Origin of the sequence: Streptomyces sp. NBC_00988 (assembly GCF_045162645.1) — a bacterium.
Lineage (GTDB): Bacteria > Actinomycetota > Actinomycetes > Streptomycetales > Streptomycetaceae > Streptomyces.
On record NZ_CP108730.1, the window covers coordinates 3,670,063 to 3,900,748 of the forward strand.

The 230,686-nt window shown below is 70.2% G+C and carries 205 protein-coding genes, 1 tRNA gene and 2 pseudogenes (2 of these 208 running past the window's edge); 84 read left to right on the top strand and 124 right to left on the bottom strand.

Features of this window, described 5'->3' with window-relative positions; genetic code table 11:
* Positions 1-1,028: the 3' portion of a hypothetical protein gene (locus tag OG496_RS16675; RefSeq protein WP_399396562.1), read on the top strand. It extends 136 nt beyond the left edge of the window; only the last 1,028 of its 1,164 coding nucleotides appear in the window; the start codon falls outside the window, past its left edge; the stop codon is at positions 1,026-1,028.
* A gap of 37 nt (positions 1,029-1,065) precedes the next feature.
* Positions 1,066-1,512 carry a hypothetical protein gene (locus OG496_RS16680; RefSeq protein WP_366494251.1) on the top strand — a complete coding sequence of 149 codons (447 nt, stop codon included), beginning with the start codon at positions 1,066-1,068 and terminating at the stop codon, positions 1,510-1,512.
* 57 nt (positions 1,513-1,569) lie between these two features.
* On the opposite strand, the gene OG496_RS16685 is transcribed toward OG496_RS16680, so the two are convergent.
* Entirely contained in the window at positions 1,570-3,006 is a 1,437-nt protein-coding gene (locus tag OG496_RS16685; RefSeq protein WP_405971411.1) for a hypothetical protein, read from the bottom strand.
* Between the two features lie 332 nt (positions 3,007-3,338).
* Between OG496_RS16685 and OG496_RS16690 the strand changes: the two genes are divergently transcribed.
* Entirely contained in the window at positions 3,339-5,162 is a 1,824-nt protein-coding gene (locus OG496_RS16690; RefSeq protein WP_405971412.1) for an endonuclease/exonuclease/phosphatase family protein, read from the top strand.
* A 33-nt stretch (positions 5,163-5,195) separates the two neighbouring features.
* Here OG496_RS16690 and OG496_RS16695 read toward each other — a convergent pair whose 3' ends face one another.
* The 5 genes from OG496_RS16695 to OG496_RS16715 all read right to left on the bottom strand — a co-directional run bounded on the left by OG496_RS16695 (position 5,196) and on the right by OG496_RS16715 (position 8,318).
* Complete coding sequence (locus OG496_RS16695; protein ID WP_405971413.1) at positions 5,196-5,921, bottom strand: SRPBCC domain-containing protein; 726 nt, start codon at positions 5,919-5,921, stop codon at positions 5,196-5,198.
* Between the two features lie 16 nt (positions 5,922-5,937).
* Positions 5,938-6,588: an ArsR/SmtB family transcription factor gene (locus OG496_RS16700; RefSeq protein ID WP_405971414.1), complete on the bottom strand. Its 651-nt coding sequence runs from the start codon at positions 6,586-6,588 to the stop codon at positions 5,938-5,940.
* Between the two features lie 105 nt (positions 6,589-6,693).
* Positions 6,694-7,398, bottom strand: a complete 705-nt coding sequence (locus tag OG496_RS16705; RefSeq protein WP_405971415.1) for an antibiotic biosynthesis monooxygenase — start codon at positions 7,396-7,398, stop codon at positions 6,694-6,696.
* 81 nt (positions 7,399-7,479) lie between these two features.
* Positions 7,480-8,184 carry a hypothetical protein gene (locus OG496_RS16710; RefSeq protein ID WP_405971416.1) on the bottom strand — a complete coding sequence of 235 codons (705 nt, stop codon included), beginning with the start codon at positions 8,182-8,184 and terminating at the stop codon, positions 7,480-7,482.
* Positions 8,181-8,318: a hypothetical protein gene (locus tag OG496_RS16715; RefSeq protein ID WP_405971417.1), complete on the bottom strand. Its 138-nt coding sequence runs from the start codon at positions 8,316-8,318 to the stop codon at positions 8,181-8,183. Before OG496_RS16715 ends, OG496_RS16710 begins: the two co-directional genes overlap by 4 nt.
* A 233-nt stretch (positions 8,319-8,551) precedes the next feature.
* On the opposite strand from OG496_RS16715, the gene dapA reads away from it, so the two are divergent.
* Positions 8,552-9,457, top strand: a complete 906-nt coding sequence (gene dapA / locus OG496_RS16720) for a 4-hydroxy-tetrahydrodipicolinate synthase (RefSeq protein ID WP_405971418.1) — start codon at positions 8,552-8,554, stop codon at positions 9,455-9,457.
* A 30-nt stretch (positions 9,458-9,487) separates the two neighbouring features.
* Here the strand turns inward: dapA and OG496_RS16725 are convergent, their stop codons facing one another.
* Together OG496_RS16725 and OG496_RS16730 are read right to left on the bottom strand one after the other, a co-directional pair.
* Positions 9,488-10,723, bottom strand: coding sequence for a WD40 repeat domain-containing protein (locus OG496_RS16725; RefSeq protein WP_405971419.1), 1,236 nt, complete (start codon positions 10,721-10,723; stop codon positions 9,488-9,490).
* On the bottom strand, positions 10,720-11,277 hold the full coding sequence (locus tag OG496_RS16730) for a SigE family RNA polymerase sigma factor (protein ID WP_405971420.1): 558 nt from the start codon (positions 11,275-11,277) through the stop codon (positions 10,720-10,722). Before OG496_RS16730 ends, OG496_RS16725 begins: the two co-directional genes overlap by 4 nt.
* 124 nt (positions 11,278-11,401) lie before the next feature.
* Between OG496_RS16730 and OG496_RS16735 the strand changes: the two are divergent.
* A pseudogene (locus OG496_RS16735) lies at positions 11,402-11,668 on the top strand (hypothetical protein); the annotation flags it as partial.
* Positions 11,669-11,720: 52 nt separating this feature from the next.
* Here the strand turns inward: OG496_RS16735 and dapD are convergent.
* The 3 genes from dapD to OG496_RS16750 form a co-directional block, all read right to left on the bottom strand.
* Positions 11,721-12,710, bottom strand: coding sequence for a 2,3,4,5-tetrahydropyridine-2,6-dicarboxylate N-succinyltransferase (gene dapD / locus OG496_RS16740; RefSeq protein WP_033283144.1), 990 nt, complete (start codon positions 12,708-12,710; stop codon positions 11,721-11,723).
* A 268-nt stretch (positions 12,711-12,978) separates the two neighbouring features.
* On the bottom strand, positions 12,979-13,515 hold the full coding sequence (locus OG496_RS16745) for a TetR/AcrR family transcriptional regulator (RefSeq protein ID WP_405971421.1): 537 nt from the start codon (positions 13,513-13,515) through the stop codon (positions 12,979-12,981).
* Positions 13,516-13,560: 45 nt separating this feature from the next.
* The gene (locus OG496_RS16750; protein WP_366494239.1) at positions 13,561-13,881 is read right to left on the bottom strand and encodes a multidrug efflux SMR transporter; all 321 of its coding nucleotides are present in this window, start codon (positions 13,879-13,881) and stop codon (positions 13,561-13,563) included.
* A 148-nt stretch (positions 13,882-14,029) separates the two neighbouring features.
* Here OG496_RS16750 and OG496_RS16755 point away from each other — a divergent pair, with 148 nt between their 5' ends.
* Entirely contained in the window at positions 14,030-14,893 is an 864-nt protein-coding gene (locus OG496_RS16755) for an AbfB domain-containing protein (RefSeq protein ID WP_405971422.1), read from the top strand.
* Between the two features lie 23 nt (positions 14,894-14,916).
* On the opposite strand, the gene OG496_RS16760 is transcribed toward OG496_RS16755, so the two are convergent.
* The 9 genes from OG496_RS16760 to OG496_RS16800 all read right to left on the bottom strand — a co-directional run bounded on the left by OG496_RS16760 (position 14,917) and on the right by OG496_RS16800 (position 21,970).
* Positions 14,917-15,300 carry a VOC family protein gene (locus OG496_RS16760; RefSeq protein ID WP_405971423.1) on the bottom strand — a complete coding sequence of 128 codons (384 nt, stop codon included), beginning with the start codon at positions 15,298-15,300 and terminating at the stop codon, positions 14,917-14,919.
* Between the two features lie 67 nt (positions 15,301-15,367).
* The gene (locus tag OG496_RS16765) at positions 15,368-15,706 is read right to left on the bottom strand and encodes a metal-sulfur cluster assembly factor (RefSeq protein ID WP_019060535.1); all 339 of its coding nucleotides are present in this window, start codon (positions 15,704-15,706) and stop codon (positions 15,368-15,370) included.
* A complete protein-coding gene (sufU, locus tag OG496_RS16770; protein ID WP_019060534.1) occupies positions 15,703-16,176 on the bottom strand; it encodes a Fe-S cluster assembly sulfur transfer protein SufU in 474 nt (157 codons plus the stop codon). Before sufU ends, OG496_RS16765 begins: the two co-directional genes overlap by 4 nt.
* A gap of 16 nt (positions 16,177-16,192) precedes the next feature.
* On the bottom strand, positions 16,193-17,461 hold the full coding sequence (locus OG496_RS16775) for a cysteine desulfurase (protein WP_360075362.1): 1,269 nt from the start codon (positions 17,459-17,461) through the stop codon (positions 16,193-16,195).
* A complete protein-coding gene (gene sufC, locus OG496_RS16780; RefSeq protein WP_405971424.1) occupies positions 17,458-18,222 on the bottom strand; it encodes a Fe-S cluster assembly ATPase SufC in 765 nt (254 codons plus the stop codon). Before sufC ends, OG496_RS16775 begins: the two co-directional genes overlap by 4 nt.
* 7 nt (positions 18,223-18,229) lie before the next feature.
* A complete protein-coding gene (locus tag OG496_RS16785; RefSeq protein WP_328684064.1) occupies positions 18,230-18,559 on the bottom strand; it encodes a non-heme iron oxygenase ferredoxin subunit in 330 nt (109 codons plus the stop codon).
* Positions 18,559-19,743 carry a Fe-S cluster assembly protein SufD gene (gene sufD / locus OG496_RS16790; protein WP_405971425.1) on the bottom strand — a complete coding sequence of 395 codons (1,185 nt, stop codon included), beginning with the start codon at positions 19,741-19,743 and terminating at the stop codon, positions 18,559-18,561. The genes OG496_RS16785 and sufD overlap by 1 nt, the downstream gene beginning before the upstream one ends.
* Positions 19,744-19,799: 56 nt before the next feature.
* A complete protein-coding gene (gene sufB, locus OG496_RS16795) occupies positions 19,800-21,224 on the bottom strand; it encodes a Fe-S cluster assembly protein SufB (RefSeq protein ID WP_328684062.1) in 1,425 nt (474 codons plus the stop codon).
* The gene (locus OG496_RS16800; RefSeq protein WP_366494234.1) at positions 21,221-21,970 is read right to left on the bottom strand and encodes a metalloregulator ArsR/SmtB family transcription factor; all 750 of its coding nucleotides are present in this window, start codon (positions 21,968-21,970) and stop codon (positions 21,221-21,223) included. Before OG496_RS16800 ends, sufB begins: the two co-directional genes overlap by 4 nt.
* Positions 21,971-22,130: 160 nt before the next feature.
* Between OG496_RS16800 and OG496_RS16805 the strand changes: the two genes are divergently transcribed.
* The 4 genes from OG496_RS16805 to OG496_RS16820 all read left to right on the top strand — a co-directional run bounded on the left by OG496_RS16805 (position 22,131) and on the right by OG496_RS16820 (position 26,889).
* Positions 22,131-22,979 (top strand): aminoglycoside N(3)-acetyltransferase, encoded by an 849-nt coding sequence (locus tag OG496_RS16805; protein WP_405971426.1) that lies wholly within the window; start codon positions 22,131-22,133, stop codon positions 22,977-22,979.
* Positions 22,980-22,989: 10 nt separating this feature from the next.
* A complete protein-coding gene (locus OG496_RS16810; protein WP_405971427.1) occupies positions 22,990-23,913 on the top strand; it encodes an ABC transporter ATP-binding protein in 924 nt (307 codons plus the stop codon).
* Positions 23,910-24,677, top strand: coding sequence for an ABC transporter permease (locus OG496_RS16815; protein WP_405971428.1), 768 nt, complete (start codon positions 23,910-23,912; stop codon positions 24,675-24,677). The genes OG496_RS16810 and OG496_RS16815 overlap by 4 nt, the downstream gene beginning before the upstream one ends.
* 109 nt (positions 24,678-24,786) lie before the next feature.
* A complete protein-coding gene (locus OG496_RS16820; RefSeq protein WP_405971429.1) occupies positions 24,787-26,889 on the top strand; it encodes a glycogen debranching N-terminal domain-containing protein in 2,103 nt (700 codons plus the stop codon).
* On the opposite strand, the gene OG496_RS16825 is transcribed toward OG496_RS16820, so the two are convergent.
* Positions 26,805-28,178 (bottom strand): glycosyltransferase family 4 protein, encoded by a 1,374-nt coding sequence (locus tag OG496_RS16825; protein ID WP_405971430.1) that lies wholly within the window; start codon positions 28,176-28,178, stop codon positions 26,805-26,807. The genes OG496_RS16820 and OG496_RS16825 overlap by 85 nt on opposite strands.
* 428 nt (positions 28,179-28,606) lie before the next feature.
* Between OG496_RS16825 and OG496_RS16830 the strand changes: the two genes are divergently transcribed.
* Positions 28,607-31,054 (top strand): hypothetical protein, encoded by a 2,448-nt coding sequence (locus OG496_RS16830; protein ID WP_405971431.1) that lies wholly within the window; start codon positions 28,607-28,609, stop codon positions 31,052-31,054.
* 142 nt (positions 31,055-31,196) lie between these two features.
* The gene (locus tag OG496_RS16835; RefSeq protein WP_405971432.1) at positions 31,197-32,207 is read left to right on the top strand and encodes a COX15/CtaA family protein; all 1,011 of its coding nucleotides are present in this window, start codon (positions 31,197-31,199) and stop codon (positions 32,205-32,207) included.
* 22 nt (positions 32,208-32,229) lie between these two features.
* Here the strand turns inward: OG496_RS16835 and OG496_RS16840 are convergent, their stop codons facing one another.
* The 4 genes from OG496_RS16840 to OG496_RS16855 form a co-directional block, all read right to left on the bottom strand.
* Positions 32,230-32,979 (bottom strand): nucleotidyltransferase domain-containing protein, encoded by a 750-nt coding sequence (locus OG496_RS16840; protein ID WP_405971433.1) that lies wholly within the window; start codon positions 32,977-32,979, stop codon positions 32,230-32,232.
* A gap of 18 nt (positions 32,980-32,997) precedes the next feature.
* The gene (locus OG496_RS16845; RefSeq protein WP_405971434.1) at positions 32,998-34,104 is read right to left on the bottom strand and encodes an amidohydrolase family protein; all 1,107 of its coding nucleotides are present in this window, start codon (positions 34,102-34,104) and stop codon (positions 32,998-33,000) included.
* Positions 34,105-34,300: 196 nt separating this feature from the next.
* On the bottom strand, positions 34,301-34,633 hold the full coding sequence (locus tag OG496_RS16850; protein ID WP_366494225.1) for a hypothetical protein: 333 nt from the start codon (positions 34,631-34,633) through the stop codon (positions 34,301-34,303).
* A 93-nt stretch (positions 34,634-34,726) separates the two neighbouring features.
* Positions 34,727-35,680, bottom strand: coding sequence for a heme o synthase (locus tag OG496_RS16855; protein ID WP_399394752.1), 954 nt, complete (start codon positions 35,678-35,680; stop codon positions 34,727-34,729).
* Positions 35,681-36,036: 356 nt separating this feature from the next.
* Between OG496_RS16855 and tkt the strand changes: the two genes are divergently transcribed.
* The 5 genes from tkt to pgl are packed head-to-tail and all read left to right on the top strand — an operon-like array spanning position 36,037 to position 42,702.
* A complete protein-coding gene (tkt, locus tag OG496_RS16860; RefSeq protein ID WP_405971435.1) occupies positions 36,037-38,124 on the top strand; it encodes a transketolase in 2,088 nt (695 codons plus the stop codon).
* A 34-nt stretch (positions 38,125-38,158) separates the two neighbouring features.
* The gene (tal, locus tag OG496_RS16865; protein WP_399394340.1) at positions 38,159-39,277 is read left to right on the top strand and encodes a transaldolase; all 1,119 of its coding nucleotides are present in this window, start codon (positions 38,159-38,161) and stop codon (positions 39,275-39,277) included.
* Between the two features lie 4 nt (positions 39,278-39,281).
* Positions 39,282-40,805, top strand: coding sequence for a glucose-6-phosphate dehydrogenase (gene zwf, locus OG496_RS16870; RefSeq protein ID WP_366494221.1), 1,524 nt, complete (start codon positions 39,282-39,284; stop codon positions 40,803-40,805).
* Entirely contained in the window at positions 40,802-41,923 is a 1,122-nt protein-coding gene (gene opcA, locus OG496_RS16875) for a glucose-6-phosphate dehydrogenase assembly protein OpcA (RefSeq protein WP_405971436.1), read from the top strand. The genes zwf and opcA overlap by 4 nt, the downstream gene beginning before the upstream one ends.
* The gene (pgl, locus tag OG496_RS16880) at positions 41,920-42,702 is read left to right on the top strand and encodes a 6-phosphogluconolactonase (protein ID WP_365307546.1); all 783 of its coding nucleotides are present in this window, start codon (positions 41,920-41,922) and stop codon (positions 42,700-42,702) included. Before opcA ends, pgl begins: the two co-directional genes overlap by 4 nt.
* 66 nt (positions 42,703-42,768) lie before the next feature.
* On the opposite strand, the gene pgi is transcribed toward pgl, so the two are convergent.
* The 15 genes from pgi to OG496_RS16955 all read right to left on the bottom strand — a co-directional run bounded on the left by pgi (position 42,769) and on the right by OG496_RS16955 (position 64,203).
* Positions 42,769-44,421: a glucose-6-phosphate isomerase gene (gene pgi / locus OG496_RS16885; protein WP_405971437.1), complete on the bottom strand. Its 1,653-nt coding sequence runs from the start codon at positions 44,419-44,421 to the stop codon at positions 42,769-42,771.
* Between the two features lie 54 nt (positions 44,422-44,475).
* Positions 44,476-45,744 (bottom strand): MFS transporter, encoded by a 1,269-nt coding sequence (locus tag OG496_RS16890; protein ID WP_405971438.1) that lies wholly within the window; start codon positions 45,742-45,744, stop codon positions 44,476-44,478.
* A 133-nt stretch (positions 45,745-45,877) separates the two neighbouring features.
* On the bottom strand, positions 45,878-46,213 hold the full coding sequence (locus tag OG496_RS16895) for an RNA polymerase-binding protein RbpA (RefSeq protein ID WP_078623027.1): 336 nt from the start codon (positions 46,211-46,213) through the stop codon (positions 45,878-45,880).
* 207 nt (positions 46,214-46,420) lie between these two features.
* Positions 46,421-46,654, bottom strand: a complete 234-nt coding sequence (secG, locus tag OG496_RS16900; RefSeq protein ID WP_078652560.1) for a preprotein translocase subunit SecG — start codon at positions 46,652-46,654, stop codon at positions 46,421-46,423.
* 138 nt (positions 46,655-46,792) lie between these two features.
* On the bottom strand, positions 46,793-47,569 hold the full coding sequence (gene tpiA, locus OG496_RS16905; RefSeq protein WP_405971439.1) for a triose-phosphate isomerase: 777 nt from the start codon (positions 47,567-47,569) through the stop codon (positions 46,793-46,795).
* Positions 47,570-47,574: 5 nt separating this feature from the next.
* On the bottom strand, positions 47,575-48,786 hold the full coding sequence (locus tag OG496_RS16910) for a phosphoglycerate kinase (RefSeq protein WP_366494215.1): 1,212 nt from the start codon (positions 48,784-48,786) through the stop codon (positions 47,575-47,577).
* Positions 48,787-48,934: 148 nt separating this feature from the next.
* Positions 48,935-49,945: a type I glyceraldehyde-3-phosphate dehydrogenase gene (gap, locus tag OG496_RS16915; RefSeq protein WP_366494214.1), complete on the bottom strand. Its 1,011-nt coding sequence runs from the start codon at positions 49,943-49,945 to the stop codon at positions 48,935-48,937.
* A 189-nt stretch (positions 49,946-50,134) separates the two neighbouring features.
* A complete protein-coding gene (locus tag OG496_RS16920; protein ID WP_405971440.1) occupies positions 50,135-53,092 on the bottom strand; it encodes a M14 family zinc carboxypeptidase in 2,958 nt (985 codons plus the stop codon).
* A 298-nt stretch (positions 53,093-53,390) separates the two neighbouring features.
* The gene (gene whiA, locus OG496_RS16925; RefSeq protein ID WP_019060506.1) at positions 53,391-54,380 is read right to left on the bottom strand and encodes a DNA-binding protein WhiA; all 990 of its coding nucleotides are present in this window, start codon (positions 54,378-54,380) and stop codon (positions 53,391-53,393) included.
* Positions 54,371-55,438: a uridine diphosphate-N-acetylglucosamine-binding protein YvcK gene (gene yvcK, locus OG496_RS16930; protein ID WP_026150944.1), complete on the bottom strand. Its 1,068-nt coding sequence runs from the start codon at positions 55,436-55,438 to the stop codon at positions 54,371-54,373. Before yvcK ends, whiA begins: the two co-directional genes overlap by 10 nt.
* Positions 55,435-56,439 carry an RNase adapter RapZ gene (rapZ, locus tag OG496_RS16935; RefSeq protein ID WP_405971441.1) on the bottom strand — a complete coding sequence of 335 codons (1,005 nt, stop codon included), beginning with the start codon at positions 56,437-56,439 and terminating at the stop codon, positions 55,435-55,437. Before rapZ ends, yvcK begins: the two co-directional genes overlap by 4 nt.
* Entirely contained in the window at positions 56,436-58,487 is a 2,052-nt protein-coding gene (uvrC, locus tag OG496_RS16940) for an excinuclease ABC subunit UvrC (protein WP_366494211.1), read from the bottom strand. Before uvrC ends, rapZ begins: the two co-directional genes overlap by 4 nt.
* 110 nt (positions 58,488-58,597) lie before the next feature.
* Positions 58,598-59,269 carry a response regulator transcription factor gene (locus OG496_RS16945; protein WP_366494210.1) on the bottom strand — a complete coding sequence of 224 codons (672 nt, stop codon included), beginning with the start codon at positions 59,267-59,269 and terminating at the stop codon, positions 58,598-58,600.
* A gap of 474 nt (positions 59,270-59,743) precedes the next feature.
* Positions 59,744-62,374, bottom strand: coding sequence for a PAS domain S-box protein (locus OG496_RS16950; RefSeq protein ID WP_405976639.1), 2,631 nt, complete (start codon positions 62,372-62,374; stop codon positions 59,744-59,746).
* A gap of 428 nt (positions 62,375-62,802) precedes the next feature.
* Positions 62,803-64,203: an ABC transporter substrate-binding protein gene (locus OG496_RS16955; RefSeq protein WP_405971442.1), complete on the bottom strand. Its 1,401-nt coding sequence runs from the start codon at positions 64,201-64,203 to the stop codon at positions 62,803-62,805.
* A gap of 173 nt (positions 64,204-64,376) precedes the next feature.
* Between OG496_RS16955 and OG496_RS16960 the strand changes: the two genes are divergently transcribed.
* Together OG496_RS16960 and OG496_RS16965 are read left to right on the top strand one after the other, a co-directional pair.
* On the top strand, positions 64,377-64,748 hold the full coding sequence (locus OG496_RS16960; protein WP_405971443.1) for a response regulator: 372 nt from the start codon (positions 64,377-64,379) through the stop codon (positions 64,746-64,748).
* A 213-nt stretch (positions 64,749-64,961) separates the two neighbouring features.
* Positions 64,962-65,909 (top strand): hypothetical protein, encoded by a 948-nt coding sequence (locus OG496_RS16965; protein WP_405971444.1) that lies wholly within the window; start codon positions 64,962-64,964, stop codon positions 65,907-65,909.
* A gap of 27 nt (positions 65,910-65,936) precedes the next feature.
* Here the strand turns inward: OG496_RS16965 and OG496_RS16970 are convergent, their stop codons facing one another.
* The gene (locus OG496_RS16970; RefSeq protein WP_366494206.1) at positions 65,937-66,359 is read right to left on the bottom strand and encodes a Rieske 2Fe-2S domain-containing protein; all 423 of its coding nucleotides are present in this window, start codon (positions 66,357-66,359) and stop codon (positions 65,937-65,939) included.
* Between the two features lie 229 nt (positions 66,360-66,588).
* On the opposite strand from OG496_RS16970, the gene OG496_RS16975 reads away from it, so the two are divergent.
* Together OG496_RS16975 and OG496_RS16980 are read left to right on the top strand one after the other, a co-directional pair.
* Complete coding sequence (locus tag OG496_RS16975) at positions 66,589-67,638, top strand: LacI family DNA-binding transcriptional regulator (protein ID WP_405971445.1); 1,050 nt, start codon at positions 66,589-66,591, stop codon at positions 67,636-67,638.
* Complete coding sequence (locus OG496_RS16980) at positions 67,635-68,546, top strand: carbohydrate kinase (RefSeq protein WP_405971446.1); 912 nt, start codon at positions 67,635-67,637, stop codon at positions 68,544-68,546. Before OG496_RS16975 ends, OG496_RS16980 begins: the two co-directional genes overlap by 4 nt.
* Positions 68,547-68,618: 72 nt before the next feature.
* On the opposite strand, the gene uvrA is transcribed toward OG496_RS16980, so the two are convergent.
* On the bottom strand, positions 68,619-71,597 hold the full coding sequence (gene uvrA, locus OG496_RS16985) for an excinuclease ABC subunit UvrA (RefSeq protein ID WP_405971447.1): 2,979 nt from the start codon (positions 71,595-71,597) through the stop codon (positions 68,619-68,621).
* 225 nt (positions 71,598-71,822) lie between these two features.
* Here uvrA and OG496_RS16990 point away from each other — a divergent pair, with 225 nt between their 5' ends.
* The 5 genes from OG496_RS16990 (at position 71,823) to OG496_RS17010 (ending at position 76,047) form a co-directional block, all read left to right on the top strand.
* Positions 71,823-72,509: a maleylpyruvate isomerase family mycothiol-dependent enzyme gene (locus OG496_RS16990; protein ID WP_399394364.1), complete on the top strand. Its 687-nt coding sequence runs from the start codon at positions 71,823-71,825 to the stop codon at positions 72,507-72,509.
* A 10-nt stretch (positions 72,510-72,519) separates the two neighbouring features.
* Positions 72,520-73,176, top strand: coding sequence for an MBL fold metallo-hydrolase (locus tag OG496_RS16995; RefSeq protein WP_405971448.1), 657 nt, complete (start codon positions 72,520-72,522; stop codon positions 73,174-73,176).
* A gap of 305 nt (positions 73,177-73,481) precedes the next feature.
* Positions 73,482-74,366: an ABC transporter substrate-binding protein gene (locus OG496_RS17000; protein ID WP_405858253.1), complete on the top strand. Its 885-nt coding sequence runs from the start codon at positions 73,482-73,484 to the stop codon at positions 74,364-74,366.
* Positions 74,363-75,280 carry an amino acid ABC transporter permease gene (locus OG496_RS17005; RefSeq protein ID WP_405971449.1) on the top strand — a complete coding sequence of 306 codons (918 nt, stop codon included), beginning with the start codon at positions 74,363-74,365 and terminating at the stop codon, positions 75,278-75,280. The genes OG496_RS17000 and OG496_RS17005 overlap by 4 nt, the downstream gene beginning before the upstream one ends.
* Positions 75,277-76,047, top strand: a complete 771-nt coding sequence (locus tag OG496_RS17010; RefSeq protein WP_405971450.1) for an amino acid ABC transporter ATP-binding protein — start codon at positions 75,277-75,279, stop codon at positions 76,045-76,047. Before OG496_RS17005 ends, OG496_RS17010 begins: the two co-directional genes overlap by 4 nt.
* 53 nt (positions 76,048-76,100) lie before the next feature.
* Here OG496_RS17010 and aroQ read toward each other — a convergent pair whose 3' ends face one another.
* Positions 76,101-76,574, bottom strand: coding sequence for a type II 3-dehydroquinate dehydratase (gene aroQ, locus OG496_RS17015; protein WP_362983326.1), 474 nt, complete (start codon positions 76,572-76,574; stop codon positions 76,101-76,103).
* Between the two features lie 173 nt (positions 76,575-76,747).
* Here aroQ and OG496_RS17020 point away from each other — a divergent pair, with 173 nt between their 5' ends.
* Positions 76,748-78,019: an MFS transporter gene (locus tag OG496_RS17020; protein ID WP_405971451.1), complete on the top strand. Its 1,272-nt coding sequence runs from the start codon at positions 76,748-76,750 to the stop codon at positions 78,017-78,019.
* A gap of 100 nt (positions 78,020-78,119) precedes the next feature.
* Here OG496_RS17020 and OG496_RS17025 read toward each other — a convergent pair whose 3' ends face one another.
* The 7 genes from OG496_RS17025 to OG496_RS17055 form a co-directional block, all read right to left on the bottom strand.
* Positions 78,120-79,223, bottom strand: coding sequence for a calcium:proton antiporter (locus tag OG496_RS17025; protein WP_399394369.1), 1,104 nt, complete (start codon positions 79,221-79,223; stop codon positions 78,120-78,122).
* Between the two features lie 61 nt (positions 79,224-79,284).
* Positions 79,285-79,599 carry a hypothetical protein gene (locus tag OG496_RS17030; protein ID WP_405971452.1) on the bottom strand — a complete coding sequence of 105 codons (315 nt, stop codon included), beginning with the start codon at positions 79,597-79,599 and terminating at the stop codon, positions 79,285-79,287.
* A gap of 128 nt (positions 79,600-79,727) precedes the next feature.
* Positions 79,728-80,729, bottom strand: a complete 1,002-nt coding sequence (locus OG496_RS17035) for a TerC family protein (RefSeq protein ID WP_366494193.1) — start codon at positions 80,727-80,729, stop codon at positions 79,728-79,730.
* 234 nt (positions 80,730-80,963) lie between these two features.
* Positions 80,964-82,988 (bottom strand): TerD family protein, encoded by a 2,025-nt coding sequence (locus OG496_RS17040; protein WP_405971453.1) that lies wholly within the window; start codon positions 82,986-82,988, stop codon positions 80,964-80,966.
* Positions 82,989-83,038: 50 nt separating this feature from the next.
* The gene (locus OG496_RS17045; RefSeq protein WP_033283094.1) at positions 83,039-83,617 is read right to left on the bottom strand and encodes a TerD family protein; all 579 of its coding nucleotides are present in this window, start codon (positions 83,615-83,617) and stop codon (positions 83,039-83,041) included.
* A gap of 158 nt (positions 83,618-83,775) precedes the next feature.
* Positions 83,776-85,914, bottom strand: coding sequence for an excinuclease ABC subunit UvrB (uvrB, locus tag OG496_RS17050; protein WP_405971454.1), 2,139 nt, complete (start codon positions 85,912-85,914; stop codon positions 83,776-83,778).
* Positions 85,915-85,954: 40 nt separating this feature from the next.
* A complete protein-coding gene (locus OG496_RS17055; RefSeq protein ID WP_405971455.1) occupies positions 85,955-86,818 on the bottom strand; it encodes an MHYT domain-containing protein in 864 nt (287 codons plus the stop codon).
* Positions 86,819-87,096: 278 nt separating this feature from the next.
* On the opposite strand from OG496_RS17055, the gene OG496_RS17060 reads away from it, so the two are divergent.
* The 6 genes from OG496_RS17060 (at position 87,097) to OG496_RS17085 (ending at position 93,235) form a co-directional block, all read left to right on the top strand.
* Positions 87,097-87,972 (top strand): glycerophosphodiester phosphodiesterase, encoded by an 876-nt coding sequence (locus OG496_RS17060; RefSeq protein WP_399394374.1) that lies wholly within the window; start codon positions 87,097-87,099, stop codon positions 87,970-87,972.
* Positions 87,973-88,017: 45 nt separating this feature from the next.
* Positions 88,018-88,572 carry a methylated-DNA--[protein]-cysteine S-methyltransferase gene (locus OG496_RS17065; protein ID WP_399394376.1) on the top strand — a complete coding sequence of 185 codons (555 nt, stop codon included), beginning with the start codon at positions 88,018-88,020 and terminating at the stop codon, positions 88,570-88,572.
* 92 nt (positions 88,573-88,664) lie between these two features.
* Positions 88,665-89,975: an MFS transporter gene (locus OG496_RS17070; protein ID WP_405971456.1), complete on the top strand. Its 1,311-nt coding sequence runs from the start codon at positions 88,665-88,667 to the stop codon at positions 89,973-89,975.
* Positions 89,976-90,041: 66 nt separating this feature from the next.
* Entirely contained in the window at positions 90,042-91,274 is a 1,233-nt protein-coding gene (gene fdhA, locus OG496_RS17075) for a formaldehyde dehydrogenase, glutathione-independent (protein ID WP_405971457.1), read from the top strand.
* Positions 91,275-91,412: 138 nt separating this feature from the next.
* Entirely contained in the window at positions 91,413-92,324 is a 912-nt protein-coding gene (locus OG496_RS17080; protein WP_405971458.1) for a pseudouridine-5'-phosphate glycosidase, read from the top strand.
* Positions 92,321-93,235, top strand: a complete 915-nt coding sequence (locus OG496_RS17085) for a carbohydrate kinase family protein (RefSeq protein WP_405971459.1) — start codon at positions 92,321-92,323, stop codon at positions 93,233-93,235. Before OG496_RS17080 ends, OG496_RS17085 begins: the two co-directional genes overlap by 4 nt.
* A gap of 305 nt (positions 93,236-93,540) precedes the next feature.
* On the opposite strand, the gene OG496_RS17090 is transcribed toward OG496_RS17085, so the two are convergent.
* Positions 93,541-94,335, bottom strand: a complete 795-nt coding sequence (locus tag OG496_RS17090; protein ID WP_405971460.1) for a methyltransferase domain-containing protein — start codon at positions 94,333-94,335, stop codon at positions 93,541-93,543.
* Between the two features lie 283 nt (positions 94,336-94,618).
* Here OG496_RS17090 and corA point away from each other — a divergent pair, with 283 nt between their 5' ends.
* On the top strand, positions 94,619-95,746 hold the full coding sequence (corA, locus tag OG496_RS17095; protein ID WP_366494181.1) for a magnesium/cobalt transporter CorA: 1,128 nt from the start codon (positions 94,619-94,621) through the stop codon (positions 95,744-95,746).
* Between the two features lie 85 nt (positions 95,747-95,831).
* Here the strand turns inward: corA and OG496_RS17100 are convergent, their stop codons facing one another.
* Together OG496_RS17100 and OG496_RS17105 are read right to left on the bottom strand one after the other, a co-directional pair.
* Positions 95,832-96,260: a CBS domain-containing protein gene (locus tag OG496_RS17100; protein WP_019060469.1), complete on the bottom strand. Its 429-nt coding sequence runs from the start codon at positions 96,258-96,260 to the stop codon at positions 95,832-95,834.
* Between the two features lie 164 nt (positions 96,261-96,424).
* On the bottom strand, positions 96,425-97,066 hold the full coding sequence (locus tag OG496_RS17105; protein ID WP_405971461.1) for a uridine kinase: 642 nt from the start codon (positions 97,064-97,066) through the stop codon (positions 96,425-96,427).
* 153 nt (positions 97,067-97,219) lie between these two features.
* On the opposite strand from OG496_RS17105, the gene OG496_RS17110 reads away from it, so the two are divergent.
* The 5 genes from OG496_RS17110 to OG496_RS17130 all read left to right on the top strand — a co-directional run bounded on the left by OG496_RS17110 (position 97,220) and on the right by OG496_RS17130 (position 102,379).
* Positions 97,220-97,975: a DUF2293 domain-containing protein gene (locus OG496_RS17110; RefSeq protein ID WP_405971462.1), complete on the top strand. Its 756-nt coding sequence runs from the start codon at positions 97,220-97,222 to the stop codon at positions 97,973-97,975.
* A gap of 243 nt (positions 97,976-98,218) precedes the next feature.
* Complete coding sequence (locus OG496_RS17115) at positions 98,219-98,698, top strand: DUF1772 domain-containing protein (protein ID WP_405971463.1); 480 nt, start codon at positions 98,219-98,221, stop codon at positions 98,696-98,698.
* A 179-nt stretch (positions 98,699-98,877) separates the two neighbouring features.
* Positions 98,878-100,365, top strand: coding sequence for a glutamate synthase subunit beta (locus tag OG496_RS17120; protein WP_405971464.1), 1,488 nt, complete (start codon positions 98,878-98,880; stop codon positions 100,363-100,365).
* A gap of 342 nt (positions 100,366-100,707) precedes the next feature.
* Positions 100,708-101,619, top strand: coding sequence for a hypothetical protein (locus tag OG496_RS17125; protein WP_405971465.1), 912 nt, complete (start codon positions 100,708-100,710; stop codon positions 101,617-101,619).
* Positions 101,620-101,734: 115 nt separating this feature from the next.
* Entirely contained in the window at positions 101,735-102,379 is a 645-nt protein-coding gene (locus OG496_RS17130) for a fused DSP-PTPase phosphatase/NAD kinase-like protein (RefSeq protein WP_405971466.1), read from the top strand.
* Positions 102,380-102,397: 18 nt separating this feature from the next.
* Here the strand turns inward: OG496_RS17130 and OG496_RS17135 are convergent, their stop codons facing one another.
* The 3 genes from OG496_RS17135 to OG496_RS17145 all read right to left on the bottom strand — a co-directional run bounded on the left by OG496_RS17135 (position 102,398) and on the right by OG496_RS17145 (position 104,431).
* Positions 102,398-103,219, bottom strand: coding sequence for an SAM-dependent methyltransferase (locus OG496_RS17135; protein WP_405971467.1), 822 nt, complete (start codon positions 103,217-103,219; stop codon positions 102,398-102,400).
* Between the two features lie 96 nt (positions 103,220-103,315).
* Positions 103,316-103,570, bottom strand: a complete 255-nt coding sequence (locus OG496_RS17140; RefSeq protein WP_019060458.1) for a DUF397 domain-containing protein — start codon at positions 103,568-103,570, stop codon at positions 103,316-103,318.
* Positions 103,571-104,431, bottom strand: a complete 861-nt coding sequence (locus OG496_RS17145; RefSeq protein WP_405858290.1) for a helix-turn-helix domain-containing protein — start codon at positions 104,429-104,431, stop codon at positions 103,571-103,573.
* A gap of 345 nt (positions 104,432-104,776) precedes the next feature.
* Here OG496_RS17145 and OG496_RS17150 point away from each other — a divergent pair.
* From OG496_RS17150 to OG496_RS17160, 3 genes and pseudogenes are all read left to right on the top strand, one after another.
* Positions 104,777-105,385: pseudogene (locus OG496_RS17150) on the top strand (ATP-binding protein); the annotation flags it as partial.
* Between the two features lie 368 nt (positions 105,386-105,753).
* Positions 105,754-106,197 carry a hypothetical protein gene (locus OG496_RS17155; RefSeq protein WP_327404868.1) on the top strand — a complete coding sequence of 148 codons (444 nt, stop codon included), beginning with the start codon at positions 105,754-105,756 and terminating at the stop codon, positions 106,195-106,197.
* A 266-nt stretch (positions 106,198-106,463) separates the two neighbouring features.
* Positions 106,464-108,407 carry an ABC transporter ATP-binding protein gene (locus tag OG496_RS17160; RefSeq protein ID WP_405971468.1) on the top strand — a complete coding sequence of 648 codons (1,944 nt, stop codon included), beginning with the start codon at positions 106,464-106,466 and terminating at the stop codon, positions 108,405-108,407.
* A 4-nt stretch (positions 108,408-108,411) separates the two neighbouring features.
* On the opposite strand, the gene OG496_RS17165 is transcribed toward OG496_RS17160, so the two are convergent.
* The 4 genes from OG496_RS17165 to OG496_RS17180 form a co-directional block, all read right to left on the bottom strand.
* Positions 108,412-108,594 carry a hypothetical protein gene (locus OG496_RS17165; protein ID WP_019060453.1) on the bottom strand — a complete coding sequence of 61 codons (183 nt, stop codon included), beginning with the start codon at positions 108,592-108,594 and terminating at the stop codon, positions 108,412-108,414.
* Positions 108,595-108,755: 161 nt separating this feature from the next.
* Complete coding sequence (locus tag OG496_RS17170; protein ID WP_366494167.1) at positions 108,756-109,445, bottom strand: DUF899 domain-containing protein; 690 nt, start codon at positions 109,443-109,445, stop codon at positions 108,756-108,758.
* A 111-nt stretch (positions 109,446-109,556) separates the two neighbouring features.
* Positions 109,557-110,747, bottom strand: a complete 1,191-nt coding sequence (locus OG496_RS17175) for a cytochrome P450 (RefSeq protein WP_405971469.1) — start codon at positions 110,745-110,747, stop codon at positions 109,557-109,559.
* A 32-nt stretch (positions 110,748-110,779) separates the two neighbouring features.
* The gene (locus OG496_RS17180) at positions 110,780-112,159 is read right to left on the bottom strand and encodes an amidohydrolase (protein WP_405971470.1); all 1,380 of its coding nucleotides are present in this window, start codon (positions 112,157-112,159) and stop codon (positions 110,780-110,782) included.
* A gap of 158 nt (positions 112,160-112,317) precedes the next feature.
* On the opposite strand from OG496_RS17180, the gene OG496_RS17185 reads away from it, so the two are divergent.
* A complete protein-coding gene (locus OG496_RS17185) occupies positions 112,318-113,268 on the top strand; it encodes an endonuclease/exonuclease/phosphatase family protein (protein WP_405971471.1) in 951 nt (316 codons plus the stop codon).
* Between the two features lie 46 nt (positions 113,269-113,314).
* Here the strand turns inward: OG496_RS17185 and OG496_RS17190 are convergent, their stop codons facing one another.
* On the bottom strand, positions 113,315-115,180 hold the full coding sequence (locus OG496_RS17190; protein WP_405971472.1) for an FUSC family protein: 1,866 nt from the start codon (positions 115,178-115,180) through the stop codon (positions 113,315-113,317).
* A 301-nt stretch (positions 115,181-115,481) separates the two neighbouring features.
* Entirely contained in the window at positions 115,482-117,383 is a 1,902-nt protein-coding gene (locus OG496_RS17195) for a TIR domain-containing protein (RefSeq protein ID WP_405971473.1), read from the bottom strand.
* 38 nt (positions 117,384-117,421) lie between these two features.
* On the opposite strand from OG496_RS17195, the gene OG496_RS17200 reads away from it, so the two are divergent.
* The 4 genes from OG496_RS17200 (at position 117,422) to OG496_RS17215 (ending at position 119,878) form a co-directional block, all read left to right on the top strand.
* Positions 117,422-118,078: a hypothetical protein gene (locus tag OG496_RS17200; protein ID WP_405971474.1), complete on the top strand. Its 657-nt coding sequence runs from the start codon at positions 117,422-117,424 to the stop codon at positions 118,076-118,078.
* Between the two features lie 93 nt (positions 118,079-118,171).
* Positions 118,172-118,894: a hypothetical protein gene (locus OG496_RS17205; RefSeq protein WP_405971475.1), complete on the top strand. Its 723-nt coding sequence runs from the start codon at positions 118,172-118,174 to the stop codon at positions 118,892-118,894.
* A 76-nt stretch (positions 118,895-118,970) separates the two neighbouring features.
* The gene (locus OG496_RS17210; RefSeq protein ID WP_405971476.1) at positions 118,971-119,405 is read left to right on the top strand and encodes a RidA family protein; all 435 of its coding nucleotides are present in this window, start codon (positions 118,971-118,973) and stop codon (positions 119,403-119,405) included.
* Complete coding sequence (locus tag OG496_RS17215) at positions 119,402-119,878, top strand: GNAT family N-acetyltransferase (RefSeq protein WP_405971477.1); 477 nt, start codon at positions 119,402-119,404, stop codon at positions 119,876-119,878. Before OG496_RS17210 ends, OG496_RS17215 begins: the two co-directional genes overlap by 4 nt.
* Before the next feature lie 43 nt (positions 119,879-119,921).
* On the opposite strand, the gene OG496_RS17220 is transcribed toward OG496_RS17215, so the two are convergent.
* The 3 genes from OG496_RS17220 to OG496_RS17230 all read right to left on the bottom strand — a co-directional run bounded on the left by OG496_RS17220 (position 119,922) and on the right by OG496_RS17230 (position 123,672).
* Complete coding sequence (locus tag OG496_RS17220; protein WP_405971478.1) at positions 119,922-120,869, bottom strand: glycoside hydrolase family 6 protein; 948 nt, start codon at positions 120,867-120,869, stop codon at positions 119,922-119,924.
* A gap of 605 nt (positions 120,870-121,474) precedes the next feature.
* Complete coding sequence (locus OG496_RS17225) at positions 121,475-122,194, bottom strand: aspartate/glutamate racemase family protein (protein WP_405971479.1); 720 nt, start codon at positions 122,192-122,194, stop codon at positions 121,475-121,477.
* A 5-nt stretch (positions 122,195-122,199) separates the two neighbouring features.
* Positions 122,200-123,672 carry an NCS1 family nucleobase:cation symporter-1 gene (locus OG496_RS17230; RefSeq protein ID WP_405971480.1) on the bottom strand — a complete coding sequence of 491 codons (1,473 nt, stop codon included), beginning with the start codon at positions 123,670-123,672 and terminating at the stop codon, positions 122,200-122,202.
* Positions 123,673-123,832: 160 nt separating this feature from the next.
* Between OG496_RS17230 and OG496_RS17235 the strand changes: the two genes are divergently transcribed.
* Positions 123,833-124,501 carry a GntR family transcriptional regulator gene (locus OG496_RS17235; RefSeq protein ID WP_405971481.1) on the top strand — a complete coding sequence of 223 codons (669 nt, stop codon included), beginning with the start codon at positions 123,833-123,835 and terminating at the stop codon, positions 124,499-124,501.
* Between the two features lie 15 nt (positions 124,502-124,516).
* Positions 124,517-125,986 carry a LamG domain-containing protein gene (locus tag OG496_RS17240; protein WP_405971482.1) on the top strand — a complete coding sequence of 490 codons (1,470 nt, stop codon included), beginning with the start codon at positions 124,517-124,519 and terminating at the stop codon, positions 125,984-125,986.
* 9 nt (positions 125,987-125,995) lie between these two features.
* Here the strand turns inward: OG496_RS17240 and pip are convergent, their stop codons facing one another.
* From pip to OG496_RS17260, 4 genes are all read right to left on the bottom strand, one after another.
* The gene (pip, locus tag OG496_RS17245) at positions 125,996-126,958 is read right to left on the bottom strand and encodes a prolyl aminopeptidase (RefSeq protein WP_405971483.1); all 963 of its coding nucleotides are present in this window, start codon (positions 126,956-126,958) and stop codon (positions 125,996-125,998) included.
* 18 nt (positions 126,959-126,976) lie between these two features.
* The gene (locus OG496_RS17250) at positions 126,977-127,669 is read right to left on the bottom strand and encodes a uracil-DNA glycosylase (RefSeq protein ID WP_405971484.1); all 693 of its coding nucleotides are present in this window, start codon (positions 127,667-127,669) and stop codon (positions 126,977-126,979) included.
* Between the two features lie 75 nt (positions 127,670-127,744).
* Positions 127,745-129,292: a YfcC family protein gene (locus tag OG496_RS17255; protein ID WP_405971485.1), complete on the bottom strand. Its 1,548-nt coding sequence runs from the start codon at positions 129,290-129,292 to the stop codon at positions 127,745-127,747.
* Positions 129,289-130,650 (bottom strand): M20/M25/M40 family metallo-hydrolase, encoded by a 1,362-nt coding sequence (locus OG496_RS17260; protein WP_405971486.1) that lies wholly within the window; start codon positions 130,648-130,650, stop codon positions 129,289-129,291. The genes OG496_RS17255 and OG496_RS17260 overlap by 4 nt, the downstream gene beginning before the upstream one ends.
* A gap of 187 nt (positions 130,651-130,837) precedes the next feature.
* Between OG496_RS17260 and OG496_RS17265 the strand changes: the two genes are divergently transcribed.
* Together OG496_RS17265 and OG496_RS17270 are read left to right on the top strand one after the other, a co-directional pair.
* Positions 130,838-131,254 carry a hypothetical protein gene (locus tag OG496_RS17265; RefSeq protein ID WP_366494149.1) on the top strand — a complete coding sequence of 139 codons (417 nt, stop codon included), beginning with the start codon at positions 130,838-130,840 and terminating at the stop codon, positions 131,252-131,254.
* A 381-nt stretch (positions 131,255-131,635) separates the two neighbouring features.
* The gene (locus OG496_RS17270) at positions 131,636-132,244 is read left to right on the top strand and encodes an RNA-binding S4 domain-containing protein (protein WP_405971487.1); all 609 of its coding nucleotides are present in this window, start codon (positions 131,636-131,638) and stop codon (positions 132,242-132,244) included.
* Positions 132,245-132,413: 169 nt separating this feature from the next.
* Here the strand turns inward: OG496_RS17270 and OG496_RS17275 are convergent, their stop codons facing one another.
* The 3 genes from OG496_RS17275 to OG496_RS17285 form a co-directional block, all read right to left on the bottom strand.
* Positions 132,414-132,932: a DoxX family protein gene (locus tag OG496_RS17275; RefSeq protein ID WP_405971488.1), complete on the bottom strand. Its 519-nt coding sequence runs from the start codon at positions 132,930-132,932 to the stop codon at positions 132,414-132,416.
* Positions 132,933-133,045: 113 nt separating this feature from the next.
* Positions 133,046-133,768: a class I SAM-dependent methyltransferase gene (locus OG496_RS17280; protein ID WP_405971489.1), complete on the bottom strand. Its 723-nt coding sequence runs from the start codon at positions 133,766-133,768 to the stop codon at positions 133,046-133,048.
* A 121-nt stretch (positions 133,769-133,889) separates the two neighbouring features.
* Complete coding sequence (locus OG496_RS17285; protein WP_405971490.1) at positions 133,890-134,804, bottom strand: acyltransferase domain-containing protein; 915 nt, start codon at positions 134,802-134,804, stop codon at positions 133,890-133,892.
* A gap of 90 nt (positions 134,805-134,894) precedes the next feature.
* On the opposite strand from OG496_RS17285, the gene OG496_RS17290 reads away from it, so the two are divergent.
* Complete coding sequence (locus OG496_RS17290; protein WP_405971491.1) at positions 134,895-135,161, top strand: DUF6343 family protein; 267 nt, start codon at positions 134,895-134,897, stop codon at positions 135,159-135,161.
* 30 nt (positions 135,162-135,191) lie between these two features.
* Here the strand turns inward: OG496_RS17290 and OG496_RS17295 are convergent, their stop codons facing one another.
* The 5 genes from OG496_RS17295 to rpsA all read right to left on the bottom strand — a co-directional run bounded on the left by OG496_RS17295 (position 135,192) and on the right by rpsA (position 140,785).
* Positions 135,192-135,572 carry a tetratricopeptide repeat protein gene (locus OG496_RS17295; RefSeq protein WP_033287221.1) on the bottom strand — a complete coding sequence of 127 codons (381 nt, stop codon included), beginning with the start codon at positions 135,570-135,572 and terminating at the stop codon, positions 135,192-135,194.
* Between the two features lie 50 nt (positions 135,573-135,622).
* Positions 135,623-136,243: a dephospho-CoA kinase gene (gene coaE / locus OG496_RS17300; RefSeq protein WP_405971492.1), complete on the bottom strand. Its 621-nt coding sequence runs from the start codon at positions 136,241-136,243 to the stop codon at positions 135,623-135,625.
* 99 nt (positions 136,244-136,342) lie between these two features.
* Positions 136,343-137,281: a PAC2 family protein gene (locus tag OG496_RS17305; RefSeq protein WP_405971493.1), complete on the bottom strand. Its 939-nt coding sequence runs from the start codon at positions 137,279-137,281 to the stop codon at positions 136,343-136,345.
* Positions 137,282-137,416: 135 nt separating this feature from the next.
* Positions 137,417-139,009 carry an NAD(P)/FAD-dependent oxidoreductase gene (locus OG496_RS17310; RefSeq protein WP_405971494.1) on the bottom strand — a complete coding sequence of 531 codons (1,593 nt, stop codon included), beginning with the start codon at positions 139,007-139,009 and terminating at the stop codon, positions 137,417-137,419.
* Positions 139,010-139,276: 267 nt separating this feature from the next.
* Complete coding sequence (rpsA, locus tag OG496_RS17315) at positions 139,277-140,785, bottom strand: 30S ribosomal protein S1 (RefSeq protein WP_366494141.1); 1,509 nt, start codon at positions 140,783-140,785, stop codon at positions 139,277-139,279.
* A gap of 391 nt (positions 140,786-141,176) precedes the next feature.
* Here rpsA and OG496_RS17320 point away from each other — a divergent pair, with 391 nt between their 5' ends.
* The gene (locus OG496_RS17320; protein ID WP_366494405.1) at positions 141,177-141,992 is read left to right on the top strand and encodes a class I SAM-dependent methyltransferase; all 816 of its coding nucleotides are present in this window, start codon (positions 141,177-141,179) and stop codon (positions 141,990-141,992) included.
* A 74-nt stretch (positions 141,993-142,066) separates the two neighbouring features.
* Positions 142,067-144,592, top strand: coding sequence for an ATP-dependent helicase HrpB (hrpB, locus tag OG496_RS17325; protein WP_405971495.1), 2,526 nt, complete (start codon positions 142,067-142,069; stop codon positions 144,590-144,592).
* Here the strand turns inward: hrpB and OG496_RS17330 are convergent.
* The 3 genes from OG496_RS17330 to OG496_RS17340 all read right to left on the bottom strand — a co-directional run bounded on the left by OG496_RS17330 (position 144,582) and on the right by OG496_RS17340 (position 147,656).
* Positions 144,582-145,574, bottom strand: coding sequence for a DUF3068 domain-containing protein (locus tag OG496_RS17330; protein WP_405971496.1), 993 nt, complete (start codon positions 145,572-145,574; stop codon positions 144,582-144,584). The genes hrpB and OG496_RS17330 overlap by 11 nt on opposite strands.
* Positions 145,575-145,615: 41 nt before the next feature.
* Positions 145,616-145,750: an SPW_0924 family protein gene (locus OG496_RS17335; protein ID WP_366494138.1), complete on the bottom strand. Its 135-nt coding sequence runs from the start codon at positions 145,748-145,750 to the stop codon at positions 145,616-145,618.
* 181 nt (positions 145,751-145,931) lie between these two features.
* Positions 145,932-147,656: a lytic transglycosylase domain-containing protein gene (locus tag OG496_RS17340; protein WP_405971497.1), complete on the bottom strand. Its 1,725-nt coding sequence runs from the start codon at positions 147,654-147,656 to the stop codon at positions 145,932-145,934.
* A gap of 260 nt (positions 147,657-147,916) precedes the next feature.
* Here OG496_RS17340 and OG496_RS17345 point away from each other — a divergent pair, with 260 nt between their 5' ends.
* Positions 147,917-148,780, top strand: a complete 864-nt coding sequence (locus OG496_RS17345; RefSeq protein WP_405971498.1) for a DUF4184 family protein — start codon at positions 147,917-147,919, stop codon at positions 148,778-148,780.
* On the opposite strand, the gene OG496_RS17350 is transcribed toward OG496_RS17345, so the two are convergent.
* Positions 148,743-149,150, bottom strand: a complete 408-nt coding sequence (locus tag OG496_RS17350; protein ID WP_405971499.1) for a hypothetical protein — start codon at positions 149,148-149,150, stop codon at positions 148,743-148,745. The genes OG496_RS17345 and OG496_RS17350 overlap by 38 nt on opposite strands.
* Positions 149,151-149,604: 454 nt before the next feature.
* Entirely contained in the window at positions 149,605-152,343 is a 2,739-nt protein-coding gene (polA, locus tag OG496_RS17355; protein WP_405971500.1) for a DNA polymerase I, read from the bottom strand.
* 895 nt (positions 152,344-153,238) lie between these two features.
* Between polA and OG496_RS17360 the strand changes: the two genes are divergently transcribed.
* The 8 genes from OG496_RS17360 (at position 153,239) to OG496_RS17395 (ending at position 162,765) form a co-directional block, all read left to right on the top strand.
* Entirely contained in the window at positions 153,239-155,518 is a 2,280-nt protein-coding gene (locus OG496_RS17360) for an FdhF/YdeP family oxidoreductase (protein WP_405971501.1), read from the top strand.
* 61 nt (positions 155,519-155,579) lie between these two features.
* Complete coding sequence (locus OG496_RS17365) at positions 155,580-156,068, top strand: PaaI family thioesterase (RefSeq protein ID WP_405971502.1); 489 nt, start codon at positions 155,580-155,582, stop codon at positions 156,066-156,068.
* A 129-nt stretch (positions 156,069-156,197) separates the two neighbouring features.
* Positions 156,198-156,869 (top strand): hypothetical protein, encoded by a 672-nt coding sequence (locus tag OG496_RS17370; RefSeq protein ID WP_405971503.1) that lies wholly within the window; start codon positions 156,198-156,200, stop codon positions 156,867-156,869.
* A gap of 225 nt (positions 156,870-157,094) precedes the next feature.
* Entirely contained in the window at positions 157,095-158,312 is a 1,218-nt protein-coding gene (locus OG496_RS17375; protein ID WP_365307717.1) for a branched-chain amino acid ABC transporter substrate-binding protein, read from the top strand.
* A gap of 136 nt (positions 158,313-158,448) precedes the next feature.
* Positions 158,449-159,378, top strand: a complete 930-nt coding sequence (locus OG496_RS17380) for a branched-chain amino acid ABC transporter permease (protein ID WP_366494128.1) — start codon at positions 158,449-158,451, stop codon at positions 159,376-159,378.
* A gap of 4 nt (positions 159,379-159,382) precedes the next feature.
* A complete protein-coding gene (locus tag OG496_RS17385; protein WP_399394456.1) occupies positions 159,383-161,182 on the top strand; it encodes a branched-chain amino acid ABC transporter permease in 1,800 nt (599 codons plus the stop codon).
* Between the two features lie 6 nt (positions 161,183-161,188).
* Positions 161,189-162,052, top strand: a complete 864-nt coding sequence (locus tag OG496_RS17390) for an ABC transporter ATP-binding protein (RefSeq protein ID WP_366494125.1) — start codon at positions 161,189-161,191, stop codon at positions 162,050-162,052.
* The gene (locus OG496_RS17395; protein WP_327404825.1) at positions 162,049-162,765 is read left to right on the top strand and encodes an ABC transporter ATP-binding protein; all 717 of its coding nucleotides are present in this window, start codon (positions 162,049-162,051) and stop codon (positions 162,763-162,765) included. Before OG496_RS17390 ends, OG496_RS17395 begins: the two co-directional genes overlap by 4 nt.
* Before the next feature lie 101 nt (positions 162,766-162,866).
* Here the strand turns inward: OG496_RS17395 and OG496_RS17400 are convergent, their stop codons facing one another.
* On the bottom strand, positions 162,867-163,523 hold the full coding sequence (locus tag OG496_RS17400; RefSeq protein WP_019062225.1) for an ANTAR domain-containing response regulator: 657 nt from the start codon (positions 163,521-163,523) through the stop codon (positions 162,867-162,869).
* 104 nt (positions 163,524-163,627) lie between these two features.
* Here OG496_RS17400 and OG496_RS17405 point away from each other — a divergent pair.
* The 3 genes from OG496_RS17405 (at position 163,628) to OG496_RS17415 (ending at position 166,588) form a co-directional block, all read left to right on the top strand.
* Positions 163,628-163,700: transfer RNA gene (locus tag OG496_RS17405), tRNA-Leu, on the top strand.
* Positions 163,701-163,805: 105 nt separating this feature from the next.
* Positions 163,806-164,552 (top strand): helix-turn-helix domain-containing protein, encoded by a 747-nt coding sequence (locus tag OG496_RS17410; protein WP_405971504.1) that lies wholly within the window; start codon positions 163,806-163,808, stop codon positions 164,550-164,552.
* A gap of 107 nt (positions 164,553-164,659) precedes the next feature.
* Entirely contained in the window at positions 164,660-166,588 is a 1,929-nt protein-coding gene (locus tag OG496_RS17415; protein ID WP_405971505.1) for an alkyl/aryl-sulfatase, read from the top strand.
* 17 nt (positions 166,589-166,605) lie between these two features.
* Here OG496_RS17415 and pyk read toward each other — a convergent pair whose 3' ends face one another.
* On the bottom strand, positions 166,606-168,042 hold the full coding sequence (gene pyk, locus OG496_RS17420) for a pyruvate kinase (protein ID WP_399394463.1): 1,437 nt from the start codon (positions 168,040-168,042) through the stop codon (positions 166,606-166,608).
* 145 nt (positions 168,043-168,187) lie between these two features.
* On the bottom strand, positions 168,188-168,907 hold the full coding sequence (locus OG496_RS17425; RefSeq protein WP_366494120.1) for an SIMPL domain-containing protein: 720 nt from the start codon (positions 168,905-168,907) through the stop codon (positions 168,188-168,190).
* A gap of 127 nt (positions 168,908-169,034) precedes the next feature.
* Here OG496_RS17425 and OG496_RS17430 point away from each other — a divergent pair, with 127 nt between their 5' ends.
* A complete protein-coding gene (locus OG496_RS17430; RefSeq protein WP_405971506.1) occupies positions 169,035-170,840 on the top strand; it encodes a bifunctional metallophosphatase/5'-nucleotidase in 1,806 nt (601 codons plus the stop codon).
* A 60-nt stretch (positions 170,841-170,900) separates the two neighbouring features.
* Here OG496_RS17430 and OG496_RS17435 read toward each other — a convergent pair whose 3' ends face one another.
* The 6 genes from OG496_RS17435 to OG496_RS17460 form a co-directional block, all read right to left on the bottom strand.
* Positions 170,901-172,349 carry a lysine N(6)-hydroxylase/L-ornithine N(5)-oxygenase family protein gene (locus OG496_RS17435; RefSeq protein ID WP_405971507.1) on the bottom strand — a complete coding sequence of 483 codons (1,449 nt, stop codon included), beginning with the start codon at positions 172,347-172,349 and terminating at the stop codon, positions 170,901-170,903.
* A complete protein-coding gene (locus tag OG496_RS17440; protein WP_405971508.1) occupies positions 172,346-173,713 on the bottom strand; it encodes a pyridoxal phosphate-dependent decarboxylase family protein in 1,368 nt (455 codons plus the stop codon). The genes OG496_RS17435 and OG496_RS17440 overlap by 4 nt, the downstream gene beginning before the upstream one ends.
* Positions 173,714-173,936: 223 nt before the next feature.
* Positions 173,937-176,441 carry an aminopeptidase N gene (pepN, locus tag OG496_RS17445; protein ID WP_405971509.1) on the bottom strand — a complete coding sequence of 835 codons (2,505 nt, stop codon included), beginning with the start codon at positions 176,439-176,441 and terminating at the stop codon, positions 173,937-173,939.
* Positions 176,442-176,497: 56 nt separating this feature from the next.
* Positions 176,498-177,046: a response regulator gene (locus OG496_RS17450; protein WP_366494115.1), complete on the bottom strand. Its 549-nt coding sequence runs from the start codon at positions 177,044-177,046 to the stop codon at positions 176,498-176,500.
* Between the two features lie 152 nt (positions 177,047-177,198).
* A complete protein-coding gene (locus OG496_RS17455; protein ID WP_033286773.1) occupies positions 177,199-177,549 on the bottom strand; it encodes a chorismate mutase in 351 nt (116 codons plus the stop codon).
* 123 nt (positions 177,550-177,672) lie between these two features.
* Positions 177,673-178,563, bottom strand: coding sequence for a helix-turn-helix domain-containing protein (locus tag OG496_RS17460; RefSeq protein WP_405971510.1), 891 nt, complete (start codon positions 178,561-178,563; stop codon positions 177,673-177,675).
* Between the two features lie 96 nt (positions 178,564-178,659).
* Here OG496_RS17460 and OG496_RS17465 point away from each other — a divergent pair, with 96 nt between their 5' ends.
* On the top strand, positions 178,660-180,426 hold the full coding sequence (locus tag OG496_RS17465; protein ID WP_405971511.1) for a glycoside hydrolase family 35 protein: 1,767 nt from the start codon (positions 178,660-178,662) through the stop codon (positions 180,424-180,426).
* Positions 180,427-180,490: 64 nt separating this feature from the next.
* Here OG496_RS17465 and OG496_RS17470 read toward each other — a convergent pair whose 3' ends face one another.
* The 3 genes from OG496_RS17470 to OG496_RS17480 form a co-directional block, all read right to left on the bottom strand.
* Entirely contained in the window at positions 180,491-181,756 is a 1,266-nt protein-coding gene (locus tag OG496_RS17470) for a DUF2201 family putative metallopeptidase (RefSeq protein ID WP_405971512.1), read from the bottom strand.
* Positions 181,753-183,003 carry an AAA family ATPase gene (locus tag OG496_RS17475; protein ID WP_405971513.1) on the bottom strand — a complete coding sequence of 417 codons (1,251 nt, stop codon included), beginning with the start codon at positions 183,001-183,003 and terminating at the stop codon, positions 181,753-181,755. Before OG496_RS17475 ends, OG496_RS17470 begins: the two co-directional genes overlap by 4 nt.
* A gap of 76 nt (positions 183,004-183,079) precedes the next feature.
* Entirely contained in the window at positions 183,080-184,465 is a 1,386-nt protein-coding gene (locus tag OG496_RS17480) for a hypothetical protein (RefSeq protein WP_405971514.1), read from the bottom strand.
* 180 nt (positions 184,466-184,645) lie between these two features.
* On the opposite strand from OG496_RS17480, the gene OG496_RS17485 reads away from it, so the two are divergent.
* Positions 184,646-185,533, top strand: coding sequence for a hypothetical protein (locus OG496_RS17485; protein ID WP_405971515.1), 888 nt, complete (start codon positions 184,646-184,648; stop codon positions 185,531-185,533).
* Positions 185,534-185,653: 120 nt separating this feature from the next.
* Here OG496_RS17485 and OG496_RS17490 read toward each other — a convergent pair whose 3' ends face one another.
* Both OG496_RS17490 and OG496_RS17495 read right to left on the bottom strand, forming a co-directional pair.
* Positions 185,654-186,559 (bottom strand): SDR family oxidoreductase, encoded by a 906-nt coding sequence (locus OG496_RS17490; protein ID WP_405971516.1) that lies wholly within the window; start codon positions 186,557-186,559, stop codon positions 185,654-185,656.
* Positions 186,560-186,564: 5 nt separating this feature from the next.
* A complete protein-coding gene (locus tag OG496_RS17495; protein ID WP_405971517.1) occupies positions 186,565-187,335 on the bottom strand; it encodes an SDR family oxidoreductase in 771 nt (256 codons plus the stop codon).
* An 85-nt stretch (positions 187,336-187,420) separates the two neighbouring features.
* On the opposite strand from OG496_RS17495, the gene OG496_RS17500 reads away from it, so the two are divergent.
* Genes OG496_RS17500 through OG496_RS17515 form a run of 4 tightly spaced genes read left to right on the top strand, consistent with a single transcriptional unit; the run spans position 187,421 to position 190,826 of the window.
* Complete coding sequence (locus OG496_RS17500) at positions 187,421-188,182, top strand: enoyl-CoA hydratase family protein (protein WP_399394488.1); 762 nt, start codon at positions 187,421-187,423, stop codon at positions 188,180-188,182.
* Positions 188,183-189,031: a CoA transferase subunit A gene (locus OG496_RS17505; RefSeq protein ID WP_405971518.1), complete on the top strand. Its 849-nt coding sequence runs from the start codon at positions 188,183-188,185 to the stop codon at positions 189,029-189,031.
* A complete protein-coding gene (locus tag OG496_RS17510) occupies positions 189,031-189,774 on the top strand; it encodes a CoA-transferase subunit beta (RefSeq protein WP_405971519.1) in 744 nt (247 codons plus the stop codon). The genes OG496_RS17505 and OG496_RS17510 overlap by 1 nt, the downstream gene beginning before the upstream one ends.
* On the top strand, positions 189,774-190,826 hold the full coding sequence (locus OG496_RS17515; protein ID WP_405976640.1) for an NAD(P)H-dependent flavin oxidoreductase: 1,053 nt from the start codon (positions 189,774-189,776) through the stop codon (positions 190,824-190,826). Before OG496_RS17510 ends, OG496_RS17515 begins: the two co-directional genes overlap by 1 nt.
* An 80-nt stretch (positions 190,827-190,906) precedes the next feature.
* Here the strand turns inward: OG496_RS17515 and OG496_RS17520 are convergent, their stop codons facing one another.
* The 3 genes from OG496_RS17520 to OG496_RS17530 form a co-directional block, all read right to left on the bottom strand.
* Entirely contained in the window at positions 190,907-192,064 is a 1,158-nt protein-coding gene (locus OG496_RS17520) for an acetyl-CoA C-acetyltransferase (protein WP_405971520.1), read from the bottom strand.
* Between the two features lie 26 nt (positions 192,065-192,090).
* Positions 192,091-192,702, bottom strand: a complete 612-nt coding sequence (locus OG496_RS17525) for a TetR/AcrR family transcriptional regulator (RefSeq protein WP_366494101.1) — start codon at positions 192,700-192,702, stop codon at positions 192,091-192,093.
* A 63-nt stretch (positions 192,703-192,765) separates the two neighbouring features.
* A complete protein-coding gene (locus OG496_RS17530; protein WP_405971521.1) occupies positions 192,766-193,554 on the bottom strand; it encodes an SDR family oxidoreductase in 789 nt (262 codons plus the stop codon).
* Positions 193,555-193,603: 49 nt separating this feature from the next.
* On the opposite strand from OG496_RS17530, the gene OG496_RS17535 reads away from it, so the two are divergent.
* Together OG496_RS17535 and OG496_RS17540 are read left to right on the top strand one after the other, a co-directional pair.
* Complete coding sequence (locus tag OG496_RS17535) at positions 193,604-194,743, top strand: acyl-CoA dehydrogenase family protein (protein WP_405971522.1); 1,140 nt, start codon at positions 193,604-193,606, stop codon at positions 194,741-194,743.
* Positions 194,743-195,972: an acyl-CoA dehydrogenase family protein gene (locus tag OG496_RS17540; protein WP_405971523.1), complete on the top strand. Its 1,230-nt coding sequence runs from the start codon at positions 194,743-194,745 to the stop codon at positions 195,970-195,972. Before OG496_RS17535 ends, OG496_RS17540 begins: the two co-directional genes overlap by 1 nt.
* Here the strand turns inward: OG496_RS17540 and OG496_RS17545 are convergent.
* The 3 genes from OG496_RS17545 to OG496_RS17555 are packed head-to-tail and all read right to left on the bottom strand — an operon-like array spanning position 195,947 to position 198,954.
* Positions 195,947-197,596, bottom strand: a complete 1,650-nt coding sequence (locus tag OG496_RS17545) for a cytochrome bc complex cytochrome b subunit (protein WP_366494097.1) — start codon at positions 197,594-197,596, stop codon at positions 195,947-195,949. The two genes, OG496_RS17540 and OG496_RS17545, sit on opposite strands and share 26 nt — an antisense overlap.
* Positions 197,597-197,650: 54 nt before the next feature.
* Positions 197,651-198,238, bottom strand: a complete 588-nt coding sequence (locus OG496_RS17550; protein WP_405971524.1) for a HutD family protein — start codon at positions 198,236-198,238, stop codon at positions 197,651-197,653.
* The gene (locus tag OG496_RS17555; RefSeq protein WP_405971525.1) at positions 198,235-198,954 is read right to left on the bottom strand and encodes a vWA domain-containing protein; all 720 of its coding nucleotides are present in this window, start codon (positions 198,952-198,954) and stop codon (positions 198,235-198,237) included. The genes OG496_RS17550 and OG496_RS17555 overlap by 4 nt, the downstream gene beginning before the upstream one ends.
* A gap of 116 nt (positions 198,955-199,070) precedes the next feature.
* Here OG496_RS17555 and OG496_RS17560 point away from each other — a divergent pair, with 116 nt between their 5' ends.
* Positions 199,071-199,907 (top strand): chitosanase, encoded by an 837-nt coding sequence (locus tag OG496_RS17560; protein ID WP_405971526.1) that lies wholly within the window; start codon positions 199,071-199,073, stop codon positions 199,905-199,907.
* A 108-nt stretch (positions 199,908-200,015) separates the two neighbouring features.
* On the opposite strand, the gene OG496_RS17565 is transcribed toward OG496_RS17560, so the two are convergent.
* The 3 genes from OG496_RS17565 to OG496_RS17575 form a co-directional block, all read right to left on the bottom strand.
* Entirely contained in the window at positions 200,016-201,479 is a 1,464-nt protein-coding gene (locus OG496_RS17565; RefSeq protein ID WP_366494094.1) for a glutamate synthase subunit beta, read from the bottom strand.
* A complete protein-coding gene (gene gltB, locus OG496_RS17570) occupies positions 201,472-206,067 on the bottom strand; it encodes a glutamate synthase large subunit (RefSeq protein ID WP_366494093.1) in 4,596 nt (1,531 codons plus the stop codon). The genes OG496_RS17565 and gltB overlap by 8 nt, the downstream gene beginning before the upstream one ends.
* A 365-nt stretch (positions 206,068-206,432) precedes the next feature.
* On the bottom strand, positions 206,433-207,164 hold the full coding sequence (locus tag OG496_RS17575) for a VIT1/CCC1 transporter family protein (protein WP_405971527.1): 732 nt from the start codon (positions 207,162-207,164) through the stop codon (positions 206,433-206,435).
* Between the two features lie 291 nt (positions 207,165-207,455).
* Here OG496_RS17575 and OG496_RS17580 point away from each other — a divergent pair, with 291 nt between their 5' ends.
* From OG496_RS17580 to OG496_RS17610, 7 genes are all read left to right on the top strand, one after another.
* The gene (locus OG496_RS17580) at positions 207,456-208,547 is read left to right on the top strand and encodes an ADP-ribosylglycohydrolase family protein (protein ID WP_405971528.1); all 1,092 of its coding nucleotides are present in this window, start codon (positions 207,456-207,458) and stop codon (positions 208,545-208,547) included.
* Positions 208,548-209,125: 578 nt separating this feature from the next.
* The gene (locus OG496_RS17585; RefSeq protein WP_405976641.1) at positions 209,126-210,367 is read left to right on the top strand and encodes an ADP-ribosylglycohydrolase family protein; all 1,242 of its coding nucleotides are present in this window, start codon (positions 209,126-209,128) and stop codon (positions 210,365-210,367) included.
* Positions 210,368-210,375: 8 nt separating this feature from the next.
* On the top strand, positions 210,376-211,596 hold the full coding sequence (locus OG496_RS17590; RefSeq protein ID WP_405971529.1) for an ADP-ribosylglycohydrolase family protein: 1,221 nt from the start codon (positions 210,376-210,378) through the stop codon (positions 211,594-211,596).
* Positions 211,584-212,939: an ADP-ribosylglycohydrolase family protein gene (locus tag OG496_RS17595; RefSeq protein WP_405971530.1), complete on the top strand. Its 1,356-nt coding sequence runs from the start codon at positions 211,584-211,586 to the stop codon at positions 212,937-212,939. The genes OG496_RS17590 and OG496_RS17595 overlap by 13 nt, the downstream gene beginning before the upstream one ends.
* A complete protein-coding gene (gene rbsK, locus OG496_RS17600) occupies positions 212,936-213,832 on the top strand; it encodes a ribokinase (protein WP_405971531.1) in 897 nt (298 codons plus the stop codon). The genes OG496_RS17595 and rbsK overlap by 4 nt, the downstream gene beginning before the upstream one ends.
* Positions 213,829-215,031, top strand: coding sequence for a CaiB/BaiF CoA transferase family protein (locus tag OG496_RS17605; RefSeq protein WP_405971532.1), 1,203 nt, complete (start codon positions 213,829-213,831; stop codon positions 215,029-215,031). The genes rbsK and OG496_RS17605 overlap by 4 nt, the downstream gene beginning before the upstream one ends.
* Positions 215,028-215,840 carry an HpcH/HpaI aldolase/citrate lyase family protein gene (locus OG496_RS17610; protein ID WP_405971533.1) on the top strand — a complete coding sequence of 271 codons (813 nt, stop codon included), beginning with the start codon at positions 215,028-215,030 and terminating at the stop codon, positions 215,838-215,840. The genes OG496_RS17605 and OG496_RS17610 overlap by 4 nt, the downstream gene beginning before the upstream one ends.
* A 57-nt stretch (positions 215,841-215,897) precedes the next feature.
* Here OG496_RS17610 and lgt read toward each other — a convergent pair whose 3' ends face one another.
* The 11 genes from lgt to hisI all read right to left on the bottom strand — a co-directional run bounded on the left by lgt (position 215,898) and on the right by hisI (position 224,833).
* Positions 215,898-216,881 carry a prolipoprotein diacylglyceryl transferase gene (gene lgt, locus OG496_RS17615; RefSeq protein ID WP_405971534.1) on the bottom strand — a complete coding sequence of 328 codons (984 nt, stop codon included), beginning with the start codon at positions 216,879-216,881 and terminating at the stop codon, positions 215,898-215,900.
* A gap of 103 nt (positions 216,882-216,984) precedes the next feature.
* Positions 216,985-217,764: a DsbA family protein gene (locus tag OG496_RS17620; protein WP_405971535.1), complete on the bottom strand. Its 780-nt coding sequence runs from the start codon at positions 217,762-217,764 to the stop codon at positions 216,985-216,987.
* 90 nt (positions 217,765-217,854) lie between these two features.
* A complete protein-coding gene (trpA, locus tag OG496_RS17625) occupies positions 217,855-218,670 on the bottom strand; it encodes a tryptophan synthase subunit alpha (protein WP_405971536.1) in 816 nt (271 codons plus the stop codon).
* Positions 218,667-219,950, bottom strand: a complete 1,284-nt coding sequence (gene trpB / locus OG496_RS17630) for a tryptophan synthase subunit beta (protein WP_405971537.1) — start codon at positions 219,948-219,950, stop codon at positions 218,667-218,669. The genes trpA and trpB overlap by 4 nt, the downstream gene beginning before the upstream one ends.
* Before the next feature lie 59 nt (positions 219,951-220,009).
* A complete protein-coding gene (gene trpM / locus OG496_RS17635) occupies positions 220,010-220,252 on the bottom strand; it encodes a tryptophan biosynthesis modulator TrpM (RefSeq protein WP_405971538.1) in 243 nt (80 codons plus the stop codon).
* Between the two features lie 22 nt (positions 220,253-220,274).
* Positions 220,275-221,084 carry an indole-3-glycerol phosphate synthase TrpC gene (gene trpC, locus OG496_RS17640; protein WP_352183724.1) on the bottom strand — a complete coding sequence of 270 codons (810 nt, stop codon included), beginning with the start codon at positions 221,082-221,084 and terminating at the stop codon, positions 220,275-220,277.
* A gap of 125 nt (positions 221,085-221,209) precedes the next feature.
* The gene (locus OG496_RS17645) at positions 221,210-221,677 is read right to left on the bottom strand and encodes a DUF2752 domain-containing protein (RefSeq protein WP_405971539.1); all 468 of its coding nucleotides are present in this window, start codon (positions 221,675-221,677) and stop codon (positions 221,210-221,212) included.
* Between the two features lie 111 nt (positions 221,678-221,788).
* A complete protein-coding gene (locus OG496_RS17650) occupies positions 221,789-222,037 on the bottom strand; it encodes an HGxxPAAW family protein (RefSeq protein ID WP_366494077.1) in 249 nt (82 codons plus the stop codon).
* Between the two features lie 216 nt (positions 222,038-222,253).
* Positions 222,254-222,895, bottom strand: a complete 642-nt coding sequence (locus OG496_RS17655) for a TIGR02234 family membrane protein (RefSeq protein WP_405971540.1) — start codon at positions 222,893-222,895, stop codon at positions 222,254-222,256.
* Positions 222,896-222,947: 52 nt separating this feature from the next.
* Entirely contained in the window at positions 222,948-224,426 is a 1,479-nt protein-coding gene (locus OG496_RS17660; RefSeq protein ID WP_405971541.1) for an anthranilate synthase component I, read from the bottom strand.
* Between the two features lie 11 nt (positions 224,427-224,437).
* Positions 224,438-224,833, bottom strand: a complete 396-nt coding sequence (hisI, locus tag OG496_RS17665; protein WP_327404774.1) for a phosphoribosyl-AMP cyclohydrolase — start codon at positions 224,831-224,833, stop codon at positions 224,438-224,440.
* Positions 224,834-224,915: 82 nt separating this feature from the next.
* Between hisI and OG496_RS17670 the strand changes: the two genes are divergently transcribed.
* Positions 224,916-225,551, top strand: coding sequence for a TIGR03085 family metal-binding protein (locus OG496_RS17670; protein WP_366494073.1), 636 nt, complete (start codon positions 224,916-224,918; stop codon positions 225,549-225,551).
* A 216-nt stretch (positions 225,552-225,767) separates the two neighbouring features.
* On the opposite strand, the gene hisF is transcribed toward OG496_RS17670, so the two are convergent.
* The 8 genes in view from hisF to hisD are tightly spaced (each overlapping or abutting the next) and all read right to left on the bottom strand, a layout consistent with a single transcriptional unit that may run on beyond the window.
* Positions 225,768-226,523: an imidazole glycerol phosphate synthase subunit HisF gene (gene hisF, locus OG496_RS17675; RefSeq protein ID WP_366494072.1), complete on the bottom strand. Its 756-nt coding sequence runs from the start codon at positions 226,521-226,523 to the stop codon at positions 225,768-225,770.
* Complete coding sequence (locus OG496_RS17680) at positions 226,520-226,930, bottom strand: RidA family protein (protein WP_405971542.1); 411 nt, start codon at positions 226,928-226,930, stop codon at positions 226,520-226,522. Before OG496_RS17680 ends, hisF begins: the two co-directional genes overlap by 4 nt.
* Positions 226,927-227,655, bottom strand: coding sequence for a bifunctional 1-(5-phosphoribosyl)-5-((5-phosphoribosylamino)methylideneamino)imidazole-4-carboxamide isomerase/phosphoribosylanthranilate isomerase PriA (gene priA / locus OG496_RS17685; protein ID WP_328683917.1), 729 nt, complete (start codon positions 227,653-227,655; stop codon positions 226,927-226,929). Before priA ends, OG496_RS17680 begins: the two co-directional genes overlap by 4 nt.
* Entirely contained in the window at positions 227,655-228,314 is a 660-nt protein-coding gene (gene hisH / locus OG496_RS17690) for an imidazole glycerol phosphate synthase subunit HisH (protein WP_019062287.1), read from the bottom strand. Before hisH ends, priA begins: the two co-directional genes overlap by 1 nt.
* Entirely contained in the window at positions 228,305-228,469 is a 165-nt protein-coding gene (locus tag OG496_RS17695) for a hypothetical protein (protein ID WP_365307693.1), read from the bottom strand. The genes hisH and OG496_RS17695 overlap by 10 nt, the downstream gene beginning before the upstream one ends.
* On the bottom strand, positions 228,466-229,059 hold the full coding sequence (hisB, locus tag OG496_RS17700) for an imidazoleglycerol-phosphate dehydratase HisB (protein WP_043675308.1): 594 nt from the start codon (positions 229,057-229,059) through the stop codon (positions 228,466-228,468). The genes OG496_RS17695 and hisB overlap by 4 nt, the downstream gene beginning before the upstream one ends.
* Complete coding sequence (locus OG496_RS17705) at positions 229,056-230,195, bottom strand: histidinol-phosphate transaminase (protein WP_405971543.1); 1,140 nt, start codon at positions 230,193-230,195, stop codon at positions 229,056-229,058. Before OG496_RS17705 ends, hisB begins: the two co-directional genes overlap by 4 nt.
* Positions 230,192-230,686 carry the end of a histidinol dehydrogenase gene (gene hisD / locus OG496_RS17710; RefSeq protein ID WP_405971544.1) on the bottom strand. 828 nt of this gene lie beyond the right edge of the window, so the window shows 495 of its 1,323 coding nt (coding positions 829-1,323); the start codon falls outside the window, past its right edge; it ends in the stop codon at positions 230,192-230,194. Before hisD ends, OG496_RS17705 begins: the two co-directional genes overlap by 4 nt.

The following is a 230,686-nucleotide window of genomic DNA, read 5'->3' on the forward strand; positions in this document are numbered from 1 at the left end:
GGATCGACGGACAGGCCACGGGCGAGGCGGCCGTGCTGGTGTTCGTGACCCAGAAGGTTCCGGAGTCCCAGCTCCCCGAGCGGGATGTCATCCCGCGGACGATGGACGACGGCACCCCCACCGACGTCGTCGCGGTCGGCCATGTCGCCGCGCAGCGTCAGCAGCAGCAACGCAGGACCTCGGGCCGCTCCGAGGACCGCGGTGCCTCCTACCAGAGCGACAGCAGCACGGCCGAGCAACTCGCCGGCCTCTCGCAGCCGTTGCTGGAGGAGCGCAGCGGGCTCGGACAGTTCGAGCCGCAGCAACTCAAGCGCCGTATGCGTCCGTCGCCTTCCGGCGTCTCGGTCGGCAACGTACGGGTGACCGCGGGCACGCTGGGCAGCGTGGTCTACGACTTCTTGCCGGGCGCCTCCGTGGACCCGCCCGGTCCCGGCCTCGGCACACCGGCGAGGTTCTACGTCCTCTCCAACAACCACGTTCTGGCCGACTGCAACCGTGCCCAGCTGGGCAGCCCGATCCTGCAGCCCGGCGCGTACGACGGCGGCACGGACCCGGACGACCGCATCGCGACCCTGGAGCGGTTCATCCCGATCCAGTTCGCGCCGCAGACCCCGGTGGAGCGCCACAACAACGTGGTGGACTGCGCGCTCGGCGCCGTGGACTTCCAGGACGCCACCCGTGAGCAGCACTTCAGCGGTGCGCCGCGCGCCTGGCGGCGCAAGGCCAACGTGTCGGTCGGCGACCTGGTGAAGAAGACCGGCCGTACGACGAACATCAGCTTCGGCCGGATCATCGCGACCGACGTCACGATCGACGTCGGCTACGGCACGGCGGGCACGGCCCGGTTCAAGGACCAGGTGCTGACGACGAGCATCTCGGCGGGCGGCGACTCCGGTTCGCTGGTGACCTCCCTCGACAACGTCGCGACCGGTCTGCTCTTCGCGGGCTCCTCGGTCGTCACCGTGGCCAACCACATCGAGAACGTCCGCGCACTGCTGCGGGTGGAGATCGCCGAGCAGCTGGCCTGACGGTCAACCGACACCCGTACCGGAAGAGGGAATCAGCATGACCACGCAGGCCAAGCGGCAGAAGAGTCACGCCGGCTCCGAGCACCGCTTCCACAATCCCCAGGGCGCGGAAGTCAAGACGCGTGACGAGGCGTTCGCCTCGCAGCAGGACATGACCGCCGAGGCGGTCTCCGCGTCCGCCAAGCTGGAACTGCACAACGGGGCGATGACCTTCGCCATCGAGGTGCGGTACAACCCCAACACCTACCCGCACGTCGTGACCGGCGGTCAGATCACCTCCGGCATCAGCGGCGCCCCCTGGGACATCACGGGCGGCTTCATGGGCGAGACGATCCGCCTCGACGCGAAGCGCACCGGCCCGGGCTCCTATGCCAACGCGATGACCCTCGTCGGCGAGTTCCAGAACCCGCCGGCCTACCGGGGTACGTACGGCTTCAACGGGGACACCTCGTCGTTCAAGCACACGACGAGCTACCACTGCTGAGGCGGTGAACCGTCGGGGTGTGGAGGGGCCGGCCTCTCCACACCCCGGCTTTCTGCGTCAACTCCCTTGCTGGGAGCGCGCCTTGAAGGCGGCCTTCCGCGCTTCCTTCGCGATCCGCTTGTCCGGGTGCAGGCGGCCCATCGCCTCCAGGACGTCCGCGGTCGCCGGGTGGTCGACCCGCCAGGCCGCCGCGAAGAACCCGTTGTGCTGCTGCGCCAGGCCCTCCACCAGGGCCTGCAGCTCCTCGGAGTTGCCCTCGGCGGCGAGCTGCGCGGCGACCGTGTCGACGGTCAGCCAGAACACCAGGTCCTCGGAGGGCGCGGGGACGTCGCTCGCGCCGTGTTCGCTCAGCCAGACCCGGGCGAGGCCGCCGAGTTCGGGGTCGTCGAGGACCTCGCGGAGCGCGGACTCGGCCTCGTCGCCGACGAGGGAGAGCGCCTGCTGGCAGAGCAGCCGCCGCAGGGGCGCGCCGGTGTCGGCGCCGCGGGCCGCGGCGAGCAACTCCCGTGCCGCGGCGAGGGGTTCACGGCCGGCCAGCCACTGCTCGGTCTCGGCCCGCGCGGCCGCCTGCGGGAACGTCGACGTCCCGTCGAGCAGCGCGTCCGCGCCCTTGTCCGCGAGATCTCCTACGGCGGGGGCGGCGAAGCCGGCCTCCAGGAGGCGGGCGCGCAGGCCGTAGAGGCCGAGGGGGGTGAGGCGGACCATGCCGTAGCGGGTGACGTCGGTCTCGTCGACGGGCGCGGAGGGTCCGTCCGTCAGTTCGTCGGGGTCGGCCATGAGGGCCTCGTCGACGGGCTGGTACTCGACGATGCCGACCGGTTCGAGGAGCCGGAACTGGTCGTCGAGACGCATCATCGCGTCGGAGACCTGTTCCAGGACGTCGTTGGTGGGCTCGCCCATGTCGCTGGGCACGATCATCGACGCGGCGAGCGCGGGCAGCGGGACGGGGCCGTCGCCGGGGCCGTCCTCGTTGACGGTCAGCAGGTACAGATTCCCGAGGACGCCGTCGAGGAACTCGGCCTCCGCCTCGGGGTCCCAGTCGAGTGACGAGAAATCGACCTCGCCGCCCTCGTCCATGGCGTCGACAAGACCGTCCAGATCGGGCACGCTCGCGTCCGCGAGGAGGGTGTCGAGGGCGCCGAGCCACACCGCGAGCACGTCGCCGGGCGAGCCGGAGGTGAGCAGCGCCAGCTCCTCGCCGGCCGCGACGGTGCCCGCCTCCTCGTCGACGACCTCGACGAGCCCGGTGTCCACGGCGACCCGCCAGGCCTCGCTCGCGTCGGCCGCGGCGTCCTCGCCGGTGAGCCCGAGGAGCTCGGCCGCGGCGGGCAGCTGCTCGTCGGCAAGGCTGCCACCGGCGTCGATCCGGGTGTCGGGTCCCGCCCAGCGGGCGAGCCGTGCGGCCCGGGCGAGCAGGGGTGTGGACAGCGCGTCGCGCGCCAGCTCCGCTTCGGAGTGCAGCCGCACCGGCGGCAAGGGGGAGCTGTCTGACATCGGTGGGTTCTCCTAGGGCGCCTCGATGGCCGTACGACGGCCGTTCATGACACACGACTCAGCCGCTCAGCCTAGACGGATTTCGACCCATGCCGCCCGGTTCATGTTCCGGCCACGAGGAGTACATGGCTGAAACCTTGACAACTGGGCGGCCCCGCAATGAGATTGACGCGCGTAGAAATGTCATGGACACCCATTCCAGGTAAGTTCTACGCGCGTCGCCACCGCCCCACCGGTTCGCGGCTCCCACCGCCGTATTACCTGTTCTCACCTGTTCCTGTTGTTCCATCACCCTCGTCCCGGCACTCATGCATGTCCCCGGAGGGATCCCGTTGCCGAGCAAGTCCTCCGCGCGCCTCGCCGCGCTGACCGTCGCCGCCGTCTGTTCCGTGGCGTCCACGATCGTTCTCACCTCGCCCGCGCACGCCGACAGCGTGCGCATCCATGACATCCAGGGCACGACCCGGGTGTCCCCGTACGCCGGCCAGAAGGTCGCGGACGTACCGGGCATCGTCACGGGCGTCCGCACGTACGGCTCGTCGAAGGGGTTCTGGTTCCAGGACGCGACCCCGGACGACAACCCGGCCACCAGCGAGGGCGTCTTCGTCTTCACCAGCTCCACGCCGAAGGTCGCCGTCGGCGACTCGGTCACCGTCTCCGGCACGGTCTCCGAGTACGTGCCGGGCGGTGCCGCCACGGGCAACCAGTCGCTGACCGAGATCACCAAGCCGACGGTCACCGTCGTCTCCAGCGGCAACGCCGTACCGGCCGCCACGGTGATCAGCGACCGGTCCGTGCCGAGCAAGTACACGCCGGCCGGCGACACCGCCGCGAGCAATTCGGTCAACGCGCTGACGCTGCAGCCGAAGAAGTACGCCCTAGACTACTACGAGTCCCTTGAGGGCATGAACGTCCAGGTCTCCGACGCACGCGTGGTCACCGCGACCGACCCGTACGCGGAGCTGTGGGTCACGGTGAAGCCGCACGAGAACGCCACCCAGCGCGGCGGCACGATCTACGGCTCCTACGACTCGCAGAACGGCGGCCGCCTGCAGATCCAGTCCCTGGGCGCGACGGCGGACTTCCCGGTCGTCAACGTCGGCGACAAGCTGACCGGCACCACGGCCGGTCCGCTGGACTTCAACCAGTACGGCGGCTATACCCTCGTCGCGAACGAGATCGGCGCCGTGAAGAGCGGCGGTCTCAAGCGCGAGACCACGAAGAAGCAGTCGAAGAGCCAGCTCGCGGTGGCGACGTACAACGTCGAGAACCTCGACCCGTCGGACGGCACCTTCGCCGCGCACGCCGCCGCGATCGTGAACAACCTGCAGTCCCCCGACATCGTGTCCCTGGAGGAGATCCAGGACAACAACGGTGCCACGGACGACGGCACGGTCGACGCGAGCGTCACGGTCAACAAGCTGATCGACGCGATCGTCGCGGCCGGCGGCCCGAAGTACGACTGGCGCTCGATCAACCCGGTCAACGACCAGGACGGCGGCGAGCCCGGCGGCAACATCCGCCAGGTGTTCCTGTTCAACCCGGAGCGGGTCTCCTTCACCGACCGCGCGGGCGGCGACTCCACCACCGCCGTCGGTGTCACCAAGGTGCACGGCAAGGCCCAACTGACCGTCTCCCCGGGCCGGATCGACCCGGCCAACGCGGCCTGGAGCGCGAGCCGCAAGCCGCTCGCGGGCGAGTTCGTGTTCAAGGGCAGGACGGTCTTCGTGATCGCCAACCACCTGATCTCCAAGGGCGGCGACCAGCCCCTGACCGCGCAGTACCAGCCGGTCACCCGCAGCTCGGAGACCCAGCGCCACGCGCAGGCGACGGCGGTCAACGCCTTCGTCGACGAGATCCTCGCCGCGCAGAAGAACGCGGACGTGATCACGCTCGGCGACATGAACGACTTCGAGTTCTCCGACACCGCGAAGATCCTCGAAGGCGACGGCGAGCTGTACTCGGCGATCAAGTCCCTGCCGAAGAACGAGCGTTACACGTACGACTACCAGGGCAACGAGCAGGTCCTGGACCAGATCCTGATCAGCCCGTCGATCCGCAAGGACTGCTTCGAGTACGACAGCGTCCACATCAACTCGGAGTTCAACGACCAGATCAGCGACCACGACCCGCAGGTGCTGCGCTTCCAGCCGTAGCACCTGCGAGGGTTGGACGGGGTCTGCACCAGGTCAGGCGAAGACCCCGTCCAGCCAGCCCTGCCAGGCGAGTTCGTTCGTCTTGGCGTCGGCGTCCGCGGCGAAGTCGTGGACGCTGACGCCGACCGGGGCACCCCAGTGGTTGCGCCCGAAGAACCGGATCAGCGCCCTGTCGGTGCGCAGTCCGATGAAGTACGGGTCGCGGAAGTCCACTACGGCGTCGAGGAGTTGGCCCTCGGGCCCGCGCGCCCGCACCCGTGCCCCCTCTGCGGTGTCGTCCGCGAGGCCGAGCGCCCGGGCCGCAACTTCCAGCGCGTCAGGGGCGATTGAGGCATCGGGCCCGTTGAGTGTCGCGAACGCGACCGCCCGACCGGCGAAGTGGGTCACGTACTCCCGGAGGGTGTGCAGATAGAACCCGTTGTGCTTGCTCGCGCCGTCGTACTGGTTGTCCCAGTCGTCGGTGAAGATCCCGCTGTGCACATACCGCACCCACGCCCGCCGGCCGTCGTCACGGGGCTCGATGGTCTCGTCGATCTGGTTGAGGCTCTGGATCGGGAACCCGACGTCCTCGGTGCGCGCGGTGAGCCGGTGCGGCGGGTCGAAGTTCGTGAGCGTGGACCCGAAGGGCCCGACCCGCTTCTCCCCGTCGAACTCCATCGGCCACAGCCACCCGCCCGTACCGGACGTGATGGCGTCCCACACCTCCCCCGGCGTGGCGTCGACCTCAAACTCGTAGACGATCTCGAATTCCTTGGACATGACTGGCTCCTGAGTCCTACTGGTCCAATTCCGGGGTGGACGGGTCCGGTTCGGGGACGGGCTGGGGTTGCGGCTGTTCCTTGGCTTCCTTCACCGTGGGATGGACGGCCACGATGATCCGGTGGTCGCGTCCCTCCTCGGCGTCACCCGCGTCGTACTTGCGGATGAGGGCGCTCACCCCTGCGGTCAGTTCCTGGATGAACGCGGCCCGGTCGGCGGCGGACGCGAAGCGCACCTCGCCGTCCAGCGCGTAGGTCGCCAGCCGCTGGTGGGCCTTGGTCGCCCCGGTGATCAGCGAACCGACGTCCCGCACCAGCCGGGCGCCGAGCGCCAGCAGCCAGCGCGCGGAGAGCTGGTCGCGGAACCGGTCCGGGTCCGGCTGCACGGCGGCGAGCGCGAGCGGCGAGATGACGTACGACGCGGCGGTCGCCCGCATCAGCCGCTCGGTGACATTGCCCTTGCGCCGCTCGCCGGCCAGCTCGACCAGGCCGTGCCGCTCCAGCGCCTTGAGGTGGTAGTTCACCTTCTGCCGGGGCAGTCCGACCTTGCCGGCCAGCATGGTGGCCGACGCGGGCCCGCCCGCCAGCTCGGCGAGCAGGCGGGCCCTTATGGGGTCCAGCGAGACGGCTGCGGCCTCGGGGTCCTCGATCACGGTGACGTCCAGCATGCGTCCACCGTCTCACCGAACACTTTTTTTGTCCAGGCGGGTGAGATTGTCGGCGGAGCCTGCTGTCGGCCGGTCGGGCTTCCGCGCCGGTCGCACTTCCGCCGGTCAGTCGGGGACGAGGCCGAGCGCGTGGTCATAACGGCTCACCGTGGTGCTCTTCAGTCCCGGCCAGGTCTGGACGCGTTCCCAGAGCGCGGTGGCGGAGCCGATGCCGTCGCCGGGGGCGGCGAGGGCGTCCAGGTGGGACCGGGCGCTGTCCCACTCGGCGTAGTTGAGGACGCGGGTGCCGTCGGTGGAGAGGTGGAAGTGGGCGGAGATACCGCCCGGGTGCGGCGCGGGTTCGCTCTCCAGGGCCTCGAACACGGCGTCCACCCAGGCGCGTTGGCGGTCGGGGTCGGGGCCCTCGAACTCCACGTCGACGATCACGACGCATCCGGGGACACGGCCGCCCCGGTCCGCCGGGCCACCGCTGCGGTAGTGGCGGTAGCGGCCGAGGCCGAGTCGCTCGATGGCCGGTACGGCGGTGCCGATCTCGTCGACACGCTCCTGGCGGTGGGTCTTGACGAAGGTCTCGTACGCCGGCTCGCTCGTCCATTGCGAGTAGTGCAGCAGGGTGGAGGAGTCGTGGCCGGTGTACACGTGGTAGCCGAGGAGGTCACCGGCGGGCCAGGGGCGGCGTTCCCAGGCGCCCGCGATCGCCTCGACGGACTGCCGTTGGCGCAGCGGCGTCCCTACCCGCCAGGTGCTGAAGATGGGGGCGCCGACCCGGGGGTCGGCGAGGTCGGGGTGGGAGTCGGTACGGCGGGTCATGCGGGCCTCCACTGATCGGCACGAGTGTCTGTACCGACCAGCCTTCAACCTCGACCAAAGTTGAGGTCAAGGCCCGCCCTGTTACTGTCCCCCGCTCCCTTCCAGCCGGGCCAACCGGCTCTGGAACCAGTCCAGCCGAGCCTGCAACAGGGCGGCCTCCGCGACGAGTTCGGGCACACCGAGCCCTTCGGGAAGTCCGGGGTCGACGGTCGCCGCCGGGTCTCCTGGATCTCCCAGGCCTCCTGGGCCGCCGCTCCCCGCCACCACCCGCAGCCCGTCCCCGGCCAGTCGGGCGAACTCGGCGAGCGAGACGGACGTACGACTGCGGACGCAGCCCGCGCATGCGGCGGCCAGGGCGCGCCAGCCGGGCCTGCCCCAACCGGCGTCGGCGAGGGCGACGGACCGGGCGCCGCAGGCGCAGGGGCCGACGGTGGCGGTGCGGACGCGTTGGCGGGCGTAGCGGAAGCCGAGTTCGAAGCGGATGTAGGTGCCGAGCACGGTGATGTCGAGGAGGACCGCCGCGCGGTGCTCGGCGGTGCACAACAGGGCTTCCGCAGCCGCCCGTTCGTGCACACAGTGGAAGCCGCAGTCGCAGAGTCGCGCGGGCGAACGGTGCCGGCGGCCGTACACGCAGGACGCGTCGGCCACGACTCCGTACGGCAGCGCGCCGCCCAGCGACACACCGGTGAACCCGGCCCGGGTGCCGTCCTGGGACAGCACCGGGTGGGCGATCTTGAATCCGGTCGGCGGCTCCGTCGGGCGTTCCTCGGGGAGCCGCAGCCTCATCGGGCGGCCGGTACCTCTTCGGGCGCCTTCTCCTCCGTGAACTCCGCGATCCCCTCGGGGAGTTCGAGCTCTTCCTCGTGGATCTGCGGCCGCTCTTCGGCGACTCCGGTGGCCAGTGCCTTGCCGAGCTTCATGACGCCTCCCGTGACCAGGGGTGGATCGACTTCCCACGTCTGTGACCTTCCTGGCCATGGTGACCCATGAGGGGGTCAATTGGACATAGGGCCTTGAGGGCAGGGGGTTGGCAGGGGCCGCCCCCGTCTCCGCGCCTCCCCTTGCCACGCACCCTCATTACGCAGCACTTCTTATCAATACCCGGTAGAAGAATTAAGTGGTGCTTCACTATTGATCTGCCGAGACTACTCCCATGACGACCTCAGCCCGCTCCGCCCCTCCCCCCTTCGGCCGCGCCCTGTGCGCGATGGTCACCCCCTTCACCGAGGCCGGGGGGCTCGACCTCCCCGGTGCCCAACTCCTCGCCGAGCGGCTGGTGTCGGAGGGCTGTGACGGGCTCGTGCTGTCCGGGACGACGGGTGAGTCGCCGACCACGACGGACGCGGAGAAGGCGGCTCTCATCACCGCCGTCCGCGAGGCCGTCGGCGACCGGGTCCCCCTCGTCTCGGGCGTCGGCACCTCCGACACCCGGCACACCGTGGAACTCGCCCTCCAGGCCGAAAAGGCGGGCGCGGACGGGGTGTTGGTGGTCTCGCCGTACTACAGCAGGCCCCCGCAGGACGCCCTGGAGGCGCACTTCCGCGAGGTCGCCGACGCGTCCGGCCTCCCTCTCGTCCTCTACGACATCCCGGGCCGCACCGGCACCCGTATCGAACCGGAGACCATGATCCGGCTCGCCGAGCACCCCAGGATCGTCGCGGTCAAGGACTGTTCCTACGACTTCCTCGGCGCCCAGAAGGTGCTGGGCAGAACGGAGTTGGCGTATTACGCGGGGTGCGACGAACACATCCTCGCGCTGTACGCGGTGGGCGGGGCGGGTTATGTGAGCACGGTCGCGAACGTCGTCCCGGCTCGACTCCGGGCGATCCTGGACGCGTTCGAGGCGGGCGACACCCCCGTGTCCACCCGCCTCCAGCAACGCGCCACGCCGCTCATCGAGTTGATGATGTCGGCGGGGCTGCCCGGCACGGTGACGGTCAAGGCGCTGCTCAACTCGCTGGGCCTGCCCGGGGGTTCGGTCCGGGCCCCGCTGCGGCCCGCCGGCCGGGATGCGGCCGACGGGCTGCGGGCGGCGTACGAGGAGTTCATCGCCGGGTGACCGGACCGGGGCCAAGTCGGCCCCGGACTCTCAGCGTTGGGCGAAGACGGGCTTCCACCGTCCGGCGCTGACGTCCGTGCTGCCCCCCAGGAAGCCGCTCAGCGGTACCTCCTTGTCGCTGCCCATGGTGACCAGCACGAGCCGCGCATGGAACTCGCTCTTCCCCGCCCCCGAATCCCCCTTCCCGATGTCCCAGGCGATGAGCGACGTGTCGTCGGCCCAGGCGAGCAGTTCCTGCCCGTGGATCTCGGTCTTCTCGCCGGTGGCGGAGTCGATGACGTACGACGAGGTGGTCCACGTCTCCCCCGCGAAGTCACCGGCGACGTGCTTGCCGTCGGGGGACAGTCCCGCGTCGATGTACGAGACCAGGTACTTGCTGCCGTTCTCCGGTGCGGGGACCTCGGCGCCGGTGAAGTCGTAGAACAGCTTGTTGACTTCGCCCGAGGGGATGCCGGCCCAGACGTGTCTGTCGTCGGAGGTGAAGGCGAAGTCCTGGCGGTTGTTGACGAGGGTGCTCAGGCCGTCCGCCCGCTGGCCGCCGACCGCGACCCCGCCCCAGGTGCCCTCGCCGGAGGCCACGTCGAAGACGTAGAAACCGGTGCGGCTCGACGGCTTTTCGGGCTCCCCGACGTTGGGGTCCGCCGGCTGGAAGTTCGCGTCGGGGTTGTAGGTGTAGGTCGTCGCGACCAGTTTCCGGCCGTCGGCAGAGAACGACAGGCCACCGACCTTGTGACCGACCTGGATCCAGCGCTTCACCTCGCCGGTGGCCAGGTCGAGCAGGCCGATCCGGGAGGCGGGCAGGGTGCGCTCCAGGACGGCGGCGGTCCTCATGCCCGGGGCGACGGCGACGAACGACCACTTGGGGGCCTTCACGTAGGCGCCGCTCTTGCGGTCGAACAGCCAGTAGGTGCGCTCGGTGACCTTCTCCGTGGCCGACTTCTTGACCGTGGTCGGGATGTAATAAGCGGCAAGTGCCGTGTTCCCGGCGGCGATCAGCTCGCGCGGCGGCGACTGGTCCGGGCGCGCGCTCGTCCTGTCCGGGTCCACGACACCCGACGGACGGACGTCGCCCTTCCCCGAGTTGAGCATCGGCACGCCGACTGCGACGGCGACCACGGCGACCGTGGCGGCGACGACGGTCACGAGCCTTCGGGTACGGCGGCGCCTTCGGACGGCGAGCACCCAGTCGGCGAACCCCGGTCCCGCCGGGGGCTGTTCGGCGGCCTGCTCGCGCAACGTGTCGCGCAGGAGATCGTCGACGTTCACGGGCGGACCTCCACGGGCGAGTGGTCACGGGAGGACCCGAGCTCGGTGCCGGCCGGGCCCAGGGCGGCCAACTCCGGTGCGAGGACGCGCAGTCGGGCCAGGGAACGGTGGGTGGTGGACCGTACGGTGCCGACGGAACAGCCCAGCAGCCGGGCCACTTCGGCCTCCGGCAGGTCCTCGAAGTAGCGCAGCACGAGGACGGTGCGCTGGCGGGCGGTGAGCCGGGACAGCGCTTCGCGCATCACGACGCGCAGCTCGGCGGCGGACGAGGCGTCCGCGTCCGCGCGGGTCTCCGGCGGTTCGGCGACGGTCAGTTCGCGTCTTCGCCACTTCAGCCGCCACCGGCTGACCTGCTGCCGGTAGAGGATCTGCCGTACGTACGCCTCGGGTTCGTCGATCCGCTCCCACCGCCCGGCCGCCTTGGCCAGCGCGTTCTGCAGCAGATCCTCACCGGCGTACCGGTCTCCCCCGCTGAGCAGCACGGCGGTCCTCAGCAGCGCCGACGACCTGTTGTCCACGAAGTCCCGGAAACCTTCCAGCCCTTCGGCATCCATCGTCACCTTCACTCACTTCCCCGACGGCACACGATGCCCCGCCCCCTGTGCCCCTTGGGACGCGCGCGGATCACGGCCGCTATGCCTGCCGGCACGAGAAATTTCCGCCCGCCTCGCACACCCCCTGCCCGAGCTGCCCTACGTCGACTTCGGCACCGGGCTGTTCGCCGAGCGGCCCGACGGGGTGCACTGGAAGACGGAGACGATCGTGGCGTACGCCGGGGGCCGCCCGTTCGCCTGGGTGGACGATGAACAGAGCGCGCCCGACGGTGTGTTCGTGACCGCCCGCCACGCGGGCCCGGCGCTGCTGCACCACGTGAATCCCCGACTCGGGCTGCGCGAGGGGGACTTCGTCGCGCTGGCGGAGTTCGCGGCGGCCGTACGGACATGAGCGAGCGCCCTCCCGGCGAACGGGAAGGCGCTCGACTCACCTGCGCGAACCGCTAGTTGTGGCTGTGCAGGATCTCGTTCAGGCCGCCCCAGACCGCGTTGTTCGGGCGGGCCTCGACCGTGCCGGTGACCGAGTTGCGGCGGAAGAGGATGTTGGAGGCGCCGGAGAGTTCGCGGGCCTTGACGATCTGGCCGTCGGGCATCGTGACGCGGGTGCCGGCGGTGACGTAGAGGCCGGCCTCGACGACGCACTCGTCGCCGAGCGCGATCCCGACGCCCGCCTCGGCGCCGACCAGACAGCGCTCGCCGATGGTGATACGGACGTTCCCGCCGCCGGACAGCGTGCCCATCGTGGACGCGCCGCCGCCGATGTCCGAGCCGTCGCCGACCACGACACCGGCGGAGATCCGGCCCTCGACCATCGACGTGCCGAGCGTGCCGGCGTTGAAGTTGACGAAGCCCTCGTGCATGACGGTCGTGCCCTCGGCGAGGTGCGCGCCCAGGCGGACCCGGTCGGCGTCGGCGATGCGGACGCCCTTCGGGGCCACGTAGTCCGTCATGCGCGGGAACTTGTCGATGGACGTCACCTGGAGGTGCAGACCCTCGGCGCGCGCGTTCAGCCGCACCTTCTCGACGTCGTCCACGGCGACCGGGCCGAGCGAGGTCCAGGCGACGTTGGCGAGGAAGCCGAACATGCCGTCCAGGCTCTGGCCGTGCGGCTTGACCAGCCGGTGCGAGAGGAGGTGCAGGCGCAGGTACACGTCGTGCGCGTCGAGCGGCTTGTCGTCGAGGGAGGCGATGACCGTGCGGACCGCGATGACCTCGACGCCCCGGCGGACGTCAGGGCCGATCGCCTTGGCCGCACCCTCACCGAGCAGCTCCACGGCACGCTCGGCGGACAGGCTCTCCGTACCGGCGGGCCCGGGTTCGGCGGACAGTTCGGGCGCGGGGAACCAGGTGTCGAGAACGGTCCCGTCGGCGGCGACGGTGGCGAGCCCGGCGGCAACGGCGCCGGTGGTGCGAGGTGCGGTCGTGTCGGTCATGAGGGAAACCTAACCTGGCGGGGGCGGCGGGGACCAACTCGTGCGCGAGGCGTCTCAGGGAACGACACGCACGGGCTCGTGGTACGGCAGCGGGGGTGCCTTGAGGGTGCCGCTCCTGACATAGGCCAGGGCGATCACCCGACGGTCAGGAGGACGCTGATCTCGGTGTAGTCGTCTTGGTGATGCTGAGCGTGGGCTTCGTCGACGGCGTCGACCTGCCGCCGTGTCGGCTCCTGTTACCCGGTTTACCCGGTGGGGGTCGAAGAGTTCACGGAATCACCCGCCCCAGCACCTCCCGCGCATACTCCTCGTCGTACGCCGCGCCCGTCAGCAGCACCTGCAGACAGATCCCGTCGATCAGCGCGACGAGCGCCCGCGCGGTCACCGGGTCGGTCCGCCGGGCCAGTTGGTCGGCGAGGTCACGGGCCCACTCGTCGGCGACGGGGCGCAGGGCGGGGCGGCGCAGGGCTGCGAGGTACAGCTCGTACTCCAGCTCGACGCCCGTGCGGTCACCCGCGAGCCACTCCCCCACCCAGCCGGCCAACTCCCCGGCCAGGTCGGTCCGCGGGTCCTCAAGACCACCCCGCGAGGCGATCACCTTGGCGAAGGCCTCGTTGGCCTGGCGCAGGGCGGCGACCATCAGCTCGTCGAGGGTCGTGAAGTGGTACGTCGTCGAGCCGAGCGGAACATCGGCCTCGGCGGCGACGGAACGGTGGCTGAGGCCCGCGATGCCCTTCTCCCCGACCACCCGGATCGCCGCGTCGATGATCCGCTGCCGCCGCTCGGGGTCGTAACGCCGGGCCATCAGTACGTGCCTCCCTTGACCATCAGTACGTGCCTCCCCCGGCCATCAGTGCGCACCGCCGAGGTTGAGGACCACGACCCCGACGATGATCAGCGTGATGCCGGCGGCCTTCGCGAGGGTCATGCCCTCGCCGAGGAACACCGTCCCGATCCCCACGATGGCGGCGGTGCCGAGGCCCGCCCAGATCGCGTAGGCCGTACCGACCGACATGGACTTCAGCGTCTGCGCGAGCAGCGCGAAGGAGAGCACGTATCCGAGGACCGTGAGGACCGACGGCCACAGCCGGCTGAAGCCGTGGCTGAACTTCATGGCGGTGGTGCCGCCCACCTCCGCGGCGATCGCCGTGAGGAGCATCAGGAATCCCATGTGTACGAGTGTACATAACGGAATCCCGTAGAAACCGCTCACTGAAACAGCTGCTCGGACACCTCTCACTCCACTACTGTTTCACCGTTCACACACCTGGCTTTCACGGTCACGGCCGTCGCCATGGGCGCCGCTGGAGGAACAGCGCATGCCAGACAGTCCACCCCCGCCTTCCCCCAACTCCCCCTGGGAGAACAGCTGGACACCCGACACCTCCCGAGCCCCCGGAACCCGCCGGCTCTATCTGGCCGGGGCGCTCGTCGTCACCACGATCGTCGTGTGCGTCACGGCAATCGTCGTGACGGACAAGCAAACTGACGACACGTCACGCACGAAGAAGGCGGACCCGACGGCACCGGCCGGCGCGGACGGCCCCGGCCTGCTCTCGTTCGCGTCCCCGTCGAAACAGGGCACGCCGACGCCCGACGAGCACAAGCCGACCTCGACGAAGGCGCCGAGCACCACCACGCCCCCCGCCACCGCGGAACACAGCTCGTCGAAGCCCTCCGCGAAAGCGCCGTCACCCGCCAAGTCGACGTCGTCCCACGGGAGTTCATCCGGCTCGCACGGGTCCTCGGGCTCCTCGTCCTCCACCGCCTGGAAGTCGGTCCGCTCGGTCAACTACCCGGACCGCTACTGGCAGGTGAGCGGCGACTTCGTCAAGCTCAACCCGGCCGACTCCGCCGCGGCCCGCCGCGCCGCCACCTTCAAAGTGGTCAAGGGCCTTGCGAACAGCTCCTGTTACTCCTTCACGACGGCCAACGGCACCTACCTCCGCCATCGCAACTTCATCCTCCGCGCGGAACGCAACGACGGCTCCCCCCTCTTCAAACAGGACGCCACCTTCTGCCCCCGCCCGTCGCCCTACTCCGGCGCGGTGATGCTGGAGTCGGTCAACTACCCGGGCCGCTTCCTCCGCCACCAGGACTTCCAGCTCAGGCTGGACCGCTACCAGGACAGCACCCTGTACCGGTCGGACTCGGCGTTCCGGTTGGTGGCGGGGCTCGACTAGGCGGGCTCAACCAGGGGGTTCAATCAGGCGGGCGCGTCACGAAAGGCGATCAGCGAGGCCTTGGGCCGCAGGACGCAGAACTCGTTGCCCTCAGGGTCGGCGAGCACCACCCAGCCCACGGCCTCGCCCTGCCCGATGTCGACCCGCCGCGCGCCCAGCGCGAGGATCCGCTCGACCTCGGCCTCCTGGTCGTCCGGGGCGAGGTCGAAGTGGAGCCGGTTCTTGACGGTCTTCGGCTCACTCACCGGCATGAAGCAGATGCCGGTCTCCGCGAACTCCCCTGGCCCGATGACCACTTCACGCGGTTTCTCGGACAGCACCCGCCAGTCCAGCACCCCGCACCAGAAACGAGCGAGCCCCGGCAGATCGTGCGTGTCGACGACGATGTGATGCAAAGAAACGGCCATACCCCAAAGGTATGGCCGTTCCGGTGAACCCGAAGGCTCAGAGCTGCTCAGGCAGGCTCACACGTTCTCAGACGTTGAACCCCAACGCCCGAAGCTGATCCCGGCCGTCGTCCGTGATCTTGTCGGGGCCCCACGGCGGCATCCACACCCAGTTGATGCGGAGTTCGTTGACGAGGCCGTCCGTCGCGGACTTGGCCTGGTCCTCGATGACGTCCGTCAGCGGGCAGGCCGCCGAGGTCAGGGTCATGTCGATGGTGGCGATGTTGGCGTCGTCGATGTGCACGCCGTAGATCAGGCCGAGGTTGACGACGTCGATGCCCAGTTCGGGGTCGACGACGTCGAGGAGGGCCTCGCGGACCTCTTCCTCGGAGGCGGGCTTGATCTCCATGGTCTCGGTGTCACTCATGCCGTCTTCCTTTCCGCGTCGGAGTCGGCTCCGCCCAGGGCCTGGGCCGTCGCGTCCTTCCACGCCATCCAGCTGAGGAGGGCGCACTTCACCCGTGCCGGGTACTTGGAGACGCCGGCGAACGCGATCGCGTCCTCCAGCACCTCCTCCATCGCGTCGTCGGGCTCGATCCTGCCCTTGGACTGCATCAGCTCCAGGAAGGTCTCCTGGATCTTCTGCGCCTCGGACAGCTCCTTGCCGACGAGGAGGTCGTTCAGTACGGAGGCCGATGCCTGGCTGATGGAGCAGCCCTGGCCCTCGTAGGAGATGTCCGTGATCTGCTCGCCGTCGTACTTCACGCGCAACGTGATCTCGTCGCCGCACGTCGGGTTGACGTGGTGCACCTCGGCGTCGCCATCCCGCAAGCCCCGGCCGTGCGGGTGCTTGTAGTGGTCCAGGATGACTTCCTGGTACATCGAATCCAGCTTCACGATTCCAGCCAGCCCCTCAGCCGAAGAAGTTCCGTACGTGCTCCAGACCGTCGACCAGTGCGTCGATCTCGGCCGGCGTGGAGTACAGATAGAACGACGCTCGCGTGGTCGCAGGAATTCCGTAGCGCAGGCAGACGGGGCGGGCGCAGTGGTGGCCGACCCGGACCGCGATGCCTTCCTCGTCCAGCACCTGGCCCACGTCGTGCGGGTGGATGTCACCCAGCGTGAAGGAGATCGCCGCGCCTCGGTCCTCGGCCGTGGTGGGGCCGATGATCCGCAGGTCGGGGACGTCCAGCAGGCGCTTCACCGCGTACTCGGTCAGCGCGTGCTCATGGGCGAGGATCTTGTCCATGCCGATCGCCGACAGGTAGTCGATCGCCGCGCCCAGACCGACCGCCTGGGCGATCGGCGGGGTACCCGCCTCGAACTTGTGCGGCGCGGGAGCGTATGTCGACGAGTGCATCGACACGGTCTCGATCATCTCGCCGCCACCCAGGAACGGGGGGAGGTCTTCGAGCAGCTCCTGGCGGCCCCAGAGGACGCCGATGCCCGTCGGGCCGCACATCTTGTGGCCGGTGAAGGCCACGAAGTCGGCCTGGAGGGCCTGCACGTCCAGCGGCATGTGGGGCGCGGCCTGCGAGGCGTCGATCAGGACCAGGGCCCCGACCTCCTGCGCACGGCGCACGATCTTCTCGACCGGGTTGACCGTGCCGAGGATGTTCGACACCAGGACGAAGGAGACGATCTTCGTCTTCTCCGTGATGATCTCGTCGATGTTGGAGAGGTCGAGGCGGCCGTCGTCCGTGAGGCCGAACCACTTCAGCTTCGCGCCCGTGCGCTGCGAGAGCAGCTGCCACGGCACGATGTTGGAGTGGTGCTCCATCTCCGTGATGACGATCTCGGTCTCGTGGTCCACGCGGTAGGGCTCGTCGGCCCAACCCAGCATGTTCGCAACGAGGTTGAGCGACTCGGAGGCGTTCTTGGTGAAGATCACCTCGTCGCGGCTCGGCGCGTTGATGAACGTCGCGACCTTGTCGCGCGCGCCCTCGTACAGCGCCGTGGCCTCCTCGGCGAGCACATGCACACCGCGGTGGACGTTGGCGTTGTAGCGCTCGTAGTACTCGTTCAGGGCGTCGAGCACCTGGCGCGGCTTCTGCGAGGTCGCCGCGTTGTCCAGGTACACGAGCTTCTTACCGTCGTGGACCGTGCGGTCCAGGATGGGGAAGTCCTTGCGGATCGCCTCGGTGTCGAGGAGGCCGGAAAGCCCCTGGCGGGCCACTGTCACGCTGATACGCCACCCTTCGTGTAGGCCTCGTAGCCCTCGTTCTCCAGCTTGTCGGCGAGCTCGGCGCCGCCGGACTCGACGATCCTGCCGCCGGAGAAGACGTGCACGAAGTCGGGCTTGATGTAGCGCAGGATGCGCGTGTAGTGCGTGATCAGCAGGGTGCCGACCTCGCCGGTCTCGCGGACGCGGTTGACGCCCTCGGAGACGACGCGCAGGGCGTCGACGTCCAGGCCGGAGTCGGTCTCGTCGAGGATCGCGATCTTCGGCTTGAGCAGCTCCAGCTGAAGGATCTCGTGGCGCTTCTTCTCACCGCCGGAGAAGCCCTCGTTGACGTTGCGCTCGGCGAAGGCCGGGTCCATGGAGAGGCGCTCCATGGTCTCCTTGACCTCCTTCACCCACGTACGCAGCTTGGGGGCCTCACCGCGGATGGCCGTGGCGGACGTGCGGAGGAAGTTGGAGACGGACACACCGGGGACCTCGACCGGGTACTGCATCGCGAGGAACAGGCCGGCGCGGGCGCGCTCGTCGACGGACATCTCCAGGACGTCCTCGCCGTCGAGGGTGACGGTGCCGCCGGTGACCGTGTACTTCGGGTGGCCCGCGAGCGAGTAGGCGAGGGTCGACTTGCCGGAGCCGTTCGGGCCCATGATGGCGTGGGTCTCGCCCTGCTTCACGGTGAGGTCGACGCCCTTGAGGATCTCCTTCGTGGCGTTGTCGGCCTCGACGGTGACGTGCAGGTCGTGGATTTCAAGCGTTGCCATGGGTTCCTCAGGACTCCTGGGTGAGGGAGGCGCGTACGTCAACGAGGACGCTGCCCCCTTCGATCTGTACGGGGTAAACGGGTACGGGGCGCGTGGCGGGAAGGCCGGACGGCTTGCCGGTGCGCAGGTCGAACGCGGAGCCGTGCAGCCAGCACTCGATCTGGCAGTCCTCCACGTCGCCCTCGGAGAGCGAGACGTTCGCGTGCGAGCAGATGTCGTTGATCGCGAACACCTCTCCTCCGGTCTTCACGACCGAGACCGGCGTGCCGTCGAGTTCCACCCGCTTCGGGGTGTCCTCCTCCAGCTCGCCGAGGCCACAGGCGCGTACGAAGGCCATCAGACCGACGCCTCCAGCTCCGCGTCGATCTTCTCCAGCAGCCGCTCCTGGATGTCGGCGACACCGATCTGCTGGACCAGCTCGGCGAAGAAGCCGCGGACCACCAGGCGTCGGGCGTCGTCGGCGGGGATGCCGCGGGCCATCAGGTAGAAGAGCTGCTCGTCGTCGAAGCGGCCGGTCGCGGAGGCGTGTCCGGCGCCGACGATCTCGCCGGTCTCGATCTCCAGGTTGGGCACGGAGTCGACGCGGGCGCCGTCGGTCAGCACGAGGTTGCGGTTCATCTCGTACGTGTCGGTGCCCTCGGCCGTGGCCTCGATGAGCACGTCGCCGATCCACACCGCGTGGGCGCCCTCGCCCTGCAGCGCGCCCTTGTAGACGGCGTTGGACTTGCAGTGCGGGACGTTGTGGTCGACCAGGAGGCGGTGCTCCTGGTGCTGGCCGGCGTCCGTGAAGTACAGGCCGAACAGTTCGGCCTCGCCGCCGGGTCCGGCGTAGGCCACGCGCGGGTGCAGTCGTACGAGGTCGCCGCCGAAGGTGACGACGAACGACTTGAACGTGGCGTCCCGGCCGATCAGGGCGTTGTGCTGGCCGACGTGCACGGCCTTGTCGTCCCAGTCCTGGACGGAGACGACGGTGAGCTTGGCGCCGTCGCCGACGATGTAGTCGACGTTGGCGGCGAGGACCGCGTCACCGGTGTGGTCGATGACGACGACGGCCTCGGCGAAGGCTCCCAGCTCGACGACCTGGTGGCCGTAGGCGACGCCGCCCTCGCCGTGCACGGCGATGCGGATCGGCTCGGTCAGGACCGTCTCCTTGGGGACGGTCACGACCGAGGCCTTCTCGAAGGACGAGTAGGCCTGCGCGGCCACGCGGTCCACCGGGGTGCCCGCCTTGCCGAGCCGCGCGTCGTCACGGCCGACGGTCTCCACGGTGACCCCCTCGGGGGTCCCGATGGCGACCTTCACGCCGTCGCCGGTGGCGACCGCGGTGCCGTCGTGCAGCCCGCGCAGGCGCTCCAGCGGGGTGAACCGCCACTCCTCCTCGCGGCCGTGGGGGACCGGGAAGTCCGCCACGTCGAAGGAGGGGGGCGCGCTCATGCGCGTGGCGACGGTCGACTCGGCGGCCACCGCGATCGATCCGGCGGTGGTGGAGGACCCCACCGTGGAGTTCTGAGCCTCAGCCATGGCTGTCGTAGTGCTCGCTTTCTGTGATCAAGAAGTGTGCCGGCAGACGGTCGGGGTCAGCCGACCGAGCCTTCCATCTGGAGCTCGATCAGCCGGTTGAGCTCCAGGGCGTACTCCATGGGCAGTTCCTTGGCGATCGGCTCGACGAAGCCGCGCACGATCATCGCCATCGCCTCGAACTCGGTCATGCCCCGGCTCATCAGGTAGAAGAGCTGGTCGTCGCTGACCTTGGAGACGGTCGCCTCGTGGCCCATGGACACGTCGTCCTCGCGGACGTCCACGTACGGGTACGTGTCCGAGCGGGAGATCGTGTCGACGAGCAGCGCGTCGCACAGCACGTTCGACTTGGAGCCGTGGGCGCCCTCGCCGATCTCGACGAGACCGCGGTAGGACGTACGACCGCCGCCGCGCGCCACCGACTTGGAGACGATGTTGGACGACGTGTTCGGCGCCATGTGGACCATCTTTGAGCCGGCGTCCTGGTGCTGGCCCTCGCCCGCGAAGGCGATGGAGAGGGTCTCGCCCTTGGCGTGCTCGCCCATCAGGTAGACGGCCGGGTACTTCATCGTCACCTTGGAGCCGATGTTGCCGTCGATCCACTCCATGGTCGCGCCCTCGTAGGCGACGGCGCGCTTGGTGACCAGGTTGTAGACGTTGTTCGACCAGTTCTGGATGGTCGTGTAACGGCAGCGGCCACCCTTCTTCACGATGATCTCGACCACCGCGGAGTGCAGGGAGTCCGAGGAGTAGATCGGCGCCGTACAACCCTCGACGTAGTGCACGTAGGCGCCCTCGTCGACGATGATCAGCGTCCGCTCGAACTGGCCCATGTTCTCCGTGTTGATACGGAAGTAGGCCTGGAGCGGGATCTCGACGTGCACGCCCTTCGGCACGTAGATGAAGGAGCCGCCGGACCACACGGCGCTGTTCAGCGACGCGAACTTGTTGTCACCGACCGGGATGACGGTCCCGAAGTACTCCTTGAAGAGCTCCGGGTGCTCCTTCAGCGCGGTGTCGGTGTCCATGAAGATGACACCCTGCGCCTCGAGCTCTTCGTTGATCTGGTGGTAGACGACCTCGGACTCGTACTGGGCCGCGACACCGGCGACGAGGCGCTGCTTCTCCGCCTCGGGGATGCCGAGCTTGTCGTACGTGTTCTTGATGTCCTCGGGCAGGTCCTCCCAGGACTCCGCCTGCTTCTCCGTGGAGCGCACGAAGTACTTGATGTTGTCGAAGTCGATGCCGGAGAGGTCGGAGCCCCAGTTCGGCATGGGCTTCTTCTCGAACAGGCGCAGACCCTTGAGACGGAGCTTGGTCATCCACTCCGGCTCGCTCTTCTTGCCGGAGATGTCCCGGACGACGTCCTCGTTGATGCCGCGCTTCGCGGAGGCACCGGCCACGTCGGAGTCGGCCCAGCCGTATTCGTAGGTGCCCAGGCCCTCAAGCTCGGGGTGGGCGGTCTCCTCGATGGGGAGCGTCATGCGGGGTTCCTCCCGGCGGTACGTGCAGATGTGTTCGGTGGATCGGAAACGGTCTTGGAAATCTTCGGGGTATTCGAGTTCTTCGGGATAAACGTGGTGCACACGCCGTCGCCGTGGGCGATGGTGGCCAGTCGCTGGACATGGGTGCCGAGCAGCTGGGAGAAGAGCTCGGTCTCCGCCTCGCACAGCTGCGGAAACTGCTCGGCGACATGGGCGACCGGGCAGTGGTGCTGGCAGAGCTGCTCACCGACCGGTGCGCTACGCGCCGTAGCAGCGTACCCGTCCACGCTCAGGGCCTTGGCCAGGGCTTCCGCGCGGTTCTCCGGGGCGGCGGCCTCGACGACCTTGCGGTAGGCGATGGCCTGGGCGGCCATGCGGTCACGGGCGAAGGCCACGACGGCCTCGTCCCCGCCCTCGCGCGCCGCGATCCAGCGCAGCGCGTCCGCGGCGAGCTTGTCGTAGGACTGGTCGAAGGCGTCGCGACCGCAGTCGGTCAGGGCGAACACCTTCGCGGGACGGCCGCGCGTGCGCGCTCCGTAGACCCGCTGCTCACGTGCTTCCACGACGTCGTCGGCGACGAGTGCGTCGAGATGACGGCGTACGGCGGCCTGGGTCAGCCCCAGCCGGCCGGCGAGGTCGGCCACGGTCGACGGGCCGTGGTCCAGGATGGAGCGCGCGACACGGTTGCGGGTGGACCGCTCACCGGTCGCGAGTTCCTCCTGCGGAGCCTCGCCAACGTTTTTCACAACGCCATTGTTGCGTAATTCCTCAGAGGCAGGCAACCCGCGTCCGGCGGATGGACGGTGCGCTGCATCACTTAGGCATACCTAATCTGACCTGCGGGAACGATCTTTGATCGATCAATTCACTGGCGCCACGCACCCCCTTCGAGGACACTCCACGACCATGCCCACACCCCCTCCCACCGGCCCACTTGTCACCCGGGACACAGCCGCCGCACAACTGCGCGAGCTGGGCGTCCGCCCCGGCGAGACCCTCCTCGCGCACACCTCCCTCAGCTCCCTCGGATGGGTCTGCGGAGGCGCCGTGTCGCTCGTCCAGGGACTCCTCGACGCCCTCACCCCGGACGGCACCCTGGTCGTCCCCACCCAGACCGGCGACCTCTCTGACCCGGCCCACTGGGGAAACCCGCCGGTCCCCCGCGAGTGGTGGGACACCATCCGCACCTCCATGCCGTCCTACGACCCCCTCGTCACGCCCTCCCGCGGCGTCGGCGTGCTCCCGGAGACCGTCCGCACCTGGCCCGGCGCCGAGCGCTCCGCGCACCCGCAGACGTCGTTCGCGGCGCTCGGCCCGCGCGCGAGCGAGATAGTCGCCGGCCACGCGACCGACTGCCGGCTCGGCGAGCGCAGTCCGCTGGCCCGCCTGGAGGCCCTCCACGCGCGCGTGCTACTGCTCGGCGCGGGCTACGACGCCTGCACGAGCTTCCATCTCGCCGAGTACCGCGTCCCGTCCCCACTGGTCCAGGTCGGCCGCCCCGGACCGGACGGCTGGGAGACGGTGACCGAGGTGTCGATCACCTCCGACCGCTTCGACGAACTGGGCCACGACTTCGAACGGGACCGTCCGGTCCTCCGGGGGAAGGTGGGCGCGGCCGACGCCCGGCTGTTCCCGGTGGCGGACGCCGTGGCGTACGCGGAACGGTGGCTGCCCCTGCACCGCCCCCGTGAGGAGGAGATCCCGTCCGGGGGAGATCCCGCACCCGCCCGCCTGAGGCGCGGGCCGCGTACCTAGACTCGGGCCCATGCGAAGTGAGCCCGTGCTCCAGGTCCAGGCCCTGGTGAAGCGGTACGGCACGAAGACCGCGGTGAACGGCCTCGACCTGGAGGCCGATGCGGGCGTCACCGCGGTGCTCGGTCCCAACGGGGCGGGCAAGACGACCACGGTCGAGACCTGCGAGGGGTACCGGAGGCCGGATTCCGGCACGGTGCGCGTCCTGGGCCTCGACCCGGTCCGCGAGTCCGCCGCGCTGCGCCCCAGAATCGGCGTGATGCTCCAGTCCGGCGGTGTCTACTCGGGCGCCCGCGCCGACGAGATGCTCCGCCACATCGCCAAGCTGCACGCGCACCCGCTGGACGTGGACGCGCTCATCGAGCGCCTGGGGCTCGGCAGTTGCGGCCGCACGACGTACCGGCGCCTGTCCGGCGGCCAGCAGCAGCGTCTCGCGCTCGCGATGGCCGTCGTAGGCCGCCCGGAACTGGTCTTCCTGGACGAGCCGACGGCGGGCCTCGACCCGCAGGCCCGCCGCGCGACCTGGGACCTGGTCAGGGACCTGCGCACGGACGGTGTCTCCGTGATCCTCACGACCCATCACATGGACGAGGCCGAGCAGTTGGCCGACGACGTGGCGATCATCGACGCCGGCAAGGTCATCGCGCACGGCTCCCCCGAGGACCTGTGCCGCGGCGGGGCCGAGAACACGCTCCGCTTCAGCGGCCGCCCCGGCCTCGACGTCGGCTCCCTCCTGAAGGCCCTCCCGGCCGACTCCACGGCCGCCGAACTGACCCCGGGCTCCTACCGCGTCGGCGGCAAGGTCGACCCCCAACTGCTCGCCACGGTCACCTCCTGGTGCGCGCAGCACGGGGTGATGCCGGAGAAGATCTCGGTCGAACGGCACACCCTGGAGGACGTTTTCTTGGAGCTGACCGGCAAGGAGCTGCGCTCATGACCACGGCGACTTATGCGCCCGCACCGGGGGCGGCCCCCCTCCCCCGCATGATCGCGGCACAGGCGGCCCTCGAAACGAAGATGCTCCTACGGAACGGCGAGCAGCTCCTCCTCACGGTGGTCATCCCGACCCTCCTCCTGGTCCTGTTCAGCTCGGTGGACATCGTCGACACCGGCAAGGGCAAGTCCGTCGACTTCCTCACCCCTGGCATCCTCGCCCTGGCCGTGATGTCGACGGCGTTCACAGGCCAGGCCATCGCCACGGGCTTCGAACGCCGCTACGGCGTCCTGAAGCGCCTCGCGTCCTCGCCGCTCCCCCGCTGGGGCCTGATGACCGCGAAGACGGCGGCGGTGCTCGTCACGGAGATCCTCCAGATCATCCTGCTGACGGCGATCGCCTTCGCCCTGGGCTGGTCCCCGCACGGCAACCCCCTCGCGGTGTTCCTGCTCCTGATCCTCGGCACGGCGGCCTTCTCCGGCCTCGGCCTGCTGATGGCCGGCACCCTGAAGGCGGAGGCCACGCTGGCCGCCGCGAACCTGGTGTTCCTGCTGCTGCTCGTCGGCGGCGGGGTGATCGTGCCGATGGACAAGTACCCGGCGGGGGTTCAGGACGTGCTGGGGTTGCTGCCGATCTCTGCCCTGTCGGACGGGTTGCGGGATGTGTTGCAGCAGGGGGCGGGGATGCCTTGGGGGGATCTGGGGATTCTGGGGGTTTGGGCTGTTGTGGGGCTGGGGGCGGCTGGGAGGTTCTTCCGCTGGGAGTGAGCGTCTTCTGCCCGGCGCACCACCGCTCGCCCTGAGCACACGGCCTTGCGAGGGCCTGCGCGGGGGCGGTACGTGAATGAGACTGTCGCTGACGGGGAAGACCCGCCCCGTGTTTGAATCCACGGATTCTTCAGCACCCCGGGCTCTGCAGCCGCTGCTTCACGACGTCGTCTTCTGCGTCGCCGCCCCGGCCTTCGCCGCTTCGTCCCGTGACGGGCAGTTGAGAGGCATACGAGCAGAGGGTTTCTACGACCACGACCGCCGACTGCTGCACACCCTGTGCCTGCTCCTCGACGAACGTGAACCCGAACCCATAGGCGTCCAGCCCCTCGGCCCGCACCAGGTGAGGTTCACCGCGGTCCACCGCTATCCAAGGGACCGGACCGACGACCCGACGCTGATCGTCGAGCGCATCCGGACCGCCGGTGCCGGCGAAACCATTTCCCTGCGCAACATCGGCACCGCCGAACGCCGGTTGCACGTACAGCTGGCCGCCGCGTCGGACCTCGCGGACATCGCCGACGTCAAGCGCGGACACAGCCGCCCTGTTGTGCGCTGCACGGCGGCCCGGGCCTCTCTCGCCTGGCGCTCCCCCAGCGGCCGTGCCCGCATCAACGTCGTGTCCGGCACGAAGCCCGAGACGTCCGGGGGCCCCGAAGGGGGAACCATGACCTGGCCCCTGGTGCTTCTGCGACCAGGAGAGAGCTGGCAGGTCGAGCTCGCCGTCACCGGCCGCGCGGTGCCGACGCCTCCGGGACACCCCGTGGCTCCCAGCACCCCCGCGCCCTGGAAGGACCCGTTGATCACCGGCGACCGACGGCTGATGGGGCTGGTCAGACGAGGTCTCGGTGATCTTCGTGCGCTGCGCCTCGCCGATCCTCAGCGCACCGCCGACACTGGCCCCGAGGACCAGTTCATCGCCGCCGGCTGCCCGTGGTATCTCACGCTCTTCGGCCGGGACTCGATCTGGTCGGCGAGGATGATGCTGCCGCTGGGCACGGATCTGGCCCGCGGCACTCTCTGGGCACTGGCCCGCCGACAGGGGCGCGTGCACGACCACCACCGCGAAGAGGCACCCGGCAGGATCCTGCACGAACTGCGTCCGGCGGAGGCCCAACACGGCCACGGGCTGTTTCTGCCCGCGTACTACTACGGATCGGTGGACGCCACACCGCTGTTCGTGACGCTGCTGGTCGAAGCCTGGCACTGGGGTCTGTCCGACGCACAGGTGGACGCTCTGCTGCCCTACGCGGAGCGCGCCATGGACTGGGTCGTGAAGTCCAGCAGCCGTGACGAGGACGGTCTGCTGCGCTACTACCCACGTGCCGGAGGGCTGCGCCACCAGTCATGGAAGGACAGCGACGACGCGGTGCGCGACGCCGAGGGCCGGCGCATCGAACCCCCGCTGGCTCTCTGCGAAGTACAGGGATACGCGTACGAGGCGGCCGTGGGGCTAGCCTCACTACTGAACAGCCGTGGCCACCACGAGGCCGCCCAACGCCTGCTCAGCTGGGCGGAATCCCTGCGGAAACGGTTTGCCGACTCGTTCTGGATACCCGCACGGCATGGCCCCGCATCGCGCTATGTGGCCATCGCCGTGGGACACGGACTCACCCCGGTGAGCGGTCCGGCGTCGAACATGGGCCAGTTGTTGTCGACCGGCATCCTCGACGCCGAGGGCTGCCGCGACGTGTCCGCCTGGCTGGCGGACGACGAACTCAACTCCGGCTGGGGGCTACGCAGCCGGTCGGCCGCCGTGCCCGGTTTCAACCCGCTGAGCTATCACGGGGGTTCGGTGTGGACCCACGACACCGCGATCGCCATAAAGGGGCTGTGCGCGACCGGTCGCCACGAGGAGGCGAGCCGACTGGTGGACGGTCTGCTGGACGCCGCCACCTACTTCTCGTACCGCATGCCCGAGCTGTACGCGGGCGATGCCCGCACCGAGGACTCCCCCGCGCCGCTCGCCTACCCGGCCGCCTGCCGCCCACAGGGCTGGTCGGCGGCTTCAGGCGTGGCAGTGCTGTCCGCCCTACTCGGCCTCAAGCCCGACATCACCAGCCGAACGCTGCACGTACGCCCGGTACCGCAGTGGCCGATGACGGTGCGTGGCCTGGTCCTCGCGGGTCAGTCTGTGACCGTGGAAGTGGACAGGGAAGGTGTGTCAAGGGTCTCGGGGCTGCCGGAAGGCTGGGGGATGTCGCACTCGTAGGCGTCGGGGTCCGGCCCCAGGAGGCGCCGGTACTCGGCAAGCATCGGTTTGACGTACACCTGCTCCAGGTCGAAGTGGCCAACGACGTGCTCGCGGGCCATACAACCAGCCTTCCTGGCCAGCGAAGGCTCGGTGAGCAGGGGCCACAACTCGTCGGCGAAGCGAGACGCCAGCTCCTCCACTTCCTCGCCTTTCTCGTCTTTCTTGTCAAGAGCGACCAGCTTGCTGCCGCCTTCACCCAGCCCTCCCACACCGGTGGCCACCACGGGGCGGGCCGCGCACATCGCCTCCAGGGGGGCAAGGCCCATGGGCTCGTCGAAAAGGGAGGGGTACACCACGACGGTGGCCTCCTGGTAGAGCTTCCTCATGTCCTCGATGCCGGCCGGCCTGAACTCGACGTCCTGCCCCGGTCCTTCCGCGAGCTCGCACACCTCGACGAGTTTGGACAGCTCGCCGCGGAACTGACCGCGCTCACCGTGGAAGTCAACGGTCTCGAACGGGTCTGTGAGAACCAACCGAGGGCGTAGCAAGGCCAGTTCCCCCTTGCGCCCCTTCGCACGCTCAACGAGGAGCTTCAGCATCAAGATGGCCACTTCGGCACCCTTGTCGGGGATCAGCCGGGCCGGCAGCAGCACAACCGGATGCCGACCTGGCTCGTCCTCGACCTCCGGAATGTTCGTGTACAGGCTTGTATCCACGCCCAGATAGGTGGGTTCCACCTTCGGACCGGTGTGCTCCGCACCCTGTCCCAGCACCTCGGAGCACTGAGTGACGAGGAAGTCCGACACCGCGTGATGGACGTCCCAGACGGCGCACTCCCTGGCGATCCGCTTATCCTCGTCTGTGCGCCAGATGCTGTGGTACGTGTGCAGCAGTACGAGGTCGAGTTCGCTCTGAAGAGCCTTCAGCGCACGTGCGGGGGCGCTGGAGAAGTGGTGCAGGTTGTGGCCGTGGACCAGGCGGATGGGGTCCCCGGACTGCGCGAGTTGGCTGCGGAACCAATCACGCAGCTCCGTCACCGTCTCTTCGTTGTCCTCGTATCCGGCTGACAGATCGAGCACTTCGTTCCGGATCACCCTTACGCCGTCACACGGCCGACGGGCGCCGATCGATCCGGTGAACACGGTGACCTGATGGCCCCGCCCCGCCAACGCCTTGGAGTAGTCCCAGAGATGGGTCTCCACCCCACCGACGACGGGTGGGAACGACCAGTGGACCAACCCGATGTGAAGCTTCTGCTTCCGCTGGAGCCCGGGTTTCTCACCGGGTCCTGGCTGCTGCTGGTCCACCGCGCCTCCGCGAGTCGTAGATGCCCGAAACGCAGAAATCAACGACTAGTACAGGATGAGGACACTGATAGACGCAGCTTGGTTCCGTGCGGTTGCCTGGTTGCCAGTGCCACTGGCGAGGAGAATGGACTGTAGTACACGCGCGGCGACCGGGGGGCACGATGGCGATACGGGCGATACGTCGGATATTAGGCGACGGCAACGGCTCGCTTGTAGCCCGACGTCGCTTTGACACCGCTCTCAGCTCCCTGACTGGGGCGGGAGCGATTTTTTTGTCCGTGCTCGCACAGGACACCCATGGCACACCCCTCATCCTCCTGGCCTCAAGTGCCGGTGCCCTGGGAGGTATTTCGGCGATTTCCGGTTACTTCTCCGTACATCGCTCCCGCTCCGCCCACTCCGCCATTGGCAGCGCGGATCATGACGCAATGTACGTACCCCCACCCAATCTCCCCACCCTTTCTCGCTACTTCACCGGTCGTACCGACGAACTCAAAGCAGTCTCAAAGGCGTTGAGGCCAAGGGAACGCAACAGCGGAATGCGGGTCTGCGTGGTGCACGGGCGGGCAGGCCTGGGCAAGACCCAACTGGCCACCGCCTATGCCGACAGCCGCCTGCGACAACACCGGTCGCTGGTCTGGTGGCTCCACGCCTCCAGTTACGAACGGCTCATGGGCGAGTTACTGGAACTCGCCGCATGTCTGGGCATACCGGAACACAACTCCAAGAACGTGATGCTCAACCGGCTCTGGGGCCGACTGCGTGACACTCCCGGCTGGGTACTGGTCTACGACGACGCTCAGGACGACAGCCTGGGCCCTCTGAGCGACCAGACGAACAACGTGCGGCCCTCCCTGCTGCCCAGGACAGGACACGGGGAAGTACTCATCACCACGCAGCGGCACGAAGGCTGGGAGAACCTCCCCGCCGACTCCGTCGAACGGATCGCGCTGCCCGACCTGAACGCGGACGACGGACTCGTCCTCCTGGGCAAGAGGATCAGCGCCGAGGACGACGAGAGGGCGCTGGTCGAGCTGGGCGCCCAACTGCACTGGCTACCCCTGGCCCTGGACCAGGCGGGGGCGTACATCGCTGATGCCGAGATCTCCGTGAAGGAGTATCTGCGCCGTCTCCCGGGTCACCCCCTCACCAGCGCTGCCGCCACCTTCCGGCTCTCGATCGAGCGGATCGTCTCCGCCGAGCCGGTCGCCGAGGACCTCATGCGGCTGTGCTCCTTCCTCGCGTCGGAGGACGTACGGCGGGACATGCTGCTGCGCCATTCCCAGGTGATCCCCTCACCGCTACGAGAAGTGATGGAGGACGAGGACGCCTTCAACCGCGTGGTCCGGCGGCTGTCTCACCACTCGCTGCTCAGCCGTAGCGGGGACAGCCGGGTCGCGAGCGTCATCTACGGCATGCATCCGCAGGTCCAGTTCTTCGTCCGTGAGGGCATGGACACCCAGGCCAGGCTGCTCTGGTCACAGTCCGCGGTCCAGTTGCTGGAGGCCGCGTTCCCCGTGGCACCCGAGCTACTGGACGAGCGGGCCGCCTGTGAGACGTTGATGCCGCATGTCGAGGCGGTGTCGGCCGAGCTGGTGTGGGTGGCCGACACGGACGACCAGGAGTATGGCGCGGCCCGTGATCCCAAGGCCCTGGCCAGGCTGTTGCACCGCGTCGGCATCTATCAGGAGCACCGCTGCGACTGGGTGCATGCCCTGGAGTACTTCGAAAAGGAGGCGACGCTCCGCGAAACGCACCCCGGCGATGACCTGGGGCTCGCCACCGCGCAGCTCGCCGTGGCCCGCCAGCACTACCTGCTGGCGCATCTCGACGACGCCGAGGCACAGTGCCGCCAGGCACTGAACCAGTGCCTGCGGCGGCCGAACGATTCCGCGTTCCTCCCGCTGCGGGCCCAGTGCCTCAGGCAGCTCGGGGGCATTCTGCGCGAGGACACCCAGTTCACCGAGGCCCTGACAGCCGTGGAACAGGCGATCGACATATACGAGCACCACGGCGCCGAGTGGGAAGGGCTCGACTGGGCCATTGCCGAGCAGGAGGTCGGCATGATCCACAGGAACGCCGGCCAGCTCGCCAAAGCTCTCGACTGTTATGAGCGAGCCGCCAGGAAGATCCCGCGCCGGGGCAGTGAGGAACCCCGGGAGCATCTGGTCTTCCGAGCCATGCTCCAGCGTGACACAGGCATCGTGGCGCAGGACCGCGGTGACCTGGAGACTGCCGACCGGGAGCTGTCCGAAGCGTTCTCGGCCTTTCGTGCGAACCGCGGCCCCGACGATTTCGAAACGTCCCAAGTCGCGAAGTTCCTCGCAGATGTACGCCGCCGTCGAGGCGAGGAACTCCGCGCCCTCGCCCGGGACACCTACAACCCGTTGCTACGGCGACGGCTGCGCCGGGACTCACGTGCGCGCCTGCGGGAAGCTGCCGAGTTACTGACCCCTGTGGTCGAGCTGCACCGCAAGCGTCGCGAGGCGGAGGACCATAAATATGCCGCCTGTCTCAACAAGCTGGGCTCCCTGCAACACGCGCAGGGCCGGACGAAACAAGCCCTGCGGACGCTGCGCGAGGCCGAAGGCATCTATGTCGCGAGATACGGACGGGGGCACCACTACCGCGCCAAGACGCTGTCGCGACTGGGCCCTGTACTGCTCAGCGCCGGGGACCGACAAGGCGCGGAGGACACGCTGCGCGAAGCCGAGCGCATCATCCGCGGACGGCTGGGAAGCGACCATCCCTCACTGAGCGCCGTGTACGAGCGACTCGCCCTGTGCACCACCGACGCGCAGCGGGCGGCCGACTTCCGTACCCGTGCACAGCGCATCAAGGGAGCGATCGGGGACGAGCAGCCCGCGCACACCTAGCGCATCCGCGAAGGGAGGAAGGGCCGGTGAGATCCGCCCCCGAGCAGCGGTACGGTCCCTTCGCCCAGCCCGAGAGCCGAGCAGTCGAACTGTCCGGACCCGCCCACCCCCACGTGAATTCATGCACAAGCACCCCCCTACGATGGTCCCCGTGCCAAACGTGACCCCCGCCGACGTCGTAGCCGCCGCGCGCAACCCCCTCGCCTTCATCGCCGCACGTTGGACCCCGGATCCCCGGACGGTCCGGCGGGCTGCTCTCGCCGCGCTCGTCATGTCGGTGGTCATCGTGGTCACCGGCGGTGCCGTGCGGCTGACGGGTTCCGGGCTCGGCTGCCCGACCTGGCCCAAGTGCACGGACGACTCGCTGACGACGACCAGCGCGATGGGCTTCCACGGTGCCATCGAGTTCGGCAACCGGATGCTGACGTACGTCCTGTGCGCCGCCGTCGGCTGGGCGATCATCGCCGCGCGCTCGGAGAAGCCGTACCGCCGCACCCTCACCCGGCTGGGCTGGGCGCAGTTCTGGATCGTGATGAGCAACGCGATCCTCGGCGGGATCGTGGTCCTCGTCGGCCTCAACCCGTACACGGTCGCGGCCCACTTCCTGCTCTCCTCGGCGCTGATCGCGGTCGCCACGCTGATGTGGCAGCGCAGCCGGGAGGGCGACGGGGAGCCCAAGCCGCTGGTCGGCAAGGCCGTGCAGCAACTGGTGTGGTTCCTGGTCACCGCCTCCGTGCTGCTGATCGCGGTCGGCACGGTGGTCACCGGCGCCGGTCCGCACGCGGGTGACTCCAAGGAGGTCGACCGGATCCCGATCGACTGGGAGACGGTCGCCAAGCTGCACTCGGTGCTCGCCTGGATCGTGGTCACGCTGACGTTCGCCCTGTGGTTCGTCCTCAAGGCGGTCGACGCCCCCAAGGGCCCCCTGGACCGCACCCGAGACCTGTTCCTGATCCTGCTCTCCCAGGGCGTCATCGGTTACGTCCAGTACTTCACGAACCTCCCCGAGGCCCTGGTCGCCCTCCACATGCTCGGCTCCTGCCTGGTGTGGATCGGGGTGCTGCGGGTGCTGCTGTCGCTGCGCGAGCGGCCGGAGGTCGTGGCCGACCTGCCGGGCCCGTCGGTGGAACAGTCACTGCCCACGCGCGCGTGAAGCGTCACCCGTAATAAATGGCTCACCCGTAACGCGTCACCAAGTCGTCGATCGCCGGGCCCAGATAGGCCCGGGTCAGCTCCGCCCGGCGGTGGAGCCAATCGCCCTCTACGGAGGTGGCGGACGGTACCGGATCGTCGTAACGCCGCCGTACGACGTCCTCCACGACCTCCACCGGAGCGCCGAGCGAGGGCAGCAGGTCGAGGGCCTCGCGCTTGGTGATCAGGCGGCCGTCCCGTCTGGTGACCGTCGCGCGGGCGAAGGTGGTCAGGCCGACGTCGACCCAGCCGTTCTCAAGCCAGATCTGCGGCTTGTCGACGGCCGGCCGCCAGAACTCCCGCTGGTCCCGTACGACGAACTCGGCCAGCTCCTGGTCCGTCACGGCCGGCAGCAGGTCCTTCGGTGAGCCGCCGTGCAACACCCGCCCGAATTCGTGCAGTTCACGCCGGGTGACGGGCGTGACGGGCCGGCGGGTGACGTGGTCGTGCGCCCAGGTGAGGTGGCGCTGGTTCGGGGCGTCCTGGGTTCCCGGGGCGAGGTAGCTGCAGTGCAGCCGGACGGCGAGGGGGTCGGTGCGCAGCCCTCGGTGCAGGGCGACGAGCTGTCGGGCGGTGCTCGGCTTGAGGGGATGGTCGAGGATGGCTATCAGGTCAAGGTCGCTGCGGCCCTCCTGGTAGTCGCCCCCGGCGAGCGAACCGTGGGCCCACACGGCGATGGGCTCCAGGGGGGCCAGTTCGTTCAGGAAGCGGTCGAGCAAGGCGTCGGTCGGCATGGGCCCAGTCTGTACAGCTCACTCCAGCCCGTACACCCTCTTTGCGTTGCCGACCGCGATCAGTCCCGCGACCCGCTGCGCGTCGGCCGGTGCCCAGGCCCCCTCCGCGACCCAGGTACCGAGCACCCGCGCGAGCGCCTCGCGGAACAACCGCGCTCCTACGACGTGCAGTTCGGGCAGTCCGTGGGCCCCGCTGGAGAAGAGGATCTTGCCGAAGGGGGCCAGTTCCAGGATCTCGGCGAGCACGGTCGCGGCGCGGGCGCCGGTGCGGACGAGCGCGGCACCGGAGTCGGCGTAGACGTGCGGGAAGACGCCGGCGAGGTGGGCCGCGTGCCGGTGGTAGGGGTAGCTGTGCAGCAGCACCAGGTCCGTGCCGAGGCCGGCCGTCGCCCGCACGAAGTCGGTGAGCAGGACGGGGTCGGTGCGGTCGATGCGGACGCCCGGTTCGCCTAATCCGGCGTGCAGTTGGAGGGGCAGACCGGATGCCACCGCGATCCACAGCAGGTGCCGTAGGAGCACCGGGTCGCTGAGGGTCCCGCCGACCCGGCGCCCGGCCAGCCAGCGGGCCGCCGCGCCCCGTACCTCGCCGGGGCCGGGCGGTTCGGGCGCGAGCGCGAGGCCGTGCCGTACGCCTGCCACCGACGTGAAGGCGACCGCGCTCGCGGCGGCGCCGTGGACCGACTCGGCGAGGTTGGCGAGGAAGGACTCGACGGTGCCGGAGGTGTCGGCGACCTGTTCGGCGAGGAGTTCCAGGCGGACGATCTCCCGCGCGTCCGCCTGCCCTGCGGTCGCCATCTCGGCGGGTCCGGTGAGGTCGCCGGGCAGGCCGGTGTCGATCAGGTACGTCGTGATGCCGCTGCCGCGCAGCAGCCTGCGGCCCGCTTCGAGTACGCCGAGTTCACGGCGCCGGGCGAGATAGCGGGCGGGTGGGCAGTGCGGCTCCAGGCCGAGCAGGGGTGGGCACCATCGTCGTACCGCGAAGCCCGTCTGGGTGTCGAAGAGGGTGGTGCCGGGGGCGGGTGGGCCCTCGGTGCGGGCGAGTTGGGCCTCGAAGGTGCCGAGGCCCAGCTCCGTTCTCAGTACGCCGTGGCAGTACTGGTCCACGAGGGACGTCGTTTCGATCATCCGGACTCCCCGTGGCTGGACCGTGTGTTCCTGAGGTCCTAACGGGTGAATCGGGTGTGAGGTGTTGCTTGTACACACCCCGTGTGAGGGGGCGCCGTGGAGGGAGGGGTGCGGGTCCGTCAGCGATCGGCGGTCCGATGCGGCTGGTCGCGCCCACGCGGCGGAGCCGCGAATCGATACGGCCCGCGCCCCCTCTTCAGCTGTTGCCGGGGCCGCCCACCTGGATGCCTGCCATGCGGGACCATTCGTACGGGCCCGTCTTGACCTTGGCCGCGAACTCGCCGTCGAAGTCCTCGTGGACGGTGATCCCGGACTTCTCGACCGCCTGCTGGGCGATCTCGTACGTCGTGGCGACCAGGTCGCCCCAGCCGCCGTCCTCGCCGACGAGGACGATGCGGGCGCCACGCTCCCCGATGTACGCGACTTGGCCCTCGGCCCCGCCGTGTGCCTTGGAGAAGGTGCCGATCTGCTTGGCGAGGCGGGCCACCTGGCGCTCGGCCTTCGCGTCAACCTGCTGCGTGTCTGCCATGGCCAGGATGCTACCGACGGGTAGATCGAACGGCGACGGGCGGGGTGCGTGGCCTTGACCACGCACCCCGCCCGTCGGAGCCGTAAGAGGGCGTTATCGCAGGAAGGGGTCCACCGCGATCGCCACGAACAGGAGCGACACATAGGTGATCGACCAGTGGAACAGCCGCATCTCCTTGAGCTTGCCGCCACTCACCTCGGCCTTGGCCCGGTTCTGCAGCCCGTGCGCCTCCCACAGCCAGAAGCCGCCGGCCAGCAGCGCGACCGTGGTGTAGAACCAGCCGGTGTAGCCGAGGGGCGTCAGCAGCAGCGAGACCGCGACCATGACCCAGCTGTAGATGACGATCTGCTTGGCGACGACCTTGTTCGAGGCGACGACCGGAAGCATCGGCACGCCCACGCGCGCGTAGTCGTCCTTGACCTTCATGGAGAGCGGCCAGTAGTGCGGAGGCGTCCAGAAGAACATGACGAGGAAAAGAATGATGGGGGCCCACGACATGGAGTCCGTGACGGCCGACCAGCCGATGAGCACCGGGAGGCAGCCCGCGATGCCGCCCCACACGATGTTCTGCGAGGTACGGCGCTTGAGGATCATCGTGTAGACGACGACGTAGAAGAGGAGTGCTCCGAGCGCGAGCCAGGCGGACAGCCAGTTGACGGTGAGGCCGAACATCAGGGTCGAGATCACGCCGAGCGAGATGCCGAAGGCGAGGCACTCGCGGGGGCTGACCATGCCGGTGACCAGGGGGCGCTGCGAGGTGCGGTCCATGAGCGCGTCGATGTCGCGGTCGATGTACATGTTGAGCGCGTTGGCGCCGCCCGCGGAGAGGTAGCCGCCGACGCAGGTGAGGAGGACCAGCTTGAGGTCCGGCACACCCTGCTGGGCCAGGAACATCACCGGAACGGTGGTGATCAGCAGCAGCTCGATGATCCGCGGCTTCGTCAACGCCACGAACGCCATGATCCGGGCCCCGATCGGCCGCCGGCTCGGGCTCTGGCTCGCCCCGACAATCCCCGCTGGACGGGATTCAACGGCCGTCACGCACACCCCTGACAGAGACATCCCAGCAAGCCTTCGGGTGTGAACTCCCCGTAAAGGCTCACGCGTACCACGCCACTGTAGACGTTGCCCAGACCCGGACATTCGCGGGGGTGGGGTCGTGTTGGACGGCACCCCCGGAAGAGCTGATCGCCACTCTGTTGAGCACTCGAACGAGCACCTCCGTATTCAGTTGCCGGACGCGAATCGACCCAGTCGGGAGGCGGATCCGCGAGAGTCCCGGCAGTCTGGAATGACTCGAAAAAATGCACGTTCTTACGGGGGTAGGCTCGACAACGGCCGGTGGGCGCCGCGTGCACCGGCATTCGACATGCGTGACATGTGGAGAGGAGCCCTGACCCAGGGTGAGCACCAAGCCGACCACAACAGACCTCGACTGGACCGAGTTGGACCAGCGCGCGGTGGACACCGCGCGCGTCCTGGCAGCCGATGCCGTACAGAAGGTCGGTAACGGCCATCCCGGTACGGCGATGAGCCTGGCCCCGGCCGCGTACACCCTCTTCCAGAAGGTGATGCGCCACGACCCCGCCGACGCCGACTGGGTGGGGCGCGACCGGTTCGTCCTGTCCGCCGGTCACTCGTCCCTGACCCTCTACACGCAGCTCTACCTGGCCGGGTTCGGCCTGGAGCTGGCCGACCTGGAAGCGTTCCGCACGTGGGGCTCCAAGACTCCGGGTCACCCCGAGTACGGCCACACCACCGGCGTGGAGACGACGACCGGCCCGCTGGGCCAGGGTGTCGCCAACGCGGTGGGCATGGCGATGGCCGCCCGCTACGAGCGCGGTCTGTTCGACCCGGACGCCCCGCAGGGCGAGTCCCCGTTCGACCACTTCATCTTCGCGATCGCCGGTGACGGCTGCCTCCAGGAGGGCATCTCCGCGGAGGCGTCCTCCATGGCCGGCCACCAGGAGCTCGGCAACCTCGTCCTCCTGTGGGACGACAACCACATCTCCATCGAGGGCGACACCGAGACGGCGGTCTCCGAGGACACCGTCAAGCGCTACGAGGCCTACGGCTGGCACGTCCAGCGCGTCGCCCCGAAGCCGGACGGCGACCTCGACCCGCACGCCATCTACAACGCCATCGAGGCCGCGAAGAAGGTGACGAACAAGCCGTCGTTCATCGCGATGCGCTCGATCATCGCCTGGCCCGCGCCACACGCGCAGAACACCGAGGCCGCGCACGGCTCGGCGCTCGGCGCCGACGAGGTCGCGGCCACCAAGCGCGTCCTCGGCTTCGACCCGGAGAAGTCCTTCGACGTCTCCGACGACGTCCTCAAGCACACCCGCCAGGCGCTGGACCGGGGCCGCGAGGCGAAGGCCGCGTGGGACCCGTCGTACCAGGAATGGCGCACGAACAACCCGGAGCGCGCGGCCGAGTACGACCGCATCCGCGCGGGCGAGCTGCCGGCCGGCTGGGAAGAGCAGCTCCCGGCCTTCGAGACGGGCAAGTCCGTCGCCACCCGTGCCGCGTCCGGCAAGGTGCTCCAGGCGCTCGGCGCGGTCATCCCGGAGCTGTGGGGCGGCTCGGCCGACCTCGCGGGCTCCAACAACACGACGATCGACAAGACGTCGTCGTTCCTCCCGGCGGACAACCCGCTGCCGGAGGCGAACCCGTACGGCCGCACGATCCACTTCGGCATCCGCGAGCACTCCATGGGCGCGGAGCTGAACGGCATCACGCTGCACGGAAACACGCGTGCCTACGGCGGTACGTTCCTCGTCTTCTCCGACTACATGCGCAACGCGGTCCGTCTCTCCGCGCTGATGCACCTGCCGGTGACGTACGTGTGGACGCACGACTCCGTCGGTCTCGGCGAGGACGGCCCGACCCACCAGCCGGTCGAGCACCTGACCTCGCTGCGCGCCATCCCGGGCCTGAACGTGGTCCGCCCGGCCGACGCCAACGAGACGGCCATCGCCTGGCGCGAGGTCCTGCGCCGCTACACCAAGGTGTACGGCGAGGGTGCCCCGCACGGTTTCGCGCTGACGCGTCAGGGTGTGCCGACGTACGACGCCAACGAGGACACCGCCAAGGGCGGCTACGTCCTGTTCGAGGCGTCCACGGGGACGCCCGAGGTGATCCTCATCGGTACGGGTTCCGAGGTGCATGTGGCCGTCGAGGCGCGCGAGCAGCTGGAGGCCTCCGGGGTGCCGACGCGGGTCGTGTCCATGCCCTGCGTGGAGTGGTTCGACGCGCAGGACCAGGGGTACCGGGAGAGCGTGCTGCCGCCGTCCGTCAAGGCGCGGGTCGCGGTCGAGGCCGGGATCGGTCTGACCTGGTACCGGTTCGTCGGGGACGCCGGCCGCATCGTTTCCCTGGAGCACTTCGGGGCTTCCGCCGACGGCAAGGTGCTCTTCCAGGAGTTCGGCTTCACTGCCGAGAACGTGGCTGAGAAGGCCCGGGAATCCATCGCCGCCGCCCAGAGCTGACGCTGACAAACGACACGTAGGAGATGCATTTTCCATGACAGACGCACTCAAGCGCCTCTCCGAGGAAGGCGTCGCGATCTGGCTGGACGACCTGTCGCGCAAGCGGATCACGTCCGGCAACCTCGCCGAACTGATCGACCAGCAGCACGTCGTGGGCGTCACCACCAACCCGTCGATCTTCCAGAAGGCCATCTCGTCGGGCGACGGTTACGAGCAGCAGCTCACCGACCTCGCCGCCCGCAAGGTGACCGTCGAGGAAGCCCTCCGCATGATCACGACGGCGGACGTCCGTGACGCCGCCGACATCCTGCGTCCGGTCTACGACACGAGCGGCGGCCAGGACGGGCGGGTCTCCATCGAGGTCGACCCGCGCCTGGCGCACAACACGGCGGCGACCATCGCCGAGGCCAAGCAGCTGGCCTGGCTGGTGGACCGCCCGAACACCCTGATCAAGATCCCGGCCACCAGGGCGGGCCTCCCGGCGATCACCGAGGTCATCGGCCTCGGCATCAGCGTCAACGTGACGCTGATCTTCTCGCTGGCGCGCTACCGCGAGGTCATGGACGCGTTCATCTCCGGCCTGGAGAAGGCCAAGGAGCGCGGCCTGGACCTCTCGAAGATCCACTCCGTGGCGTCCTTCTTCGTGTCCCGCGTGGACACCGAGATCGACAAGCGGATCGACACGCTGGGCACCGACGAGGCCAAGGCCGCCCGCGGCAAGGCCGGTCTCGCCAACGCGCGGCTCGCCTACGAGGCGTACGAAGAGGTCTTCTCCTCGGATCGCTGGGCCGCCCTCGACAAGGCGCAGGCCAACAAGCAGCGTCCGCTGTGGGCCTCGACCGGCGTCAAGGACAAGGCGTACAAGGACACGCTGTACGTGGACGACCTGGTGGCGCCGAACACGGTGAACACCATGCCGGAGGCCACTCTTGAGGCCACCGACGACCACGGCCGGATCACCGGCAACACCATCTCCGGCACGTACGAGCAGTCCCGCGCCGAGATCGCCGCCGTGGAAGCGCTCGGCATCTCGTACGACGAGGTCGTGCAGCTGCTGGAGGACGAGGGCGTCGAGAAGTTCGAGGCGGCCTGGACCGACCTGCTCAAGTCGACCGAGGCGGAGCTTGCGCGCCTCGCCCCCTCGGAGGGCTGAAACCTTGTCGAGCAGCAACCCGCTGCGTGACCCCGCAGACCGACGGCTCCCGCGTATCGCGGGGCCGTCGGGCCTGGTCATCTTCGGCGTCACAGGCGATTTGTCACGCAAAAAGCTGATGCCCGCCGTGTACGACCTCGCGAACCGTGGTCTGCTGCCGCCGGGTTTCTCGCTCGTCGGCTTCGCCCGGCGCGAGTGGGCCCACGAGGACTTCGCGCAGGAGGTCCACGACGCGGTCAAGGAGCACTCCCGTACGCCGTTCCGTGAGGAGGTCTGGCAGCAGCTCGTCCAGGGGATGCGCTTCGTCCAGGGCACCTTCGACGACGACGACGCGTTCGAGCGGCTCCGCGACACGATCGACGAACTGGACAAGGCGCAGGGCACGGGCGGGAACTTCGCCTTCTACCTGTCGGTGCCGCCGCGCTCCTTCCCGGTCGTCATCCAGCAGCTGAAGAAGCACGGTCTCGCCGACCAGGAGAAGGGCTCCTGGCGCCGCGCGGTCATCGAGAAGCCCTTCGGCCACGACCTCAAGTCGGCCGAGGACCTCAACAAGGTCGTGCACGAGGTCTTCGCCGCGGACCAGGTCTTCCGCATCGACCACTACCTCGGCAAGGAGACCGTCCAGAACATCCTGGCGCTCCGCTTCGCCAACACGATGTTCGAGCCGATCTGGAACCGGTCCTTCGTGGACCACGTGCAGATCACCATGGCCGAGGACATCGGCATCGGCGGCCGGGCCGGCTACTACGACGGCATCGGCGCCGCCCGTGACGTCATCCAGAACCACCTGCTCCAGCTGATGGCGCTGACCGCGATGGAGGAGCCGTCCTCCTTCTCCGCCGACGCGCTGGCCGCCGAGAAGGAGAAGGTGCTCGGCGCGGTACGGCTGCCGAAGGACCTGGGCAGGAACACGGTCCGCGGGCAGTACGCGGAGGGCTGGCAGGGCGGCGAGAAGGCCGTCGGCTACCTCCAGGAGGACGGTATCGACCCCAAGTCGAAGACCGACACCTACGCCGCCATCAAGGTCGAGGTCGACAACCGCCGCTGGGCGGGCGTCCCCTTCTACCTGCGCACCGGCAAGCGCCTGGGCCGCCGGGTCACCGAGATCGCGGTGGTCTTCCAGCGCGCCCCGCACTCCCCCTTCGACCAGACGGCGACGGAGGAGCTGGGCCAGAACGCGATCGTCTTCCGCGTCCAGCCCGACGAGGGCGTCACGGTCCGCTTCGGCTCCAAGGTGCCCGGCACCTCGATGGAGATCCGGGACGTCTCCATGGACTTCGCCTACGGCGAGTCGTTCACGGAGTCCAGCCCGGAGGCGTACGAGCGGCTGATCCTCGACGTCCTGCTCGGCGACTCGAACCTCTTCCCGCGCACCGAGGAGGTCGAGCTCTCCTGGAAGATCCTCGACCCGATCGAGCGGTACTGGGACAAGCACGGCAAGCCCGCGCAGTACCAGTCCGGGACGTGGGGTCCGGTCGAGGCGGACGAAATGCTCGCACGAGAGGGACGGAGCTGGCGCCGGCCATGAAGATAGACCTCACCGACACCACTGCCAGCAAGATCAACAAGGGGCTGGTGAAAGCCCGCCGCGCCATCGGCACTCCGGCCGTCGGCATGGTGCTCACCCTCGTCGTCGTCACGGACGAGGAGAACGCCTACGACGCCCTGAAGGCCGCCAACGACGCGTCGCGCGAGCACCCCTCGCGCACGCTCGTGGTCATCAAGCGCGTCTCGCGCTCACCTCGGGACCGCACCCAGTCCCGCCTCGACGCCGAGGTCCGGGTGGGCACGGACGCGGGCAGCGGCGAGACGGTCGTCCTGCGGCTCTACGGCGAGGTCTCCGACCACGCCCAGTCCGTGGTGCTGCCGCTGCTGCTGCCGGACGCGCCGGTGGTGGTCTGGTGGTCGGTGGACGCGCCGCGCGACCCGGCGAACGACCCGCTCGGCGCCCTGAGCCAGCGCCGGGTCACCGACAGCTACGCGGCGGAGAAACCCGTCGACGAGCTGCGGTCCCGCGCCGAGAGCTACGAGCCGGGTGACACCGACCTGGCCTGGGCCCGGATCACGCCGTGGCGTTCGATGCTGGCCGCCGCGCTCGACCAGGTCGACTCGGAGATCGTCTCCGTCGAGGTGGCGGGCGAGGAGTCCAACCCGAGCGTCGAACTGCTCGCGATGTGGCTCGCCGACCGCCTCCACGTGCATGTCCGGCGGGCGGTCTCCGCGGGTCCCGGTCTGACCCAGGTGCGCCTGGAGACGACCGGCGGCCCCATCACGCTGCACCGGTCGGACGGGGCGATGGCCACCCTGGCCCTGCCCGGCCAACCGGACCGCGCGGTGGCGCTCAAGCGCCGCGAGACCTCCGAACTCCTCGCGGAGGAGCTGCGCCGGCTCGACCCGGACGACACCTACGCGTCCGCGCTGCGGTTCGGCGTGGACCGGCTGGGCGGCATCCAGTCGGCGGCGGAACGGGCGGAGGCGGCGGCTCAGCCGGCGCCGGCACTGCCGGTGCGCGCGGTGACGGAGGCGGCGCCCGCGTCGGCTTCGGGCTCATCGCCGAGTTCAGCTTCGGCTTCGGCGGGCCAGGGCGACACCGACCGGCCCACTCCGGCGAAGATGCCCCCGGTGAAGAAGGCTGATCCGCAGTGAGCACTCCCCAGCTCGTCGTCCACCGCGACAAGGAACTGATGGCCCAGGCCGCCGCGGCCCGGCTGATCACGAAGATCGTGGACGCGCAGGCCTCGCGCGGCTACGCCTCGATCGTGCTCACCGGCGGTCGCAACGGCAACGGTCTGCTGGCAGCCCTGGCGGGCCAGCCCGCCCGGGACGCCGTCGACTGGGGCCGCCTCGACCTGTGGTGGGGCGACGAGCGGTTCTTGCCCGAGGGCGACCCGGAGCGCAATGTCACCCAGGCCCGTGAGGCACTGCTCGACGCGGTGCCGCTGGACCCGAAGCGCGTGCATGCCATGCCCGCGTCCGACGGCCTCTACGGCAACGACGTGGAAGCGGCGGCGGCCGGTTACGCCGAGGAACTCGCCCGGTCCGCCGGTCCCGAGAACCACGGTTCCGTCCCGACCTTCGACGTCCTGATGCTGGGCGTCGGCCCGGACACCCATGTGGCGTCACTCTTCCCGGAGTTGCCCGCCGTACGGGAGACCGAGCGCACGGTCGTCGGCGTCCATGGCGCGCCCAAGCCGCCGCCGACCCGGGTCACCCTGACCCTTCCGGCGATCCGCTCGGCCCGCGAGGTGTGGCTGCTCGCGGCCGGCGAGGACAAGGCGGAGGCCGCGGCGATCGCCCTGTCCGGCGCGGGTGAGATCCAGGCACCGGCGGCCGGTGCGCAGGGCCGCGCCCGCACCCTGTGGCTGCTGGACGCGGCGGCGGCCTCCCAGCTGCCGCGCGCGCTGTATCCGCCGGCTTCGGCCTGACACCGGCGACAACGGCATCCCGTTGAAGAGCCCGTACGACCTCGGTCGTACGGGCTCTTCGGTGTCTCAACGCCCGCGCAGCTCGCGGTACTTGGCGACCAGGGCCGTCGTCGACGCGTCCAGGCCGGGTACGTCGGCGCCCTCGCTCAGGGCGGGTTCGACGCGCTTGGCGAGGACCTTGCCCAGCTCGACGCCCCACTGGTCGAAGGAGTCGATGTTCCAGACCGCGCCCTGCACGAACACCTTGTGCTCGTAGAGCGCGATCAACTGCCCGAGCACGGACGGGGTCAGCTCGCGGGCCAGGATCGTCGTCGTGGGGTGGTTGCCCTTGAACGTCTTGTGCGGCACCAGCTCCTCGGCCACGCCCTCCGCGCGCACCTCGTCCGGCGTCTTGCCGAACGCCAACGCCTGTGTCTGCGCGAAGAAGTTGGCCATCAGCAGGTCGTGCTGCGCCTTGAGCCCGTCGCTCAGCTCGGCCACCGGCTCGGCGAAGCCGATGAAGTCCGCCGGGATCAACTTCGTGCCCTGGTGGATGAGTTGGTAGTAAGCGTGCTGGCCATTGGTCCCGGGCGTACCCCAGACCACCGGCCCGGTCTGCCAGTCGACCTCCTGGCCGTCCCGGCCCACGTACTTGCCGTTCGACTCCATGTCCAACTGCTGCAGATACGCGGTGAACTTGGAGAGGTAGTGGCTGTACGGCAGCACCGCGTGCGACTGGGTGTCATGGAAGTTGCCGTACCAGACGCCCAACAGGCCGAGCAGCAAAGGCACGTTGGACTCGGCGGGCGCGGTGCGGAAGTGCTCGTCGACGAGGTGGAAGCCGTCGAGCATCTCGCGGAAACGGTCCGGGCCGATGGCGATCATCAGGGAGAGACCGATCGCCGAGTCGAAGGAGTAGCGGCCGCCGACCCAGTCCCAGAACTCGAACATGTTGGCCGTGTCGATGCCGAACTCGCTGACCTTGCCGGCGTTCGTCGACAGCGCCACGAAGTGCTTGGCGACGGCGTCCTGACCGGCCTTCAGCTCGGTGAGCAGCCAGTCGCGGGCCGAGGTCGCGTTGGTGATCGTCTCGATCGTGGTGAACGTCTTGGACGCGATGATGAACAGCGTCTCCGCCGGGTCGAGGTCACGGGTCGCCTCGTGCAGGTCGGCGCCGTCCACGTTCGACACGAACCGGACCGTCAGACCCCGGTCGGTGAAGCTGCGCAGTACCTCGTACGCCATCGCCGGACCGAGGTCGGAGCCGCCGATGCCGATGTTGACGACGTTCCTGATGCGCTTGCCGGTGTGGCCGCTCCACTCGCCGGAGCGGACGCGGTCCGCGAAGCCGGCCATCTTGTCGAGCACGGCGTGCACCTGCGGCACCACGTTCTCGCCGTCGACCTCGACCACCGCGTCACGCGGGGCGCGCAGCGCGGTGTGCAGGACCGCGCGGTCCTCGGTGACGTTGATCTTCTCGCCGCGGAACATCGCGTCCCGGAGGCCGAACACGTCCGCGGCGGCGGCCAGCGCGTGCAGCAGCCGCAGGGTCTCGTCGGTGACGAGGTGCTTCGAGTAGTCGAGGTGCAGGTCACCGACCTTGAGCGTGTAGCCGGTGCCGCGCCCGGGATCGGCGGCGAACAGCTCCCTCAGCTGCACCTCGCCGAGCTCCTCACGGTGCTTGGCCAAGGCGGTCCACTCGGGCGTCTGGTTGAGCCTGGTACGGCCGTCTGCGTTCATTGCGACTTCAGCCTTCTTTCCTACCGACCTGGGGGCCGGTTCCAACCTAATTGATCAGCCCGTGGCATGAGCGGTCGTCGCGTCGTCCTGCGGGGCAACAACAGGTACGTCCGGCTTGACCGCAGGTATCAGCGCGATGACCGACAGGACGAAGAAGGCGGCGGTGAGCAGGGCGGGCGTGTTCAGGCCCCAGGCCGTGGCGACGGCGCCACCGAGGAGGGCGCCCAGCGGGGCCCCGGCGGCGGCCAGGGTACGGAAGGCGGAGCTGACCCGGCCCAGCATGTCGGCGGGGGCACGCTGCTGCATCAGCGTGGTCGTGTTGACGTTCCACAGCATGCTCATGAAGCCGAAGACGGCGAGGGCCGCCACGACCGCGATCAGGCTGCGCACGGAGCCCATGACGACGAGAGCGCCGGTCTGCACCAGGCCCGCGAGCAGCACGCTCCGCATCGGGCCGAGGCGGGCAGCGATGCGTCGGTTCACCACTCCCCCGGCCAGGCCGCCGACGGTGAACGCGGTGGTCGCCGCCGCGTATCCGGCTGTTCCGGCGTCCAGCCAGCCGGTCACCAGGATCACCAGGGTGGCGATCAGGGCGCCCATGCCGACGTTGCACAGGGCTGTCGCGACGCACAGTCCGCGCAGGGGCCGGTCGCGCCACAGGGTGCGCAGCCCGTCCGCGATCTCACCGCGCAGGGTGCTGCCCACCTGTCCCGGCGCACGGTCGGGCGCCGTGGTGCGCAGCGAGGCGACCAGTGCGGCGGCGAGGAGGAAGGTGCCCGCGTCGGCCACGAAGGGAACCGCCGCCCCCGCGGCGATCAGCAGGGGCACCACGGGCGCTCCCATCAGGCCGCCCGCGATCTTCTGCCCGGTCATCAGCCGGGCGTTGGCGCTGCCGAGCGCCGCCCGGTCCACCAGGGCCGGCAGCAGGGCCGTGGAGGCGTTGTCGAAGAGGGTCTGGAGCGTGGTGAGGGCGAAGGCCAGCGCGATGAGCAGCAGGATCGAGGCGTGGCCGAGTGCGACGGCCACGGCGAAGGCGGCGACGAGCAGTCCGCGGACCGCGTCCACCGTCCACATCGCGCGCCGCTGGTCCACCCGGTCCGCGACCGCGCCGCCGAGCAGTCCGAAGACGATCCAGGGCAGATAGCCGCAGGCGGTCACGGAGGCGATGAGGAGGGGCCGGTCCGTCAGCGAGACGGCGAGCAGCGGCAGTGCCGCACCACGCAGCGCGTCCCCGAACCGCGAGATCACCGCGGCGCTCCACAGGCGCCCGAACCCCCCGCGCCACGCGGGCACATGACTGCCCGTCACCTCGACCGTCGTCACCGCTCCCCCTCACGATTCGTCACTTCACAAACCGTAGAGGGCACCACTGACAATCGGTCCGGGGGCGGGTCGGCCACCGGGCTGCGAAACAGCTCCGGCCAGACACCTTGTGGGCGTCCGGCCGGTTCAACTCCTAGATTTCTCCCCGCAGTTTGGCGAGCGCCTCGGCGAGGATCGCCTCGCCGTCCGCGTCGCTGCGCCGCTCCCGTACATACGCGAGGTGCGTCTTGTAGGGCTCGGTGCGCGGCGGGGCCGGCGGATTGTCCCGGTCCTGTCCGGCCGGGAAGCCACAGCGGGGGCAGTCCCAGGTTTCGGGAACCTGCGCGTCGCTGGCGAAGCTGGGCTGTGTCTCGTGTCCGTTGGAGCACCAGAAGACGATGCGCAGCCGGGGCGCGGACTCGCCGCGCTCGGCCTCGCCCATCGGCCCCGCCCCGACCCGGCTTCCTCGGATCGCGTTGCCACTTGCCACGGTCGTAACTCCCTGCGTGATGGTGCCGCGAAGCGAGTCGGCGTTTTCGCTCCGTTGCGAGCGCCTCAGTCTACGTAAGGCCCAACGCGCGTCCAGTGGTTGGAGTTACAGCCCCTACACCTAGACGCAAGCCCCATGATAGGCCGCGCTCAGCTGCGCGTACCGAACATGGGGCCTTACGTACGGAATGTGCGACGGAACGTGCGGTCAGCTCGTCTTCATCAGCAGGCCGAGCACGACGATGCAGGCGAACCAGAGCACACCGAGCACCACGGTGATGCGGTCCAGGTTGCGCTCGGCGACCGAAGAGCCGCCGACGGACGACGCCATACCGCCACCGAACATGTCGGAGAGACCGCCGCCCTTCCCCTTGTGCATCAGCACCAGCAGCATCAGCAGCAGGCTGAAGACGATCAGGGCGATCGAGAACCCCAAAACCACGGCTGGACCAACTTCCTCGGATTCGGATGGACGACAGGGGCATAGCGGCTGGCGCTATGCCCCCGCAAGGGTACGACGGATCCCGGCTACCGCCTACACGCGGCTTGTCGGTTCGCCTCCGGGGCGCTCAAGCCGGACTCACTGGTCGCGGAAGCGCGCGATCTTGACGAACTCGTCGGCGTCCAGCGAGGCACCGCCGACCAGGGCGCCGTCGACGTCGGGCTGGGCCATGATCTCGGCGACGTTGCCGGACTTGACGGAGCCGCCGTACTGGATGCGGACCTGGTCGGCCAGTTCCTGGGTGTACAGCTCAGCGAGCTTGCCGCGGATGGCCTGGCAGACCTCCTGGGCGTCGCCGGCACCGCAGACCTTGCCGGTGCCGATGGCCCAGACGGGCTCGTAGGCGATGACGATGGACTCGGCCTGCTCGGCCGGGACGTCCTTGAGGCCGCCCTCGACCTGGGAGAGGGTGTGGGCGACGTGGTTGCCCGCCTCGCGGATGTCGAGTTCCTCGCCGACGCAGAGGATCGGGGTCAGGCCGTGCTTGTAGGCGGCCTTGACCTTCGCGTTGACGATCTCGTCGGTCTCCGCGTGGTACTGGCGGCGCTCGGAGTGGCCGATGGCCACGTACGTGCACTTCAGCTTGGCCAGCATCGCACCGGAGATCTCGCCGGTGTAGGCGCCGGAGTCGTGTGCCGAGATGTCCTGGGCGCCGTACTTGATCTTGAGCTTGTCGCCGTCGACCAGGGTCTGCACGGAGCGCAGGTCGGTGAAGGGCGGCAGGACGGCGACCTCGACGGCCTCGTAGTCCTTGTCCGCGAGGGCGAAGGCGAGCTTCTGGACGTGGGCGATGGCCTCAAGGTGGTTGAGGTTCATCTTCCAGTTGCCCGCCATGATCGGCGTGCGCGTGCTCATGTAGGTCAGTCCTCCAGTGCGGCGAGGCCGGGGAGCGTCTTGCCCTCTAGGTATTCGAGGGAGGCGCCGCCGCCGGTCGAGATGTGGCCGAATGCGGTCTCGTCGAAGCCCAGGATGCGGACGGCCGCGGCGGAGTCGCCACCGCCGACGACCGTGAAGGCCGGGGAGTCGAGAAGGGCCTGGGCGACCGCCTTGGTGCCCTCGGCGTAGTCGGGGTGCTCGAAGACGCCCATCGGACCGTTCCAGAAAATGGTGGCCGCGTCGGCGAGCTTCGAGGCGTACAGGGCACCGGTCTCGGGACCGATGTCGAGGCCCATCTGGTCGGCGGGGATGGCGTCCGCGGCGACGGTGGTGGGGTTGGACGGGGCCTTCGTCTTCAGGTCCGGGAACCCGGCCGAGGTCACGACGTCGACCGGGACGACCAGCTCGACGCCGTTCTTCTCGGCGCGCTCGACGTACTCGGTGACGGCTGGAATCTGGTCGTCCTGTACCAGGGAGGCGCCGATCTCGTAGCCCTGGGCCTTGAGGAAGGTGAAGGCCATGCCGCCGCCGATGAGGATGCGGTCGGCCTTGCCGAGCAGCTGGTCGATGACGGCGAGCTTGTCGGAGACCTTGGAGCCGCCCAGGGCGACCACGTAGGGCCGCTTGACGTCCTCGGTGAGCTTCTTCAGGACGCCGACCTCGGTGGCGATGAGGTAGCCGGCGTAGTGCGGCAGGCGGGCCGGGAGGTCGTACACGGAGGCGTGCTTGCGGTGCACGGCACCGAAACCGTCGCCTACGTAGATGTCCGCCAGGGCGGCGAGCTGGTCGGCGAACTCGCCGCGCTCGACGTCGTCCTTGGAGGTCTCGCCCGCGTTGAAGCGCAGGTTCTCGATGACCGCGACCTGGCCGGGTTCGAGGCCGCGCACCGCGTCGTGGGCGGCGGGGCCGACGGTGTCCTGGGCGAACGCGACCGGCGCGCCCAGGAGTTCGGCGAGGCGCTCGGCGGGCTGGAGGAGGGAGAAGGCCGGGTCCGGGGCGCCCTTGGGGCGGCCCAGGTGCGAGGCCACGATCACCTTGGCGCCCGCCTCGACGAGGGCCTTGACCGTGGGCAGCACGGCGCGGATGCGGCCGTCGTCGGTGATGAGGCCGTCGGCCAGCGGGACGTTGAGGTCGGCGCGGACGAAGACCCGCTTGCCGTCCACGCCTTCGGCGAGAAGTTCGTCGATCGTCTTCATAAAGGGACTCCTAGGGAGGGCTCTTCAGATCCGAGAGGGCTGATCGATCACTACGTAGCGAAGGCTCGGACACTACGTAGCAAGGGCTCGGGCAGCGCGGCGTGCGCTGCCCGAGCCCTGACTCACATCGAGTTGCCTGCTCTGGGAGTTAGAGCTGGCCGCCGACGAAGACCGTGAGGTCGACGAGGCGGTTGGAGTAGCCCCACTCGTTGTCGTACCAGCCGAGGATCTTCACCGTGTTGCCTTCCTGAACCATGGTCAGGAGGGAGTCGAAGGTGCAGGAGGCCTGGTCGCCGACGATGTCGGAGGAGACGATCGGGTCCTCGGTGTAGGACAGGTAACCCTTGAGGTCGCCGTCCTCGGAGGCCTTCTTGAACGCGGCGTTGACCTCGTCCTTGGTGACCTCGCGCTGCAGCGTGACGACCAGGTCGGTGGCCGAACCGGTCGGGACCGGGACGCGCATCGCGATGCCGTCCAGCTTGCCCTTGAGCTGCGGGAGGACCAGGGCGGTGGCCTTGGCGGCACCGGTCGTGGTCGGGATGATGTTCTCGGCGGCGGCACGCGCGCGGCGCAGGTCCGAGTGCGGGAAGTCCAGGATGCGCTGGTCGTTCGTGTACGCGTGGACCGTCGTCATCAGGCCCTTGACGATGCCGAAGTTCTCGTCGAGAACCTTGGCCATCGGCGCCACACAGTTGGTGGTGCAGGAGGCGTTCGAGATGACGTGGTGGTTGGCCGCGTCGTACTTGTCCTGGTTGACGCCCATCACGATCGTGATGTCCTCGTCCTTGGCCGGAGCCGAGATGAGGACCTTCTTGGCGCCGCCGGCGATGTGCTTCTCGGCGTCGGCCTTCTTCGTGAAGATGCCGGTCGACTCGATGACGATGTCGACGCCCAGCTCGCCCCACGGGATGTCGGAGGGGTTGCGCTCGGACAGGACCTTGATCGTGTGCCCGTCGACGGTGATCGTGTCGGCGGTGTGCGACACCTCGGCCTGCAGGCGGCCCAGGATGGTGTCGTACTTGAGCAGGTGAGCGGTGGTCGCGGTGTCACCCAGGTCGTTGACAGCCACGATCTCGATGTCAGCACCCTGCTTCAGCAGCGCGCGGAAGTAGTTACGACCGATGCGGCCAAAGCCGTTGATGCCTACGCGGATCGTCACGAACCGATCTCCTCGTTGGTACGCCGGCTCAGTGCCGGCGAGTTGTATGGGATGTCCCCGACCGCCTACGACCCTACCTCCCTGAGCCCTCCGTGGTGACATCGAGATGCCCCATACACGGCAGGGCGGTCCGTACCCGCCAGTAGGGGTACGGACCGCCCTTGATGTTCATGACATGGTCACACGGGGTCAGCTGGTCAGAGCGGTCAGCGCCTTCTTGAGCAGGGCCGCCCGGTCGGTCGCCGAGGTGACCTGTTCCAGGCCGAAGCCGAGCAGCACGGTGCGGTCGGTGGTGACCGCGCCGTACGTCTGGAACAGGGCTCCGGTGCGGGTCCAGTCCTTCAGGACCGCGGGGCTGCCCGGGGGCGGTCCTGTCACGCTCCAGGCGCCCAGGGAGGTCTCGAAGCCCTCGGTCTGGGTCGCCGTGCCGCCGACGACGAGCGAGGTGTCGTCGGCGAGGACGCCGTGGCCGCCGGAGCCCGGGTCGGTGATGTAGCTGAGCGAGACCTCGACCGACTTGCCCGCGTAGGCGCTCAGGTCGAAGCCGACCTGCTGCCAGCCGTTGGAGGCGCCGGTGAAGCTGTTCCACGAGCCGGTGCTGCCGGTCGCGGTGCAGCCGCTGGTGGAGAAGGTCAGGTAGTGCTTGAGCCACGGGTGTTCGGCGACGAGGAACCCGGCCTCGCACTCCGAGGGCAGGGCGGTGCTGGTGGCGCCGCCGACCTCCGGGAGCGTGGTCCAGTCGTCGGCCCCGGTGGTGTGGATCTCGACGACGGCGTGGTCGTAGCCGGGCTCGGTGTCCCACAGCAGTTCGCTGCGCAGCGTGGGCTTGTCGGCCGCGCTCACCCCGGTGAGGTCGATGGTGCGGGTGAGGCGCTTGTAGGCGTCGTCGGTGTGGACGGCGGCGGCCATGTAGGAGCCCGCGTAGGGCCCGTACGGGTTGACGGTCCCGGCGAACTGACCCGCCCCGGCACTCGCGAACTGCGGGTACGTGGTCGGGGACAGCGAGTCGGAGGTGACGCTGTAACTGCCCGCCCGGTCCAGCGGGTTGCCGGGTGCGCCACTGAGCGGCCCGGTGAAGCCGGCGAGCTTGCCGGAGCCGGTGAAACCGGTGGCCCCGGGGAGGGACGTACGCGAATAGGCACCCAGGTAGTACTGGCTGAAGTCGTTCGAGGGAGTGCCGTCGCCGAGGTCGACGGAGCCGCCCGCCTGTTCACCGGCCTCGATCAGCTTGCCGCCCTCGTTGAGGAAGGCGCGCAGCTGGAGCTGGGTGTCGTTGCCCGGTCCCGCCGTGCCCGAGTAGTGGACGACGGTCTTGAAGTGGTCGAGCACGCCGAGCGCGTCGGGCGCGCCCTGCGTGGCGACGTCCCAGACGACCGCCTTACGGCCGTCCGCCTTCAGGGCGTCGACGTAGGTCTGCGCCTGAGTCGCGGCTGCGCCCTCCTCGGCTACGACGAGCGTGTCGGCCGCGGGCCGCTTGGCCACCGTGTACGTGAAGTGCGCGCTGGAGGTGGGCTTCCCGGCCTTCGTCTCACCGGTGAACCAGACCTCGACCTTGTCGCCCGGGTCGCCGTCCTTGACCTTGGCCCGGTACTCGTCGAAGTACAGGTTGTCGTCCCCGCCGTAGGTCTGGCCGCCCTTCCAGGGCTTCAGTGCCATGTCCTCCGTACGGCCGCCGTTGACGCGGTACTTGAGCTCCTTGTCGCGCACGGACTTCCGGGCGACGACGGAGACCTCCTGGTCGGCGCCGCGGGAGTACGACGTCGGGAAGGTGGCCGGGGTGAAGTCGGCGGCGCCGAGGCCGACCGACGACTTCGGCTGGTCGGGGTGGGCGGCGGTCTCGGCGACGGAGAGTGCGAAGGGGATGTTCTTCGCGAACTCGTCCTGGATCAGCTTCTCGTCGTCGGGGTAGTTGAAGACGGACTGGCAGTCGGCCGCGTTCCAGGCGTCGTTGGGGTCGATGTTCGACGCGGTCTGGCAGGTCGACATCTCGGGGGTGAACATCGACATGTTGTTGACGTTCGACGCGTGGCCGTCCGCCTCGCCGTTGGTCGTGTACAGCTCCGAGGAGACCTGCGAGCGGTAGCCGGGGATCGCCGGGTTGTCCGGGGTGCCGGCGAGCGCCTTGTAGAGCACGTCGTCCGGGGTCGGGGTCGCGACCTGCCAGCCGACTCCGTAGAGGAGGAGTTCGGCGGCGGAGTGGTAGTTGATGCCGTAGCTGAAGCCGATGCGCTTCTCGAAGGCGTCGAGTGCGGCGGTCTCCGGCTCGGAGTTGGGGGCCGCGCCCCGGTAGGTCTCGCTGGTCGGGTTCGGGGACGAACCCTCGTCGTCGTAGCCCCACTTGTAGGAGAAGTTGCGGTTGAGGTCGACGCCGTCACCGGTGGAGATGACACCGTCACCGTTGACGTCCCGCAGGTTCTTGCGCCACAGGCGCGTGTCGCTGTTCTGGAAGGTGTAGTCGTAGCCGTCCGGGTTGGCGGACAGCACGAACCACAACTCCGTGGAGTCGACGATCTTCTTGATGCGCTTGTCGGTCTTGTAGTTGTCCAGGTAGTAGTGCATCAGCCGGCGGGTCATTTCCGGCGTGATCCACTCGCGCGCGTGCTGGTTGGACACGTAGAGCACGGAGGGCTTGGAGCCGTCCTTGGTCTTCTTCGCGTTCTTGGTCAGTTTGAGCGCGAGGATGTCCTGGCCGTCGATCGTCTTGCCGATGGACTCGACCTTGGTGAGACCGGGGTTGGCCTGCCCGGTCCTGACGATCTCCTCTTCGAGGCCGCCGCTTCCGCTGTACGGGCGGAACACGCCCTGCGCCGCGTCCTCGACCCGCGTCTCGGCCTTGGCCGACAGGGTGTGCTCGGTGAGGTCGACGCCCTGCTTCTCCAGCTTCTGGGCCTGCTGGTCGGTGAGGTAGACCTCGACGGCGGTCTTGCCGGAGGCCGAGAACTGGTTGTCGCCGAGTTCGTGGGCGTCCTGTCCGGCCTTCAGGAGCAGGGGTATCTGCTTCTGGGTGACGTCGGCGTGGAAGACCTTGACCTCGGCGGGGTCGGACTTCGCGGAACTCCCGCCCTGCGCCTGGGCGATGGGTGCGATGCTCGCCCCGGCGATCAGGAGGGCGCCGACAGCGAGGATCGATCTCGCTCTGTGTCTCATGAATCCCCCTAGCAGTCGTTCGCCACAGCGGCGAACAGTTGCCAGGCTCATGACACTTCATGATCGAGTCAAGGGGGCATCAAGGACGGTCAAACGGGGCCCTCCAGGGTGCGGGCCATTGATTGCCCCGACCCGATCGGCCGTCGGGCCCCGAATGGGCGCCTGCGTCGGCGTGTCAACGGGTCGTCAGCAGTCGGCCAAGGGGGCCGACGACAACGAAACGCCGGTGCCGACGCCCCAAGTGGGCGTCGGCACCGGCGTATTGACGGATCATCGGCCGACCCGTGTCGAATGATCGTCAGCCGACCATGTTGTCGGCCATCTCCTCGGTGATGCTGGACTCCGTGCCCGGGATGCCGAGATCCTGGGCCCGCTTGTCGGCCATCGCCAGGAGCCGGCGGATACGGCCGGCCACCGCGTCCTTGGTGAGCGGCGGGTCGGCGAGCGCGCCCAGCTCCTCCAGGGAGGCCTGCTTGTGGTCCATGCGCAGGCGGCCGGCCGCCGCGAGGTGCTCGGGGACCTCGTCGGCGAGGATCTCCAGCGCACGCCCCACACGGGCTCCTGCGGCGACGGCCGCGCGGGCCGAGCGGCGCAGGTTGGCGTCGTCGAAGTTGGCGAGCCGGTTCGCCGTGGCGCGCACCTCGCGGCGCATCCGGCGCTCCTCCCAGGCCAGCACCGACTCGTGGGCGCCGAGCCGGGTGAGCAGGGCGCCGATCGCGTCGCCGTCGCGGACGACCACGCGGTCGACACCTCGCACCTCGCGTGCCTTCGCCGCGATCGACAGCCGGCGCGCGGCGCCGACCAGCGCGAGCGCGGCCTCCGGACCCGGGCAGGTCACCTCCAGGGAGGAGGACCGGCCGGGCTCGGTCAGCGAGCCGTGGGCCAGGAACGCGCCTCTCCAGGCCGCCTCGGCGTCACAGGTGGCACCCGAGACGACCTGCGGCGGCAGGCCCCGGATGGGGCGTCCGCGGCCGTCCACGAGGCCTGTCTGCCGGGCCAGCTGATCGCCGCCCGCGACCACCCGGACGACGTAACGGGAGCCGCGGCGGAGGCCGCCGGGCGCCATCACGATCAGTTCGGAGCTGTGGCCGAAGATCTCCAGGATGTCCCGCTTGAGCCGGCGCGCCGCCATCGCGGTGTCCAGCTCCGCCTCGATCACGATGCGCCCGCTCACCAGGTGGAGGCCTCCGGCGAACCGCAGAATGGCGGAGACCTCCGCCTTCCTGCAGCAGGTCCGGGTGACGGGGAGCCGGGAGATCTCATCCTTCACCGCTGCCGTCATCGCCATGGGCCGATCCTTCCATGCATCCGAAAAATACGGTCGTACGCGGCGGCCAACAGCTCCGGGTCGTGCCTTGGAGTTCCGTCGGTCCGGGCCACCGGCGCCAGCTCGACCGCGGCGTCCAGCCGCTTGGCGGCTTCGGTGAGCGACGCGCGATCGGGCACGGCGGCCTCGTCGGCCAGCACCACGTCCAGGGCGAGTTTAGGGGCGTGTCGTCCCAAAACCTCCAAATGACGCTGCGGGGAGAAGCCATCGGTTTCTCCGGGCTGCGGCGCGAGGTTCAGGGAGAGTACCCGGCGCGCCTTCGTCTCGGTGAGCGCGTCGAGCAGTTCCGGCACCAGCAGGTGCGGGATGACGGACGAGAACCAGGAGCCGGGACCGAGCACCACCCAGTCCGCGTCGAGCACGGCGGCGACGGCCTCGGGCACGGCCGGCGGGTCGTGCGGCACGACGTGCACGGACATCACCTCGCCGGGCGTGAGCGCCACGGTGGCCTGCCCCCGCACGGTGTCGACGTCGTCGGGCCGCGCCGGATCGTGCCCCTTGACCAGGGCCTGCAGCTCCAGCGGTACGGCGGACATGGGCAGCACGCGCCCGTGCGCGCCGAGCAGCTTGCCGACCAGGTCGAGGGCCTGGACGTGGTCGCCGAGCTGTTCCCACAGGGCGACGATCAGCAGATTGCCGACCGCGTGTTCGTGCAGGTCGCCCTTGGACTGGAAGCGGTGCTGGATGACGCGGGCCCAGGTCTGGCCCCAGTCGTCGTCGCCGCACAGCGCGGCGAGGGCCTTGCGCAGGTCCCCGGGGGGCAGTACGCCCAGTTCGTCGCGCAGGCGTCCGCTGGAGCCGCCGTCGTCGGCCACGGTGACGACGGCGGTGAGGTCGCCGGTGATGCGGCGCAGTGCGGTGAGCGAGGCGGACAGGCCCATGCCGCCGCCGAGGGCGACCACCTTGGGCTGGGTGCCGCGCCGGCGCGGCTTGCCGCCGCGGGCCTCGACAGGCCTGGTCGTCCGTCCTTCGGGCACCACGCGGCGCAGCCTGCCCAGCCGTGGGCTACGTCCTGTCATTCCCGTCCCATGTCCCGGTGTACGACCACCGTCTCCACGCCCTCGGCCACGAGCCGCGCGGCGAGTTTCTCCGCCGTGGCGACCGAGCGGTGCTTGCCGCCGGTGCAGCCGATCGCGATCGTCACGTACCGCTTGCCCTCGCGCCGGTAGCCGGCCGCGATGAGCCTCAGCAGCTCGGCGTAGCGGTCGAGGAACTCCTTGGCGCCGGGCTGGTTGAAGACGTACGCCGAGACCTCTTCGTTGAGGCCGTTGAAGGGGCGCAGCTCCGGGATCCAGTGCGGGTTGGGCAGAAAGCGCATGTCGGCGACGAGGTCGGCGTCGACCGGGAGGCCGTACTTGAAGCCGAAGGACATGACGGTGGCCCGCAGTTCGGGCTCCTCCTCGCCGGCGAACTGGGCGTCCATCTTGGCGCGCAGTTCGTGGACGTTGAGGCTGGAGGTGTCGATGACGAGGTCGGCATCGCCGCGCAGTTCGCGCAGCAGCTCGCGTTCGGCGTCGATGCCGTCGACGATGCGGCCGTCGCCCTGGAGGGGGTGCGGGCGGCGCACCGACTCGAAGCGGCGCACCAGGGCGTCGTCGGAGGACTCCAGGAAGACGATCCGCCGGGTGACGTGCTTCGACTCCAGGTCGGCGAGGGACTCGCGGAGGTTGTCGAAGAAGCGCCGTCCGCGTACGTCGACGACGACCGCGATGCGTGCCACGTTGCCCTGGGAGCGGGCGCCGAGCTCCACCATGGTGGGGATCAGGGCGGGCGGGAGGTTGTCGACGACGAACCAGCCGAGGTCCTCCAGGCACTTGGCGGCGGTGGACCGCCCGGCTCCGGACATGCCGGAGATGATCACCAGCTCGGGGATGGCCGCTTCGGGCACCCCGGGTGTCGTGCTGTCCGTACTCACCTGTGCTCCGTCGTCCTGGACCTCTTGCTGCGGAGCCTGATCGTCGCCGGTTTCCTTGTGCGTCCGATCTCGGTCCGCTGTGGGCTGCTTCTCTTGTTCGGTCATGTCTCCTGCCCCCGTCGCTCGTCCGGGGCTCCCGCGGGTACGGGCTCCCCTGGGGCACCCGCCGTGGTCCCGGGTGTCCCGTCTTCCATGTCTTCCATGATCTCTCCAGTCGCCGTGTTCACGGCGGGTGCGGCCGGGGCCGCCTGGGCGAGGGCCACCGCGATGGTCTCGGCGGTCTTGCGACCTATGCCCGGAACCTCGCAGATCTGGTCGATTGTCGCGGATCGCAGCTTCTTCACCGAACCGAAGTGTTTGATCAGTGCCTGTTTGCGGGTCTCGCCGAGGCCGGGCACGTCGTCCAGGGGGCTCGCCCGAAACCGCTTGGCCCTCTTGGCCCGCTGATAGGTGATCGCGAAGCGGTGGGCCTCGTCGCGGACGCGCTGGAGGAGGTAGAGGCCCTCGCTGGTGCGGGGCAGGACCACCGGGTCGTCGTCGTCCGGGAGCCAGACCTCCTCCAGGCGCTTGGCGAGGCCGCACACGGCGATGTCGTCGATGCCCAGCTCGTCGAGGGCCTTCTTGGCGGCGGCGACCTGCGGCTGCCCGCCGTCGACGACGACGAGCTGCGGCGGGTAGGCGAACCGCTTGGGGCGGCCCTCCTCGTCCTTCAGGTCGCTCAGCTCGTCGCCGTCCGCCCACTCCCCCGTCTTCTCCTTCTCGGCGAGATAGCGCCGGAAGCGGCGGGTGATCACCTCGTGCATCGAGCGGACGTCGTCCTGGCCCTCGAAGCCCTTGATCTGAAAGCGGCGGTACTCGCTCTTGCGCGCCAGCCCGTCCTCGAAGACGACCATCGACGCCACGACGTCGTCGCCCTGGAGGTGCGAGATGTCGTAGCACTCGATCCTCAGGGGGGCGCTGTCCAGGTCGAGGGCCTCGGAGATCTCCTCCAGGGCGCGTGAGCGGGTGGTGAGGTCGGAGGCGCGCTTGGTCTTGTGGAGGATCAGCGACTGCTGGGCGTTGCGCGCGACGGTCTCCATGAGGGACTTCTTGTCGCCGCGCTGCGGGATGCGCAGTGACACGTTCGCCCCGCGGCGGTCGGTCAGCCACTGCTGGACCGGCTCCACCGGGTCGGGCAGGGCCGGGACGAGGACCTCCTTGGGGACGGAGTCCCCGGTCTCCTCGCCGTAGAGCTGCTGGAGGGCGTGCTCGACGAGGGCCGCGGTGGTGACGTCCTCGACCTTGTCGGTGACCCAGCCGCGCTGGCCGCGCACGCGTCCGCCGCGGACGTGGAAGATCTGGACGGCCGCCTCCAGCTCGTCCTCGGCGACGGCGATCAGGTCGGCGTCGGTCGCGTCGGCGAGGACGACCGCGCTCTTCTCCATGGCCTTCTTGAGGGCGTCGATGTCGTCGCGCAGGCGGGCGGCCCGCTCGTACTCCATCTCCTCGGCCGCGTCCGTCATCTGCTTCTCCAGACGGCGGATGTACGTGCCGGTGCGGCCGGCCATGAAGTCGCTGAACTCCTCGGCCAGTTCGCGGTGCTCCTCCTCGGAGACGCGGCCGACGCAGGGAGCGGAGCACTTGCCGATGTAGCCGAGCAGACAGGGGCGGCCGGTGCGCGCCGCGTTCTTGAAGACACCCGCCGAGCAGGTGCGGACGGGGAACACGCGCAGCAGGAGGTCCACGGTGTCGCGGATCGCCCAGGCGTGTCCGTACGGCCCGAAGTAGCGGACGCCCTTCTTCTTGTGACCGCGCATCACCTGCACGCGCGGGTACTCCTCGTTCATCGTCACCGCGAGGTACGGGTAGCTCTTGTCGTCGCGGTACTTGACGTTGAACCGGGGGTCGTACTCCTTGATCCAGGAGTACTCCAGCTGGAGTGCCTCGACCTCCGTGGACACCACCGTCCACTCCACCGACGCGGCCGTGGTGACCATCGTGCGCGTGCGCGGGTGGAGTCCGGCCAGGTCCTGGAAGTAGTTCGCCAGGCGCTGGCGCAGGCTCTTCGCCTTTCCGACGTAGATCACCCGGCGGTGCTCGTCGCGGAACTTGTAGACCCCGGGCGAGTCCGGGATCTCTCCCGGCCTGGGGCGGTAGCTGGAGGGATCGGCCATGTTTCACACCCTACTGGCGCGGAGTGACAGCGCGGCGGGGCTGTGGACAACGCCGGACACGCCCAGCGGAACTCTTGCCGGAACGATGGTCGGATGTCCTGCCGGTCCTCCTAGCGGGACTCCAGAAACGTGAGAACCGCCAGGACACGGCGGTGGTCGTCGGCGGCTTCCGGAAGGCGGAGTTTGCCCAGGATGCTGCGGACGTGCTTCTCGACGGTGCCTTCGGTGACCCACAGCCGGCGGCCGATGCCGGCGTTGGAGCGGCCCTCCGCCATCAGCGCCAGGACCTCGCGCTCACGGGTGCTGAGGAAGGACAGCGGGTCGTCGCGGCGCTGCGCCGAGAACAGCTCGTGCACCAGGGAGGGGTCGACGACCGAGCCGCCCTTGTGGATGCGGTCGAGGGCCTCGACGAACTCGTCGACGACCGTGATCCGGCTCTTGAGGAGATATCCGACCTTGTGCCCGCCGGCCAGCAGTTCCAGGGCCTCCTCGACCTCGACGAACGCCGACAGCACGAGGATGCCGGTGTCGGGGTGGCGCTCCCGGATCGTCCGGGCTGCCTTCAGGCCCTCGGTGGAGTGGTCGGGCGGCATCCTGATGTCGACGATCGCGAGATCGGGCCCCTCGGCGTCGACCAGTTCCAGCAGCCGTACGGCGTCGCCGGCCTGGCCCGCGACCTCGTAGCCCAGGCGTTCGCACAGGCTCGCGAGACCCTCCCTGAGCAGGACGTCGTCGTCGGCGAGGACGACCCGTCCCCGCGCCGTCTGCTGCGATGCGTCCATCGTCACGGCTCCCCTTGCCCGACCGGTGCGGTGCGCCACGCACAGCCTGCCGGACCGGGTCGGGTACGGCTAGCGGGTAAGGGAATTGGGGGGTGGCCGTGACGACACGGGGGCGTGTCCGGGCGATTCTCGTAGGAGTGCGGATACGGGCGGACCGGTCACCCGGGCGAGAGGCGACGGGCCCCGGGCCGGAACGTCGGAAGGGCTGCGGGAGATGCGGCGGACACGGGCGGACAGACGACGGCGGTCGGTCCGTGTCCGCCCGTACGAGGACGACACGCGGTCCCTGAAGGACCTCCTGGACCCGCGGGACCCCGACGTGGTCCGCGCCAAGCATCTACGTGCCGGAACCTCGGAGCACCCCTAGAGCCGGACGGCTGCCTCTCCGTCCGAAAAGACCGCCCGACGCGTACGCGACGTCACCGAGTCCACGGCTCCCCCGACCTGGACCCCCATCGCGTACGCCTCGGGCGGTCACCCCTCCGTTCGGGGAAGCGGCAGTCGTACGACGAGAGTTGTGCCCTCCCCTGGTGGGCTGGCGACGTGCAGCTTGCCGCCGATCGCCTCGACGCGGTCGACGAGTCCGATGAGCCCGGAGCCGTGCCCGAGGTCGGCGCCGCCCACTCCGTCGTCGGCGATCGTCACCTCCAGGACGTCGTCCTCGACCCGCGCCGACACCGCCACGAAGCTCGCGCGCGCGTGCTTGACGGCGTTGGTGAGGCACTCGGAGGTCACGTAGTAGACGGCTACCTCGATCCGCTCCGGGAGGCGGCCGACGGGCAGGCGCAGGTCGAGTTCCACGGGGACGGCCGAGCGGCGGGCGAGTGCGCGCAGGGCCGGGCCCAGGCCGCCCTTGGAGAGGATCGCGGGGTGGATGCCGCGCGCGACCTGCAACAGGTCGGCGAAGGTGTCGTCCAGGCCCTTGGCGATGTGGTCCAGCTGCTCGGCGAGTTCCTCCGGCTGCTCGTCCAGCATCGACTGGGCCATTCTGAGGTCGAGTTGGAGCGAGACGAGCCGCTGTTGGACGCCGTCGTGCAGATCGCGTTCGATACGGCGTCTTGAGGCGTCCCCGGCGGCCACCACACGCGCGCGTGACGCGGTGAGCTGGTCGCGGCTGTCGGCGTTGGCGAGGGCGGTGGCGACGAGTTCGGTGAAGTCGGCGAGCCGGGACTCGGTGCCCGGGGGCAGCGGTTCGGTTCCGGCGGCGGCCGCGACGACGACACCCCACAGCCGGTCGTCCACGACGATGGGGGCGCCCACGGAGCGGCCCACGCGCGCGGGGCGAGCGGTGCGCGCCACCTCAGCCGCGGCGGCCGTCTCGGCCTCGGCGACGGGCCCGCGGGCGGAACCCAGTACGGTGGCGGCCCCGTCGGCGCCGTAGCGCAGGACCGCGGCGGAGCCGCTGCTCAGGACCTTGCCCACCTGGTCGGCGACTTCGGAGAACACCTCGTGCGGTGGCACCCCGCGCGCGACGAGGGTGGCGACCCGGCGCAGCGCGGTCTGTTCGCGGGCGGCGCGGCGGCTCTCGGTGACGTCGCGCGCGGCACCGTAGATCAGGCCGTCCGCGGTGACCGGGCGGGCGCTCCACTGGAGCCAGCGTTCGGTGCCGTCGTCGCGGACGAAGCGGTTCTCGAACTCGGCCAGTTCGACGCCGCTCGCCAGCCGGTCGAGGACGGCACGCGTGCGTGCCCGGTCCTCAGGGTGCACGAACTCCAGCCAGGGTCTGCCCAGGAGTGCGTCGGCGGAGTGGCCGAGGGTCCGCTCGAAGGCGGGGTTCACGCGCTTGAAGTAGCCGTCGAGTCCCGCGATGCACAACAGGTCGAGGGAGAGGTGGAAGATGCTCGCCAGCTCCTGCTCGGCCTTGTCGCGCCGCCCGTGCGCGGCGGCGAAGGACGCCATGGTGCCGTTCATGCCGCCGAGCAGCTGCGCCCAGGTCCCCTCGAACGCGGCGACGTCCGCGCGGTGGCCGAGCCGGTTGTCGTCGATCGCCGTGTTCATGGTGTTGATCTCGCCGGCGAGCCGTTCGGTGGTGACCCGCAGTTCGCGGAACGTGTCGGCGACGGCGCCGAGTTCGTCCCGGCCCGCGTACCGGATGTCGTACGACAGGTCCCCCTCGGAGAGCGCGCGGGCGCCCGCGGAGACCTCGCTGAGGGGGCGGGTGATCGACAGCCGCAGGGTCAGCGCGAGCATGGTGACGGCGGCCAGGACGGCCAGCGACACGCTGGGGTCGCGTGCCTCACGCGTGCGTGCGGTGTCGAGATCGTGCGCGGCGTCATCGCCCAGTTCGGCGGCGGCCTGGTGCTGGATGCCGCGCAGTGCCTCGATGCGCTGGGTCGACGCGGTCAGCCAACCGGCGTACGTGGGCCAGGCGTTGCGCCGGGCGTGCGGGTCGGCGAGGGTCTCGCGGGTCGTGCGGACGACGAGGCCGGGGTGCTGGAGGAGGACGACGTAGAGCCTGCTCTTGAGGCCGGCGGACGCGGTCTGGTCGAAGTCGTCCAGGAGGGCCTTCTCCAGGGCCGACCAGCGGTCCGTGGCGGTGGCGTGCGGGGCGTCGGGGGTGTCGAACAGCACGGCCAGTTCGGCGCGTTCGCGTTCGGCGGCCTCGATGGCGTTCAGGAGCGCGATGTGGGCGTCGGCCGCCTGCCCGGAGGTGCGGGTCGGCCGGCCGGACTCCAGGGTGGCGGCCAGCTCCAGGAGGTCGTCCTCGATCGTGCCGTACTGGTCGGCGAGTTGGGGCGCGGTGAGCGAACCGGTCCCCGACTGGAGCCGCAGGGCGTGCAGTTGACGATTCCGCGCGTCGAGCCGGCCCGCCACATCGGGCGGCCCGGTCCAGCCGGTCGCGCCCAGGAGAGCCGCGTTCAGGGCGTGGTCGGTGGCGTGCTGCGCACCGGAGCGTTCCTTCAGAGTCGCCGCTCCGGGACGCAGCCGGGCCTTAACGGCGGCGATGCGCTCCCTGGCGATGGCGTCGGTCAGCGCGGTGGTCCTGAACGACAGCGCGGTCGCCGTACGGAAATCCCGCATCGTCTGCGCCTCGCGCCACTGGGTGACGGCGCCGAACACCGTGAACGCCAGCATGCCGGTCACCGGGAGCAGCACCAGGAGCATCAGCTTGCGCCCGACGCGCAGCCGGGCGAGGAAGGGGATCCGGAGGGCGGCACCGGCCCGCGGGCGCCGACTACGGGGGCCGCGCCGGGCGGGGCGGTCGGAGCGCCTGCTGCGCAGCTCCGGGAGCGCGGTGAGCGTGGCGAGGTCGGGCTCGGGGCGGAGCCCTGCGAACAGCCTACGGAGCGGGCCCGGGGACAGGGGGCGACGCACGGCGGGCTCTCAGCGGCCCGGGGGTGGGGAGTTTCGATGGTGGTCGGTCACGTGCCCAGCCTGCCCCCAACCGGCCATGATCGTCAGGGCATTGGGGAGGACCGGGTCCTCGAAGTCGGGCGCACACGCGGAGGGCCCGTGTCGGGCACACGCGCGGGGGACCCGTGTTGGGCACACACGCGTGGCGCCCGTTTTCGCCATACCCGCAGCACCCGGCCTCACGGCGTGTTCGGCGGATAGTCGTCGTGTGCCGCGAGGTCGTCGTCGATCTTCTTGGCGGCCTGGTCGAGGGTTGCCTTGACCGGCGCCCGGTTGAAGATGATCTTCGCGAAGGCCCGGGAGAAGGCGTCGGTGATCGCCGGGTAGGCGGGCGTCTGGGGCCTGGGGCGGGCCACTCCGTCCCGGAGTTGCTCGATGAAGAGGTGCTCGGGGCCGCCGGGCGCGTACTGCGGCGAGAGCTTGATCCCGCTCTCGGTCGCCGGGATCGCCCCGTTGGCCACGGTCATCCGGTGCACCTGGGCGGGCCGGAGCAGGAAGGACAGGAAGCGCCACACGGCGTCACCGTCCGCGTTGCCCGCCGGGACGCCCCACTGGAAGGACCCCATGCCGGTGACGGTCCCCTGGCCGAAGTCGGGCAACGGGACGATCGCGACATCCCCGGGGAAGGCCTTGTTGAACTCCGGATAGGTCCAGTGCCCGCACCAGGAGATCGCGCTGCGGCCGCTGACGAACGCCTTGTCGTCCTTGACCATGTCGATGAGCCCCGCCTTGGCCCAGTTCTGCATGTCGGTGAGCGCCTTGACCGAACCGGGGCCGTTCACATAGCCGTTGGCGGTACTGAAGTTCTTGGGCTCGACGAGGTCGCCGCCCGCCGACCACACGGCGGGTGCGAAGCCGTAGGTGTTCCACTCCTGGCCCGGCTGCGAGTAGACGAGCCGCAGGTCGAGCGGCGCCTTGTAGCCCTGGGTGCGCAACTTGCGCAGGATGCCCGTCAGTTCAGTGGCCGTCCAGGCGTCCTTGGGGCCCGTCGGGATGCGTATCCCGGCCTTCTTCATGACGGACTTGCGCACATACAGGCCCATGCCCGAGTCGAAGGTGCCGATGCCCCACAACCTGCCCGCGTAGGTGCCCTGTTGACGGATCGTCGGCAACAGGTCGGCGCGGACGCTCGCGGGCACACAGGAATCGATCGGCCGGAGCTTGCCCGACCAGGCGTAGCTGTAGAGGTTCGGGCCGTCGAAGTCCAGGAGGTCGGGCAGGTCGCCGCTGGCCGCCGCCGACAGCACCAGGGCGGTGTAGGCGCGGTCCTCCGGAAGGGTGACCAGCTCGACCCGCACCTGCTTCTGCTGCCGGTTGAACTGCTTCACCTGGTTCTGCAGCGTGGTGAACTCGCCGCTGGGGCCCGCGTGGTACCAAACGGTGATGTGCGCGGTGCCGTGGATCTTCCCGTCGCAGGTGGTGTCCTTCGGGGGCGCGCTCGCCCCCTTGGCGTCGCTCCCGCCGCCGTCGCACGCGGCCAGCAGCAGGGCCGCGCACACCACCCAGGGGACCAGGGTTCCGCGGACCCGGCGGAACCTGCGGCTGCCGGTCCACGCGCGCGTGGCGCTCGTTCCGTTCATGGCACACCCCCACTCGACCGGACGACGTGGTCTCCCCCAGGGCGCCGTCATGCTACCGCCCGTCGCGTCCCCATCGCCCTGCGTACACGGGAACCTCCGTTCACGGCACGGGACTTCAGCACTTTCCGGCTAGCTGGAAGGCGCGGCCGACCACCGCTTGGCAAGCTGGGCACATGTCGCTGCGCTGTCTCCTCGTCGATGACAGCGCCCGGTTCCTGGAGGCGGCTCGCGCCCTGCTGGAACGTGACGGGGTGGAAGTCGTCGGCATCGCCTCGACGGGCGCGGACGCCCTCTCCCAGGCCCGGGAAAAGGCCCCCGACGTCGTCCTGGTCGATCTCGACCTCGACGGCGAGAACGGCTTCGACGTCGCGCGCCGGCTGGTGGGCGACGTACCGGCGGTGATCCTCATCTCGACCCACTCCCGGGAGGACTTCCAGGAACTCATCGCCGCCAGCCCCGCACACGGCTTCCTGCACAAGTCGGCCGTGTCCGCGCGGGCGATCAGGGACGTGCTGGGCGACGACGGGCCGCACGCACCACCGTGAGCGCACCCACCGCGACTCGGCCAGGTCACATATGCCTGATGGGCGACAGGTGTTGTCGGGACTTGGTCAACACGCTTCAATGCGGGGGAACTCGGGGCGTGAACGACGGCGTACGGATGTGAAGACCCTTCTCCGGCGCCGACGGGGGCCCCGAAGCAACTCGCGTGAACGGCCTGACCAGCCGTTGTGAACATTCACAGAAAGGGCCCCTGCATGCCGCACGCCACACAGCAGGCGGACGTCGCCACCGCGGAACTGGACTCGGCCCTGCGCGGCGGCCCCTTCCATGTCGCGCTGCGCGCCGCCATCGCCGCCCGCGGACTGCCGCTGCAACGCGTCCAGCACCACCTGACGCGCTACGGGGTCAAGGTCGGTGTCACCAGCCTGAGTTACTGGCAGCAGGGCGCCCGCCGCCCGCAGCGCCCCGAGTCGCTGCGGGCTGTACGGGCGCTGGAGGAGATCCTCCAGCTCCCGGAGGAGTCCCTGATCCGGCTGCTCGCCGAGGCCGAGGAACGCGCCGTGGCACAGCGCCCGGCGGCCCGCTCGTACCGCTCCTTCGTCGAGGCCTCCGGAGTCCTGGAACAGCTGCTGGCCGAGCTGGAGGCCTCGCTCGACAGCGGCCTGCACACCCTGGGGCACCACGAGCGCGTGCGCATCGGGGCGCACCGCGAGCTGGTCGGCCGCGAGTCGCACCACATCGTCCGCGCCCACCGGGACGGCATCGACCGCTTCATAGCGGTCCACTACGGAGACCCCGGCTGCGCCCCGGACCGCATGACCGTGCACGCCCTGGAGAACTGCCGCACGGGCCGCGTCCGCCGCCACCACGAGACCGGCATGCTGGTCGCCGAGCTCCTCTTCGGCACCCGGTTGCGCTCCGGAGATACGTTCCTCTTCCGCTACGGCGTCGAGGACGGCACCGCCGGCGTCTCCCGCGAGTACGTCCGTGACTTCGGTACCGCGGGCGGCCAGTACGCGCTCCAGGTGCGCTTCGACGAGAACGCGCTGCCGGTGCGCTGCCACCGCTTCACCCAGCACTCGGCGGCGGCCCCGCGCAGCGGCCGCCAGGAACTGCGGCTGGCCGGAGGGCACCACTCGGTGCACCTCGTGGAGCCGCGGATGCGGTCGGGGATCGTGGGGATCGGCTGGGACTGGGAGTGAGCCGCCGGGGCCCGGACGCCCTGAGGATCAGGCGGCCGGCCCCGCGACGATCTTCCCGTTCTCGGCCGTCACCTTCAGCGCCTGCAACGGCTCGGTGGCCGGCGACTGCACCACCTTGCCGGTCATGGCGTCGAACTGACTGCCGTGGCACGGGCAGATGAGTGTCGTCCCGTCCAGCTTGTTGATGGGGCACTGCGCGTGCGTGCAGATCGTGCTGTACGCCTTGAGGGTGCCGTTCGCCGCCCGACTGACGACGACATTCTGATCGCGGTACAGCTTGGCGCTCCCCTTGGCGACCTCGCTCTCCGCGCCGAGCTCCACGGGCGCGGTCGGGGTCGCCGCGGCCCCCGAGCCACCGCCCGAACAGGCGCTGAGTCCGAGCCCGGCGACGGGCGTGAGGGCCGCGCCCCGCAGGACGGTACGACGGCTCGGGGCGGGGCGGCCGGGCATGGGGGTCTCCAGCTGTTCTCGTTCGGGGTGTTCGGGCTGTTCAAGGGGCGGTGCACGGCGACGATACCCGTGGCGTTCCGCCCGCTTTGAGGTGGGTTCACCGGACGGGCGCTCACGGTACGTAAACGTTTGCGCAAGCGTTTACGTCGGGCGGCGAATGAGATACGTTCCCGGCCAGAAGGCTCGCCGCATCTCAAGGCTCGCCGTACCTCGGGGAGGGGGACCCTCGATGGCCACCATGGTCGACGTCGCACGGAGCGCCGGTGTGTCCGTCGCGACCGTCTCGCACGTCCTGAACGACACCCGTCCGGTGCTGCCCGGCACCCGGCAGGCCGTGCTGACCGCGATCGAGGAACTGGGCTACACCCCCAACACCCTCGCCCGCTCCCTGGTCACGTCCCGCACCCGCTCCATCGGCCTCGCGGTGTCGGCGATCAGCAACCCGTACTTCACGGAGATCCTCCAGGGCGTCGAGGCCGGCGCCCTGGAACAGGGCTACAGCCTGCTCATCGCCGACCCGCACGACGACCCGGAGCACGAGCGCACGGTCGTCCAACTCCTGCACGAGCGCCGGGTGGACGGCATGATCGTCGCGCCGTCGGCGGCTCCGGACGCCCTGGTCGCCTACCTCGGCCGGCACGCCGTACCGACGGTGTTCCTCGACCGGGTGATCGACGCGCCCTCGGACGACGCGCCCCCCGTCGACCAGGTGTGCGCCGAGAACGTCGAACCGACGGCCCACCTCGTCACGCACCTCGCCGGACTCGGCCACCGCCGCATCGGCCTCGTCGCGGGCCTGCCCGGGCTCAGCACCACCGGCGAGCGGATCGCGGGATACCGGAACGGCCTCGCCGCCGCCGGACTCCCGTACGACGAACGGCTGTTGACGCACGGCGACTCCGAGTCGGCCGCCGCCGAGCGGGCCACCGAGAAGCTGCTGTCCCTCGCCACCCCGCCCACGGCCCTGGTCACCGCCAACAACGCGATGACCATCGGCGCCCTGCGCGCCCTGCGCGAGCGAGGCCTGTCCGTCCCCGGCGACCTCGCGCTGTGCTGCTTCGACGACTTCACCTGGGCCGACCTGTTCGAGCCCCGGCTCACCGCGATCGCCCAGCCCAGCAAGGAGATCGGCGCCCAGGCCGTACGGCTGCTGCTGGACCGCCTCGCCTCGCCGGACCGGCCCGCCCGCGTCCTGCGGCTCCCCTGCACCTTCGTCCACCGCACGTCCTGCGGCTGCCCCGACCCGTCCGAACAGTCCCAGAAGGGAAACATCTCGTGATCGTCGTAGCCGGTGAGGCCCTGATCGATCTGGTGCCGCAGGGCACGGGAGCCCTCGCCGCCCTGAAGCCGGCGCTCGGCGGCGGCCCGTACAACACCGCCGTCGCCCTCGGCCGCCTCGGCTCCCCCACCGCCTTCTGCTCCCGCGTCTCCGACGACGCGTTCGGCGAGGCCCTCCTCGCCGGGCTGCGGCAGGCCGACGTGGACGTCCTGGACGTACAGCGCGGCCAGGAGCCGACCACCCTCGCGGTCGCCACGCTCGACGCGCACGGCTCGGCCACGTACTCCTTCTACGTCGACGGCACCGCCGACCGGCTCTTCACGGTGCCCGCGGCGCTGCCCGCGGAGACCGAGGCGGTGTCCTTCGGCACCTGTTCGCTCGTCCTGGAGCCGGGCGCGACTGCCTACGAGGAGCTGATGCGGACCGCGTTCGCGCAGGGCGTGTTCACCCTGCTCGACCCGAACATCCGGGCGGGCCTGATCCCCGACGCGGACGCCTACCGGGCGCGCTTCAAGAGCTGGCTGCCGTACGTGTCGCTCCTCAAGCTGTCCGAGGAGGACGCGCTGTGGCTGGGCGGCACCCCGCGCGAGTGGCTGGACGCCGGCCCCTCGGCCGTCGTGATCACCCAGGGCGGTGACGGCCTCGCCGCGTTCACCCAGGACGGCACGGTGTACCCGGTACCGGGCGAGAAGGTCGACGTCGTGGACACGATCGGCGCCGGTGACACCGTCAACGCGGCCCTGCTGCACGGTCTGTCCGCCCGGAACGCGCTGTCCGCGGAGGGGATGGCCGTCCTGGGCCGCGACGGCTGGACCCAGCTGCTGCGGCTCGCGGCGCGGGCGGCAGCGATCACGTGCTCACGGGCGGGTGCGGAACCGCCGTATGCCTCTGAACTGGGCGGTCTCTAGACGCTGTTGAGCGAATGTGGCGCCCGGCGGGGAAGTTCCCGCAGGGCGCCACACGCGCGTGCTCGCTGCCGGTCAGGCCTTGCGGGCTCGCGTCGTCTTCTTCGCGGGCGTGGCCTTCTTGGCGGGCACGGACTTCTTCGCCGCGACCGCCGCGGTCTTCTTGGCGGCCGTCTTGCGCGGGGCCTTCACCGGGGCTCCGTCGCTGATCCGGTCGGCGTCGAGGATCTCGCGCAGGAACTTGCCGGTGTGGCTGGCTCCTACCGCGGCGACCTGCTCCGGGGTGCCCTCGGCGATGACCAGACCGCCGCCGGCGCCGCCTTCGGGGCCCATGTCGACGACCCAGTCGGCGACCTTGATCACGTCGAGGTTGTGCTCGATGACGATGACCGTGTTGCCCTTGTCGACCAGACCGCCGAGCACGGTGAGGAGCTTGCTGATGTCCTCGAAGTGCAGGCCGGTGGTCGGCTCGTCCAGGACGTAGACCGTACGGCCGGTGGAGCGGCGCTGGAGCTCGCTGGCGAGCTTGACGCGCTGTGCCTCACCGCCGGACAGGGTGGTCGCGGACTGGCCGAGCCGGACGTAGCCGAGGCCGACGTCCTTGAGGGTGTTGAGGTGGCGGGCGATCCCGGGGACCGCCTCGAAGAACTCCGTGGCCTCCTCGATCGGCATGTTCAGGACGTCGGCGATGGACTTGCCCTTGTAGTGGACGTCCAGCGTCTCCCGGTTGTAGCGGGCGCCGTGGCACACCTCGCACGGGACGTAGACGTCCGGCAGGAAGTTCATCTCGATCTTGATGGTGCCGTCGCCCGCGCAGTTCTCGCAGCGGCCGCCCTTGACGTTGAAGGAGAAGCGGCCGGGCAGATAGCCCCGCACCTTCGCCTCGGTCGTCTCCGCGAACAGCTTGCGGACGTGGTCGAAGACTCCGGTGTACGTCGCCGGGTTGGACCGGGGGGTGCGGCCGATGGGTGACTGGTCGACGTGCACGACCTTGTCGACGAGGTCGTCGCCGTCCACGCGCGTGTGGCGTCCCGGCACGTTCCTCGCGCCGTTCAGCTCGCGGGCCAGGTGCGTGTACAGGATGTCGTTGACCAGGGTCGACTTGCCGGAGCCGGAGACGCCGGTGACCGCGGTGAAGACGCCCAGGGGGAACGAGACGTCGATGTCCTGGAGGTTGTTCTCCCGGGCGCCGTGCACCGTGAGCCGGCGGGTGGGGTCGAGCGGGCGCCGGATGTCGGGCAGCGGGATGGCCTTCTTCCCGGACAGGTACTGCCCGGTCATCGACTCGTCGTTGGCGAGCAGCTCCTTCAGGGAGCCGCTGTGCACGACCTTGCCGCCGTGCTCGCCCGCGCCGGGGCCGATGTCGACGATCCAGTCGGCGACCTTGATGGTGTCCTCGTCGTGCTCGACGACGATGAGCGTGTTGCCCATGTCGCGCAGCCGGACCAGGGTCTCGATCAGCCGGTGGTTGTCGCGCTGGTGCAGGCCGATGGACGGCTCGTCGAGGACGTACAGGACACCTACGAGTCCGGAGCCGATCTGGGTGGCCAGGCGGATGCGCTGGGCCTCGCCGCCGGAGAGGGTGCCGGCCGCGCGGTTCAGCGAGAGGTAGTCGAGGCCGACGTCGACCAGGAAGCGCAGCCTCTCGTTGCACTCCTTCAGCACGCGCTCGGCGATCTTCTTGTCGCGGGCGTCGAGCTTCATGCCGCCCAGGAACTCCGCGCAGTCGCTGATCGACATCCCGGAGATCTCGGCGATCGACTTGTCCATGATCGTGACCGCGAGGACGACGGGCTTCAGGCGCGTGCCGTGACAGGTGGGGCAGGGCACCTCGCGCATGTAGCCCTCGAAGCGCTCCCTGCTGGCGTCGCTCTCGGCCTCGCCGTGCCGCCGCTTCACGAAGGGGACGGCGCCTTCGAAAGGCGTCGTGTAGACCCGCTCGCGTCCGTACCTGTTCCGGTACCGGACCTCGATCTGCGTCTTGTGGCCGTACAGCAGGGCCTTCTTGGCGCGCTGCGGGAGACCCGCGAACGGGATGTCCGTCCGGAAGCCCAGCGCGTCCGCGAGGGCACCGATGAGACGGCTGAAGTAGTCCTTGGTGTGGCCGTGCGACCACGGGTGGATGGCGCCCTCGTCCAGGGACTTGTCCTCGTCCGGGACGATCAGCTCGGCGTCGACCTCCATGCGCGTGCCGATGCCGGAGCACTCGGGGCAGGCGCCGAAGGGCGAGTTGAAGGAGAAGGAGCGGGGCTCCAGCTCCTCGAAGGACAGGTCGTCGTACGGGCAGTACAGGTGCTCCGAGTACATGCGCTCGCGCTCGGGGTCGTCCTCGGGGAGGTCGACGAAGTCGAGCACGATCATGCCGCCCGACAGGCCGAGGGCGGTCTCGACGGAGTCGGTGAGGCGGCGCTTGGCGGAGTCCTTCACCGTGAGGCGGTCGATGACCACCTCGATGGTGTGCTTCTCCTGCTTCTTCAGGGTGGGCGGCTCGGAGAGCTGGATGGTCTCGCCGTCCACGCGCGCGCGGCTGTAGCCCTTGGTCTGGAGGTCCGCGAACAGGTCGACGAACTCGCCCTTGCGCTCGCGCACCAGCGGCGACAGGACCTGGAAGCGGCTTCCCTCGGGCAGCGCCAGGACCTTGTCGACGACGGCCTGCGGCGACTGGCGCGAGATGGGCCGGCCGCACTCGGGGCAGTGCGGCTTGCCGATGCGCGCGAAGAGCAGGCGCAGGTAGTCGTAGACCTCGGTGATGGTGCCGACCGTCGAGCGCGGGTTGCGCGAGGTCGACTTCTGGTCGATGGAGACGGCCGGGGAGAGACCCTCGATGAAGTCGACGTCCGGCTTGTCCATCTGGCCGAGGAACTGACGGGCGTACGAGGAGAGCGATTCCACGTAGCGCCGCTGACCCTCGGCGAAGATCGTGTCGAAGGCCAGGGAGGACTTGCCCGACCCGGACAGGCCCGTGAAAACGATGAGCGAGTCGCGTGGAAGGTCGAGCGAGACATTCTTCAGATTGTGCTCGCGCGCGCCACGGACGATGAGACGGTCGGCCACGCCGGTCCGCACCTTTCTTGAGAGAAGTGACAGGGGCGGGGCCCCCGTCGTTCTCAGACTAGGGGGAGCCACTGACAACGCCGGTCGGAATCCCGGCCGAGGCATAACAACCTCCGGCCTTCCAGCATGCCCGACGCCGCACCCGACGATATAGCACGTGCATTCGATTTACGGCACTGCTTCACCACCTTCACCCAAAGGTGTGGCGGGACTAGGGTCAGCAGCATGATTGATCACGCTCATGACCTGGCCTCTGTACGTGATGCGACCGAGCGAGTGCTCACCGCTGCCGCCGCTCTGGACAACGCTTCCGTGGCCGAGCCGTCACGGCTTCCCGGCTGGAGCCGCGGTCACGTCCTCGCCCACCTCGCCCGGAACGCGGACGCTCTCGTGAACGTCCTGGAGGGGCTCCCCATGTACGCGACGGCGAGCGTCCGCGATTCCGACATCGAGCGCGACGCTCCTCGGCCCCTGGACGTCCAGCTCGCCGACGTGCGCGAGAGCGGGGCCCGTTTCCAGGACGCGGGTGCCGCTCCCGCGGACTGGTCACGCACCGTGGAGCTGCGCAACGGGGTCGTCGACTCCGCGTCCCGGATCCCGTTCCGGCGCTGGGCCGAGGTGGAGCTGCACCACGTGGACCTGGGGACCGGGTACGAGCTGGAGGATCTGCCGGAGGAGTTCACCCAGCGGGAGATCGCCTTCCTGGTCGAGCGGTTCGACGGGCACCCGGACGTACCGTCGACCCACCTCACCGACGGCACGCACGCGTGGAGCACGGGCCGGTCCGCCGAGAAGCCCGAACTCACCGTCACCGGCAGCCCGGCGGCTCTGCTCGGCTGGCTCTGCGGACGCCGTGACGGGTCAGGCCTGACGGTCGACGGGGGCTCCTTGCCGACGCTGCCCCCGCTATAGGGTGACGGCCATGACGTACAGCGGTGAGGTGACGGTCGGCGGACCGGCGGATGTGCACGAGCTCACGGACCTGATGATCACCAAGATCGCGGTCGGACCCATGAACAACAACGCCTATCTGCTGCGCTGTCGGGCCACGGACGAGCAGTTGCTGATCGACGCGGCCAACGACGCGGAGACCCTGCTCGGCACGATCGGCGAGGACGGCATCGCGTCCGTCGTCACCACCCACCAGCACGGCGACCACTGGCAGGCGCTCGCGGAGGTCGTGACGGCCACGCGCCCGCGTACGTACGCGGGCCGCGAGGACGCCGACGGCATCCCGGTGCCGACGGACGTCCTGGTCGGCGACGGCGACACAATCCGAGTGGGGCAGGTCGAGCTGACCGCGCGTCACCTCGTGGGCCACACGCCGGGCTCGATCGCGCTCGTCTACGACGACCCGCACGGGCACCCTCATGTGTTCACCGGGGACTGCCTGTTCCCGGGCGGTGTGGGCAACACCCGCAAGGACCCCGAGGCGTTCGCCAGTCTGATCCACGACGTCGAGACGAAGATCTTCGACGCGCTCCCGGACGAGACCTGGGTCTACCCGGGACACGGCAACGACACGACGCTGGGCGCGGAGCGCCCGCACCTGCCGGAGTGGCACGCGCGCGGGTGGTGACAGTCCGGCAGGAACCGGCGCGTGCGCGCCCCGTGTGAATCCTTCGCACGCGCCGGTGTCCCGCACGCGCTCCCCCCGCACGTGGTTGCGCGGTCGACTGAAAGCAGCCCCGCTCAGGACGACGGCTCCTGCGCGGACGGGCCGCCGGTCCATCGTTCCCCGCCCTCGACCGGCGGCCCCGGCGAGCGGGCCGGAATCGGCGTCCCACAGGTGCTGTTCACAAGAGCGCAACAAGTGTTCCCACTATGCGGACATTCGGGGCTGTGACCTGGACAATCAGGACGTCCGACTGTCACTCTCCCGCCATGCATCTTGCCCCTCGCGTACTGCGCCGCGCGATATCCGCCGCAACCGTAGCCCTGCTCGCCACCGCCGTCGGCTGTGCTCCGCAGCCGGAGGACAAGGCCTCCGACCAGGCCTCCGGTTCGACCGCGACCACCTGCGCCAAGGGCAAGTTGGCCACCCAGACCTCCGGCAAGCTGACGATCGCGACGGACGAGCCGGCGTACGAGCCGTGGTTCGAGGACGACAAGCCCGCCAACGGCAAGGGCTTCGAGTCGGCGGTCGCGTACGCCGTGGCGAAGCAGCTCGGCTACGCCAAGAGCGCCGTCGTCTGGCAGAGCGTCCCCTTCAACAAGGCCTTCGCGCCCGGCGTGAAGACCTTCGACTTCGACATCAACCAGGTGTCGATCAGCACCGAGCGCAAGAAGGCCGTCGACTTCTCGTCCGGCTACTACGACGTGCGTCAGGCCGTCATCGCGCTCAAGGGCGGCAAGGCCGCCAAGGCGACGAGCATCGCGGGCCTGAAGGGCCTCAAGCTGGGCGCCCAGGTCGGCACCACGAGCCTGAACTACATCAGCGACGTGGTGAAGCCGACGCAGCAGGAGGCCGCGTTCTCCAAGAACGACCAGGCCGTCTCCGCACTCAAGAACGGCCAGGTCGACGCCATCGTCGTCGACCTGCCGACCGCCTTCTACATCACCTCGGCCGAGGTGACCAACGCCAAGATCGTCGGCCAGTTCGAGAACCAGGGCGGCACACCCGAGCAGTTCGGGCTCGTCCTCGACAAGGGCAGCGACCTCACGTCGTGCGTGTCGTCGGCCGTGGACGCGCTCCGCAAGGACGGCACGCTGGCCGCGCTGGAGAAGCAGTGGCTCTCCGACGCCGTCGACGCCCCGGTCCTCAAGTGACCGTGGTGAAGGACGACTCCGGCCGGGAGGCCGCTGACGACAAGGGCGACATGCCCGGCGGGGGCGACACGTACGTCCCCTCGCAGCGGCGCCTGGACCGCGAGCGTCACAAGCGCACGCGTGCCCGTCGCGCGACCGCCATCGCCGCGGTGTCGACCCTGGTCACGGCCGTCGTCCTGTACGTGGTCGTGGTCAGCGCGCCGGGCTGGGAACGCACCAAGGAGACCTTCTTCGACGGGCACTACGCGCGCGAGGCGTTCCCCAAGGTCCTCGAAGGGCTCTGGCTGAACATCCGGCTGCTGCTGATCTGCGGCGTCCTGGTGCTCGTCCTGGGCATGCTGATCGCCATCGCGCGCACCCTGCGCGGGCCGGTGTTCTTCCCCCTGCGGGTGCTGGCGGCCGCGTACACGGACTTCTTCCGGGGGCTGCCGCTGATCATCAACCTGATGATCGTGGTCTTCGGAGTGCCCGCTCTGCGCCTCCAGGGCGTGACCGTCGACCCGGTATGGCTGGGCGGTGCGGCGCTGACTCTGACGTACTCGGCATACGTCGCCGAGGTGTTCCGCGCGGGCATCGAGTCCGTGCACCCCTCGCAGCGCGCCGCGGCCCGCTCGCTGGGCCTGAGCAACCGGCAGGCGCTGCGGCATGTGGTACTCCCCCAGGCCGTACGCCGGCAGGTGCCGCCTTTGTTGAACGATCTCGTGTCCCTCCAGAAGGACACCGGGCTCGTGTCCATCGGCGGTGCGATCGACGCCGTACGGGCGTCCGACATCATCGCGCAGCGCGCCCTGAACTACACGCCGTACATCGTCGCGGGGCTCGTCTTCGTGGCGCTGACCATCCCGATGACCCGCTTCACGGACTGGGTGACCGCGCGGATGGACCGGCAGCGCGCCCAGGGAGGCACGACATGAGCACCGACGACATCTCCGCCGCTTCTCCCGTGCTGCGCATGGAGTCCGTCCGCAAGACCTTCGGTACGTCGGTCGTCCTGCGGGACGTCGACCTGGAGGTCCCTCCGCACACCGTGACGGCGCTGATCGGCGCCTCCGGCTCCGGCAAGTCGACACTGTTGCGGTGCGCGAACCTCTTGGAGGACATCGACGACGGCGCGATCTGGCTGGACGGCGAGGAGATCACCGACCCGCGCGTCGACCCGGACGCGATACGGCGCCGTATCGGCGTGGTGTTCCAGGCGTACAACCTGTTCCCGCACATGACGGTCCTGGAGAACATCACCCTGGCCCCTCGCCGGGTGCACGGCGTGTCCCGCGCGGAGGCCGAGGCACACGCGCGTGAGCTGCTGGAGCGGCTCGGGCTCGGGGACAAGGCGGGCGCCTACCCGGACCGGCTGAGCGGTGGTCAGCAGCAGCGGGTGGCGATCGTGCGCGCCCTGGCCGTACGTCCCCGGCTGCTGCTCTTCGACGAGATCACCGCCGCGCTCGACCCCGAGCTGGTCGGTGAAGTGCTCGCCGTGGTGCGGGACTTGAAGGACGAGGGCATGACCATGGTGCTGGCCACGCACGAGATGGGCTTCGCCCGGGACGTCGCCGACCAGGTGTGCTTCCTGGACGGAGGCGTGGTCCTGGAGCGCGGCACGGCCCAGCAGATCTTCGGCGACCCGCAGCAGGAGCGCACGCAGCGCTTCCTGCGACGGATCGTGGAGGCGGGCCGTCTGTGACGGGGCGTCTGTAACTGGTGGTCTGTAAGAGGCGTACGCCTGGAGGCCGGTGCTTACGCGTCGGCCTTCCCCGCGCCCGCCAGCGCGGCGACGCGCTCCACGCCGAACACGTACCCCTGCACTCCGCATCCCGCGATGACACCGTCGGCACGCAGCGAGACGTACGAGTGGTGCCGGAACGACTCGCGCTGGTGGATGTTGGAGATGTGGACCTCCAACACCGGTAGCCCGTCACAGGTGTTGAGGGCATCCAGGATGGCGACGGAGGTGTGCGAGTACGCCCCCGGGTTGATCACGATGCCGCAGTGGTTGAGGCGCGCCTCGTGGATCCAGTCGACCAGTTCGCCCTCGTGGTTGGACTGCCGGAAGTCCACCGTGCCGCCGTGCCCGGCCGCCGCCTTGACGCACAGCGCCTCGACGTCGGCGAGCGTGTCGGAGCCGTAGATCTCCGGCTGACGCTGGCCCAGGAGGTTCAGGTTGGGGCCGTTGAGGATCATGATCGGGGCGTTGGCCAGGGTGCGGGGCACGGTTCCTCCGGTCCGTTCGGACATGTCGTCGCAGGCGGGGCCGCCGGTCGACGGCCGCTGCTCGGAACCGGTCTATCACGACCCCTCCGCACCACCGCACGCCCCCGTAACCGTTGCTCACTGTGGGTAGTTGACGCGGCATGCACGATGTACGCACCGTAAGACCCCCTTCCATGCTGCGCCTCGCGGCCGCCTCGCTCGCCGGCACCGCGATCGAGTTCTACGACTTCTTCGTCTACGGCACGGCGGCGGCCCTGGTTCTCGGGCCCCTGTTCTTCCCGACGTTCTCGCCGGTGGCGGGGACGCTGGCCGCCTTCGGGACGTTCGGTGTGGGTTTCGTGGCGCGCCCGCTGGGCTCGATCCTGTTCGGGCACTTCGGGGACCGGCGCGGACGGCGGCCGGTCCTCGTCGCCTCGCTGCTGCTGACCGGCGCCTCGACGGTCGCGGTCGGCTGCGTACCGTCGTACGGCTCGATCGGGGTGGCCGCTCCCGTGCTCCTTCTGGTGCTGCGTTTTCTGCAGGGCCTGGGGCTCGGCGGAGAGTGGGGCGGGGCAGTGCTGCTGACCGCCGAGCACGCGCCGGCCGGGCGGCGGGGGCTGTGGTCGAGCTTTCCGCAAGCCGGGCCCGCGGTGGGGTTCCTGCTGGCCAACGGTGTGATGCTGGCGCTGTCGGCCACACTGACGGACGCGCAGTTCGCGCAGTGGGGCTGGCGGGTGCCGTTCTGGGTGGCCGGGGTGCTGGCCCTCGGTGGGCTGTGGCTGCGCTCGTCGCTCGCCGAGAGCCCCCGGTTCCTCGAAATCGACGACCACGCGCGTGTGCCGCTCGCCGAAGTCGTGCGCGAGCACTGGCGGTTGGTGCTGCTGACCGCCGGGGCGCTGTCGGTGGGGTACGCCGTCTTCTACGCGGTGACGACCTGGTCCCTCGCCTACGGCACGGAGCGACTCGGGGTCGGGCGTACGGAGATGCTGGCCTGCATCATGGCCGCCGTGGTGGTGAAGGGCTCGCTCACGCCGCTGGTGGCGCTGCTGAGCGACCGTTATGGGCGCCGTCCACTGTGTCTGCTGGGGTGCACGGCCGCCGCGCTGTGGATGTTCCCGATGGTCGCGCTGCTCGCCACGGGTGCGCCGCTGCTGATGTTCCTCGGGTTCCTCGGGGCGCTGCTCGCGTTCGTGACGATGTTCGCCGTGCTCGGCGCGTATCTGCCGGAGCTGTACGAGCCGCGGGTGCGCTGCACGGGTGCCGCCGTCGGCTACAACCTCGGCGGGGTCCTCGGCGGCGCGCTCACCCCGATCGTGGCGACGGCACTCGCCGAGCACAGCGGGCGCGTCCCCTGGGGTGTGGGCGCCTATCTGACGGGGGTCGCCCTGTTCAGCCTGGGCTGCTTCGCGCTGCTGCCGGAGACCCGGCCGGTGGGGGCGGTGGCCGCGGAGCCGGTCACCGGGTGAGGGCTCGCGCGGCAGGGGACGTAAGGCAGCGGGAGACGTAAAGGCTTGCGCAAGCGTTTACGTGCCGTCCGGAACGCCTCACGCTGCGGAACTCCGCGCGCTACGGATTGATCGCCAGCTCCAAGTACGCCGCGAACAGCACCAGATGGACTCCGCCCTGGAGCGGTGTCGCCCGGCCCGGTACCACCGTCAGCGAACTCACCACGATCGTCAGGGCGAGCAGCACCATGTGCGTGGAGCCGAGGCCGAGGACGAGCGGGCCGGAGAGCCAGATGGACGCGAGGGCGACGGCGGGGATGGTGAGGCCGATGCTGGCCATCGCGGAGCCGAGCGCGAGGTTGAGGCTGGTCTGCACCCGGTCGCGGCGGGCGGACCGCAGGGCGGCGATGGTCTCGGGGAGCAGCACGAGCAGCGCGATGATCACACCGACGACCGCGTGGTGCAGCCCGGCCGCCTCGACGCCGGACTCGATGGTCGGCGAGACGCCCTTGGCCAGTCCGACCACGCCGATCAGGGCGAGGCCCAGCAGGCCCAGACTGATCAGGGCGGTGCGGGCGGACGGCGCGTCCGCGTGGTGGTCCTTGGTGATCGCCTCGCCCTGCCGGGAGACCGGCAGGAAGTAGTCGCGGTGCCGCACGGTCTGCGTGGCCACGAAGAGGCCGTACAGGGCGAGTGAGGAGAGCGCCGCGAAGGTGAGCTGGGCGCCGGAGAACTCCGGGCCCGGCTTGCTGGTGGTGAAGGTCGGCAGGACCAGGCTGAGCGTGGCCAGGGTCGCCACGGTGGCGAGGGCGGCGCCGGTCCCCTCGGGGTTGAAGACCGCCGTGCCGTGGCGCAGCGAGGCGACGATGAGGACCAGGCCGACGATGCCGTTGCAGGTGATCATGACGGCCGCGAAGACGGTGTCCCTGGCGAGCGTCGAGCTCTTGTCGCCGCCATCGGCCATCAGGGTGACGATCAGGGCGACCTCGATGATCGTCACGGCGACGGCGAGGACGAGGGAGCCGAAGGGTTCTCCGACACGGTGGGCGATCACCTCGGCGTGGTGCACCGCGGCCAGCACGGCGCCGGCGAGGACCAGGGTCACCAGGGCGACGACCACGGCGGGCAGATCCTTGCGCCCCCAGGTGAAGATCAACAGGACGGCCGCGAGCACCGGTACGAGGGTCGTCCACTGAGTGGTGAGCGACCTGAGCCGAGTGATCATGAAGCGATCCTCGCAGAGGCGTACGGGCCCCGCACTCCGGCGGCGCGGGGCCCGTACGGCGCTACTTGAACTCGGTCATGTCCAGTACGTCGCAGTCGGTGAACGACGGCGGCCTGGTACACAACGCGGCCATCTGCTCGGCCATTTTGCCGGTCTCGGGTTCCTGGCTGTTGCGCATGGCGTCCTCGTACGAGTCGAACTCGATCACGACGAGGACATGGCCGGGATTGTTCCGGTCCCGCAGGACGAGGCGGTGCGTCGGCCCGCCGGCACGGCCGGCCATCCGCTTGTCCGCCTCCTCGGCCACCGCCTGCATCTCGTCGAAGCGGTCGGTCTCGAAGTCGACGATCTGCACGAACTTCTTCGATACGTCCATGGATACCTCCACGCGGCCGTGGCGCTCCCTGACCGGTCGCGCTCGGTATCCAACGAAGCACCGGGAGCGGTGGTCGGCAATTCATCGTGCGGTGCTCCCGGTGATCGTTGTTCCTACGTCGGACGCGGTCAGGCGTCGATGCTGTCCTTCGGAGCGCCTTCGGTCCCCTTCCGCGCCGCCTCGGCCGCCGCCGTCTTCTTGTTGGCCATCAGGCTGGTGATCGTGGTGACGACCAGGACCGCGCAGATCACGCCCAGCGAGACCGGGATGGAGATCTCCGGGACATGGACGCCGGACTCGTGCAGTGCGTGCAGCACGAGCTTGACGCCGATGAAGCCGAGGATCACCGACAGGCCGTAGCTGAGGTGGACCAGCTTCTTCAGCAGGCCACCGATGAGGAAGTACAGCTGCCTGAGGCCCATCAGGGCGAAGGCGTTGGCCGTGAACACGATGTACGGGTCCTGGGTCAGGCCGAAGATCGCGGGGATGGAGTCGAGCGCGAACAGCACGTCCGTCGTACCGATCGCGAGCATCACGACCAGCATCGGGGTCATGACCCGCTTGCCGTTCTCCCGGATCCACAGCTTGGTGCCGTGGTACCGGTCGGCCACACCGAAGCGGCGCTCGGCGGCCTTGAGCAGCTTGTTCTCCTCGAACTCCTCTTCCTCCTCGTCGGCGCGGGCCTCCTGGATGAGCTTCCAGGCGGTCCAGATGAGGAAGGCGCCGAAGATGTAGAAGACCCACGCGAAGCTGGCGAGGATGGCCGCGCCGGCCGCGATGAAGATGGCCCGCAGGACCAGGGCTATGAGGACACCGACGAGCAGCACGCGCTGCTGGTACTGCGAGGGCACGGCGAACTTCGCCATGATCAGGACGAAGACGAAGAGGTTGTCGACGCTCAGCGACTTCTCGGTGATGAAGCCGGCGAAGAACTCCCCGCCGGCCTGACCGTCCCCGAAGACGAGCAGGCCGAGTCCGAAGAGTCCGGCGAGGGCGATCCAGACGATCGTCCAGATTCCGGCTTCCTTGATCGACACGTCATGCGGCTTGCGGCCGATGAAGAAGTCGACCGCGATGAGGGCCGCCAGCCCCACGATGGTCAGGACCCACAGGGTCACGGAAACATCCACTACTGCTCCTCCGGCGGTATTAACGGCAAATGGTCAGCGTCGTCGCTACCGGAGGTCTCTTCCACCTTGGACGGGCGCCCAGGGCCGACGCCCCGGGATCTGGCCTGATCCGTATTGACGGGTACGCCGCAGCAGATAGGGAGTACTCCCCTCCGTACGGAAAAGCCTACCCCAACCACCAAGGAAAGGTAAAGCGATTGCCAAAGAAAGGATAAAAGAGCTGGTGGCGGCTCTTTACCTGAACTTGGTGCGGGTCGTCGCGACCTCCGTCAGCACCTGCCGCAGCACCTGGCTTCCGAGCGGCACGAGCGAGGGCTCGTACGTCCAGGCGTGTCCGACCCAGGGGTCGGCCAGGTGGTCGTCGGGCAGCGGGGTGAGTCGCATCAGCGAACGCCAGAGGGGATCGAGCAGCGGACCGTAGCCCGCGGCGTCCTCGCGGTCCGCGACCATCATCAGATGGACACCGACGCTCGGGCCCTCGTCGGCGAGATAGCGCAGCTGGGTCACGGCCCGGTCGTCGAAGCCGTGCGGGAAGTCGTTGACGATCAGCAGTTGCTCGGCCGTGTCGACGCCGGGCGGCAGCGAGTCGGCGGCGCCGCCGCGCACCGCCATCTGCACCAGGTCCACCCGCTGGGTGAGCCGGGTCAGCACGTCCGTCACCCCGGCGGCGCCCACGGCGGGCGGCGCCGCGAGCACGCCGGTGTGCACCAGCGGGACCAGCGCCTGCGCCGCCGAACCGGCCGGGTCGATGACGTGCACGGCGAACTCGCCCGCCGGATAGACGGCGAGCAGCCGGGCCGCGTGCGCCACGGCCGTGTCCAGCGCGAGGCGCCGCAGTTCGTGCGAGTCGGTGAACGAGCCGTCCAGGGACTCCGCGCCACCGCTGTCGATCCACAGGCCGCGCTCCAACGGCAGCCGGACCAGCATCGGGACGCGCAGCTCGGGGCTCTCCGGGAGGTGGAGATCGCCGAGGCGCACGGCCATCGGGATCTCCATCGGGACGCGGTAGCCGTGCCAGACGGGGTTGTCCCAGCCCGCGAACGCCGGCGGAAGCGCGGGTTCGACCACGTCGGACTCGGCGGCCAGCTGGGCGAGGTCCCGGTCCAGGGCCGCCCGTGCCTGGTCGACGAGTTGGGCGTGCTTGGCCTGCGCCGCCTCCCGGGCCGCGTCCCCCTGACCACCGATCCGGCTGCGCGGATCGGACAGGGCCTGGTCGAGTTCCTTCTCCATGCGCGAGTCCGCGAAGTCGACCGCACTGCGGTACGCGGCCATGGTGCGCGCCAGGTCCTCGAACATCCCCCACACCTGGTTGTACAGCCGCTCCTCCATCGACCACCCGGTCGCGTCCCCGGCAACGGGCCGCGCGTGCTCCCCGGGCGGAGCCGGAGGCGCGGTCGGCGCGGGCTGCGGGGGTGCCCCGGTCTGCCGACGCGGGTGGCTGTAGTCGACCGGCCCACCGGAGGCGGGGGCGGCGGGCTGAGTGGCGGCCGGGTCCGCAGGCGCGGCGGAACCAGGGAATCCGGACTGCGGCGCCACGGCCCCCGGGGTGCCCTGCGTCCCGTACGGAGACGTCGGCTGCGGTGCTACGGCTCCGGGGGCGCCCTGTGTCGTAGGGCCGCTCCCCTCGGGGCCGAGGGCCGGTGTGGCCGTCTGGCGGGTGCGGTCGCCGTCCGGGGTGCGCGGTGGGGGTGCGGCGACGGAGCGGGCGAGGCCGTGGGCCACCGCTTCGTTGATGGTGCCCGCGAGGTGCGCGGCCTGGGGCAGGCCCTGGTCGGTGAGGAGTTCGGCGAGGCCGCCTGCGTAGCCCTGGCCGACGGCGCGTACCTTCCAGGCGCCCTGCCTGCGGTACAACTCCAGGGCCACGACGGCGGATTCGGCGTCCAGGCCGGTGATCGTGTAGCTGGCGACCTCGGTGCCGTCGAGGCCGGTGACCGCGACGAAGGGCGCGGCCACGGCGCCGAAGCGGGCGGGGCCGTCGGCGCCGAGGGGCAGGGCGAGGAGCACGCTGACGCGGTGCACGGCCTCCGGCATGGCGCCCAGGTCCACCGCGAGGCGGTGGTCGGCGGCCGCCTGCTTGGAGACCTCCAGGCCGGGCAGGGTGGGTGTGCCCGGGTGGGCCACCCACTCGACGCCCTGGATCCTGCCGTGCTCGTCGCCGAGCGTGGCGGCGGCCACGACCGGCTTGCCGGCCGCGACCCGGATCTCCAGGCGCACTTGGGAGAGCGGGTGGTTCTGCCCTCGCACCAGCTCGGCTGCCATCGCTCTCGTCCCCCTGCTCAGCCGTGTCGTGTCGTGTGCGCCGGGCCGCCCTACAGGTGCGGCAGGATCGCCGGCATCAGGTCCTGGAAGGTGCGGCCGTTGGTCGGCGTGCCGAGGGCCGTCAGCGTCCAGCCCGAGCCGGTGCGGTGCACCTTCGCCATGATCTGGGCCGTGTACTGGCCGCCGCCCGCCAGCGTGTAGCGGGCCAGCTCCTGGCCGTTGGTCTCGTCGACCAGGCGGCAGAACGCGTTCTGCACCTCCTGGAAGGTCTGGCCCGTGAAGGAGTTCACGGTGAAGACGATCTGGTCGATGTGGACCGGCACGCGCGCGAGGTCGACGAGGATCGCCTCGTCGTCCCCGCCCTGGCCGACACCGCCGACGAGGTTGTCACCGGTGTGGCGCACGGAGCCGTCGTCGCTAACCAGGTGGCGGAAGAACACGACGTCGACGGGCTGCTTGTCCGCGAAGAGCACGGCGGACGCGTCGAGGTCGATCTCCCGGGTGCGCGAGCCGAACAGGCCGCGCCGGGGAGCCGCCTGCCAGCCGAGACCCATGCGCACCGCGGTCAGGCCGGATCCGTCGTTCTTCTGCAGACTGATGGCCTGACCCTTGGTCATGTTGACCGTCACGGCTGTTCCCCTCTCGAACTGTCCCCTGTTGCCACGGAATCCGCGGATGTCCAGAACCCTACGCAGCGCCACTGACAGTGCCGAACCCCGCATCGGACTTTGTGTCGGTCTTGCAACACAGAGCGCATACCCCGAGGTCCGGCGGTCCACCCGGGCGGTCAGGCCAGGCCGCCCTCCTTCATCTGCCGCAGTTCCTTCTTCATCTCGTGGACCTCGTCGCGCAGCCGGGCCGCGACCTCGAACTGCAAGTCGGCGGCGGCGGCACGCATGCGTGCCGTCATCTCCTCGATCTGCTCGGCGAGTTCGGCCGCGGGACGGTCGGTCGGCACCGTGGCCTGGGCCTTGCCCTTGGCGGACTTGGCGGTCTTCGCAGCCTTGCCGCCGAGTGCGGGCACGGGGGTCTTGGCGCCCTTGCCGTCCTTGGTCTTGCGGTATCCCGAGCCGAGCAGCTGCTCCGTGTCGACGTCCTCGCGGGCGATCTGCGCGACGATGTCGTTGATCTTCTTGCGGAGCGGCTGGGGGTCGATGCCGCGCTCCGTGTTGTACGCGACCTGCTTCTCCCGGCGGCGGTTGGTCTCCTCGATGGCCTTCTCCATCGCCGGGGTGATCCGGTCGGCGTACATGTGGACCTGGCCGGAGACGTTGCGCGCCGCGCGGCCGATGGTCTGGATCAGCGAGGTGCCGGAGCGCAGGAAGCCCTCCTTGTCGGCGTCCAGGATGGCGACAAGGGACACCTCGGGGAGGTCGAGGCCCTCCCGGAGGAGGTTGATGCCCACCAGGACGTCGAACTCGCCGGAGCGCAGCTCGCGCAGCAGCTCGATGCGGCGCAGGGTGTCGACGTCGCTGTGCAGATAGCGGACCTGGATGCCGAGTTCCAGGAAGTAGTCCGTGAGGTCCTCGGCCATCTTCTTGGTGAGCGTGGTGACCAGGACCCGCTCGTCCTTCTCGGTGCGCTTGCGGATCTCGTGCACCAGGTCGTCGATCTGGCCCTCGGTGGGCTTGACGACGACCTCGGGGTCGATGAGGCCGGTGGGGCGGATGATCTGCTCGACGGCGCCGTCCGCGCGCGAGAGCTCGTACTTGCCCGGGGTCGCCGACAGGTAGACCGTCTGCCCGATGCGCTTCTGGAACTCCTCCCACTTCAGGGGGCGGTTGTCCAGGGCGGAGGGCAGCCGGAAGCCGTGGTCGACGAGGGTGCGCTTGCGGGAGGCGTCGCCCTCGTACATGGCGCCGATCTGCGGGACCGTGTTGTGCGACTCGTCGATGACGAGCAGGAAGTCTTCCGGGAAGTAGTCGATCAGGGTGTTCGGCGCGGAGCCGGGCTCGCGGCCGTCGAAGTGCATCGAGTAGTTCTCGACGCCGGAGCAGGAGCCGATCTGGCGGAGCATCTCCAGGTCGTACGTGGTCCGCATGCGCAGGCGCTGGGCCTCCAGGAGCTTGCCCTGCTTCTCCATCTCGGCCAGCCGCTCGGCGAGTTCCTTCTCGATGTCGTTGACGGCCCGCTCCATGCGCTCGGGGCCGGCGATGTAGTGGGAGGCCGGGAAGACGTAGAGGTGCTCGTCCTCGCTGATGATCTCGCCGGTGAGCGGGTGGAGGGTGGAGAGGGCCTCGATCTCGTCGCCGAACATCTCGATGCGGACGGCCAGTTCCTCGTAGACCGGGAAGATCTCGATGGTGTCGCCGCGGACGCGGAAGGTGCCGCGGCTGAAGGCCACGTCGTTGCGCGTGTACTGGATGTCCACGAAGCGGCGCAGCAGCTGGTCGCGGTCGATCTCGTCGCCGACCTTGAGGGGGACCATGCGGTCCACGTACTCCTGCGGAGTACCGAGGCCGTAGATGCAGGAGACGGAGGCGACCACGATGACGTCGCGGCGGGTGAGCAGCGAGTTGGTCGCGGAGTGGCGCAGGCGCTCGACCTCCTCGTTGACCGAGGAGTCCTTCTCGATGTAGGTGTCCGACTGCGGGACGTAGGCCTCGGGCTGGTAGTAGTCGTAGTACGAGACGAAGTACTCGACGGCGTTGTTCGGCAGGAGCTCGCGGAACTCGTTGGCCAGCTGGGCGGCCAGGGTCTTGTTCGGCGCCATCACGAGGGTGGGGCGCTGGAGCTTCTCGATCATCCACGCGGTGGTGGCGGACTTGCCGGTGCCGGTCGCGCCCAGCAGGACGACGTCCTTCTCACCTGCCTCGACGCGTCGGGCCAGCTCGGCGATGGCCGCCGGCTGGTCGCCGCTGGGCTGGTAGGAGCTGACGACCTCGAAGGGCGCCACCGTACGTTCGATGTGGGAAACGGGCCGCATGGCACCAACCGTACGACCCACCACTGACAACGGGGTCGGATCAGCGGTTCTGCGGGGTGCGGGAGCGGCGGTGCCCGAGCTCGCGGGCGGCGCGGACGGGGGCGCGCCGGGGGTGCGGCACGAGGGCGCCAGCCGGGACGCCGGGCTTGTGCTCGACGGGGGCCTGGGCGGGCTTCCCGATGACCATCAGCGGGTCGAACATCACGACGATGCCGACCAGGAGGAGGAAGGCGAGGGGGCCGATCATCATGGGCGCGAGCAGGGACGCGGCCGACACGCCGTCGGTGGTCGGGGCCGTGCCGTGGACGTGGACGCTGAGGGCGGCCATGCCGGTGTAGTGCATGCCGGCGACGGCGAGGCCCATGACGAGGCTCGCGCCCACGCTCCACAGGAACCCGCGGACCTGTCCGGCGGCCCAGAGGGCGCTGATCGCGGCGACGACCGCTATGACGACGGACGCGGCGACGGTGAACGTGTTGTATTCGAGCTTTCCGTTGAGGCGCATGCTTGCCATGCCCAGGTAGTGCATCGAGGCGATGCCCAGGCCGGTGAGGGTGCCGCCGGTGAAGAGCGCCGTCCCGCGGGCTCCCCGGTAGCCGACGATGAAGATCCCGACGCCCACCATGACGATGGCCACGGCGAGGCTCGCGAAGGTCATCGGTTTGTCGTAGTGGACCGGTGTCTGGCGGACCGAGAACCCCATCATCGCGATGAAGTGCATCGTCCATATGCCGGAACCGATCGCCGCCGATCCGAGGGCGAGCCATCCGGGGCGCCAGGACTGGGCGACGAGCATCGATCTGGTGGTGCAGCGCAGGCCGAGGGCGCCGCCGAGGCACGCCATGAGGTAGGCCACCAGCGGTGTGACGAGTCCGTAGCTGAATCCGTCGACCGTGCCCTGCATGCGCAGTTGCCCTTCCGTCCTGTTCCATTCCGGAATTCCTGAAACGCGCCCAGCCCCAGGACCGCAGGAACGGTCAGGGTCGACGCAGAGAGTATGACCCCCACCGGAATGGTCGAACGATTTTCCGGCAAAGAAACACGGCCCTGCCCCAGTTGTGCGGCACCGGTGAGCGGACTTGGGCAACACCATTCATTCTGTGTCCATCCTGTACCCGACGGGTAGTGACGTTCCGCTGTCATCCTTGAGCCGTATGTGATCGCTCGATGCGAGGAGTACGCATGCACCTGCGCGCAGTTGCCGCCTCGACCACCGCGCTCCTGGGGGCCGCCGCCCTTCTGCTCCCCTCCCCCGCCGCCCGGGCCGGCGACGCCACCCAGTGGCCCACGGTCGTCGCCCACCGAGGTGCGTCCTCCTATGCGCCCGAGAACACCCTGGCCTCCATCGACAAGGCGGCCCAGCTCGGCTTCCAGTGGGTCGAGAACGACGTCCAGCGCACCAAGGACGGCGAACTCGTCGTCATCCACGACGACAGCCTGAAACGCACCACCGACGTCCAGAAGGTGTTCCCGGATCGAGCTCCCTGGAAGGTGAAGGACTTCACCGCCGCCGAGATCGCGCGCCTCGACGCGGGAAGCTGGTTCGGTCCCGCGTTCACAGGGACGCGCGTGCCCACGCTCACGCAGTACATGCGCGAGGTGGAGCACAACAAGGAGAGTCTGCTCCTGGAGATCAAGAACCCGGAGCTGTACCCCGGCATCGAGCAGCAGACCCTCAAGCTCCTGGGCAACGAGGGGTGGCTGGACGAGGGGCACCTCGACGACCGGCTGATCGTGCAGAGCTTCAGCGCGGACAGCATCCGCATCGTGCACGACCTGAAGCCCGCCATCAGGACCGCCTTCCTCGGCACGCCCCCCATGTCCGCCCTGCAGGACTACGCCGCCTACACCGACCTGATCAACCCGTCGTACGGCTCGATCTCCATGGGCTACGTCTCCGCCGTGCACGGGCACACGGGCCCGCACGGCCGTCCGATGGAGGTGTACGCCTGGACCGTCGACGACGCGCCGACCGCCTGGAAGGTCGCCGGGTACGGCGTGGACGGGCTCATCACGAACAAGCCGGACGTGGTGCGCTCCGCGCTGAACGGGTTCTGAGGCCGCTCGCGGGGCGTTGTCAGTGCCGGGTCGTACGGTGGGCGCATGGACAGTCATGGGCAGAACGAGCAGCGGGTCGTGTGGGCCGTCGTCGGCACCGACATCGGTCCCCTGCTGCTCGCCGCGACACAGGACGGCCTGGTCAACGTCGTCTTCCACGCCACGGACGCGGTGCGCGACAAGACCCTCGACCGACTGGCGACCCGGCTGGGCACCGAGCCGGTCGAGGCGCCCGACTCCCCCTTGCTGGCCGAGGCGATACGTCAGATCGAGGCCTACTTCGCCGGTGATCTGCGCGACTTCGAGCTGCCGCTCGACTGGTCCCTGATCTCCGGCTTCAACCGGCAGGTGCTGCGCGAGCTGGCATCCGGCGTGCGGTACGGCTCGGTCGTCGGGTACGGCGATCTGGCCGGGCGGGTCGGGCAGCCGCTCGCTGCCCAGGCGGTGGGGGTGGCGATGGGGTCCAATCCGCTGCCGGTCGTCGTGCCGTGCCATCGGGTCGTCGAGAGCGACGGCGGCATCGGCGGGTTCGGGGGCGGTCTGGAGACGAAGAGGAAGCTGCTGGCGCTGGAGGGGGTGCTGCCCGAGCCGTTGTTCTGAGGGCTCGGGCGGACCGGGAATCGGGGGGATGTCGTGCTGGTGAGGACCGGCTTCACGTGCGCGTGCGGCAACGGCGGTACGGGGTGTGCGCCGTGACCGCCGTCGAGGGGCGGGGCGCGCTGCCCATCGCGGCCGACCGGCTGCCCGCGCTGCGGCGCCGGGTGTCCGGGGTGCTGATCACGACCCAGATCCTGGGCGGGCTCGGCGTCGCCACCGGGATCGCGCTGGCCGCCGTACTGGCCAAGCAGGTCAGTGGGACCGAGTCGTTGTCCGGGCTGGCGCCCACGGCGACCGTGATGGGGACGGCGGTGCTGTCGATGCCGTTCGCGGCGCTGATGACGGCGCGCGGTCGGCGTCCCGGGCTGGTCCTCGGGTATCTGGTCGGGGCGCTGGGAGCCGGGGTCGTGGTGCTCGCGGCGAGCATCGGGAGCTTTCCGCTGCTGCTGTGCGGCATGGCCGGGTTCGGGGCGGCCTCGTCGGCGAATCTGCAGTCCCGGTTCGCGGCCGCCGATCTGGCCGAGCCGGAGCAGCGGGCCCGGGCCATCTCCCATGTCGTGTGGGCGACGACCATAGGGGCGGTCCTCGGACCCAACATCGCCGCGCCCGCGGGCCGTAGCGTCTCCGGGCTCGGGATACCCGCGGCGGCGGGTCCCTTCCTGTGGGCGGGTGCGATCTTCCTGGTCGCCGCGGTTGTAGTCGCCGTGATGCTGCGGCCCGATCCGTTGCTGACGGCGCGGGCGCTCGCGCCGGACGAGGACCGGTCGCCCGCCGCGCGGTCGCTGCGGGCCGGGTTCGCGGCGGTGGCGGCCTCGCCGCGGGCACGACTGGCGCTGGTGACGGTGGCCGTGTCGCACACGGCGATGGTGTCGGTGATGGCGATGACACCGGTCGAGTTGGGGCACCACGGGGCGAGCATCGATCTGGTCGGGCTGGTCATCAGCGGGCACATCGCGGGGATGTACGCGTTCTCGCCGCTCATGGGGAGGCTGTCCGACCGGGTCGGGCGGCTGTCCGGGATAGGGCTCGCGGTCGGACTGCTGGCCTGTGCCGCGTTCCTCGCCGGTACGGCCGGCGGGAGTCACGGGCGGATCGCGCTGGGGCTGTTCGTGCTGGGCCTGGGCTGGTCGGCGGGGCTCGTCTCCGGTTCGGCGCTGCTCACGGACTCGGTGCCGCAGCCGGCGCGTGCCGCCGCGCAGGGGCTGTCCGACCTCACCATGAACACCTCGGCGGGCATCGGCGGAGCGGTCGCCGGGCTGGTGGTCGCCGAGGCGAGTTACGGCTGGCTGAACCTCACCGCCGCCTGCCTGCTGATACCCCTGGCCGCACTGGCCCTTTTCACCCGCTCCCGGAAGATCCCGGTTTCCGGTGTCCCGCGAAGGGTGGCCGGGAGGCCCGGCCGGTAGCAGACTCCGCCGTGCGCACAGCCACTGGCATCCGGGGGATCGGAGCCGAAGGGACGGCGAACACGCATGAGTGGAAGCGGAAACAGGGCAGTCGCGTATCTCAAGCCGGGAGCGGTGGAAGTCAGGACCATCGACCACCCGACGCTTGAACTGCAGGACGGGCCGGGAGTCGCCCCCGCCAACGTCGGTCGAAAGGCCCGGCACGGGGTGATCCTGAAGGTGCTCGCCAGCAACATCTGTGGCAGTGACCAGCACATGGTGCGCGGTCGGACGACCGCGCCCGAGGGACTGGTCCTCGGACACGAGATCACCGGAGAGGTCGTCGAACGGGGTCCGGACGTCGAGTTCATCGACGTGGGCGACATCGTCTCCGTACCGTTCAACATCGCCTGCGGGCGGTGCCGCAACTGCAAGGAACGCAAGACGGGCATCTGCCTGAACGTCAACCCGGCCCGCCCGGGGGCGGCTTACGGCTATGTCGACATGGGCGGCTGGGTCGGCGGTCAGGCCGAGTACGCCATGGTCCCGTACGCGGACTTCAACCTGCTGAAGTTCCCGGACCGGGACGAGGCACGCGAGAAGCTGCTCGATCTGACCATGCTGTCGGACATCTTCCCGACCGGTTTCCACGGCGCGGTCAGCGCGGGCGCCGGGGTCGGGTCCACGGTGTACGTCGCCGGGGCAGGTCCGGTCGGACTGGCGGCGGCCGCGTCCGCGCAGCTGCTGGGCGCCGCGGTCGTCATCGTCGGCGACCTGAACGCCGAACGCCTGGGCCAGGCAAGGAGTTTCGGCTGCGAGACCGTCGACGTCTCGCGCGGCGACATCGGGGAGCAGATCGCCGAGATCCTCGGCGAGCCCGAGGTGGACGCCGCGGTCGACGCGGTCGGCTTCGAGGCACGGGCGCACGGCCCGGACGCCCCGGAGGCGCCGGCGACGGTCCTCAACTCGCTGATGGGCGTCACGCGCGCGGGCGGTGCCCTGGGCATCCCTGGGCTGTACGTCACCGCCGACCCCGGCGGGGTCGACGAGGACGCGAAGAGCGGCACCCTGAAGGTGCGGCTCGGGCTCGGCTGGGCCAAGAGCCACGCGTTCACGACCGGTCAGTGCCCGGTGATGACGTACCACCGGAGTCTGATGATGGCGATCCTGCACGGGCGCGTGCACATCGCGAAAGCCGTCAACGCGACCCCGATCGCGCTGGAGGACGCACCGCGCGGCTACGCCGAGTTCGACCAGGGCGCCAGCCGCAAGTACGTGCTCGATCCGCACGGGACGCTGGCGGGCGTGAGCCCGGTCTGACGCACGGAAAGTGGGGGCCACGCACGCGTGGCCCCCACTTTCCACGTCGACCGCTGGTGGTGTCTCCCACAGTCCGCGAGGGTTTGACCAGGCCCGGCACCCGCCAGGGATGAGGGAAGACCGAACGACAGGAGGCGCGTGGTGCTGGTGGTGTCCGAGGAAGTACGCGAGGCGATCGACGCGCGTCGACCCGTGGTGGCCCTGGAGTCGACGATCATCGCGCACGGGCTGCCGCGCCCGCGCAATCTCCAGGTGGCGCTGGAGCTGGAGGCGGCGGTACGGCAGGAGGGCGCCGTACCCGCGACGATCGCCGTGCTGGACGGGCGGCCCCATGTCGGCCTGGACAAGGAGCAGTTGGAGCGGGTCGCCAACGAGGACGGCATCCGCAAGCTGGGCCACCGCGACCTGCCACTCGCGGTGGCGGCGGGGGCCAGCGGGGCGACCACGGTGTCGGCGACGGCACTGCTGGCGGCGCGGGCGGGCATCCGGGTGTTCGCGACCGGGGGGCTCGGCGGGGTGCACCGGGAGTGGACGGTGACGCAGGACGAGTCCGCCGACCTGGGGCTGCTGGCGTCCACCAGGATCACGGTGGTGTGCGCGGGCGTGAAGTCGATCCTGGACGTGCCGGCGACGTTGCAGCGCCTGGAGACGCTGGGCGTGGCGGTCGCCGGATACGGCACGGACCGCTTCCCCGGCTTCTACCTCTCCGACTCCGGATATCCGGTGGACTGGACGCTGGAGACCCCCGAGCAGGTCGCGGCCGTGATGCGGGCGCAGGACGCGCTCGACGCCCCGGAGTCGACGCTGATCGTCGCCAATCCGGTGCCCGAGGACGAGCAGCTGGATCCCGGGCTGCACGCGCGCGTGCTCGCCGACGCGCTGCACGCGTGCGCGGCGGAGGGTGTCACCGGGCAGGCGGTCACCCCGTTCCTGCTCGGCTACCTGGTGGAGCACACCGACGGCGCCTCGCTGACCGCCAACCTGGCGGCCGTACGCGGCAACGTACGGCTGGCGGGGCGGATCGCCGCGGCGTGGGCCGAGCAGGCGTGACGACCGAGGCGAACGGCGCCCTCCTGGTCGTCGGAGACGTCGTCACGGACGTCGTCGCCCGGCACCGGGGGCCGCTCGCCCCGGGCACCGACACCGCCGCCGCGATCCGCACCGTGCCGGGTGGCGCGGGCGCCAACGTGGCGTGCTGGGCGGCCCATTGGGGCTGTGCGGACGTACGGCTGCTCGGTCGCGTGGGTGCGGACTCGGCGGCGTGGCACGAGCGGGAGTTGGTCGCCTCCGGGGTGCGGCCCCGGCTCGTGGTCGATCCGGAGGCTGCGACCGCGACGGTGATCTGTCTGGTCGACACGGGGGCTTCGGCCGAGCGGACGCTCGTCACCGACAGTGGAGCGGCTCTACGGCTCGGCCCCGAGGACTGGTCGGACTCGCTGCTGGACGGTGTCGTACGGCTGCATCTGTCGGGCTATCTGCTGTTCTCCGAGCCGGGCCGGGCGTTGGCGGACGTGGCGGTGGAGTCGGCACGCGCGCGTGGGGTGCCGGTGAGTCTGGATCCGGCGTCGGCGGGGTTCCTGGTGGAGCTGGGCGTGGACCGCTTCCTCGCGCTCGTCGAGGGCGTCGACGTCCTGCTGCCGAGCCGTGACGAGGCGTGCCTGCTCACGGGGTTGCCCGACCCGGCGGACGCGGCGGCCAAGCTGAGCCGCCATGTCCCCCTGGTGGTCACCAAGCAGGGCGCCGAGGGAGCCTTGGTCGCCCACTCCGGCACGGTCCACGCACGCGTACCGGCCGAGCCGGCTGTTCCCCTTGACACCACGGGCGCGGGGGACGCCTTCACAGGGGCGTTCCTCGCGACGCTGCTGACGGGCTCCGAGCCGGAGGAGGCGGCGCGGGAGGGGTGCCGGGCGGGGGCACGGGCGGTGGAACGGGTGGGAGGGCGACCGCCTGGGCGGGGGTGAGAAGTGCTCGCGTCAAGCGGAGGTGGGGCTGTCGACCCGCAAAGCGCGCTGGGTGGAGGGTCAGCGGTGATTCGGTCAACGGTGCTGGGTGCAAGGCCGGTTGGGGCCGCGCGGAGGGCACCCGAGCCGGGTGAGCAGCGGCAAGGGCCAGGCCTACGGCATCCCGTCGTTGAAGTCACCGTCGGGCGAACCGACACCCGGTACTGACAACCCCGGTGCTGGCAGCCCCCTCGCTGACAACTCCGGCACCGCCTGAAGCAGCCGCCGCCTCCCCCGCCCACCCGGCACCAACTCCCCGCCCCCGCCTACGCCTTCCGTCCCCACGCCGAGATCATCGGAGCCGTAGCCAGATCCAGCGCGCCGGAGGCGACGTTGGCCAGGTGGCGGTCGATGTCCTCGTCCGTGGCCAGGCCCGCGGTGACGAGTTGGTCGCGGATCTGGCGGACCGTGGCGGACTCCAGCGCGGCGCAGGCCGGTGAGGTGACCGGGAAGTACGCGTCGGCCTCGACGCGGCGCAGGCCGGCCTCGCGGAGCAGGCGCGGGAGTCGGCGGCCGTAGGAGAGGTCGGCGCCGCGGTCGGCAAGGAGTTTGCGGAAGCCGTGGCGGAGGCGGTTCGCGAGTTGTTGCTCGGGGCCGTGTTCGTCGGGGCAGAGCAGGGGCTGCAGGGCGGGGTCGGCGTCCTCGATCAGGAGGCGGCCGCCGGAGCGCAGGGACTTGATCATCGAGCGCAACGCCCGTTCCCGGTCCGGCACATGGACGAGGACGAGCCGGGCGTGCACGAGGTCGAAGCCCTCCCCCGGCGGTTCCTCGGCGCCCACGTCATGGACGCGCACCTCGATCGGCGGGCGGGCTGCCGAGGCGACCTGGGACGTGTCGATGTCGGTCGCTACGACCTTCCCCGTCGGGCCGACCTTCTTGGCCAGCCAGGACACCACCGAGGTGCCGCCGACGCCGACCTCCCAGACGCGCCAGCCGGGTCCGACGCCGAACCCCTCCAGGTGCCGGAACGTCGTGGGGTCGAAGAGCGTGGCGAAGGCGTCGAAGCGCTGTCCCGCCTCGGACTGCCGGTTGTCGAGGAGATACCCGTCGGATCGCGTCATGCCGCGATCATCCCAGTTGCCCCGCTTGTCGACAGGGGTCGACGCTCCGGTTGTCGGGAGGGGTGAAGCTCCGGTTCCGGCGCGGGCGAAGCCCGGCCCGCCGCACCCTTGTCGCGACCGTGCGCCGGTTCGTCCATGGCTTCGTCCACAGCTTCATCCACAGCCGGGAACAAAGCGGAGGATTCCGTTCCCACAGGCTTACCCACGGCTCACGTCGGCCTGGCAAACTGGCACGCCAAGGCGCAGAAATGCGATGCGAGGGGATCCACGCAAGGAGAGCCGGATGTCCATGGCAGGGAATCTTCGGAAGGTCACGGGCCTCGGCAGGGTCGGCGGCCTCCGCAAGGTGGCACGGCTGGCCCGGCGACGCCCCCGGGTCGACCTGAGCCACCATGCCCGGTCACCTCTGGGCTCCTCGGTGGTGAAGTGCGTCACGTATCAGGACGGCGTCCGCGTCCCCGTCGCCGGCGATCTGGTCGACACCGTCGAGCGGGTGCGCAAGAAGGAGGACGGCTTCGTCTGGCTCGGCCTGCACGAGCCGACGAACGACGAGTTCGCGGGCATCGCCGAGCTCTTCGACCTGCACCCGTTGGCGGTCGAGGACGCGATCGAGGCCCATCAGCGCCCCAAGGTGGAGCGCTACGGCGAGACACTGTTCGCGGTCTTCAAGACGGTCTGCTACGTCGAGCACGAGAAGCTGACGGCGACGAGCGAGGTCGTGGACACCGGCGAGATCATGGTGTTCGTCGGCGCCGAGTTCGTCATCACGGTGCGGCACGGGCGGCACGGCTCACTGGGGCCGCTGCGCGAGGAGTTGGAGGCGAACCCGCGGCAGCTCGCCAAGGGACCGGCCGCGGTGCTGCACGCGATCGCGGACCATGTGGTCGACGACTATCTGAGCGTCACGGACTCGGTGCAGGCGGACATCGACCAGGTGGAGACGGACGTGTTCGCGGAGAACGGCGCGCGGGCGGACCCGGGTCGTATCTACCAACTCAAGCGTGAACTCCTGGAGTTGAAGCGGGCGGTCGTCCCCCTCAGCCGCCCGCTGGAGGAGCTCGCCACCCGGCCGATGCGGGTGATCGGACCGGAGATACAGGCCTACTTCCGGGACGTCTCCGACCACTTGCTGCGCGCGAAGGAGCAGATCGCGTCCTTCGACGAACTGCTCAACTCGATTCTGCAGGCGCACCTCGCCCAGGTGACGGTCGCGCAGAACGAGGACATGCGGAAGATCACGGCCTGGGCCGCGGTGATCGCCGTACCGACGATGGTGTGCGGTGTGTACGGCATGAACTTCGACCACATGCCGGAGCTGCACTGGAGGTTCGGCTATCCCCTGGTCATCGGCGTGATAACCGTGTCCTGTCTGGCGCTGTACCGGGGCTTCCGGCGCAACGGCTGGCTGTGAGCGGCAGCCGCTGAGCCGGAAGCGGTCCGGCGGTGCGGCACCGGGACGTGGTCCGGCAGTTCAGCGCCCGGAACCGCCTGGCGGTTCAGCGCATGCCGCTGCGGGCGTAGACGCTCTCTACCCAGCCGGCGAGCTGTTCCTCCGTCAGATGCTGGGCCAGGTCGGCCTCGCTGATCATGCCGACGAGGCGTTTGTTCTCGATGACGGGAAGCCGGCGGATCTGGTGTCCCTGCATCTCCTGGAGCACCTCGCCGACATCGGCGCCGGAGTCGATCCAGCGGGGGGTGCCCTGGGCCATCTCGCCGGCGGTGATCTTGGCCGGGTCGTGGCCCATCGCCACACAGCCGACGACGATGTCCCGGTCGGTGAGGATGCCGCAGAGCCGTTCGTTCTCGTCGCTGATGGGCAGGGCTCCGACGCCCAGTTCGCGCATCAGCTGGGCGGCGCGGTCCAGGGTTTCATGGGCGGGGATCCACTGGGCGCCCCGGTGCATGATGTCTCCGGCGGTGGTCATGTAGTACCTCCCGGTGCCGGACGGCCGGCGCGGCACAGAACGTTCCGCTAGTCCCGGCGCCCTACATTCTCGCCGCGCGACGGGGTGAACGCACCCGGACGGTCACGACTTCCGGTATGCCGGGCCGCCACCCCAGGTCCTGCGGGATCCACCCGGGCCGTGGCTCAGCCGTTCCACGCCGGGTGACGCGGGTCGTCGGCGCGCACCAGGACGTCCGCGGTGGGGGCCGGGTCGGTCTCGTCCTCGTAGCGCTCGAAGGCGGGGAGGGTCCAGTGCTCGGACTCGGGGGTACGGCGACGCAGGGCGCCCGGCGAGAGGAGGACGTGGACGGTCAGGTCGAAGGGGAACCAATGCCGAAGGAGGAGGGGGCCGTGCAGCAACAGGACGGCACCGGGCGGGAGTTGGACGTAGGGGCTGCGGGTGGCGCGGTCGGCGACCGGGTCCCACAGATCGGGCAGGACGCGGCCGTCCCCATCCGGTTCGAGCGGGCCGAAGACCTCACGCCACAGGGCACGGGTGTCGAACCAGCCGTCGTAGTACGCCTCGACGTCCTGGCGCCCGTACTCCAGCCGCAGCGAGGCCGGGCGCAGAAACCCCTCGGTGCCGACGACGAGCGAGGAGCGGCCCCGGACGCGCAGCGCCTCCGAGACGCGTTCGGCGAGGTCGCCGGGGTTGGCCGCCGGGGCACCGTCGAAGGCGACGCGCGGCCAGGGGCCGCCGTCGGCCGGCTTCAGGTCGAGCAGACGCTCGGCGAGGAGGTCGCCGAGCCGGTCCCAGGTGATCGCTTCCAGTCGCACAGGGCCCATGATGCGGCAGGCCGCGACCAGGGTGCGTCGGGCCGGTGGCTGCGACGGGCCGCGAGGAGGTGGGGGAGGCGGGTCTCGCTCCAGGCGCGGGCGGCGGAGAAAGAAATAGGAGAGAGGCACTCAGCAGGAGGGAATGCTCCTCGTATGGCTCGCATGGCGCGTACTGCGCGTACTGCATCGCTCGCGACTCCACCGACCCCCAGTGGACTTCTGGTTGTTCAACCGCTCAGGAAGCGGCACTGTGCCGAGTGTCGTCGGGGGCCGTTGCCGTTGCTGGTCGTCGAGGGTGGGGTGCCGCGGTGTCTCGACTGTGTGGATCTCGGGCATCTGGTGTTCCTGCCGCGCGGCGACACGGCGTTGACGCGCAGGGCGCGGGAGGAGAGCGCGCTGTCGGCGGTGGTGGTGCGGTTCGAAAGGCGGCGGGGCCGATACGAACGGCAGGGCGTTCTCGTCGAGGAGGCGGGGCTCGCGCGGGCCGAGGAGCGGTGTCTCGCGGACGCGGAGGCGCGACGGCGGCGCCGGGCGCGGGACGCGGTGCGGCGGGCCGCGGAGGACGTGCGGTTCGCGGAGGCGTTCGCGGCGGAGATACGACGTCTGTTCCCCGGCTGCCCCGAGGCGCGGGCCCGGGCCGTCGCCGCGCATGCCTCGGCGCGGGGCAGCGGGCGGGTGGGGCGGAGTGCGGCGGGGCGGGCGTTGTCCGAGGGCGCGGTGGTCTCGGCGGTGGTGGCTTCCGTACGGCATGTGGACACGCCCTACGACCAGTTGCTGATGAGTGGGGTGCCGCGACATGAGGCGCGGCGCCGGATCTCGGTGGGGGTGGAGAGGGTACTTCGGGAGTGGCGGGTGGGCGGGGTGCGAACGGAGACCAGGGCGGAGGCAGATGTCCGGGCGAACGCGGAGGCCGGATGAGGAGGACAGCGGGGAACCCGGTTGCCCGGCGTGCCGTCGCCGGCCCCGAGGGCATCGCCGCCGGCCCGCAAGCCGCCGTCACCGGCCCGGAGCGTGCTGTCGTCGCCCCGGAGGGCCTCGTGGACGTCCGCTTATGCCCCGGCGATTCTCGGCCATGGTGACCCGGTCGGGGGCGGGTTTGACTTGTCCCGGTGGTCGGTGGTGGGCAGGATCACGGCTCTACGGGCGGGAGTTGATGTCGGCATGATCGGTGAACCGTATGTGACGCTGACGGTTCTGGGGGTGCTCGTGACCGGCGTGATGGCCGGGGTGTTCTGTGCCTTCTCCGTGCTGGTCATGCGGGGGCTGGCCCAGTTGCCGCCCGCGCAGGGGGTCGCCGCGATGAACGCGATCAACACGGCGGCGATGACGCCGGCCTTCATGCTGCTGTTCGCCGGTTCCGCGGTGGTGTGCGCGGTGATCGCGGTGGTGACGTTCGTGCTGTGGCCGGATCAGGGGACCGTGGAGTTGCTGCTGGGCAGCGCGCTGTATCTGTTCGGCGCGTTCGGGCTGACCCTCGTCGCGAACGTGCCCCGCAACGAGGCGCTGCTGAAGCTGGACCCGGGGACGCCGGAGGCCGCCGCGTACTGGCCGTCGTACGTGCGCGAGTGGACGATGTGGAATCACGTCCGCGCGATCGCCTCGGCCGCCGCCGCGCTGGTGTACATGCTGGCTCTCACCTGAGAGAAACCACATGATCACCTGAGCGAGCACTGGTGAGGGCCCGCGGGGCCGCCCGCGGGACCAGGTGAGAAAGCCGTCTCGCCCCACTCTGCGCGCCCGGCCGAGGGGCCTTATCGTGGCTGAAAGAGTGCCGCCCGATGACGCACGGCCTGTCGTACGCGGACGCAAGGAAGACGGCCATGGCCGATCCCAAGGGTTTTATGACCACTCCGCGCGAGGAGTGGCCCCGCAGGCCTGTCGAGGAGCGGGTGCGCGACTGGGACGAGGTGTATGTCCCGGGCGCGCTGCTGCCGATCGTCACGAAGCAGGCCGACCGGTGCATGGACTGCGGCGTCCCGTTCTGCCACGACGCCTGCCCACTCGGCAATCTGATCCCCGAGTGGAACGATCTCGTCAGCCGGGACGACTGGCGCGCGGCGGCCGACCGGCTGCACGCCACCAACAACTTCCCCGAGTTCACCGGGCGGTTGTGCCCCGCGCCGTGCGAGGCGGGGTGCGTGCTCGCCATCAACCAGCCCGCCGTCACCATCAAGAACGTCGAGGTCGCCATCGCCGACCGCGCCTGGAGCGACGGTTTCGCGCCACCTCGGCCACCGGACCGGCTGTCGGGGCGGACCGTCGCGGTGATCGGCTCCGGGCCCACCGGCCTCGCCGCGGCACAGCAGTTGACGCGGGCCGGGCACACGGTCGCCGTGTACGAGCGGGACGACCGGCTCGGCGGCCTGATGCGGTACGGCATCCCCGAGTTCAAGATGGAGAAACGGCATCTGGAACGACGCCTTGAGCAGATGCGGGCCGAGGGCACCAAGTTCCGTACGTCGACGACGGTCGGGCGGGACATCGGGGCGGCCGGACTGCGGGCGCGCTACGACGCGGTGGTGATCGCCACGGGAGCGACGGCGTGGCGTGAACTGGACGTGCCGGGGCGGGAGTTGACCGGCATCCACCAGGCGATGGAGTACCTGCCGCTGGCCAACCGGGTGTGCGAGGGCGACATGGCGGCCTCTCCCCTGTCCGCCGCCGGAAAGCACGTCGTGATCGTGGGCGGTGGCGACACCGGGGCGGACTGCCTGGGCACGGCGGTGCGTGAAGGGGCCGCGTCCGTCACGCAGTTGGACATCTACGCCCAGCCGGACGCCGAGCGCGACGAGGACGCGGAGCCCTGGCCGACGTATCCGAAGATCTACCGGCTCTCGGCCGCGCACGAGGAGGCGCGGGATCTGGAGACGGCTCCGGCCGCGCACGCGGACGCACGGCTGTTCGCGGCGTCGACGCTCCACTTCGAGGGGGACCGGGACGGGCACGTACGGTCCCTGCACCTGGTCGAAGTCGACGCGGAGCGGCGGCCGTTGGACGGTTCCGAGCGCAGCCTGCCCGCCGATCTCGTGCTGCTCGCCCTCGGGTTCTCCGGGCCCGGTCGCGAGGACGGGCTCATCGACCAACTGGGGTTGGCGATGGCGCCACGCGGCACGATCACCCGGGACGCGGACTTCGCGACGAGTGCGCGCGGGGTGTTCGTCGCGGGGGACGCTGCGCGCGGGCAGTCGCTGATCGTGTGGGCGATCGCGGAGGGGCGGGCGGTGGCGGCGGCCGTCGACCGTTATCTGACGGGAAGTTCCCAACTCCCGGCGCCCATCGGGCCGTACGACCGCCCGATGACCGTTTGAGACAGCGGAGGCAGCGGAGGCAGAGACCGAGACACCTCTGCTGCCGGATTAGCAGGCGTATGTCCGTCCTCGCACCTGCGGAGGAGGCGGGGTGTACTGCGCCGGTACGAGGCGCCGGGCTGGTTCTCCTCCCGGTTCACGAAATCGTTCGGTGGCGGGCCGGAAAGTGGCTTCAGGCCGACTTGTAGGCCAACGGCGGTGGGATCATCGGCGGAGGAGGCGAGTCGTGGTCGGCCCGGAGTGGGGTCGGGCGCGGCGGCGCCCCCATCCTTCGTTCCGTCGTCAGGCGCAGGGCCACCCCCGCGCGTCCCCCCTGTTGGCGGTCGGTCCTGGAGGGTGTTGATGACGACGCTCGACGAACGTCATGGCGAGGGCGCGCGGGAAGCGGCGGGGGCGTACCGCCCGGACGCCGCCGTCCCCCTCGACCAACTCACGGCGATACAGCCCCTGTTCGCCGGTTCCAAGGCGGCGAACCTCGCCCGCGCGGCCCAGGCGGGACTGCCCGTGCTTCCCGGGTTCGTGATCCCCGAGGGCGCGGGCGACGACCCCGCCACCGTGCGCCGCGCCTGGCGGGACCTCTCCGATTCCGGTACGCGGCCCCTCGTCGTACGGTCCTCCTCGCCGCAGGAGGACACCGAACAGTCGTCCCTGGCGGGGCAGTTCGCCTCCGTGCTGGTCACCGGGGTGCTGCTGTCCGGGCTCGCGTGGGTGGTGCAGCGGATCGCCTCCGCGACCGGACGTCCGGCCGAACGGCGCCTCGCGGGACGCCTCGCCGTCCTCACCGCCCCCGAACCGGGCGCAGTGGTGGGCGAGTTGGAGGACCGGCCCGCGCTGGGCCGGCGTGCCAAGGGCCGCGCCGCCCGCACGGCCGTCGTCGGTGTCGTCGGGGCCGCGCTGCTCGCCGCGCTGGTCGTGGGGCTTGCCGATCTCACCCAGACCCGGGAGCAGAGCGTGAGCGGCTCCGAGGCGACCTCGGTGCTCGTCCAAGTCGACGTGCGGGGCGCGGACATGACCGCCGAACGGCAGGCGCTCGCCGCGCAGCAGGTCTGGGAACGCTGCCGGGACTCCACCTCCGTGCCGCTGAACCACGCCACGCTCGGCAGCCTCGGCGACGGCATGTTCGCCGGGGTCGTACGGCCCGCGCTCGCCGAACACGACCGTATGCGGCTGCGCGGCTGCCTGGAGGACGCGGCCCTCGACCGCGCCCACCTCACGGTGATGGGCATGGGCGACACGGACGCGGACGACGACTGACCCGATCCGCAATCCGGACGTACGATGCCAAGGCGCCCCCGTCCCCGAGCACCCCGGGTCGCCCATGGCAACCGTTCTCACGCCCTCGCCCCAACTCCGCCCGCCCAGACGTGCGATGAGACTTCTCCTCGTCGTCGCCCTCGGCTACCTCGCCTTGTGGGCCACCGGCGCGCTCGGCATCCTCGCGTTGTCGTACTGGGCACGCGAGGAGACCCCGCCGCCTCCGGGGACCCGTACCGTGCAGGGCATCCATCACTTCCAACCCGTCGACACTGAGGGCAAGTTGTGGCGAGGTTCCGCTCCCTCTCCCGGCGGCTACCGGGAGTTGGCCCGCCTCGGCTTCACCACGGTCGTGGATCTGCGCGCGGAGGGCCTGACTGCGGCGCAGCTCGCCGAACCGGGCAAGGCCGGGCTGGACGTCGTACGACTGCCCGTTCGGGACGGGCAGACACCAACTCCCGCGCAGGTGGGGCGGTTTCTCGATGTCGTCGCGTCGGCGGGCGGGCCGGTGTTCGTGCACTGCGGTGCGGGGGTGGGCCGTACGGGGACGATGGCGGCGGCGTATCTCGTGCGGACCGGGGAGGAGTCGTCGGCGCGGGCGGTCCGGCGGAATCTCGCCGTCGGACCGCCGTCGATCGAGCAGATCTACTACGCGCTGAGCCTCGGCCCCGGCCCAGGCCGGCTGGAGCAACCGCCGTTGCCGGTGGTCGCCGTCAGCCGACTGGTGGACGCGCCACGACGCATGCTGTCGTGGTTCTGAAGCAGCATGTAAGAGACTTCAGGGCTTGCGGCCCACCGCCCCGTACCCGGGAATCGTCCCGTCGTCCTGACCCGGCACCGGCTCGCCCAGTTCCGGATGCCACCGGTCGACCACCGTTACCCCCGGTTCGACCAGGTCGAGGCCGGTGAAGAAGCGGGCGAAGCCGGTGCGGGAGCGGAGGGTCAGGGTGATGCCCGCCGCCGTGAGTTTCTCGACCGCCGCCGTCGACTCCTCCGGGGTGAAGTCGGCGGTGGCGTGGGTCATCATCAGGTGGCTGCCGGTGGGGAGTTGGGACAGCAGGCCGTCGACCAGCTCGTGCGCGCCGTCCTCGTCGGGGACGAAGTGCAGCAGCGCGACGAGGGACAGGGCGACGGGCCGGGAGAAGTCGAGGACCTGGCGAGCGCCCTCGATGACGGCGTCGGGATCGCGCACGTCGGCCTGCACGTACGCGGTCGCACCCTCGGGTGTGCCGTGCAGCAGGGCCGCCGAATGGGCCAGCACGACCGGGTCGTTGTCGCAGTAGACGACACGTGCCTCGGGCGCGACGGCCTGCGCGACCTGGTGCAGGTTCGGCTCGGTCGGGATGCCCGTGCCGATGTCCAGGAACTGCCGTACGCCGTGCTCGGTGAGCCAGCGGGTGGCCCGGTGCATGAACGCGCGGTTGACACGTGCCAAGACCGGCACCCTCGGGTCGAGGGCGAGCATCTGGCGGCCCATCTCCTCGTCGACGGGGTAGTTGTCCTTGCCGCCGAGGTACCAGTCGTACATGCGGGCGGGGTGGGGCCTGCTGGTGTCGGTCTCGGCGGTCTTGTCGATCCTGTCGGTGGGCCGCACGGTCATGGCGTGCTCCATAAGCCCTTAAAGCAACATGTGATCAAGTCGGTACCAAATTAAGGAGGTTCGGTAAGGAGAAAGCATTCAGCACAGGTGGTCGGCTCAGGACAGCAAGAAATCCGCCTCGCCCGCTTTCGCCCCCTCGATGAAGGCCGTCATCTCGTCGGTCGTGTAGATCAGGGCCGGCCCGTCCGGGTCGGTGGACTGGCGGACGGCGATCCGGCCGTCGGCGAGCTTCATCGCCTCCAGGCAGTTGCCGCCGTTACCGCCGCTCCACGGCTTGTGCCAGCCTTCGCTTCCCAAGTCCCGCGCGGGCATACCGTTGTAGACGCTCATACGCGGCTTGATGCGATCCATTCACAGCTCCTTGCGGAGATCCTTGAGGATCTCCTTCGTGCGATGTGCCGTAGCGGCCTGTGCCGCCATGCGGTCCATGACCTCAAGGTGGGTTCCCACCTCTTCGCGCGAGTCCAGATAGACGGCGCCGGTCAGGTACTCGCTGTAGACCATGTCGGGCAGTTCTGACATGGCAAATCGGAACAGCACGAAGGGCCCGTACGTGCCCGGGTGCGGCCCCGAGGAGAACGGGGCGACCTGCAGGGTCACGTTGGGCAGCTTCGTGGCGTCGAGCAGTTTGTCGATCTGGGCACGCATGACCTCGGGGCCGCCGACCGGGCGGCGCAGGACGGTCTCGTCCATGACGACCCAGAAGCGGGGCGCGTCGGGACGGGTGAGCAGGCCCTGGCGCTGCATGCGCAGGTCGACGTGGCGCTCGATGTCGTCGGGCTCGGTCTGGCCGATGGCACCGGACTTCAGCACTCCGCGCGCGTAGTCCTCGGTCTGCAGCAGCCCGGGCACGAAGTGCGGTTCGTACGACCTGATGAGCGCGGCCGCGCCCTCCAGGCTGACGTGCATCGAGAACCAGCCGGGCAGGATGTCGTGGAAGCGCTGCCACCAGCCGGGCCGGTTGGCGTCCTCGGCGAGTTGGACGAAGGCCTCGGCCTCCTCGTCGGAGACGCCGTAGGACTTCAGGAGGAGCTGGAGGTAGGGGATCTTGAGGGAGACCTCCGCCATCTCCATGCGGCGGACCGTGGCGGGTGCGACGCGGAGGACGCGGGCGGCCTCCTCGCGCTTGAGCCCCGCGCGTTCCCGCAGGTCCAGCAGGCGCCGGCCGAGGACGACCTGGCCGACTGTCGGTGCGGACCGCGGCTCGCTCACGCTCCACCTCCACGAATGAGTACCGAGTACCGAGTGAGTGACGAGTTAAGTGCTGCGTAATGGCTTGAGTACTGACAGCGCATGCGTCCGTACAGCTCGGTGAAAGGGTTCTCCCGACCCGACGAACCGATCTCGGCCCGACGTAACGATCGCGGCGAACCGAATCCTGACAGCCCTGCGGCGCCATTCGAAGACTCATTCGAAGATCGGGACAGACCTCCGGAGATCCCAACTGGCGCCGCGCGACTTTCTGTTGCGAGCAGTGTGCCACGACCGTGCAGAGCGTCATACGGCACTCTGCATTTTTCATAGTGACACTTGCCAAGTGTTCACGGCGGGGCGATAGTGGCAAGCGTGATTCCGTCCGCGCCCTTAGGAACAGACGCCGCCGCAGGCCGCCTCGGTCTCGGTGCTGCTCCGGGAGCCGTCCCTGGTGGGGCCGCTGCCGAGCGCCGGTTCCGGTTCGAGCTGGCCGCACATCCGGGTTCCCCGGCCCAGGCGAGACGCCTGACGCGGGCCCGGCTGTCCGGCTGGTCCGTCTGCGAGGACACCTGCGACACGGCGGTACTGGTCGTCTCCGAGCTGGTCACCAACGCGATCGTGCACACCGCGAGCAGCCACATAGTCTGCGAGCTGCACGATGGCGACGACCTGGTGCGGATAGCCGTCCGTGACGAGGGCTGCGCTCCCGGTGAGCCTCGCCCGTCCCCGCAGCGGCCGGATGAGGAGCACGGGAGGGGACTGCTTCTCATCGACGGGCTCTGCCAGGCCTGGGGCGCCCAGGAACACGGACCCGGCCTGCTGGTCTGGGCCGACCTGCCGCGGCAGGCGGACCCGACGCACGGCCACCACCCGGCCCCCGGCCACGACAGTTCCGTACCGCTCAACGACCTGGGTTGGGGCGCACGACCCAAGCCGGGTCCGTCGGGCGGTTCGGGCGACGAGGACGAGGCGACGGCACACTTCGGGGCCTTCGAGGATCTGGGCGTATTTCCGGGGCGGGGGCATGGGGGTGCCTCCGGCAGCGGGCATGGGGGTGCCGGCGACTTCGGAGGTCTGGACCTCGGCGGCTTCGGGGGCCGGGAGCACGAAACCGGAGGCGGCCCTGCTCGTGGTGGGGCCGGCTCCGGTGCGCGGGGCCGGGAGGGCGCGGGCCACTTCGGGGGCCTCGGTCAGGAGACCACCGGTCTCTTCAGGGGCCGGGGACACCAGGACGCCGGCGACCTCCCGGACTCCGCGGAGACCGGGGAACCGGGCGGGTCCGCGGATTCCCGCGGGCTCGGGGATTCCAGTGGCTTCGGGGACTTCGGTACGGGGGTCGAATGGGTGTGAGCGGCGGGTCTCGTCCCGGCCAGGTGCTCAGTCTCGACACGCTGGTCCGTCTGGGGCGTGCGCTGCACGGGCCGGGTGCGCCGCGCCGTCTGGCGGTCCCGGAGGGCATGACGGCGCCGCTCGGCTGTGACGCCGTGGCGGTGCCCGCACGTTTTGGACCGCTGGTTCTGCCCCGCCTGCCGCGCGTCGGCTGTGTCTACGCCGACGAGGCGCACTGGTGGTGGATCGTTCCGTCCGACTCCGACTACGCCCTGGACTGGCCCGCGCCGGCGCGCTACACCACCGGGGCGCTGGTTCCGGACTCGCCTCGCGCACCCGGTCTGATCCACAAGCCGGACGGGAAGCTGCCGTATACGCCGCCGATTCCGCTGTACCTGGCGGTGTGCCGGGTTACGGGGACGACTCCTTCTTGGTCGCGGCCCATTAGCGCGTAGCGCTCCGCGGGTTGAGCGGATTGGTCTGCGGGTTCGGTGGGGGCCGGTCGCGCAGCTCCCGGGTGGGTGGTTTTTGTCTGCGAGTCCGTGGGGGCCGGTCGCGCCCACGCGGCGGAGCCGCACATCGCCCTTACGGGCGCTGCGCCCCGCCCCTCCGCCTTCCCGGCGTACGCCCGCGCGTCCTCACCCCTCCCTCCCGCGCTCTCCCCCACACCCCTCCCACCCCGCGATAGTGGCCGTTCGTCCACGATCGGGGGAGGTCGGCGGTGGGGAGGAAGGGTGACTCGGGGCCAGGGGAGCCGTCCGCGTCGGAGCAGCTGCTGTTCGGTGGGCCCTTGCGGTACGACACGGGGTGGAGCCAGCACAACGACGCGTTTCTGGAGCTGAGCTTCCGCTCCATGGTGACGCGGTTGCCGGCGATGCTGAGGTCGAGTTTCCGGCTGGCCTGGCAGGCCGATCCGCGGGCCGCGCGCACCGTGCTGGCCGCCGAGGCGTGCCGGGGCGCCACCCAGGCGGTGAGTCTGCTCGCGGTCAACAGCGTGCTGGGGCGGCTGATCACCGGCGGTCCCATCGCGGACCGGCTGCGCGGTGCTGTCCCCGCGCTGGTCACGATGGCCGCGGTGATGCTGGTGGGCGCGCTGCTGCGGGCCGCGTCGACGTACGCGACCGGGCGGCTCGAACCGAAGGTGGAGCGGGTCGCCACCGAGCTGTATCTGGAGCGGGCGGCGGCCGTGGAGCTGGCCGCGATCGAGGACCACGCGTTCCACAAGCTGCTGGACACCGCCCAGTACGGCGCCATGTCGGCCCGCCGCATGATCTCGTACGCGACGAACGTCATGAACGCGCTGATCTCGCTGGTCGCGGCGGCGGGCGTGCTGACCGTGCTGCACCCGGCGCTGCTCCCGCTGCTGGCGACGATGACGGTGCCGAGCGCATGGGGCGCGCTGACGAACGCGCGGCGCCACTACGAGTCGTTCCACACCTGGGTGCAGCACGTCCGCGCCGGCCGCCTCATCGGTTCGCTGCTCACCGAGCCGGAGGCGGCCCCGGAGATCCGCGTGCACGGTGTCGGCCCGTTCCTGTTGCACCACTTCCACGAGATGTCGGAGAGCGCGGAGGCGGAACAGGCCCGGCTGGCCCGGCTCACGGCCCGTACGGGGCTGATCGCGGCGACCTGGACGGGCCTCGCGACGGCGGCGACGTACGCGACGCTGGGCGGGCTGCTGCTGTCCGGGGCGATGGCGCTCTCCGTGGCGGGTACGGCGGTGATCGCGATCCGCACCGGTTCCGCGAGCCTCGACACGCTCGTCCTCGCGGTGAACCAGCTGCACGAGGAGGCCCTGTTCGTGGGCGATCTGCAGAAGCTGTACGTGGAGGCGACCGAGTGGGCGATCCCGGTCGGCGGGGCGGCGCTGCCCGAGGAGCCGCGGGAGATCCGCTTCGAGAACGTCACGTTCAGCTATCCGGGCGAGGCCACCCACCCCGCGCTCGACGACGTCTCCCTCGCCCTCCCGCTCGGCCGGATCATCGCACTGGTCGGCGAGAACGGCTCAGGCAAAACGACCCTGGTGAAGCTGCTGGCCGGGCTGTACCGGCCGGACCGGGGCCGGATCCTGTGGGACGGCGTCGACGCGGCGGGCGCGGACCGGCAGCAACTGGCCGACCGGATCGCGATGGTGGCGCAGAACTTCAAGCGCTGGCCGTTCACCGCCCGCGTCAACGTGGCCGTCGGGCGGTCCGCGGCGCCGCTCACCGAGGAGCGGCTGGCCGAGGCCGTCGCCGAGGCCGGTGCGCAGGACGTGGTCGCGGATCTGCCACGCGGTCTGGACACGCTGCTGGCCCGCAACTTCAGCGGCGGGCACGAGCTGTCGGGCGGTCAGTGGCAGCGGCTCGGGATCGCGCGAGCCGCGTACCGCAGGGGCCGCATCCTGATCGTGGACGAGCCGACGGCGGCCCTCGACGCCCGGGCCGAGCTGGAGGTCTTCGAGAAGATCCGCGCGCTGGCCGGCACCGGGCAGACGGTCGTGCTGATCACGCACCGGCTGGCGTCCGTACGCCACGCGGATCTGGTGCACGTCCTCGATCAGGGGCGGCTGGTGGAGTCCGGGACGCCCGACGAACTGCTCGCGAGCGGCGGTGTGTACGCGGAGCTGTACGCGCTCCAGGCGGACCAGTTCACGGTGAAAGTGCCCGCCCCGAAGGCGGGCTGACCTCTCAGGCGGCGGCGTCCACGACGTCGCCGCTGCGCACGACCACCAGGAACGCGTCGGTCGCGATGTCCATGACGACCTCAGCCTGCAGGCCCTCCAGACGGCGCGCCTGCGCGAACTCCTCCGCCGGCCACGAGCCACGCGGCCCGCCGGCGGGAAAACGCTCAAGCACCGTTCGCCCGTTCACCCTGTACCTCCCTGTCGTGCTGAAACTCGGAGAGCTTCGTGAAGCCTCATAGAGTTAAACGCCGACAGTACGGTGAACGGCTCGCCAAGTGACGGTACTGAGACATAGTCGACACCTGGCCACACATCTTCGGCACAGGTTCTCGAAACAAGTTTCCCGTATCAGTCCTCGTATTCGTCGTGATAGCGGACGCGCTCACTTCCCGCGGGCGCCCCGAGCGCCGACGCGCGCCCCTTGGGCTGCTCCCACTCCTCCTGCCGCCCCAGCGCGGTCAGATCCAGGAAGGTCGTGGTCGAGCCGAGCCCGTCGAGCCCGCGCTCATAGGTCGAGTAGGTGTGGAACACCCGGTCGCGGTCCCGCAGGAAGCAGCTGACGCCCGGCCGCTCGACGGGTTCCCCGTCTCCGACGAGCGTGACGTCGAAGTCCCAGTTGAAGTCCCCGCCGAAGGACGAGTACCAGGGCAGCGTCCACCCCATCCGCGCCTTGAACGGCAGGATCTTCGTGTACGGCGCCCTCGACACGGCGGCGAACGTCGTGCCGCGCACCTTCAGATGGGCGAGGTGCCCGATCTGGTCGAGGAACGCCGAGCAGCTGCGGCAGCCCGCGTCCCACTCGGGCGCGAACATGAAGTGGTAGACGACGAGTTGGCCGCGCCCCTCGAAGAGGTCGAGCAGGGTGGCCTTCCCGTCGCCGCCCTCGAAGAGGTACTCCTTGTCGATCTCCACCATGGGCAGCCCGCGCCGCTCGGCGTTGAGCGCGTCCCGCGCGCGCGTGGCCGCCTTTTCCTTGACCAGCAGTTCCTCGCGCGCCGCGCGCCACTGCGCATGCGAGACGATCTCCGGAAGCGACATGGGGCCCCTCCTGTGACAACGGTCCGTTGAGGGGTGGACCGGAGGGAGAACCGGAACTCATCGCCGCGTCGGAAAGTTTCTTGGAGAGATCTTCAGAGGGTCGGGGGATGTTCAGAGGGACTTCGTCGCGTACGACACCGGAAGCGCGAGCAGTCCCCGGGCGCGCAGCGAAGGCCGCCACCGCACCTCGCTCTCCCCCACCCCCAACTCCAGCCGCGGGAACCGCTCCAGCAGCGCGGCCAGCGCGATCTCCGTCTCGGCACGGGCGAGCGGCGCGCCCAGGCAGTAGTGGATGCCGTGGCCGAGCGCGAGATGCCCGGAGGTGTCACGGGAGAGGTCGAGCCGGTCGGGCTCGGGAAAACGGTCCGGGTCACGGTTCGCTGCGGACGCGGACACCCAGACCGTCTCACCGGCGGGAATGGTGACCCCGCCGATGGTGACGTCCTCGACCGGGAAACGCCGGATGGCAAGCAGCGCGGGCCCTTCGTACCGCAGGAACTCTTCTACGGCGGCCGGGAGTTGGGCGGGGTCCGCACGCAACGCGGCCAGCTGCTCGGGGTGTTGCAGCAGGGCGAGCACGGCGTTGCCGATGAGCTGGACGGTGTTCTCGTACCCGGCGAAGAGGATGAGGAAGGCGAGGGACATCAGCTCGTCCTCGCTGAGCCGGTCGCCTTCGTCGCGTACGGCGATCAGGTCGGAAAGAAGATCGTCGCCGGGCTCTTCCCGCTTGTCGGCGAGGAGTTGGGTGAAGAAGCCGAGCATCGCGACGACCGCGTGCTTGCCGGCCTCGGGCGGTGTCCCGGGGGCGGGCGCGACGAGGGTGTCGGTCCACACCCGGAAGTCCCGCCGGTGCCGGTCGGGCACGCCGAGCAGGTCGCAGATGACGGTGATGGGGAGGGGTGCCGCGTAGGAGGCGATGAGGTCGGTGTCGCCCTCCTCCCCCAGCGCGTCGAGGAGTCGGTCGGCGGTGCGCCGAATGGGCTTACGGAGCTGCTCCGTTCGGCGCGGGGTGAACGCGCGGCCGACCAGGCGCCGGATGCGGGTGTGGTCCGGCGGGTCCATGTTGAGGAGGTTCGCGTCGAGCGCGGGCGGCAGCGAGAACCCCTTGTAAGTCCCGGCCGTGGCATGCCTCTTGTCCAGCGAGAGCCGCGGGTCGGCCAGCGCCGCCCGCACGTCGTCGTACCGGGTGACGAGCCAGGCGGGGGTGCCGTCGGGGCCGGCGATGCGGTGCACGGGGGCGCTGTCGCGCAGGCGCCGGTACACGTCGTACGGGTGGTCGAGAAGGCCGTCCGCGAAATCCATGGAGGACAGCCTAGAGGGGACTCGGGCACGGCTCAGGTGTCGTATTCCTGGATGCGCCGGCCGTGGCTCCGGTCGACGAGGGCGGGCAGACGATCCTCCAACTCCCGTACGACAGCGGGTACATCGAGCGTGAGCAGCTCGCGGTCGCGCATCAGGACGCGGCCGTCGACGATCGTGGTGCGGACGTCGGAGGAGCGGGCGCTGTGCACGAGGGTGGCGGCGAGATCGTGCACGGGCTGGGTGTGCGGCCCGGTGAGGTCGACGAGGACGATGTCGGCCCGGCGTCCCGGTGCGATGCGCCCGATCGAGTCGCCCAGTCCGACCGCCCGCGCGCTCTGGAGGGTTGCGTAGTGCAGTGCTTGACGGGACGTCAGCCAGCGCGGATCGCCTTCGACGGACTTCTGTACCAACGACGTGAGCGCCATCGACTCCCACACGTCGAGGGAGTTGTTGGAGGCGGCGCCGTCCGTGGCGAGCCCGACCGGGATGCCGATGGCGCGCAGGGCGCGGATCGGAGTGGTGTCCGGCCAGGCGAACTTGAGGTATCCCCGGGGCGCGGTGGCGACCGCCGTACGGCCGCTCGCGCGCTCCAGGACGGGGAGGTCGCGGTCGATGATGCCGGTGCCGTGGGCGATGAGCAGGTCGGTGGCCAACAGGCCCGCGCGGTCGAGGACTTCGATGGGGGTGATGCCGTGGCGGGAGAGGCTGGTGTTGGTCTGGTCGCGGTTCTCGGCGGCGTGGATGTGGACGGGGAGGCCGTGTTCCAGGGCGAGTTGGGCGGTGGCGGCGAGGTCGGCGTCGGTCACCGTGTAGGGGGCGTGCGGGGCGAGGGCGGTGGTGATACGGCCGTCGGCGGTGCCTCGGTGCCGTAGCGCGAACTCCAGTGATTTGTCCCGGCCTTGAGGACCCTGGGAGGAGAAGTAGGCCTCGCCGAGGTGCGCTCGGATCCCGCACTCGGCGACCACGGCGGCGACCGTGTCCATCGAGAAGTAGTGGTCGGCGAAGCAGGTGACCCCGGCGCGGATCAGCTCGGCGCAGGCGAGCCGCGCCCCCAACTCCACGTCTTTTTCGGTGAGGTTGGACTCGACGGGCCAGACGACGTCGTTGAACCACTCCTCCGTGGGGAGGTCCTCGGCGAGCCCGCGCAGCGCGACCATCGGCGCGTGGGTGTGGCAGTTGATCAGCCCCGGCAGAGCGATCTGGCCGCGTGCGTCGACGCGTTCGACGGCGGCGAGGCCGACCGCGTCCGCCACGCTTGTCACCGACTCGACGAGCCCGTCCCGTACGACGATCGCCGCGTCCTGCTCGAAGGCGATGCGCTCCTGGTCGTCGTGGACGAGAACGGTGCAGCCGGTGATGAGCAGATCGGCGGGAGAGGCGTTGGGAGAAGCGGTGGGAGAGTCACTCACCATCCCAACGTACGACGCCGTCCTCGCCCCGCGTGAGCCGAACCGCGCATCCCGGCGTTGCGCTGTCGCGAGCCGCCCCGGACCAGCACGCTTGCCTCACCACCAAGGCTCATGGCGCACGAACAAAACTTCACGACCAAGGCTTCTGGAAGGGGCCCCGCATGCTCCTCGGCACCTGGAATCTGGAGAACCTGTTCCGCCCCGGCGGCCCGTCCGGCCCGAAGGACAAGGCCACCTACGAGACGAAGCTCGCCTCCCTCGCCGCCGTGATCACGGAACTGGACCCGGTGCTGCTCGGCGTCCAGGAGGTCGGCGACCCGGCGGCGCTCGGCGACCTGGCCGGGATGCTGGACGGCGAGTGGCACACCGCCACCTCCGCGCACCCGGACGTCCGGGGCATCCGGGTCGGCTTCCTCAGCCGTACGGAACCGCGGGTCGTCGCCGACACGAACACGTTCCCGGCGCATCTGCGCCCGGTGCAGTCGGACGACTCGGGCGCCACGGAACCGGGCGCGGGCCGGGGTTTCCTGGCGGTGGAGGTCGCGACGGCGACCGGCCCGCTGACGGTGGCGGTCGCCCATCTGAAGTCGAAGCTGCTGACGTACCCGGGCGGCCGTTTCTTCCCGCACGACGAGGGCGAGCGGGCCCGCTACGGCGCCTACGCCCTCTACCGCCGGGCCGCCGAGGCGGCGACCCTGCGCGCGTTGGCCGACGAACTGCTCGCCGGTGAGGGCCGTACCCGGGACGTGGCGGTGCTCGGTGACATGAACGACGAGGTGCAGGCCGCGACCACCCAGATCCTGCTCGGCCCGCCCGGTTCGGAGATCGGCACGCCGGGCTACGACCGGGACGACCAGGGCGACGCCGTCCGGCTGTGGGACGTGGCGCCGCTCATCCCGGCCGACCAGCGCTACTCCCGGATCAACTCCGGGCGCCGCGAGCTGATCGACCACATCCTGCTCAGCCATCACCTGGTCCACCGGGTGACGGCGGCGGGGACGGGACTGCCGGGTGAGGGAACGTTGCGGCTGCCATCGGTGGGCCCGGACCCGGCGGCGCGGCGGGAGGCGCCGGGGTCGGACCACGCACCGGTGTGGGTACGGGTGGAGTAACTCGCCTTATGACTGACTGGAGTTGATCCCCGTGTAGCCGAACTGGTTAGACGGCGATGGTCAGTTCGATGGCACGCAGCCCGACCCGCCCTCGTCCCCGCTCGAACTCCTCCAGCAGCTCGGTGAGTTGCTGGATGTGGCGGGACGTGAGCCGCCCCGCGTCGTCGAGATGGACGGCGCAGGCGGTGGTCGTGTCCACGAGCCGTTCGAGGACGGCCGCGACCTCGTCCGTGCCCTCCGTGTGCCGGGCGAGGGCGGGGAGTTCGGCGGCCGAGACGGCGATGGCGCCGCGGGCCTCGGCGAGCGTGCGGTAGGCCTCGCGGCGCAGGGTCCAGCGCTCGGCGCGGTCGTCGGACTCGCTCAGGACGTGCACGAGGTAGGCGTGTGCGGCGGCGCCCGCGGTCGCGAGCCGGGCGCGCACTCCCCCGCCGCGCTCCCCCGGCATCGGCAGATGTCCGACGATCAGCACGATCGCGCAGGCCAGCAGTGTCTCCCCGATCCGGCCGGCGGAGGCCTGCGGCTCCCCGCCGACCATCACGAGAGACAGCACGAGGACGGTGACGACGGCGGTCTGCGCGGCGAAGTGCCGGGTGGCGACGGGAATGAGCGCACCGCTGAGCGCCACGAGCGCGACAAGCCCCTCGGGCCGGGGCAGGACGGCGGCGAACCCGGCAAAAAGCAACGCCCCCAGCACGGTCCCGGCCGCCCGGCTCAGCGCCCGCGAGGCGAGCGGCCCGAGGTCTGGCTTGACGAGGAAGACGGCGGTGGCGGGCAGCCAGTACCAGTGCTCGTGCTGCCCGTACCAGCGGGTCTGGTGCAGTGCCTGCGCGACGGCGACGCTGGCCCCGAAACAGAGCGCGACCCGCAAGCCGTACTCCCGTCCCCCGGCCCCAAAGGCCTTACGGATCAGATCAGTTGGCGTACGCCGACGCGTGTGCAGACTCGATTCGCTCCCCTCCGCCTGGTCGAAGGCGTCGGCGGCCTGCAGCAGCGCGTCGTCGAGGGCGCGCAGCGCGGGGGCGGAACGGTTGGGCGCGGGCAGCGGCCCGGTGGGTGCGTTGTCGCGTACGGCGGCGGCAAGCCGACGCGGCCCTTCCCCTGCACGTGCCGACACCGCCTCCCCGGCCCAGGCGATCGCGGTCGCGGCCTCGGCGAGCGGCAGCGCGGCGGCGTACTGCCCGCGCAGCCGCCGCTCGGCCGCCGAACTGGCGTACCGCCGCAGCCGCGGCCCGGCGAGCGCGTCCTGCGCGTGATCGAGCGCGGCGGTCAGCGCGGCGCGCCGCCCCGTCGCCTCCGCCCCACCGCTCGCGTCGAGCAGCGCCGCGATCGCGTCGTACACGGCGGCCACGGCGTGCCTCTCGCCGTCGAACCGGTAGTCGCCGGCGATGGCCCCGGGCGTGGGCAGCGCCAGCCGCAGCAGGACCAGCCAGGCGGCACCGGCGAGAAAGGCGAGGGCCCGCTGCCACCCCGGTTCGGGCAGGGGCATGCCGGCGCCGATGGCGGAGGCGACGAGGAGTTGCGTACCGGCGCCGGACGCGACGGGCCCGATGGCACTGAACCCGCCGGCGACCAGCCCGATGCCGGTGAAGAGAAGCGTCAGCACGACAGCCCCGACATGCGCCCCGGCATACGTCCCGACCAGCAGCCCGGCAGCTCCGGCGAGCGCGGGGCCCCCGAGCCGCTTGACGGAGGCCCGCCGGCTCCCGGGCCGGTCGTTGATCCCGGCGAGCATCGCCCCGAGCGCGGCCAGCACCCCGAGAGACGTACGCCCGACCAGCACGGCCGCCATGAGCAGCGGCCCGGCGGCCAGCGCCCCTCGCGTGACCGCGCTCCAGGGAACCGGCCCGCGCTGCGCACGGAGCGTGTGGGCGAGCCAGGGCGGAAGCGAGAAGGCGTCGGTACGACGGGACACAGGGCTCCTGTCTTGACGAGGGCGGGGTGTGCCTTCGGGCGACGGTGGCCGGGGCGGTAGCTGGAGCGGGCGCTGAAGCCGGTGCGGGCGGCTGGGGAGGTAGCCGTGGTGTCCACGGTAGTTCGCGACCTTGTGCGGAACGGGCCGCACGCATTTCGGCGGTGTGAAGGTTGACCGTAAAGCCGCTTTCTTTATGAACGCAACGCCGAGAACAGCGCCCCCACGTCGGAACCCGCGCGATCAAGCACCTCAGGCTCCCCCCGCCCCGCCGGCCCGCCGCCACGCGTCGCCGCGCGGCCGCTCAGCCCGTCGCCGCCATCCCGAAGTCCGCCCCCGAGATACCGCCCAGCGCCTCCGCGATGCGTAGCAACGGCTCGCGCAGGACGGTCAGTTCGGTGCGCATGGTCTCGGCCTGCGGCCAGGCGGACTCGTGGTCGAGTGGGGCCGTGTCCGCCGGGCAGCGGGCCTCGTAGGCGGCCAGGCGGGGGTGCCAAGTGCTGGTGAAGGGTCGGATGGTGTCGTTGATGAGGGCGTAGGCGAGGCTCTGGACGGTCGGTGCGCCGGAACCGCGTTCGAGGCCGATGCTGTACGTGTGCAGCGTCCCGCGTGTGAAGTCGATCAGTGACTTCAGGGAGGCCAGCGCCTCGCGCAGACTGCCCGTGCCCGGCGCCAGTTCCTGCACCCCGATGCGGGTGACCAGTTCGACCTGGATGTCGAAGGCGGCCATCCGCTCCGACTCACTGGGTGCTGCCATGGGTGCCTCCCTCCGGCTGCCGGGGAAGGTCAGCGTAACCGGGTCGCGGCGGCCGCACAGGGTCCGCAGGGCCGCGTGCCGCAGGGACTCGGTGCGGGCGGGCGCCGGGTCGTGGTGGTGCCACGCGTGCAGGGTGACCGGGTGGAGCCGCCAGCCGCCGTCGGCCACAGGCGCCAGCAGACTGCGCACGCGCAGTTCGGAGACGCCGTTCCCGGCCCGCCGGGCGGCGACGGCCCTGGGCACCCGGTCGACGGCGGCGAGCACGCGTTCCGCGTCCTCCACCGTCAGCGGCAACGGGTGCAGTACGGCGGCGCAGCGCAGGACGTCGGCGGCCTCCGCCGTGTCCACGTCCCGTACGAGAGCACCGGTCACGTCCGTCCCGGCGAGCGTGTCGAGAAGCGAACCCCCACGCGCGTGCAGCCGGTCGTACAGTTCGCGCGGATGATGCCCGGCCCGGATCGCGCGCCCCAGGAGTCCGAGGGCGAGCGGATGCCCCTCGACCGCCTCGGCCAGTGCCTCGTCACCGCCGACGAGCACGCGCGCGTGGAGGGCGTCGAGCGGTTCGAGGTCTACGGGGGTGCCGATTCCGGCATAGGCGCGGCTGCGCAGGGTGAAGACGGTGCGGCCGAGTGGATGGGGTGCCGCCATCGCGGCGATGTCGCGGGCGCCGAGCCGGTCGGCGGGGACGGAGTCGACGATCCACAGGAACGGTCCGTCGGCACCGAAGGAGGCGGCGGCCGAGTCGGAAAGGGCCCGCATGGAGTCGTCGTAGGACTGCCCGCTCACCCAGAAGACACCGCCCGGGTAGGCCGCCTCGAAGCGGAGGGCGTACTCCTGGGCGAGTGCGGACTTGCCGATGCCGGCCATGCCGCGGATCTGTACGGCGCGCGGGGCGTCGCGGCCGGTGACGAGGGGCGCGGAGTGGGCGTGCAGGGCGGAGTGCACCTGCCAGAGCTCGGAGAGGCGGCCCAGGAAGTCGAGGCGCGGCTCCGGGGAGCCCAACAGCCAGCGCCGTACGGCACGTTCCTGGATGGCCATCGGGCCGTCGAGGCGGGCGATGTGCTCGCGTACGTCGGCCACCAGGGCGGCGGGGTCGTCGGCCGAGGCGTGCCGGGCGTCGCGGAGTTCGACGGGGTGGATGTGGTCGGAGGCCGGCTCGGGGTTGACGACCATGACGCGGCCGCGCGGATCGCCCTCTCCCAGGCCCGCCAGATAGGCCGTGGTCAACTCCCACTGGCAGGCCTCGCGTTCGGGGTAGCCGGTGGAGTAGTAGGCGAGCAGCGCCTTGGAGCGGGCCAGTTCGCGTCGGATGGTGTCGCTGATGCCGGCGAAGGAGGCGACCCCGGTCTCGTCGGTGAACACCTCAAGGCCGCCGTCGCGCAGCACCTGCGCGAGCGGTCGGACCCGCTCCACGTCACCGCGGCTGTAGCTGAGGAAGACATCCCACACGACGGCTTACCCTACTGTGGGTACCGGGGAGGGCGATCATGAGACACAGGCAGCGCAGGCGGCGGGGTCCGGGCGGTCCGTCACAGATCACGGCCAGACTGACGATCCCGTTCGTCGGCGAGATCTCCGGCACCTGGGAACCCGCCGACGCGGAGCGCAGCGCGGCCTGGGAGCTGTACCTGCAGCTCGTCACCCGCGTGTCGGTCGAGGAACTCGCCGCCGACGAGGGCTTCCTGCGCGAGGCGCTGTCGTCGTTCTACACGTTCTTCGGCACCACCCGCGACATCCTCCACCGCCACGGGCCCCAGATCGCCCCGCCCGTACCCCCCGGTCACGTCAGTTTCGCCGTCCTCGCGGTCACCGTCCTCAACCGCGTCCTGCGCCCCCTCCTCGCGACCTGGCATCCCCGCCTCGCCGCCTACGAGTCGCAGCGGCCCGAAGGGCGCGATCCGGTGGCGTGGGAGCGGGAGTGGGAACACGCGGACGCGCTGCGCGGTGCGATCGCGGAGGTGCGGGGTGTCCTGAGGTCATTGGCGCGGACCTTGCAGGAGGTGGCCGAGGTCGGCGACCTCATCGACCTGCCCGCACCGCGCACTCCCGAGGACGCGACGACAAGGGCGAATCGGGGCACCCCCCCCCCAGCGGTTCAAACAGGTCCTGACGCTCCGAACGCTCCTGACGCCTCCGGAGTCTGAGGTCACTCTCGCCGCGTGAGGCCGTCGGGCCGATTGTCAGTGGTGCGCGCTTCACTGGAGTGGTCACTGAGAGTCACCACGGGGGAGCGGTCGATGGCAGCGCACGAGACGAATGAGAGCGGGCGGGGACAGGAGCAAGGGCGGGACGCGGAGGGCGGCGACGGCGACGCGCATGCCACTCGTACGCATCTCTCGGCCGCCGGGTTGCGCGCGCGGGGATGGACGGCCGGGATGGTGCGTCAACTGCTCGGTGAACCCGACCTGTTGCGGGTCAATCCGCATGTCCGGGCGGCGCCGCGGATCCGGCTGTACTGCGTCGAGCGGGTCGAGGCCGCTGAGCGGAGTGAGGAGTTCCGGGCCGTTTCGGCGGCTGCCGCGCGGAGGTCGGCCGCGACGCGGGTCGCCGCTCGGCGCAGGCGGCGGGAGGTGCTGGCACGGATCGCGGCCGAACCGATCGACGTGCCGCGGCTGGCTCCGCACAGGTTGGCGGCGCTCGCGGTCGAGCACCGCGAACGGCGGGACGAGGAGCGGGCGTACGAGCGGCGGGGGCTGCCGCCGGACGACACCCCCGTCAAGGGCAGGACTGCTGATGCCGTCGCGCTCGACCGGTGGAAGGTCGACTATCTGCTGCACCGGCTGGCTCGTTACGACGAATTGCTGAACGGGCTGCACGGGGGTGCCGGGCGGGCCACTGCGGAGGAGTTGCTCCGGCGGCGGATCCATGCGGCCATCACCGAGGCGTACCCGTTTCTTGCGCAGGAGTGCGAACACCAACTGTCTGGCGGAAATTCGGATGCGGGAGCCTCGTCCATGTGATCGGCTGACGCCCGCACTGCGCCGACCGCCAACTGCCGGCCGCCGATGCCCGATCGACCGATTTCTGGGAGACCCCGTGCTCGAACGCGTCACCGTCCCCGCGCTCTTCCCACCGCCCACCTACTCCCACGCCACCGTCGTCGAAGCCGGTACGAAGCTCGCCTTTCTCGCCGGGGCGGTTCCGCTCGACGTCGACGGCAAGGTGGTCGGTGTGGGGGACGCGGTGCGGCAGGCCGAGCAGGTGGTGGTGAATCTCGGGGAGCAACTGCGGGCGGTCGGGAGTGACTTGGGGCATGTAGTCGCGACGGACGTGTATGTCGTGAGCAGCGAGCCCTCGGTGTTGTCCGCCGTGTGGGAGGTGGTCGAGGCGTCCGGGCTCAGTAGGGGGCCGCATTCGTCCACGCTCGTCGGCGTGGCCTGCCTCGGATACACCGGGCAGCTCGTGGAGATCACGGCGACAGCCGTCGTACCGGAAGAGTCATCGGGAGAGGACGAGGTGGTGCAGTCGTGAACCCCGACTCCGAGGTCGTCGTCACGCTGCGGCGGGCGACCGCACCCGATGCGCGTCCCGCCGCCGACGTGTGGCTGCGCTCGTTCGCCGCCGCGCTGCCGACCGTCGTCAGTCCGCGGTCCGCCGACGACGTGCGGGACTACTTCCGGGACGTCGTCGTGCCGTTGCGGGAGATCTGGGTGGCCGATGCGGGGGACGGCTGTGGGGTCGTGGGGCTGATGGTGATCAACGGGGATGAGGTGTCGCAGCTGTACCTCGAACCGGACTGGCGCGGGCGGGGGCTCGGGGACCGGTTCGTCGGACTCGCGAAGGAGCGGAGTCCGGAGGGGCTTCACCTGTGGACGTTCCAGGTGAACAAGCCCGCCCACCGGTTCTACGAGCGGCACGGCTTCGTCGCCGTCGAGTTCACGGACGGCGGCACCAACGAGGAGCGGGAGCCGGACGTGCGGTATGTGTGGGACCCCAAGCCGTAAGCCACAGGCCGTAGGCCACGAACCGTAAGCCACAAGTCGTGTGTCAGGGACGGGCGTTGTGGGCCAGTTCGAGGGCGTTCGACGGCCACCACTGGCCTGCGGCCGGGCCGCCTCGGCAGGTGCCGTCGGACTCGCCGGGGCGCTTGATCCACAGGTAGGCGTCGAGGAGCGGGTTGTCCGTGCGGGTCGTCGGTGGGGTGCCGAGGGCGCGGCCGGGTGGATTGCACCACGCGTCGGTGCCGGCGTAGGGGCCGTTGCCGTTGCGGCTGGTGTCGATGACGTAGTGCTTGCCGGCGAGGTCTTGGGAGAGTTGGTCGCCGTACGTCGAACTCGCCTGGTTCGTCTGGTAGTTGGAGACGTTCAGGGCGACGCCGTCGGCTCGGTCGACGCCGGACGCCTTGAGCCCGGCGACCAGTCTCCAAGCCTCCGGGATCCAGCTGGAGTTGCCCGCGTCGACGTAGACGTGGGTGTGCGGTTGACCCTTGAGGCGGTCCACGGCGTGGGCGAGCAGTGCGTAGCGTTCGCTCGCCGTGACTCGGGTGCAGCCGGCGACCACCTGGGCGACCGCGTCCGGTTCGAGGATCACGTAGGCGCCCCGGTCGCCGAGGGCGGTGGCGAACTCGTCGATCCAGGTGCGGTAGGCCGCCGCGGTGGGGGCGCCGCCGAGGGAGTACTGGCCGCAGTCCCGGTTCGGGATGTAGTACGCGACGAGTACGGCGACGCGGCCGGCCTGGGCGGCGGCGGTGGTGCGGGCACGGACGACCGGGCCGGGGTCGGGTCCGTTGAGCCACTCGGCCTCGGGTCTGGCGGCGATGCGGTCCATCAGCGTGGCGTCGGCTGTCCGGCCGGCCTCGCGCCAGGCGGCGGCCTGCTGTGCGGCTCGGGAGTCGGGGGCGGTCCAGAACGGTTCCGGTACGTCGCGTGTCGCCCCGGCGCAGCAGAGTCCTGCGAGGAGGGTGGCGAGGAGGGCTCGGCGTACCGGGGTGGGCAAGGTGGCTCCGTTCCTGCCGCGCGGGTGACTGGGCGGCGGCTTGTCCTTCCCGGAGTCTGCGGGGCGCTCGGGGTCGGTCCGGTACGTGACTTGGCAGGGCGGGGGAAGATCACCCCGACGGGGGGTGGGGTGCGGCGAGAGTGGAGCGTGGCGGGGGTGCGGTGCGACGAGGGGTGCGGTGCGGCGGGGCGGAGAATGCGGTGCGGTAGGGGGGCCGGGATCTGTCGTTGCGCGGAGGCTGCGCCGTCGTGGCTGGTCACGCCCACGCGGCGGAGCCGCATATCGGTACAGCCCCGCGCCCCTAAAAGCCACCACCTCGCGCCCCTTTAGGGCGTTGCCCTCGCGCGCGCGACCAAACCCGCACCCCTTCAACGGCGTTGCCCCCGCACCCGCGACCACCCGCGGGCCCTTCAGAGACTCTGCCCCGCACCCCCGACCAACCCACGACCCTGAAGGTCGGACCAACTGAGGCGCTTTTAAGGGGCGCGGGGAACTGCGCGAGCAACCCCCACGCACCCGCACTCTGAACTCGACCCAGCAACCCCGACCAACCGCGCCCTCAGAAACCCCGCCCCCGCACCCCCGACTACCCCCACCCCACCCCCTCAGGGACGCCGCCCCCATCCCCTCCTCTTCACCACCGGCCGCGCAAAACTCCCCGCCCTGCTCGTCCTCAGTCCCAGCCCCACCAGCGACTCCGCAAGCTTCACCGCCGCCCCCACCCCGTCCACCACCGGCAACCCCAGCTTCTCGCCCACCGCCCGCTGCAACCCCGTCATCCCGGCGCACCCCAGCACCAACACCTCGGCCCCCGCCGCGCACACCCGTTCCGCCGCCGCGAGGAACGCCGCCTCCGTGCGGTCGTCGTCGCCCGCCAGGTCGAGGACGCTCAGGCCCGTGCCCACCACCGCCGCGCAGTTCCGGCCCACCCCGGCCAGCTCCAGGCTGTCCTCGATCTGGCCGCAGGACCGTTCCAGCGTGGTGACTACGCCGTAGCGGCGGCCCAGCAGGCAGGCCAGGTGGGCGGCCGCCTCGGTGATGTCGACGACCGGTACGTCCACCAACTCCCGGACGCCTTCCCGCCCGTGCTCCCCGAAGCCGGCCATGACGACGGCGTCGTACGCAGGGCCCTCGTACGTCCGGAGGAGGTCCATGACGGCCGCCGCCGAGAGGTAGCTGTCGAGCCAGCCCTCCGCCGACTCGGGGCCCCACGCGGGGGTCAGGCCGGTCACGGTGGTGCCCGGGCCTGCCGCGGCCCGGGCACCTCGTACGATCTCCTCGGTCATCTCCTGCGTGGTGTTGCAGTTGGTGACGACGATGCGCACTCCGCTCAGACCTCCACCGGTTCGGGAGCGGGCTCGGTGGCGGCTCGCTCGGTGCGGCAGATCAGTACGTACAGGCCCGCCCCCAGCGCCGTGCCGATGAACCACGAATACGGGGCCACGTCGCTGAACGCCTTCACCAGAGCGAGCACCGCCGCGACCGCCGCCGAGGGCAGGAACGCCCACAGGGCCTTGGGGTTGACGCCCTTCCGGTAGTAGTAGCGGGAGCCGGGGGTCGCGTCGAAGAGTTCCTGTACGTCGACCCGGCCGCGCTTCACCCAGTAGTAGTCGACCATGATCACGCCGAACAGCGGGCCCAGGAAGGCGCCGAGGCCGCCGAGGAAGTAGTTGACGACGGTCGGGTTGGAGAAGAGGTTCCACGGGGTGACGACCAGCGCGGCGACCGTGCTGATCATGCCGCCGATCCTGAAGGTGATCTTCTGCGGCCAGACGTTGGCCAGGTCGTACGCCGGTGAGACGAAGTTGGCGACGATGTTGACGCCCATGGTGGCGACGGCGAACGTCAGCGCGCCCAGCACCATCACCCAGGTGTTGCCGACCTTGGCCACCAACTCGGCCGGATCCGTGATGGCTTGGCCCCAGACCTCCAGCGAACCGGCCGTCACGATCACCGAAACGACCACGAACGCGGTGGAGTTGATGGGCAGGCCCCAGAAGTTGCCGCGGCGGACGGTCCTGTAGTCCGGTGCGAAGCGGGAGAAGTCGCAGAAGTTGAGCATCAGCGTGCCGTACGTGGCGAGGATCAGCCCGATCGCGCCGAACCACTGCCGCCACTGCTCGCCGAACGAGACCGGGTGCGGGGTCGAGGTGAGGGAGATCGACCAACCGGCCTTCGCCAGCACCCAGATGGCCAGCGCGATCATCACCAGCCAGATCGCGGGGCCGCAGAAGTCCTGGAACTTCCGTACGGATTCCATGCCCTGACTGATGATCACCGCCTGGATCAGCCACAGCGACACGAAGGAGACCCAGCCGAGAGCGTCAAGTCCCAGGAAGGAGTGGTGAGTCCAGGATTCCAGTCCCGGCCAGGCCGCCAGCAGCATCACGTTGACGGCGACGGAGGCGAGGTAGGTCTGGATGCCGTACCACATGATGGCGATCACGGCCCGGATGAGGGCCGGGATGTTCGCGCCCCACACGCCGAAGCTGATGCGGCTGACGACCGGGAACGGGACGCCGTGCGCCTGCCCGATCCTCCCCATCCAGTTCATGCCGACGTAGATGAGCACGAAGCCGACGAGCAGGGCGGTGAAGACCTGCCAGACGTTCATGCCGAGGACCAACAGGCCTGCGGCGAACGTGTAGTTGCCGAGGTTGTGGACGTCGGACATCCACATGGCGAAGAGGTCGAAGACCTTCCAGTTCCGCTTGTCGGCGGGGGCGAGGTCCTCGTTGGTGAGCCGTGGGTCGGGGACGAACGCTGGTGTGCCGGTGACTTCGGCACGGTCGGCGAGGGACACGGGGCCTCCAGGGCGAGGGGACGGGAGGGGCGGGCAGGGCGGCTTCCGATGTCGTTTGGTATACCAAACTGCGGTCATGGTCCTCCCGTCAACCGTTCCGGCCGATGTCTCCGTTGTTAACGCTCCGTAAAAGACCCTCGGAGTCGGCGAAGATAACCTCATGAGCTCCACGACAGCGAAGATCGAACCCCTCGGAGCGGTGCGCGAGCGCGTCCTGGCCACCCTGCGGCAGGACGTCATCGCCGGTCGCCTCCGTCCCGGTGACCGGCTGGTGGAGCGCGAGCTCGCCGAGCGGTTCGGCGTCTCCCGGGTGCCGGTCCGCGAGGCGATCCGCGCGCTGGTCGCCGAGGGGTTCGTCCACTTCGAGACCCCGCGGCGCACGGTCGTACGCCGTCTCACCCCGAACGACGTGCGGGAGCTCTTCGAACTGCGCGAGGCCCTGGAGGTCTACGCGGCCGGGCTCGCCGCGTCCCGCGCGACACCGGAGGAACTCGCCGAGGTGGAGGAACTCCTCGACCGTGCGGCCGCCGCGACCGAGGCAGGGGACGCCGAGGTGATCACGGACATCAACAGCCGCCTGCACGACAGCATCGTGACGATGGCGGGCAACACGCTGCTGACCGCCGCCCTGGAACCCGTCGCCGGCCGACTGCGCTGGATGACCCGACGGAACGAGGAGTGGCCCCAACTCCTCGTGGAACACCGCGAGTTGTACGAGGCGATCGCATCCGGCGACCCGGACCGCGCCCGCGCGCACGCACTGGCCCACGTGCGGACCAACTACCGTTCCACGGTCCGGCATCTGTTCGAGGACGACGCGCAGCCGTAAACAGAGGGAGTGAACATGGTCAGCAGACGTGGCCTGTTGAGCGGGGCCGCGCTCGTGGGCGTCGGCGCGATGGCGGGCGTGGCGCAGGGGTCGGGGGTGGCCGTGGCGGACGTGGGGCTGGACACTCCGTTCACGCCGGTCGGCACGCCGCATCTGGCGCAGGCCGAGCAACTGGTCGGATATCAGCGGCTGTTGGCGGCCGGGTATCTGGTGGACGGGCTGGTGGGGCACTGGCCGCTGGACGGCTCGGGTACCGACCGTTCCGGCCGGGAGCATCCCGTCACGCTCGGCTCCGGCGCGACCTGGACGGCGCTGCGTGCGGGCGGCGAGCTGAGTCTCGACGGGACGTCCGGGGCGTACGCCGCCACGGACTCCGTCCTGGATACGACGGCCCCCTTCACCGTCTCGGCGTGGGTCCGCCTGGCGAGCGACGCCGACCCGGCGACCATGTACACGGCGGTGAGCCAGGACGGGACGACCGCCAGCCGCTTCCTCCTCCAGTACGACAACACCGTCTCCACCTGGGCCTTCAAGGTCCGTAGCGAGGACCAGGCGACCAAGGTGTCCGCCGTCGCCACGTCACCGGCCGGTCTCGGCATCTGGACCCATCTGACCGGTGTCTGGGACGGCACACAGATCCTGCTGTACGTCGACGGGCAGCTGCAGGGCAGCTCCGCGACCCCCCTGTCCTGGGCCGCGACCACCGGCTTCTCCATCGGCCGGGCCCGCTTCGACGGCGCGCCCGTCAACCGCTTCAAGGGCGCCATCGACGACGTACGGGCGTACGCCCGCGCCCTGACCGCCGACGAGATCGCCCTGGTCAGCGGCCGTACGGCCCGCCTGAACAACGTCTATCGGACGGACCCGGGCGCCACCCTCACCTGGGGCACGCCCGACGACCCGGCGAGCTGGGTTGCCCGCGCCCGCTGCGCGTCCTTCGTCACCGGCGTCCTCAAGCACACCTACGGCTGGGCGAGCGACGACTACTTCCTCCAGTACTTCCAGGAGAAGGTCCCGGAGGCCGCCGACTACTGCGCGGCCTTCCTCGACGGCACCGCCGGCCCCCGCTTCCAGCGCGTCCGCAAGGTCGCCGACCTCCAGCCGGGCGACATCATCGCCGTCGACTACAACGGCAGCGACCCCGACAACACCGGCCACATCGTCATGGTCCGCGAGGTCAAGGGCGTCTTCAGCGGCACCGCCGACTTCACCGGCGAGACGCAGTACGCCATCGAGATCGTCGACTGCACCTCCGACCCGCACGGCGTCTACGCCCTGACCAACTACCCCAAGTACCCCGACACCCGCATGGTCGGCAACGTCACCGGCGAGAACCTCCAGGGCGTCGGCATCGGCCACATGATGTTCTACGCCTCCGACACCACGGGCGAGTTCTCGCGGTACCGGTGGAGCGTCAACTCGTCGAAGAGCACCGGGACTTACGACGTGACGGCACGACCGGTGGCGGCGGCGCGCGTTGGCTGACCAACTGGGCTAGCGGCGGGCGTACTTGTCCGTCGCCGCCACCAGTGCCTCCGCGACACCGGGCGCGCTCGCGTTGTGCCCGGCCTCGTCCACGATGACCAACTCGCTTCTCGGCCAGGCGTGTTGGAGCCGCCAGGCGACACCGAGGAGGTTGCCGAGGTCGAGGCTGCCCTGAACGAGGGTGCCGGGGATGTCCTTGAGGAGGGGCGCGTCCCGCAGCACGACGCCCTCCGCGTTTCCCTCTCCCAGGAAGTGGTCGTTGCCGAAGTAGTGCGTGACGGTCCGCGCGAAGCACATCCTGAACTCCGGGTCCTCGTACCGCTTTTCGGAGCGCGGCGGGGCCGGGACGATCGCCGTCTCCCAGTCGGTCCAGGCACGTGCGGCCCGCTCGCGCACCGCCCGGTCGGGCGACTCGATGAGCCGGTTGTAGGCGGCGGCGAGGTTCCCTTCGCGCTCCGCGGCGGGGAGTTCGGAGACGAACGCCTCGAACGCCTCCGGGAAGAGCTTCCCAAGTCCCCTGGTCAGCAAGGCCACTTCGGGATCGGACCCGGTGGCGACACAGGTCAGCACCAGCTCCGACACCACACCTGGATGCGTCTGCGCGTACCGCAGCCCGAGCACCGATCCCCACGACGCGCCCCACACCAGCCACCGTTCGATCCCCAACTCCCGCCGCAGCAGCTCCAGATCGGCGATGAGGTGAGCCGTCGTGTTCACGCTCATGTCGGTGTCGTACGCGCTCGCGTGCGGCGTGGAACGTCCGCACCCGCGCTGGTCGAGCAGCACGATCCGGTAGACGGCGGGGTCGAAGTACCGCCGGGGGTAAGGGGAACAGCCCGACCCCGGGCCACCGTGCAGCACGACCGCGGGCTTGCCGCGTGGGTTTCCGCAGGTCTCCCAGTAGACGTGGTTGCCGTCGCCGACGTCGAGCATGCCGTGGTCGTACGGTTCGATCTCCGGATACAGGCCCATCGGACGACCCTAGCCTCGCTACGGCGTGGTCGGCAGCCCCGCCGCCCCGGCCGCCGTGCGCAGGACGTCCCGCAGCATCGCGGGGGTGAGTTTGCCGGTGAAGGTGTTGCGCTGGCTGACGTGGAAGCAGCCGAAGAGGTCGAGGCCGTCGAGGGAGACCTGTGTCCCGTGCCCGAACGCGGGCCGTGGGCGCGGGACTTGCCACCCCGCCGCCGCGAACGCGGGCAGCGCCGCCTGCCAGCCGAAGGCGCCGAGTACGACGACGGCCCTCAACGTCGGCCGCAGCAGGGTGAGTTCCTCGACGAGCCAGGAACGGCAGGTGTCGCGTTCCTCGGGGGTGGGCTTGTTGGCGGGCGGGGCGCAGCGCACCGGTGAGGTGATGCGCACGCCGTACAGCTCCAGGCCGTCGTCGGCGCTCACGGCGGTCGGCTGCGAGGCGAGGCCGATGTCGTAGAGGGCCTCGTACAGGACGTCCCCGGAGCGGTCGCCGGTGAACATGCGGCCGGTGCGGTTGGCGCCGTGCGCGGCCGGGGCGAGGCCGATGATCAGGAGCGACGCGTCGGCGGGGCCGAAGCCGGGTACCGGGCGGCCCCAGTACGTCCAGTCGGCGAAGGCAGCGCGTTTGGTGCGGGCGACCTCCTCGCGCCAGGCGACCAGGCGGGGGCAGGCCCGGCAGCCGGTGATCCGGTGGTCGAGGTCGGACAGGTTCATGCGGCCACCGTATGCGTCCCTCGCCGTGCGGGCTCAAGTGAGGCTCGCGACGGTTCGGGGGAGGATCACAACTGTTCAGGTGAGGATCGCGCCGACCGCCACGAACCCGCAGATCATCAGGAACAGCAGCGCCAGCAACGGCCATACGAACCGCAGGTACTTGTCGTAGCCGACCTTCGCCAGCGCCACCCCGCCGATGGTGACGGCGGTCGTCGGCACCCAGAGGTTCATCCAGCCGCTGGCGGCCTGCCAGGCGGTGACGACGACCGCGCGGGAGACGCCGGCGAAGTCGGCGAGCGGGGCGAGGATCGGCATGGCGAGGGTCGCGTGGCCGGAGGTGGACGGGATCAGGAAGGCGAGGGGCAGGTTCACGACGAAGACGATGATCGCGAAGACGCCGGAGGAGGTGCCCTTCACGATGCCCTCGATGGAGTGCAGCACGGTGTCCGTGATCTTCGAGTTGTTCATGATGACGGTGACCCCGCGCGCCAGCACGATCACCAGGGCCGGCGAGATGAAGTCGGCGGCACCCTGGATGATCATCGAGCTGAGCTTCTGCTCCCCCATCCGCGCCACCAGCCCGATCAGCACGGCCGCGCACAGGAAGAGCGCCGCCAACTGCGGGAAGGACCAGCCGAGTTCGAAGCCGTACGGTGTCGCGTCCGCGTCGCCGGTGAGGGCGCTCGCCCACGGCACCACCGAGAAGATCATGAAGGCGAAGACCAGGCCCATGGTGACCAGAACTGCCTTGTGGAGCCCGGTGAGTTGGGGCTCCTCTGCGGAGGCGGCCCCGGAGTCGGCGGTGGCCTCCTGGTTGTTGTCCCGGTCGCCGGGCAGGAACCCGGTGATCGACCGCTCGGGGTTCCGCCGCACGCGGCGCGCGTACCGGATGACGTACGCCACCGTCACCGCCGTCAGCACCACCCACATGACGAACCGCAGCACGATGCCGTCGCCGAGCGAGATGTCCGCGGCGGAGGAGGCGACGCCAGTCGCGAAGGGATTCACCGTCGAGCAGAGCACGCCGATCCCGGCACCGAGGATGATCGTGCCGACGGCGACCATCCGGTCGTAGCCGAGTGCCAGCATCAGCGGCACGATCAGGCCGTAGAAACCGAGGGTCTCCTCGGCGAAGCCCTCGACCGTGCCGAGGATCGAGAAGACGACCATGATCCCGGCGATGAGCAACGCGCCGCGCTCGCGCAGCCGGTGGGCGAGCCGGCCGATGCCCCGGTCGAGGGCGCCGGTCGCGAACACCACGGTGATGAACGCCCCGATGGCGAGCACGAACAGGAACACGCCCGCGCTGCCGTACAGTTCACCGGCAAGATCGGGTCCGACCTGGCCGGTCTTCTCGTCCTGGATGCCGTAGAGGCCGTTGACGGGCGCGAGGAACAGGTCGTCGAGGCGGTCGACGAAGCTCTGGCCGGAGTCGACGCGGTGGTAAGTACCTTGGATCGGGGCGCCGGAAGCGTTGCGGTCGTACTGCCCGGACGGAATGAGAAACGCGAGCAGCCACACGGCGACCGTGACGACCGCGAGGACGGTCAGCGCGCTGGGGAAGGTGAACTTCGGCTTGTGCGGCGGCTGTTCGGTGGTCTGCCGACTGTCGGTGGTACTCATACGCCCGCCGCCCCACCCTGACTCCGGCCCCGGAAGCCGGCCGCGTATCGCTCGACGAACGCGCACATCGCGACGACCGTGTTCCGCAACTCCGAGAACAACACCCGCTCGTTGGGCGCGTGCAGATTGCACATGCTGTCCTGCGCGCCGAAGAGCAGTACCTCGGCGTCGGGCGCGGCCCGCGCGAGCCCGTTGACCAGCGGGATCGATCCACCGGTCGCGACATACGACGGCTCGGCGCCCCAGGCTTCCTCCAGCGCGGCGAGCGCGGCACGGTAGGCGGGCCCGCCGGTCGCGGCCTCGTAACCGGGGCCGGTGTCGCCCGGGGTGACGGTGAGCGGAACACCAAAGGGCGTAAGCGAGTTGAGGTGATCGACAAGCCGCGCCTGCGCCTCGTGGGGATCCTGGAGCGGGTGAAAACGAAGGTTGAGCTTGGCCCGCGCATACGGCACGACCGCCGAGGCCGCGTGATCGACACCGGGCGCGTCCAGCCCGACGACGGTGATCGCCGGACCGCTCCAGAGCCGCTCACCGAGACTCCCACCGCCGATGAGCGGAACCCCGTCGCACACTCCCGCCAGCTCACGGAACTCCTCCTCCGTGTAAGCCGCCCCGCCCCACTCCTCCCGCCGCAACCCCTCCACGGCCACATCACCGTGCACGTCATGCAGAGTGGCAAGAGCCTTGAGCAGCACAAGCAGCGCGTCGGGTGCCGCCCCACCGAACTCCCCACTGTGCCGCGGCTCTTCAAGAGTCCGAACCTCTACGACCACCTCGGCCGCCCCGCGCAGTCCGGTGGTCAGGGTCGGGGTGCCGGGGCGCAGATTGCCGAGGTCGGCGATGACCATGGCATCGCACGCGAAGCGCTCGGCGTCGGTCGGCGGGTAGGTGTCGAAGGGGCTGCCGTACTCCTCCTGCCCCTCGAACACGATCTTCACCCCGACCGGCGGCCGCCCCTTGTAAGCCCGCAGCATCCCGAGGTGCGCGATCACGTTCGACTTGTCGTCCGCGACACCCCGCGCCCGCAACCCGCCCTCCACGGGCGTCGGTTCGAAGGGCGGCGAATCCCACAACTCCTCGTCACCGGGCGGCTGGACGTCGTAGTGCGAGTAGAGGAGAACGGTCGGGGCATCGGGGTCCGGCGGCGGAATCTCCGCGAAGATCACCGGCGCGGTGCCGGGCAGATCGATCCGCTCGATGTGCTCGACACCGGCCCCGCGCAGCAACCCGACGAGCAGGTCATGCGCTTCCTGCACCGGCTCGGCCGGAAACCCGGGAAACGCCACGGAGGGAATCCCGGCGAGCCGCACGAGATCGGCCCGCAGCCCGTCCATCAGCGCGTCGACCTTTGCTGCCATGTCCTCCACGTCCGACCCCTCGTCTCTACGCCGACTGCGACCCCTACGACCTCGGGAAACAGCCTCTGGGGTACGGGGTGGGGGTGCATCTGGGGTGGGCCAAGGGGGGTGGTGGACGGGGGTGGGATCAGGGGGCGGAGGTTGGGGCAGGGATCAGACGTCGGGGGTACGCCGGGGGGAGCTGACCGTGGAGAACATCCTGTCCGTGGCCATCGGGGCCGCCATCGGCCTCATCGGGGCGGTGTTCGGTTCGTGGTTCACCGCGCGCCGACAGGACCGCATGTGGCTCCGCGAACAGAAGCTCAAAGCCGGCATCGGCTTCAACACGGCCGTAGTTCAGCTACTGGACCACCTGAAGGACACACGGTTGAGTGACGACGGTCCCGGAGCCAACGAGTTGGCGAACCGGATGCAGGAAGCACGCTCGGCCCTCTACCTGCTCTGCGCCGACGACACCGTCGATCTCGCCGATGCTCTCGCGCGGCGGGTCTGGAGCACCCGGCCCACCGACGGCAGGGACGACCGCCGGGCCGAGTTCCGAGAAACGTTGGATCTCCTGCGTCGCTTCACCCGCCAGCTCCGGCAAGAGATCGCCAGGTCATAGTCCCCATCGGATCACCGGGCGGGCCAAGGGAGAGACCGCGGGTCCAGGGCCACGAGTCCAGGGCCGCAGGCCTCGTCCGGGGACCAGCACCGGGAAGACAAGCGCCGGGCGGGGAGAGACCGCAGGTCGAGGGGTGGAGACCACAGGCCGGGGCCACAGGCTCGGGGCCGGAATGAGGCCGGGGCTGGAGCCCAATGTCGGGGACGAGGCCACACCCCGGACCACAGGCCGGGGCTGGGACCCGGGCCGGAACCGGAGCCGCAGCCGTGGCCACACGCCGGAGCCAGAGCCCGCAGGACCGACGTGGCAAGGAGCCTCCCCCCTCAGGTCGGCGGCCGAATCCCGCCGGAGTCGTCCGTCTCGGGGTACTAAAGTCGAGGCATGGCTTCCGAGGGTGTGGGCGAGACCGACGGCGACAGTGGAACCGGCGCGACCACGACGAGCCGGAACCCCGACGTGCCCCAGGGTCCTGTGGCTGAGGCGCAGAGCGACGCCGTGGCCGCAGCCAAGGCCGCGAGCCCTGTCAATGGTGAGAGCGTCCGCGTCGACAGTTGGATCTGGTCCGTCCGCCTGGTCAAGACCCGTTCCATGGGCGCCGCCGCCTGCAAGGGCGGCCACGTCCGTGTCAACGGTGAGCGGGTGAAGCCCGCCCACTCCGTCCACGTCGGCGACGAGGTGCGACTCCGGCACGAGGGCCACGAGCGTGTCGTCATCGTGAAGCAGGTCATCCGCAAACGGGTCGGCCCTCCGGTCGCCGTCCAGTGCTACGTGGACAACTCCCCGCCGCCCCCGCCCCGCGAGGCCGTCGCCCCGGCCGGCATCCGCGACCGCGGCACCGGCCGCCCCACCAAACGCGACCGCCGCGACATGGAACGCCTGCGCGGCACCCCCGGCGCCGGCCTCGACCCCGCCGCCGCTCCCGACACTCACCGGGACCGGGACACCCGCCGCGACGCACGCCGCCGTACCCGTCGCGACCCGCAACGATGACAGTCGGCCCCAGCTCCGCCACCACCGCTCCCGATATCCCCCGGGACCGCGGCACGCAACGGTGACATCCGGCCCGGGCCCCTCGGCCCACCGGACGCCACCGTCACCCCGTACTCAGCGATAGCCGTAGGCACAGGCACAGCCGTCGCCGCCAGCCGTACCGCACGGATCACGCCCGTCGTCGTACCACTCGCAGCAACTCCGCGTTCTGCCCCCGCCGTGCCCAGGCGATCAGGGCGAGCGGGATGATCAGGATCAGCGGTGTCGCCGCGTTCTCACCGTGGAACACGGTCATCTGCACGACGAACGCGCCCACCATCAGCGCACTGAGCGCCGCCGCCGCCACCGACTGCAGCAGCGGGACCAACAGACCCACGGCACCGGCCAGTTCGAGCGCGCCGATCGTGTACATGGCCCCGCTGCCCCAGCCGATCTTGTCGAAGGACTCCACGGCCGACGAGTTCGCGATCAGCTTGGGCAGCGCGCTCGCGACGCCGTAGAACAGGGCGAGCAGCACCTGGAGGGCGCGCAGCGCGATCCGGGTGCTGCGACCGCGGGTGGTCGCGGACTCGGCGACGACGGTGCGGGACTTCGCCGAAGCCGCCGAGGTCACCGAGGACGTCGAGGACGCGGGGGCCAGGGAGCTGGCGGAAGCGGCGGAGGCTGCGGAAGCGGTGGTCTCGGACATGAGGTTCTCCTGTGGGAAGCGGTGGGAGCGCTGGGAAGCGGTCCGTGTTGCTGTCACAGGGATAGACCGGCCCTCGCCCTCGAACTCATCGCCGCCGCACGCGATTTCCTCCGCTAATCCGCTGACTCTGCCTCTTCGCCTCCCTCTGTCGCCGCCACCGCCCTCACCCATATCCGGTCCGGTGTCAGATAGCTGTCCACCTTCAGTCCCGCCTCCGCCAGCGCCTCCTCGAACTGGTCCTTCGTCAACGGCCGGGACAGGAACGTCTGGGTCCAGACCGCGTCCGGGAACACATACTCCGCGTGCACCGAGTCGACCCCGTCCCCGACCGGCTCCGCCGACACCATCCGCACGGTGAAGCCACTGGGGTCGATCCGCTCGCGCGGCAGGTTCGTGTGGTAGTCCTCGCCCTCCCGCTGGATCAGCACACAGCCGCCCGGCGCGACATGCCGTACGCAGGTCCGCAGCAGTCCGCGCCGCACCTCGGCGTCCCCGGCGTGCACCAGGAACGACGCGAGCATCACCACGTCGAAGGTCTCGCCCAGATCGAGGTTCTCGATCGGGCCGCATATCGTGCGCGCGCCCTTGACCCGCTCCAGCATCTCGGCGGACTCGTCGACCGCCGTGACCGTGAACCCGCGCTCCAGGAGGGGGTGGGTCATCCGTCCCACCCCGCTGCCCAGCTCCAGGATGCGCGCGCCCGCCGGCACGGCCGCGGCGATGATGTCCGGCTCCTGGCCGATCGACAGCCGCGAGTACAGCTCGACCGCGCAGCCGTCCGGGGTGATCGCCCCGGGTCCTGTCCCCTCGTACCCCTCACGCATTTCGATTCGCATGCCCGTCCAACGGTCCGCGTCCGCACGTCCGTTCCCGACTCGCACTGGTTCACCCGTACGAGTCAATTCCCTTCAGACAGGCAACTGTTGGCAGTTGTTGAAGGTCGGAGCCGAGCCGGGATCAGAGCGGAAACCACCCGTGCCCGATGTACCAGTGCCCGCCCTCCCGCAGATGGTCCCCGACGGCCCGCTCCACGGACGTACCGCGCGGCAGGCTCGCCACCGGCAGATCGGGATGCCCGAAGACGAACTGGACGGGCTCGGTGTCGGCCGGCTCCTTGTCCTCGCGGATCACCCGGAACCGTTCCTGGAAGCGGACGATGTTGGACTCGGCGGACAGGTACCGCTTCAACTGCGGGTCGAGCAGCCAGGAGTGGCAGGTCGCGACCTCGTGGCGCTCCTCGGGGAAGTGCCGGGCGAAGAACGCGCGGGCCAGTTCCAGCGAGCGCTCGCACGCGGCCGGGGTGAGCGGCCCGGAGAAGTCGGGGATGTGCAGGTTCAGGCAGGGCGTCCCCGGCTCCGCGTCCAGCCCGGCCGCCGTGAGCGCCTGCGCACTGCGCTCACCGAGCCGCGCCCGCTCGAACTGCAGCCGCCCCAGCTGGTACAGCTCGCCGCGGAAGTGTGGGACGAGCCACTGCGGGAACGGCAGCCCTGCCCCGCCGAACCGCTTGTGGTGCACCGCGATGTTGCGTCCCAGGTCGGCGAGGGTGCGCCGGGAGACGTCGGCGGGGATGCCACGTTCGCGGTGGTACGCGCGCGTGGCGGGCAGCGCGGCGACGAACACGTACACGGGGAAGTACGCGCCGATCTCGGGCGGGGCTTCGGGCAGCCGGGCCAGGAGCAGCTCGGTGAGCCGGGTCCACTGGCCGTGCTCCCCGATGTCCTTGATCAGCTCGCCGACGCACTCCTCCAGGAGCCGCGTCGCGTCGGTGTCCCGCGTCAACACCTGGCGCAGTCGCACCAGTTCGTTGATGTCCTCATGGGGTACGGCGAGGTCGAGCAGGACCTCGGGCAGTTCGTCGGCGTCCGGCAGCACGATGCGCTTCCCCTCCCTGTGGAGCCTTCTGGAGCCCTGTGGAGAACGTCCGAGCCGAAGAGTACGTTGCAAGGAGGAGTAGTGATCCTGATGCGTACAGGCAGTGAGCCGACAACCGCGCGCAGTCCGCTGCGGACGCGGTTCTGGCTGAGCGTGTGGGGGCTGGTCTGGACGATCTTCGGCACGGTCGCGTTCGCGATCGCCGGTCGCCCCGGGTGGGCGACGGCCTGCGCGGTGCTGTGGCTGATCGTCACGATCGACATGACCATGATCCTCAGACACATACGCCAGGGCCCGCACTACCAGCCGGGCCCGGACGTCCCGCCGTACCGGCCACCAGAGCACCGCCACCCCTGACGTGCGCAAGCGCGCTCTACAGGCGTGCGCCTACTCCTCGAACCGGGCCGCCTTCAGGTACTGCGGTTTCGGATCGAGCGCGGCGGCCAGCCGGAAGTGGCGTTTGGCCTGGTCGGCGCGACCCTGTCGCTCATAGGTGCGGGCGAGCGCGAAGTGCGCGAAGGCGTTGTCCGGCTCGCGCTCCAGGACGATGGTGAACTCCAGCTCGGCTGGGCGCAGTTGCGCGGCCGCGAAGAAGGCACGCGCGCGCAGCAGGCGCGCGGCCGTGTTCTCCGGGTGCGCGTCGATGACGCGGTCGAGCAGCTTCACCGCGCCCCGCGGGTCCCGCGCGTCGAGCAACTGCTCGGCGGCACGGAAGTCGATGACATGCGTCTCCGGAGTACGTCCGGTCGTTCCGCTGTTCTCGGGCACGGCAAAGTCCTTCCCTCACTCGGACGTTTCAACGCCCGGAGAAAGGCCCGCTATTCCTGAGGGGGCTGCTGGGGCACGTGCGCCCTGCGCACGAGTTCGGCCCATACGTCCCGTACGCGCCGCTCCAGCGCCTCCAGGGGTACGTCGTTGTCGATGACGATGTCCGCGATGGCGAGCCGCTTCTCGCGCGTCGCCTGGGCGGTCATACGCGCGCGTGCGTCGTCCTCGGTCATGCCCCGCAGCCGGACCAGCCGGTCGAGCTGGGTCTCGGGGCTCGCGTCGACGACGATCACCAGGTCGTACAGCGCGGCGAGGGCGTTCTCGGCGAGGAGGGGGACGTCGTGGATCACTACGGAGTCGTCGGCCGCGGCGGTTTCGAGTTCGCGGGAGCGCCTGCCGACCAGAGGGTGCACGATCTCGTTGAGCACGGCCAGCTTCTCGGGGTCGGCGAAGACGACGGAGCCCAGCTTCGGCCGGTCCAGGCCGCCGTCCGCGCCGAGCACGTCCTCCCCGAAGGCCTCGACGACCGCCGCGAGTCCGGGAGTTCCGGGCGCGACGACCTCGCGCGCGATGCGGTCGGCGTCGATCAGCACGGCGCCGTACCCCACGAGCAGCCGCGACACTTCACTCTTACCGGCACCGATGCCCCCGGTGAGGCCGACCTTCAGCATGGACCGAAGCCTACGGCCTGTCACTGACAGGGCACGCGGTGACCGTCGGCAACCGCCCAGGACCTGTCAGGCGGACAGGCCCCCGTCGTCACCCGCGCGCTAGCTGTCGCCCTCGCGCTCCGCCAGGAAGCGCTCGAACTCCTGCCCGATCTCGTCCGCCGACGGGATGTCGACCGGCTCGGCGAGCATGTTGCCGCGGCTCTCGGCGCCCGCGGCGGCGTCGTACTGGTGCTCCAGGCCCTGGACGAGCGCCACGAGCTCCTCGTCGCCCTCCTGGATCTGGCGGTCGATCTCGGTCTGGGTGCGGTGCGCCTCGGTGCGCAGGGAGTGCGCGATGCCCGGGAGGACCAGTCCGGTGCCCGCCGTGATGGCCTCCAGGACGGTCAGAGCCGCGTCCGGGTACGGGGACCGGGCGATGTAGTGCGGGACGTGCGCGGCGACGCCCAGGACGTCGTGACCGGCCTCCATGAGGCGGTACTCGACGAGCGCCTCGGCGCTGCCGGGAACCTGCGCCTCGTCGAAGGGGCTGCGGTGCCCGGGAACGAGGTCGTTACGGTTGCCGTGCGGGGTGACCCCGACGGGCCGGGTGTGCGGGACGCCCATGGGGATGCCGTGGAAGTTCACGGACAGGCGGACGCCGAGCCGCTCCACGATCTGCTGGACGGCCGCGGCGAAGCGCTCCCACTCCACGTCCGGCTCGGGGCCGGAGAGAAGCAGGAAGGGGGCCCCGGTGGCGTCCTGGACCAGTCGTACGTCAAGAGTGGGCTCTTCGTAGTCGGTCCACCGGTCCCGCTTGAAGGTGAGCAGCGGGCGGCGGGCCCGGTAGTCGACGAGCCGGTCGTGGTCGAAGGTGGCCACGAGCTGGTGGGGCAACGTGTCGAGCAGACGTTCGACGATCTGGTCGCCTGTCTCGCCCGCGTCGATGTATCCGTCGAAGTGGTAGAGCATGACAAGACCGGCCGACTCCTGTGCGAGCGCCATGTCGACGACTGCCAGGCCCTTCGGCTCCCATGCGTACAAACCCTGCGGATCAAGCACAGTGACCGCTCCTCCTCGTGTTCGTACTGCACAACGCCCTCCAGGGCATGGGCATTCCCGCCCATGCCCCTGATCAGGCACCTCTTACGCGCTTTTCATGCGCCGCTCCCCTGTGTCACCGGGAGAGTGTCCACGTCACGAGGACAGCACGCGCGCGTGGAGTGCGGTCACGGCCTTGCGGGCGGAGGAGAACGCGCCGTGCTGCCAGGCGTCGGCGTAGCTGAGCCAGTCGCCGGCGAAGTAGACGCGTCCGGTGGGGTCGTTGAGCGGCTTGTAGCGGACGTCGTCGGGGCCACCGGGGGTGTCGTGCCACGCAGCCTCCAGGTGGGGCGTCTGACGCCAGTGGTGGGAGAAGGACGATGCCAGTTCGCTGCGGTACTTCTCCCCGTAGATCTTCACGCCCGCGGCCACCGCCCGCTCTTCCCGCCCCTTGGGGGTGAGCTTCGCGTAGGAGTCCGCGTTGTCGTCGTAGTTGTAGTACCCGATCAGGACCCCTCGCTCACCGTGGAAGCCGTAAGAAGGGTGCCAGATGTGGGTGACGTCCTGGTCGGTCTCGGTGATACCGCCGTAGATCCGGTGATCGAGCTCCCACCAACGGGACTTGTACTCCAGGCCGATCTTCGCGGCGGACGACGGGGTGATCGCCTCCAGTGCGGTCTGGACGCCGGTGCCGAGGTTGTGCGGGATCCTGGCGAGGATGTTGGGCGGCAGGGCGCCGACGCAGTAGTCGGCCTCGACGACCTTCGTACGGCCGCCCTGGGTGTAGGTGACGGAAACGCCACTCCCCTTGTCGGTGATTTTCGAGACGGCCGCCCCGGTACGGATGCGGTGTGCGCCGATCGCCCGGGTGAGGGCCTTCGGTATCTGGTCCATGCCGCCGACCGGCTGGAACATCAACATGGCCTGGTCGAAGCCGAATTCGAAGGAGAAGTAGCGGCCGACACCGCTGGCGAGGACCTCGGAGGCGGTGGGTACGTCCCCGAGCAGCACGCCCGGAGTGCCCGCGGCGGCCGGGACGGTCGAGTACCCGCGGAAGTCGCCGCCCTTGTAGTCCAGCGTGTCGCCGAGCTCTCCCCAGCCCTTGAGGAACTCGACGAGCCTCTCCTGGTCGGTGGCGGTCAACTCCTTGTCCAGGGCGCCCTTGTCGGTGGCCTTGGCGAGCAACTCCGAGACATAGCCGTAGACATCGGCCTTGGCAGTGCGGTAGCGCTCGGGCTTGGTCATGCCGGTGGACTCGTTGTAGATGTACGCGTCCGCGTTGACGTTGGTGAACACCTCGATGGGGACGCCGAGTTCGCGGCAGTAGTCGAGGGTGACCATCCACTGCGGGATCCGCGCGGGGCCGCAGTTCATGTAGTGGCCGTCGGCGAAACGGGCGGTCTGCCGGTTGCCGTAGAGGTCGGTCGTGGTGTCGCCGCCGCGGACGGTGAAGTTACGGCCGCCGGTACGGTCCCTGGCCTCCAGGATCGTACAGTCGTAGCCGGCCTTGCCCAGTTCGTACGCCGTGGTCAGCCCGGCGATGCCACCGCCGACGATGACGACCTTCGCCGCGCCGCGTCCAGTGAGGTGGAAGTCGCTGGCGCTCAGGGCGCGGAAGGGCTGTTCCCGCTGGGCGGCCTGCGCGGTGGGGGCGAGTCCGAGGGCCCCCATGGTGGCGAACATCGTGCCCGCGCCACCGGTGAGACCCACGTTCCGCAGAAAAGCACGTCGGCTCTGGTTCCTTGCCATGGTCCGGCTCCCCTTTTCCGATCATGAATGACCGAGGCAGGGTCCCAACAGCCGGTTACAGCACGGCAGTTACTGATGTATCCCGCACGTTTCTGCAAGGCCGGGAAAACGCGCCCCTATAGGGGCGCGGGACTGTATCGATATGCGGCTCCGCCGCGTGGTCGCGACCAGCCACGACGGATCCGCAGCCGAAGTACGTCCGGACACGACTGAGGGGCCGCACCTCGAAAGGTACGGCCCCTCAGTTCAAGAGCTACTGCTCAGTGATCAGCTCTGGCCGCCGGCCAGCTTCTCACGCAGGGCAGCGAGCGCCTCGTCCGACGCCAGCGCACCGGAGGTGTCCGCACCCTCGGAGGAGTACGAACCGCCGCCGCCACCACTGGCCGCGGCCGGAGCCGCACCCGGGGTGTCGACACCCTCGGCCGCCGCCTGGGCGTCGGCCTCGCGGGACTTGATGACCTGCGCCTGGTGCTGCTCGAAGCGCTGCTGCGCCTCGGCGTACTGGTGCTCCCACGCCTCCCGCTGGGTCTCGTAACCTTCGAGCCAGTCGTTGGTCTCGGGGTCGAAGCCCTCGGGGTAGATGTAGTTGCCCTGGTCGTCGTACGACGCAGCCATGCCGTAGAGCGTCGGGTCGAACTCGACCGAGGCCGGGTCCGCACCGAAGGACTCGTTGGCCTGCTTCAGGGACAGCGAGATCCGGCGACGCTCAAGGTCGATGTCGATGACCTTGACGAAGATCTCGTCGTTGACCTGGACGACCTGCTCCGGGATCTCCACGTGGCGCTCGGCCAGCTCGGAGATGTGCACCAGACCCTCGATGCCCTCGTCCACGCGGACGAACGCACCGAACGGAACCAGCTTCGTGACCTTGCCGGGCACGACCTGGCCGATCTGGTGGGTGCGGGCGAACTGCTGCCACGGGTCTTCCTGGGTCGCCTTCAGCGACAGGGAGACGCGCTCGCGGTCCATGTCGACGTCGAGGACCTCGACGGTGACTTCCTGGCCGACCTCGACAACCTCGGAGGGGTGGTCGATGTGCTTCCAGGACAGCTCGGAGACGTGGACCAGACCGTCGACGCCACCCAGGTCCACGAAGGCACCGAAGTTGACGATCGAGGAGACCACACCGGAGCGGACCTGACCCTTCTGAAGGGTCGTGAGGAACGTCTGGCGGACCTCGGACTGGGTCTGCTCCAGCCAGGCACGGCGGGACAGGACCACGTTGTTGCGGTTCTTGTCCAGCTCGATGATCTTGGCTTCGAGCTCCTTGCCCACGTAGGGCTGGAGGTCGCGGACACGACGCATCTCGACGAGAGAAGCCGGCAGGAAGCCACGGAGGCCGATGTCGAGGATGAGTCCACCCTTGACGACCTCGATGACGGTACCGGTGACGATGCCGTCCTCTTCCTTGATCTTCTCGATGGTGCCCCACGCGCGCTCGTACTGTGCGCGCTTCTTCGAGAGGATCAGGCGGCCTTCCTTGTCCTCCTTCTGGAGAACAAGGGCTTCGATCTCGTCGCCGACCTTGACGACCTCGTTCGGGTCGACGTCGTGCTTGATCGAGAGCTCGCGGCTCGGGATGACACCTTCGGTCTTGTAACCGATGTCGAGGAGAACCTCGTCCCGGTCAACCTTGACGATGACGCCATCGACGATGTCACCATCGTTGAAGTACTTGATCGTCTCGTCGATCGCGGCGAGGAATGCTTCCTCGTCACCGATGTCGTTGACCGCAACCTGCGGGGTGGTGGCGGTGGTCTCGGTGCTGCTCGTCATGTGGGAAAGGGCTCCGGTACGGACATTGAAGTCGTAGGTACTGCTCACGCCGAGAGCCGTTTTCGCTTCGCTCTGCAGAAGGCCGGACAGCCAAGGAAGCGCCGATCCGGAACACCAGGTGTCCGGTGGCGCCTCGAAAACCGAGGGGTCATACATACAGATGCGAGCGCAACCTGCTACGTCTGAGGTGCGCAGGCCCGCAGCGCAACTTGTAGCATACGGGGGCAGCCAGGCAGGGTCAATGCGCGAAGGCGCACACCCGGGGCGGATCGCCGCATACCCGGCACAAAACGTGTCCCGCGAGGCCACGCAGGCCTGAACCACCCCTTCAGTGACGCCGCCGGGGACAGCCGCACCGTAGAGGTGACGGAAGAGTACGACGAGGGAGCCGATCATCCAAGAGCCCGATGCGTTCGAGCCGGAAGCCACCCGACGTGATGCCGACGTCACCGAGAGTTCCCGGGCCAACCGGGGCTGGTGGGACCGGAACGCGGACGACTACCAGGTCGAACACGGCACGTTCCTCGGCGACGACCGCTTCGTGTGGGGCCCCGAGGGCCTCGACGAGGTGGAGGCCGAACTCCTCGGCCCGCCCGAGGAGCTGAAGGGCAAGGACGTCCTGGAGATCGGCGCCGGCGCGGCCCAGTGCTCGCGCTGGCTGACCGCCCAGGGTGCCCGCCCGGTCGCCCTGGACCTCTCCCACCGCCAGCTCCAGCACGCGCTCCGGATCGGCGGATCGTTCCCTCTGGTGTGCGCCGACGCGGGCGCGCTGCCCTTCGCGGACAACTCCTTCGACCTGGCCTGCTCGGCGTACGGGGCGCTGCCGTTCGTCGCCGACCCGGTGCTGGTGCTGCGCGAGGTGCGCCGGGTGCTGCGGCCCGGCGGCCGTTTCGTCTTCTCGACCACGCACCCGATCCGCTGGGCGTTCCCCGACGAGCCGGGCCCCGAGGGCCTGACGGTCTCCGCCTCCTACTTCGACCGCACGCCGTACGTCGAGCAGAACGACGACGGCAGCGCGGCCTACGTGGAACACCACCGGACGATCGGCGACCGCGTCCGGGACATCGTGGCGGCGGACCTGCGCCTGGTGGACCTGGTCGAGCCGGAGTGGCCGTCCTGGAACACCGCCGAGTGGGGCGGCTGGTCGCCCCTGCGCGGCAACCTGATCCCCGGGACGACGATCTTCGTGTGCGAACGCGACCGGTAGAACCACTGAGGAGCTGACGGAACGCGGGCACGCGCGCGTAGAGGTCGTTCCGCACGGCGTACGACACTGGGGTCGTGATCCGCTACGACGCCCTCGACGCGCTGCCCGTCCGCAGTGCCCTGCCCGGACTTGACGCCGCCCTGGAGGCGGGCGGTGCCGCCGTGCTCGTCGCGCCGCCCGGCACCGGCAAGACGACGCTGGTGCCGCTCGCACTGGCCGGGCTGCTCGGCGAGGGGAACGAGGGTCCCGCGCGGCGGGTGGTCGTCGCCGAACCGCGGCGGATCGCGGCGCGGGCGGCGGCCCGGCGCATGGCGTGGCTGCTGGGCGAGAAGGTCGGCGAGAGCATCGGCTACACCGTGCGCGGCGAGCGGGTCGTCGGACGGCACGCACGCGTGGAGGTCGTCACGACCGGCGTACTGCTCCAACGGCTGCAACGCGACCAGGAGTTGGCGGGCGTCGACGCCGTGCTCCTGGACGAGTGCCATGAGCGGCACCTCGACGCGGACACGGTGGCCGCCTTCCTGATCGACGTACGGGAGGCGCTGCGGCCCGAGTTGCGGCTGGTCGCGGCGTCCGCGACCACCGACGCGCAGGGCTGGGCCCGACTCCTGGGCGATGCGCCGGTGGTCGAGGCGGAGGGTGTCGCGTACCCGGTGGAGGTCGTCTGGACGCCTCCGGTACGTCCCGTACGGCCGCCGCACGGGATGCGCGTGGACCCGGCGCTGCTCACGCATGTGGCGTCGACGGTGCGGCGGGCGCTGGGCGAGCGGGACGGGGACGTGCTGTGTTTTCTGCCCGGGGTCGGGGAGATCGCGCGCGTGGCAGGGCAGTTGGGCGACCTGAGCGGGGCCGAGGTGCTCCAGGTGCACGGGCGGGCGCCGGCCGCCGTACAGGACGCGGTGCTGTCGCCGGGGGCGCGGCGGCGGGTGGTGCTGGCGACGTCCGTGGCGGAGTCCTCGCTGACGATTCCCGGTGTACGGGTGGTCGTCGACTCGGGGTTGGCGCGGGAGCCGCGGGTCGATCACGCGCGCGGGCTGAGCGCGTTGGCGACGGTACGGGCGTCGCAGGCGGCGGGGCGGCAGCGGGCGGGGCGGGCCGGGCGTGAGGCACCGGGAGCGGTGTACCGGTGCTGGGCCGAGGCCGAGGATGCCCGTCTGCCGCGATTTCCGGCGCCGGAGATCAAGGTGGCCGATCTGACGGCGTTCGCGCTTCAGGCGGCGTGCTGGGGGGATCCTGGGGCGTCGGGGCTGGCGTTGCTGGATGTGCCTCCCTCCGGGGCGATGGCGGCGGCTCGGGGAGTTCTGACCGCCGTGGGCGCGGTCGACCCCGATGGGCGGGCCACGTCACGGGGTGTGCAGTTGGCTCGGCTGGGTCTGCATCCCCGGCTGGGGCGAGCCCTGTTGGACACGGGTGCAGCGGGCGCCGAGGTTGTCGCACTGCTCAGTGAGGAGGCGCCGCGGTCGTACGGGGATGATCTCGCGGGGGCTTTGCGGAGTGCCCGGCGTGGAGGGGACGCCTATGCCGGTCGGTGGCGGGCGGAGGTTCGGCGGCTGCGGGCCGTGGGAGGGGAGATTTCCCACCCAGCCACCCGTGACTCCGTTCCGACAGAGGTGAACGTCAAAAACAACGAAGACGCCCTCGTCGGACTCGTCGCCGCCCTCGCCTACCCCGAACGCGTCGCCAAAGCCGACGGTGGTTCCCATCTCCTCGTCTCCGGCACCCGTGCCGAGGTCGGTGACGCCAGTGCCCTCCGGGGCGCGCCCTGGATCGCCGTCGCCGTGGCGGACCGGCCGATCGGCAAAGGACACGCACGCGTGCAGCTCGGAGCCGTGGTCGACGAGGACATCGCCCGGTTCGCGGCCCGGGCGCTGCTCAGCGAGACGGACGAGGTCCACTGGGCCGACGGAGACGTCGTGGCCCGGCGCGTCGAGCGGCTCGGGGCCGTCGAGTTGGCGGTGCGGCCGCTGAGGGACGCCGACCCCGTTGCCGTACGGGATGCGCTTGTTGAGGGGTTGCGGCAGGAGGGGTTCGGGCTGTTGCGGTGGTCCGCCGATGCTCAAGTGCTGCGGCAGCGGCTGGCGTTCCTGCACTTGAATGCCGGGGAGCCTTGGCCCGATGTGTCCGACGACGCACTCCACGCGCGTGTGGACGAGTGGCTGGAGCCGGAGTTGGGGCGGGCGCGGCGGCGGGGGGATCTGGGGCGGATCGAGGCGGGGCAGGGGTTGCGGCGGTTGTTGCCGTGGGCCTCGGGGGATGCGGGGCGGTTGGACGAGTTGGCTCCGGAACGGTTTCTCGTGCCGAGTGGGTCCAGGATCCGGATCGACTACGGGAATCCCGAACAGCCCGTGCTCGCCGTCAAGTTGCAGGAGATGTTCGGACTTCACGAGTCGCCGACCGTCGCCGGGGTGCCGGTGCTCGTGCATCTGCTGTCCCCCGCCGGGCGGCCCGCCGCCGTCACCGCCGATCTCGCTTCCTTCTGGAAGGACGGCTACAAGGGCGTGCGGGCCGAGTTGCGGGGGCGGTATCCGAAGCATCCGTGGCCCGAGGATCCGGCCGCCGCCGAGGCCACGCGGTTCACGAACGCGCGGCTCAGGCGGTGACCGGTTCCGGTTCGTGGACCTCGGTGGGGGCGGGGTCTCCAGGGCGCCTGCTGCGGGCCTCCAGGTAGAGGGAGAGGGCCAGCAGGAGGAGGCCGAGGGTCAGGAAGCCCCAGGGGAGGTAGGAGACCATCAGCAGGACGAGGGTGCGGTTGGACTTGACCAGGGCGACGGTGTGCTTGATGTAGTCCTCGCGCATCTTCACGTCGCCGGCGAACGCCGTCACCTTGTCCCGGCCGCCCAGGAGGGTGCCGCCGCGCAGCTCCTCCTTGTGGAGCTCCTCGCCGTAGACCGGTGCTCCGGTGACGGGTTCGACCCAGAACTTGCGGACCGTGGTGTACCAGCGGGTGGTGCCCGTCTTGGCGACTGACTCCGGGGTGATGCCCTTCACGGGCATGGTCCTGGGGAAGGGGACCTTGGTCCAGGGGATGGTCTGCTCGAAGTAGTAGACCTTGACGCCGCGGAAGTTCTGGGTGCCCTTGTAGTGGATGGGGTTGGTGGTGCGGGTCTGCGCGTCGAAGTACTCGTAGTCCCGTTTCTGCGTCAGGAACGGCCACTTGAACTCGATGCCGTCCCGTTTCACCGGATCGCCGTCGACCATCTCGCCGGTGGCGTGGACGGGGTCCTGGGTGTGCGCGTCGAAGATGTAGCGCTCGGGGATGGAGGAGACCATCTTGCCGTCGGGGCCCTGGACGTAGGACAGGCCGTCCCAGACGACGACGTCCCGGCCCGCCGTCTTGTCGATCTTCTTGGCGGCCTCCACGTTGCCCTTGAGGGTCTGCACGATGGTGACCTTGGGGACCGTCTTGGCCTGCATGGTGCCGTAGTCGAGGAGGGTGGCGTTCTTCGCCTCCAGGACCATGTCCTGGTACTGGTTCGCCGGGATCTTGGCCAGCCGCGGGAAGGCGTACCAGCGCAGCAGCGGGGACAGCGTCGTGAAGAACACGGCGAGGGCGAGCAGGATCAGGCTGGCTCTGCGGCGCATCTCGGCCTCCATCCCAGGGAGTCAAACGCTTGCGCAAGCGTTTACGGGTGCGCGGGCACCGTCGTCAGCAGCGGTTTCGGGGAGGTCCTGCCCATCGGTGAACCCATCGCGGTGATGGTCAGGACCAGCGCGAACGCGAGCACGAGTCCGGTCGTGGCGGCGATCAGGGCACGCATGCCGGCCTCCCGACAGACAGAAACCGAATGGATTCAGGAACTGATAGGTCGTCAGGTCCGGCACCGTAGCAACGCACGGGCGAGATGAGAACACGTTGCACACGCACGACGCACGGACACGACGAAGGCGCCCGCCCGCCGAAGCGGAGGGGCGCCCTCGTCCTACGGTCGTGCAGCCGGACTACGCGCTCGGCGACGCGGACGGGCTCGGGCTCGCGCTCGGGCTGGACGAGGAGGTGTCGGCCGCCGCGACGGTCAGTTCGACCGTGAGGGTCGCGCCGCCCGTGGTGGTGATCCGGAGCAGGAACGTGCCGGTGGTGTCGTCGGCGTACAGCTTCGGCAGCTTGAGGAGGCCGTCGGCGTCCGTGGCCAGGCCCGTGAGGGTGCGCACGGTCTTGCCGTCCGCGTCCTTGAAGTAGGGGCCCTTGTCGTTCTCGGTGGCGTCGTCGGCGGCCTTGATGAGGGTCGCGGTGGCGGCGACCTTGTCGGCGACCGCGCCGTTCTCCGTGGCCTTCACCTCGACCTGGTCGGCGAACTCGCCACCCGGAGTGCAGGTCAGCGCCGTGGTGCTGGTGCGGACCAGGGTGTCGGCGACGCGCGGCGTGACGCTGGCCGCGTAGTCGAGACCGGGGACCGTACGGCCGACGACCGTCGCGCGGACGGTGAAGTCACCGGTGGTCTCGCCGGCTTGGAGGGCGGGAGCGACGGCCACACCGGAGGCGTTGGTGATGACCGCGGCCAGCTTCTCGCCACCGACGAACGTGGCGTCCGTCGTCCCGAGGATCGTGAACCGGATCCTGACCTTGCCGACAGCCTTGCCGGCCGAGGTCTCGGCGCTGGTGCTGATCTTCTTGCTGAACTGGTCGCCCGCCATCGCGGTGAGCTTCGCCGTACCCGCGTCCGCCAGCTTGGCCACCGTGTCGGTGGGGGTCGGCGTGGGCGTGGGCGTCGGGGTGGGCGTCGGCGTCGGAGTGCCCGGCGTGGAGGGGGTCGACGGTGTGCTCGGCGTGGAAGGGGTGCTCGGAGTCGACGACGAGGGCGGAGTCGTAGGACTGGACGGGGAGTTGTCGTCGCTGCGGCCCGACGGCACGGTGCCCGTGCCGTCCGGGACCGAGTGGGTGCCCTTGCGGTAGTACTCCAGCCAGGACAGGACCGTGTTCAGGTAGTCCGTCGAGTTGTTGTAGCTGAGGATCGCGCTGCGCAGGCCCGCGTCGGTCGACAGGTTCCAGTCGTTGCGGCACAGGTAGTGGCCGGCGGCGAGCGCGGCGTCGTAGATGTTGTTGGGGTCTTTCTTGCCGTCGCCGTTGCCGTCGCGGCCCGCCCAGGCCCAGGTGGACGGGATGAACTGCATGGGTCCGACGGCCTGGTCGTACGTGCTGTTGCCGTCGTACTGGCCGTTGTCGGTGTCCTTGATGAGCGCGAAGCCGTTGCCGTCGAGCGCGGGGCCCAGGATCTTGGAGGTCGTGGTGCCGTTCGCGTCGACCTGGCCGCCGCGGGCCTGGCCGGACTCGACCTTGCCGATGGCGGCGAGGAGTTGCCAGGGCAGGTTGCAGCCGGGCTTGGAGGTGGCGAGTTCGGTCTCGGCCTTCTTGTAGGCGTCGAGGATGGTCGCCGGGATGCCGGCCTCGGCCTCGCCCACCGAAACCGGGGTCCCTATGGACGGTGACTGGCTGTCGCTCGGGCTCGGGTTGGGGCTGCTGAGGGGCGGGAGGTCCGTGTAGTACGGCGAGTCTCCGGTGGCGCTGTGGTCGGTGCTCCCGTCGGGCGTCGCCTGGCCGGTGGCGAGCGTTCTGTGGCCGCCGGTCACCGCCGGAGCCTGGGACGCGGACAGCGCCGCGACCGCTGCCGCGGCCACCGCCGTCGTCGCCGCACCCTTGCGCAGCCGCCTGCCGAAATGCGCCGTCATGGAGTGAACCCCTCCCAGGGACGCCCGAGCGCCCGTCCTTGTCTGTTGCCTCTGCGCCTGGTGTGACGGTCGACCCGCCCCACAGGTTGCCCTCGTGGTCGTTATCGGATGGTGTGTACTTCTGTTCTCCGCCTCCGCCCGCCCGCGGGCCCCTCGCGGGGACCCAGGCGACCCTACGACAACTTGCTTTGCACGGGCACCCGTTGGTGACCGTTATTCACCGCTTGGCCATGTGCCGATGTCTCCTACGGGGAGCCCCGTTGCCGTTCACCTTGAGTCATGCCGCCGCCGTACTGCCCGCCGTGCGCGGCGACGGAAGGGGGCGCGGCCGCCTCGTACCCGCGGTGCTGGTGGCGGGTTCCTTCGCCCCCGACATGACGTACTACGCGGCGAGTGCGGTCCCCGGAGCGATGGAGTTCGGGGAGGTCACACACTCCTTCCCCGGCGTCTTCACGGTCGACGTCGCGATCACCTGGGCGACGGTCGGCCTGTGGCTGCTCCTGCGCGAACCCCTGGTGGCCCTGCTCCCGCGCGCCCGCCGGCCCCGGACGGCGACCCTGTTGCGCTGCGGCGCCCCACGCGCGCGTGCGACCCCGACTCTGGCGGTGTGGTGGTACGTCTCCGCGGTGCTCGGCGGCCTGACCCACGTCGTCTGGGACGCGTTCACCCACCACGACCGGTGGGGCGTACGCCTGTTCCCCGTCCTCGACCGGGAGTTGGGCGGCAGGCCCCTCTTCTCGGCCCTGCAGTACGGCAGTTCGGCGCTCGGCGCGCTGCTGATCACCGTGTTCGTGGTGCGTGCGCTACGACGGGTTCCGCCCGCCGAGCCGGTGGGGGTGCCCGAGCTGTCGGTACGGGACCGGTGGGCGGCCGGGATCGTCCTCGCCGCCTGTGCCCTGGTCGCGGCGGCGGAACGGGCGTCGACCTGGTGGGCCTACTGGGGCTCGACGGCAACCCCCTGGGACCTGATCCCGACCGTGTGCTTCGGCGCGGGGGCGGGACTGGTGCTGGGCGTGCTTCTGTACGCGGTCGGCGTCCGCGTGTGGCGTCCGGCGGCAACGGGGGCGCCCGGCGACCCGGACGGGGTCAGCGCGGAGCGGAGCCGTCCGGCGGGGTCGCGATGAACACCGTCATGGTGTGCGCGGAGGGTGACCTCGGGAGCCGGCTGAGGACGAGGTCCAGGTAGCTGCGCCCCAGATCGGCCCAGAGTCGCCAGACCGGGGTGCCGGTGGGCGTGATGGCGGGCCCTTGCGGATGTCTGGCTTGCTCTCGGGGGTCTACGGCCGTGTCGTCCCGGAACGTGAGGCGGCGCCGGAGTCCTGCGGCCGTGTGCTGGACGGCCATCGCGAGGTCGGCGGGGATGCGGGCGGTGCTTGCGCCGACCGCGAAGGCCGGAACCGGCGGTCGAAGCGCACCCTGCGCGGCAGCGGCACCCGCTGCCTGTATCTGAGTCCGCACCCGACCCGTCCGGCGATGGAGCATGCGTATACCCATGCCCGCATCCTTACGGTCGCCGGGGGCGGGGGGCGCTTCCGGCGGGGCCACGCGGGTGACGGGCCCTCCGGGGGTTGGGCGGAGTTTGTGTGGGCGGGGGTGTGTGCCGGGCGGGGTGGGTGTGGAGCGGTGCCGTGCCCCCTGCGGGCAGCCCGGACAGGCGGGGCTGAGTGCCGCACCGCCGGGGGCGGGACGCGGTGTGGTGCCCTGCGGGCGGCCTGGGACGGGCGAGTGTGGGTTTGGCACCGCCGGATGCGTTGCAGTGGGTGCTCGCCGTTGCGACGGGATGTCGTGCGGGTGGACTCCAGAGCGGGCCCGCGAGGGGACGAGTCGCACCCCCGCGGCCACGGAGCCAAGCCGCAGTTCCCCGTCGCCCACCACCCCACCCCGGCCGGCACACACCCCCCGGCCGGAGATACCCCCCGCACAACCCCCGCCCGACCGCCGGAGGCGGCTAGTGCGCGGCCGACTCCCAGTCCGGGCCCACGCCCACCGAGACGTCCAGGGGTGCCCGGAGGTGGACCGCGCCGGCCATCGCGTGGCGGACGAGTTCCTCGGTGGCCGTTCGTTCCCCGGGGGCGATCTCCAGGACGATTTCGTCGTGGACCTGGAGGAGCATGCGGGACTTGAGGTCGGCCTCGCGCAGGGCGGTGTCGACCTTGAGCATGGCCATCTTGACGATGTCCGCCGCGGTGCCCTGGATCGGGGCGTTGAGTGCCATCCGCTCGGCGGCCTCGCGGCGCTGGCGGTTGTCGCTGTTGAGGTCGGGGAGGTAACGGCGGCGGCCGAAGAGGGTCGCCGTGTAGCCCGTCGCCCTCGCCTCGTCGACCGCGCGGCGCAGGTAGTCCCGTACGCCGCCGAAGCGCTCGAAGTACGTGTCCATCATGACCCGCGCCTCGCCCGCGTCGATGTTCAGCTGCTGGGAGAGGCCGAAGGCGGACAGGCCGTAGGCGAGGCCGTACGACATCGCCTTGATCTTGCGGCGCATCTCCGCGTCGACCGCGGAACCCTCGACCGAGAACACCTGGGAGGCGACCGTGGTGTGCAGGTCCTCGCCCGAGGTGAACGCCTCCAACAGGCCCTCGTCCTCGGAGAGATGGGCCATCACGCGGAGCTCGATCTGGCTGTAGTCCGCCGTCATCAGGGACTCGTAGCCCTCGCCCACCACGAAGCCCCTGCGGATCGCCCTGCCCTCGTCCGTGCGGACCGGGATGTTCTGCAGGTTCGGGTCCGTCGAGGAGAGGCGGCCGGTCGCCGCCACCGTCTGGTTGAACGTGGTGTGGATGCGGCCGTCCGTCGCGACCGTCTTGATCAGGCCCTCTACGGTGACGCGCAGCTTCGCCTGTTCGCGGTGGCGGAGCATGATGACCGGCAGTTCGTTCTCGGTCTGGTTGGCCAGCCAGGCCAGCGCGTCCGCGTCCGTCGTGTAGCCGGTCTTCGTCTTCTTGGTCTTGGGCAGGCCGAGTTCGCCGAAGAGGACTTCCTGGAGCTGCTTGGGCGAGCCGAGGTTGAACTCGTGCCCGGCCGCCGCGTGCGCCTCCTTCACCGCCTGCTGGACGGCGCCGGCGAACATCTGCTCCATCGCTTCGAGGTGTGCCTTGTCGGCCGCGATGCCGGACCGCTCCAGGCGGGCCAGCAGAATCGAGGTCGGCAGCTCCATGTCACGGAGCAGGTCTGCCGCGCCGACCTCCTGGAGGCGCTCCCCGAAGGCGTCGCCCAGGTCGAGGATCGCGCGGGCCTGCACCATCAGGGCGTCCGCCTCGGCGCCGTCGTCCGCGCCGAAGGCGAGCTGCCCGTCTGCCGTGGCGGCGGGAGCCAGTTCACGGCCCAGGTACTCCAGGGACAGCGCGTCCAGGTCGAAGGAGCGGCGGCCGGGCTTGACCAGGTAGGCGGCGAGCGCGGTGTCCATCGAGATGCCGGCGATCGTCCAGCCGTGCTCGGCGAAGACCCGCATCGCGCCCTTGGCGTTGTGGAACACCTTGGGGCGGTCGGCGTCGGACAGCCAGGCCGCGAACGCGTTCTCGTCGCTCTCGTCCAGCTCGGCGGGGTCGAACCAGGCGGCCGCTCCCCCGGCGGTGGCGAGCGCGACCTCGGTCACCGAACCCGAGCCGAGCGCCCAGGTGTCGACGGTGGCGACACCGAGGGGCTCGGTGCCGTAGTCGGCCAGCCAGCCGGTCAGTTCGCCGGTGCCGAGGACCGAGCCGTCGACCGCCACACCGCTCTCGGCGAGCGGGGTCGCGTCGGCCTCCTCGTTGCCCGGGTCGACGGCCAGGAGGCGCTCGCGCAGCGAGGGGTTGCGGATCTCCAGGGTGTCGAGAACCATCGCGAGGGCGGTGCGGTCGTACGGAGCGCGCTCCAGGTCGAGGACCGTCTTGGGCAGCTCGACGTCCTTGACCATCTCGGTCAGGCGGCGGTTGAGCTTGACCGCGTCCAGGTGGTCGCGGAGGTTCTGCCCGGCCTTGCCCTTGACCTCGTCGACACGCTCCACCAACTCCGTGAAGGAACCGAACTGGTTGATCCACTTCGCGGCGGTCTTCTCGCCGACGCCGGGGATGCCCGGGAGGTTGTCGGACGGGTCGCCGCGCAGTGCCGCGAAGTCGGGGTACTGGGCGGGCGTCAACCCGTACTTCTCGACGACCTTCTCCGGAGTGAACCGGGTCAGCTCGGAGACGCCCTTCGTCGGGTACAGCACCGTGGTGTGGTCGGACACCAGCTGGAACGAGTCCCGGTCGCCGGTGACGATCAGCACGTCGAAGCCCTCGGCCTCGGCCTGGGTAGCGAGCGTGGCGATGACGTCGTCGGCCTCGAAGCCGTCGACCGCGAACCGGGACACGTGCATCGTGTCGAGCAGCTCGCCGATCAGCTCGACCTGGCCCTTGAACTCGTCCGGGGTCTTGGAGCGGTTCGCCTTGTACTCGGTGAACTCCTCGGAGCGCCAGGTCTTGCGGGACACGTCGAAGGCCACCGCGAAGTGCGTGGGCGCCTCGTCGCGCAGGGTGTTGGCCAGCATCGACGCGAAGCCGTAGATCGCGTTCGTCGGCTGGCCCGTCGCGGTCGTGAAGTTCTCCGCGGGCAGCGCGAAGAACGCGCGGTAGGCCAGCGAGTGCCCGTCCATCAGCATCAGCCGTGGACGGTCTCCGCCGGAGGTGTTCCCGGAGGTCTTGTCGGTCTTCTTCGATGCTGTCTCTGCCACGACCCCGATCCTGCCACGCCCCACTGACAGTCGGAGTCACGGTCACCGCGTCGGAGGTCACGGTCGCGACGGCGGGCTCGCGCCGGGGGTGGCGGAAGCCGCTGCCGGGACGGCGGGAGCGGACGCCGAAATCGTCGTGGTCCGTGGCGTGGAGGCGGGGGCGAATGCGAGGGGGCGGGGGCGAAGGCAGTCCCCTAGGAAGGCGAGTCCCCGGAAGGCGAAGGCGGTGAGCCCGGTCGCCTCGCGGCAACAGTCGTAGGAGGAGCGGTCCCCGTTGCCGCACGGCCACGCGCGCGTGAAAGAGCTCCTGCCGCCGCGAGATACCGAGGCGATCGGCCACGCGCGCGCGTGCGGAGGTCACCGTGGGCGTAGAAGTCCAGGGAGATGGCGACCCGCTGACACGCGCGCGTACAGAGGTCCGGGCCTCGCCGTGTCCAGGGGGTGACCGTGGCGACCTGCCAGGCGCGCGTGCAGAGGTCACTGTCGCGGCGCGTGAAGAGGCCACCATCGCCGCAGCGGACCCGGCCGGACGCGCCCCGCCCCGCCGCCGTAAGAATCGGACGGACCAGCACCACCCGCCGCAGCACAAGCCGGCCTGACGGCAACACCCGCGCGGCGAAGACCGCCGGACCAGCGGCACCCGCGGTGGCGAGGAGCCGGACAAGCCCGCACCACTCCTCGCCCCGCCCCGCCCTGCCCAACTCCTCCCCCGCCGCACCCCTCACGCCGCCCACTTCTCCCCCGCCCCACCCTCCTCCTCGCCCCACCTCACACCCCCGCCGCCCCCGTCCCACCCCCCGAACCCATAGATCCCACGAACCGACCTCGGCGTTGTCACTGCCCCGTGCGAGGATCGGAGACGTAGTACACATGTGCCAGCGAAGGAGGGCCCGCGATGGCCACGAAGCCGCCCAAGGGTGATCCGGTCCAGGACGCCCCGCAGGTCACCGAGCCCAAGCACGCCGCGGCCGGGCTTCCGGCGATCGGGCACACGTTGCGCATCGCCCAGCAGCAGATGGGGGTCAGGCGCACCGCGTTGACGCTGCTGCGGGTCAATCAGAAGGACGGCTTCGACTGCCCGGGCTGCGCCTGGCCGGAGCCGGACCACCGGCACGCGGCGGAGTTCTGTGAGAACGGCGCGAAGGCGGTCGCCGAGGAGGCCACCCTGCGCCGGGTCACCCCCGAGTTCTTCGCGGCCCACCCGGTCGCCGATCTCGCGACCCGCAGCGGGTACTGGCTGGGCCAGCAGGGGCGTCTGACGCACCCCATGTATCTCCCCGAAGGGGCCGAGCGCTACGAACCGGTCTCCTGGGAGCGTGCCTTCGACATCGTCGCGGAGGAGATCGCCGCCCTCGGCTCCCCCGACGAGGCGCTGTTCTACACCTCGGGCCGGACCAGCAACGAGGCCGCGTTCCTGTACCAGTTGTTCGCGCGGGAGTTGGGCACCAACAACCTGCCCGACTGCTCCAACATGTGCCACGAATCCAGCGGTTCGGCGCTGAACGAGACGATCGGCATCGGCAAGGGCAGCGTCCTGCTGGAGGACCTCTACCAGGCCGACCTGATCGTCGTCGCCGGCCAGAACCCGGGGACCAACCACCCGCGCATGCTCTCCGCCCTGGAGAAGGCCAAGGCCAACGGCGCGAAGATCATCAGCGTCAACCCCCTGCCCGAGGCGGGCCTGGAGAAGTTCAAGAACCCGCAGACCCCGCAGGGCATGCTCAAGGGCGCCGCCCTCACCGACCTGTTCCTGCAGATCCGCATCGGCGGCGACCAGGCCCTCTTCCGCCTCCTCAACAAGCTCATCCTTGAGACCGAGGGCGCGGTCGACCAGCCCTTCATCGACGAACACACCCACGGCTACGAGGAGTTCGCCGCCGCCGCGCGGGACGCCGACTGGGACGAGACGCTCCTGGCCACCGGGCTGACCCGCCCGGAGATCGAGAAGGCCCTGGAGATGGTCCTCGCCTCCGAGCGCACCATCGTGTGCTGGGCGATGGGCCTCACCCAGCACAAGCACGCCGTCCCGACGATCCGCGAGGTCGTCAACTTCCTTCTGCTGCGCGGCAACATCGGCCGCCCGGGCGCGGGTGTGTGCCCGGTGCGCGGCCACAGCAACGTGCAGGGCGACCGCACGATGGGCATCTTCGAGCGCCCCGCGCCCGCCTTCCTGGACGCCCTGGAGAAGGAGTTCGGCTTCGCCCCGCCGCGCGAGCACGGCTACGACGTCGTCGCCGCGATCCGCGCCCTGCGCGACGGCGACGCGAAGGTGTTCTTCGCCATGGGCGGCAACTTCGTGTCCGCGTCCCCCGACACCGAGGTCACCGAAGCCGCCATGCGGCGCGCCAGCCTCACCGTGCACGTGTCGACGAAGCTCAACCGCTCGCACGCCGTCACGGGCGCTCGTGCCCTGATCCTGCCCTGCCTGGGCCGTACCGAGCGCGATCTCCAGGGCGGCGGCGAGCAGTTCGTGACCGTCGAGGACTCCATGGGCATGGTGCACGCCTCCCGCGGCCGCCTGGAGCCCGCGAGCGCCGACCTGTTGTCGGAGCCGGCCATCGTGTGCCGCCTCGCCCGCCGCGTCCTGGGCGAGGAATCCCGCACGCCCTGGGAGGAGTTCGAGAAGGACTACGCGACGGTCCGCGACCGGATAGCGCGCGTGATACCCGGCTTCCAGGACTTCAACAAGCGTGTCGCGCACCCCGGCGGCTTCGCCCTCCCGCACGCCCCACGCGACGAACGCCGTTTCCCGACCTCCACCGGCAAGGCCAACTTCACCGCAGCGCCCGTCGAGTACCCCGAACTCCCCGAAGGGCGCCTGCTGTTGCAGACACTGCGCTCGCACGACCAGTACAACACCACGATCTACGGCCTCGACGACCGCTACCGGGGCATCAAGAACGGCCGACGGGTCGTCATGGTCCACCCCGACGACGCCGCCCGACTGGGGATCGCCGACGGGTCGTACGTCGATCTGGTCGGCGAGTGGAAGGACGGCGTGGAGCGGCGGGCGCCCGGTTTCCGGGTCGTGCACTATCCGACCGCGCGGGGCTGCGCGGCCGCCTACTACCCGGAGACCAACGTCCTGGTCCCCCTGGACGCCACCGCCGACACCAGCAACACCCCGGCCAGCAAGTCCGTCGTCGTACGTCTGGAACAATCGACCACCGACTGAGCGTTCGCTCAGCCGTCAGTCAGGTGCATCAGCCGGACGCAGGACGAACGGAGTCGGCCCCATGGGCGAGCAGCAGCACGGGAAGTTCCCGCAGGACGTCATCGACGAGTACTCGGCCCTCGGCGTCGACCTGGTCGCCCTCTTCTCCGCGGGGCACCTCGGCACCCGGATGGGCGTGGAGATCGTCGAGGCGTCCGCCGAGCGCGTCGTCGGCACCATGCCCGTCGAGGGGAACACCCAGCCGTACGGACTGCTGCACGGCGGCGCCTCGGCCGTCCTGGCCGAGACCCTCGGCTCGCTGGGGTCCATGCTGCACGGCGGCAGCACGAAGCTCGCCGTCGGCGTCGACCTGAACTGCACCCACCACCGGGGCGCCCGCTCCGGCCTCGTCACCGGCGTCGCCACCCCCGTGCACCGGGGCCGCTCGACGGCGACGTACGAGATCGTGATCAGTGACGAGGACGGGCGGCGGGTGTGCACCGCGCGGCTGACCTGCATGCTGCGGGACATCAGGCCGGGCGACCCGGTCCCCGCACACACCCCGAACTGACAACCCCGCGCGAGCCGTTCGCGTCCGGGGCCGCGCGCACGCCGCGAACCGGCCCCGGACCGGAGGATCCCGACCCCGTCTTCCGCACCCCCGTCCGCTCCCCTACCGTTTCCCCATGAGGCTGCCGGCATGAGCGGTATCGGGCCCGTCGAATCCGTCGACTCACCGGAGAGGGACGGGAGTTACGAAGTCATCGGGGGTGACTCGCCCCGCCTGGGCGACCATTGGCACACCCTGCCGCAGCGCACCCGCAGGGCCGTGCTCACGGCGGGCACGGTCACCGCCGTCGCCGTCGGAGCCGTCCTCCTGCCGCCCTTCCACGACGGGCGGCAGGACGAACCGACCCCACCCGTGCCGTGGCCCGCGAACATCACCGAATGGCGCTACACCGGGCTCGCCCAGACCACCGACACCCCCACCACGACCGGCTTCTTCCGCTTCGCGGTCACGGTGGACAGCGGACCCCCCGTCGCCATACGCGTCATCGGCGCCGCCTTCGACGGGCTCACCGCCCAGGCCGTCCCGGCCCCCTCCTTCACCGTCCGCACCGGGGCGACCCGCCGCGTCACCGTGGAGATATCGGTTTCCGACTGTTCGGGACTGCCCCTGAATGCGGACCTCGCCTTTCTGGACGTAACGCTGCGTAACACGCGCGCAATACAACACCACAGTTTCATCTTCGGCAGCGCCTACTCCAAGGACCTTTCCCAGCTCCTCCACAGGGCCTGCGGCACGACAAAGGCCAGGCCAGGCCCACGGCCAAGCGGAAGTGCAGGTTCTCAAAATGTGGACCGCGGCTGAATTCCGCCAAACCGGCCGAGACCCACCCTCCACGATCCCCGCCAACCTGCACGTCATAACAAGAAAGTCACAAGCCAGCGCACGACGATGCCCATGCCCACAGACCGGGCTTAGAGTCACGGCCAGTCACCGCTCCATCGGGAGTTGGGTACCAGCGCAGCACCTTGCCGCTCCACACCGGGGCGACTGTGCCTGCGGAAAGGACTGATTGTGCGACAGCGTTCTTTGGTGATACTGACCTCCGTTCTCACGACCGGAGCTCTGACCCTCACCGCGTGCGGCTCCCGGGACAGCGGCAGCAAGAGCGACAGCGGGTCGACCACCCTGACCATCGGTGTCGACGCCCCCCTGTCCGGTGAGAACTCCACCACCGGTCTCGGCATCCAGTACGGCGTCCAGATCGCCGTCGACGACGCCAACAAGAACAACTGGGTCCCCGGCGTCAAGTTCAAGGTCAAGGCCCTGGACGACAAGGCCCAGCCCGCCACCGGCCAGTCCAACGCCACCGCCTTCACCGGCGACAGCAACGTGGTCGGCGCCGTCGGCCCGCTGAACTCCGGCGTGGCCCAGTCGATGCAGCAGGTGTTCGCCTCGGCCAACATGGTCGAGATCTCGCCGTCGAACACCAACCCCGCCCTGACCCAGGGCAAGGACTGGGCGACCACCAAGACGCGGCCGTACAAGACGTACTTCCGTACCGCCACCACCGACGCCCTCCAGGGTGCCTTCGCCGCCGACTACGCGTACAACGGCCTCAAGAAGAAGAAGGCCTTCGTCGTCGACGACAAGCAGACCTACGGCGCCGGCCTGGCCGGGATCTTCAACGGCGCCTTCAAGAAGCTCGGCGGCTCCATCGCGGGCACCGACCACGTCAACACCGGCGACACCGACTTCAGCTCGCTCGTCACCAAGATCAAGAACTCCGGCGCCGACCTGCTCTACTACGGCGGCCAGTACGACGAGTCGGAGAAGATCACCAAGCAGCTCAAGGGCGCCGGCGTCAAGATCCCGCTCTTCGGCGGTGACGGCATGTTCGCCACCACCTACATCCAGACCGCGGGCAAGGCGGCCGAGGGCGACCTCGCCACCTCCGTCGGTGTCCCCGCCGACACCCTGCCCGCCGCCAAGCAGTTCATCGCGACCTACAAGGCCAAGGGCTACAAGGGTGACTACGGCGCCTACGGTGCCTACGCCTACGACGCCGCGACCGCCATCATCAAGGCCGTGAAGGCGGTCAAGGACGGCAACAGCGACAAGCTGCCCTCCGGCAACGACCTCCGCTCCAAGGTCGTCGACGCCGTACAGAAGTCCGACTTCGAAGGCATCTCCGGCAAGGTCGCCTTCGACCAGTACGGCGACACCACGAACAAGCAGCTCACCGTCTACCAGGTCACCAACGGCGCCTGGAAGGCCGTGAAGACCGGCACGTTCAACGGCAGCTGACCTCAGCAGCTCCAGCACCACCGCACCACGGGCCGCGCGGAAGGAGGATCCCGACCGCGCGGCCCGTTGTCACACCCCCCCACCCCCAGGCACGCGATCTGTGCACACGACCACCAGCGACAATGGAGGCCACGCGGTGAACACCCTGCCGCAGCAGCTGGCCAACGGGCTGCTCCTAGGCTCGATGTACGGGCTGATCGCCATCGGCTACACGATGGTGTACGGCATCGTCCAGCTCATCAACTTCGCGCACGGCGAGATCTTCATGACCGGCGCGTTCGGCGCCCTCACGGTCTACGCCTACATCCTTCCCGACGGCACCTCCATGGTGGTCGCCGTACCACTCATGCTGATCGGCGGCGGAATCGTCTCCGTCCTCGTCGCGGTGGGCGCCGAACGATTCGCCTACCGCCCCCTGCGGCAAGCACCACGACTGGCCCCCCTCATCACGGCCATCGGCCTCTCCCTGTCACTGCAGGAACTCGTCCGGAACTTCTACCCGGGCGCCGACAAGGCCCGCTCCTTCCCCAGCCTCGACGGCAACCACGACATCGGCTCCGTGACCATCTCCGACGCCGACATCTTCCTGGTCATCGCCGCCATCATCTGCATGTCGGGCCTCGCCTGGTTCGTCCGCAAGAGCCGCACCGGCCGCGCCATGCAGGCCACCGCGCAGGACCCGGACACCGCCCAGCTCATGGGCATCGACACCAACCGCATCATCGTCATAGCGTTCGCCATCGGCGGCTTCTTCGCCGCCGTAGCAGCCGTCTCCTACGGCCTGAAGTACGGCAACATCGACTACCGCATGGGCTTCCTGATGGGCCTCAAGGCCTTCACCGCGGCCGTCATGGGCGGCATCGGCAACATCTACGGCGCCATGCTCGGCGGAGTCGTCCTCGGCGTCGCCGAGACCCTCGCCTCCGCCTACATCAGCAAGATCCCCGGCATGGAACAGCTCGGCGGCTCCAGCTGGGCCAACGTCTGGGCTTTCTGTCTCCTCATCCTCGTACTGCTGTTCAGGCCACAAGGCCTGCTCGGCGAACGCGTCGCGGACAGGGCGTGATCACATGACCGAGACGACCGAGACCCCCCAGACACCGGCCACCGCCCCCGCGGCACAGCGCGGCCTCATCCCGCTGCCCCTCGCGGCCGCCCGCGCCCTCCTCCTGGCCGGCGGCATCCTCACCACCGCCTCCACGTTCCTGCGCTGGACCTGGACCTCCGACTTCCCCGGCGACCTCACCGTCAACGGCTACCCCGGCGGCCTCCAGGTCCTCACCCTCGTCGCGGGCCTGCTCACCGCGCTGTTCGCGCTCGCCGCCTACGGCGTCCGCGGACTCGGCTGGCTCCTGCCCGCCCGCAACAACGCACCCCTCGTCCTCGTCGCCCTCGGCGGCTTCGCCGTCACCTGGTACACGGTGATCTCGATCGCCGCCGAACTCGGCGGCATCGTCAACTGGGAAGCCGGCACCTACATCGCCGCCGTCGCCTCCCTGCTCCCCGTCATCGGCGCCCTCGCCCTCCCGCAGAACGCCACCGACAGCACCGCGGAAGCCCTCAAGGCGTACATCGCCAAGGCCGACCGCGTCCCGGCCCCCCAGGCGACCGCACCCTGGATCCAGCGACTCGTCATCACGATCGTCGCCGCCCTCGCCCTCACCGTCTTCGCCTACGGCATCGACGCCGAGGACGAACTCTTCGTCGGCTTCCTCATCGTGGTCGTCTTCACCGCCTGGGCCCTCCAGACCGCCGGCCTCTTCGACCGCTTCAGCCACCTCACCGCCGCCAACCGCAGCTTCGCCCTCGCCATGGGCTTCGTCGCCGCGATCGGCTTCCCCTTCACCCAGACCAACGACCACTACGCCAACCTCGGCGTCAACATCCTCATCTTCGGCACCGTCGCCCTCGGCCTCAACATCGTCGTCGGCCTCGCCGGACTCCTCGACCTCGGCTACGTCGCCTTCCTCGGCGTCGGCGCCTACACCGCCGCCCTCGTCTCCGGCTCCGAGTTCTCCAAGTTCTCCGGCGTCCAGTTCCCCTTCTGGGCCGCCGCCCTCGCCGGTGCGGCCGCCTCACTGATCTTCGGCGTCCTCATCGGCGCCCCCACCCTGCGCCTGCGCGGCGACTACCTCGCCATCGTGACCCTCGGCTTCGGAGAGATCTTCCGCATCTCCGTCAACAACATGGACGGCGTCTCCGGCCCCGACATCACCAACGGCCCCAACGGCATCCCGTCCATCCCCGACCTGTCGTTCTTCGGCTTCAACTTCGGCCAGAACCACGACATCGCCGGATTCACCATCGGCCGGTTCGCCAACTACTACCTGCTCATGGTCCTGATCAGCGCCCTCGTCGTCACGATCTACCGCCGCGCCTCCGACTCCCGCATCGGCCGCTCCTGGATCGCCATCCGCGAGGACGAGACCGCCGCCACCGCCATGGGCATCAACGGCTTCCGCGTCAAGCTCATCGCCTTCGCCCTCGGCGCCACCCTCGCCGGCCTGGCCGGCACGGTCAGCGCCCACGTCACCTACAGCGTGGTGCCCAACCCGTACCAGTTCGCCGGAGCGGCCCCGCCCAACTCCGCGTTCCTGCTGGCCGCCGTCGTCCTCGGCGGCATGGGCACCGTCTCCGGACCCTTCCTCGGCGCCGCCCTGCTCTACCTGCTCCCGGAGAAGCTCGTCGCCCTCCAGGACAAGTCACTCCTCGCCTTCGGCATCGCGCTCATCCTCCTGATGCGCTTCCGCCCCGAGGGGATCATCCCCAACCGCCGACGCCAGCTCGAATTCCACGAGACCGGCCAACTCGACGTACCGGACACCACGACCCTGACCGACGAACCGGCCATCACCAAGGCAGGGGCGTAGAGAGCCATGACGACACCCGTACTCGAAGCCCGTGACGTCACCATGCGCTTCGGCGGCCTCACCGCCGTCCGCTCCGTCGACTTCACCGTCAACGCCGGCGAGATCGTAGGCCTCATCGGCCCCAACGGCGCCGGCAAGACCACCTTCTTCAACTGCCTCACCGGCCTCTACGTCCCCACCGAGGGCACGGTCTCCTACCAGGGCACGGTCCTCCCACCGAAGCCCCACCTGGTCACCAAGGCCGGCATCGCCCGCACCTTCCAGAACATCCGCCTGTTCGCCAACATGACGGTCCTGGAAAACGTCCTCGTAGGCCGCCACACCCGCACCAAGGAAGGCCTCTGGTCGGCCCTCCTCCGCGGCCCCGGCTTCAAGAAGGCCGAAAAGGCGAGCGAAGAACGCGCCATGGAACTCCTGGAGTTCATCGGCCTCGCCCACAAGCGCGACCACCTGGCGAGGAACCTCCCCTACGGCGAACAGCGCAAGCTGGAGATCGCCAGGGCCCTGGCATCCGAACCGGGTCTCCTGCTGCTGGACGAGCCGACGGCCGGCATGAACCCCCAAGAGACCCGCGCCACCGAAGAGTTGGTCTTCGCGATCCGCGACAAGGGCATCGCCGTCCTCGTCATCGAGCACGACATGCGCTTCATCTTCAACCTCTGCGACCGCGTCGCCGTCCTCGTCCAGGGCGAGAAACTCGTCGAAGGCACCTCCGACGTCGTCCAGGCCGACGAACGCGTCGTAGCCGCCTACCTCGGCGAACCCTTCGAAGGCGCCCCCGAGGAAACCCCGGCGGACACACCGGAAGCGGCGGAAACGGCGGACCCAGAAGCGGAGAGCACCACCAGCACCAAGGGAGAAACCCAGTGACCGCACTGCTAGAGGTCGAGGACCTCAGGGTCTCCTACGGCAAGATCGAAGCCGTCAAGGGCATCTCCTTCAGCGTCGAAGCCGGCCAGGTCGTCACCCTCATCGGCACCAACGGCGCCGGCAAGACAACGACCCTGCGCACCCTCTCAGGCCTGCTGCAGCCCTCCGGCGGCAAGATCACCTTCGACGGCAAACCGCTCAACAGCGTCCCCGCCCACAAGATCGTCGCCCTCGGACTGGCCCACTCCCCCGAAGGCCGGCACATCTTCCCCCGCCTCACCATCGCGGAGAACCTCCAGCTCGGCGCCTTCCTCCGCAAGGACAAAGAAGGCATCGAAAAGGACATCCAGCGCGCCTACGACCTCTTCCCCATCCTCGGAGAACGTCAGAAGCAGGCGGCGGGCACACTGTCCGGCGGCGAGCAGCAGATGCTGGCGATGGGCCGCGCCCTCATGTCCCAGCCGAAGCTGCTGATGCTCGACGAGCCGTCCATGGGCCTCTCGCCGATCATGATGCAGAAGATCCTGGCGACGATCGTCGAGCTCAAGGCATCGGGCACGACGATCCTCCTGGTCGAACAGAACGCCCAAGCAGCGTTGTCGTTGGCCGACCAGGGCCACGTCATGGAGGTCGGCAACATCGTCCTCTCCGGCACCGGCGAGGACCTCCTGCACGACGAGTCGGTACGGAAGGCATACCTCGGCGAGGACTGATTCATCGCCTGCCGGTCGCTTCCGGTTGCGTTTCTACGACGAGGCCCGCGCCCCTGTTCCGGGGGCGCGGGCCTCGTCGTACGTACTGCCGTGGGTTGGTGTCAGCCCTTGGAGGACTTCTTCTCGTCCGCGTCCTGGATGACCGCCTCGGCGACCTGCTGCATGGACATCCGCCGGTCCATCGACGTCTTCTGGATCCACCGGAACGCGGCCGGCTCCGACAGCCCGTACTCCGTCTGCAGGATCGACTTCGCACGGTCGACCAGCTTGCGGGTCTCCAGACGCAGCGTGAGGTCGGCGACCTCCTGCTCCAGCTGCTTCAACTCCGTGAAGCGGGACACCGCCATCTCGATCGCGGGCACGACATCACTCTTGCTGAAGGGCTTCACCAGATACGCCATCGCACCGGCGTCCCTCGCCCGCTCGACGAGGTCGCGCTGAGAGAAGGCGGTCAGCATCAGCACCGGCGCGATGCCCTCCTCGGCGATCTTCTCGGCGGCGGAGATACCGTCCAGCTTGGGCATCTTCACGTCGAGGATCACCAGGTCGGGCTTGTGCTCACGGGCCAGCTCGACGGCCTGCTCACCATCACCGGCCTCACCGACGACGGTGTACCCCTCTTCTTCGAGCATCTCTTTGAGATCGAGCCGAATCAGGGCCTCGTCCTCGGCGATGACGACACGGGTCGTCAGCGGAGGCACGTGCGACTTGTCGTCGTCGGGCGCGTCTACGGGCTGGGGCGACTCGGGGGCGGTCACGGGGGCTCCTCGTTCAGGGCACGGGGGTAGTGCTGACAAGAGCCTACCTAGCTGCGATAAGGTGGGGGCACAGCGGGAGACCGCTGACCTTCTTATCGAAGGGGGCCCCGGTAGCCCAGCGGTAGAGGCCATGGATTCAAAACCCATCCAGCGTCGGTTCGAATCCGACTCGGGGCACTTTTCCTTCAAATCGAAGGCAGACATTTTAAGCGGAGGTTCACGTTCGCGTGAATCTCCGCTTTCTGCTGCGTGTCGCGACGATCACTCTCACAGAGTGTCCACATGTACGACATCAGCACACGCAAGCGAGCGCTCGCGCTGCTCGAACAGGGGCGCAGCCTCAACTCCGTGAGCCGCGAGACCGGCATCTCCCGCGCAGCGATCCGCTCCTGGCAGGACCGACTCGAACCCCTGCCCAGCATCACGACTCCGGCCCCCGGGCCACCTGCCGACAACCAGGCCTACGCCTACCTCCTGGGCCTCTACCTCGGCGACGGCTGCATCAGCGCCCACCCGCGCGGCACCGGCCACTACCTCAGGATCGCGTGCGCCGACGCATGGCCCGGGCTCATCCAACTGTGCCGCGAGGCCATAGCGAAGGTGCGCCCCGGCATCGGCGTCTTCGCACTCCAGAAGGAGGGCTACGTGATGGTGACCAGCTACTACAGGCACTGGCCCCACCTCTTCCCCCAGCACGGCCCCGGCAAGAAGCACGACCGCCGCATCGCCCTCGAACCCTGGCAGCAGGACATCGTCGACACCCACCCCTGGGAGTTCATCCGGGGTCTCGTCCACTCCGACGGCTGCCGTATCACCAACTGGACGACTCGCCTCGTAGGCGGTGAGACAAAGCGCTACGAATACCCCCGCTACTTCTTCACCAACCTCTCCGCGGACATCAGGCAGCTCTACACCGACACCCTCGACAAGGTCGGCGTCAGCTGGAAGCAGGCCAACGCCTACAACACCTCCGTCGCCCGCAAAGCCTCAGTCGCCCTCATGGACACCCACGTGGGCCCCAAACACTGACCCCACAACATGACGTGTCACAACCCACCCCCACCCCCTTTGTGACCTGCCCCAATTCCCCGCACGACCGTTGACCCGCGCAAACCGCACCCGCGATGTTCGGCCGCATGACACCCCTGAACAGACGAGGTTTCGTCGCGGCCGCCGCCGGTGCCGCCGCGGCAGCCGTAGCCATGAGCCCGGAATCCGCCGCAGCCCTGAACCAGGAACAGACCCCCACAGACATGGACGAGCTGAACCTCTCGAACAAAGACGACTTCACCGCCGCCGACAAGGGATTCATCGCCGCCCTGAATCCCGGCGTCGTCAAGAACGCGGCCGGAGAAGTCGTCTGGGACAACGACGCCTACGCCTTCCTCGAAGGCGACGCCCCGAAGACCGCCAACGCGAGTCTCTGGCGCATGTCTCAACTCACCCGGAAACAGGGGCTGTTCAAGGTCACCGACCGGATCTATCAAGTCCGCGGACTCGACCTCTCCAACATGACGATCGTCGAGGGCGACACCGGCGTGATCGTGATCGACCCGCTGATCTCCGCCGAAACCGCCGCCGCAGCACTGCAGTTGTACCGAGACCATGTCGCCGACAAAGAAGTGACCGGCCTCATCTACACGCACCCGCACGTCGACCACTACGGCGGCTGCCGAGGCATCCTCCCGGACGGTGCCGGTGACATACCGATCATCGCGCCCGAGGGTTTCATGGAGCACGCGGTCTCCGAGAACGTATACGCGGGCACCGCGATGACCCGCCGTTCCATCTACATGTACGGCGCCCAACTCCCCAAGGGCCCTGCCGCGCAGGTCGGTTGTGGGCTCGGGCAGAACATCTCCACCGGAACCATCGGGCTCCTCGAACCCACCCACTACGTCTCGACGACCGGGCAACGCCTCACCGTCGACGGCGTCGTCATGGAGTTCCAGATGACGCCGGGGACGGAGGCGCCCGCCGAGATGAACTTCCTCTTCCCCGATCTCCGTGCCGTCTGCATGGCCGAGAACGCCACGCACACGATGCACAACATCATCACGCTGCGCGGCGCCCAGGTCCGGGACGCGAAGCAGTGGGCCGCGTATCTGACCGAGTCGATCGGGCTCTACGGCGGTCAGGTCGACGTCGCTTTCGCGTCGCACCACTGGCCGACTTGGGGGAACGACGAGATCGTCGGGCTGCTCGAAACGCAGCGGGACTTGTATGCGTACATGCATGACCAGACGCTGCGGATGCTCAACTCCGGTCTCACGGCCCGGGAAATCGCGGAGGAGTTCCAACTGCCGCCCGCGCTCGCGGAGGTGTGGGCGAACCGGGGTTATTACGGGTCGATCAGCCATAACGTGAAGGGTGTTTATCAGCGGTACATGGGATGGTTCGACGCCAATCCGGCTCATCTTTGGGAGCATCCGCCGGCCGCGGAGGCGAAGCGGTATGTCAAAGCGTTGGGAGGTCCGGAATCCGCCCTGTCGAAAGCCCGGGCATTCGTCCGTGACGGTGATCTCCGTTTCGCCGCCACTCTCCTCAACCATTGTGTATTCGCCGAGCCCGATCAGAAGAAGCCCAAGCAACTCCTCGCGCAGGTCTATGAAAAGCTGGCGTACGCGACGGAGAACGCGGTCTGGCGGAACTTCTATCTCACGGGGGCGATGGAGTTGCGGGAGGGGGTCAAGGCGCCTTCAGCCACCTCCGACAGCACGGACTTGAAAGCGGCACTCTCCGTCGATCAGCTCATCGATGCCATGTCGGTGCGGGTGGACGGGCCGAAGGCGTGGGATCTCGATCTCGCCATCGACTGGTATCTGCCGGGGCAGGGCACGTACTGGCATCTCCGGCTGAAGCACGGTGTGTTGACGCGTACGTCGGGTGCCTCGCCCAACCCCTCCGCCGGGCTGACACTCACCATGAACAAGGTGCAGTTGTTGCAGCTGTTGGCCGGGAAGGGGTTGGGGGCGATTCAGGTGTCCGGGGATGTCACGTTGCTGACCACGTTGTTCTCGGTGATCGTGACTCCTGCGGCGGACTTCGCGATTGTCACGCCATGACTGGCAGGCCGTGGGCGCTACTTGGGGCTGTCGTCCTCGCCGACGTGGTGGACGCGGACGAGGTTCGTCGAGCCGGCGACACCGGGGGGTGAGCCCGCTGTGATGACGACGATGTCGCCCTTCTGGCAGCGGCCGTACTTGAGGAGGAGTTCGTCGACCTGGTCGACCATGGCGTCGGTGGAGTCGACGTGGGGGCCGAGGATGGTCTCCACGCCCCAGGTGAGGGTGAGTTGGGCGCGGGTGGCCGGGTCGGGGGTAAAGGCCATGACCGGGATGGGCGAGCGGTAGCGGGAGAGGCGGCGGACGGTGTCGCCGGACTGGGTGAAGGCGACGAGGAACTTCGCGCCGAGGAAGTCGCCCATCTCGGCGGCCGCTCGGGCCACGGCGCCGCCCTGGGTACGGGGTTTGTTGCGTTCGGTCAGTGGGGGCAGGCCCTTGGCGAGGATGTCCTCCTCGGCGGCCTCGATGATGCGGGCCATGGTGGTGACGGTGGCGATGGGGTACTTGCCGACGCTGGTCTCGCCGGAAAGCATCACCGCGTCCGTGCCGTCGATGACCGCGTTGGCGACGTCTGAAGCTTCCGCGCGGGTGGGGCGGGAGTTCTCGATCATCGAGTCGAGCATCTGGGTGGCGACGATGACCGGTTTGGCGTTGCGCTTGGCCAGTTTGACGGCGCGCTTCTGGACGATCGGGACCTGTTCGAGGGGCATTTCGACGCCGAGGTCGCCGCGGGCGACCATGATGCCGTCGAAGGCGGCGACGATGTCGTCGATGGCCTCGACCGCCTGGGGTTTCTCGACCTTGGCGATGACGGGGAGGCGGTGGCCCTCCTCGTCCATGATGCGGTGGACCTCGTCGATGTCCTTGCCGCTGCGGACGAAGGACAACGCGATCACGTCGAAGCCTGCGCGCAGGGCCCAGCGGAGGTCGGCCTCGTCCTTGTCGGAGAGGGCCGGGACGGACACGGCGACTCCGGGGAGGTTCAGGCCTTTGTGGTCGGAGACCATGCCGCCTTCGACGACCTTGGTGTGGACGCGGGGGCCGTCGACGGCGGTGACTTCGAGGCAGACCTTGCCGTCGTCGACGAGGATGCGTTCGCCGGGGGTGACGTCGGTGGCGAGGCCGGCATAGGTGGTGCCGCAGGTCTGGCGGTCGCCTTCGGCGCCTTCTTCGACGGTGATGGTGAAGGTGTCTCCGCGTTCAAGGAGTACGGGTCCTTCGGTGAAGCGGCCGAGTCGGATCTTCGGGCCTTGAAGGTCGGCGAGCATTCCGACGCTGCGGCCGGTCTCCTCGGAGGCCTTTCGGACGCGCTGGTAGCGCTCCTCGTGTTCGGCGTGGGTGCCGTGGCTGAGGTTGAAGCGGGCTACGTCCATTCCGGCTTCGACCAGGGCTTTGATCTGGTCGTACGAGTCGGTGGCGGGGCCCAATGTACAGACGATTTTTGCTCGGCGCATGGTTTGAGCCTAGACCTTACCGATGGGTAGGGAATTGGCCGTGCATGACTACTCAACAACCTTTGGGTGAAGGCTTATTGACAAGGCTTGAATGTGCGGTGGGGTGCTCCGATGAGCATGGGAATGGTCGAATTAAAGGCTCGGCTCATAGGCGCGGGGGTGCCATCGTGAAGCGTGCGTTGACCTGGGCGTAGACCTGTTGCCGTTCGGGTTCGAGGTCGAGGGGCGCGGCGGCGGTGTCCTCGGCGGCTCCGCCCATGAGGGCTCGGGAGCGCATACGGCCCGCGGGTGCCGCGTAGGTCTGGGCGTTCTCGGCGCCGATGTCGGCCAGCTCCACCAGTGCGGCCAGGGTCGTACCCAGTGCTTCGGCGTATTCGCGGGCGCGTTGGACGGCTTCGTGGACGGCTTGTTGGCGGGCCTGGCGGTGGACGGGTGAGTCGGGGCGCAGGGCCCACCAGGGGCCGTCGACGCGGGTGAGTTCGAGGTCGGCGAGGCGGGTGGTGAGTTCACCGAGGGCGGTGAAGTCGGCGAGTTCGGCGGTGACGTTGACTCTGCCGTGGTAGCGGTGGACGCGTTCGCCGCGGCCGTGTTTGGTGAGTTCGGGGGTGATGGAGAAGCCGCCGGTCTCCAGGCGTTCGACTGCTTCGCCGTAGCTCTTGACGAGGTCGAGGACGGTGGCGTTGCGGCGGGTGAGGTCGTCGAGGGCGGTGCGGCGGTCGGTGCCGCGGGCGGCGACGGTGATGCCGATGCGGGCGATCTCGGGGTCGACTTCGAGGCGGGCCTCGCCGCGGACGGCGATGCGGGGGGCGTCGGGGGTGCCGTAGGGGACGGGGGGTTGTTGGTCGTCCGTGCTGGGGGTGGTCATACGTCCCACTCTGTCAGGTGGGTCGCCTGGTGGTCATCAGATCGAAACCTGCGGGACCTGTCGCGTGCGGTAAGAAGCGAGTAAGAATCTACGCGCGTTGTTGACCGTTTCCCGAGGAGATCCAGACATGCCCTTGAACCGCCGGAAGTTCCTGAAGAAGTCCGCCGTGACGGGCGCGGGGGTGGCGCTGGCCGGTGCGGCGGCGGCTCCGGCGGCGCAGGCCGCGGAGAAGAAGAAGCCGGGCAAGCAGCCGAAGCGGTACTCGCTGACCGTCATGGGCACGACGGATCTGCACGGGCATGTCTTCAACTGGGACTACTTCAAGGACGCGGAGTACGCGGACGCCAAGGGCAACGCGATGGGTCTGGCGCGGGTGTCGACCCTGGTGAACCAGATCCGCAACGAGAAGGGGCGGCGGAACACGCTGCTGCTGGACGCGGGCGACACGATCCAGGGCACGCCGCTGACGTACTACTTCGCGAAGGTGGACCCGATCACCGCCAAGGGCGGGCCGGTGCATCCGATGGCGCAGGCGATGAACGCGATCGGGTACGACGCGGCGGCGCTGGGCAACCACGAGTTCAACTACGGCATCGAGACGCTGCGGAAGTTCGAGGACCAGTGCCGTTTCCCGCTGCTCGGGGCGAACGCGCTGGACGCGAAGACGCTGAAGCCGGCGTTCCCGCCGTACTTCATCAAGAAGTTCCAGGTGCCGGGTGCTCCGCCGGTGAAGGTGGCGGTGCTGGGGCTGACGAACCCGGGTATCGCGATCTGGGACAAGGCGTATGTGCAGGGGAAGTTGACCTTCCCGGGGCTTGAGGAGCAGGCGGCGAAGTGGGTGCCGAAGCTGCGGTCGATGGGGGCGGATGTCGTCGTCGTGTCGGCGCACTCCGGGTCGTCGGGGGCGTCGTCGTACGGTGATCAGCTGCCGTACGTGGAGAACTCGGCGGCGCTCGTCGCACAGCAGGTGCCGGGGATCGACGCGATCCTTGTGGGCCATGCGCACGTGGAGATACCGGAGTTGAAGGTCACGAACACGGCGACGGGCAAGACGGTCGTGCTGTCCGAACCGCTGTGCTACGCCGAGCGGTTGAGCGTGTTCGACTTCGAGTTGGTCTTCGAGAAGGGGCGTTGGAGCGTCGAGTCGGTGGCGGCGTCGCTGCGGGACGCGAAGACGGTCGCGGACGATCCGAAGATCACGCGCTTGCTGAAGGACGAGCACGCGCTGGTCGTGGAGTACGTCAACCAGGTCGTCGGTACGGCGACGTCGACGCTGACGACGGTCGACGCGCGGTACAAGGACGCGCCGATCATCGATCTGATCACCAAGGTCCAAGAAGACGTGGTGAAGGCCGCGTTGGCGGGGACCGCGTACGCGTCGCTGCCGGTGATCGCGCAGGCGTCGCCGTTCTCGCGGACCTCGGAGATCCCGGCGGGCAACGTGACGATCCGGGATCTGTCGGGTCTGTACGTGTACGACAACACGCTCGTCGCGAAGCTGCTGACGGGCGCTCAGGTGCGGGCGTATCTGGAGTACTCGGCGGAGTACTTCGTGCAGACGGCCGCCGACGGGGCTGTGGACACGGAGAAGTTGACGAACGCGGGTGGCCGTCCGGACTACAACTACGACTACGTGTCCGGGTTCTCGTACGACATCGACGTCGCGCAGGCGGCGGGTTCGCGGATCAAGAACCTCACCTACAACGGTGCGGCGCTGGATGACACGCAGCAGTTCGTGCTGGCGGTGAACAACTACCGGGCGAACGGCGGCGGTGCGTTCCCGCATGTGGCGTCGGCGACCGAGGTGTGGTCGGAGTCGACGGAGATCCGGACGCGGATCGCGGAGTGGGTGACCGCGAAGGGTGTGCTGGATCCGGCCGACTTCGCCTCGGTGGACTGGAAGTTGACGCGGAACGGGACGCCGGTTTTCTGAGCCGGTTTCTGAGCTCGTCTTCTGGGGGCCCGGCGGCTCTGGTCGCCGCCGGGCCCCTTCTCAGTGTTCTACGAGTGGGGTGAGGGTGCGGGTGGCCTGGCGGGCCGTGGGGATCTGGGCTTGCGGGTCAAGTCCGAACGTGGTGAAGGCGGTTCGGCCGGGGAGAGGGTAAGGCTCCTTGCCGGTGAGGGAGTTGAGGATGGTGGCGCTGCGCCAGGCGGCGAGGCCGAGGTCGGGGGCGCCGACGCCGTGGGTGTGGAGTTCGGCGTTCTGGACGTAGACCTGGCAGCCGGAGCCGGTGACGGAGGGGTCGAGGACGAGCCTGAACTGGTCGTCGACGCGCGGGCGTTCGGCGCTGTCGCGGCGCAGGTAGGGGTCGAGTCCGGCGAGGATGCGGCCGAGGGGGCGTTCGCGGTAGCCGGTGGCGAGGACGACGGCGTCGGTGGTGAGGCGGGAGCGGGTGTTCTGCTGGGTGTGTTCCAGGTGGAGTTCGACCTTGGTGGTCGCGATCCTGCCCGCCGTGCGGACGCGGACGCCGGGGGTGAGGACGGCGTCGGGCCAACCGCCGTGCAGGGTACGGCGGTAGAGCTCGTCGTGGATGGCGGCGATGGTGTCGGCGTCGATGCCCTTGTGGAGTTGCCACTGCGAGGTGACGAGGCGGTCGCGGACTCCTTCGGCGAGGGCGTGGAAGTAGCGGGTGTAGTCGGGGGTGAAGTGCTCCAGGCCGAGCTTGGAGTACTCCATGGGGGCGAAGGCCTCGCTGCGGCCGATCCAGTGGAGTTTCTCGTGTCCCGCGGGGCGGTGGCGGAGCAGGTCGAGGAAGACCTCGGCGCCGGTCTGTCCCGATCCGATGACGGTGATGTGGTCGGCGGCGAGAAACGTTTCGCGGTGGGCGAGGTAGTCGGCGGCGTGGATGACGGGGACGCCGGGTGCTTCGACGAGGGGCTTGAGGGGGTCGGGGACGTAGGGGGCGGTGCCGACGCCGAGGACGATGTTCTTGGTGTACGTCCGCCCGAGCGCTTCGGCCTCGCCATCGCTGTCGAGCTGGGTGAAGTCGACCTCGAACACGTCGCGTTCGGGGTTGAAGCGGACGGCGTCGACCTGGTGGCCGAAGTGGAGTCCGGGGAGGCTGTCGGCGACCCAGCGGCAGTAGGCGTCGTACTCGGCGCGCTGGATGTGGAAGCGCTCGGCGAAGTAGAAGGGGAAGAGGCGGTCGCGGGCCCGCAGGTAGTTGAGGAAGGACCAGGGGCTGGCGGGGTCGGCGAGGGTCACCAGGTCGGCCAGGAAGGGGACTTGGACGGTGGCGCCGTCGATGAGCAGGCCGGAGTGCCAGTCGAAGCCGGGGCGTTGCTCGTAGAACGCGGTGTCGAGTTCGGTGAGGGGGTGGGCGAGGGCGGCCAGCGAGAGGTTGAACGGTCCGATGCCGATGCCGACCAGGTCGCGGGGTGAATCGGGTTCGTGGCGTGGGGGGTTGGGGGTCTGGGGGTGACCCGTCGGGGGGTGGCTCATCGGGGGGTGTTTCCTTCCACCAGTTTCAGGAGGGCGGCCAGGTCGTCGGGCCGGGCGTGGGGGTTGAGGAGGGTGACCTTGAGCCAGAGCCGCCCGTCGAGCGCGGCCCGGCCGAGGACGGCCCGTCCGTCCGTGAGGAGTTGGCGGCGTACGGCGGCCACGGCGTCGTCGGTGGCTTCGGCGGGCCGGAACAGGACGGTGCTGATGACGGGTGGGGCGTAGAGCTCGAAGCCGGGGCGGTCGCGGACGAGGGCGGCGAACTCCCGTGCGCGGGCGCAGACTTGGTCGACGAGGGTGCCGAGTCCGGTGCGGCCGAGGGTTTTCAGGGTGACGGCGAGTTTGAGGACGTCGGGTCTGCGGGTGGTGCGCATCGAGCGGCCGAGGAGGTCGGGCAGGCCCGCTTCGGTGTCGTCGTCGGCGTTGAGGTAGTCGGCACGCTGGGTGAGGGCGGCGAGGTCGCGGGGGTGTCGTACGGCGAGGAGGCCGGCGGCGACGGGCTGCCAGCCGAGTTTGTGCAGGTCGAGGGTGACGGTGTGGGCGCGGTCGAGGCCGGCGAGTTTGTCGCGGTGGCGGTCGCTGAAGGTGAGGCCTCCGCCGTAGGCGGCGTCGATGTGGAGGCGGGCGCCGTGGGCGGCGCACAGGCCGGCAATCTCGGGGAGCGGGTCGATGAGCCCGGCGTCGGTGGTGCCGGCGGTGGCGGCGACCAGGACGGAGCCGCGGGGTCCCGGCAGGGCGGTGAGGGCCTTGTCGAGGGCGGCGGGGTCGAGGGTGCCGGTGGGGGCGGGGACGACGACGGGGTCGGGCAGGCCCAGGAGCCAGGCGGCGCGGGGCAGGGAGTGGTGGGCGTTGGAGCCGCACACCAACTGCACGCTGCCGCCGTTGGCTTCGCGGGCGAGCAGCAGGGCGAGTTGGTTGGCTTCGGTGCCGCCGGTGGTGACGAGGGCGTCGGCGAGGCCGATCTCGTGGGCGAGGGTGCGGGTGACGAGGGCTTCGAGGGCGGAGGCGGCGGGGGCCTGGTCCCAGGAGTCGAGCGAGGGGTTCAGCGCGCTGACGGCGAGGTCGGCGGCGGTGGCGACGGCGAGCGGCGGGCAGTGCAGGTGTGCCGCGCACAGCGGGTCGGCGGGGTCGGCGGCGCCTTCCGCGAGCGCGTGCACGAGGGTGCGCAGGGCGTCGGGATCGCCGTCGTCGGGGAGTACGTCCCCTACGGCGTCCCTCATGCGGGCGGCGACCGCGTCGGGGCCGCCCGCGGGGAACGGGCCGCCGCGGGCCCTGCGTCCGGTGCCGAGAGCGTCGAGGACGGTGTCGAGCAACGGACGCAGGGCGTCGGGTCCTCCGGGGCCTGAGGCGAGGGGTGCGCTGCTCATGCTGTCCTCCGGGGCGCGGGCAGGGGGAGTTCCAGCTTGGACCCGGATGAGTCGACGCGCCCGGGGAGAACAACGATCAGAACCCGAAAGGGTGTTGTTCAGTACGAGGTGTTGGTGTGGGTGTTGTTCATTGCCCGGTGTTGGATTGGGTGTCGGCGTTGGTGCTGGCGTTGCTGGGGGCTGCGCCCCCAGACCCCCCTTCGGTCCTGAAGGGGCCTCGTCCTCAAACGCCGGACGGGCTGGATTGTTCTCCCCTCACTCGCAATGCGCGCCCCAGATCGTCGAGTTGGTCGACCAGCTTGCGGCGGAGGGACGGGGTGAGGTCGGCGTCCCGCAGGCATTCCTCGCCGAGGCGGACGGTTTCGGGGTCGATGGCGTAGGCGGGGAAGGCCCAGCGGCCGGCGGCGTCGGCGATGGCGGGGCCCCGGCGGGTGGCGAGGGCTACCGCGTCCGTGAAGAAGCGGGGCACGTAGTCCCGTACGAGATCGGCCTGTTCGGGTTGCCAGAAGCCCTGGGCGGTGGCGGTGAAGAGGTAGTTGGAGAGGTCGTCCGTGGTGAACATCGCCTCCCAGGCCGTGCGTTTGGCCTCGGGGTCGGGGAGGGCGGCCCGGCAGCGGGCGGCGCCCTCCTGGCCGGTGGCGGAAGGATCGCGCTCCAGCTCGGCGGCGATCGCGGGCTCGTCGGTGGCGCCGAGGACGGCGAGGCGGGCCAGGACGCGCCAGCGCAGTTCGGGGTCCAGCTCCGGGCCGCCGGGGACGGTGCCCTCGGTGAGCCAGGCCGCGATGGTGTCGGGGTGGGCGGCGACGTCGATGAAGTGGCGTACGGCGATGAGGCGCAGGCCGGGGTTGGAGCCGTCCTCGGTGCGGCGGATGAGGTCGCGGCACAGGGCGGTGAGGGTGGCGAGGGCGACCGGGCGGGCCTCGGGGGTGAGGTAGCGGTCGGTGACCTGGGCGGAGGCGAAGGCGAGGACGCCCTGGACGAGGGCGAGGTCCGTCTCGTGCGGGAGGTGGGCGCGGGCGGCGTCCAGGTAGGCGGAGGCGGGGAGTTGGCCGTCGCGGACGGTGTCGCGCAGAGCGTTCCAGACGACCGCGCGGGTGAGGGGGTCGGGGAGGCCGGAGAGGCTGGTGCGGACGGTTTCGAAGGAGTCGGGGTCGAAGCGGACCTTGGCGTAGGTGAGGTCGCCGTCGTTGAGGAGGAGCAACGCCGGGCGCTTGCCGAGGGGTTGGGGCTCGGTCTGCGGGACGTCGAGGTCGAGGCGTTCGCGCAGGGTGAGGCGGCCGGTGTCGCCGGGGTCCTGGTCGTACAGGCCGACGGCGATGCGGTGCGGGCGGCTGCCCGCGCGGTCGACGGTCAGGGTGTACGTGCCGTCGTCGGCGCGGGTGACGGTCGGGGTGAGCGTGTCCACGCCCGTCGTGCTCAGCCACGCGTCCGCCCAGGCGTGGACGTCGCGTTCGGTGCCCGAGGCGAGGGAGTCGATGAAGTCGGCGAGGGTGGCGTTGCCGAACTTGTGGCGGGCGAAGTGGGTGTTGATGCCGGCGAGGAAGTCCTTCTCGCCGAGCCAGGCCACCAGCTGCCGTAGTGCGGAAGCCCCCTTGGCGTACGAGATGCCGTCGAAGTTGAGGAGGGCGGAGGCGGTGTCGTCGACGTTCTCGGGGGCCACGGGGTGCGTGGAGGGGCGCTGGTCGGCGTCGTAGCCCCAGGCCTTGCGGACGACGCCGAAGTCGGTCCAGGTGTCGGTGAAGCGGGTGGCCTCGGTGAGGGTCTGGTAGCCCATGTACTCGGCGAAGGACTCGTTCAGCCAGATGTCGTCCCACCACTGGAGGGTGACGAGATCGCCGAACCACATGTGGGCCATCTCGTGGGCGATGACCATGCCGCGGGTCTGCCGCTCGGTGTCGGTGACTGCGGAGCGGTAGATGAACTCGTCGCGGAAGGTGACAAGGCCGGGGTTCTCCATGGCGCCCGCGTTGAACTCGGGGACGAAGGCCTGGTCGTAGGAGTCGAAGGGGTAGGGCTCCTCGAACTTCTCGTGGTAGCGGTCGTAGCACTGGCGGGTGATGTCGAGGATCTCATCGGCGTCCGCGTCGAGGTGGGGGGCCAGGGAGCGGCGGCAGTGGATGCCGAAGGGCAGGCCGCGGTGTTCGGTGCGGACGGAGTGCCAGGGGCCGGCGGCGACGGCGACGAGGTAGGTGGAGACGAGGGGGGTGGGGGCGGCCTGCCAGCGGCCTTCGCCGAGGTGTTCGGTGATGCCGTTGGCGAGGACGGTCCAGCCTTCGGGGGCCGTCACGGAGAGGTCGAAGACGGCTTTGAGGTCGGGCTGGTCGAAGGCGGCGAAGACGCGCTGGACGTCCTCCATGAAGAGCTGGGTGTAGACGTAGGTCTCGCTGTCGGTGGGGTCGGTGAAGCGGTGCATCCCTTCGCCGGTGCGGGAGTAGCGCATGCTCGCGTCGACGCGCAGTTCGTGCTCGCCGGCGGTGAGGCCGGGCAGCGGGAGCCGGTTCTCGACGAGGTGCTCGGGGTCGAGGGGGCGGCCGTCGAGGGTGACGGAGCGCAGCTCGGCGGGCTTGAGTTCGACGAAGGTGTCCGCGTCGGCACGAGCGGTGAACGCGATGACGGTGCGGGAGTCGAAGGTGTCCTCGCCCGTCGTCAGATCGAGTTCGATCGTGTAGCGGTGGACGTCGAGGAGCCTGGCACGGGTCTGCGCTTCGTCGCGCGTCAGTACGGACATGCAGGACATGCTGCCTGATGGCACTGACATGGCACAGGGGTGGTTCCGTACGCGGCTTATGTCCGGTCGGGCGCGGGTGTGGTGGCGGGCGTGGGGGCGGTGTTCCGGTCGTCGCGCTGGTAGGGCACGCGCGCGTCCGGGTGGGGCAGGGCGGGGCGGGGTTCGTGCGGGTCCTTGAGGAGGGCGCGGAGTTCGCGGACCTCCCGTTCGAGGGCCTGCTGGCGCTGGTGGGTGTCGTAGAGGTAGCGGACCTTGGTGCGCAGGGTCCAGGGGTCGACGGGTTTCATGACGAGGTCGGCGACGCCAAGGGTGAAGGCGGCGGCGGTCGTCTCGGGGTCGGGGCCGAAACCGGTGAGGAGGAGGACCGGGATGTGCTGGGTCTGCTCCAGGCGGCGCAGGTAGCGGACGACGTCGAGGCCGCTGACGCCGGGCATGCGCACGTCGAGCAGGAGGAGGCCGACCCTGCCGCGGAGCACCTGCTTGAGCGCCTCGTCGCCGCTGGTGGCGCGGGCGAGCCGGTAGCCCAGCGGGGCCAGGGCGCTCTCCAGCGCGTACAGCGTGTCCTCATGGTCGTCGACGATGAGGATCTCGGCATCCGACGGCATGGCCCGACGTCCCTCCCGCGTGGGACAACCAGCTTATGACGCAGGTGTTGACGGGGTGTGCCCGTCGACTGACATGGAGTGCACAAGGAGCGCACAGCGCAGCATGGCCCCGAACTCGCCCCGCTGTCACGCCCCTTACCGGACGTGCGAGGTCAGTTCGCCGTGGGTGAACCGCCGTTCACGGCGTCCTCCGCGATGCGTTCGTGGTGGCGGATGACCTCGCCGATGATGAAATTCAGGAACTTCTCAGCGAACGCCGGGTCCAGCTTTGCGCTTTCGGCCAGCGCGCGGAGGCGTTCGATCTGGCGGGCCTCGCGGGCCGGGTCGGCGGGCGGCAGCCGGTGGGTGGCCTTGAGGACGCCGACCTGCTGGGTGGCCTTGAAGCGTTCGGCGAGCATGTGGACGACGGCGGCGTCGATGTTGTCGATGCTGTCGCGCAGCCGGGCGAGCTCCTCGCGCACGGCGGGGTCGACGTCACCGGTTCCGTTGGTGCTGGTGGTCATGGGCGACCACCCTACGTGGCGTGCGACCACTCGATGATCGGCCCCTGTGTGGTGTGCGGCTATGTGGCATGCGCCCGCTCGGTCATCGGACCCACGTGGCGTGCGCCCACTCGATCATCGGCGCTATGGGGCGTGCGGCCACTCGATGATCGGTGGATCTGCCGGGTCGGGCACCTGGTCGCTCCAGCCGCCGGGGACGGTGCGGCCCTGTTGGGCGCGGAAGCGGACGGGGGGCATGCCGACGCGGCGGGTGAACAGGCGGCTGAAATAGGCGGGATCGTCGTAGCCGACGCGGCGGGCGACGGCGGCGACGGGGAGTTCGGTGGCGGCCAGCAGTTCCTTGGCGCGGCCCAGGCGGATGCCGAGGAGGTAGTCCTTGGGGCTGCAACCGGCGCCCTGGCGGACGGCGGTGCGCAGGGCGGCGGGGCTCATGCCGTGCCGGGCCGCGTGGTCGGCGACGGTGAGCGGCAGGCAGGCGTCGCGGGCGAGGGCCTGGAGGACGGGGTCGCCGTCGGGGGCGAGGTCGGCGCGGGCGCGGCGCAGGGCGACGAGGAGTTCGTGGACGGCGGCGCCGGTCTCCACCTCCAGGAGGGGGTTTCCGCGGCGTGCGGCGCGGGCCATGCGCCCGATGACCGCGCGGGGTCCCGTCGCGTCCGAGAGGGGCACCACGGGCCGCTCCGGCTCGATGTAGCCGAGTTCGGTGTACGTCGTCGTCGCGGGCCCGGTGAAGTCGACGAACCCCTCGTCCCAGCCGCCGCCGGGGTCGGGCGCGTAGTGGTGCGGCACGCCGGGGGTGAGCCACAGCAGCGCGGGCGCGGTGACGGTCGTACGGCGGCCGTCGGGGCTCAGGTACCAGCCGCCGCCCGCGCTGATCACGACGGCGACGTAGTGGTCGAGGGTGCGGGGGCCGACGGTGGGCAGGGCGCCGTACTGGAGGCCCACGCCGAGGCAGGCGAGGCCGAGGCGGTGGTGGGCGGGTGTGGGCGTGAAGAAACGCATCCAGGTGTGGTACATCGGCGCCCCCTCACACGGTGTTCGGTCCGCTCGGTCCAAGTAGCGGTGATCTTTGTCCATGGACGTGATCGCCGCCAAGGGGCGAGAGTCGTCGGCATGAGTGAGTTCACGGTGGGCGACAGGGACTTTCTGCTGGACGGGCGGCCGGTGCGGCTGCTGTCGGGGGCACTGCACTACTTCCGGGTGCACGAGGCGAGCTGGGGGCACCGGCTGGCGATGCTGCGGGCGATGGGCCTCAACTGCGTGGAGACGTACGTCCCGTGGAACCTGCACGAGCCGGCGCCGGGCGACTTCCGGGACGTGGCGGCCCTTGGCCGGTTCCTGGACGCGGCGCGGGAGGCGGGCCTGTGGGCGGTCGTGCGCCCGGGGCCGTACATCTGCGCGGAGTGGGAGAACGGCGGGCTGCCGCACTGGCTGACCGGCGAACTGGGGGCACGCGCGCGTACGCGTGACGCACGCTTCCTGGGCCACCTGGAGCGCTGGTTCCGGCAGCTGCTGCCCGAGGTCGTGTCCCGGCAGCTCGACCGCGGCGGCCCGGTGATCATGGTGCAGATCGAGAACGAGTACGGGAGTTACGGCTCCGACGCGGTGTATCTGCGGCGCGTGGAGGAGTTGTTGCGGGACCAGGGGGTCACGGTCCCGCTGTTCACCTCGGACGGTCCCGAGGACTTCATGCTGAACGGCGGCTCGGTCCCCGGTGTCCTCGCGACGGTGAATTTCGGGTCCCACGCGCGCGTGGCCTTCGAGACGCTGCGCAGGCACCAGCCCGAAGGGCCCCTGATGTGCATGGAGTTCTGGTGCGGCTGGTTCGACCACTGGGGCGGCGAGCACGTCGTCCGCGATGCCGAGGACGCGGCGGCCGCCCTGCGCGAGATCCTGGAGTGCGGCGCGTCGGTCAACCTCTACATGGCGCACGGCGGCACCAACTTCGCCGGCTGGGCGGGCGCCAACCGGGGCGGCGGCGCCCTGCACGAGGGCCCGTTGGAGCCCGATGTGACGTCGTACGACTACGACGCCCCGATCGACGAGTACGGGCGCCCCACGGACAAGTTCTGGGGCTTCCGCGAGGTGCTCGCCGCGTACGCGGACGGCCCGCTGCCCGAACTCCCGCCCGCACCGTCGGTGTTGGGCGCCCCGGCCGAGGCGCGCCTGACGGGCTGGGCGTCCTTGGCCGACGTACTGGAGGCACGCGGCGGGCCGGAGAGGAAGGGGCCGGTGCCGCCGACCTTCGAGGAACTGGACGTCGACCGCGGAATCGTCCGCTACGAAGTGACCGTTCCGGGACCGCGCGCACCGTATCCGCTCACCACGCGCGGGCTGCGGGACCTCGCGGTGGTGTACGTCGACGGGGAGCGGGCCGGGGTCCTCATGGAGGGCGACGAGCAGCTCAAGGAGCCCGTCGCCGGGCACGCGTGTGTGCAGTTGTGGGTGGAGTCCCTGGGGAGGGTCAATTACGGGCCGCGGCTCGGGGAGGCGAAGGGGATCACCGGGGGGCTGCTGCACGAGCGGCAGTATCTGCACGACGTACGCGCGCGTGGGCTGCGCCTCGACGCGCTGGACTCGCTGGGCGACGTCGAGAGGGTGCCGCTGCGGGAACTGCCCCCGGACGGCTCCCCCGGGCTGTACCGCGGCACCGTCGAGGTGCGCGGCGCCGGGGACGCGCTGCTCGAACTGCCGGGCTGGACACGGGGGTTCGTGTGGGTCAACGGGTTCAATCTGGGGCGGTACTGGTCGGCCGGGCCGCAACGGGAGTTGTACGTCCCCGGTGCCGTCCTGCGGGAGGGCGTGAACGACGTGTGGCTGCTGGAGCTTCAGGAGGCGCCGGTCCCTTCGGAGTTCGCCCTCGCGCTGCGAAGCCTCTGAAGGGTCGATAACGGGCTTGAAGGGTCTGTGGCGGGCTCTGAAGGGTCTATAGCCGGCCGAGGGCTCACCGGGCGACGGGTACGGACCCGATCTCTACCACCCGCGCCCAGTCGGGCGGCGTGTCCGGCACGTAGTCGGGGTCGTCCTCGTCGTACGACGCCCCGTCCTCGTGCCGGCGCGGGAACAGGCCGACCACCGTCCGGCACGCCGGTCGCGACTCCGGCCAGGGTGTCTGGCCGTCGGTGAGGACGACGACGGCGTCGGGGCGGCCGCGCAGCGCCTTGGCGAAACCGGTGCGCAGATCCGTGCCGCCGCCGCCCAGCAGCTCGATGCCCTCGGCGCGGCACAGCGGTTGCGCGACCCGGGCGGCCGCGTCGCAGGACACCACGGTGACCAGGTCGCGGCGCCCGCCCACGGCCCGTGAGATCGCGGCGACTTCGAGGAGCGCGCTGCCCAGTTCGGCGTCGCTGACCGACCCGGAGGTGTCGATGACCACGCACACCCGGGGCGGCCGGCGGCGCAGGCTCGGCAGCACGATGCCGGGCAGCGACACCGAGCGGCGCGAGGGCCTGCCGTAGATGTAGTCCTCGCCCGCGCCCGGAGCGGAGACCGCCGAGCGGACCGCTGCCCCGAGCAACTCCCGCCAGGGCTGCGGCGGATGGAACGCCTCCTCCGCCCACCGCCGCCATCCGTCGGGGGCGGTGCCGGGGCGGCCGGTGATGCCCTGTGCCACCCGGAAGCGGACCGCGTCGCGCTGCTGCTCGCTGAGCCCGTGCGCACCGTCCGCGCCCAGTTCCCACTCCCGGTCGAGACCGTCGGCGCCGCTGCCGCAGTCCAGCCACGCCAACTCCTGGATGCGCGGGCCGAGTTGGAACCAGCGCAGGTAGTCCTCCATCAGGTTCCCGGTGGGCAGCCCCAGCGTCCCCGGCCGGACCGCGCCTTCGGGGGTGACGAGGCCGTCGCCGTACGCGTCGTCGTTGATCTCCATGTCGGCGGCGATGTTCATCCGCAACCGCTCCCCCGGGCCGGTCAGTCCGCGCTCGCGGGCGACGCGGTCGCTGCGGCCGTGGTGGTCGCGGAGGAGGTGCGAGACCTCGTGGACCCAGACGCCGGCCAGGTCCTCGACGGGCATCCGGTCCACGAAGCGCGGTGAGACGTAGCAGCGCCAGTGCCGGTCGACGGCCATCGTCGGCACGTGCCGTGACTCGACCGTGTGGAGCGCGAAGAGGGCCGTCGCGAGGTAGGGGCGGACGCGGGCCGCGTAGAGGCGGGCGGCGAAGAGCTTGTCGACGTCGAGAGCGCCCACGCCAGTTGCTGCCGTCGTGCTCATCGGCCGCCCTTCACGGCCGTGGCGGCGCGGTCCGCCCGCTGCGACAGGGCGACCACTCCGGCGAGTCGCTCGATGGACGCGGGCACGTCCCAGTCCTCGCGGCGCAGCGAGGCGAGGGTGGTCGCGGGGACGACGACCAGGTCCGGGGCGCCGGTCTCCAACGCCCGCACCAGCAGCGCCCACGCCGCGTCCCAGCGGGCCCGGTCGGGACGGTTGCGGACCGCGGCCACCACACCGTCGAGCACGGCCTGCCGCAGATCCCCGCGCGCGGGCAGCTCACCGGCCGTCGGGGCGGCGAGGAAGATCTCGGGGTCGGGAAGGTCCATCCGGTCCACACTCGCGAGCAGTTCCAGCCCGGGCCCGTCCCCCACGGTGCCCCTGACCAGCAGGGACAGCACCTCCCGCGAGGAACCGGCCGCCGTCGCGAACGCGATCAGGCTCATCGCCATCTCCCAGCTCCGGGGCGAGGGCCAGGCGCCCCCGCGCCGCGTCTCGTTGCCGGGGAGCTGGTGGACGAGCTTGGGCCGCCCGGTGAGCAGCCCGCACACCGCGCGGCGCGCGAAGTCCACGGCCTCCGGCAGCTTCTCCGGGTCGAGCGTCGGCAGGGTCGCCCGCGGCCAGGTGCCACCGAGTCCGCGTACGACGACCTCGTGGTCGTGGGTCCACTGAAGGTGCACGAACCGGTTGGCCAGCGGCGGGCTCAACTCCCAGCCGTCCGCCGCCGAGGACCGCGGATTGGCGGCGGCCACGATCCGCACCCCGGGCGGCAGCCGCAGCGCGCCGATCCGCCGCTCCAGCACCAGCCGCAGCAGCGCGGCCTGCACGGCCGGCGGCGCGGTGGACAGCTCGTCCAGGAACAACAGCCCCCGGCCCGCGCGTACGAGTCGTACGGCCCAGTCCGGCGGGGCCATCGGGACGCCCTGCTCGGCCGGATCGTCGCCCACGACGGGCAGCCCGGAGAAGTCGGACGGCTCGTGCACGCTGGCGATCACCGTGGTCAACGGCAGGTCCAGGGCGGCGGCGAGCTGCGTCAGGGCGGCCGTCTTGCCGATCCCCGGCTCGCCCCACAGCAGCACGGGAAGGTCGGCGGCGACGGCCAGGGTCAGGGCCTCCAGCTGGGTGTCGGGGCGGGGTTCGGTGGTGGTGTCGCGCAGGAGGGTCAACAGGTCTTCGGCGACGTCGAGTTGGGCGGGTGAGGAGATGGGGTCGGCGGGGTTGAGGGCGGCGTACAGGGTGCGTGTGGGCATATGTGGTCACCTTTGGGCTGGAGTTGGGGTGAGACGAGGCGTGCGAGGGTGAGGGCAGGGGCGAAGTCCCGTGCGGTCAGCGGCTGGTGGTGCGGCGGGGGCGAACCTTCCAGGGGTCCTGAAGTCCCGGATAAAACCGCCCGGATCGGGGCCCGGGACCGGTCAGGCCCGCCCTGAACAGCCCGTACACGAGCCGCCGTTCGGCCGCCGCGTGCAGTTCGTCCCGCAGCGCCCCGCCACGCAGCACCGCGTCAGGACCGAGCAGTCCTTCTACGACGGCCAGCGCACCGGCGGTGTCCCCGTGGATGAGGCGTTCGCGCACGCCGGTGAGGCAGTCCGGGTGACGGTGGGCCTCGTCGATGGCCTGCAGGCAGGGCAGCGGGGTGCCGGTCAGCGCGACCAGGAGTTCCTCGCGCCGGATCTCGGCCGGATCGTGGTCCAGGGGTGCCAGTACGCCGTCGACCAGACCGATCCGGTGCTGAGCGCCCCGGCATTCGATCAGGTGCGGGTCCCCTGCCCGGTCCAACACCCGCGCGGAAGGGTGCGGTTGAGGCCGAGGACAAGGACGATCCGGTACGAGTGCGGCGGCGACCAGGGGATGCAGGTGGTCGGCGTCGATGGAACCGGTGCGGAGGAGTTCCAGGTCGGGCAGGACCCAGGTCGCCGCGTCGGGGAGGACCGGCAGCATGCGGGCGCTGCCGTCCGTAGGTGCCGCTGCGATACGCAGGGTGTCCTCGACCGGGTCCGGGGTCAGCGTGAGCCGGTGCCGGGAGCCGAGCCGTACGGTGACGGGACCGGTCGTACGTTCCTCGGCGTGGAGCAGGATCGCCGCCTCGGCCGCCCATCGGCCGATGGCGCAGTGGCGTCCCTCCGGCACTCCCTCCAACACCTCTAGCGGGTCCGGCGTCTCCGGCCGATCCGCCCCCGACCGGGCCCGCAGCTCACCGCTCCTCCCCGCGTCCCACAGATGCCGGTGCAGGTCGAGGCGGAACCAACGGTTGGGCCGGGGATGCGGATGCCGTCGGGCGTCGGCGTCGCGGCGGGTGCCGTCCCACAGGGCGAGGCTGATGCGCTGGCCGCCGTCCGCCCAGGCGGGTGGCGTCCGGACCACCAGATGCGGCGGGCCCGTGGCATCGTCGTCGCCGTAGCGGGCCAGGGTGAGGGTCAGTCCCGGGCGCAGCAGGCCGTCAGGGGCGATCCTCGGCAGATGCCAACGGAGCAGGTCAGGGGCGAGTCGGCGGAGATCGGCGCGGACCCGGGCAGCCAGTTCCCGGCCGTGGGCGCGCGCTACGGACCGTAGATCGAGATCGAGGTCCACGCCCGCGGCGGCGCAGGCGCCCGCCCAGTCGCCGGCGTGCCGACGGGCCGTAGCGGTCTCGATCATGGAGGGCGGCACGGCGAACTCGCGCACGCGCAGCCAGAAGGAAAGCCGGGAATCCCCGTTCGCGGTGTGAGGGAGCATCAGCACTCACCTTGCGCGGACGGGACCCCCGATCTGTGATCGGAATGAGCCATCGTCGTCGTCATCGCGGGGAGCATAACCTCCCCGGCCGCGATCTGTCAGGAGGATTTCAGGGGCGTGCATTCCTGCGCACCGGCATACAGTGGATGCGGGTTCAGGGCGTCTCTGGGGGTTGTGGACGTGGCGGACGACGGACCGGTCGAGCACGGCTACCCGCACCTCGATACGGTGCGGGACGCCATCACCGCGCTCTACAAGCGGTTGTCCTACGACACCGTCCAGACGTTCGCGACCAGCGTGGCCCCCGTCGACGTGGCGTTCGGCGACACGGACGACCTGCACATGGGCGCGCAGCGGGTGGCCCGCGAGATGGTCCGGCACTACCGGCTCCCGGACGCCCGGCCGATCATCAGCTTCCGCGAGATGACCCATGCCGCGAACGTCGAACTCACCGCCGGGCCCGAGTACTTCATCGAGTTGAACGACCGGTTCCGCACGCACAGGCGGGACATCGGCGCGGCTCTCGCGCACGAGGTCATGCACGTCTATCTGCACCGCCTCGACCTGTCCTTCCCCGGCACCCGCGAGAACGAGATCCTCACGGACACGGCGGCGACGTATCTGGGCGCGGGGTGGCTGCTGCTGGACGCGTACCGGGAGGACTCGGCGTCCTCGCAGAAGCTCGGCTATCTCACGCCGGAGGAGTTCGGGTACGTCCTCGCGAAACGTGCCCTGGTCTTCGGCGAGGACCCCTCCGTGTGGTTCACCAGCCCGCAGGCCTACACGGCGTACGTCAAGGGCATGGCGCAGGCCCGGCGTGACGAACAGCAGCCTCCGTTGACCGCGGCGGGGTGGGCGGGGCGACGCCGGTACGCCCAAGACCGGCGGCACGCCCCCGGGCCGGGTTCTCAGTCAGGCGTGCCGTACGCCTTCAGCGGGGACCGGGGTGGCAGCTTGCGGGTGTCGTTTCCTTGCCCCACCTGTCATCAGCGGATCCGGGTGCCGGTGCGGGGGCGGGTACGGGCGAGGTGTTCTCTGTGCCGGACGGTGTTGGAGTGCGACACGTAAGTCCCTTTCAGGTGAACGGTGTTGGAGCGGGCGCCCTGGGGGCTCCGCCCCCAGCCCCCGGGCCTATGCCCACCCGCCGCCCGTCTCGGTTGGCCAAGAGGTGGACGTACAACCCTTCCCCTACGCCCCGTACACCGCCCCCGGCACCCCCGCCTCCCCCAACAACTTCAGCACCGTCTCCCCCACCTCCCCCACACCCCACCGCTCCCCCTTGTCCACACTGGGCCCCGCCCGCCACCCCTCCATGACAGTGATCCGCCCACCCTCGGCCTCGAAAACCCGCCCGGTAACCCCAGCACTGGCCCCGGACCCCAACCACACCACCAACGGCGACACGTTCTCCGGCGCCATCACATCGAACCCGGAGCCAGGCGCGGTCATCGTCTCCGCGAAGGTGTGCTCCGTCATGCGGGTCCGTGCCGCGGGGGCGATCGCGTTGACCTGGACTCCGTAGCGGCCGAGTTCGGCTGCCGCGACCAGGGTCAGGCCGATGATGCCGGCCTTGGCGGCGCTGTAGTTGCCCTGGCCGACCGAGCCCAACAACCCTGCCCCGCTACTGGTGTTGATGATGCGGGCGACCGGGGTACGGCCCGCTTTCGCCTCCGTACGCCAGTGCGCCGCCGCGTGTTTCAGGGGCAGGAAGTGACCCTTCAGATGAACCCTCATCACCGCGTCCCAGTCGTCCTCGTCGAGGTTGACGAGCATCCGGTCGCGCAGGTAACCCGCGTTGTTCACAAGGGTGTCGAGCCGGCCGTAGGTCTCCAGCGCGCTCGCCACCAGGGACGCGGCACCTGCGGCCGTGGCGATGTCGCCACCGTGGGCCACAGCCTCGCCGCCCGCCGCGCGGATCTCGGCGACGACCTGCGCAGCCGGACTGTCGGGGTCCGGGGTGCCGTCGAGGCCGACGCCGAGGTCGTTGACGACGACCCGGGCGCCCTCGGCGGCGAAGGCGAGGGCGTGGGCGCGGCCGAGACCCCGGCCCGCGCCGGTGACGACGACGACCCGCCCGTCACAGATTCCGCTCATCTCGATCACCCTTCAACTCGCTTCCCCTTGTTGGCAGTTGCCGCGTCCAGGAACGCCGGCCGCTCCCCGCCCCCATGGACCAGAAGGCTCGCTCCGCTGATGTACGCGGCCGCGTCGGAGGCCAGGAAGACCGCCGCCGCGCCGATGTCGGAGGGGTCGGCGAGGCGGCCGAGCGGGACGGTTCGGGAGACGGCCTCGATGGCGTCCTCGCCGCCGTAGTGGAGGTGGGACAGCTCCGTGCGGACCATGCCGACGACGAGCGTGTTGACGCGGATGTCCGGCGCCCACTCCACCGCCATCGAACGCGCCAGGTTCTCCAGTCCGGCCTTGGCCGCCCCGTACGCCGCCGAACCGGGCGAGGGGCGGCTGCCGCTGACGCTGCCGATCATCACGACCGAGCCCTTGGCCCGCTTGAGGTGTTCGTACGCGGCGAGGGACGCGGTGAGCGGGGCGAGGAGGTTCAACTCGATGATCCGCGCGTGGCGTTCGGCCTCCGCGTCGACGAGTGGGCGGTACGGCGCGCCGCCCGCGTTGTTGACGAGCACGTCGAGCCGGGGCAGCGCGGCGAAGAACTCCCGTACGGCGTCCGGGTCGCGCAGGTCGAGGGGCCTGAACTCGGTTCCCTTGACCGGGTCTTCGGGCGGTCTGCGCGCGCAGGTCAGCACCTCGGCACCGGCGTCGACGAAGGCCCGTGCGATACCGGCGCCGACGCCTCGGGTGCCGCCGGTGACGAGGACGGTTCTGTCGGCGAGTGACTGGTCGCACGAGTTATCCACAGGGCCTCCCGCTCGGATTCTCCGGCTGCTAGCTTCGAAGCCTCGCACCTAACAAATGTTTGGTGGAAAGGTAGCTGATGCGTCCATGGGTGTCTCCACCTCAACCTCGACAAAGGCGATTTCTGTCGTCACGGTCGACTACCCACCGGTGAACGCGCTGCCGGTGGACGGCTGGTTCGCCCTGGCCGACGCCGTGCGCGCGGCCGGGCGCGACCCCGACGTCCGCTGTGTGGTGCTGGCGGCCGAGGGGCGGGGCTTCAACGCGGGCGTGGACATCAAGGAGATACAGGCGCGGGGGCAGTCGGCCCTGGTCGGGGTGAACCGGGGCTGTTTCGAGGCGTTCGCGGCGGTGTACGAGTGCGAGGTGCCGGTCGTCGCGGCCGTGCAGGGGTTCTGCCTCGGCGGGGGCATCGGGCTGGTCGGCAACGCGGACGTGATCGTAGCGAGCGAGGACGCCACCTTCGGCCTGCCCGAGCTGGACCGGGGCGCGCTGGGTGCGGCCACGCATCTGGCCCGGCTGGTCCCCCAGCACCTGATGCGCGCCCTGTACTACACCTCGCGCACGGCGACGGCGGCCGAGCTGCACGCGCACGGCTCGGTGTGGCGGGTCGTACCGCGCGCCGAACTCCTGCCCGCAGCGCTGGAGTTGGCGGCCGAGATAGCCGCCAAGGACGGCGAGCTGATCCGCCTCGCCAAGTCCGCGATCAACGGCATCGACCCCGTCGACGTCCGCCGCAGCTACCGCTTCGAACAGGGCTTCACCTACGAGGCCAACGTCAGCGGGGTGGCCGACCGGGTCCGCGACACCTTCGGCACGTCGGACAGATCGGACAGAGAGGAGGCCTAGGTGAGCGACAAGACGATGACGGCCGACGAGGTCGTCGCCCGGCTGCACAGCGGCATGACCCTCGGCATCGGCGGCTGGGGCTCGCGCCGCAAACCCATGGCCCTGGTACGGGCGTTGCTCCGCTCGGACATCACCGACCTCACCGTCGTCTCCTACGGCGGCCCGGACGTCGGCATGCTCGCGGCGGCCGGCCGTATCCGCAAGCTGGTGGCCGCGTTCGTCACGCTCGACTCGGTCCCCCTCGAACCGCACTACCGCTCGGCACGCGAGAGGGGGGCCTTCGAGCTGACGGAGGTCGACGAGGGCATGTTCATGTGGGGTCTGCGCGCCGCCGCGAACCGGCTGCCGTTCCTGCCGGTGCGCGCGGGGATCGGTTCGGACGTCATGCGGGTCAACCCCGGCCTGCGGACGGTGACTTCGCCGTACGAAGACGGGGAGACGTTCGTCGCGATGCCCGCGCTGCGGCTGGACGCGGCCCTGGTCCACGTCAACCGCGCCGACCGGCTGGGCAACGGCCAGTACCTGGGCCCGGATCCCTACTTCGACGACCTGTTCTGCGAGGCGGCGGACGCGGCCTACCTCTCCTGCGAACGGATCGTGGACACCGCCGAGTTGACGAAGGAGGCCCCGCCGCAGTCCCTGCTCGTCAAGCGGCTGAGCGTGACCGGAGTCGTCGAGGCCCCCGGCGGCGCCCACTTCACCTCATGCGCTCCCGACTACGGCAGGGACGAGGACGTCCAGCGGCTGTACGCGAGCACCCCCTGGGCGGAGTTCTCCGAACGCTTCCTGGCCGGTGACGAACAGGCCTATGAGTCGGCGGTGCGGAACTGGCAGGAGGAGCAAGGGTGATGGACGTGTCGCGTAGGGACGTACGGCGTTCCGAGTACTGCGTGATCGCCTGCGCGGAGGCGTGGCGCGACGCCGGGGAGATCCTGGCCAGCCCGATGGGTTTCATCCCGTCCGTCGGCGCGCGGCTGGCCCGGCTCACCTTCGCGCCGGATCTCCTGCTCACCGACGGCGAGGCGATGCTCGTCCGCCCGGACGGGACGCCGGAGGGCTGGTTGCCGTACCGGCAGCATCTGGCCCTGGTGTCCGGTGGGCGGCGGCACGTGATGATGGGCGCGAGCCAGATCGACCGGTACGGCAACCAGAACATCTCGTGCATCGGCGACTGGGCGCGGCCGAAACGGCAGTTGCTCGGGGTGCGCGGAGCACCGATCAACACGCTGAACAATCCGACGAGTTACTGGGTACCCCGGCACTCCCCGCGGGTGTTCGTGGAGAAGGTCGACATGGTGTGCGGGGTGGGGTACGACCGGATCGCCGAGCACCCGGGGACGGCCCGCTTCCACCGCATCCCCCGGGTCGTCTCCGACCTCGGCGTCTTCGACTTCGCGACCCCCGACCACTCGATGCGGCTGGCCTCGCTGCATCCGGGGGTGAGTGTGGAGCAGGTGCGGGAGGCGACGGGGTTCGAACTGGTCGTCCCGGACGAGGTGCCGTCGACCCGCGAACCCACCCCGGACGAGTTGCGGCTGATCCGTGAAGTGATCGACCCGGCCGACACCCGGCTCAGAGAAGTGAGTTCGTGATGGAGACCGCGCTGACGCGGCTGGTCGGGGTCCGGCATCCGATCGTGCAGACGGGCATGGGGTGGGTGGCGGGACCCCGTCTGGTGTCGGCCACGGCGAACGCGGGCGCGCTGGGCATCTTGGCCTCCGCGACCATGACCACCGACCGGCTCCGGGACGCGGTCCGCGAGGTCAAGTCCCGTACGCGGGAGCCGTTCGGGGTGAATCTGCGCGCGGACGCGACCGACGCCGGCGACCGGGTGCGGATCATCATCGAAGAGGGCGTACGGGTCGCGTCCTTCGCGCTCGCGCCGTCCGCCGGGCTGATCGCCGAGCTGAAGGAGGCGGGGGTCGTGGTGATCCCGTCGATCGGGGCGCGGCGACATGCGGAGAAGGTCGCGGCGTGGGGCGCGGACGCAGTGATCGTGCAGGGCGGGGAGGGGGGCGGCCACACCGGGGAGGTGGCGACGACGGTGCTGCTGCCGCAGGTCGTGGACGCGGTGGACATACCGGTCGTAGCAGCCGGCGGCTTCTTCGACGGGCGGGGGCTGGTCGCGGCGCTGGCCTACGGGGCGGCGGGCGTCGCCATGGGCACCCGGTTCCTCCTCACCTCGGACTCGACGGTCCCGGACGCGGTGAAGGCGGCCTATCTCGCCGCGACGGTCAAGGACGTCACGGTCACGAGAGCGGTCGACGGCCTCCCCCACCGCATGCTCCGTACGGAACTGGTCGACGCCCTGGAGAACTCCGGCCGTACGCGAACCCTGTTCCAGGCGGTACGCCGGGCAGCGGGCTTCCGCCGCCTGTCCGGCCTGACCTGGCGGCGGATGATCCGCGACGGCCTCGCCATGAAGCACGGCAAGGAGCTGACCTGGAGCCAGATACTGCTCGCCGCGAACACGCCGATGCTGCTGAAGGCGTCGATGGTGGACGGGCGGACAGATCTGGGGGTGATGGCGTCCGGGCAGGTCGCCGGGGTGATCGAGGACCTACCGTCGTGTGCGGAGCTGGTGGCGCGGGTGATGAAGCAGGCCGACGAGGTGCTGTGGACGCTGGTGCGGGCCGACTCCTGAACTCAGGGGGCAGGGGGAGGGGGGCGGGGGGGGAGGGGCCCCCGAGGAGGGACAGGCAGCTAGGACGTGGCCCGCGTCGATCAAAGCCGTTCGATGATCGTCACGTTCGCCTGGCCGCCGCCCTCGCACATGGTCTGGAGGCCGAACCGGCCGCCGGTGCGCTCCAGTTCGTGGAGGAGGGTGGTCATGAGCTTGACGCCGGTCGCGCCGAGGGGGTGGCCGAGGGCGATCGCGCCGCCGTTGACGTTGACCTTCTCCGGGTCCGCGCCCGTCTCCTTCAGCCAGGCCAGGACGACCGGCGCGAAGGCCTCGTTGATCTCGACGAGGTCGATGGCGTCGATGGAGAGGCCGGTCTTCTTCAGGGCGTGGGCGGTGGCCGGGATGGGGGCCGAGAGCATGCGGATCGGGTCCTCGCCCCGGACGGAGAGGTGATGGACGCGGGCGCGGGGCGTCAACCCGTGTTCCCGCACCGCCCGTTCCGAGGCGAGCAGCATCGCCGCCGCGCCGTCGGAGACCTGGGAGGAGCACGCGGCGGTGATGGTGCCGCCGTCGACCACCGGTTTCAGTCCGGCCATCTTCTCCAGCGAGGTGTCCCGGCGCGGGCCCTCGTCGACCGTGACCGCGCCGTAGGCCACCGTCTCGCGTTCGAAGCGGCCCTCGTCGATCGCGCGCAGGGCACGCCGGTGCGAGCGGAGGGCGAACTCCTCCTGGTCCTGCCTGCTGATCCCCCACTTCGCGGCGATCATCTCGGCCCCGGCGAACTGGTTCACCGGCTGCGTTCCGTAGCGGGCGCGCCAGCCCTCGCTGCCCGCGAAGGGGCCGTCCGTGAGGCCGAGAGGTTCGGCGGCCTGGCGGGAGGCGAAGGCGATGGGGATGAGGGACATGTTCTGGACACCGCCCGCGACGACGAGGTCCTGGGTGCCGGACAGGACGCCCTGCGCCGCGAAGTGCACGGCCTGCTGCGAGGACCCGCACTGCCGGTCCACCGTCACGCCCGGCACCTCCTCGGGGAGCCCGGCGGCCAGCCAGGCGGTCCGCGCGATGTCCCCGGCCTGCGGTCCCACCGCGTCCAGACACCCGAAGACGACGTCCTCGACGGCGGCGGGATCGATCCCCGAGCGCGCGACCAGTTCCTTGAGCACATGCGCCCCGAGGTCGGCCGGATGCACCCCGCTCAGCCCTCCCCGGCGCCGCCCGACGGGCGTACGGACCGCTTCGACGATGTAGGCCTCGGCCATGCCAACTCCCCATCCAGACACATGAGTTACGTGCGTACGGCGATCCCGTCCAGCACCATCGACAGGTACTGCCGGGCGATCTCCTCGGCGCTGTGCTGTCCGCCCGGCCGGTACCAGGACGCGGCGACCCACACCGTGTCGCGGACGAAGCGGTAGGTGAGCCGGACGTCGAGGTCGGCCCGGAAGACCTGGGCGGCGACCCCGCGCTCCAGCGTGGACAGCCACGCCTTCTCGAACTTGCGCTGCGACTCGGCGAGGAACGCGAACCGCTCCTGCGCGACCAGGTGCTTGCTCTCCTTCTGGTAGATCGCGACGGCGGCGCGGTGCCGGTCGATCTCCCGGAACGACTCCGTGACCAGGGCCTCAAGCGTCTCCCGCGGACTCGACTCGGCGTCCAGGACGGTGTCGTAACCGCTCCACAGCTCGTCGAGGAAGGTCCGCAGGATCTCCTCCAGCATCGATTCCTTGGAGTCGAAGTGGTAGTAGAGGCTGCCCGCGAGCATGCCCGCGTGGTCGGCGATCTTCCGTACGGTGGTGGCGTTGTACCCCTGCTCGGCGAAGACCTCGGCCGCCGTGTCGAGGAGTTCACGGCGGCGGGCCGGAGCGGCGGTCACCGGGGGTTTCTTCTTGGTCGGCACGGACCCATTGTCGTGCCCCGGCCCCGGCCTCCCGCGCGGCCCCTCGCCCGCACCCTCGCGCCGCTACGCATGCTGACTGCTCACGGAGACGACCTCGCCGGTCATGTACGAGGAGTAGTCCGAGGCCAGGAACACGATCACGTTGGCCACCTCCCAGGGCTCCGCGTACCGCCCGAAGGCCTCGCGCGCGGTGAGTTCGGCCAGCAGCTCGGGCGTCGTCACCTTCACGAGGTGCGGGTGCATGGCGAGGCTCGGCGACACGGCGTTGATCCGCACCCCGTACTCGGCGGCCTCGATCGCCGCGCACCGGGTCAGCGCCATCACGCCCGCCTTGGCCGCCGCGTAGTGCGCCTGCCCGGCCTGGGCGCGCCAGCCGACGACGGAGGCGTTGTTGACGATCACCCCGCCGCCGCTCCCGCGCATGGCGCGCAGGGCTGCCCGGGTGCACCGGAACGTGCCGTTCAAGGTCACGTCCAGCACCTTCGACCACTGCTCGTCGGTCATGTCGACGAGGTCCGAAGTGCCGCCCAGGCCCGCGTTGTTGACGACGACGTCGAGGCGTCCGTGCGCGGCGACGGCCGCGTCGAACAAAGCCTGCACCTGCGCCTCGTCGGTGACATCGCACGGCAGCGCGGCGACCGACTCCGCCCCGAACTCCCCGGCCAGCTCGGCCTCGTACTCCTTCAGCCGTCGCGTGTGCGCGTCGCTGATGAGCACGCGCGCGCCCTCTTCCAGGAAGCGGCGCGCGGTGGCCCCGCCGATGCCCGCGCCGGCGGCGGCGGTGACGACGGCGGTGCGCCCCTTCAGCAGCCCGTGCCCGGGGACGTATGCCGGACTCTCGACGCCTGTCATACGGCCACGCTAACCTACCAAACACTTGTTAGGGAAGGATGGGCGGTCAATGGACCTGGACTTCACGCCCGGCCAGGAGGCGTTCCGTGCCGAGGCCCGCGCCTGGCTGCACGCGCATGTGCCGACCGTCCCGCTCCCCTCCCTGGAAACGGCCGACGGCTTCGCCGCGCACCGCGTCTGGGAGGCCCAACTCGCAGCGGACCGTTGGTCGGTGGTGTCCTGGCCGGAGGAGTACGGCGGCCGGGGCGTGGACATCGTGCGGTGGCTGGTCTTCGAGGAGGAGTACTACGCGGCGGGCGCGCCGGGACGGGTCGGCCAGAACGGCATCAACCTGCTCGCCCCGACCCTCTTCGACCACGGCACGCGCGAGCAACGCGCGCGTGTGCTGCCCTCGATGGCGACCGGCGAGGTGGTGTGGGCGCAGGCGTGGTCGGAACCGGAGGCGGGATCCGACCTCGCGTCCCTCACCTCGCGCGCGGTGCGCACCGGCGGGGGCTGGCTGCTGAGCGGCCAGAAGACGTGGTCGTCGCGGGCGGCCTTCGCGGACCGCGCGTTCGGCCTGTTCCGCAGCGAGCCGGACACCCCGAAGCCCCATCAGGGCCTCACCTACCTGATGTTCGACCTGCGCGCGCCCGGCGTCACGGTCCGCCCGATCGGCCGTCTGGACGGCAAACCGGCGTTCGCGGAGCTGTTCCTGGACGAGGTGTTCGTCCCCGACGAGGACGTCATCGGCGAGCCGGGCCAGGGCTGGCGGGTCGCCATGTCGACCGCGGGCAACGAACGCGGGCTCACTCTCCGCTCCCCCGGCCGTTTCCTCGCCGCCGCCGACCGCCTCCTCAACCTCTGGCGGGCGCAAGGCAGTTCGCAGGAGATGCGCGACCAGGTGGCCGACGCCGTGATCGGCGCCCGCGCCTACCAGCTCTTCACCTACGCCAACGCCTCCCGCTTCCTCGACGGCGAGTCCATCGGCCCGGAGTCCAGCCTGAACAAGGTCTTCTGGTCCGAGTACGACATCGCGCTGCACGAGACGGCCCTCGAACTGCTGGGTGATGAGGGCGAGTTGGCGGACACCGACTGGGCCGAGGGTTATGTCTTCTCCCTCGCGGGCCCCATCTACGCCGGTACGAACGAGATCCAGCGCGACATCATCGCCGAGCGCCTGCTCGGCCTGCCGAAGGGCCGCCGCTGATGCGCTTCCTCCTCGACCCCGAACAGCGGGCGTTCGCCGACTCGTTGAACGCGATGCTGCCGGCGGCGGACACTCCGTCGGTCGTACGGGCGTGGAGTCGCGGCGAGCATGCGAGCGGGCGGGCGCTGTGGCGCCGTATCGCCGGGGCCGGGGTGTTCGCGCTTGCGGTGCCGGAGACGTACGAGGGGTTGGGACCCCGGCCGGTCGAACTCGCCGTGGCGTTCGTCGAGTTGGGGCGGCACGCGGTTCCGGGGCCGCTGGTCGAGACGGTCGCGGCGGCGACGCTGCTGGCCGCCCTGGACGACTCCGCGCCGGCCAAGCGGCTGTTGCCCGCACTGGCCTCCGGCGAGTCGACGGCAACGCTGGCGACGGGGCGGTACGCGCTGGACGCGGACATCGCGGACGTACGGCTGACGGCCCGGGCGGCGAGGGCGGCACGGGGCCCGATGGGACAGGCCGCGGCAGAGCCGGTCGTAGAAGCTGAGGCGGCGGACCAGTCGACGTTCGGAGAAAACACGTCGACGTCCGGAGGAGGCAGGTCGGCGTCCAGAGAAGGCGCGTCGGCGTCCGAGGCAGGCGGGTCGGCGGCGGAGTCGCGGCTCGCCCTCCCGCCCCGTGACGCGCTCCCGCCCGGTGACGCACCCCCGGCGGCCGAGTTGCGGCTCGCTCCCCCGCCCGGCCGTGCGCCCTCGGCGGCCGGGCCGCACGCGTCCCTCGACCCCGCCCGCCGCCTCTTCCCCACCCCCACCGGCGGTGAACTCCTCGCTGTCGGCCCGCATGTGACCGTCGCCGTCGCCCACGCCCTCACCTGGGCCCGCCTCGCCACCGCCGCCCAAGCTCTCGGTGTCGGGCTCGCGTTGCTCGACAGGACCGTGGCCTACGTCAAGCAGCGCACCCAATTCGGGGTTCCCATCGGCTCGTTCCAGGCCGTCAAGCATCAACTGGCCGATGTGAAGATCGCGTTGGAGTTCGCGCGCCCGCTGCTCTTCGGCGCCGCGCTCACCATGACGGAGTCGGACGTGGCCGCGGCGAAGGTCACGGCGTGCGAGGCGGCGTACAGGGCCGCCCGTACGGCGCTTCAACTGCACGGTGCGATCGGTTACACCGCCGAGTACGACCTGTCCCTGTGGCTGACCAAGGCCCGTGCCCTGCGCGCGAGTTGGGGCAGCCCGGGCGAGTGCCGGGCCGCCGTGCTCAGTGGCTTCAGTGGTGGTGGTCGCCGCTCGTGAGTTCCTTGTACTCCTCCACCGTCGGCTTCGCGATCCGTGTCTCCGGCCCGAACATCGCCTTGGCGAGGCGGGCCCGTACCCGCTGTCCGCCCTTGACCTGCCGCTCGACGCCGTTCGTGTCGACGAGCGGGCCGATCGCGTACGGCGGTTCCTGTTCGTGCTGGGTGAGCCTGAACCGCTCGTCCGGGGTGAGGGGTTCGTGGACCTCGACGTACTCGCCGTGCGGCAGCATCTTGATGAGGCCTGACTCGCGGCCGTGCAACACCTTGTCCCGGTCCCGGCGTTGGAGTCCCATGCAGACCCGTTTGGTGACGATGAAGGCGGCCACCGGCATCACGAAGAACGAGATCCGCACGAACCAGGTGATCGCGTTGATCGACAGGTTCAGATGCGTGGCCACGACGTCGTTGCCGCCGCCGATCAGCAGCACCGCGTACAGGCTCAGCCAGGCCACCCCGAGTCCGGTGCGCACGGGCATGTTGCGCGGCCGGTCCAGGATGTGGTGTTCGCGTTTGTCGCCGGTGATCCAGGCCTCGATGAAGGGGTAGGCGCCGATGGCGGCGAGGATCAGCGGGAAGAGGGTGAAGGGGATGAAGACGCCCAACTCCAGTGTGTGGCCCCAGGCGTTGAGCTCCCATCCCGGCATCACCCGGATCAGTCCCTCGGAGAAGCCGAGGTACCAGTCGGGCTGGGCTCCGGTCGTCACCAGGTCCGGCCGGTACGGTCCGAAGGCCCACACGGGGTTGATGCTGGCGATCCCGCCCATGATCGCGAGGACGCCGAAGACGAGGAAGAAGAAGCCGCCCGCCTTGGCCATGTAGACGGGCAGGAACGGCATGCCGACCACGGACTTCTGGTTGTGTCCGGGCCCGGGATACATGGTGTGCTTGTGGTAGAAGACCAGGATCAGGTGCGCGACCACCAGGCCCAGCATGATCCCCGGCAGCAGCAGGACATGGACCGGGAAGAGCCGCGAGATGATGTCGTGCCCCGGGAACTCCCCGCCGAACAGGAACATCGACATGTACGTGCCGACGATGGGCACGGACAGGATCGCGCCGTCCGCGAAGCGGATGCCGGTGCCGGACAGCAGGTCGTCGGGGAGCGAGTAGCCGGTCAGTCCGGTGATGATGCCGAGGAACAACAGGGTCCAGCCGAACACCCAGTTGATCTCGCGCGGCTTGCGGAACGCGCCGGTGAAGAACACCCGCATCATGTGGATGAGCATGCCGGCGATGAACACGACGGCCGCCCAGTGGTGGATCTGCCGGATCAGCAGCCCGCCGCGCACGTCGAAGCTGATGTCGAGCGTGGACTCGAAGGCCCGGGTCATCGGGATGCCGTTCAACGGCGCGTACGAACCGTGGTAGATGACCTCGACGCCGCTGGGTTCGAAGAACAGGGTGAGATAGATGCCGGTGAGGATCAGGATGATGAAGCTGTAGAGGCAGATCTCGCCCAACATGAAGGACCAGTGGTCCGGGAAGACCTTGCGCATATTGGACTTGGCGATCCCGTACAGCCCGAGCCGCCCGTCCGCCCAGTCGGCGAGCTTCTCCCCTTTTCCGGCCTCGGCCGGCCGTGCACCGCCTGCCGTGCCGTTCACCGTTCGTGCGCCGTCCATACGTTCGTCGCCCTCCCCGTCCGGATCACCCCACAGGGTGTCACGGGGGCCGGGCTAAGCCAACGGTGCGTCAGCAGGCAATGACAGCCCGATCACGGCGGTACGACCCCGCGCGTGCAGCACCGCCTCCTCATCGCCCAACTGCACGGCGTCGTACGGCCCAAGAGTCGTTCCGGCCACCTCGGCGGTGCCGTCGAGCGCCACCACCAGGGTGCCCGCGCGCAGGGGCAGCCGCCCTTGGACCACGGCGACCGTGGGGGTCGTAGAACCCGTCGTAGAAGCTGCCGCAGGACCCGCGCCCCGGCGCCACATGACGTTGAGGTTGACGACCGGCCCGTCCAGCAGCCGACAGTCGGTCGGTACGTCGCCTCTGAAGTCCCGTGGAACGTAACGGGTGTTGACGAGGTGCCGTTCACCGCCGACGGTGAGGTCCATGCCGGCGCCCTCGACGACGGTCAGGGTGCGGTCGACCTCCGGAAAGGCCGAGAACGGCCCGTCCGCCGCGACCTCGGCGAGGCTCACCCGCCACGCGAAGGCGTCCATGCCCGCGCCCTCGGGCCAGGCGGCGATCTCGCGGGTCACACCGCCACCGTTCTTCCAGGGCACGGCAGTTCGGGCCGAGGCGGGCAGGACGCGGGTCACTGGACGAACCCCCGCTCCCGTGCGGCCGCCAGCCACTGCGGGAACTCGCCCACCAGCCGGTCGTAGAGCTCCGCGTCGGACATCCTCAGCGGATCCGAACCGGCGTGGAAGAAGCCCGCGTTGTCGACCTCCCGCTTCTGCGGCACCGCCAACTCGTCCAGTTTGCGCAGGAATTCGAACTGCTTGCTCTTCGCGTCGCCGAACCCGACGAACTGCCAGAACAGCGGGAGCTTCGCCGCCTTGCACAAGTACCGTTCCGCGGCGAGCTTGTTGATGGGTCCGCCGTCGGTCTGGAAGACGACCAGGGCGGGATCCTTGGCGCCGCTGTCGAGGTAGTGGTCGATGACAGCGTCCATGGCCAGGTGGTAACTGGTCTTGCCCATGTGCCCGAGCCCGGCCACGATCCGCTCGATACGCCCCTGGTGGTCGGCGAGGGCGATGTCCGTGACGGCGTCGACGTCGGTCGAGAAGAATATGACCGGCACGGTTCCGTCGTCGTCGAGGTGTGCCGACAGGCCCAACACCCGGTCGGCGAGCGCCTGCACGCTGCCGTCCTTGTAGTACGGCTTCATGGAGCCCGAGTAGTCGACCACGAGATAGACGGCGGCCCGCTGTCCGTCCAGGCCGTGCTTGCGCAGCGAGACCCCGGCGCTCTTGTACAGGCTGACCAGCGCGGGCGCGGTCTCCTCGACCTTGCTGAGAGAGATCGCGGCCACAGGGGCTCCCTTCGGATCACGGCGAAAGGACCGAGGTTACGCCACGGAGGTCAGGCATTCGCAATGTCCCCCCAACCCCCGGAATAAGGGACGTAACCGCACTTACGCTGGGCCCCATGAAACGCGCCGGCGTCCTGATGCTCGCCGCCGTGCCCGTCGCCATCGCCGCGACGGCCTACGGCTTCTCGTCCACCGCCCACACCGACCCGCGGTCCGCGCACCCGTCCGCCGCGACCCAGCGCAGAGCACCCGAGGGCCTGGCCGCGCCGGCCATGAAGAACCTCGCCCAGGAGCTGGTGGCCAGCGCCGAGAACTCCACCCTCGACTGGCGCAGCGCGTACGCCTACATCCAGGACATCGGCGACGGACAGGGCTACACGGCGGGCATCATCGGCTTCTGCACCGGCACCCACGACCTGCTCGTCCTGGTCGAGCGCTACACCGCGGCCCACCCCGGCAACGGCCTCGCCCGTTACCTCCCCGCCCTGCGCAAGGTCGACGGCACGGCCTCCCACGAGGGCCTGGACCCCGGCTTCCAGGCCGCGTGGCGCGCCGAGGCGAAGGTCCCCGCCTTCCAGGCTGCCCAGGACGCGGAGCGCGACCGCATCTACTTCGACCCGGCGGTCAGCACCGCCAAGCGCGACGGCCTCGGCCCGCTCGGCCAGTTCATCTACTACGACGCGATCGTCTTCCACGGCCCCGGCACGGACGGCTTCTACGGCATCCGGGAGCGCGCGATGCGGCAGGCGAAGACCCCGGCCGAAGGCGGCTCCGAGAAGGCCTACTTGAGCGCCTTCCTCGACGTCCGCCGCGCCACCATGCGGGCCAAGCACCCCGGCATCGACACCACCCGCGTCGACACGGCCCAGCGGAAGTTCCTGGAGGAGGGGAACCTCAGCCTCCACACACCGCTGGTGTGGAAGGTGTACGGCGAGACGTACAAGGTGCCCTGAACATACGGCGACGCCTGCCGGGTCCGGTCGGGGACAAGGCAGGCGCCGTCTCGTGCTCCGCACGCCTTTGTGCGGACGTCTTTTGATGAACCGTCAGACCGTGAACCGTCAGACCATGAGCGGGCGGTCCGTCGGCCGGATCGGGGCCGGGAGTTCGCTGACGCCCGTCAGGAAGCGGTCGACGCCGCGCGCGGCCGAGCGGCCCTCCGCGATCGCCCAGACGATGAGGGACTGGCCGCGGCCCGCGTCACCGGCGACGAAGACGCCGGGGACGTTGGTCTGGAAGTCGGCGTCGCGGGCGATGTTGCCGCGCTCGTCGAGGCCCAGGGCGAACTGGTCGACGAGGCCGTTCTCGCGGTCGGGGCCGGTGAACCCCATGGCCAGGGTGACCAGTTGGGCGGGGATCTTGCGCTCCGTGCCCGGCTTCTGGGTCAGCTTGCCCGCGACGAACTCGACCTCGACGAGGTGCAGCCACTGGACGTTGCCGTCCTCGTCGCCCTCGAAGTGGGTGGTGTTGACGGAGTAGACCCGCTCACCGCCCTCCTCGTGCGCGGAGGTCACCTTGTAGAGCATCGGGAAGGTCGGCCAGGGCTGCGCGACCGCGTTCCGCTCGTCGCCCGGGCGGGGCATGATCTCCAACTGCGTGACGGAGGCGGCCCCTTGGCGGTGCGCCGTACCCACACAGTCCGCGCCGGTGTCGCCGCCGCCGATGACGACGACGTGCTTGCCCTCGGCCGAGATCGGGGCGGTGACGTAGTCGCCTTCCTGGACCTTGTTCGAGAGGGGCAAGTACTCCATCGCCTGGTAGACGCCGGTCAACTCCCGTCCGGGGACGGGGAGATCACGCGCGGTCGTGGACCCGGCGGCGATGACGACCGCGTCGTAGCGCTTGCGGAGGTCGGTGGCCTTGAGGTCGCGGCCGATCTCGATGCCGGTGCGGAAGCGGGTGCCCTCCGCGCGCATCTGCTCGATACGGCGGTTGATGTGCCGCTTCTCCATCTTGAACTCGGGGATGCCGTACCGGAGAAGGCCCCCGATGCGGTCCGCGCGCTCGTAGACGGCGACGGTGTGGCCGGCCCGGGTGAGCTGCTGGGCGGCGGCGAGGCCCGCCGGGCCCGAGCCGATGACCGCGACGGTCTTGCCGGAGAGGCGCTCGGGGGCCTGCGGGGCGACGTCGCCGGTCTCCCACGCCTTGTCGATGATGGAGACCTCGACGTTCTTGATGGTGACCGGCGGCTGGTTGATGCCCAGCACGCAGGCCGCCTCGCACGGCGCGGGGCACAACCGCCCGGTGAACTCAGGGAAGTTGTTGGTGGCGTGGAGGCGCTCCGACGCGGCCGTCCAGTCCTCGCGGTAGGCGTAGTCGTTCCACTCGGGGATGAGGTTCCCCAGCGGACAGCCGTTGTGGCAGAACGGGATACCGCAGTCCATGCAGCGGCTGGCCTGCTTGCCGATGATCGGCAGCAGCGAACCGGGAACGTAGACCTCGTTCCAGTCCTTGAGACGGACGTCCACGGGGCGGGAGGTGGCGACCTCGCGCCCGTGGTTCAGAAAGCCCTTCGGGTCAGCCATTGATCGCCGCCTCCATCATCTTCTCGGTGATCTCGGTCTCGGAGAGACCCGCTCGCTCGGCGGCGTCCTTGGCGGCGAGCACTGCCTTGTACGCACTGGGGATGATCTTGCTGAAGCGGTCCACGGAGACGGCCCACTCGGCGAGCAGCTTCTCGGCGACCGTCGAGGCGGTCTCCTCGGCGTGCCGGCGCACCACGTCGTGCAGCCACTGCTTGTCGTCCTCGTCCAACTCCCCTACGGCGCCCGCGTTTCCGACGTTGACGTTGTCGGGGTTCAGGTCGATGACGTAGGCGATGCCGCCGGACATGCCCGCCGCGAAGTTGCGGCCGGTCTCGCCCAGGACGACCGCCCGGCCGCCGGTCATGTACTCGCAGCCGTGGTCGCCCACACCCTCGGAGACCACTGTGGCACCGGAGTTGCGGACACAGAACCGCTCGCCGGTACGACCGCGCAGGAACAGTTCGCCGCCGGTCGCGCCGTAGGCGATGGTGTTGCCCGCGATGGTGGAGAACTCGGCGAGGTGGTCGGCGCCCCGGTCGGGGCGGACGATGACCCGGCCGCCCGAAAGGCCCTTGCCGACATAGTCGTTGGCGTCGCCCTCCAGGCGCAGCGTGACACCGCGCGGGAGGAAGGCGCCGAAGGACTGGCCGGCGCTGCCGGTGAAGGTGATGTCGATGGTGTCGTCGGGCAGGCCCGCACCGCCGAACTTCTTCGTCACCTCGTGGCCGAGCATCGTGCCGACCGTGCGGTTGATGTTACGGATCGCGACCTGCGCGCGGACCGGCTGGGCGTCGGTGGCGCTGGACGCGGCCAGGGCGTCGGCGGCGAGCTTGATCAGCTCGTTGTCGAGCGCCTTCTCCAGGCCGTGGTCCTGCTTGATGACCTGGTGGAGGGCTGCGCCGTCCGGGAGTTCGGGGACGTAGAAGAGGGGGGCCAGGTCGAGGCCCTGCGCCTTCCAGTGGTCCACGGCTCGCTCGACATCCAGCGTTCCCGCCTTGCCGACGGCTTCCTCGATGGTGCGGAAGCCCAGCTCGGCGAGGATCTCGCGGACCTCTTCGGCGATGAACTGGAAGAAGTTCACGACGTATTCGGCCTTGCCGGCGAACCGGTCGCGGAGCACCGGGTTCTGGGTGGCGATGCCGACCGGGCAGGTGTCGAGGTGGCAGACGCGCATCATGACGCAGCCGGAGACGACGAGCGGCGCGGTCGCGAAACCGAACTCCTCGGCGCCGAGCAGCGCGGCGATGACGACGTCACGGCCGGTCTTCAGCTGACCGTCGGTCTGGACGACGATCCGGTCGCGAAGTCCGTTGAGCAGCAAGGTCTGTTGGGTCTCGGCGAGCCCCAACTCCCAAGGTCCACCGGCGTGCTTGAGAGACGTGAGCGGGGACGCGCCCGTACCGCCGTCGTGGCCGGAGATGAGGACGACGTCCGCGTGCGCCTTGGACACACCCGCGGCGACCGTGCCGACACCGACCTCCGAGACCAGCTTCACGTGGATCCGCGCCTGCGGGTTCGCGTTCTTCAGGTCGTGGATCAGCTGGGCGAGGTCTTCGATGGAGTAGATGTCGTGGTGCGGCGGCGGCGAGATGAGGCCGACACCGGGGGTCGAGTGACGCGTCTTCGCGACCCACGGGTAGACCTTGTGGCCGGGCAGCTGGCCGCCCTCGCCGGGCTTGGCGCCCTGGGCCATCTTGATCTGGATGTCGTCCGCGTTGACCAGGTACTCGGAGGTCACGCCGAAGCGGCCGGAGGCGACCTGCTTGATGGCGCTGCGCCGGGCCGGGTCGTAGAGCCGGTCCGCGTCCTCGCCGCCCTCACCGGTGTTGGACTTGCCGCCCAGCTGGTTCATGGCGATGGCGAGCGTCTCGTGCGCCTCCAGGGAGATGGAGCCGTAGGACATGGCGCCGGTGGAGAAGCGCTTGACGATCTCGGAGACGGGCTCGACCTCGTCGATGGAGATCGACGGGCGGTCCGACTTGAAGCCGAAGAGGCCGCGCAGCGTCATCAGCCGCTCGGACTGCTCGTTCACGCGGTCCGTGTACTTCTTGAAGATGTCGTAGCGGTTGGTGCGCGTCGAGTGCTGGAGGCGGAAGACCGTCTCCGGGTCGAACAGGTGCGGCTCGCCCTCGCGGCGCCACTGGTACTCGCCGCCTATGTCGAGGGCGCGGTGCGCGGGCGCGATGCCGCTCGCGGGGTACGCCTTCGCGTGCCGGGCGGCGACCTCCTTGGCGATGACGTCGATGCCGACGCCGCCGATCTTGGTGGCCGTACCGCTGAAGTAGCTGTTGACGAACTGCTCGTCCAGGCCGACCGCTTCGAAGACCTGGGCGCCCCGGTAGGAGGCGACGGTCGAGATGCCCATCTTGGACATGACCTTGAGGACGCCCTTGCCGAGCGCGTAGATCAGGTTGCGGATGGCCTGCTCGGCCTCGATGTCGGTGAGGAACGTGCCGGCGCGGACGAGGTCCTCGACGGACTCCATCGCGAGGTACGGGTTGACGGCCGCGGCGCCGAAGCCGATGAGCAGGGCGACGTGGTGGACCTCGCGGACGTCACCGGCCTCCACCAGCAGGCCCACCTGGGTGCGCTGCTTGGTGCGGATGAGGTGGTGGTGGACGGCGGCGGTGAGCAGCAGCGAGGGGATCGGCGCGTGTTCGGCGTCGGAGTGCCGGTCCGAGAGGACGATCAGGCGGGCGCCGTTCTCGATCGCGGCGTCGGCCTCGGTGCAGATCTCGGCGAGGCGGGCGGCGAGGGAGTCGCCGCCGCCGGAGACCCGGTACAGGCCGGAGAGGGTCGCGGCCTTCATGCCGGGCATGTCGCCGTCGGCGTTGATGTGGATGAGCTTGGCCAGCTCGTCGTTGTCGATCACCGGGAAGGGCAGGGTGACGCTACGACAGGATGCGGCCGTCGGCTCCAGCAGGTTGCTCGCCGGGCCGAGGGACGAGCGCAGGGAGGTCACGAGCTCTTCCCTGATCGCGTCCAGCGGCGGGTTGGTGACCTGCGCGAACAGCTGCGTGAAGTAGTCGAAGAGCAGCCGCGGACGGGCGGACAGCGCGGCGATCGGCGAGTCGGTGCCCATCGAACCGATGGGCTCGGCACCGGCCTTGGCCATCGGCGCGAGGATGACGCGCAGCTCCTCCTCGGTGTAGCCGAAGGTCTGCTGGCGGCGGGTGACCGAGGCGTGGGTGTGCACGATGTGCTCACGCTCGGGCAGGTCGGACAGCTCGATCTCACCGGCTTCGAGCCAGTCGGTGTACGGCTTCTCGGCGGCGAGGCCGGCCTTGATCTCGTCGTCCTCGATGATGCGGTGCTCGGCGGTGTCCACGAGGAACATGCGGCCGGGCTGGAGGCGGCCCTTGCGGACGACCTTCGCGGGGTCGATGTCGAGGACGCCGACCTCGGAGCCGAGGACGACGAGGCCCTCGTCGGTGACCCAGTACCGGCCGGGGCGCAGGCCGTTGCGGTCGAGGACCGCGCCGACCTGGGTGCCGTCGGTGAAGGTGACACAGGCCGGGCCGTCCCAGGGTTCCATCATCGTGGCGTGGAACTGGTAGAAGGCGCGGCGGGCCGGGTCCATGGAGTCGTGGTTCTCCCACGCCTCCGGGATCATCATCAGCACGGAGTGCGGCAGCGACCGCCCACCGAGGTGGAGCAGTTCGAGCACCTCGTCGAAGGACGCGGAGTCGGAGGCCTCGGGCGTGCAGATCGGGAAGATCCGGTCGATCTTCTCCTGGTCGCCGAACAGGTCGGAGGCGATCTGGGACTCGCGGGCCGCCATCCAGTTGCGGTTGCCCTTGACCGTGTTGATCTCGCCGTTGTGCGCGACGAAGCGGTACGGGTGGGCGAGCGGCCACGACGGGAAGGTGTTCGTGGAGAACCGGGAGTGCACGAGGGAGATCGCGGAGGCGAAGCGCCGGTCGGACAGGTCCGGGAAGAAGGGCTCCAGCTGACCGGTGGTGAGCATGCCCTTGTAGACGATGGTCCGCGCGGACAGCGACGGGAAGTAGACGCCGGCCTCGCGCTCGGCGCGCTTGCGCAGCGCGAAGGCCTTGCGGTCGAGGTCGATGCCCTGGCTCTGCCCGTCGCTCACGAAGAGCTGACGGAAGAGCGGCATGGTGGAGCGGGCCGTGGCACCGAGGAGTTCGGGCGCGGTCGGAACCTCACGCCACCCGAGCACCGTGAGGCCTTCTTCTACGGCGATCGTCTCAACCTGCGAGACGATCGCGTCGGCGCCGTCCTCGGGCAGGAAGGCGATGCCGACCGCGTATCCACCGGCGGCGGGCAGGTCGAATCCGGCCACCTCGCGGAGGAAGGCGTCCGGCACCTGGGACAGGATGCCCGCGCCGTCGCCGGAGTCGGGCTCGGCACCTGTCGCACCGCGGTGCTCCAGGTTGCGCAGCACGGTGAGCGCCTGCTCGACCAGCGCGTGGCTCGCCTCGCCGGTGAGGGTGGCCACGAAGCCGACGCCACAGGCGTCGTGCTCGTTGCGGGGGTCGTACATACCCTGCGCGGCAGGGCGAGCATCCATGAAGGACCAGTTCTGGCCATTCGCGGTGTGCTGGGACGGCTGGCGCGGCGTACGCATCGGCTCTCCCGTCGTCGTCGTGGCATATGCATGGGCATAGGGACGACGTTGGCCCTCTGCGAGTTAGCGCAAAATTTCGTGCAGGTTACATGATGGAACGGTTCTCGGGAACCGGATACTCCGTTCCAACATGCGGACGCCACGGGGTCGCGGCGCGGCACCGCACAAGCGGTGAAGGTGAAGGGGACCAAAGCGGACAGATCGATGTCCGTCGGTCCAGGGCAGAGGGAGCGTCGTAGCCCATCCCGCGGGTGCGCCGCGAGCGTCATTGCCCACAGCGCTTACGGCTCATGCCCAGTGGTTAAGCGTTCGAAACCAGCGAGTAACGGCTACTTATGCGACCCAACGCATAAGTGCGCGCCGAGCTATCCTACGACCGTTCCGAACAGGGTGCCCAGGGCGTACGTCACACCGGCCGCCGCACCGCCCAGCGCGAGCTGCCGCAGCCCGCTGAACCACCAGGTCCGCGCGGTCACGCGGGCCACCACCGCACCGCACCCGAACAACCCGACGAACGCGAGCAGCAGCGCCGGCCAGAGCGCGGTCGCCCCGAGCAGGAAGGGCAGTACGGGAAGCAGCGCGCCCAGCGCGAACGCCCCGAAGGAGGACACGGAGGCGACGAGCGGCGAGGGCAGATCACCGGGGTCGATCCCCAGCTCCTCGCGGGCATGTATCTCCAGGGCCTGCTCGGGATCGCGCGAAAGCTGCCGGGCGACTTCACGGGCGAGTGCGGGCTCGACCCCACGGGACACATACAGAGAGGCGAGCTCCCCTTCCTCGTCCTCCGGGTGCTTGCGCAGCTCGCGCCGCTCGACCTCCAACTCGGCCTCGACCAGCTCGCGTTGGGAGGCGACGGAGGTGTACTCACCGGCCGCCATGGAGAAGGCACCGGCGGCGAGCCCGGCCAGCCCGGTGATGACGACGGTCTGATGACTGACAGCACCGCCGACGACACCGGTCATCAGGGCGAGGTTGGAGACGAGACCGTCCATGGCACCGAACACCGCGGGGCGCAGCCAACCGCCGTTCACGTCACGGTGGGTGTGGTTGTCGCGGTGCGCCTCGTGGAGCGTCGCTTCGGTCTCGATGATGGCCATGCGGTGATCCCCCAGGAGGCGGCAATCGCCTAAGGTTAGGCTAACTTTGGACAGGTTCTACTCTTCGACAACACTCAACATACGCCTTTCATTTCCCGCCCTCCAGCAAGGAAAGGCTGGGCTAACCTGCGGGTTTACCCTCGAACGCTCATCCGTGACGGGGGTTGTTCAGATGTCGACCGGGTGACGCTGCGCTCCGTCAGGCTCTGCCGAAGGCCTCCCGTGGGAGACATCCGCAAAGGGTTCCGCGCCCTGAGGCGCCCTGAGGGAACCCCGTAGGAGAGGCCGCGTATGGCATCGATCGCCTGCATTCCCCCGGTCCCGGCGCCCAAGAACGCCACCGAACTCCGCGAACGGGCGCGCGGCGCGCTGCTCGGACTGGCGGTGGGAGACGCCCTGGGCGCACCGGCGGAGAACATGAAGCCCTCGGAGATCCGCGCCCGTTGGGGCCGCATCACGGGCTACGTCGCGGAGAACCCGGCCGGCACGGACGACACGGAGTACGCGATCTTCTCCGGCCTCCTCCTCGCCCGCCACGGCTCGGCCCTCACGCCGACCCATGTGGAGGCGGCCTGGCACGAGTGGATCGCGGACCGCGACGAGGGCCCGTTCCGGGGAGCGGGCTTCAGTGAACGCGGCACCCTGGAGAACCTCCGCAGAGGCCTGGCCGCCCCCATCTCGGCACAACACCGCCACGCCTGGAGCGACGGCCTGGCCATGCGCGCGGCCCCCTTCGGCGTCTTCGCGGCAGGCCGCCCGGCGGAAGCGGCCCGCCTCGTCGCGATCGACGGCTCGGTGAGCCACGATGGCGAGGGCATCTACGGCGGCCAGGCGGTCGCGGCGGGCGTGGCGGCGGCGATGGCGGGAGCCCCCACGATCGCGGTGGTGGCGTCAGCCCTGGCAGTAGTCCCCGACGACTCCTGGACGGCCCGCTCCCTACGCCGAGCGGTGGCGGTGGCCCACCGAGGCGAACGAGCGGTCCGCTCCGCGGTGGTCATCGGCGGCTACCCCTGGACCGACCTGGCCCCCGAGGCGGTGGCCCTCGCCTTCGGCGCATACGCGGCAGCGGACGGCGACTTCACGGAATCGGTCCTCACGGCGGTGAACATGGGGCGGGACGCGGATACGACGGCTGCGGTGGCGGGCGCCCTGGCAGGCGCGACCCGGGGCGCGTCCTCGATCCCGCCCGACTGGGCGTCGGCGATCGGCCCGGCAAAGGGGAGCTGCCTACCGGCGATGGCCGGCCACCATGTGCTGGACATCGCCGAGTTGTTGGTTCCGGGGGAGGGCGGGAAGTGGGGCACGGGGGGCGTGGTCCGACGCGATCAGCGGGAGAAACGGGAGTACGTACTGGCTGCGGATGAGGACGAGGTGCAGCTGTGAACCGCGAGGAGAGCGAGGGCAAGGGGCTGGCGCCGACGGCGCAACGGATTGAACCTGCGGTCACTGAGGGCGAGTTCACCGGGCAGGGGCTACCCACACCCGGCCTCCCACTCCGCCCCGAGCTGCTCCAACTCGCAGCCACTGGCGACGAAGCCGCCCTGCGGGAACCACCTGCGGCCGCGAACGGCGAACGCACCTCGCAGGGGCCGCCCACACCCGGCCGCCGCCTCCACCCCAAGCCGCTCCAACCCGCCTCACCCGACAGCGAGTTCACCCCTCACGAACCACCCACCTCCAACTCCCACCCCGAGCCGCTCCAACCCCCAGCCACTGACGACGAAGCCGCCCCGCAAGAACCACCTGCGGCCGCGAACGGCGAACGCACCCCGCAGAGGCAACCCGACCCCGGCCGCCGCCTCCACCCCAAGCCACTCCAACCCGCCTCACCCGACAGCGAGTTCACCCCTCACGAACCACCCACCTCCAACTCCCACCCCGAGCCGCTCCAACCCCCAGCCGCCGACGGCGAACCCGCCCCACAAGGACCACCCGCCTCCAGCCCTCGCCTCCACCCCAACCTGCTCCAACCCACGGCCGCCGATGGCGAACCCGCCCCACAGGATCCACCCACACCCGACGACGAAAGTTGTACGGGCGGTGCGGGCGGGAGCACACAGGCCGATGGCGAAGCCGAGGCCGTTCACAAGGCCCGCCGGATCGAGGGGCTGCTGCTCGGGCTCGCCGCAGGGGATGCCGCCGGTTGGCCCGCCGCGAGGCACCGCGCTGCTCGCATGCCCGAGTGGACCCGCCGCCTCACCCGCGAGCTGGACACCTTCGCCGAACAGAACGCGACCACCACCCTCCCCGTCCCCATCGCCCTGAACCAACCCCCCGAGCCCCTACGCCTGGGCCCCTCCGACGACGCCGAATGGGCGGCGTTCGCCGCAGAAGCCGTACTACGAGCCGGCGACGACACAGTCCTGGGCGACCTGAGCCGCGAACGCAGAACCCGCGCCGCGATCGACCTCACCTGGAACGCCATCGCCAGCGAGGTCGCCGCCGCGGCGGACCGCGCCCCGGAGGTCGAATCCGCCGTACTCCCCCTCCGCGCCCGCATCTCGGTACGGGCAGGCCTGGGAAACCTCGCCGCAGGACTCCGCCCACCCGCCACCGGCCACGACAACCCCCACTACTTCGACGACGCGGCCTGCGTAAGGGCATGCGTCCTGGCGGTGGCGCACCCCGGCGACCCCCAACGCGCCGCCGCCCTCGCCGAGTTCGACGCCCACTACACCCAGGACGGCGACGGGGTCCACGGCGCCAGAGCGATGGCCGCGGCCCTCTCCCTCGCCCTGGTCGGCGCGGACGTCGACGAGTGCGTGGCGGCAGCCCTCGCCGAACTCCCGGAAGCCACGGAGATCGGCCGCAACGCCCGCCACGCCCTGAAGTTGGCCCAGGACAGCGACAACGCCTTCGCCCTGATCCCCCTCCTGGAACACCAGATCGTCGACCACGTCTACAGCTACGGAATCGCGGCCGCCGAAACCGTCCCCGTAGCCCTCGCGTTGGCGACAGCAGCCCGCGGCCGTATCGCGGAGGCGGTCCCCGCCGCGGCCTGCCTCTCCCGGGTCGCCGACTCGGCCCCGGCCCTCGCAGGCGCCCTCACCGGAGCACTCAGCGGCGGCCAGGCGATCCCATCGACCTGGCGGGACGCCTGCCGCACCCTCTCCGGCTGCGCACTCCCCCGCCTCACCGGCACCGACCTCGTAGAACTCGCCGAACTCCTGGAAGCCACACAACCACCCCCACCAGGAGGATGATTCGGTGCATGCCACCCAAAGAACTCAAAGACCCTAAAGAACTCAATCAAACCGAAGCTGGAGCCGGAGCCGAAACTCCAGAAACCAGCCTCGAAGAAAGGATCACCGGAGCCCTCGTCGGCGCCGCCGTCGGCGACGCCCTCGGCGGCCCCGTCGAGGGCTACTCCCCCGACCAGATCCTCGAACGCCACGCCGGCCGCGTCCACGGCATCGTCGGCCCCTGGAACGGCGAAGCCTGGCGCACCGCCCGCCCCATCGCCCCGTACCACAAGGGCGACGGCCACGTCACCGACGACACCTTGATGACCCACGCTCTCGTACGGGTCTACGCCCAGGTCCGCGACCACCTCGACGCCTACTCCATCGCCGACCACCTGGTCCCGGACCTGATGCAGAACCCGCGCTGGATCCCGGAGTTGGAGGCGGAGGCCATCCCGCTCCAGCGCATCTTCCTCGCGGAGAAATGGCTCGCAGCCCGCCTCCACTACGGCCACATCGACCCCCGCGAGGCCGGCGTCGGCAACATCGTCAACTGCGGTGCCGCGATGTACATGGCCCCGGTCGGCCTCGTCAACGCGGCCCACCCGGCGGCCGCTTACGCCGAGGCCCTCGACATCGCGGGCGCCCACCAGTCGTCGTACGGCCGCGAGGCAGCCGGTGTCTTCGCGGCGGCGGTGGCCGCGGCCTGCGTACCGGGCGCCACCCCCGACTCGGTCGTGGCCACCTGCCTCGCCCTGGCGAAGGACGGCACCCGCACCGCCATCGAGCAGGTCTGCGAAGTGGCCGCCCGCTACACGGACTTCGAGTCGGCGCTGGCCCCCCTGCGGGAGGCGATCGCGCCGTACGACACGGTCGGCCCCGACTACCGCGCCCCCTCCCTGGACGCCCGCCGCCCCTCCCGCACCAAGGCGATCGAGGAACTCCCCGTCGCCCTGGGCATGTTGGTGGTCTCCGGCGGCGACTACCGCCACGCGGTGCTGGGTTCGGTGAACTACGGCCGGGACTGCGACTCGATCGCGACGATGGCCGGCGCGGTGGCCGGCGCCCTGGGCTCCCCGGTCCCGCAGGACTGGTCGAAGACGGTCGCGGAAGCCAGCCGCCTGGACCTCTGGGAACCAGCCGCAACCCTCGCCACCGTCACCCGCGAGCTCTTCGAGCGCGACGTCCTCCGCCGCCGGGCCCACGAGGCGGCGTTCACCGAGATCGGAGGGCTGAAGTGCTCCGACTGACCTGGGTCCAGCCGGAGGACCTGCTCGGCCACGAACTGCGCCAGGCCGCTCAGGACGGACGCGAACCGTCGGCGATCGCGGCACGCTGGCGGGCGGCGGGCGGTGCGGAGGCACCGGAACGGGCGGGCGCGTCGGCCCAACCCCCCACCCGCTACCTCCGGTTGCTCGCCGAGGACCTGCTGGACGAACTGGCCGACCTGCCCAGCCGGTTGGCGGACCAGGAGCCCACCGACCTCGCACGGATCAAAGCCCTCTGCCCCAACTGGCCCACCCCACAAGCCACTTTCCCACCCCGCCCGGCCCTCTTCGAGGCCGCCTGGCTGGGCCGGGCCGTCGGCTGCCTCCTCGGCAAACCCGTGGAGAAGCTCCCCCTCGACGGCATCCGCCAACTCGCCCGAGCCACCGGCAACTGGCCCCTCAACTCCTACTTCACCGCCCGGGGCGTCCCCACCGACCTCCTCGCCGCCCACCCCTGGAACCGCCGCTCCGCCCCCACCTCCCTGGCCGAGAACATCGACGGCATGCCCGAGGACGACGACCTCAACTACCCCTTGTTGAACCTCCTGTTGCTGCAGCGCCACGGCAGGGACTTCACCACCGCCGACGTGGCGAAGCTCTGGCTCGACGAACTCCCCGCAGGCCGTACCTTCACCGCCGAACGCATCGCCTACCGCAACCTCCTCACCGGCCTGGAACCCCCGCGAACGGCCCGCCACCGCAACCCGTTCCGCGAATGGATCGGCGCCCTGATCCGCGCCGACGTACACGGCTGGACCAACCCCGGAAACCCCGGCGCGGCAGCCGAACAGGCCCACCGCGACGCCACGTTGACCCACACCGCGAACGGCGTCTACGCGGCGATGTTCACGGCGGCCACCATCGCCACCGCGACCACCGGCACCCACGACATCCACACCTGCCTGCGCACCGGACTCACGGTCGTCCCGCCCAACTCCCGCCTCGCCAAAGCGATTCACCACGCCCTCCAACTGGCCCGGAAACACCGGGACTTCGACGAGGTCGTGGACGAACTCCACGCCACTTACTCCCCCACCCACCACTGGGTCCACGCGATCCCCAACACCGCCCTGATCGCCGCCGCCCTCACCCACGCGGACGGCGACTTCACCGGCTCCATCTGCCGTGCGGTGTCCGGGGGTTGGGACACCGACTCGAACGGAGCGACGGTCGGCAGCATCGCCGCCCTCCTCTCGGACACCGCGCTCCCCGACCGCTGGACGACCCCGCTCAAGAACCGACTCGCCACCTCTGTAGGCGACTTCAACGGCATCGGCTTCGACACCCTCGCCCGGCTCACCCGTCAGGAGACCGCCCGCCCATGACCCACATCGCCGTGCTCGGCAGCACGAACATGGACCTCGTCGCCTACGTCGCGAAGGCCCCGCAGCGCGGAGAGACCGTGACGGGACGGGAGTTCCGCACGATCCCCGGCGGCAAGGGCGCCAACCAGGCGATCGCCGCGGCCCACGCGGGCGCGACGGACGTCACGATCGTCGGCGCGGTCGGCAACGACGCCTACGGCGCCCAACTCCGCGCCACCTTCGAACACTCCGGCGTCGACACCGACCATCTGCGCACCGTCGAGGGCCCGTCCGGCACCGCCCACATCGTCGTGGACGACGAGGGCGGCAACGCGATCGTCGTCATCCCCGCCGCCAACGGCACCGTCGACCACCTCGCCCCCGGCGACGAGGCCACCATCGCCACGGCCGACGCCCTGCTCCTCCAGCTGGAGATCCCCCTCGCCGCGGTGATCGCGGGCGCGGAAGCGGCCCGCCGCCACGGCGTCCGTACGATCCTCACGCCCTCTCCCGCCCAGCCACTACCCCCCGAACTCCTCGCCGCCACCGACCTGTTGATCCCCAACGAGCACGAGGCCATCACCCTCACCGGCCGCACCGACCCCCGCGAGGCAGCGGCGGCCCTGCTCGACCAGGTGCCCGAGGTGATCGTCACCCTGGGCGCGGCGGGCAGTCTGTACGCGGCCCGGGGCGCCGAGCCGTTCACCGTGCCCGCGCCCCGAGTGACCGCCGTGGACTCGACCGGGGCGGGCGACACCTTCGTCGGCGCACTGGCGGTGGCGCTCGCCGAAGGCCGCCCGATGCGGGACGCGCTGGCCTGGGCGGCAGCGGCTGCGGCGCTGTCGGTGCAGCGGCCCGGGGCGACGGCGTCGATGCCGTACCGCGCGGAGATCGAGAAGCAGTACGCCTCATGACCGAGACGACGACCACAACTCCCCTGTCAGGCCTGCGCGTTCTCGACCTCGCGACGCTCTTCGCCGGACCCCTCGCCGCCACCATGCTCGGCGACTTCGGCGCCGAGGTCATCAAGGTCGAGCACCCGACCAAGCCCGACCCCTCCAGGGGGCACGGCCCGTCGAAGGACGGCATCGGCCTGTGGTGGAAACTGCTCGGCCGCAACAAGCGCGCGATCACCCTCGACCTGTCGAAACCGGGCGGGCGCGACACCCTCCTCCGTCTCGCCGCCACCGCCGACGTGATCATCGAGAACTTCCGCCCCGGCACCCTGGAGAAATGGGACCTCGGCTGGGCCGAACTCTCCGCCGCCAACCCGAAGTTGGTGCTCGCGCGAGTCACCGCCTTCGGCCAGTTCGGGCCCTATGCGCACCGCCCGGGCTTCGGCACCCTCGCCGAGGCGATGAGCGGTTTCGCCGCGATCACCGGCGAACCGGACGCGCCCCCGACCCTCCCGCCGTTCGGCCTCGCCGACTCGATCGCGGGCCTGGCGACGGCGTACGCGGTGATGACGGCCCTCGCGGCCCGCGACCGCACCGGCGAAGGGCAGGTGGTGGACATGGCGATCATCGAACCGATCCTCACCGCGCTGGGCCCCCAACCCCTCTGGTACGACCAGCTCGGCCACGTCCAGCCGCGCACCGGCAACCGCTCCCAGAACAACGCCCCGCGCAACACCTACCGCACGGCGGACGGCAGTTGGGTCGCCGTCTCCACCTCGGCGCAGTCGATCGCCGAGCGCGTGATGCGCCTGGTCGGCCGCCCGGAACTGATCGACGAGCCGTGGTTCGCGACGGGCGCGGAACGGGCCCGGCACGCCGACGTCCTGGACGCGGCGGTCGGCGACTGGATCGCGCAACGCACCCGCACCGAAGTGCTGGCCGCCTTCGAGAAGGCGGAGGCGGCGGTCGCCCCCATCCAGGACGTTCGGGACGTGATGACGGACCCGCAGTACCAGGCCCTCGACACGATCACCACCGTCGACGACCCCGAACTCGGCCCCCTCCGCATGCAGAACGTCCTCTTCCGCCTCTCCGCCACCCCGGGCGCGATCCGCTGGACCGGCCGCCCCCACGGCGCCGACACGGACACGGTCCTGACCGAACTCGGCCTGACCGACACCGAGTTGACCGCTCTCCGCCAGGCGGGCGCCCTGTGACCCCGCACCCCCTGACCTGGCTCTACGTCCCCGGCGACCGCCCCCCGGTCGTCGCCAAGGCGCTCGCCGCCGGCGCGGACGTGGTCGTCGTCGACCTGGAGGACGCGGTCGCCCCGGACCGCAAGGACTACGCCCGCGCGGCCACGGCGGAGCTTCTCTCTGAAGCCCAACTCAACGTCCACGTCCGCGTGAACGCCCTGGACACCCCCTGGGCCGCCGACGACCTCCGCACCCTCGCGCCCCTCCCGGGCGTGTCCGGCCTACGGCTCCCGAAGGTCACGTCCGCGGAGGACGTCGTAGCCGTAGCGGAGAAGGCCCGCGACCTCCCCCTGTACGCCCTTCTGGAGACGGCCCTCGGCATCGAGCGGGCCTTCTCCATCGCCGCCGCGCACTCCTCCGTGCACGGCATCGCGCTCGGCGAGGCGGACCTGCGGGCCGACCTGGGCGTACGCGACGACGCCGGCCTTGACTGGTCCCGCTCCCGGGTGATCGTCGCCGCCCGGGCCGCGGGACTGGCCCCGCCGCCCCAGTCCGTCCACCCGGACATCCGCGACCTGGAGGGCCTGGCGGCCTCCTGCGCGCACGGCCGCGCCCTCGGCTTCCTGGGCCGCGCGGCGATCCATCCCCGTCAACTCCCGGTCATCGAGAGCGCGTTCCTCCCGACCGAGCAGGAGATCGAACAGGCCGAGACCATCGTCAAGGCGGCCACGCGGGAACAGGGCGCGCAGGCTCTCGCCGACGGACGGTTCATCGACGCGGCGGTGGTCGCGGCGGCGCAGCGAACGCTCACCTTGGCGCGCCGCACCTGAACACGATGAGGGCGCCCCGTGCGACACGGGGCGCCCTCATCGTCGTAGAACCGGCCGTCAGCCCTTTTTCGCCGACTCGGCCTCGTCTTTCTTCACGTCCACTTCGTTCTCCACGTCCGCTTCCTTGGCGTCCGCGTCTTCCTTCGGCTCCTCTTCCGAGGTCACCGCGCTGTCGTCACCGTCGGTCTCACCGGCGGGGGCATCCGCATCCGCGTCCGTCTCCGTGTCCGGTTCGACGACCTCTTCGCGGCCCGGGCGCTTCTTCGCCGAGATCACGAAGTAGAGGACCGCGAGCAGGAAGACGATCATCGCGGTCCAGTCGTTCAACCGCAGGCCCAGGAAGTGGTGGGCGTCGTCGACGCGCATGTACTCGATCCAGCCGCGGCCGACGCAGTACGAGGCGACGTACAGCGCGAACGCCCGGCCGTGGCCCAGTTTGAAGCGGCGGTCGGCCCAGATGACGAGGAAGCCGACACCGACGCACCACAGCGACTCGTACAGGAACGTCGGGTGGTAGTAGCCGGGGACACGGCCGTCCGTCGAGGACGTGATGTGCAGCGCCCAGGGGAGGTGCGTCTCGCGGCCGTACAGCTCCTGGTTGAACCAGTTGCCCCAGCGGCCGATGGCCTGGGCGAAGGCGATGCCGGGGGCGAGGGCGTCGGCCCAGGCGGGCAGCGGGATGCCACGGCGGCGGCAGCCGATCCACGCGCCCACCGCGCCGAGCGCGATCGCGCCCCAGATGCCGAGGCCGCCCTGCCACACCTTGAAGGCGTCCACCCAGTCGCGGCCCTCGCTGAAGTACAGCTCGTAGTCCGTGATCACGTGGTAGAGGCGACCGCCGACGAGGCCGAACGGCACGGCCCAGACAGCGATGTCGGCCACCGTCCCGACCTTGCCGCCGCGGGCGACCCAGCGTTTGTTGCCGAGCCAGACGGCGACGAAGACGCCGATGATGATGCAGAACGCGTAGCCACGCAGCGGAATGGGGCCGAGGTGGACGACCCCCTGCGACGGGCTGGGAATGTAGGCAATGGTTTCCATGGCAGGGTCGACGCTACCGTGCCGGACCACGACCGCGGCAAGCGGCCCGGCTACGGCTCCATAACGGGCCGGTATGAAAACCGGCCCGCCCGCTTACCCCGCGCTACCCCTTGTTCGCCGCCTGGACCAGCTGCTTCAGCTTCGCCGGGGTCATCGTCTGGTCCGCGTAGATGTTCTTGCCGTCGAAGAGGACGGTCGGGGTGCCGGTGAATCCGCCGGCCTGGAACGCGGCGGCGGACTTCGTGACCCAGCTGTCGTGCGTACCGCTGTTGACGCACTTCTGGAAGGCGGGCGTGTCGAGGCCCTTCACCTTGCCCGCCAGCTCGATCAGCTTGGCGTTGCTGGAGTACGCGTCGTCCGTCTCCTTGGGCTGGTTCTCGTACAGCACGTCGTGGAAGTCGCGGAACTTTCCGGCGTCCTGGGCGCAGGCCGCCGCGTTGGCCGCGCGCTTGGAGCCGGTGCCGCCGAGGTTGCCGTCGATGATCGTGACCAGGTGGTACTGCACCTTGAGCTGCCCGGAGTCGGTCAGCTCGTGGAGTGTCGAGCGGTACGCCGTCTCGAAGGCCTGGCAGGCCGGGCAGCGGAAGTCCTCCCACACCGTGAGCGTCGGCTTGGCGCTGTCCTTGCCGACCTGGATCGCCAGACTGTCCTTGCCGGTCGCCCCCGAGGGTGCCACCAGGGGGCCCGAGCTACTGCTGCCGCTGTCGTCCTTGCCGTGGTTCGCGGCGAGGACGCCGACCACCGTCGCCAGACCCAGCACGCAGACGACGCTCGCGGCCACGATCAGCGTGCGCCGCCGCCTCTCCGCGGTCTTCTGCTTCTCACGCTCGACCGCCAGCCGCTCGCGGGCGGTGCGCTTTCCGTCACGGTTCTTCTCGCTCACACCCCGCAGAACGAACCGGGGAGGCGCAGCGCGCCTCCCCGGTCCCAGGTCCACCCATACGAGGGACGGTTGTTCCTTTACGCCTGTGCGCTACGCCTGTCCGCGCACGCCCTTGGCCAGTTCACCGGCGAGCACGCGGACCGCCTCGACGCCGGCCGCGTCGTCCGGCGCGTCCAGCATCCCCTTGACGAAGGCCGAGCCGACGATCACGCCGTCCGCGAAGCGGGCCACCTCGGCGGCCTGCTGGGCGTTCGAGACACCAAGCCCGACGCACACGGGCGTGTCGGTGGTGGCCCGGGTGCGTTCGACGAGGTCCTGCGCCTGCGCGCCCACGGACACGCGGGTGCCGGTGACGCCCATCAGGGAGGCGGCGTAGACGAAGCCGGTGCCGACCTTGGTGATCTCGGCGAGGCGGGCGTCCTTGCTGCTGGGCGCGACCACGAAGACCGTGGCGAGCCCGTGCTTCTCGGCGTGCTCCCTCCACAGCCCCGCCTCCTGGACGGGCAGGTCGGGCAGGATGCACCCGGCGCCGCCCACCTCGGCCAGCTCGGCGGTGAAGCGCTCGACTCCGTAGCGGTCGATCGGGTTCCAGTACGTCATGACGAGTACGGGCTTGCCGGTCGCCGTGTGCGCCTCGCGGACCGTGCGCATGACGTCCGCGATCTTGACGCCGCCACGCAGGGCGATGTCGTCGGCGGTCTGGATGACGGGACCGTCGAGGACGGGGTCGCTGTGCGGCAGGCCCACCTCGACGATGTCCGCGCCGCCGTCGAACGCGGCCTTGATCGCCGCGATGCCGCCGTCCACGGTCGGGAAGCCGGCCGGGAGATAGGCGATGAGCGCGGCCCGTCCCTCGGCCTTCGCGGCGGCGAGGGTGTCGCTCAACAGCCGGATGTTGCCGCTCACTTGGCGTCCCCCTCGATCTCCGCGACGTCGGCCGCGTTCGCCGCGACTTCGGCATCGGTCTTGTACAGGCCGAAGTACCGCGCGGCCGTGTCCATGTCCTTGTCGCCGCGCCCGGACAGGTTGACGACGATCAGCCCGTCCTTGCCCAGCTCCCTGCCGACCTCCAGCGCACCGGCGAGCGCGTGGGCGCTCTCGATGGCCGGGATGATGCCCTCGGTGCGCGACAGCAGGCGCAGGGCCTGCATGGCGGCGTCGTCGGTGATCGCGCGGTACTCGCCGCGCCCGCTGTCCTTGAGGTAGGAGTGCTCGGGGCCGATGCCCGGGTAGTCCAGACCGGCCGAGATCGAGTACGGCTCGGTGATCTGGCCCTCCTCGTCCTGGAGGACGTAGGACCGCGAACCGTGCAGGATGCCGGGCTCACCGGCGGTCAGCGTGGCCGCGTGCTCGCCGGTCTCTACGCCGTGCCCGGCGGGCTCGCAGCCGATGAGGCGTACGTCCGCGTCCGGGATGAAGGCGTGGAAGAGGCCGATGGCGTTCGAACCGCCGCCGACGCAGGCGATCGCCGCGTCGGGGAGGCGTCCGGCGCGCTCCAGGATCTGGCGCCGGGCCTCGACACCGATCACGCGGTGGAAGTCGCGGACCATGGCCGGGAAGGGGTGCGGGCCCGCGACCGTACCGAAGAGGTAGTGCGTACGGTCGACGTTGGCCACCCAGTCGCGGAACGCCTCGTTGATCGCGTCCTTGAGGGTGCGGCTGCCGGACTTCACGGCGATGACCTCGGCGCCGAGCATGCGCATCCGGGCCACGTTCAGGGCCTGGCGCTGGGTGTCGATCTCGCCCATGTAGATGGTGCATTCGAGACCGAACAGCGCGCAGGCGGTGGCGGTCGCGACACCGTGCTGACCGGCGCCGGTCTCCGCGATGACCCTGGTCTTGCCCATGCGCTTGGTGAGCAGGGCCTGACCGAGGACGTTGTTGATCTTGTGCGAGCCGGTGTGGTTCAGGTCCTCACGCTTGAGGAAGATCCTCGCGCCACCCGCGTGCTCCGCGAAGCGGGGCACCTCGGTGAACGCGCTCGGCCTGCCGGTGTAGTTGAGGAGAAGGTCGTCCAGCTCGCGGGCGAACTCGGGGTCGTGCTTGGCCTTGTCGTACTCGACAGCCACCTCGTCCACGGCGGCGACGAGGGCCTCCGGGATGAACTTGCCACCGAACGCGCCGAAGTAGCCCTCGGCGCTGGGGATCTGACCGTCGGGGTCTGGGATGAAGAACTCGCTGGGCATGCGGAAACCTCACGGTGAGTGTTTGTGGAGACACTGAGCGCCGTGGGGGCGGGGGTTGTTCAGATGGCCGCGGGACCGATGTGGCTGGTCGCGCCCGCGCGGCGGTAGCCGCACATCAAATACAGCCCCGCGCCCCTGACGGGGCGCTGCCATCGACGGCCGTTGACCTGCCCAGGTTCGTCACCGATGACGTAGCGCACCCTGCGGCCGTGCACCCGGCGGGCCGGGGCGCGGCAACCCCTCGGACGGCAGCCGCGCGCGAGGCGGGCGTGCCGGTCCATGGGGGTCAGGGTGAGTGTCATCGGGGCTCAGCCTAGCGGGTGATCAGCCGCGGCCGTGGCGCAGTGCGGGGTGCTCCCCCGCCGCCACCAGGTCGGAGACCGCCGACTTGGGGTCGCGGCCGGTGACCAGGGACTCGCCCACCAGGACCGCGTCGGCGCCCGCGTTGGCGTATGCGATGAGGTCGTGGGGGCCGCGGACTCCGGACTCGGCGATCTTGACGATGTGGGCCGGGATCTCGGGGGCGACACGCTCGAAGGTGCCGCGGTCGACCTCAAGGGTCTTGAGGTTGCGGGCGTTGACGCCGATGATCTTCGCGCCGGCGTCGACCGCTCGGTCGACCTCGTCCTCGTCGTGGACCTCGACGATCGGCGTCAGGCCGATCGACTCGGCGCGCTCGATGAGGGACTCCAGGGCCGGCTGGTCCAGGGCCGCGACGATCAGCAGGGCGAGGTCGGCGCCGTAGGCCCGGGCCTCCCAGAGCTGGTACGACGTGACGATGAAGTCCTTGCGGAGGACCGGGATGTCCACCCGCGCGCGGACGGCCTCCAGGTCGGCGAGGGAGCCGCCGAAGCGGCGCTGTTCGGTGAGGACGGAGATGACGGCGGCGCCGCCCGCCTCGTAGTCCGCGGCGAGGCCCGCCGGGTCGGCGATCGCGGCCAGCGCGCCCTTGGAAGGGCTGGAGCGCTTGACCTCGCAGATGACCTTGACGCCGTCGCCGCGCAGTGCGGCGACCCCGTCCTTGGCCGCGGGAGCCTTCGCCGCGCGCTCCTTGAGTTCGTCGAGGCTGACGCGCGCCTGCCGTTCCGCCAGGTCGGCACGGACTCCGTCGATGATCTCGTCGAGCACACTCACGCGAGCGGCCCCCTTCCGGACGGTGGAAAAGCCATGGTCACATCTGACTCGATGGTATCCGGAGGAAGGCGTAGGCCTCGCATCCGGTTGACGCCGGTCCCACTACCTGGACATGTGTCGGTTGATCAAGGGTGTAGCCAGCCACCGAACGGCAGGTTCCGGACAACCGTGAAGACCAGCACCAACGCGCCCAGACCCCACAGCTGGACCCTGCCGAGTTCGATCCGCGCGGGCCGGCCGCGCGCCGCACGGACCACCCAGACGGTCCATACGACCATGAAGGCCAGATAGCCCACTACGGCGATCGCGTTGTCCTGGAGCGCCGCCAGGAAGTCCCCGTGGATGAACTCGTGCGCGCTGCGCAGGCCGCCGCAGCCGGGGCAGTACAGGCCGGTGAAGCGATACAGGGGGCAGACGGGGTAGTGGCCGGGCTGGTTCGGGTCGACCGCGCCGACGTAGGCGAAGGCCCCGGCGACGGTCGCGAGGACGGCCGCGGGCACGGCGACGCGGTTCAGCACGGAGGCGGTACCTGGGCCGGGACCGGGGGCGCGCGTCTTCGGCATGCTCTGGCTGTCGGCGTTCACGTCTCGCATTGTGCCCCCTGGCCCTTTCGCGCGGCACGCGCGCGTGAGGGGCGGCCCCCGGTGCCGGTGCACCAGGACCGCCCCTCCACGAAGTGGTGGCTGACAGCTACTGCCTACGGCTCAGCTGTCGGCGTGCGCCGGCTTGCCGAGCAGCTCGGTCAGGTCCTTGGGACGGTCCTTGGGCATGCCCATTCCCATCGCGCTCATGACCCAGCCGACGATGCCGCCGACGACCGCGATCGCCATACCGGCCCAGAAGCCGATCGGCTGCGCCATGACCATGAAGGCGCCGCCGACCAAGAATCCGATGAAGATGATGGTGGTACCGGTCCAGGCGGCCAAAGTGTGACCGTGGCTGTTGCCCGCCATGACGTGCTCCTCGTTGCCGTGTACGTGTGTGAGCAGACGCTCACGCTTCATTGTTCCGCACGCGCGCGGAAGCGATGCTTCGGGGTGGTCCCGCGCGCGGCGCGCGGAGTAGGCCGGGGGATGCGCGCCAGTGCCCCAAAGGGGCGCTGGGCTGTGTCCATGTGCGGCGCCGCAGCCGACCGACGACGGACGCTTCCTCGCCCCTCCAGCGGAGCGCTACGCGCCTGTGGGGTCCTCGCCGCGGTCCAGGGCCTTCCAGATGTCCTCGGGGCGGTCGGGGTCCACCACGGGAGCCCGCCGGGGGCGAGGCGTGCCGTTGCGTTCGTAGCGGCCCGACATCGCGGGCCAGCGGCGGCCGTAGAGGAGGGCGAGCAGGCCGGCCAGCAGGATCAGGCCGCCGCCGACCGCGGCGACGTAGGGCCAGGCGGTGTGGTCGAAGGCGTGGACGACCGACGAGGTGTCGCCGGAGGCCTGCGCGGCCTTGTCGTCGAGCGCGGAGCTGTCGGTGGCGCCGAGGAGGGCGGCGGCGACGATGCCCGCGCCGGAGAGCGCGAGGAGGGCGGAGACCGCGAAGCGGCCCGTCCTGCGGACGGCGAAGACGGCGACGAGCGCGGCGAGGCCCACTATGGCGAGCGCCGCGGGCACACCCGTGACGTCGCTGCCCTTGGCGGACAGCGGGAACGCGTCGCCGGCCACCGTCGCGGTCCCCATCGACCAGCGCTGACGGGTGGCCAGCAGGGCCACGGCCGCGCCGAGCGCACCGCTCATCAGGGCCACGGCGAGGCTGCGGCGGCCGGCACGCGCGGGGCCTTCGCCTTCGGAACGGGGGTGAGGAACAGCAGCAGTCACGTGGTCCACTATCGCTCCAACCCCGGGCGAACCGTCACCCGGGGTTCATATGACCCTCGTCCTATTGCCCGAGCCGGTTCGCCGTGTGCACGGCGCGGAGGACCGCCGCCGCCTTGTTGCGGCACTCCTGGTCCTCCATCTCGGGGTCCGAGTCGGCGACGATGCCGGCGCCCGCCTGGACGTAGGCCGTGCCGTCGCGGAGCAGGGCCGTACGGATGGCGATGGCGGTGTCGGAGTCGCCCGCGAAGTCGAGGTAGCCGACGCAGCCGCCGTACAACCCCCTTCTGGACGGCTCCAGTTCGTCGATGATCTGCATCGCGCGGGGCTTGGGCGCGCCCGAGAGGGTGCCGGCCGGGAAGCAGGCCGTGAGGACGTCGAAGGCGGTACGGCCGGGCGCCACGCGGCCGGTCACCGTCGAGACGATGTGCATCACGTGGGAGTACCGCTCGACGGACATGAAGTCGACGACCTCGACCGAGCCGGGCTCGCAGACCCTGCCCAAATCGTTACGCCCGAGGTCGACCAGCATGAGGTGTTCGGCGCGCTCCTTGGGGTCGGCGAGGAGTTCGTCGGCGAGGGCCTGGTCCTCCTGCGGGGTCGCGCCGCGGTGCCGGGTGCCGGCGATCGGGTGGACCATCGCACGCCCGTCCTCGACCTTGACGAGGGCTTCGGGAGACGAACCGACGACATCGAAGCCGTCGAATCGGAACAGATACATGTACGGCGACGGGTTGGTCGCCCGCAGCACCCGGTACACGTCCAACGCGCTTGCCATGCACGGTGTTTCGAAGCGCTGCGAGGGGACGACCTGGAAGGCCTCGCCCGCGCGGATGCGCTCCTTGATGTCCTCGACGGCCTCCTTGAAGTCGGGGCCGCCCCACAGCGCGGTGTACTCGGGGAGCTCGGAGGGCGGGAGCTGGGCGGGCGGCTGGGCCACCGCGCGGGAGAGGTCCGCCTCCATGGCGTCGAGGCGGGCGATCGCGTCCGCGTAGGCCTCGTCGACGCCGGTGTCGAGGTCGTTGTGGTTGATCGCGTTGGCGATCAGGAGGACCGAGCCCTCCCAGTGGTCCATCACCGCGAGGTCGCTGGTGAGGAGCATGGTCAGCTCGGGGAGCTTGAGGTCGTCGCGCTCGCCCGGGCCGATCTTCTCCAGGCGGCGGACGATGTCGTAGCCGAGATAGCCGACCATGCCGCCGGTGAAGGGCGGCAGGCCCTCCTGGTGGGGGGTGTGCAGGGTCTCGATGGTGGCGCGCAGGGCGGCGAGCGGGTCGCCGTCGGCCGGAACGCCGACGGGCGGGGTCCCGAGCCAGTGGGCCTGTCCGTCGCGCGCGGTGAGCGTGGCGGCGCTGCGGACGCCCACGAACGAATAGCGGGACCAGGAGCGGCCGTTCTCCGCGGACTCCAGGAGGAAGGTGCCGGGGCGCTCCGCGGCCAGTTTGCGGTAGAGCGCGACCGGGGTGTCGCCGTCGGCGAGGAGCTTGCGGGTGACCGGAATGACGCGACGGTCGGTGGCCAGCTTGCGGAACGTCTCAAGGTCCATGGCGGCTGACCCTACTTTTCCACGGGGGCGGCACTGGAATCAGCGCCGTCCTTGAGGAGCACGTCCGCGTCGAAGCAGGTGCGGGCGCCGGTGTGGCAGGCGGCACCGACCTGGTCGACCTTCACGAGGACCGTGTCGGCGTCGCAGTCCAGGGCGACGGACTTCACGTGCTGGAAGTGGCCGGAGGTGTCGCCCTTCACCCAGTACTCCTGGCGGCTGCGGGACCAGTACGTGCAGCGGCCCGTCGTCAGGGTGCGATGCAGCGCCTCGTCGTCCATCCAGCCGAGCATGAGCACCTCACCGGTGTCGTACTGCTGGGCGATCGCGGGGACGAGCCCGTCGGCGCTGCGCTTGAGGCGGGCGGCGATATCAGGATCGAGGCTGCTGGGCTGGGGCGTGCTGGTCATGGGGCCATTGTGCCGCGCCGCACTGACAGTCCTGGCCGGGCGTCCACTGTGCGGACCCCGGCGGCGGTCGTAGGCTGACGGCATGTCGACCTTCGCCAAGCGTGAACGACTTCTTCTCGCCGATCTCCTGGAGACCGCGGGCCCGGACGCCCCGACTCTCTGCGAGGGGTGGCGGACCCGTGACCTCGCCGCGCACGTGGTGGTGCGCGAGCGCCGCGCCGACGCCGCCGGCGGCATCATGATCAAGCAGCTCGCGCCGCGGCTGGAGCGGGTGATGACGGAGTTCGCGGCGAAGCCGTACGAGGAGCTGATCCAGCTCATCCGTACGGGCCCGCCGCGCTTCTCGCCGTTCCAGCTCAAGCAGCTCGACGAGGCGTCCAACACGGTCGAGTTCTACGTCCACACGGAGGACGTACGGCGGGCTCAGCCGGAGTGGACGCCGCGCGAGCTGGACCCGGTGTTCCAGGACGCCCTGTGGTCCCGCCTGGAGCGCATGGCCCGGCTGGTGGGCCGCACCGCGCCGACCGGGCTCGTACTGCGCCGCCCGGACGGCCAGACGGCGGTCGCCCACAAGGGGGCGCCGGTCGTGACGGTCACCGGTGAGCCCTCGGAGCTGCTGCTGTTCGCGCACGGACGGCAGAGCGTGGCCAAGGTGGAACTGGACGGCGACGAGAACGCGATCGCCAAGCTCCAGGAGGCCAAGCAGCTGGGGATCTGAGGGGTCAGTGGGGCAGTTCGGCCCGAGCCCCACGAGCAGGGCGACGCCGACCGCCACGAGGACGCTCGGGACGAAGGCGAGGGCACCCACCCCATGCCGGAGGCACCCGCATCTGCCCACAAGTAAGCCCCGACCACCAGGCAGCCGGGGCTTACAACGCCTCTACGGAGTCACCGAACCGGGAAGGCACCGAGCCGAAAGTCACCACGCCGGAAGTCACCGCACCGGGTGACCCGCTTCCCTCAACGCCTGCTTGACCTCGCCGATCCGCAGATCCCCGAAGTGGAAGACGGAAGCCGCCAGCACCGCGTCCGCGCCCGCGGCCACCGCCGGCGGAAAGTCCGCGAGCTTGCCCGCGCCCCCGGAGGCGATGACCGGCACGGTCACGTGCTTGCGGACCGCCGCGATCATCTCCAGGTCGTAGCCGTCCTTCGTGCCGTCCGCGTCCATCGAGTTGAGCAGGATCTCGCCCGCCCCCAACTCGGCCGCCCTGTGCGCCCATTCGACGGCGTCGATGCCGGTGCCCTTGCGGCCGCCGTGGGTGGTGACCTCGAAGGAACCCGACTCCGTACGGCGCGCGTCCACGGACAGCACCAGCACCTGCCGCCCGAACCGCTCAGCGATCTCCCGGATCAGGTCGGGGCGGGTGATCGCCGCCGTGTTCACGCCGACCTTGTCCGCGCCCGCGCGCAGCAGCTTGTCCACGTCCTCGGCCGTGCGGACGCCGCCGCCGACCGTGAGCGGGATGAAGACCTGCTCGGCGGTGCGGCGGACCACGTCGTACGTCGTCTCGCGGTTGCCGGAGGACGCGGTGATGTCCAGGAAGGTCAACTCGTCGGCGCCCTCGGCGTCGTAGACCTTGGCCATCTCGACGGGGTCACCCGCGTCGCGCAGGTTCTGGAAGTTGACGCCCTTGACGACCCGGCCGTTGTCCACGTCCAGGCAGGGGATGACTCGTACGGCCAAGGTCATGCGGAACCTCCGCCCTCGGTACCGGAGCGGAACGCCTCCACCTCGACCTCGACGACCAGGCTCGGGTCGACGAAGCCGGACACGATGATCATCGAGGCGGCGGGGCGGATCGCGTCGAACAGCTCCTTGTGTGCGCGGCCCACGTCCTCAACGTCCCGGGCGTGGGTGATGTACATACGGGTGCGCACCACATCGGCGGGGCCGAGACCCAGTTGCTCCAGCGCCGAGAACGCGACGTTGAACGCGTTGACCGTCTGCTCGTAGGGACCGCCCCCGGCGATCTCGCCGTCCACTATCGACGTGCACCCGGAGACCAGCACCAGGCCGTTCGGCAGCTCCACCGCGCGGGAGTAGCCGAAGGCGTCCTCCCAGGGCGCGCCGGTCGACACGCGTCGTAGCTCGGTCACCGGGCCACCGCCTCCAGGGCCTCTTCCAGGGTGAACGCCTTCGCGTACAGGGCCTTCCCGACGATGGAGCCCTCGACACCGAGGGGTACCAGCTCGGAGATGGCGCGGAGGTCGTCGAGCGACGACACGCCACCGGAGGCCACGACCGGGCGGTCCGTCGCCGCGCAGACGTTGCGCAGCAGCTCCAGGTTGGGGCCCTGGAGGGTGCCGTCCTTGGCGATGTCGGTGACCACGTACCGGGCGCAGCCCTCGGAGTTGAGGCGGTCCAGCGTCTCGTAGAGGTCGCCGCCGTCACGGGTCCAGCCGCGCCCGCGCAGGGTCGTGCCGCGGACGTCGAGGCCGACCGCGATCTTGTCGCCGTGCTCGGCGATGACCTTGGCGACCCACTCCGGGGTCTCCAGCGCGGCGGTGCCGAGGTTCACCCGGGTGCAGCCGGTGGCGAGGGCGGCGGCGAGGGTGTCGTCGTCGCGGATGCCGCCGGACAGCTCGACCTTGATGTCCATGGCGCCGGCGACCTCGGCGATGAGCTTGCGGTTGTCGCCGGTGCCGAACGCGGCGTCCAGGTCGACGAGGTGCAGCCACTCGGCGCCGGAGCTCTGCCAGGCGAGGGCGGCCTCCAGGGGGGAGCCGTAGGAGGTCTCGGTCCCGGACTCGCCGTGCACGAGGCGGACGGCCTGGCCGTCGCGGACGTCCACGGCGGGGAGGAGTTCGAGCTTCGAAGGCATCAGAGGGTTCCGATCCAGTTGTTCAGCAGCTGCGCTCCGGCGTCGCCGGACTTCTCGGGGTGGAACTGGGTGGCCCACAGGGCGCCGTTCTCCACGGCGGCCACGAAGGGCTTGCCGTGCGTCGACCAGGTCACCAGGGGGGCGCGCATCGCCGGGTTCACGACTTCGAGGGACCAGTCGTGGACGGCGTAGGAGTGCACGAAGTAGAAGCGCGCGTCCGCGTCGAGGCCCGCGAAGAGCTGGGAGCCCGCCGGGGTGTCCACGGTGTTCCAGCCCATGTGGGGCACGATCTCGGCCTGCAGCGGCTCGACGGAGCCGGGCCACTCGTCCAGGCCCTCGGTCTCGACGCCGTGCTCGATGCCGCGTGCGAACAGGATCTGCATGCCGACGCAGATGCCCATCACCGGGCGCCCGCCGGCCAGTCGGCGCCCGACGATCCAGTCGCCGCGCGCCTCCTTGAGGCCCTGCATGCAGGCGGCGAAGGCGCCGACGCCGGGCACCAGCAGGCCGTCCGCGTTCATGGCCTTGTCGTAGTCACGCGTTATCTCGACCTCGGCACCCGTGCGCGCGAGGGCACGCTCGGCGGAACGGACGTTCCCGAAGCCGTAGTCGAAGACGACGACCTTCTTGGACGCGTTCTTCGCCGCGCTCAACTCCACACCGCCAACCGCATGACCCCCGCGACCAGACACATCGCGGCGGCGATGGAGACCAGCACGATGAGCTGGCGCGGCATCTTCTGCTTGACGAAGGAGTAGACCCCGCCGAGGAGGAAGAGTCCGACGACGATCAGGAGGCTGGAGAGGCCGGTCACAGCGCGCCCTTCGTGGAGGGGAGGATGCCGGCCGCGCGCGGGTCGCGCTCGGAGGCGTAGCGCAGGGCGCGGGCGAGGGCCTTGAACTGGCACTCCACGATGTGGTGCGCGTTGCGCCCATAGGGCACGTGCACGTGCAGCGCGATCTGGGCCTGTGCGACGAAGGACTCCAGGATGTGCCGGGTCATCGTGGTGTCGTACTCGCCGATCATCGGCGCCATGTTCTCGGGCTCCGTGTGCACGAGGTACGGGCGGCCGGAGAGGTCGACGGTCACCTGGGCGAGGGACTCGTCCAGGGGAACCGTGCAGTTGCCGAAGCGGTAGATCCCGACCTTGTCGCCGAGCGCCTGCTTGAAGGCGGCGCCGAGCGCGAGAGCGGTGTCCTCGATGGTGTGGTGCGAGTCGATGTGCAGATCGCCCTCGGTCTTCACGGTGAGGTCGAACAGACCGTGCCGGCCGAGCTGGTCGAGCATGTGGTCGTAGAAGCCGACCCCTGTCGACACGTCGACCTTGCCGTGCCCGTCGAGATCGATCTCGACGAGGACCGACGTCTCCTTGGTCGTCCGCTCCACCCGTCCTACGCGGTTCATGTGCTCTGCTCCTTCGGGGGTGTGGGGGTGTCCCCCATAAAACTCAGCAACTCACGGACCGCGTCGAGGAACGCGTCGTTCTCTTCGGGGGTTCCGGCGGAGACCCGCAGCCACCCCGGGATGCCGTTGTCCCGGACCAGGACGCCCTGGTCGAGGATCTTCTGCCAGGCGGTGTGCGAGTCCGCGAACCGCCCGAACTGCACGAAGTTCGCGTCGGACTCGACGACTTCACACCCGAGGGCCTTCAACTCACCCACCAGTCGGTCCCGTTCGGACTTCAGCTGCTCGACATACCCCAGCAGTGTGTCGGTGTGCTCCAGCGCGGCCAGCGCGGTTGCCTGGGTCACGGCCGACAAGTGGTAGGGCAGCCGTACGAGTTGGACGGCGTCGACGACGGCCGGGTGCGCGGCGAGATAGCCGAGGCGGAGCCCCGCCGCCCCGAAGGCCTTCGACATCGTCCGCGAGACGACGAGATTCGGCCGACCTTCGAGCAGCGGCAGCAGCGAGTCGCCGTGGCTGAACTCGATGTACGCCTCGTCGACGATCACCATCGACGGCTTGGCCGCCTGCGCCGCGTCGTACAGCGCGAGCACCGTCTCGGGCGGAACGGCGTTGCCCGTGGGGTTGTTGGGGGTCGTGATGAACACGACGTCGGGCTTGTTCTCCGCGATCCACCGCTCGGCGGCCGCGAGATCGATCGTGAAGTCCTCGTTGCGCGGACCGGAGATCCAGCCCGTCCCCGTGCCGCGCGCGATGAGCGCGTGCATCGAGTACGACGGCTCGAAGCCGATCGCGGTACGGCCGGGCCCGCCGAAGGTCTGGAGCAGTTGCTGGATGACCTCGTTGGAGCCGTTGGCCGCCCACACGTTCTCGACGCCGACCCGGTAACTCCCGGTCTTCGTGAGGTAGTTGGCCAGCTCGGTGCGCAACTCGACCACGTCCCGGTCCGGGTAGCGGTTGAGATCGCGGGCGGCCTCGCGGACCCGCTCGGCGATCCGCTCGACCAGTGCCTCGGGCAGCGGGTAGGGGTTCTCGTTGGTGTTCAGTCGTACGGGGACGTCCAACTGGGGCGCGCCGTAAGGGGACTTGCCGCGCAGCTCGTCCCGTACGGGGAGATCGTCGATTCCGAAGCTCACTTGCCGGGCACCTTCCAACCGAACCGTGCCTTGACCGCCGCGCCGTGCGCGGGCAGGTCCTCCGCCTCCGCCAGCGTCACCACGTGATGCGCTACGTCGGCGAGGGCGTCGCGGGTGTAGTCGACGATGTGGATGCCGCGCAGGAAGGACTGCACGGAGAGCCCGGAGGAGTGGCAGGCGCAACCGCCGGTCGGCAGCACGTGGTTGGAGCCGGCCGCGTAGTCCCCGAGGGAGACGGGCGCCCAGGGTCCGACGAAGATCGCGCCCGCGTTCCGCACCCGGTCGGCCACGGCAGCCGCGTCGGCCGTCTGGATCTCCAGGTGCTCGGCGCCGTAGGCGTTGACGACCCTGAGCCCCTCGTCGATGCCGTCGACGAGGACGATCGCGGACTGCCGGCCGGCCAGGGCCGGGGCGATCCGGTCCTCGATGTGCTTGGTGGCCGCGACCTGCGGTTCGAGTTCCTTCTCGACGGCGTCCGCGAGCGTCACGGA

Bases quoted from the DNA above. Each gene is read 5' to 3' on its own strand.
- OG496_RS17335 (WP_366494138.1), bottom strand. From the start codon at position 145,750: ATGCGTGCCCTGATCGCCGCCACGACCGGACTCGTGCTCGCGTTCGCG.
- OG496_RS16715 (WP_405971417.1), bottom strand. From the start codon at position 8,318: ATGAAGCTCGGCAAGGCACTGGCCACCGGAGTCGCCGAAGAGCGGCCG.
- OG496_RS16845 (WP_405971434.1), bottom strand. From the start codon at position 34,104: ATGATCGAAACGACGTCCCTCGTGGACCAGTACTGCCACGGCGTACTG.
- pyk (WP_399394463.1), bottom strand. From the start codon at position 168,042: ATGCGCCGAGCAAAAATCGTCTGTACATTGGGCCCCGCCACCGACTCG.
- OG496_RS17490 (WP_405971516.1), bottom strand. From the start codon at position 186,559: ATGAGCGGAATCTGTGACGGGCGGGTCGTCGTCGTCACCGGCGCGGGC.
- OG496_RS17260 (WP_405971486.1), bottom strand. From the start codon at position 130,650: ATGGCAGCAAAGGTCGACGCGCTGATGGACGGGCTGCGGGCCGATCTC.
- OG496_RS17020 (WP_405971451.1), top strand. From the start codon at position 76,748: ATGCTGCGCCTCGCGGCCGCCTCGCTCGCCGGCACCGCGATCGAGTTC.
- pepN (WP_405971509.1), bottom strand. From the start codon at position 176,441: ATGTCCGTACTGACGCGCGACGAAGCGCAGACCCGTGCCAGGCTCCTC.
- OG496_RS16765 (WP_019060535.1), bottom strand. From the start codon at position 15,706: ATGAGTGACACCGAGACCATGGAGATCAAGCCCGCCTCCGAGGAAGAG.
- OG496_RS17280 (WP_405971489.1), bottom strand. From the start codon at position 133,768: ATGCGAATCGAAATGCGTGAGGGGTACGAGGGGACAGGACCCGGGGCG.
- OG496_RS16850 (WP_366494225.1), bottom strand. From the start codon at position 34,633: ATGGCAGACACGCAGCAGGTTGACGCGAAGGCCGAGCGCCAGGTGGCC.
- OG496_RS17250 (WP_405971484.1), bottom strand. From the start codon at position 127,669: ATGAACCTGTCCGACCTCGACCACCGGATCACCGGCTGCCGGGCCTGC.
- OG496_RS17130 (WP_405971466.1), top strand. From the start codon at position 101,735: ATGAGACTTCTCCTCGTCGTCGCCCTCGGCTACCTCGCCTTGTGGGCC.
- OG496_RS17650 (WP_366494077.1), bottom strand. From the start codon at position 222,037: ATGGCGGGCAACAGCCACGGTCACACTTTGGCCGCCTGGACCGGTACC.
- OG496_RS17340 (WP_405971497.1), bottom strand. From the start codon at position 147,656: ATGACGGCGCATTTCGGCAGGCGGCTGCGCAAGGGTGCGGCGACGACG.
- OG496_RS16990 (WP_399394364.1), top strand. From the start codon at position 71,823: ATGATTGATCACGCTCATGACCTGGCCTCTGTACGTGATGCGACCGAG.
- OG496_RS17450 (WP_366494115.1), bottom strand. From the start codon at position 177,046: ATGCCGTCGGATGCCGAGATCCTCATCGTCGACGACCATGAGGACACG.
- OG496_RS16910 (WP_366494215.1), bottom strand. From the start codon at position 48,786: ATGAAGACGATCGACGAACTTCTCGCCGAAGGCGTGGACGGCAAGCGG.
- OG496_RS17465 (WP_405971511.1), top strand. From the start codon at position 178,660: ATGAGTGAGTTCACGGTGGGCGACAGGGACTTTCTGCTGGACGGGCGG.
- OG496_RS16695 (WP_405971413.1), bottom strand. From the start codon at position 5,921: ATGTCCAAGGAATTCGAGATCGTCTACGAGTTTGAGGTCGACGCCACG.
- OG496_RS17350 (WP_405971499.1), bottom strand. From the start codon at position 149,150: ATGGGTATACGCATGCTCCATCGCCGGACGGGTCGGGTGCGGACTCAG.
- lgt (WP_405971534.1), bottom strand. From the start codon at position 216,881: ATGGAAACCATTGCCTACATTCCCAGCCCGTCGCAGGGGGTCGTCCAC.
- rbsK (WP_405971531.1), top strand. From the start codon at position 212,936: ATGACCCACATCGCCGTGCTCGGCAGCACGAACATGGACCTCGTCGCC.
- rpsA (WP_366494141.1), bottom strand. From the start codon at position 140,785: ATGACGAGCAGCACCGAGACCACCGCCACCACCCCGCAGGTTGCGGTC.
- OG496_RS17510 (WP_405971519.1), top strand. From the start codon at position 189,031: ATGGACGTGTCGCGTAGGGACGTACGGCGTTCCGAGTACTGCGTGATC.
- OG496_RS17535 (WP_405971522.1), top strand. From the start codon at position 193,604: ATGGACCTGGACTTCACGCCCGGCCAGGAGGCGTTCCGTGCCGAGGCC.
- OG496_RS16955 (WP_405971442.1), bottom strand. From the start codon at position 64,203: ATGAACGGAACGAGCGCCACGCGCGCGTGGACCGGCAGCCGCAGGTTC.
- OG496_RS17135 (WP_405971467.1), bottom strand. From the start codon at position 103,219: ATGACCGTGCGGCCCACCGACAGGATCGACAAGACCGCCGAGACCGAC.
- OG496_RS16970 (WP_366494206.1), bottom strand. From the start codon at position 66,359: ATGCCCGGCCGCCCCGCCCCGAGCCGTCGTACCGTCCTGCGGGGCGCG.
- OG496_RS17580 (WP_405971528.1), top strand. From the start codon at position 207,456: ATGGCATCGATCGCCTGCATTCCCCCGGTCCCGGCGCCCAAGAACGCC.
- dapD (WP_033283144.1), bottom strand. From the start codon at position 12,710: ATGACCGACACGACCGCACCTCGCACCACCGGCGCCGTTGCCGCCGGG.
- OG496_RS17590 (WP_405971529.1), top strand. From the start codon at position 210,376: ATGCCACCCAAAGAACTCAAAGACCCTAAAGAACTCAATCAAACCGAA.
- OG496_RS17360 (WP_405971501.1), top strand. From the start codon at position 153,239: ATGGCCACGAAGCCGCCCAAGGGTGATCCGGTCCAGGACGCCCCGCAG.
- OG496_RS17205 (WP_405971475.1), top strand. From the start codon at position 118,172: ATGGCAGCGCACGAGACGAATGAGAGCGGGCGGGGACAGGAGCAAGGG.
- pip (WP_405971483.1), bottom strand. From the start codon at position 126,958: ATGGGCCTGTATCCGGAGATCGAACCGTACGACCACGGCATGCTCGAC.
- OG496_RS17185 (WP_405971471.1), top strand. From the start codon at position 112,318: ATGCTCCTCGGCACCTGGAATCTGGAGAACCTGTTCCGCCCCGGCGGC.
- OG496_RS17475 (WP_405971513.1), bottom strand. From the start codon at position 183,003: ATGCCCACACGCACCCTGTACGCCGCCCTCAACCCCGCCGACCCCATC.
- opcA (WP_405971436.1), top strand. From the start codon at position 40,802: ATGAAGATAGACCTCACCGACACCACTGCCAGCAAGATCAACAAGGGG.
- OG496_RS17520 (WP_405971520.1), bottom strand. From the start codon at position 192,064: ATGGCCGAGGCCTACATCGTCGAAGCGGTCCGTACGCCCGTCGGGCGG.
- OG496_RS16830 (WP_405971431.1), top strand. From the start codon at position 28,607: ATGTACGTACCCCCACCCAATCTCCCCACCCTTTCTCGCTACTTCACC.
- OG496_RS16705 (WP_405971415.1), bottom strand. From the start codon at position 7,398: ATGACCCGCCGTACCGACTCCCACCCCGACCTCGCCGACCCCCGGGTC.
- OG496_RS16755 (WP_405971422.1), top strand. From the start codon at position 14,030: ATGCCAGACAGTCCACCCCCGCCTTCCCCCAACTCCCCCTGGGAGAAC.
- OG496_RS17390 (WP_366494125.1), top strand. From the start codon at position 161,189: ATGACGACACCCGTACTCGAAGCCCGTGACGTCACCATGCGCTTCGGC.
- OG496_RS17155 (WP_327404868.1), top strand. From the start codon at position 105,754: ATGGGTGTGAGCGGCGGGTCTCGTCCCGGCCAGGTGCTCAGTCTCGAC.
- OG496_RS17440 (WP_405971508.1), bottom strand. From the start codon at position 173,713: ATGAGCAGCGCACCCCTCGCCTCAGGCCCCGGAGGACCCGACGCCCTG.
- OG496_RS17330 (WP_405971496.1), bottom strand. From the start codon at position 145,574: ATGCGCCGCAGAGCCAGCCTGATCCTGCTCGCCCTCGCCGTGTTCTTC.
- OG496_RS17575 (WP_405971527.1), bottom strand. From the start codon at position 207,164: ATGGCCATCATCGAGACCGAAGCGACGCTCCACGAGGCGCACCGCGAC.
- OG496_RS17560 (WP_405971526.1), top strand. From the start codon at position 199,071: ATGAAACGCGCCGGCGTCCTGATGCTCGCCGCCGTGCCCGTCGCCATC.
- OG496_RS17540 (WP_405971523.1), top strand. From the start codon at position 194,743: ATGCGCTTCCTCCTCGACCCCGAACAGCGGGCGTTCGCCGACTCGTTG.
- OG496_RS17090 (WP_405971460.1), bottom strand. From the start codon at position 94,335: ATGACGCGATCCGACGGGTATCTCCTCGACAACCGGCAGTCCGAGGCG.
- OG496_RS17060 (WP_399394374.1), top strand. From the start codon at position 87,097: ATGCACCTGCGCGCAGTTGCCGCCTCGACCACCGCGCTCCTGGGGGCC.
- sufB (WP_328684062.1), bottom strand. From the start codon at position 21,224: ATGACGCTCCCCATCGAGGAGACCGCCCACCCCGAGCTTGAGGGCCTG.
- OG496_RS17100 (WP_019060469.1), bottom strand. From the start codon at position 96,260: ATGACCACCGCCGGAGACATCATGCACCGGGGCGCCCAGTGGATCCCC.
- OG496_RS16960 (WP_405971443.1), top strand. From the start codon at position 64,377: ATGTCGCTGCGCTGTCTCCTCGTCGATGACAGCGCCCGGTTCCTGGAG.
- OG496_RS17605 (WP_405971532.1), top strand. From the start codon at position 213,829: ATGACCGAGACGACGACCACAACTCCCCTGTCAGGCCTGCGCGTTCTC.
- OG496_RS17275 (WP_405971488.1), bottom strand. From the start codon at position 132,932: ATGTCCGAGACCACCGCTTCCGCAGCCTCCGCCGCTTCCGCCAGCTCC.
- uvrB (WP_405971454.1), bottom strand. From the start codon at position 85,914: ATGCGGCCCGTTTCCCACATCGAACGTACGGTGGCGCCCTTCGAGGTC.
- OG496_RS17385 (WP_399394456.1), top strand. From the start codon at position 159,383: ATGACCGAGACGACCGAGACCCCCCAGACACCGGCCACCGCCCCCGCG.
- OG496_RS17645 (WP_405971539.1), bottom strand. From the start codon at position 221,677: ATGCGAGACGTGAACGCCGACAGCCAGAGCATGCCGAAGACGCGCGCC.
- OG496_RS16945 (WP_366494210.1), bottom strand. From the start codon at position 59,269: ATGGACGCATCGCAGCAGACGGCGCGGGGACGGGTCGTCCTCGCCGAC.
- OG496_RS16760 (WP_405971423.1), bottom strand. From the start codon at position 15,300: ATGGCCGTTTCTTTGCATCACATCGTCGTCGACACGCACGATCTGCCG.
- OG496_RS17055 (WP_405971455.1), bottom strand. From the start codon at position 86,818: ATGCAGGGCACGGTCGACGGATTCAGCTACGGACTCGTCACACCGCTG.
- OG496_RS17480 (WP_405971514.1), bottom strand. From the start codon at position 184,465: ATGCTCCCTCACACCGCGAACGGGGATTCCCGGCTTTCCTTCTGGCTG.
- yvcK (WP_026150944.1), bottom strand. From the start codon at position 55,438: ATGACAGGACGTAGCCCACGGCTGGGCAGGCTGCGCCGCGTGGTGCCC.
- OG496_RS17530 (WP_405971521.1), bottom strand. From the start codon at position 193,554: ATGACAGGCGTCGAGAGTCCGGCATACGTCCCCGGGCACGGGCTGCTG.
- OG496_RS17175 (WP_405971469.1), bottom strand. From the start codon at position 110,747: ATGGATTTCGCGGACGGCCTTCTCGACCACCCGTACGACGTGTACCGG.
- priA (WP_328683917.1), bottom strand. From the start codon at position 227,655: ATGCCTTCGAAGCTCGAACTCCTCCCCGCCGTGGACGTCCGCGACGGC.
- OG496_RS16835 (WP_405971432.1), top strand. From the start codon at position 31,197: ATGGTCCCCGTGCCAAACGTGACCCCCGCCGACGTCGTAGCCGCCGCG.
- sufD (WP_405971425.1), bottom strand. From the start codon at position 19,743: ATGGCTGAGGCTCAGAACTCCACGGTGGGGTCCTCCACCACCGCCGGA.
- trpM (WP_405971538.1), bottom strand. From the start codon at position 220,252: ATGACACTCACCCTGACCCCCATGGACCGGCACGCCCGCCTCGCGCGC.
- OG496_RS16995 (WP_405971448.1), top strand. From the start codon at position 72,520: ATGACGTACAGCGGTGAGGTGACGGTCGGCGGACCGGCGGATGTGCAC.
- sufC (WP_405971424.1), bottom strand. From the start codon at position 18,222: ATGGCAACGCTTGAAATCCACGACCTGCACGTCACCGTCGAGGCCGAC.
- OG496_RS17040 (WP_405971453.1), bottom strand. From the start codon at position 82,988: ATGGCAGCCGAGCTGGTGCGAGGGCAGAACCACCCGCTCTCCCAAGTG.
- dapA (WP_405971418.1), top strand. From the start codon at position 8,552: ATGACGACCTCAGCCCGCTCCGCCCCTCCCCCCTTCGGCCGCGCCCTG.
- OG496_RS17435 (WP_405971507.1), bottom strand. From the start codon at position 172,349: ATGAGCCACCCCCCGACGGGTCACCCCCAGACCCCCAACCCCCCACGC.
- OG496_RS16745 (WP_405971421.1), bottom strand. From the start codon at position 13,515: ATGGCCCGGCGTTACGACCCCGAGCGGCGGCAGCGGATCATCGACGCG.
- pgi (WP_405971437.1), bottom strand. From the start codon at position 44,421: ATGAACGCAGACGGCCGTACCAGGCTCAACCAGACGCCCGAGTGGACC.
- OG496_RS16700 (WP_405971414.1), bottom strand. From the start codon at position 6,588: ATGCTGGACGTCACCGTGATCGAGGACCCCGAGGCCGCAGCCGTCTCG.
- OG496_RS16840 (WP_405971433.1), bottom strand. From the start codon at position 32,979: ATGCCGACCGACGCCTTGCTCGACCGCTTCCTGAACGAACTGGCCCCC.
- fdhA (WP_405971457.1), top strand. From the start codon at position 90,042: ATGAGTGGAAGCGGAAACAGGGCAGTCGCGTATCTCAAGCCGGGAGCG.
- hisB (WP_043675308.1), bottom strand. From the start codon at position 229,059: ATGAACCGCGTAGGACGGGTGGAGCGGACGACCAAGGAGACGTCGGTC.
- OG496_RS16805 (WP_405971426.1), top strand. From the start codon at position 22,131: ATGCCCACACCCCCTCCCACCGGCCCACTTGTCACCCGGGACACAGCC.
- OG496_RS17235 (WP_405971481.1), top strand. From the start codon at position 123,833: ATGAGCTCCACGACAGCGAAGATCGAACCCCTCGGAGCGGTGCGCGAG.
- OG496_RS17200 (WP_405971474.1), top strand. From the start codon at position 117,422: ATGAGACACAGGCAGCGCAGGCGGCGGGGTCCGGGCGGTCCGTCACAG.
- OG496_RS16975 (WP_405971445.1), top strand. From the start codon at position 66,589: ATGGCCACCATGGTCGACGTCGCACGGAGCGCCGGTGTGTCCGTCGCG.
- tal (WP_399394340.1), top strand. From the start codon at position 38,159: ATGACAGACGCACTCAAGCGCCTCTCCGAGGAAGGCGTCGCGATCTGG.
- OG496_RS17365 (WP_405971502.1), top strand. From the start codon at position 155,580: ATGGGCGAGCAGCAGCACGGGAAGTTCCCGCAGGACGTCATCGACGAG.
- OG496_RS17115 (WP_405971463.1), top strand. From the start codon at position 98,219: ATGATCGGTGAACCGTATGTGACGCTGACGGTTCTGGGGGTGCTCGTG.
- OG496_RS17545 (WP_366494097.1), bottom strand. From the start codon at position 197,596: ATGGACGGCGCACGAACGGTGAACGGCACGGCAGGCGGTGCACGGCCG.
- OG496_RS17370 (WP_405971503.1), top strand. From the start codon at position 156,198: ATGAGCGGTATCGGGCCCGTCGAATCCGTCGACTCACCGGAGAGGGAC.
- uvrC (WP_366494211.1), bottom strand. From the start codon at position 58,487: ATGGCCGATCCCTCCAGCTACCGCCCCAGGCCGGGAGAGATCCCGGAC.
- OG496_RS16950 (WP_405976639.1), bottom strand. From the start codon at position 62,374: ATGCTCCTGGTGCTGCTCCCGGTGACCGGCATGCTGGCGTTCACGGTG.
- OG496_RS17515 (WP_405976640.1), top strand. From the start codon at position 189,774: ATGGAGACCGCGCTGACGCGGCTGGTCGGGGTCCGGCATCCGATCGTG.
- OG496_RS17010 (WP_405971450.1), top strand. From the start codon at position 75,277: ATGAGCACCGACGACATCTCCGCCGCTTCTCCCGTGCTGCGCATGGAG.
- OG496_RS17410 (WP_405971504.1), top strand. From the start codon at position 163,806: ATGTACGACATCAGCACACGCAAGCGAGCGCTCGCGCTGCTCGAACAG.
- OG496_RS16750 (WP_366494239.1), bottom strand. From the start codon at position 13,881: ATGGGATTCCTGATGCTCCTCACGGCGATCGCCGCGGAGGTGGGCGGC.
- coaE (WP_405971492.1), bottom strand. From the start codon at position 136,243: ATGCTGAAGGTCGGCCTCACCGGGGGCATCGGTGCCGGTAAGAGTGAA.
- hisF (WP_366494072.1), bottom strand. From the start codon at position 226,523: ATGACCTTGGCCGTACGAGTCATCCCCTGCCTGGACGTGGACAACGGC.
- OG496_RS17500 (WP_399394488.1), top strand. From the start codon at position 187,421: ATGGGTGTCTCCACCTCAACCTCGACAAAGGCGATTTCTGTCGTCACG.
- OG496_RS17120 (WP_405971464.1), top strand. From the start codon at position 98,878: ATGGCCGATCCCAAGGGTTTTATGACCACTCCGCGCGAGGAGTGGCCC.
- rapZ (WP_405971441.1), bottom strand. From the start codon at position 56,439: ATGACCGAACAAGAGAAGCAGCCCACAGCGGACCGAGATCGGACGCAC.
- OG496_RS17565 (WP_366494094.1), bottom strand. From the start codon at position 201,479: ATGGCTGACCCGAAGGGCTTTCTGAACCACGGGCGCGAGGTCGCCACC.
- OG496_RS17065 (WP_399394376.1), top strand. From the start codon at position 88,018: ATGGACAGTCATGGGCAGAACGAGCAGCGGGTCGTGTGGGCCGTCGTC.
- OG496_RS17425 (WP_366494120.1), bottom strand. From the start codon at position 168,907: ATGACCACCCCCAGCACGGACGACCAACAACCCCCCGTCCCCTACGGC.
- OG496_RS16685 (WP_405971411.1), bottom strand. From the start codon at position 3,006: ATGTCAGACAGCTCCCCCTTGCCGCCGGTGCGGCTGCACTCCGAAGCG.
- corA (WP_366494181.1), top strand. From the start codon at position 94,619: ATGTCCATGGCAGGGAATCTTCGGAAGGTCACGGGCCTCGGCAGGGTC.
- OG496_RS16965 (WP_405971444.1), top strand. From the start codon at position 64,962: ATGCCGCACGCCACACAGCAGGCGGACGTCGCCACCGCGGAACTGGAC.
- OG496_RS17105 (WP_405971461.1), bottom strand. From the start codon at position 97,066: ATGGGCCCTGTGCGACTGGAAGCGATCACCTGGGACCGGCTCGGCGAC.
- OG496_RS17460 (WP_405971510.1), bottom strand. From the start codon at position 178,563: ATGTACCACACCTGGATGCGTTTCTTCACGCCCACACCCGCCCACCAC.
- OG496_RS17140 (WP_019060458.1), bottom strand. From the start codon at position 103,570: ATGGATCGCATCAAGCCGCGTATGAGCGTCTACAACGGTATGCCCGCG.
- trpB (WP_405971537.1), bottom strand. From the start codon at position 219,950: ATGCCCAGCGAGTTCTTCATCCCAGACCCCGACGGTCAGATCCCCAGC.
- OG496_RS16680 (WP_366494251.1), top strand. From the start codon at position 1,066: ATGACCACGCAGGCCAAGCGGCAGAAGAGTCACGCCGGCTCCGAGCAC.
- OG496_RS17290 (WP_405971491.1), top strand. From the start codon at position 134,895: ATGCGTACAGGCAGTGAGCCGACAACCGCGCGCAGTCCGCTGCGGACG.
- OG496_RS17455 (WP_033286773.1), bottom strand. From the start codon at position 177,549: ATGACCACCAGCACCAACGGAACCGGTGACGTCGACCCCGCCGTGCGC.
- OG496_RS16710 (WP_405971416.1), bottom strand. From the start codon at position 8,184: ATGAGGCTGCGGCTCCCCGAGGAACGCCCGACGGAGCCGCCGACCGGA.
- OG496_RS17310 (WP_405971494.1), bottom strand. From the start codon at position 139,009: ATGGCAAGGAACCAGAGCCGACGTGCTTTTCTGCGGAACGTGGGTCTC.
- OG496_RS16810 (WP_405971427.1), top strand. From the start codon at position 22,990: ATGCGAAGTGAGCCCGTGCTCCAGGTCCAGGCCCTGGTGAAGCGGTAC.
- OG496_RS17180 (WP_405971470.1), bottom strand. From the start codon at position 112,159: ATGGTGAGTGACTCTCCCACCGCTTCTCCCAACGCCTCTCCCGCCGAT.
- OG496_RS17430 (WP_405971506.1), top strand. From the start codon at position 169,035: ATGCCCTTGAACCGCCGGAAGTTCCTGAAGAAGTCCGCCGTGACGGGC.
- OG496_RS17000 (WP_405858253.1), top strand. From the start codon at position 73,482: ATGCATCTTGCCCCTCGCGTACTGCGCCGCGCGATATCCGCCGCAACC.
- whiA (WP_019060506.1), bottom strand. From the start codon at position 54,380: ATGGCGATGACGGCAGCGGTGAAGGATGAGATCTCCCGGCTCCCCGTC.
- OG496_RS17660 (WP_405971541.1), bottom strand. From the start codon at position 224,426: ATGGACCTTGAGACGTTCCGCAAGCTGGCCACCGACCGTCGCGTCATT.
- OG496_RS17025 (WP_399394369.1), bottom strand. From the start codon at position 79,223: ATGATCACTCGGCTCAGGTCGCTCACCACTCAGTGGACGACCCTCGTA.
- OG496_RS16785 (WP_328684064.1), bottom strand. From the start codon at position 18,559: ATGGCCTTCGTACGCGCCTGTGGCCTCGGCGAGCTGGAGGAGGACACC.
- OG496_RS17125 (WP_405971465.1), top strand. From the start codon at position 100,708: ATGACGACGCTCGACGAACGTCATGGCGAGGGCGCGCGGGAAGCGGCG.
- OG496_RS17110 (WP_405971462.1), top strand. From the start codon at position 97,220: ATGGCGCGTACTGCGCGTACTGCATCGCTCGCGACTCCACCGACCCCC.
- OG496_RS17255 (WP_405971485.1), bottom strand. From the start codon at position 129,292: ATGAGTACCACCGACAGTCGGCAGACCACCGAACAGCCGCCGCACAAG.
- OG496_RS17170 (WP_366494167.1), bottom strand. From the start codon at position 109,445: ATGTCGCTTCCGGAGATCGTCTCGCATGCGCAGTGGCGCGCGGCGCGC.
- OG496_RS16815 (WP_405971428.1), top strand. From the start codon at position 23,910: ATGACCACGGCGACTTATGCGCCCGCACCGGGGGCGGCCCCCCTCCCC.
- tpiA (WP_405971439.1), bottom strand. From the start codon at position 47,569: ATGAGCACGCGCACGCCGATCATGGCGGGCAACTGGAAGATGAACCTC.
- hisI (WP_327404774.1), bottom strand. From the start codon at position 224,833: ATGACCAGCACGCCCCAGCCCAGCAGCCTCGATCCTGATATCGCCGCC.
- OG496_RS17670 (WP_366494073.1), top strand. From the start codon at position 224,916: ATGTCGACCTTCGCCAAGCGTGAACGACTTCTTCTCGCCGATCTCCTG.
- OG496_RS16920 (WP_405971440.1), bottom strand. From the start codon at position 53,092: ATGAGACACAGAGCGAGATCGATCCTCGCTGTCGGCGCCCTCCTGATC.
- gltB (WP_366494093.1), bottom strand. From the start codon at position 206,067: ATGCGTACGCCGCGCCAGCCGTCCCAGCACACCGCGAATGGCCAGAAC.
- OG496_RS17415 (WP_405971505.1), top strand. From the start codon at position 164,660: ATGACACCCCTGAACAGACGAGGTTTCGTCGCGGCCGCCGCCGGTGCC.
- OG496_RS17270 (WP_405971487.1), top strand. From the start codon at position 131,636: ATGGCTTCCGAGGGTGTGGGCGAGACCGACGGCGACAGTGGAACCGGC.
- OG496_RS17030 (WP_405971452.1), bottom strand. From the start codon at position 79,599: ATGGACGTATCGAAGAAGTTCGTGCAGATCGTCGACTTCGAGACCGAC.
- OG496_RS17470 (WP_405971512.1), bottom strand. From the start codon at position 181,756: ATGAGCACGACGGCAGCAACTGGCGTGGGCGCTCTCGACGTCGACAAG.
- OG496_RS17240 (WP_405971482.1), top strand. From the start codon at position 124,517: ATGGTCAGCAGACGTGGCCTGTTGAGCGGGGCCGCGCTCGTGGGCGTC.
- OG496_RS16730 (WP_405971420.1), bottom strand. From the start codon at position 11,277: ATGGATGCCGAAGGGCTGGAAGGTTTCCGGGACTTCGTGGACAACAGG.